This is a genomic window from Rhizocola hellebori, from assembly GCF_016862955.1.
GTDB classification, from domain to species: domain Bacteria; phylum Actinomycetota; class Actinomycetes; order Mycobacteriales; family Micromonosporaceae; genus Rhizocola; species Rhizocola hellebori.
Window position 1 is genome coordinate 1 of sequence record NZ_BONY01000003.1, and the last position, 224,375, is coordinate 224,375.

General features: G+C 66.1%; 177 protein-coding genes, 1 tRNA gene and 3 pseudogenes. 79 read left to right on the forward strand and 102 right to left on the reverse strand.

Going from position 1 to position 224,375, the window contains the following annotated elements:
• Nucleotides 1-42: 42 nt before the first annotated feature.
• The 8 genes from Rhe02_RS03100 to Rhe02_RS03135 all read left to right on the forward strand — a co-directional run bounded on the left by Rhe02_RS03100 (nt 43) and on the right by Rhe02_RS03135 (nt 7,945).
• Nucleotides 43-534 (forward strand): SRPBCC family protein, encoded by a 492-nt coding sequence (locus Rhe02_RS03100; protein ID WP_203906505.1) that lies wholly within the window; start codon nt 43-45, stop codon nt 532-534.
• Nucleotides 531-1,994 carry an alpha/beta fold hydrolase gene (locus Rhe02_RS03105; RefSeq protein ID WP_203906506.1) on the forward strand — a complete coding sequence of 488 codons (1,464 nt, stop codon included), beginning with the start codon at nt 531-533 and terminating at the stop codon, nt 1,992-1,994. Before Rhe02_RS03100 ends, Rhe02_RS03105 begins: the two co-directional genes overlap by 4 nt.
• Nucleotides 1,995-2,142: 148 nt before the next feature.
• On the forward strand, nt 2,143-3,087 hold the full coding sequence (locus tag Rhe02_RS03110; protein WP_203906507.1) for a ribose-phosphate diphosphokinase: 945 nt from the start codon (nt 2,143-2,145) through the stop codon (nt 3,085-3,087).
• 43 nt (nt 3,088-3,130) lie between these two features.
• The gene (locus Rhe02_RS03115; protein WP_203906508.1) at nt 3,131-3,967 is read left to right on the forward strand and encodes a S1C family serine protease; all 837 of its coding nucleotides are present in this window, start codon (nt 3,131-3,133) and stop codon (nt 3,965-3,967) included.
• A 27-nt stretch (nt 3,968-3,994) separates the two neighbouring features.
• Nucleotides 3,995-5,044: an AAA family ATPase gene (locus Rhe02_RS03120; protein WP_203906509.1), complete on the forward strand. Its 1,050-nt coding sequence runs from the start codon at nt 3,995-3,997 to the stop codon at nt 5,042-5,044.
• A complete protein-coding gene (locus Rhe02_RS03125) occupies nt 5,041-5,928 on the forward strand; it encodes a DUF58 domain-containing protein (RefSeq protein ID WP_203906510.1) in 888 nt (295 codons plus the stop codon). Before Rhe02_RS03120 ends, Rhe02_RS03125 begins: the two co-directional genes overlap by 4 nt.
• Nucleotides 5,925-6,890, forward strand: a complete 966-nt coding sequence (locus Rhe02_RS03130) for a VWA domain-containing protein (RefSeq protein ID WP_203906511.1) — start codon at nt 5,925-5,927, stop codon at nt 6,888-6,890. Before Rhe02_RS03125 ends, Rhe02_RS03130 begins: the two co-directional genes overlap by 4 nt.
• A complete protein-coding gene (locus tag Rhe02_RS03135; protein WP_203906512.1) occupies nt 6,890-7,945 on the forward strand; it encodes a VWA domain-containing protein in 1,056 nt (351 codons plus the stop codon). Before Rhe02_RS03130 ends, Rhe02_RS03135 begins: the two co-directional genes overlap by 1 nt.
• Here Rhe02_RS03135 and Rhe02_RS03140 read toward each other — a convergent pair.
• Nucleotides 7,938-8,948 carry an alpha/beta fold hydrolase gene (locus tag Rhe02_RS03140; protein ID WP_239123260.1) on the reverse strand — a complete coding sequence of 337 codons (1,011 nt, stop codon included), beginning with the start codon at nt 8,946-8,948 and terminating at the stop codon, nt 7,938-7,940. The genes Rhe02_RS03135 and Rhe02_RS03140 overlap by 8 nt on opposite strands.
• 95 nt (nt 8,949-9,043) lie before the next feature.
• Between Rhe02_RS03140 and Rhe02_RS03145 the strand changes: the two genes are divergently transcribed.
• On the forward strand, nt 9,044-9,604 hold the full coding sequence (locus Rhe02_RS03145; RefSeq protein WP_203906513.1) for a TetR/AcrR family transcriptional regulator: 561 nt from the start codon (nt 9,044-9,046) through the stop codon (nt 9,602-9,604).
• A gap of 62 nt (nt 9,605-9,666) precedes the next feature.
• On the opposite strand, the gene Rhe02_RS03150 is transcribed toward Rhe02_RS03145, so the two are convergent.
• Nucleotides 9,667-10,923 carry a chymotrypsin family serine protease gene (locus Rhe02_RS03150; protein WP_203906514.1) on the reverse strand — a complete coding sequence of 419 codons (1,257 nt, stop codon included), beginning with the start codon at nt 10,921-10,923 and terminating at the stop codon, nt 9,667-9,669.
• Nucleotides 10,924-11,513: 590 nt separating this feature from the next.
• Here Rhe02_RS03150 and Rhe02_RS03155 point away from each other — a divergent pair.
• Nucleotides 11,514-12,038, forward strand: a complete 525-nt coding sequence (locus tag Rhe02_RS03155; RefSeq protein ID WP_203906515.1) for a hypothetical protein — start codon at nt 11,514-11,516, stop codon at nt 12,036-12,038.
• On the opposite strand, the gene Rhe02_RS03160 is transcribed toward Rhe02_RS03155, so the two are convergent.
• Nucleotides 12,000-13,358: a hypothetical protein gene (locus Rhe02_RS03160; RefSeq protein ID WP_203906516.1), complete on the reverse strand. Its 1,359-nt coding sequence runs from the start codon at nt 13,356-13,358 to the stop codon at nt 12,000-12,002. The two genes, Rhe02_RS03155 and Rhe02_RS03160, sit on opposite strands and share 39 nt — an antisense overlap.
• A 243-nt stretch (nt 13,359-13,601) precedes the next feature.
• Here Rhe02_RS03160 and Rhe02_RS03165 point away from each other — a divergent pair, with 243 nt between their 5' ends.
• Together Rhe02_RS03165 and Rhe02_RS03170 are read left to right on the forward strand one after the other, a co-directional pair.
• Nucleotides 13,602-14,468: a helix-turn-helix domain-containing protein gene (locus Rhe02_RS03165; RefSeq protein WP_203906517.1), complete on the forward strand. Its 867-nt coding sequence runs from the start codon at nt 13,602-13,604 to the stop codon at nt 14,466-14,468.
• Nucleotides 14,469-14,500: 32 nt separating this feature from the next.
• Nucleotides 14,501-14,701 (forward strand): DUF397 domain-containing protein, encoded by a 201-nt coding sequence (locus tag Rhe02_RS03170; RefSeq protein WP_203906518.1) that lies wholly within the window; start codon nt 14,501-14,503, stop codon nt 14,699-14,701.
• Here Rhe02_RS03170 and Rhe02_RS03175 read toward each other — a convergent pair.
• The 6 genes from Rhe02_RS03175 to Rhe02_RS03200 form a co-directional block, all read right to left on the reverse strand.
• Nucleotides 14,693-15,976: a glycosyltransferase family A protein gene (locus Rhe02_RS03175; protein ID WP_203906519.1), complete on the reverse strand. Its 1,284-nt coding sequence runs from the start codon at nt 15,974-15,976 to the stop codon at nt 14,693-14,695. The two genes, Rhe02_RS03170 and Rhe02_RS03175, sit on opposite strands and share 9 nt — an antisense overlap.
• 1 nt (nt 15,977) lies before the next feature.
• Nucleotides 15,978-17,282, reverse strand: coding sequence for a hypothetical protein (locus tag Rhe02_RS03180; protein WP_203906520.1), 1,305 nt, complete (start codon nt 17,280-17,282; stop codon nt 15,978-15,980).
• 55 nt (nt 17,283-17,337) lie between these two features.
• Entirely contained in the window at nt 17,338-17,838 is a 501-nt protein-coding gene (locus Rhe02_RS03185; protein ID WP_203906521.1) for a peptidoglycan-binding domain-containing protein, read from the reverse strand.
• Between the two features lie 12 nt (nt 17,839-17,850).
• A complete protein-coding gene (locus Rhe02_RS03190) occupies nt 17,851-18,219 on the reverse strand; it encodes a hypothetical protein (protein ID WP_203906522.1) in 369 nt (122 codons plus the stop codon).
• Nucleotides 18,220-18,389: 170 nt separating this feature from the next.
• A complete protein-coding gene (locus Rhe02_RS03195; protein ID WP_203906523.1) occupies nt 18,390-18,821 on the reverse strand; it encodes a helix-turn-helix domain-containing protein in 432 nt (143 codons plus the stop codon).
• A 25-nt stretch (nt 18,822-18,846) separates the two neighbouring features.
• Complete coding sequence (locus Rhe02_RS03200; protein ID WP_203906524.1) at nt 18,847-19,200, reverse strand: DUF4180 domain-containing protein; 354 nt, start codon at nt 19,198-19,200, stop codon at nt 18,847-18,849.
• Between the two features lie 92 nt (nt 19,201-19,292).
• Between Rhe02_RS03200 and Rhe02_RS03205 the strand changes: the two genes are divergently transcribed.
• Together Rhe02_RS03205 and Rhe02_RS03210 are read left to right on the forward strand one after the other, a co-directional pair.
• Nucleotides 19,293-19,616, forward strand: coding sequence for a PadR family transcriptional regulator (locus Rhe02_RS03205; RefSeq protein WP_239123263.1), 324 nt, complete (start codon nt 19,293-19,295; stop codon nt 19,614-19,616).
• Entirely contained in the window at nt 19,610-20,461 is an 852-nt protein-coding gene (locus Rhe02_RS03210; RefSeq protein WP_203906525.1) for a hypothetical protein, read from the forward strand. Before Rhe02_RS03205 ends, Rhe02_RS03210 begins: the two co-directional genes overlap by 7 nt.
• A gap of 63 nt (nt 20,462-20,524) precedes the next feature.
• Here Rhe02_RS03210 and Rhe02_RS03215 read toward each other — a convergent pair whose 3' ends face one another.
• Nucleotides 20,525-21,040: a hypothetical protein gene (locus Rhe02_RS03215; protein ID WP_203906526.1), complete on the reverse strand. Its 516-nt coding sequence runs from the start codon at nt 21,038-21,040 to the stop codon at nt 20,525-20,527.
• Between the two features lie 117 nt (nt 21,041-21,157).
• On the opposite strand from Rhe02_RS03215, the gene Rhe02_RS03220 reads away from it, so the two are divergent.
• Nucleotides 21,158-23,884 (forward strand): AfsR/SARP family transcriptional regulator, encoded by a 2,727-nt coding sequence (locus Rhe02_RS03220; protein ID WP_203906527.1) that lies wholly within the window; start codon nt 21,158-21,160, stop codon nt 23,882-23,884.
• Here the strand turns inward: Rhe02_RS03220 and Rhe02_RS03225 are convergent.
• Entirely contained in the window at nt 23,881-31,311 is a 7,431-nt protein-coding gene (locus tag Rhe02_RS03225) for an FG-GAP-like repeat-containing protein (RefSeq protein WP_203906528.1), read from the reverse strand. The genes Rhe02_RS03220 and Rhe02_RS03225 overlap by 4 nt on opposite strands.
• Nucleotides 31,312-31,549: 238 nt before the next feature.
• Between Rhe02_RS03225 and Rhe02_RS03230 the strand changes: the two genes are divergently transcribed.
• From Rhe02_RS03230 to Rhe02_RS03240, 3 genes are read left to right on the forward strand one after another with little or no spacing between them, the layout of a single operon-like run.
• Nucleotides 31,550-32,431 (forward strand): ABC transporter ATP-binding protein, encoded by an 882-nt coding sequence (locus Rhe02_RS03230; RefSeq protein WP_239123323.1) that lies wholly within the window; start codon nt 31,550-31,552, stop codon nt 32,429-32,431.
• Complete coding sequence (locus Rhe02_RS03235; RefSeq protein ID WP_203906530.1) at nt 32,428-33,276, forward strand: ABC transporter permease; 849 nt, start codon at nt 32,428-32,430, stop codon at nt 33,274-33,276. The genes Rhe02_RS03230 and Rhe02_RS03235 overlap by 4 nt, the downstream gene beginning before the upstream one ends.
• 34 nt (nt 33,277-33,310) lie before the next feature.
• The gene (locus Rhe02_RS03240) at nt 33,311-33,511 is read left to right on the forward strand and encodes a helix-turn-helix transcriptional regulator (protein WP_239123324.1); all 201 of its coding nucleotides are present in this window, start codon (nt 33,311-33,313) and stop codon (nt 33,509-33,511) included.
• Here the strand turns inward: Rhe02_RS03240 and Rhe02_RS03245 are convergent.
• Entirely contained in the window at nt 33,489-34,574 is a 1,086-nt protein-coding gene (locus Rhe02_RS03245) for an LLM class flavin-dependent oxidoreductase (RefSeq protein ID WP_203906532.1), read from the reverse strand. The two genes, Rhe02_RS03240 and Rhe02_RS03245, sit on opposite strands and share 23 nt — an antisense overlap.
• Nucleotides 34,575-34,630: 56 nt before the next feature.
• Here Rhe02_RS03245 and Rhe02_RS03250 point away from each other — a divergent pair, with 56 nt between their 5' ends.
• The 4 genes from Rhe02_RS03250 (at nt 34,631) to Rhe02_RS03265 (ending at nt 40,302) form a co-directional block, all read left to right on the forward strand.
• Nucleotides 34,631-35,971: an MFS transporter gene (locus tag Rhe02_RS03250; protein WP_203906533.1), complete on the forward strand. Its 1,341-nt coding sequence runs from the start codon at nt 34,631-34,633 to the stop codon at nt 35,969-35,971.
• A gap of 5 nt (nt 35,972-35,976) precedes the next feature.
• Nucleotides 35,977-37,458 (forward strand): pyridoxal phosphate-dependent decarboxylase family protein, encoded by a 1,482-nt coding sequence (locus tag Rhe02_RS03255; RefSeq protein ID WP_203906534.1) that lies wholly within the window; start codon nt 35,977-35,979, stop codon nt 37,456-37,458.
• Between the two features lie 123 nt (nt 37,459-37,581).
• Nucleotides 37,582-38,793 carry an alpha/beta hydrolase family protein gene (locus tag Rhe02_RS03260; protein WP_203906535.1) on the forward strand — a complete coding sequence of 404 codons (1,212 nt, stop codon included), beginning with the start codon at nt 37,582-37,584 and terminating at the stop codon, nt 38,791-38,793.
• A 24-nt stretch (nt 38,794-38,817) separates the two neighbouring features.
• On the forward strand, nt 38,818-40,302 hold the full coding sequence (locus tag Rhe02_RS03265) for a S8 family peptidase (protein ID WP_203906536.1): 1,485 nt from the start codon (nt 38,818-38,820) through the stop codon (nt 40,300-40,302).
• 60 nt (nt 40,303-40,362) lie between these two features.
• Here Rhe02_RS03265 and Rhe02_RS03270 read toward each other — a convergent pair whose 3' ends face one another.
• The gene (locus Rhe02_RS03270) at nt 40,363-40,668 is read right to left on the reverse strand and encodes a phosphotransferase (RefSeq protein ID WP_203906537.1); all 306 of its coding nucleotides are present in this window, start codon (nt 40,666-40,668) and stop codon (nt 40,363-40,365) included.
• Nucleotides 40,669-40,868: 200 nt separating this feature from the next.
• Here Rhe02_RS03270 and Rhe02_RS03275 point away from each other — a divergent pair, with 200 nt between their 5' ends.
• Nucleotides 40,869-41,681, forward strand: coding sequence for a cyclase family protein (locus tag Rhe02_RS03275; protein ID WP_239123265.1), 813 nt, complete (start codon nt 40,869-40,871; stop codon nt 41,679-41,681).
• Here the strand turns inward: Rhe02_RS03275 and Rhe02_RS03280 are convergent.
• Nucleotides 41,644-43,944 carry a putative bifunctional diguanylate cyclase/phosphodiesterase gene (locus Rhe02_RS03280; RefSeq protein ID WP_203906538.1) on the reverse strand — a complete coding sequence of 767 codons (2,301 nt, stop codon included), beginning with the start codon at nt 43,942-43,944 and terminating at the stop codon, nt 41,644-41,646. The genes Rhe02_RS03275 and Rhe02_RS03280 overlap by 38 nt on opposite strands.
• Before the next feature lie 138 nt (nt 43,945-44,082).
• Complete coding sequence (locus Rhe02_RS03285; RefSeq protein ID WP_203906539.1) at nt 44,083-44,541, reverse strand: carboxymuconolactone decarboxylase family protein; 459 nt, start codon at nt 44,539-44,541, stop codon at nt 44,083-44,085.
• 165 nt (nt 44,542-44,706) lie between these two features.
• Here Rhe02_RS03285 and Rhe02_RS03290 point away from each other — a divergent pair, with 165 nt between their 5' ends.
• A complete protein-coding gene (locus Rhe02_RS03290; RefSeq protein WP_239123274.1) occupies nt 44,707-46,842 on the forward strand; it encodes an ATP-binding protein in 2,136 nt (711 codons plus the stop codon).
• Nucleotide 46,843: 1 nt separating this feature from the next.
• Here Rhe02_RS03290 and Rhe02_RS03295 read toward each other — a convergent pair whose 3' ends face one another.
• From Rhe02_RS03295 to Rhe02_RS03305, 3 genes and pseudogenes are all read right to left on the reverse strand, one after another.
• Nucleotides 46,844-47,281, reverse strand: coding sequence for an iron chaperone (locus Rhe02_RS03295; protein ID WP_203906541.1), 438 nt, complete (start codon nt 47,279-47,281; stop codon nt 46,844-46,846).
• A gap of 155 nt (nt 47,282-47,436) precedes the next feature.
• Nucleotides 47,437-48,198, reverse strand: coding sequence for an ABC transporter permease (locus Rhe02_RS03300; RefSeq protein ID WP_203906542.1), 762 nt, complete (start codon nt 48,196-48,198; stop codon nt 47,437-47,439).
• A gap of 77 nt (nt 48,199-48,275) precedes the next feature.
• Nucleotides 48,276-48,899: pseudogene (locus Rhe02_RS03305) on the reverse strand (ATP-binding cassette domain-containing protein); the annotation flags it as partial.
• 97 nt (nt 48,900-48,996) lie between these two features.
• On the opposite strand from Rhe02_RS03305, the gene Rhe02_RS03310 reads away from it, so the two are divergent.
• Nucleotides 48,997-50,190 carry a sensor histidine kinase gene (locus tag Rhe02_RS03310; RefSeq protein ID WP_203906544.1) on the forward strand — a complete coding sequence of 398 codons (1,194 nt, stop codon included), beginning with the start codon at nt 48,997-48,999 and terminating at the stop codon, nt 50,188-50,190.
• The gene (locus Rhe02_RS03315) at nt 50,187-50,837 is read left to right on the forward strand and encodes a response regulator (protein WP_203906545.1); all 651 of its coding nucleotides are present in this window, start codon (nt 50,187-50,189) and stop codon (nt 50,835-50,837) included. Before Rhe02_RS03310 ends, Rhe02_RS03315 begins: the two co-directional genes overlap by 4 nt.
• Nucleotides 50,838-50,846: 9 nt before the next feature.
• Here Rhe02_RS03315 and Rhe02_RS03320 read toward each other — a convergent pair whose 3' ends face one another.
• Together Rhe02_RS03320 and Rhe02_RS03325 are read right to left on the reverse strand one after the other, a co-directional pair.
• The gene (locus tag Rhe02_RS03320) at nt 50,847-52,400 is read right to left on the reverse strand and encodes an eCIS core domain-containing protein (RefSeq protein WP_203906546.1); all 1,554 of its coding nucleotides are present in this window, start codon (nt 52,398-52,400) and stop codon (nt 50,847-50,849) included.
• Between the two features lie 36 nt (nt 52,401-52,436).
• The gene (locus Rhe02_RS03325; protein ID WP_203906547.1) at nt 52,437-53,468 is read right to left on the reverse strand and encodes a saccharopine dehydrogenase family protein; all 1,032 of its coding nucleotides are present in this window, start codon (nt 53,466-53,468) and stop codon (nt 52,437-52,439) included.
• A 70-nt stretch (nt 53,469-53,538) separates the two neighbouring features.
• On the opposite strand from Rhe02_RS03325, the gene Rhe02_RS03330 reads away from it, so the two are divergent.
• Entirely contained in the window at nt 53,539-54,480 is a 942-nt protein-coding gene (locus tag Rhe02_RS03330; RefSeq protein WP_203906548.1) for a helix-turn-helix domain-containing protein, read from the forward strand.
• Here Rhe02_RS03330 and Rhe02_RS03335 read toward each other — a convergent pair.
• Entirely contained in the window at nt 54,477-54,896 is a 420-nt protein-coding gene (locus Rhe02_RS03335; RefSeq protein WP_203906549.1) for a DUF6220 domain-containing protein, read from the reverse strand. The genes Rhe02_RS03330 and Rhe02_RS03335 overlap by 4 nt on opposite strands.
• Before the next feature lie 9 nt (nt 54,897-54,905).
• Nucleotides 54,906-55,895 carry a carboxymuconolactone decarboxylase family protein gene (locus Rhe02_RS03340; RefSeq protein ID WP_203906550.1) on the reverse strand — a complete coding sequence of 330 codons (990 nt, stop codon included), beginning with the start codon at nt 55,893-55,895 and terminating at the stop codon, nt 54,906-54,908.
• A 144-nt stretch (nt 55,896-56,039) separates the two neighbouring features.
• Here Rhe02_RS03340 and Rhe02_RS03345 point away from each other — a divergent pair, with 144 nt between their 5' ends.
• Nucleotides 56,040-57,170, forward strand: coding sequence for a sensor histidine kinase (locus Rhe02_RS03345; RefSeq protein ID WP_239123275.1), 1,131 nt, complete (start codon nt 56,040-56,042; stop codon nt 57,168-57,170).
• Nucleotides 57,167-57,829 (forward strand): response regulator, encoded by a 663-nt coding sequence (locus Rhe02_RS03350; protein WP_203906552.1) that lies wholly within the window; start codon nt 57,167-57,169, stop codon nt 57,827-57,829. Before Rhe02_RS03345 ends, Rhe02_RS03350 begins: the two co-directional genes overlap by 4 nt.
• On the opposite strand, the gene Rhe02_RS03355 is transcribed toward Rhe02_RS03350, so the two are convergent.
• The 4 genes from Rhe02_RS03355 to Rhe02_RS03370 form a co-directional block, all read right to left on the reverse strand.
• Nucleotides 57,793-58,221: a ricin-type beta-trefoil lectin domain protein gene (locus Rhe02_RS03355; RefSeq protein ID WP_239123278.1), complete on the reverse strand. Its 429-nt coding sequence runs from the start codon at nt 58,219-58,221 to the stop codon at nt 57,793-57,795. The two genes, Rhe02_RS03350 and Rhe02_RS03355, sit on opposite strands and share 37 nt — an antisense overlap.
• A gap of 378 nt (nt 58,222-58,599) precedes the next feature.
• Nucleotides 58,600-58,845 carry a hypothetical protein gene (locus Rhe02_RS49580; protein WP_239123280.1) on the reverse strand — a complete coding sequence of 82 codons (246 nt, stop codon included), beginning with the start codon at nt 58,843-58,845 and terminating at the stop codon, nt 58,600-58,602.
• 233 nt (nt 58,846-59,078) lie between these two features.
• Nucleotides 59,079-59,693: a dihydrofolate reductase family protein gene (locus Rhe02_RS03365; RefSeq protein ID WP_203906553.1), complete on the reverse strand. Its 615-nt coding sequence runs from the start codon at nt 59,691-59,693 to the stop codon at nt 59,079-59,081.
• A gap of 134 nt (nt 59,694-59,827) precedes the next feature.
• Complete coding sequence (locus Rhe02_RS03370) at nt 59,828-60,268, reverse strand: VOC family protein (protein ID WP_203906554.1); 441 nt, start codon at nt 60,266-60,268, stop codon at nt 59,828-59,830.
• Between the two features lie 156 nt (nt 60,269-60,424).
• On the opposite strand from Rhe02_RS03370, the gene Rhe02_RS03375 reads away from it, so the two are divergent.
• A complete protein-coding gene (locus tag Rhe02_RS03375; RefSeq protein ID WP_203906555.1) occupies nt 60,425-60,889 on the forward strand; it encodes a PLAT/LH2 domain-containing protein in 465 nt (154 codons plus the stop codon).
• Between the two features lie 32 nt (nt 60,890-60,921).
• Here Rhe02_RS03375 and Rhe02_RS03380 read toward each other — a convergent pair whose 3' ends face one another.
• Nucleotides 60,922-62,238, reverse strand: coding sequence for a vWA domain-containing protein (locus tag Rhe02_RS03380; protein WP_203906556.1), 1,317 nt, complete (start codon nt 62,236-62,238; stop codon nt 60,922-60,924).
• A gap of 240 nt (nt 62,239-62,478) precedes the next feature.
• Between Rhe02_RS03380 and gatC the strand changes: the two genes are divergently transcribed.
• The 4 genes from gatC (at nt 62,479) to Rhe02_RS03400 (ending at nt 66,046) form a co-directional block, all read left to right on the forward strand.
• A complete protein-coding gene (gene gatC / locus Rhe02_RS03385) occupies nt 62,479-62,775 on the forward strand; it encodes an Asp-tRNA(Asn)/Glu-tRNA(Gln) amidotransferase subunit GatC (protein WP_203906557.1) in 297 nt (98 codons plus the stop codon).
• On the forward strand, nt 62,775-64,274 hold the full coding sequence (gatA, locus tag Rhe02_RS03390; RefSeq protein WP_203906558.1) for an Asp-tRNA(Asn)/Glu-tRNA(Gln) amidotransferase subunit GatA: 1,500 nt from the start codon (nt 62,775-62,777) through the stop codon (nt 64,272-64,274). The genes gatC and gatA overlap by 1 nt, the downstream gene beginning before the upstream one ends.
• 143 nt (nt 64,275-64,417) lie before the next feature.
• Nucleotides 64,418-64,714 (forward strand): hypothetical protein, encoded by a 297-nt coding sequence (locus Rhe02_RS03395; protein WP_203906559.1) that lies wholly within the window; start codon nt 64,418-64,420, stop codon nt 64,712-64,714.
• Nucleotides 64,715-64,810: 96 nt separating this feature from the next.
• Nucleotides 64,811-66,046 (forward strand): DUF11 domain-containing protein, encoded by a 1,236-nt coding sequence (locus Rhe02_RS03400; protein ID WP_203906560.1) that lies wholly within the window; start codon nt 64,811-64,813, stop codon nt 66,044-66,046.
• Nucleotides 66,047-66,057: 11 nt separating this feature from the next.
• Here the strand turns inward: Rhe02_RS03400 and Rhe02_RS03405 are convergent, their stop codons facing one another.
• Together Rhe02_RS03405 and Rhe02_RS03410 are read right to left on the reverse strand one after the other, a co-directional pair.
• Nucleotides 66,058-67,077, reverse strand: a complete 1,020-nt coding sequence (locus Rhe02_RS03405; protein ID WP_239123282.1) for a serine hydrolase domain-containing protein — start codon at nt 67,075-67,077, stop codon at nt 66,058-66,060.
• Nucleotides 67,078-67,136: 59 nt separating this feature from the next.
• Nucleotides 67,137-67,544 carry a DUF3224 domain-containing protein gene (locus tag Rhe02_RS03410; RefSeq protein WP_203906561.1) on the reverse strand — a complete coding sequence of 136 codons (408 nt, stop codon included), beginning with the start codon at nt 67,542-67,544 and terminating at the stop codon, nt 67,137-67,139.
• 148 nt (nt 67,545-67,692) lie between these two features.
• Here Rhe02_RS03410 and Rhe02_RS03415 point away from each other — a divergent pair, with 148 nt between their 5' ends.
• On the forward strand, nt 67,693-70,236 hold the full coding sequence (locus tag Rhe02_RS03415) for a glycoside hydrolase family 5 protein (RefSeq protein ID WP_203906562.1): 2,544 nt from the start codon (nt 67,693-67,695) through the stop codon (nt 70,234-70,236).
• A 10-nt stretch (nt 70,237-70,246) separates the two neighbouring features.
• Here the strand turns inward: Rhe02_RS03415 and Rhe02_RS03420 are convergent, their stop codons facing one another.
• Nucleotides 70,247-70,855, reverse strand: a complete 609-nt coding sequence (locus Rhe02_RS03420) for a DUF5317 family protein (protein ID WP_203906563.1) — start codon at nt 70,853-70,855, stop codon at nt 70,247-70,249.
• A complete protein-coding gene (locus Rhe02_RS50455) occupies nt 70,852-70,986 on the reverse strand; it encodes a hypothetical protein (RefSeq protein ID WP_275411044.1) in 135 nt (44 codons plus the stop codon). Before Rhe02_RS50455 ends, Rhe02_RS03420 begins: the two co-directional genes overlap by 4 nt.
• 110 nt (nt 70,987-71,096) lie before the next feature.
• Between Rhe02_RS50455 and Rhe02_RS03425 the strand changes: the two genes are divergently transcribed.
• Both Rhe02_RS03425 and Rhe02_RS03430 read left to right on the forward strand, forming a co-directional pair.
• Nucleotides 71,097-71,507 (forward strand): VOC family protein, encoded by a 411-nt coding sequence (locus tag Rhe02_RS03425; RefSeq protein ID WP_203906564.1) that lies wholly within the window; start codon nt 71,097-71,099, stop codon nt 71,505-71,507.
• A gap of 156 nt (nt 71,508-71,663) precedes the next feature.
• Nucleotides 71,664-73,457: a cellulase family glycosylhydrolase gene (locus Rhe02_RS03430; protein ID WP_203906565.1), complete on the forward strand. Its 1,794-nt coding sequence runs from the start codon at nt 71,664-71,666 to the stop codon at nt 73,455-73,457.
• Nucleotides 73,458-73,523: 66 nt separating this feature from the next.
• On the opposite strand, the gene Rhe02_RS03435 is transcribed toward Rhe02_RS03430, so the two are convergent.
• Nucleotides 73,524-74,354 (reverse strand): hypothetical protein, encoded by an 831-nt coding sequence (locus Rhe02_RS03435; protein ID WP_203906566.1) that lies wholly within the window; start codon nt 74,352-74,354, stop codon nt 73,524-73,526.
• A 352-nt stretch (nt 74,355-74,706) separates the two neighbouring features.
• Complete coding sequence (locus Rhe02_RS03440) at nt 74,707-75,285, reverse strand: dihydrofolate reductase family protein (RefSeq protein ID WP_203906567.1); 579 nt, start codon at nt 75,283-75,285, stop codon at nt 74,707-74,709.
• A 171-nt stretch (nt 75,286-75,456) separates the two neighbouring features.
• Here Rhe02_RS03440 and Rhe02_RS03445 point away from each other — a divergent pair, with 171 nt between their 5' ends.
• Together Rhe02_RS03445 and Rhe02_RS03450 are read left to right on the forward strand one after the other, a co-directional pair.
• Nucleotides 75,457-76,422 (forward strand): ATP-binding cassette domain-containing protein, encoded by a 966-nt coding sequence (locus Rhe02_RS03445; RefSeq protein WP_203906568.1) that lies wholly within the window; start codon nt 75,457-75,459, stop codon nt 76,420-76,422.
• The gene (locus Rhe02_RS03450) at nt 76,419-77,273 is read left to right on the forward strand and encodes an ABC transporter permease (RefSeq protein ID WP_203906569.1); all 855 of its coding nucleotides are present in this window, start codon (nt 76,419-76,421) and stop codon (nt 77,271-77,273) included. Before Rhe02_RS03445 ends, Rhe02_RS03450 begins: the two co-directional genes overlap by 4 nt.
• Nucleotide 77,274: 1 nt before the next feature.
• On the opposite strand, the gene Rhe02_RS03455 is transcribed toward Rhe02_RS03450, so the two are convergent.
• Nucleotides 77,275-80,427 carry an ATP-binding protein gene (locus tag Rhe02_RS03455; protein WP_203906570.1) on the reverse strand — a complete coding sequence of 1,051 codons (3,153 nt, stop codon included), beginning with the start codon at nt 80,425-80,427 and terminating at the stop codon, nt 77,275-77,277.
• A 74-nt stretch (nt 80,428-80,501) separates the two neighbouring features.
• Nucleotides 80,502-81,149, reverse strand: coding sequence for a TetR/AcrR family transcriptional regulator (locus Rhe02_RS03460; RefSeq protein ID WP_203906571.1), 648 nt, complete (start codon nt 81,147-81,149; stop codon nt 80,502-80,504).
• 65 nt (nt 81,150-81,214) lie between these two features.
• On the opposite strand from Rhe02_RS03460, the gene Rhe02_RS03465 reads away from it, so the two are divergent.
• On the forward strand, nt 81,215-81,658 hold the full coding sequence (locus Rhe02_RS03465; protein ID WP_203906572.1) for a VOC family protein: 444 nt from the start codon (nt 81,215-81,217) through the stop codon (nt 81,656-81,658).
• A 13-nt stretch (nt 81,659-81,671) separates the two neighbouring features.
• Here Rhe02_RS03465 and Rhe02_RS03470 read toward each other — a convergent pair whose 3' ends face one another.
• The 5 genes from Rhe02_RS03470 to Rhe02_RS03490 form a co-directional block, all read right to left on the reverse strand.
• Nucleotides 81,672-82,211 carry a permease-like cell division protein FtsX gene (locus Rhe02_RS03470; protein ID WP_203906573.1) on the reverse strand — a complete coding sequence of 180 codons (540 nt, stop codon included), beginning with the start codon at nt 82,209-82,211 and terminating at the stop codon, nt 81,672-81,674.
• Nucleotides 82,212-82,292: 81 nt separating this feature from the next.
• Nucleotides 82,293-82,481: a hypothetical protein gene (locus tag Rhe02_RS03475; RefSeq protein ID WP_203906574.1), complete on the reverse strand. Its 189-nt coding sequence runs from the start codon at nt 82,479-82,481 to the stop codon at nt 82,293-82,295.
• A gap of 123 nt (nt 82,482-82,604) precedes the next feature.
• Nucleotides 82,605-84,206 (reverse strand): peptide-N4-asparagine amidase, encoded by a 1,602-nt coding sequence (locus Rhe02_RS03480; RefSeq protein WP_203906575.1) that lies wholly within the window; start codon nt 84,204-84,206, stop codon nt 82,605-82,607.
• A gap of 28 nt (nt 84,207-84,234) precedes the next feature.
• Complete coding sequence (locus Rhe02_RS03485) at nt 84,235-84,753, reverse strand: hypothetical protein (RefSeq protein WP_203906576.1); 519 nt, start codon at nt 84,751-84,753, stop codon at nt 84,235-84,237.
• A gap of 87 nt (nt 84,754-84,840) precedes the next feature.
• Nucleotides 84,841-85,320, reverse strand: a complete 480-nt coding sequence (locus Rhe02_RS03490) for a MarR family winged helix-turn-helix transcriptional regulator (RefSeq protein WP_239123286.1) — start codon at nt 85,318-85,320, stop codon at nt 84,841-84,843.
• 44 nt (nt 85,321-85,364) lie between these two features.
• Between Rhe02_RS03490 and Rhe02_RS03495 the strand changes: the two genes are divergently transcribed.
• Nucleotides 85,365-86,234, forward strand: a complete 870-nt coding sequence (locus Rhe02_RS03495) for a haloalkane dehalogenase (protein ID WP_275411063.1) — start codon at nt 85,365-85,367, stop codon at nt 86,232-86,234.
• Nucleotides 86,235-86,284: 50 nt separating this feature from the next.
• On the opposite strand, the gene Rhe02_RS03500 is transcribed toward Rhe02_RS03495, so the two are convergent.
• A complete protein-coding gene (locus Rhe02_RS03500) occupies nt 86,285-91,879 on the reverse strand; it encodes a Tc toxin subunit A-related protein (RefSeq protein WP_203906578.1) in 5,595 nt (1,864 codons plus the stop codon).
• Nucleotides 91,880-91,905: 26 nt separating this feature from the next.
• Nucleotides 91,906-98,928, reverse strand: coding sequence for a SpvB/TcaC N-terminal domain-containing protein (locus tag Rhe02_RS03505; protein WP_203906579.1), 7,023 nt, complete (start codon nt 98,926-98,928; stop codon nt 91,906-91,908).
• Nucleotides 98,929-99,345: 417 nt separating this feature from the next.
• Between Rhe02_RS03505 and Rhe02_RS03510 the strand changes: the two genes are divergently transcribed.
• The 3 genes from Rhe02_RS03510 to Rhe02_RS03520 all read left to right on the forward strand — a co-directional run bounded on the left by Rhe02_RS03510 (nt 99,346) and on the right by Rhe02_RS03520 (nt 100,700).
• Nucleotides 99,346-99,600, forward strand: coding sequence for a hypothetical protein (locus Rhe02_RS03510; protein ID WP_203906580.1), 255 nt, complete (start codon nt 99,346-99,348; stop codon nt 99,598-99,600).
• Nucleotides 99,597-100,271, forward strand: a complete 675-nt coding sequence (locus Rhe02_RS03515; RefSeq protein ID WP_203906581.1) for a zinc metalloprotease — start codon at nt 99,597-99,599, stop codon at nt 100,269-100,271. Before Rhe02_RS03510 ends, Rhe02_RS03515 begins: the two co-directional genes overlap by 4 nt.
• 66 nt (nt 100,272-100,337) lie before the next feature.
• The gene (locus tag Rhe02_RS03520) at nt 100,338-100,700 is read left to right on the forward strand and encodes a hypothetical protein (RefSeq protein WP_203906582.1); all 363 of its coding nucleotides are present in this window, start codon (nt 100,338-100,340) and stop codon (nt 100,698-100,700) included.
• A gap of 48 nt (nt 100,701-100,748) precedes the next feature.
• Here the strand turns inward: Rhe02_RS03520 and Rhe02_RS03525 are convergent, their stop codons facing one another.
• From Rhe02_RS03525 to Rhe02_RS03540, 4 genes are all read right to left on the reverse strand, one after another.
• Nucleotides 100,749-101,249, reverse strand: a complete 501-nt coding sequence (locus Rhe02_RS03525) for a hypothetical protein (RefSeq protein ID WP_203906583.1) — start codon at nt 101,247-101,249, stop codon at nt 100,749-100,751.
• Nucleotides 101,250-101,269: 20 nt separating this feature from the next.
• A complete protein-coding gene (locus Rhe02_RS03530) occupies nt 101,270-101,908 on the reverse strand; it encodes an RNA polymerase sigma factor (protein WP_203906584.1) in 639 nt (212 codons plus the stop codon).
• Nucleotides 101,909-101,973: 65 nt separating this feature from the next.
• The gene (locus tag Rhe02_RS03535) at nt 101,974-103,635 is read right to left on the reverse strand and encodes a M48 family metallopeptidase (RefSeq protein WP_203906585.1); all 1,662 of its coding nucleotides are present in this window, start codon (nt 103,633-103,635) and stop codon (nt 101,974-101,976) included.
• 63 nt (nt 103,636-103,698) lie between these two features.
• A complete protein-coding gene (locus Rhe02_RS03540) occupies nt 103,699-104,367 on the reverse strand; it encodes a LysR family substrate-binding domain-containing protein (RefSeq protein ID WP_239123288.1) in 669 nt (222 codons plus the stop codon).
• A gap of 100 nt (nt 104,368-104,467) precedes the next feature.
• Here Rhe02_RS03540 and Rhe02_RS03545 point away from each other — a divergent pair, with 100 nt between their 5' ends.
• Together Rhe02_RS03545 and Rhe02_RS03550 are read left to right on the forward strand one after the other, a co-directional pair.
• Nucleotides 104,468-104,848, forward strand: coding sequence for a DUF5997 family protein (locus Rhe02_RS03545; protein WP_239123296.1), 381 nt, complete (start codon nt 104,468-104,470; stop codon nt 104,846-104,848).
• A gap of 125 nt (nt 104,849-104,973) precedes the next feature.
• On the forward strand, nt 104,974-107,085 hold the full coding sequence (locus Rhe02_RS03550) for an MMPL family transporter (RefSeq protein ID WP_239123298.1): 2,112 nt from the start codon (nt 104,974-104,976) through the stop codon (nt 107,083-107,085).
• Here Rhe02_RS03550 and Rhe02_RS03555 read toward each other — a convergent pair.
• The gene (locus Rhe02_RS03555) at nt 107,082-107,738 is read right to left on the reverse strand and encodes a TetR/AcrR family transcriptional regulator (RefSeq protein WP_239123300.1); all 657 of its coding nucleotides are present in this window, start codon (nt 107,736-107,738) and stop codon (nt 107,082-107,084) included. The two genes, Rhe02_RS03550 and Rhe02_RS03555, sit on opposite strands and share 4 nt — an antisense overlap.
• Before the next feature lie 59 nt (nt 107,739-107,797).
• On the opposite strand from Rhe02_RS03555, the gene Rhe02_RS03560 reads away from it, so the two are divergent.
• On the forward strand, nt 107,798-108,091 hold the full coding sequence (locus Rhe02_RS03560; protein ID WP_203906587.1) for a hypothetical protein: 294 nt from the start codon (nt 107,798-107,800) through the stop codon (nt 108,089-108,091).
• Complete coding sequence (locus Rhe02_RS03565; protein ID WP_203906588.1) at nt 108,091-108,993, forward strand: class I SAM-dependent methyltransferase; 903 nt, start codon at nt 108,091-108,093, stop codon at nt 108,991-108,993. The genes Rhe02_RS03560 and Rhe02_RS03565 overlap by 1 nt, the downstream gene beginning before the upstream one ends.
• 25 nt (nt 108,994-109,018) lie before the next feature.
• Here the strand turns inward: Rhe02_RS03565 and Rhe02_RS03570 are convergent, their stop codons facing one another.
• From Rhe02_RS03570 to Rhe02_RS03600, 7 genes are all read right to left on the reverse strand, one after another.
• Nucleotides 109,019-109,675: a fascin domain-containing protein gene (locus Rhe02_RS03570; protein ID WP_203906589.1), complete on the reverse strand. Its 657-nt coding sequence runs from the start codon at nt 109,673-109,675 to the stop codon at nt 109,019-109,021.
• A gap of 79 nt (nt 109,676-109,754) precedes the next feature.
• On the reverse strand, nt 109,755-112,553 hold the full coding sequence (locus tag Rhe02_RS03575) for an AfsR/SARP family transcriptional regulator (protein WP_203906590.1): 2,799 nt from the start codon (nt 112,551-112,553) through the stop codon (nt 109,755-109,757).
• A gap of 78 nt (nt 112,554-112,631) precedes the next feature.
• The gene (locus tag Rhe02_RS03580; protein WP_203906591.1) at nt 112,632-113,324 is read right to left on the reverse strand and encodes a class I SAM-dependent methyltransferase; all 693 of its coding nucleotides are present in this window, start codon (nt 113,322-113,324) and stop codon (nt 112,632-112,634) included.
• Nucleotides 113,318-114,364: a prenyltransferase/squalene oxidase repeat-containing protein gene (locus Rhe02_RS03585; protein ID WP_203906592.1), complete on the reverse strand. Its 1,047-nt coding sequence runs from the start codon at nt 114,362-114,364 to the stop codon at nt 113,318-113,320. Before Rhe02_RS03585 ends, Rhe02_RS03580 begins: the two co-directional genes overlap by 7 nt.
• Complete coding sequence (locus Rhe02_RS03590; RefSeq protein ID WP_203906593.1) at nt 114,354-115,082, reverse strand: class I SAM-dependent methyltransferase; 729 nt, start codon at nt 115,080-115,082, stop codon at nt 114,354-114,356. Before Rhe02_RS03590 ends, Rhe02_RS03585 begins: the two co-directional genes overlap by 11 nt.
• A complete protein-coding gene (locus tag Rhe02_RS03595; RefSeq protein WP_275411054.1) occupies nt 115,076-116,311 on the reverse strand; it encodes a glycosyltransferase family 4 protein in 1,236 nt (411 codons plus the stop codon). Before Rhe02_RS03595 ends, Rhe02_RS03590 begins: the two co-directional genes overlap by 7 nt.
• A 254-nt stretch (nt 116,312-116,565) precedes the next feature.
• Nucleotides 116,566-117,891, reverse strand: coding sequence for a VldE C-terminal domain-containing protein (locus Rhe02_RS03600; RefSeq protein ID WP_203906595.1), 1,326 nt, complete (start codon nt 117,889-117,891; stop codon nt 116,566-116,568).
• 47 nt (nt 117,892-117,938) lie between these two features.
• Here Rhe02_RS03600 and Rhe02_RS03605 point away from each other — a divergent pair, with 47 nt between their 5' ends.
• Nucleotides 117,939-120,272, forward strand: coding sequence for an ATP-binding protein (locus tag Rhe02_RS03605; protein WP_203906596.1), 2,334 nt, complete (start codon nt 117,939-117,941; stop codon nt 120,270-120,272).
• Here Rhe02_RS03605 and Rhe02_RS03610 read toward each other — a convergent pair.
• The 4 genes from Rhe02_RS03610 to Rhe02_RS03625 are packed head-to-tail and all read right to left on the reverse strand — an operon-like array spanning nt 120,269 to nt 125,090.
• On the reverse strand, nt 120,269-121,414 hold the full coding sequence (locus tag Rhe02_RS03610; RefSeq protein ID WP_203906597.1) for a polysaccharide pyruvyl transferase family protein: 1,146 nt from the start codon (nt 121,412-121,414) through the stop codon (nt 120,269-120,271). The genes Rhe02_RS03605 and Rhe02_RS03610 overlap by 4 nt on opposite strands.
• Nucleotides 121,404-122,735, reverse strand: coding sequence for an oligosaccharide flippase family protein (locus Rhe02_RS03615; RefSeq protein ID WP_203906598.1), 1,332 nt, complete (start codon nt 122,733-122,735; stop codon nt 121,404-121,406). Before Rhe02_RS03615 ends, Rhe02_RS03610 begins: the two co-directional genes overlap by 11 nt.
• A 55-nt stretch (nt 122,736-122,790) precedes the next feature.
• Complete coding sequence (locus tag Rhe02_RS03620; RefSeq protein ID WP_203906599.1) at nt 122,791-123,672, reverse strand: glycosyltransferase family 2 protein; 882 nt, start codon at nt 123,670-123,672, stop codon at nt 122,791-122,793.
• The gene (locus Rhe02_RS03625) at nt 123,669-125,090 is read right to left on the reverse strand and encodes a hypothetical protein (RefSeq protein ID WP_203906678.1); all 1,422 of its coding nucleotides are present in this window, start codon (nt 125,088-125,090) and stop codon (nt 123,669-123,671) included. The genes Rhe02_RS03620 and Rhe02_RS03625 overlap by 4 nt, the downstream gene beginning before the upstream one ends.
• A 346-nt stretch (nt 125,091-125,436) precedes the next feature.
• On the opposite strand from Rhe02_RS03625, the gene Rhe02_RS03630 reads away from it, so the two are divergent.
• The gene (locus tag Rhe02_RS03630; RefSeq protein WP_239123304.1) at nt 125,437-126,285 is read left to right on the forward strand and encodes a glycosyltransferase family 2 protein; all 849 of its coding nucleotides are present in this window, start codon (nt 125,437-125,439) and stop codon (nt 126,283-126,285) included.
• A gap of 57 nt (nt 126,286-126,342) precedes the next feature.
• Here the strand turns inward: Rhe02_RS03630 and Rhe02_RS03635 are convergent, their stop codons facing one another.
• The 6 genes from Rhe02_RS03635 to pdxR all read right to left on the reverse strand — a co-directional run bounded on the left by Rhe02_RS03635 (nt 126,343) and on the right by pdxR (nt 141,398).
• Complete coding sequence (locus Rhe02_RS03635; protein ID WP_203906600.1) at nt 126,343-131,700, reverse strand: RHS repeat domain-containing protein; 5,358 nt, start codon at nt 131,698-131,700, stop codon at nt 126,343-126,345.
• An 861-nt stretch (nt 131,701-132,561) separates the two neighbouring features.
• The gene (locus Rhe02_RS03640) at nt 132,562-134,046 is read right to left on the reverse strand and encodes a hypothetical protein (RefSeq protein ID WP_203906601.1); all 1,485 of its coding nucleotides are present in this window, start codon (nt 134,044-134,046) and stop codon (nt 132,562-132,564) included.
• A 408-nt stretch (nt 134,047-134,454) separates the two neighbouring features.
• A complete protein-coding gene (locus tag Rhe02_RS03645; RefSeq protein WP_203906602.1) occupies nt 134,455-137,874 on the reverse strand; it encodes a M4 family metallopeptidase in 3,420 nt (1,139 codons plus the stop codon).
• A 399-nt stretch (nt 137,875-138,273) separates the two neighbouring features.
• Nucleotides 138,274-139,437, reverse strand: a complete 1,164-nt coding sequence (locus Rhe02_RS03650) for an endo-1,4-beta-xylanase (protein WP_203906603.1) — start codon at nt 139,435-139,437, stop codon at nt 138,274-138,276.
• Between the two features lie 35 nt (nt 139,438-139,472).
• Entirely contained in the window at nt 139,473-139,877 is a 405-nt protein-coding gene (locus Rhe02_RS03655) for a hypothetical protein (RefSeq protein ID WP_203906604.1), read from the reverse strand.
• A 93-nt stretch (nt 139,878-139,970) separates the two neighbouring features.
• Nucleotides 139,971-141,398, reverse strand: a complete 1,428-nt coding sequence (gene pdxR, locus Rhe02_RS03660; RefSeq protein WP_203906605.1) for a MocR-like pyridoxine biosynthesis transcription factor PdxR — start codon at nt 141,396-141,398, stop codon at nt 139,971-139,973.
• A 108-nt stretch (nt 141,399-141,506) separates the two neighbouring features.
• On the opposite strand from pdxR, the gene Rhe02_RS03665 reads away from it, so the two are divergent.
• Nucleotides 141,507-142,343 carry an EamA family transporter gene (locus Rhe02_RS03665; protein ID WP_203906606.1) on the forward strand — a complete coding sequence of 279 codons (837 nt, stop codon included), beginning with the start codon at nt 141,507-141,509 and terminating at the stop codon, nt 142,341-142,343.
• 39 nt (nt 142,344-142,382) lie between these two features.
• Here the strand turns inward: Rhe02_RS03665 and Rhe02_RS03670 are convergent, their stop codons facing one another.
• Nucleotides 142,383-142,841 (reverse strand): hypothetical protein, encoded by a 459-nt coding sequence (locus tag Rhe02_RS03670; RefSeq protein WP_203906607.1) that lies wholly within the window; start codon nt 142,839-142,841, stop codon nt 142,383-142,385.
• 202 nt (nt 142,842-143,043) lie between these two features.
• On the opposite strand from Rhe02_RS03670, the gene Rhe02_RS50460 reads away from it, so the two are divergent.
• Nucleotides 143,044-146,010, forward strand: coding sequence for a helix-turn-helix transcriptional regulator (locus tag Rhe02_RS50460; protein WP_203906608.1), 2,967 nt, complete (start codon nt 143,044-143,046; stop codon nt 146,008-146,010).
• 5 nt (nt 146,011-146,015) lie between these two features.
• Here Rhe02_RS50460 and Rhe02_RS03680 read toward each other — a convergent pair whose 3' ends face one another.
• Nucleotides 146,016-146,762, reverse strand: coding sequence for a TetR/AcrR family transcriptional regulator (locus Rhe02_RS03680; RefSeq protein ID WP_203906609.1), 747 nt, complete (start codon nt 146,760-146,762; stop codon nt 146,016-146,018).
• A 105-nt stretch (nt 146,763-146,867) separates the two neighbouring features.
• On the opposite strand from Rhe02_RS03680, the gene Rhe02_RS03685 reads away from it, so the two are divergent.
• The gene (locus Rhe02_RS03685) at nt 146,868-148,400 is read left to right on the forward strand and encodes an MFS transporter (protein WP_203906610.1); all 1,533 of its coding nucleotides are present in this window, start codon (nt 146,868-146,870) and stop codon (nt 148,398-148,400) included.
• 131 nt (nt 148,401-148,531) lie between these two features.
• Nucleotides 148,532-150,265, forward strand: coding sequence for a hypothetical protein (locus Rhe02_RS03690; RefSeq protein ID WP_203906611.1), 1,734 nt, complete (start codon nt 148,532-148,534; stop codon nt 150,263-150,265).
• Nucleotides 150,266-150,271: 6 nt separating this feature from the next.
• On the opposite strand, the gene Rhe02_RS03695 is transcribed toward Rhe02_RS03690, so the two are convergent.
• Nucleotides 150,272-150,898: a hypothetical protein gene (locus tag Rhe02_RS03695; protein WP_203906612.1), complete on the reverse strand. Its 627-nt coding sequence runs from the start codon at nt 150,896-150,898 to the stop codon at nt 150,272-150,274.
• Between the two features lie 112 nt (nt 150,899-151,010).
• Between Rhe02_RS03695 and Rhe02_RS03700 the strand changes: the two genes are divergently transcribed.
• The 5 genes from Rhe02_RS03700 (at nt 151,011) to Rhe02_RS03720 (ending at nt 162,353) form a co-directional block, all read left to right on the forward strand.
• Entirely contained in the window at nt 151,011-151,733 is a 723-nt protein-coding gene (locus Rhe02_RS03700; protein ID WP_203906613.1) for a response regulator transcription factor, read from the forward strand.
• Nucleotides 151,730-152,998, forward strand: a complete 1,269-nt coding sequence (locus Rhe02_RS03705; RefSeq protein WP_203906614.1) for a sensor histidine kinase — start codon at nt 151,730-151,732, stop codon at nt 152,996-152,998. The genes Rhe02_RS03700 and Rhe02_RS03705 overlap by 4 nt, the downstream gene beginning before the upstream one ends.
• 158 nt (nt 152,999-153,156) lie before the next feature.
• The gene (locus Rhe02_RS03710; protein WP_239123308.1) at nt 153,157-158,916 is read left to right on the forward strand and encodes an ExeM/NucH family extracellular endonuclease; all 5,760 of its coding nucleotides are present in this window, start codon (nt 153,157-153,159) and stop codon (nt 158,914-158,916) included.
• Between the two features lie 484 nt (nt 158,917-159,400).
• On the forward strand, nt 159,401-160,075 hold the full coding sequence (locus tag Rhe02_RS03715) for a hypothetical protein (RefSeq protein ID WP_203906615.1): 675 nt from the start codon (nt 159,401-159,403) through the stop codon (nt 160,073-160,075).
• Between the two features lie 4 nt (nt 160,076-160,079).
• Nucleotides 160,080-162,353 (forward strand): type I restriction-modification system subunit M/S, encoded by a 2,274-nt coding sequence (locus tag Rhe02_RS03720; RefSeq protein WP_203906616.1) that lies wholly within the window; start codon nt 160,080-160,082, stop codon nt 162,351-162,353.
• Between the two features lie 158 nt (nt 162,354-162,511).
• On the opposite strand, the gene Rhe02_RS03725 is transcribed toward Rhe02_RS03720, so the two are convergent.
• From Rhe02_RS03725 to Rhe02_RS03735, 3 genes are read right to left on the reverse strand one after another with little or no spacing between them, the layout of a single operon-like run.
• Nucleotides 162,512-162,955: a hypothetical protein gene (locus Rhe02_RS03725; RefSeq protein WP_203906617.1), complete on the reverse strand. Its 444-nt coding sequence runs from the start codon at nt 162,953-162,955 to the stop codon at nt 162,512-162,514.
• A 28-nt stretch (nt 162,956-162,983) separates the two neighbouring features.
• Nucleotides 162,984-163,847, reverse strand: a complete 864-nt coding sequence (locus tag Rhe02_RS03730) for an amidohydrolase family protein (RefSeq protein WP_203906618.1) — start codon at nt 163,845-163,847, stop codon at nt 162,984-162,986.
• 36 nt (nt 163,848-163,883) lie between these two features.
• Nucleotides 163,884-164,660: a hypothetical protein gene (locus tag Rhe02_RS03735; RefSeq protein WP_203906619.1), complete on the reverse strand. Its 777-nt coding sequence runs from the start codon at nt 164,658-164,660 to the stop codon at nt 163,884-163,886.
• A gap of 204 nt (nt 164,661-164,864) precedes the next feature.
• Between Rhe02_RS03735 and Rhe02_RS03740 the strand changes: the two genes are divergently transcribed.
• A complete protein-coding gene (locus Rhe02_RS03740) occupies nt 164,865-166,061 on the forward strand; it encodes a Kelch repeat-containing protein (RefSeq protein WP_203906620.1) in 1,197 nt (398 codons plus the stop codon).
• Between the two features lie 81 nt (nt 166,062-166,142).
• Here the strand turns inward: Rhe02_RS03740 and Rhe02_RS03745 are convergent, their stop codons facing one another.
• From Rhe02_RS03745 to Rhe02_RS51115, 3 genes are all read right to left on the reverse strand, one after another.
• Nucleotides 166,143-168,530 (reverse strand): putative bifunctional diguanylate cyclase/phosphodiesterase, encoded by a 2,388-nt coding sequence (locus tag Rhe02_RS03745; protein ID WP_203906621.1) that lies wholly within the window; start codon nt 168,528-168,530, stop codon nt 166,143-166,145.
• Entirely contained in the window at nt 168,427-168,894 is a 468-nt protein-coding gene (locus tag Rhe02_RS03750; RefSeq protein WP_203906622.1) for a hypothetical protein, read from the reverse strand. Before Rhe02_RS03750 ends, Rhe02_RS03745 begins: the two co-directional genes overlap by 104 nt.
• 115 nt (nt 168,895-169,009) lie before the next feature.
• Nucleotides 169,010-169,486: a hypothetical protein gene (locus Rhe02_RS51115; RefSeq protein WP_239123310.1), complete on the reverse strand. Its 477-nt coding sequence runs from the start codon at nt 169,484-169,486 to the stop codon at nt 169,010-169,012.
• A 56-nt stretch (nt 169,487-169,542) separates the two neighbouring features.
• On the opposite strand from Rhe02_RS51115, the gene Rhe02_RS03760 reads away from it, so the two are divergent.
• On the forward strand, nt 169,543-171,891 hold the full coding sequence (locus tag Rhe02_RS03760) for an ATP-binding protein (RefSeq protein ID WP_275411062.1): 2,349 nt from the start codon (nt 169,543-169,545) through the stop codon (nt 171,889-171,891).
• Here Rhe02_RS03760 and Rhe02_RS03765 read toward each other — a convergent pair.
• Both Rhe02_RS03765 and Rhe02_RS03770 read right to left on the reverse strand, forming a co-directional pair.
• The gene (locus Rhe02_RS03765; protein ID WP_203906624.1) at nt 171,840-172,514 is read right to left on the reverse strand and encodes a class I SAM-dependent methyltransferase; all 675 of its coding nucleotides are present in this window, start codon (nt 172,512-172,514) and stop codon (nt 171,840-171,842) included. The genes Rhe02_RS03760 and Rhe02_RS03765 overlap by 52 nt on opposite strands.
• A 35-nt stretch (nt 172,515-172,549) precedes the next feature.
• Entirely contained in the window at nt 172,550-173,095 is a 546-nt protein-coding gene (locus Rhe02_RS03770) for an ArsR family transcriptional regulator (protein WP_239123312.1), read from the reverse strand.
• An 87-nt stretch (nt 173,096-173,182) separates the two neighbouring features.
• Between Rhe02_RS03770 and Rhe02_RS03775 the strand changes: the two genes are divergently transcribed.
• Nucleotides 173,183-174,130 carry a DUF2218 domain-containing protein gene (locus Rhe02_RS03775; RefSeq protein ID WP_203906625.1) on the forward strand — a complete coding sequence of 316 codons (948 nt, stop codon included), beginning with the start codon at nt 173,183-173,185 and terminating at the stop codon, nt 174,128-174,130.
• 17 nt (nt 174,131-174,147) lie between these two features.
• On the opposite strand, the gene Rhe02_RS03780 is transcribed toward Rhe02_RS03775, so the two are convergent.
• The gene (locus Rhe02_RS03780; protein ID WP_203906626.1) at nt 174,148-175,008 is read right to left on the reverse strand and encodes an oxidoreductase; all 861 of its coding nucleotides are present in this window, start codon (nt 175,006-175,008) and stop codon (nt 174,148-174,150) included.
• 36 nt (nt 175,009-175,044) lie between these two features.
• On the reverse strand, nt 175,045-176,856 hold the full coding sequence (locus tag Rhe02_RS03785) for an ABC transporter ATP-binding protein (protein WP_203906627.1): 1,812 nt from the start codon (nt 176,854-176,856) through the stop codon (nt 175,045-175,047).
• A gap of 418 nt (nt 176,857-177,274) precedes the next feature.
• On the opposite strand from Rhe02_RS03785, the gene Rhe02_RS03790 reads away from it, so the two are divergent.
• Nucleotides 177,275-178,612 (forward strand): hypothetical protein, encoded by a 1,338-nt coding sequence (locus Rhe02_RS03790; protein ID WP_203906628.1) that lies wholly within the window; start codon nt 177,275-177,277, stop codon nt 178,610-178,612.
• Nucleotides 178,613-178,631: 19 nt separating this feature from the next.
• Here the strand turns inward: Rhe02_RS03790 and Rhe02_RS03795 are convergent, their stop codons facing one another.
• From Rhe02_RS03795 to Rhe02_RS03805, 3 genes are all read right to left on the reverse strand, one after another.
• Nucleotides 178,632-180,023, reverse strand: a complete 1,392-nt coding sequence (locus Rhe02_RS03795; RefSeq protein WP_203906629.1) for a SigE family RNA polymerase sigma factor — start codon at nt 180,021-180,023, stop codon at nt 178,632-178,634.
• 37 nt (nt 180,024-180,060) lie between these two features.
• On the reverse strand, nt 180,061-180,645 hold the full coding sequence (locus tag Rhe02_RS03800) for a GNAT family N-acetyltransferase (RefSeq protein WP_203906630.1): 585 nt from the start codon (nt 180,643-180,645) through the stop codon (nt 180,061-180,063).
• 69 nt (nt 180,646-180,714) lie between these two features.
• On the reverse strand, nt 180,715-181,776 hold the full coding sequence (locus Rhe02_RS03805; protein WP_203906631.1) for a Kelch repeat-containing protein: 1,062 nt from the start codon (nt 181,774-181,776) through the stop codon (nt 180,715-180,717).
• A gap of 120 nt (nt 181,777-181,896) precedes the next feature.
• On the opposite strand from Rhe02_RS03805, the gene Rhe02_RS03810 reads away from it, so the two are divergent.
• The 3 genes and pseudogenes from Rhe02_RS03810 to Rhe02_RS49610 all read left to right on the forward strand — a co-directional run.
• Nucleotides 181,897-182,433 (forward strand): suppressor of fused domain protein, encoded by a 537-nt coding sequence (locus tag Rhe02_RS03810; RefSeq protein WP_203906632.1) that lies wholly within the window; start codon nt 181,897-181,899, stop codon nt 182,431-182,433.
• A 281-nt stretch (nt 182,434-182,714) separates the two neighbouring features.
• Nucleotides 182,715-182,990 (forward strand): annotated as a pseudogene (locus Rhe02_RS49605) (two-component sensor histidine kinase); the annotation flags it as partial.
• A 101-nt stretch (nt 182,991-183,091) separates the two neighbouring features.
• Nucleotides 183,092-183,238: pseudogene (locus Rhe02_RS49610) on the forward strand (ATP-binding protein); the annotation flags it as partial.
• Nucleotides 183,239-183,269: 31 nt separating this feature from the next.
• On the opposite strand, the gene Rhe02_RS03820 reads toward Rhe02_RS49610, so the two are convergent.
• The 6 genes from Rhe02_RS03820 to Rhe02_RS03845 form a co-directional block, all read right to left on the reverse strand.
• A complete protein-coding gene (locus Rhe02_RS03820; protein WP_203906633.1) occupies nt 183,270-183,941 on the reverse strand; it encodes a hypothetical protein in 672 nt (223 codons plus the stop codon).
• Between the two features lie 201 nt (nt 183,942-184,142).
• On the reverse strand, nt 184,143-185,432 hold the full coding sequence (locus Rhe02_RS03825) for a putative acyl-CoA thioester hydrolase (RefSeq protein ID WP_239123314.1): 1,290 nt from the start codon (nt 185,430-185,432) through the stop codon (nt 184,143-184,145).
• A 71-nt stretch (nt 185,433-185,503) separates the two neighbouring features.
• A complete protein-coding gene (locus Rhe02_RS03830) occupies nt 185,504-186,397 on the reverse strand; it encodes a S1 family peptidase (RefSeq protein WP_203906634.1) in 894 nt (297 codons plus the stop codon).
• 114 nt (nt 186,398-186,511) lie between these two features.
• Nucleotides 186,512-187,021, reverse strand: a complete 510-nt coding sequence (locus tag Rhe02_RS03835; RefSeq protein ID WP_239123316.1) for a GNAT family N-acetyltransferase — start codon at nt 187,019-187,021, stop codon at nt 186,512-186,514.
• A complete protein-coding gene (locus Rhe02_RS03840) occupies nt 187,018-189,753 on the reverse strand; it encodes an AfsR/SARP family transcriptional regulator (RefSeq protein WP_203906635.1) in 2,736 nt (911 codons plus the stop codon). Before Rhe02_RS03840 ends, Rhe02_RS03835 begins: the two co-directional genes overlap by 4 nt.
• Nucleotides 189,754-189,938: 185 nt before the next feature.
• A complete protein-coding gene (locus Rhe02_RS03845; protein ID WP_203906636.1) occupies nt 189,939-192,365 on the reverse strand; it encodes a S8 family serine peptidase in 2,427 nt (808 codons plus the stop codon).
• A 402-nt stretch (nt 192,366-192,767) separates the two neighbouring features.
• Here Rhe02_RS03845 and Rhe02_RS03850 point away from each other — a divergent pair, with 402 nt between their 5' ends.
• The 5 genes from Rhe02_RS03850 to Rhe02_RS03870 all read left to right on the forward strand — a co-directional run bounded on the left by Rhe02_RS03850 (nt 192,768) and on the right by Rhe02_RS03870 (nt 197,426).
• Entirely contained in the window at nt 192,768-193,607 is an 840-nt protein-coding gene (locus tag Rhe02_RS03850; protein ID WP_239123318.1) for a helix-turn-helix domain-containing protein, read from the forward strand.
• 66 nt (nt 193,608-193,673) lie between these two features.
• Nucleotides 193,674-194,255: a dihydrofolate reductase family protein gene (locus tag Rhe02_RS03855; RefSeq protein ID WP_203906637.1), complete on the forward strand. Its 582-nt coding sequence runs from the start codon at nt 193,674-193,676 to the stop codon at nt 194,253-194,255.
• Nucleotides 194,256-194,322: 67 nt separating this feature from the next.
• On the forward strand, nt 194,323-194,841 hold the full coding sequence (locus Rhe02_RS03860; RefSeq protein ID WP_239123319.1) for a PadR family transcriptional regulator: 519 nt from the start codon (nt 194,323-194,325) through the stop codon (nt 194,839-194,841).
• Nucleotides 194,838-195,578, forward strand: a complete 741-nt coding sequence (locus Rhe02_RS03865; RefSeq protein WP_239123320.1) for an ABC transporter ATP-binding protein — start codon at nt 194,838-194,840, stop codon at nt 195,576-195,578. Before Rhe02_RS03860 ends, Rhe02_RS03865 begins: the two co-directional genes overlap by 4 nt.
• Nucleotides 195,579-197,426, forward strand: coding sequence for an FtsX-like permease family protein (locus Rhe02_RS03870; RefSeq protein WP_203906639.1), 1,848 nt, complete (start codon nt 195,579-195,581; stop codon nt 197,424-197,426).
• Nucleotides 197,427-197,453: 27 nt separating this feature from the next.
• Here the strand turns inward: Rhe02_RS03870 and Rhe02_RS03875 are convergent, their stop codons facing one another.
• From Rhe02_RS03875 to Rhe02_RS03900, 6 genes are all read right to left on the reverse strand, one after another.
• The gene (locus Rhe02_RS03875; protein ID WP_203906640.1) at nt 197,454-198,161 is read right to left on the reverse strand and encodes a VOC family protein; all 708 of its coding nucleotides are present in this window, start codon (nt 198,159-198,161) and stop codon (nt 197,454-197,456) included.
• Nucleotides 198,162-198,265: 104 nt separating this feature from the next.
• Nucleotides 198,266-198,856: a hypothetical protein gene (locus Rhe02_RS03880; protein ID WP_203906641.1), complete on the reverse strand. Its 591-nt coding sequence runs from the start codon at nt 198,854-198,856 to the stop codon at nt 198,266-198,268.
• 160 nt (nt 198,857-199,016) lie between these two features.
• The gene (locus Rhe02_RS03885; RefSeq protein ID WP_203906642.1) at nt 199,017-199,373 is read right to left on the reverse strand and encodes a hypothetical protein; all 357 of its coding nucleotides are present in this window, start codon (nt 199,371-199,373) and stop codon (nt 199,017-199,019) included.
• A gap of 100 nt (nt 199,374-199,473) precedes the next feature.
• Nucleotides 199,474-200,382: a hypothetical protein gene (locus Rhe02_RS03890; protein ID WP_203906643.1), complete on the reverse strand. Its 909-nt coding sequence runs from the start codon at nt 200,380-200,382 to the stop codon at nt 199,474-199,476.
• 187 nt (nt 200,383-200,569) lie between these two features.
• Nucleotides 200,570-202,960 (reverse strand): endo-1,4-beta-xylanase, encoded by a 2,391-nt coding sequence (locus Rhe02_RS03895; protein WP_203906644.1) that lies wholly within the window; start codon nt 202,958-202,960, stop codon nt 200,570-200,572.
• 764 nt (nt 202,961-203,724) lie between these two features.
• Complete coding sequence (locus Rhe02_RS03900; protein WP_203906645.1) at nt 203,725-204,099, reverse strand: hypothetical protein; 375 nt, start codon at nt 204,097-204,099, stop codon at nt 203,725-203,727.
• A gap of 172 nt (nt 204,100-204,271) precedes the next feature.
• Here Rhe02_RS03900 and Rhe02_RS50840 point away from each other — a divergent pair, with 172 nt between their 5' ends.
• Nucleotides 204,272-204,745, forward strand: coding sequence for an asparagine synthase-related protein (locus Rhe02_RS50840; RefSeq protein WP_373320583.1), 474 nt, complete (start codon nt 204,272-204,274; stop codon nt 204,743-204,745).
• 125 nt (nt 204,746-204,870) lie between these two features.
• A complete protein-coding gene (locus Rhe02_RS03910) occupies nt 204,871-206,496 on the forward strand; it encodes a peroxidase family protein (RefSeq protein WP_203906647.1) in 1,626 nt (541 codons plus the stop codon).
• A gap of 536 nt (nt 206,497-207,032) precedes the next feature.
• Here Rhe02_RS03910 and Rhe02_RS03915 read toward each other — a convergent pair.
• From Rhe02_RS03915 to Rhe02_RS03935, 5 genes are all read right to left on the reverse strand, one after another.
• Nucleotides 207,033-207,323, reverse strand: a complete 291-nt coding sequence (locus Rhe02_RS03915) for a helix-turn-helix domain-containing protein (RefSeq protein ID WP_203906648.1) — start codon at nt 207,321-207,323, stop codon at nt 207,033-207,035.
• A gap of 25 nt (nt 207,324-207,348) precedes the next feature.
• A complete protein-coding gene (locus tag Rhe02_RS03920) occupies nt 207,349-207,723 on the reverse strand; it encodes a type II toxin-antitoxin system RelE/ParE family toxin (RefSeq protein ID WP_203906649.1) in 375 nt (124 codons plus the stop codon).
• A 478-nt stretch (nt 207,724-208,201) separates the two neighbouring features.
• Nucleotides 208,202-208,408, reverse strand: coding sequence for a hypothetical protein (locus tag Rhe02_RS03925; protein ID WP_203906650.1), 207 nt, complete (start codon nt 208,406-208,408; stop codon nt 208,202-208,204).
• 328 nt (nt 208,409-208,736) lie between these two features.
• Nucleotides 208,737-211,892 carry an ATP-binding protein gene (locus Rhe02_RS03930; RefSeq protein ID WP_203906651.1) on the reverse strand — a complete coding sequence of 1,052 codons (3,156 nt, stop codon included), beginning with the start codon at nt 211,890-211,892 and terminating at the stop codon, nt 208,737-208,739.
• Nucleotides 211,889-212,545, reverse strand: a complete 657-nt coding sequence (locus Rhe02_RS03935; protein WP_203906652.1) for a hypothetical protein — start codon at nt 212,543-212,545, stop codon at nt 211,889-211,891. Before Rhe02_RS03935 ends, Rhe02_RS03930 begins: the two co-directional genes overlap by 4 nt.
• Before the next feature lie 662 nt (nt 212,546-213,207).
• On the opposite strand from Rhe02_RS03935, the gene Rhe02_RS03940 reads away from it, so the two are divergent.
• The 4 genes from Rhe02_RS03940 to Rhe02_RS03955 are packed head-to-tail and all read left to right on the forward strand — an operon-like array spanning nt 213,208 to nt 217,709.
• The gene (locus tag Rhe02_RS03940; RefSeq protein ID WP_203906653.1) at nt 213,208-213,873 is read left to right on the forward strand and encodes an Abi family protein; all 666 of its coding nucleotides are present in this window, start codon (nt 213,208-213,210) and stop codon (nt 213,871-213,873) included.
• A gap of 12 nt (nt 213,874-213,885) precedes the next feature.
• Nucleotides 213,886-215,166: an AAA family ATPase gene (locus Rhe02_RS03945; RefSeq protein WP_203906654.1), complete on the forward strand. Its 1,281-nt coding sequence runs from the start codon at nt 213,886-213,888 to the stop codon at nt 215,164-215,166.
• The gene (locus Rhe02_RS03950; protein ID WP_203906655.1) at nt 215,156-216,067 is read left to right on the forward strand and encodes a hypothetical protein; all 912 of its coding nucleotides are present in this window, start codon (nt 215,156-215,158) and stop codon (nt 216,065-216,067) included. Before Rhe02_RS03945 ends, Rhe02_RS03950 begins: the two co-directional genes overlap by 11 nt.
• 7 nt (nt 216,068-216,074) lie before the next feature.
• A complete protein-coding gene (locus Rhe02_RS03955) occupies nt 216,075-217,709 on the forward strand; it encodes a DUF262 domain-containing protein (RefSeq protein ID WP_203906656.1) in 1,635 nt (544 codons plus the stop codon).
• 858 nt (nt 217,710-218,567) lie between these two features.
• On the opposite strand, the gene Rhe02_RS03960 is transcribed toward Rhe02_RS03955, so the two are convergent.
• The 5 genes from Rhe02_RS03960 to Rhe02_RS03980 form a co-directional block, all read right to left on the reverse strand.
• A tRNA-Ala gene (locus tag Rhe02_RS03960) sits at nt 218,568-218,640 on the reverse strand.
• A gap of 82 nt (nt 218,641-218,722) precedes the next feature.
• Nucleotides 218,723-219,307, reverse strand: coding sequence for a YqgE/AlgH family protein (locus tag Rhe02_RS03965; RefSeq protein WP_203906657.1), 585 nt, complete (start codon nt 219,305-219,307; stop codon nt 218,723-218,725).
• 53 nt (nt 219,308-219,360) lie between these two features.
• Complete coding sequence (locus tag Rhe02_RS03970; protein ID WP_239123321.1) at nt 219,361-219,903, reverse strand: nucleosidase; 543 nt, start codon at nt 219,901-219,903, stop codon at nt 219,361-219,363.
• Nucleotides 219,904-220,347: 444 nt separating this feature from the next.
• The gene (locus tag Rhe02_RS03975; RefSeq protein WP_203906658.1) at nt 220,348-221,187 is read right to left on the reverse strand and encodes a hypothetical protein; all 840 of its coding nucleotides are present in this window, start codon (nt 221,185-221,187) and stop codon (nt 220,348-220,350) included.
• 26 nt (nt 221,188-221,213) lie between these two features.
• Nucleotides 221,214-221,507 (reverse strand): hypothetical protein, encoded by a 294-nt coding sequence (locus tag Rhe02_RS03980; protein WP_203906659.1) that lies wholly within the window; start codon nt 221,505-221,507, stop codon nt 221,214-221,216.
• Nucleotides 221,508-221,711: 204 nt separating this feature from the next.
• On the opposite strand from Rhe02_RS03980, the gene Rhe02_RS03985 reads away from it, so the two are divergent.
• Both Rhe02_RS03985 and Rhe02_RS03990 read left to right on the forward strand, forming a co-directional pair.
• Nucleotides 221,712-223,676: a M28 family metallopeptidase gene (locus tag Rhe02_RS03985; protein WP_239123322.1), complete on the forward strand. Its 1,965-nt coding sequence runs from the start codon at nt 221,712-221,714 to the stop codon at nt 223,674-223,676.
• A 126-nt stretch (nt 223,677-223,802) separates the two neighbouring features.
• A partial coding sequence (locus tag Rhe02_RS03990; RefSeq protein ID WP_203906660.1) for an FAD-dependent oxidoreductase occupies nt 223,803-224,375 on the forward strand: 573 nt, incomplete at its 3' end.

The window sequence follows — 224,375 nt, forward strand, 5'->3', positions numbered from 1 at the left end:
CGCCATTAGCGGAGCTCGAGCAATGGGTGCCATGGTGACTTCATGACCAATGCCTACCCCGATGTCCGCAAGTCGGTCATCGTCCATGTCCCGATTGCCAAGGCGTGGGCCATCTTCACCGACCGCCCCATCGAGTGGTGGCCGGAGTCGCACGTCCTGGTGGCCTCGCCGCGCGAGGAAATCACGTTCGAGCCGAAGGTGGGCGGCCGCTACTTCGAACGCGCCCAGGATGGCACGGTGTGCCAATGGGGAACCATGCTGGAGTGGGATCCGCCCAACCGGCTGGCCATGACCTGGCGGATAGACGGCAACTGGCAGATGATCACCGATGATGACCGGGCCAGTGAGATCGAAGTGAGCTTCACCGCCCTATCGCCGGACACCACCTCGGTCGAACTCGCCCACGTCAAGCTTTTCAAGCACGGTGACGAGGCTGCCCGGCGCATCCACGCCGCGCTCAACGGACCCAGCCCCGGCGAGACGCTCGACAAGTACGCCAAGCTCGTCGCCAGATACCTGGAGGAGGGCCGATGAGGGAAATCACCTGGTCGGCAAGCGACTTCCACCCGCAGGTGGAGGTCGCCACCATCGAGGTTCCGCTCTCCTATGCCGACCCGCAGGGCGAACAGATCACGCTGGCCATCAGCCGGGTCCGCTGCGCGGATCCGGCCAAGCGACGCGGAATCCTGGTTACCCTCAACGGCGGGCCGGCCGGAAACTGGGGCGGCGGCACCAAACTCCCGCTCCGGTTCGCTTACACGCCGCTGGCGCAGCATTACGACATCATCGGCATGGATCCGCGCGGCACCGGCCAGTCGACCCCGCTGTGGCGTGAAGACCCGCGGCCCACCGCGCCCTTCAACACCAGGCCCGGCGACGAGGACTTCGCCGCCATCACCGCCGACGTCAAGGCGCTTTATGAGGCCTGTGCACGAATCGGCGGGCCGCTGCGAGAGCAGATCACCTCGGCCAACCTTGCTCGCGACATCGATGCTGTACGGGCCTTGCTCGGCGAGGAAAAGCTCACCTATGTGGGCTACGGCGATCCAACGTACAACGGTGCGGTCTACGCCACGATGTTCCCGGCGCGGGTCGACCGGATGGTGCTGGATTCGTCGCGCAACCCCGATGTCGGCTGGCGTGGCCAATTTCACTCGCAGGTGCCGGCGGTCTACGAAAACGTTGACGCGTGGGCGGAATGGGTGAGCGAGCGGGACATCCGCTTCGGGCTCGGCGCCACCAAGAAGGCCGTGCTCGCGGCCACCGAGGAAGCCGCGTTCCGCACCTACACACCGGCTTTCGACGTCGGCATCGGCACCGGCACCCGGCATCGTCCACTGTGGGCGGTCACCGCCGACCTGGTGGCTCAGCTGCGCAACCCCAGCGGCGAGGCGCAGGCCGGCGACGCCCAGGCCGCCGTGCAGAAGCTCGCCAGCCTCGATGCCTGGGCACCGGGCGAGCCGCAGGAGCGGGTGCAGTCGGTCACCGAGGCGGCCACGTGTGAGGACGAGTGGCCCACCGATCTGGACGGCTACTACGCCGACATGAGGGTTGCGCGCGAGAAATATCCATATGGCTACGGTGTCCTTCGTTTCCAGCCTCAGGTGGGTACCTTCTGGACCGACCGGAAAATGGAGAAGCCCCCGGAAATCAAGCGCGAGGGTTTCGAGCCCGGCATCGTCGTGCACGGAATAGGCAACACGATGCTCAGGCATGCCGGTGGCGAGGCCATGGCCAAGCGGCTCGGGTTCAGCCTGATCTCAGTGACCGATGAAGGACACAACGAGATATTCGCGGTACGCGGCAACAAAGAGGTCGACGATTACGTCTACCAGTACCTGATCGACGGCGTCCTGCCGCCCGAGCGAGTTATCTGTTCGGGTCCGTCCCGCCCCGACATCGCGCCCGATTCCGCAGGCGGCACAACGGGTTCCGGCGCAGGCACGCTCGTCTCCCAGATCGAGGAGTGGGATTCGGCCAACCGCCTCTGGTAGCACATAGCAGATCAAGTGCGAGACGCCCTGGCTTTCGGGAGTCAATCCCCTCCCAGGGCGTTTTGCTTGCCCCCGAGCGCGGGCAGCCGGTCGGCTACGCTTCGGGCATCGCACCGGATTACCAGAGCACATGGAAAGGCTGCGAGGCATGCAGGCACCAGACATCATCGTGTTCGCGGGCTCGGGAAGCCGCAATCTAGGTAGGGCCATTGCCAACAATCTGGGGCTGGAGCTGGGCGCTTCGGAATTGCTCCGGTTCTCGGAGGGCAATCTGTTCGTCCGGGTGCTGGAGAACGTCCGCGGGCGCGACGTCTTCATCATCCAGGGCACCGCCTTCCCGGCCAACGACAACTTCATGGAGCTGCTGTTCTGGATCGACGCGCTCAAGCGAGCCAGCGCCGCCTCGGTGACCGCGGTCATCCCCTACTTCAGCTATGCCAAGGGCGACAAGAAGGATGAGCCGCGGGTATCCATCCGGGGCCGGGTCTGTGCCGACGCCATCGCGGCGGCCGGCGCAGATCGGGTGGTCACCCTCGACCTGCACGCGCCTCAGGTGCAGGGCTTCTTCAGCATGCCGGTCGACGACCTGATTTCGCTGCCGGTGCTCTGCGAGACCATCGCGGCCAGGAATCTGCACGATCTCGTGGTGGTCGCCCCGGACGCGGGCTATGCCAAGAAGGCACGGCTGTGGGCCAACCGGCTTCAAACACCCACCGCGATCGCGGACAAGCGGCGCGTAGACCACAGCGAGTCCGCGGAGATTGTGGAGCTCATCGGCTCGGTGGAGGGCCGCACCGCGCTCATCGTGGACGACTTCACCATCAGCGCCGGCACGCTGACCGACGCCGCGCGCATCCTCATCGAACGCGGCGCCACGAAGGTCTATGCGGCGGTCACCCACGCCCTGCTCACCGGCTCGGCGATGGAGCGAATAGACAACAGCCCGATCGAGTGTCTGTTCACGACCGACAGCGTGGAGACGCAGCCCGCCAAGCTGTCCGAAAAGGTGGAGATCGTCTCGGTTGCTGGGCTATTTGCCGAGGCCATCCGGCGGATCGCCAATCGGGAAAGCATCTCGGTGCTTTTCCAGTAGAAACACTTACCCTATTCACAGGAAGCCCAGCTATCTTGGGCCCATGCCCCTACCCCCGGGGAGGCTCCAGCAGCCTGCGCCCATCGACGCCCCAGCGCAGGTCATTGCGCCGGCACCGGCACGCAACCGCCGCCCGTTGCTGATCGGCGCGGCCGCGGTGTTGGCGCTGTTGCTCACCGCGTTCCTGTCCTTCCGCATGGGTTCCGCCGACTCGGCGAAACCGCTGCCCACCGCGTCCCCCAAGCCGTCGCCCAGCCCCGCGCTGACCACGGCCCAGGTTTACGCGGCGCTCGCGCCCTCGGTGGTGGTGATCGAGACCCTGGACCCGGCCACCAACCGGGTGCAGGCCAGCGGGACGGGCATCGTCGCCAACACCGACGCCGTCATCCTGACCGCCTTTCACGTGGTCAGCGACGGCGGCGCGATCCGGGTGACCTTCGCCGACGGCACCAAGGCGACGGCGAAGGTGCTGGAAAGCGATCCCGCCATCGACATCGCCGCCCTCCAGGTCGACACGCTGCCCGCTGTGCTGGTTCCGGCGGTCATCGGTGGCAGCGGCAGGCTGGCGGTCGGTGACGATGTGGTCGCCATAGGAAACCAGCTCGGCCTGACCTTCAGCACGACCTCGGGTGTGGTCTCCGGCCTGGACAGAGCCGCCACCGGCAACAACGGCACCCGGCTGGATGGGCTGATCCAGTTCGACGCGGCGGTGAACCCCGGAAGTTCGGGCGGCCCGCTGGTCAACACCCGCGGCGAGACCATCGGCATCGTCGTGGCCCTGGCCAATCCGACAGACGCCGGCACCTTCGTCGGGATCGGCTTCGCCGTCCCCATCGGCGCGGCCCTCGGGGCCGGCGGTGGACCCGCACCCCAACAGTGAACACGACGACCCCGTAAGGACGGACCCATGCAGACACCGCCGGACAACGGTCAGAGCAGACTGTCAGCCGCGGTCGCGCGGCCCCGCGCGACCGCGGCGCCTGGCACGAGCCCGGTAGAGCAGATCCTTTACGAGGTCAAGAAGACCATCGTGGGACAGGACGCCCTGCTGGAAAGGCTTATGGTCGCTCTTCTCTCGCACGGGCACATCCTGGTCGAGGGTGTGCCGGGCCTGGCCAAAACCCTGGCGGTCAAGGCGCTGGCCGGCGCCATCGGCGGGCAGTTCCACCGGGTCCAGTTCACGCCCGACCTGGTGCCCGCCGACATCGTCGGAACCCGCATCTACCACCAGCTCAGCGGCGAGTTCCAGGTCTCGCTCGGGCCGGTTTTCACCAACCTGCTGCTCGCCGATGAGATCAACCGGGCGCCGGCGAAGGTGCAGAGCGCGCTGCTGGAGGTGATGCAGGAGCAACAGGTCACCATCGGCCGCGAGACACACCTCGTGCCACGGCCGTTCCTGGTGATGGCCACGCAGAACCCGATCGAGTCCGAGGGCACCTATCCGCTGCCGGAAGCGCAGGTCGACCGGTTCATGATGAAGGTGCTCGTGGGCTACCCCAGCACCACCGAGGAGTTCGTCATCGTGGAGCGGGCCATCGCCCCGGATCCGGTCAGCCAGGCGATCGTCGACCCGGAGAAGCTCATCGAGATGCAGGCCCAGGTGGAGCAGGTCTACGTGGACCCGTCGCTGATCGAATATTCGGTGCGCCTGGCAAGCGCCACCCGCTATCCGGCCGAGGTCGGTCAGCACGACTTGCAGCGCTACATCAGTTACGGCGCCAGCCCACGGGCTTCCATCAATCTGGTCCTGGCCGGGCGCGCGCTCGCCTTCATCCGGGGACGCGATTACGTTCTGCCGCAAGACATCGCCGACCTGGCTCTGGACGTGCTGCGCCATCGTCTGGTGCTCTCCTACGAGGCGCTCTCCGACGATGTCACCGCTGACGAGCTGCTCACCAGAATATTGATGAGTTTGCCGGTACCGGATAAGCCTCTGCAAAGGATCGCAGAGCGGTGACAGGCACGCCTGACCGGCTGCTGCGGCGCCTGGAGTGGAACGTCATCCGTCGGCTGCACGGACAGCTGCAGGGCGCCTACCGCACCGTGTTCCGAGGCACCGGAATCGACTTTGCCGATCTGCGCGTCTACTCCCCCGAGGACGACGTCAGGCACATCGACTGGAACGTCACTGCGCGGCTCGACGAGCCGCACGTGCGCCAGTACACCGAGGACCGTGAGCTCACCGCGTGGCTGGTGCTGGACCAATCGGCCTCGATGAGGTTCGGCGCCGCCCCGCATCGCAAGGATTCGGTGCTCGTCGAGCTCGCCGTCTGCCTGGCCCGCCTGTTCACCCAGGGCGGCAACCGGGTCGGGGCGATCCTTTACGACAACCGGTTCCAGCGGGTGATCCCGGCGCGCACCGGCCGCACCCACGTGCTTCACCTGACCCACGAGCTCACCAAGGCGACGGCCGCACCGGCGGATGGGAACACCACCAATCTCGAAGCGATGCTGCGGCTGGCGGCGGCCACCGCCCGGCGGCGCAGCCTGATCTTTGTCATCTCCGACTTCATCGGTGATCTCGACTGGGAGCCGGCGCTGACCCGGTTGACCCACCGGCATGAGGTGGTCGCGATCCGCGTGGTCGATCCGATGGAGCTGGAGCTGCCCGACCTTGGCCTGGTGCTCATCGAAGATGCCGAGACCGGCGAACAGCTCCTCGCCGACACGAGCGATCCCCTTTTCCGGCAACGGTTGCAGGCCGAGGTGACGGGCCGCGAGCACGCCCTGGCCGCGGCGATGCGGCGGGCGACGGTCACGGCACACCGCATGACCACCGACGAGGACCTGACCCGGGCTCTGGTCGGCATGGTGCAAAGCTCCAAGCGCAGGCGCGCATGAGCTTCCAGAATCCTTGGCTGCTGCTGGTCGCCGCGATAATCGTGGCGGGCCTCGGCTTCGCCTATCACCGGCTGCAGCGTAAGCGGACGAACGCCCTGGCCGCGGCTGGCCTGACCCCGGCCAACCCGCGTCGCGCGGGCCTGCGCCGCCATCTGCCACCGCTGCTTTTCCTTGCCGCGCTTGGCTTTCTGCTGGTCGGTCTGGCCCGTCCACAAGCGACGGTCCCGGTCCCCCGCGCGTCGGGCACCGTGGTCCTCGCCTTCGACGTGTCAAACAGCATGGCGGCCAAGGACATCGCCCCCGCCCGGCTCGCCGCCGCCCAGGCCGCGGCGATCGAATTCGTCAAGGCCCAGCCGGACACGGTGGACATCGGCGTGGTCGCTTTCGGTCAGGGTGCGCAAACCACCCAGCTGCCGTCAAACGATCACGTGTCCACGATCGCCGCGATCAACCGGCTGACCATCGCCGGCGGCACCTCACTGGGCCAGGCCATCCTGGGTTCGCTGACCGTCATCACCGGGCAACCGGCCAGTGTGGCCGAGGACGCCCCGCCCACCGACCTGGGCTACTGGCCCTCCGCGACCATCGTGCTGCTCTCCGACGGGGAGGACACCGGCGGTCCCGATCCGGTCGCCGCGGCCGAGCTGGCCGCGACCGCCGGAGTACATATTGAGACGATCGGCATCGGCACGGTCAACGGCTCTATCATTGAGGTCGATGGGTTCCAGGTAGCTACCTCGCTAAATGAAGAGCTTCTGGCCGAAATCGCGGAAACGACCACCGGCTCCTACCACCGGGCCGAGGACGCGCAATCCCTCGGCGCTATCTACAAATCGCTCGACCTGAGGATCACCCTCGAAGATGAGTTCATCGAACTCACCAGCGTGATCGTCGCGATCGCGGTGCTGCTCCTCACGGTCGGCGCACTATTGATGATCAACTGGTTCGGACGGATCCTCTGATGGCACTGAACTGGCCGTGGGCCCTGATCGCGCTGTTGGCCTTCCCGCTGCTGTTGGGCTTCCGGTGGTGGACCCGCCGCCGGCGCCGGCGGGAAGCCGTCACGATTTCGAGCGTCACCCTGATCCGGGCCGCTCTGCCCGGCCGGTCGCTGTGGCGTCGCCGCATTCCGATCTGGTTGTTCGCGGTCGGCCTGGTGGTGCTCGGCACCGGCGCCGCCCGGCCGCACGCCTCCATTCCCGTGCCGTCCAACGCCGCCACCATCCTGCTGGCGATCGACGTGTCCGGCTCGATGTGCTCGACCGATGTGCAACCCAACCGCCTCACCGTCGCCCAGAACGCCGCTCGGGACTTCATCAAGGCACAGAAGGGCACCCGCATCGGCCTGGTCACCTTCTCCGGCATCGCCGGCCTGCTGGTCGCGCCGACCATCGAACAGAAGCCGCTGCTCGACGCGATCGACACGCTGCGTACCTCCCGCGGCACCGCGATCGGCCTGGCCATCCTGGCCTCGATCGACGCCATCGCCGAGATCAACCCCAACGTGGCCCCCACCGGGATAGACATGGCGGGCGACAACCCCAGCTCCGGCAACGACTCCGGCGAATATCAGCCCGAAACCATCGTCGTGCTCACCGACGGTCGCAACACCCACGGCGTCACCCCGGAGACCGCGGCCGCCGAGGCCGCGGCCCGCCACATCCGCGTCTACACCATCGGTTTCGGCACCACCGAGCCCTCCGCCATGGTCTGCTCGCGCGACCAGATCAGCGGCGACCCGATGCGGCCCGAAGGCCGCGGCTTCGGCGGTGGCGGCTTCGGCCGCTTCCAGCAGATCGACGAGGGCACGCTCAAAGAGGTTGCCCAGACGACGGGCGGCGACTATTTCCACGCCGTCGACGCCAAGGAACTCAACGAGGTCATGCAGGATCTACCCAACACCATTGTGCTGCAACGTGAATTCGTCGAGATCACGGTCTGGTTCGCTCTCGTGGGCGCGTTGCTCATCGCGACCGCGGTGGCCCTGGCCCAATGGTGGAACCGCTCCTTCACCTGACCACCGGCAGCACCCGGCCGACCAGCTCCTGGCGAAAGAGTTCGGGTTGGGTGAAGGCGGCGAAGTGGCTCGCGTTTTCGATGAGCGCGATCTCTTTGTGCGGCGCGTCGATGGTGGCGAAGTAGTCCTGGGCCAGGCTGGTGATCGTCAGGATGTCGGCGGCGCCTTGGAACAGGAAGAACGGCACCTCGAACCGCGTCGGCAGCCGGTCGGTGGAGTAGGCCTGAATTTCGGCGTGCAGCTGCCTTCCCGTCTCCAGGAACCCGGCGAGCAGATGCCGGACGTCGCCCAGCGAGTAGATCGGGGAGGTCAGCGCGAGCGGGAAGAGCAGTTTGGTCACACCGTTGGGCGTCACCGGGTCGGTCTTCATGGTCCAGTCCATCTTGACCTGCCACGCCCGCAGGTCCCAGGCGGCCGGGTCGGCCCCGATTTTCTCAAGTGCGGCAACGGCTTTGGTGTTGCCGGCGGCTCTTACCCGGTCGAGGGTCAGCTGGTAGCCGAGGGCTTCGTTGCGCCGCATATCGGTGTACATGTCGGTGCAGACGATCGCGGAGAACAGCTCGGGATGTTTCTGGACCAGGGGCAGGCCGAGAAGGGTACCCATAGAACCGGCAAATAAAATGATCTTCTCTTGGCTCAGCTTGGCCTGAAGGAAGCGGATCACTTCGATCGCCTCCTCCGCCATCTGCGCATAGCTGTTGGTGGCGGCTTTGCCGCAGCGCGCACGGGTCTTGCCGACGCCCCGCCGGTCCCACTGCACGACAGTGAAGTGCTTCTCCCAGGAGCGGATGAGCGGCGTGAACACGGCATAGGGCGAGCCCGGGCCGCCATGCAGAACCAGCATCACCGGGTTGGCCCTGTCCTCGCCGCGGATCTGGACCCACTGCTCGACGCCGCCGACCGTGACGTAGTGCTCCTCGGCTATCCCGTGCGGATTGTTGATCTTCAGAGCCTCGGCGATTTCGCGGCGGCGTCTTCCTCGGGTGGCCATGATTGCCAGCATTTTTTCGTTCCTCCCATTTGGTGTTGACCCGACTGTACACATGTCTTAGACATCTGTGCAAGACGTTTGTCTCAAACCTGGGATATGCTCGCCGCATGGGAAATCGTGAGGCTCTGCTCGACGGGGCAAAGCGCTGCCTGTTCGAGAAGGGCTACACCCGCACCACGGCGCGCGACATCGCCACGGCCGCGGGGGTCAGCCTGGCCGCCATCGGCTATCACTTCGGGTCGACCGAGGCGCTGCTCAACGAGGCGCTCTTCGCCGCCGTCGTCGAGTGGGGCAATGAGCTGTCCGAGGCGCTGAAGTCCGCGCAGCAGGAAAAGGGCGACCGTTTCGAGGCGGTGTGGAGGTCCATCATCGCGTCGTTCCCGGCGCACCGTCCTTTGTGGGCGACCCAGTTCGAGCTCATCGGCCAGATCGACCGGCTGCCACAACTGCACGACTTCCTGGTGCAGTCCCAGCGAACCGGCCGCGACGAGCTGGCCCAGCTGTTCAGCGCCATCGATCCGGCATCGCCGTCGGCCCGCGCGGTCGGCGCCTTCCACCAAGCTCTGCTCGCCGGGGTCATGGTGCAATGGCTGGTAGACCCGTCAACCGCGCTGTCCGCCGCGGACCTCGCCGAGGCCCTCCGAACCGTTGCCGCCGCCGGGACGTAATCGCCACGCATGACGATGGCGGCCCGCTGGTTCAGCGGGCCGCCATGTCGTGATTGGACGGATCAGGTCAGGATGAATGCTTGCTGGGCTTGCAGGACCGAGCCGATGTTGATGAACCCCACCCGGTTACCGCAGAAAGGCAACCCGGCCACGTTGCAGGGCACTCCGAACTGCGCGATGCTCATCAGCCCGGCGGCCCGCACCTTGCTGAAGTCCGCGGTGAGCGTGAAGACGGGTCCCCCGCTGTCGCCGGAGCCGGCGGCGATCGCGGTGGAAGAGCCGAGCGCTGTTCCGAACACCAGGTTGTCCACCCGGACGAAGGAGGTGGGCCCGGTCTGGATGAGCGCCGTCGAGGAGATCAGGTCGGTGATGACATCGCAATGCACGCCAGTCGATGCGCCCGAGGTGCAGACGAACTGGCCAACGAAATTGTTCACCCACCCGACGACGGGCTTGCTGAACGCGCCCACCGGAGCGCCGTCGAACATCCGCGCGGCCGAATTCGTTGGCACGAAAAGGGAATCGCTGTTGAAGGCGGCCGTCTGCGGGGAGGGAACCTCGGCGGTCCCGATGAAACGCCCCGCTCCCGTGGTGACCGAAACCCCGCCGCCGCGCGCACAGTGCTCGGCGGTGAGAATGCCGGTGGTCAGGGTGAACCAGTTCTGGCGGCCCACAGCGAAACCGGTGCTGCAGACCTGGCCGCCCAGCCGGGCCACGCCGCCGGCCCAGAACGGCGGGGTGTCGGTGGCGCGGTCGATGAAGACCATCCGGTCTTCGTCGACGACCTCGACCTCGACCGGCCACTCTATGGGCTTCGGCTCGCCCTTGAGGAAACCGATCCGCAGGCCGCTGCCGTCCACGAGCGGGGCGATGGTGACTATGTCGGGGTAGGCGTCGCGGGCCCGCAGGATCTCCTCCTGCGCGCTGGCCAGCTCGGCGCCGCTGTAGCGGGCCTCGTACACCTCGGCTCGGTAGCCGATGCTCTCCAGGCGGGCGATCTGCTCCCTTACCTCCCCGGGCACCTCGCCCTTCCAGTAGATGTCCGCGGCACGATCCTTGACCCGCAGCCGGATCCCGCCCAAGCCGGTGCGTTCCTTGTCGGCGCGGCTGATCGCCTCGGCCGCGTCAACCAGTGGGGCCTGCAGCGCCATCAGCTCCGCCGCGGCGTTGGAGCCCGCCTTCGGATCGTCGTTGCCGATGATCGGCTTCTCCTCACGCGGTGCTGACCACGCCGGGGTCGACGTGGAAGCGGCGATGAACCCAAGGGCCACCACCGCGGCCAACGCGCTCAATCGGCGTCGGTGCGCTCGGACAGTCATGGCGTTCCTCCACTTTGCACAGTGACCGGAAGTGTCCGATCCCACCCGGCCCTCGTGCTGGGCAGGTGCTCTCATGGTGCGAGATCCACCGGCGGGCGGCGTCAGCCCCCGATCTGACCTCACGGGTCCACCGGCAGTCGTACCTGCGGCACGCGGATACGACTTCAGTCGTACTCAGGCGTGGCTGAGTAGCTGAGCGGATGCCCGGCGCTCTGGCGCATCGCGATAATCTTGGACATGCGTGACGTCGACGGGGGCAACGCGCGACCCGTTCCTCTCCTCCAGGTCGGAATCCATCTCATCACCATCTATGCAGTCGTGGCGGTGGCGATTCCAGTGGGGTACTTCCTGCTGGCGATCCTGCTGATCGGCGGCTCGGCAAGCCTTCCTGGCGTGGCAGTGTTCGCGGTCCTCGCCTTGGCCGCCGTGGTCGGCACCGCCGCCCAACTCAGATCCCGCCCAATCGCTACGTCACCGTCATCGCCTTTGGGCGCACCCTTCCGGGCTCGTGCGGCGAGGTCGCCCTCGACTCCCAGCTGGAGACAAGCGAATGCTCCCGCGAACCGGACGGCTTGATCTACCGCAAAGGCGTGCTGTATCACGGATATCAGATCCGGCTGGGCGAGGTCGTGGTCGAGGTGGCCGGAACGCTTGCCGTCCCGCGTGACGATCTGCGCAATGCCGTTGCCAAGGTTCGTCCCTCCGGAACGCTATTTACCACCGATATTCCTGGGTACCAGGCACGCGTTCAAGGCATCCCGCCAGGCACCATGCTCGAGGCGGGCGGACAGGGCAACGGCCACCTCGACGTCCTCATTTCGATGCAGGGGATGTCGATGTACGACGACTATCTGTGCGTTCCCATGCAGGAGTGCGAAAGGGAAGAGGCCGACCTGACCTACTGGCGGGAGGCCACGTCACACGGCTACGTCCACCGCCGAGGTAAAACCGGTGTCTACATCAGAGGCGGCCTCAGCGTCGACCGCGCTCTTCTGCGGGAAACTGTCCTATCTGCTCGGCAGATGACCGATAGCGAGGTGCTGCAGGCCTTTCCGAGCGCGCCACTCGCCCCGGGGCTAGCCAATTGGATCCGCTCCGTTCTCCCGGACAGGTGAACCCGAGCGTCCTCGTTGGTTACGCGGGCCGAAGAGCGCGTTGAGGTTGATGACACCGATCACGGCGCCGTCCACCATGACCGCGGCCGCGGGCTCTAGTCTGGACGAGTTCGGGTTCATCCACGGGGGCTCGGCAACACCTTGCGGCAGATACTGTTTGAAGATTTCAGCACTCCCCTTGGCCGGCTCGTCGCGCATCTGCTCGGCGATCAGCTGGGCGGCGTCGATCCCCGACGCGAGATGTGAAACTGTCGACGGCCGCACCACCAGGTCCCGCGTGGCGGCCGGTGCCCGATGACGCGCGTCGCCGCGCGGCCGCTGGTATTTCTGCGCCAGCACCTCCAGATTGCGCTGTGCCGCTTCGGAATACGCCGGACTCAAGGTGGCCCCGAGCAGATAGTGCCCGCGACGCAACCTGTACAGAACCAACTCGCCGTCCTCCACTTCGATCGTGGCCTTCGCAAGTTTTCCGCGCTCGATGCGCCGCAAGCCGGCAGCGATTCGGTGATCGAGCGCGATGAGCTGGCGGCCGGCTCGCTCGAGCCGAGCTCGCCGTTCGTCGGCGGTCAGGGGCGCCACCAAATTGGCCAATGCCGAGCTGTGCAGCACGTCGACGTAGAACTGGCAGTGGCCGTCGGCGAAAGCCGCCACGAAGTGAACGCCTCCGGTGTCCACCACCCGCATACAGTCGTCGAGCAGCTCTGGATGGCAGGAGGTGCCATCGAACATGCGGGCATAGGCCTGCTGCCCGCCGTTCAGCGGCCAGTGATGGTGATCTGACTTGCGCACGGCCATTCCAGGCACGGTCTTGATATCGACGTAGTGAAGATCTACAACGATCATGTATCCGGCGGTCACCGCGATCATAGGGCCGACGATCGCCAGGACCGTCCCGGCGGACGCCGCGAACGGCCAGCCGAAGATGCTGGAAGACACACCCGCCACGGTCATCGCGACGCCCAGGGTGGCCTGAACGCCGGCCACGACCGGCAGTTGCCGCTTGATCAGCGGCTGCCACAGGGTGATCGCCACCAGCACGCCGAGCCCGGCCACGGTGAGATAGCCCAGACGCGACAGTGAAGGAGCGGGACCGTTCGTCAAGGCCACCCCGATGAAGATTTCGATCAAGAGCGGGACGAGCAGTGCTGAAAGCAATGGCAGCAGTCTTCTTCTCATCACGGCTTTCCTCGAGTAATCAATGCCGACGATCAGTGGGCGGTGCGGGACCCAATCTAGAGCGCGGCCGAGGCGCCTGTAAAGCAGTTCACGAATATTGGTAAAGCACCGTCCACCTGCACAGATATCCTCGATCAAAGGCAATTACGGATCAGCGAAACCCCTTTTTAGAGCCAATTTGCAAAGGCGAATTGGCCGCCTCAGATTGACAATTGAATGTGGTTTGCGCCAAGCGGCAGCGCACCGGTGCGCGAGTAGCCGGGCCGTGCCATCTGGCAATTGTCATTCGTCGGGAACGCCGGGTCCTGGACACTGAACAGCGCCGATGTCATCCTTAAGCCCTCCCCCTGTTAACCACGACGATCAATCCAACCCCAGAAGGGCTCCATGGTGTCTCACCCAGTCAACCCGGTCATCCAGCGTCGCCAGCTGGCGACCGCACTGCGTGATGCCCGCGGCCGGGCGGAAAAGACCATCGTGGAGGTCGCTGAGCACCTGATGTGCTCCACCGCCAAAATCAGCCGGATGGAAACGGGTCAGCGCCCGGCCAGCCCGCGCGACGTGCGGGACCTCTGTGCCTTCTATGAGATTGACGATGAGGAGCGCGAACGCTTGATCGCCCTGGCCCGCGACGGGCGCCAGCGCGGCTGGTGGGAAGGCCACAACCTGGCACCGGTTTACTCCACCTACGTCGGATTCGAAGCGGTCGCAATCTCCATTCAGGACTACAAATCCAGCATCGTGCCGGGTTTCCTGCAGACCAACGACTATGCGCAGGCGATCATCCGCGGCTTCTTCGCCGAGCCGGATCCGTTGCTGACCGACCGGCTGGCCCGCACCCGCATGGAACGCCAATCGCTGTTGTTCGATCGCGAAAGTCCGCCCAGCATCCACTCCATCATGGATGAGGCGGCGATGCGGCGGGTCGTGGGCAGCAACGACATCATGGCCGAGCAGCTTCAGCGGCTGATCAGCGACACCGAGGCCTTCGACCTGCGGGTCCAGATAGTGCCGTTCAGCGCCGGCGCGCACGCCGGAGTGGAGACCACTTTCAGCATCCTGTCCTTCGGCGACGCCGCTGTCCCCACGGCGGTCTTCGCCGAGGACGTCTTCGGCATCATGCAACTCGATCACAGCGACCTGGTGCGCTGCGAGCAGATCTTCCAGCACTTGGCGAAGGCCGCCCTGCCACCGGACGAATCCCTCGCCTTCATCAAAAAGATCATCCGTGAGTACGTAAATCGCGATTCCTGATTGGACACCCGCTCACACCAAAGGAGACGATCTTGTACACGCCAACCGGAAACTGGAGAAAGGCAAGCTGGTCCGTTGCTGAGGGCGCCTGTGTCGAGGTCGCGCCAGCACAGGGTGGTGTTCTCGTCCGCAATTCGAAGGACCGCACCGGCCCGATCGTCCGCTTCACCGACGCGGAGTGGAAGGCGTTTCTCAACGGGGTCAAACACGGTGAGTTCGACAGCCTAGCGTGACGCGAGGCCGCTTTCCCAACGCGCGGCGCCTTCGACAAGCTGTGCAATCCGCTCGGCGGGCAGGTACTGGGAGAAGTGCGACAGCACCGGCTGCGGATCGAGCCCGAGCTCGATATGCCCGAGCAGATAATTGCGCAGCTTGTCCTCCACGGTCAGCGGGTAGGGGATCCCGCGGGGACGGCCAAAGCGATGCATCCAGCGCAGCCACGGCAGGCACAGGCACCGTCGCCCGGCCTGCCGGAACTTGGCGTGCAGATAGCCCTCCTCGCCACCGAACCCGCGAAAGCCGGGATGGAAACCGGGCCAGGCCTCTGCGCGGCAGCTGAAAACCCCGAGCCCCTGCATCGGGATCTCGAACGGCTCGGCTTCGCCATCCAGGCCACGCTCGTCGGTGGCCCAGACGCCCCACATCTGGTCACGCCAGACGGGGTCGAAGTGGGTGGAAATCAGCTCACCGTCGTCGTAGACCAGCGGTCCCTGCAGAAGGTCGTGGCAGCCGGGGTTGTCGCGATAGAAGCGCTTGAGCCGCGCGATGGTGCCGGGGGCGAAGAGCACATGTGAGTCGCAGCAGAGCACGGCGGCCCCGCTGGCGTTGCGGAAGACGAGTTCTTTCGCTGCCGCCGTACCCACCACATCATCGGCAAGGACATAGGTGCTGCGCGCCCAGTCGCGGACGAAATCGCGGGTGTGTGCGCAGCCGTAGTTGTCGACCACCAGCAGCTCGACGTTCTCCAAGTCGTGATATTGGCGCAGCGCCTGCAGCGTGAAGTAGGTGCCGTCGAAGTCGTCATAGGTGGCCATCCCGATGGTCAGCTCGGGCTTGCCGTGAATCAGCGGCACGGCCGCCGGTTTCGCTTGGGGCGCAGGAGGTTCGACCGGCTCCGGCCGTTGCGCGGACACGAGCCCCAGCGCCACCAGACCGACCGCGACGGCGGCCAGTTGCCCGACGGGAAGGCCGGAAAGCCAGGTGAGGATATCCGGCCCGCTGTCGGCCCGGCCCAGCCAAATCACCACACACGCGGGGATGGCGAGGGTGATGCCGCGGGTCAGCGAGGCTAGCGCGCCTCCGGCGAGGACCGATCCGAGCGCAAGGCAGCACAATGTCAGCACCGCTGACCACCACGCCGTGGCCTGTTGCAGCAAGCCAAATGCGACCACCACTTCGGCGATGGCCATCGCCCGGCGATAACCGGGCGATTCGGCAATGTCTTTGAATCCGGCGATCGCCAATGGAACGGCGATCAGCAGGCGGAACACCGCAAGAACATCATCCACCTCAGATCCTCAGGCGTCGTTTCAGCCGGCGGATGAAGCCACGGGTGGCCCTCACCACGGCCAGCAGAGCCCCGAACAAGCCGCTGGCGATGAGAATGCCTGCCGCACAGTTGAACTCACCAATGATCGCGAAGACCGCGGCGAGCAACGGCAATCCGGCCGAGAGCCTGGCGAACCAGTCGCAAAGCTTCTCGACAACCGCGCCGGTGCGGAAGAACAGCATCCACGAGGGCAGGAGGAAGAATGCAGTAACCGCAAGGCTTACCGCCCAGTCGAACAGCGCCAGGCCGACGTATCCGCGGCAGGCCCACACCACGAACGACACCGCGGCGGAGGCCGCGATCCCCAGCGCCAGCCACATAACGACCGTGCCGAAGAAGCCGAGGCTCTCCCGCAGGGGCGGCGCGGTGGTCGTGGTCGTGGTGGTGGTCGGCACCGGAGTGGTGGTAGTCGTAGTCGGCGCCGGGGTGGTCGTGGTAGTGGTCGGGGCCGGCGTGGTGGTGGTCGTCGTCGTAGGCGCAGGCGTGGTCGTGGTTGTCGTCGGCGGCGGTGTGGTCGTGGTGGTGGTGGTGGTTGTCGTCGTCGGTGGCGGTGTGGTGGTGGTGGTGGTTGTCGTCGTTGGCGGAGGTGTGGTGGTGGTTGTCGTCGTGGGCGGAGGTGTGGTGGTGGTTGTTGTCGTCGTGGTGGTGGTCGTCGTTGGTGAAACCTCGACCCCGGTGAACTCGACCGCGAGGAAACCCGCCTCCGGCGCGTCGGTCAGCTGCACGCTGCTGACACCGTTGGCCCAGGCGACTTCGCTCGGCACGCTCGACGAGCCCTCGCGCTGGAACAGCTGAACCCGCCACTGGCCCCTGGCCGAGAGCACCGCGTCGACAAGCGCGAAGCAGGCTTGCACCCCGCTATAGGGCTCGGCCGGATTGCCCCAGGAAGGCATGGGCGCCAACGGTTCCCATGGCGTGCCCGGCGGGAGTATGAGCCTGGTGCCGTCCGGGGCGATCAGAACGTAGTCGTAGTCGTTTTGGGTAGCTCCGACCAGCAGCACGCACAGCCCGGTGACCGACATGTCGGCGGCGGCCGGTGAGTAGCCGAGATCCCATCGCCACTCATCGGGTGCTATCGCTTGGCCCTGCCCGTATCCGGGCACCGGGTCGCCGGGAGGTGAGTCCAAAATGGTCTGTGTGTTGACCTCGCACCAGAACTCTACGAGTGGGTCCGGCTCGCCCGGCAACGGCAAGGTGGGCAGGGAGGGGGTGAGGAACGCGCTTGGGGCCGGCCCGTGGTGCGCGTAGACCCGCAATTTGATCATGGATGCTCCACAGGCTCAGGTGCGGGTGGCCCGAACCACCCGCATCCGGGTTAACTCAAGACGCTTCCATGTGCTGGACGCCGATGGTGTGCTGAAGGCCGACCATGAACTCGAGCGCGCTCGCGGCGTCCCAAGTCTTTTGGCCCACCACACCGTCCGGCGACAAGCGTGCCCACGATTGGAAAGCCCGCACGGACGCAGCCGTGTTGGGCCCGAACTCGCCATCGATGCCCTTGGGGGTCGTCTCCCACAGCCCCACGGCCCCCCGGGTAAGAACTTCCTGCAGGCTGGTGACCGCAGATCCTTTGGATCCCTCTGACAGCGTCGGCATTGGGAGCCCGTTCGGAAGAACGCGCCAGGTCGGCTCATCCACGACGCCGGTCGGCGTGAGACCGACCGACTGCTGGAACTCTTTGGTGGCGGCTTCGGTCAGTGGACCGAATTCACCGTCGACCGCAAGTGACAGATTGGGGGTTCGCCGCAGCCCCCGTTGCGCTTGGCGCACGGCGTCTCCGGTGTCACCGATCTTGACGACCGGCTGTCCGTAGTTGGTCATAGCCCGCTCCCCTCACGACTCGGTGGCTTCACCGGTGGACACGTCCTTGCGCTCGCTGCAGGTCGCGCCGATCACTTCCACCCCTTGGCTACCAAGAAGTTCGTCTATTCTCAGCTCGACGGAATATGGGACTGGCGCGATCGCCGGCGAAACGTGAGGCCCATCGGGCAGGGCGGGTTTGCCAACCACCTGAATGCCTTGGTACTGCGGCTGGCTGACATAGACCAGCGGTTCGAGGCTGATTTCCATTTCCGGATGGGGCTTCTCCCCGCTGACTACGAGCGTCGGCTGCGGTGGATAGATCATGGGAGAGATGACTTCCGCGCTTTCGAAATCGACCAGTTGCCCGTCTCGCTTGTCGCGGATTGCGTCGATGTCCATAACTTGCGTCCCCTCACGTGAAGATCCAGAGATCTAGCTCAATGGATTCAACGTGAATGACTGTAATCGATGGAATGGAAAAAAGGTCTTGTCGTCCCAGGATCTTTGATGCCAGCGCTTGCTTGCCGGTAGCCAGCAAGCAAGGGAAATTGGCCGATGGAACTAAAAAGTCATCGCGACTCTAGCAGAGCGCTGACCATCCGGATCAGCTCAGCGCTGGGCTGCGCGTCACCGAGCACCATGATGCGCAGCCGCGCGCGCTCCTCGTCGTAAGCCGTCTGCACCCGCATCGGACCATCACCCTCGCGGCGTCCGTTGACCGCGGCCATCACCAACGTCATCACCCGGTCTGCGTCGTGGCGGGAGATCGCATCGATGGCCACCACACTGGACACCTCGATCTGGCGAGCACGCCGAGCGTCCTCGCGTGCGATGGTGGGCACCGCGCCGCCCGTCAGCGCGGCGAGATCCTCGCCCGCGATGCGATATTGCTTGCCTATCCGCACAGCCTTGAGCTTGCCCTCCCGCACGTAGTTCCGGACCGTCTTCACATGCAGGCCCAGCCGCTCGGCGACCTGTTCCACCGAGTAGAGCTCCGACATCTTCTCCATCCTTACTTTCGGCCGCCTACGAAAGCCGGGCGTTGAGCTCGTCAAGGTCGGCGACGAACCAGATGTGCTGTCCCCTGTTTGACTCCTGAACGAGAGCGCGCAGAGCCGCGCTTTTTGCCAGGTGCTCGGACAGGTCTCCCATGACCACCAGCCGCACGTGATAGTTCACGAACTTCTGCATGATCTCGCCGGCCAAGCCCGTGCGGAGATTGAAGAACTCGTCGCTGAACCGGGTCGCCGGCACCGCGATCACCTCCGCCTGAGAGAACGCCTCACCGATCAGGTCGAGGGCGTCCTGGACCGTGGCGATGGCCGGCCCGTCGGCACCGCATAGCAGCAATTGCTTCCCTATCGTTCCGTATAACTCCATCTCGTTACCTTAACATGCCCCATCACGGCGCATAAGGCCCTGCCGCTCAAGCACCCTATGCAGAACACGGCATAGGGGGTAGGGTGCCCGCCATGGCTTCCTTGCGCATGACCACCCCGCGCCGCCTGGTGCTGCAAGCACTCCTGCGAGACCCGGAACAAGAGAGGTATGGGCTCGACCTCGCTATAGAAGCTGGGCTCGAGCCCGGCACGATCTACCCGATCCTGGTGGCGTTCGAGGGCGCGGGCTGGCTGTCGAGCCGCAACGAGGACGAAGGTGACGCTCGTGAGCAGGGCCGGCCGAGCCGTCGCTATTACCGGCTCACCGGCGCCGGTGTCACCGCCGGGCGTGAGGCTCTGGCGGCTTCCAGCAAGCGCCGTGCCGCGCGGCCAGCCAGTGGAGAGCTGGCATGGTGACCGGGCCAGACCGCCCGGGTGGCGGCAACCCGGCCCGAGCCGAGCGGGCGATGATCGCGGTGCTAAGCCGGCTGCTGCCCGCGGGATTCCGGGACCGACAGCGAGCAGAGTGGACCGGCGACCTGGTGGAGCTGTCCGCTGCCGGTGCCAGGGCTCGCTGGCGCTACCTTTTCGCGGCGGCCTGGACGTTGCCCGCCCTGCGCGCCCATGCCGGCAAGCCCGGTGTGGACCGTCCAACCACGATAGTCCCGCCATCGCTGACGGCCACCCTGCTGGTACAGAAGATCCTGGTCGGGCTGGGGCTGCCCGTCGTGTGCTGGCTTATCGCGGTGCCCTTCCGGTATTTCTTGCTAGATATTCCCGCGCGGTTGGCCCCCGATAGCGGAATGCCTTTCGACCCCAAGGACCTTTGGCCTATCGATGGCCCCTTCATCTTCCTCATGCCGCTGTGGGTGGTGCTCAGTTTCGGCGCATGGGCGCTCATCTTCGACTGGATGCTGGTCGGCTGGCTAGGCGTGACGGCACTGTTGCTCGGCCTGACTCAGCGCGGCGCCGGCTGGCGGTCCCGGGCGACGTCGGGCCTGATCGGTGCGGCGGTGGTGGCTATTGCCCTGCAGGGCCTGGGTGTCCGCATTGGACTTGGGTCGGGATCGTCGCCGTACCAAGGAATGGGGCTGGCCACTGCGGTCCTGGGCGGCGTAGCCATCATCGCCGGGGTAAGCATGCGTGGCATTTCCCGGCGCAGCCGCGTCTTGGTGCTGCTGACCGGCCTGGCCGCCGTCACCATCTACTTCTGGAACCAGACGCCGATGGGCATAGACATGATCACTTGGTACATGGACTAGCTTCAGACGAACCTGGGTGTGACCGGGCACGCGGCCCGGCCACACCGTTTACCATGGGGGGGATTAGAAGCCTTTTTCGAGCTGGAAGAGGCTCTCCCGATAGGACCGGCAAGGCACCGAGATCAGGATGCTGAAGTTGACGAACCTTCCGCCCTGCCAGGTGAAAAACTTGTTGACGGTGTAAGTGCGTGTCCACGACGCGCCGTTGACCGCCGTCACGGTCTCTCTGTCCCAAGGGTTATAGGTGAGATTGCCCCCATAGACAGACTTGCGGCCGAGGTAGAGCTCCTTTGAGCTGTCGTTCCAGATGGTCAGCTTGATGCTGTTGACCTGGATCCCCGTCGTCTGGACTTTCATGTTCCACTCGGCGCGCATGGTCTGGTGTGCCCAGTCGCCGTCGTAGCACGGGTTGCCCGCGTCCTCCGAAAGCCACTGGGCGGCCCAGGTCTGCCCGTTCGAGACGTAGCTGTGCACCCCACTGGCGTGTGCCGGGCTCACCAGCAACATCGACGCGATGGCCGCCACCAGCGTGGTGACCAGGCCCCGTTTCACGAGCCGGTTGGTGCGTATGAGCTTCAACGGATTTGCCTCCTGACAATTGCTTCGCCCAATGCATGGCACCGTGGCAGGTAGCTGTTTCCATGGAGTTGACATGGCGGACAGCGCACAGGTGCCTCAGGCATTAAGGTTTTGCGTGTGGTGCGTTTCCGGGTGTTGGGACCGCTGGAGGTGGACAGCCCGCAGGGGCAGATCGAGCTGGGTCCCCGTCGCCGGGAAAGGCTGCTGCTGGGCGTTCTGCTGCTCGAAGCAGGGCACCCGGTGCCCCAGGCGCGCCTGCTCGACCTGCTGTGGGACGAGGGCGAGCTGCCACGCCGTCCAATCCGGACACTTCAGTCCCATATTTCACGGTTGCGGGCCTGCCTTGACCCGGCTCGCGATGGCCGTTTCGGGATCCGCATCCTCACCGCGGGCAACGGTTTCACCGCACAGGTCGATCCGCGGTCGGTCGATGCCTTGGTTTTTCAGCGCCTGACCGGTGAGGCCGGCGAGCTGAGGGATCCGGTGCAGCGGGCAAGGTCTCTGCGCGAGGCGCTGGACCTTTGGCGCGGTCCGGTCTTGTCGGATGTGGCCAGCGACCGCATCCGGGACAGGATCGCCTCCGGGCTGGAGGAGCTGAGGTGGACGGCGACAGAGCTGCTTTACCAGGCCGAAATCGCGGCCGGCCACCATGAAGCCTGCCTACCCGGGCTCACCGACGCCGTCAAGCTTGCCCCGTTGCGGGAAAACCTGGTGGCGCTGCTGATGCAGGCCCTGTTTCTGTGCGGGCGACAGGCGGAGGCGCTCGAGCTCTACCGCTCGGTGCGCCATCAGCTGGTGGAGGAGCTCGGCATCGAGCCGGGCGACGGCCTGCAACGCATCCATCACCAGATCCTGTCGGGCCAGCTCGCGCGGCCGCCCACGCCGCTGCACAATCTGCCCAGCAGCACGCGGCACTTTTCGGGCCGCACCGAAACGCTGGCCATATTGGACGGATTGATTGCGCCCGCGGCCATCATCGGGGTGGCCGGTGGCGGCGGCACGGGCAAGACGACCCTGGTGCTGCATTGGGCGCAACAGCAATATGACCGGTTCCCTGACGGCCAAATCTATCTCGACCTGCACGGCTATGGGGTGTCCCGGCCGCTGCGTCCCTACCCGGCCCTGGTGGCACTGCTCAGCGCGCTCGGTGTCGCCCGGCGCGAGATCCCACCCGGCACCGACGCCGCGGCCACCATGTATCGCCAGCTGGTCGCCGACCGGGATGTGCTCGTCATCCTCGACAACGCCCGCGATGCTGCACAGGTGCGGCCGCTGCTGCCCGGCACCGGGCGCGCGGTCACGCTCATCACCAGCCGGGACAGCCTGCGCGGACTGTCCATTCGGGAGAGTGCTCAGCTCATCCGGCTCGATGCGTTTACCGAAGCTGAGGCCGCGCAGCTGCTTGGCGTGATGGCGGGCGAAGACCGGCTGGCCGGGCAGCAACGGCATGCGCGCGAGGTGGCCCGGCTCTGCGCCAACCTGCCGCTGGCGCTGAGCATCGCCGGTGCCCGGCTGCAGTCGGAACCCGGCTTGAGCCTGGAGGATTTCGCCGAGGAGCTGAAGTCGCTGACCGGTCTCACCGCGCTGGCCCAGCAGGACGCCGACACGGATCTGCGCCACGTCTTCGGGTGGTCCTACCGCGTGCTCAGCCCGCAGGCGGCCCAGGCATTTCGGCTCATAAGCATCTTGCCGGGCAACGACATCTCACTTTCCGCCGCCGCCAGCGTCCTCGGCGTGCAGCCCCCGCAGGCCCGCCTGATCCTGCACGAACTCGAGTCGGGCCATCTGGCCGCCCGCGACAGCGCCGGGCGCTACCTCATGCACGATCTGACCCGGGCCTACGCGGTGGAGAGGTGCGAAAGCATCGACAGCATCGCCGATCGCGGCGACGCCCTGACCCGGCTGATGCGCTACTACCTTTCCAGCGCGACCCAGGCGGCTCGCCTGCTCAACCCCCACCGCAACCGCCTGGCCCATCAGCTCACCCCCGAAGAAGCCACCGGCATCACGGATCACGAGTCCGCCATGGGGTGGGTAGCCGCCGAGCATGCCGCCATGATCGAGGCGATCGACCATCCGGAAAGCCCACCGGAGTATGTCTCCCATCTCGCCCTGGCCCTTGACGACTACTTCGAGCGCGGCGCGCATTGGCGCGACTGGATAGACACCTGCCGAGCCGGAGCCGTGGCCGCGCAACGGGCAGGCAACGGGCCGGCCGAAGCGGCGGCCCGGCGTTCCCTGGCCCGCGCGCTGGTCCACCACGGCGAGCCCACGGCCGCACGCGCCGAATACCAGGCCGCGTTGCGCCTTTTCGCCGAGCATGGCGACCTCCTCTCGCAGGGGCACACCTACCTCGGGCTGGCCCGGGTGTCTGAAGTGGACGGCGACTTGCCCGCGGCGATCGCGATGGCGGGCAAGGCGTTGCAGACCTATGACGGCTTGGGCCGCGAGACCGGCAAAGCCAGCGCTCTTAACACGATCGGCTGGTTCTACGCTCAGCTCGGCGAGCTCGATCGTGCCGTGGCGTACTGCGAGCAAGCGCTGGTGCTGCACACCCGCACCGGCGAGCAGCGCGCCGAGGCGTACACGTGGAACAGCCTTGGCTACATCCACACGCAGCGCGGCGACTACGCCCGCGCGGTGCTGGCCTACGGCTGCGCCCAGCAACTCTTCGCCGTGCTCGGGTATGCCCTCTTCGAAGCACAGAACCTGGTGCTGATCGGCGATGTGCAAACGCAGGCTGGCGCGCCCGATCAGGCGCGCCAGGCATACGAGGCAGCATTGTCGATCTTCCAGCGAGTCAGCCCGGCCGACGCCGAAGCGGTGCGGGCCAAGCTCGCCTAGCGCCTTGGCGCATAGACGAATCCGACGCCGGAGACGAACTGCTGCCCCATCCCCTGCGGCATATTTTGGAAGGAGTATCCAATGTAGAACATGTTGGGTCCGTCCATGATGGCCATATCGCTGAGGGTGACGCGGCATTGGCCGTGGCCGCACATGTTGAACTCGCCCTGCATGAACACGTCATGCTCGGGACCGAGCAAGCCCATGTACTTCTCGGCGAACTGGGTTTCGCAATGGCCCCAGTCGCCGCCCGCGCAGCTGTAGATGGTCCCGCCCTCGAGGTATTCGCCGTTCTCAAAGATGTGGTAATCGAGCCGCATTCGGCTGACCTCCTCAACGACCTGTTCGACTTCGTTGCCGATCCCTCCGCCGGAGGAGACCCCTTCACGAATCATCGCCATCACGAGGCCTATGAGGCTGGTGGCTTGCACGAAAATCCAGATGGAGGCGCGCAGGATGATGGCGTCGATGGCGGTCACTACGGCCCCGACCGCGGCACCCGCCGCGGCGATCTCCGGGGCCAGGGCCACCACGATCACGATCACGGCTATGGCTGCCACGATCCCCAGGGCGATCTTCTCGCCCGTGGTCAAGTCGCGCGGAATGTAGTAGTCGCCGTTGCCGTGGCACATGCTGCAGGCACCGCCGTTGCGGGAGACGCCGGCGTTGCCCCGCGGGGTGGGCAGCGCCATCGCGGGATCCGACCGGTTGATCCAAGTGTTGAGGGTGTCCAGGTCGGCCTGGCTGGGCTGAGCCCCCGGCAGGACCCCGCTGCCGTGCGCACCATAGGTCCAGTTGCGGGTCGCCTGATGTCCGTCGGGGTCGACGAGGTTGACCGGATCGTTGTCGGCGTAGGAGAACGGGTCGGCTGGGCGGGCCTGGCGTGGGTCCTGGCGCTTGGGATCCGGCGACAGGAAGCGGCCGAGTTGTGGGTCATAGAGGCGCGCGCCCATGTGGATCAAGCCGAGCTCCACCGGTTTGTGCCCGGCGTAGCGCTGGTCGCCGCCGAAGCCGGTAGAGGCGGCGAGCCTGCCGTAGCCGTCGTAGGTGTAACCGGCCACGACCGTGCCGCCGGCACTGGTGACCAAGGTGGTCGAGCCGAGGGTGTCGTGGTGGTTGTAGGTGACGTCGCCGCCTATTTCCTTTTGCGCCAGGGCGACCGCACCGGCGTAGTAGGACTTGGTCTCCTGCGGCGGCGCGCCCGGCGTCGGCCGGGTCACCTCCAGGTAGCCGCCGAAATAGCGGGTTTTCTGTTGCCCGCTGGCGACCGAGGTGCGTTCCCCATCCAATCCATATTGGACTGTTGATACGAGGCTTCCGTTGAGGCTGAACGTGGTGGGTTCGCCGTCGGGGTTCCAGCCGATGTCGCGGCGGGTGGTGACGCCACCCGCGGTCCGGCTGATCTGGGTGACCTCACCGCGCAGGTTGTAGGTCAACTCGGTGCTGGCGCCGACCTTCTTGACCGCGTGCGGGCACGTGTTGCCGCCCGTGCCGCCGCAACGGTTCTTGGCCGGATCGGGGTGGGTGTAGGAGTAGACGCCGTCGGGACCGGTGGTCATGTCTCCGGCCGCGTCGTACTCGTAATGGCCGGGCCCTACGCCGGTGACGTCCTTGAGCCGGCCGGCGGAGTCGTAGACGTAGGTGCTCGTCCCGGCGTTGGTTCCGGTGACGATCCTGCGGCGCAGCTGGCCGTTGCGGTGGTACTGGTACTCGGTCGAGGTCACCAGCGCGCCGCCCGCGACGACACGATGCAGTTCCAGCCACTCGCGCAGCGGATGGTAGGCGAACGTCTCGTAGGTGCCGCCCTGATATGTGATCTTGGTGATGCGACCCGCCGCGTCGTAGAGGATCTCGTCGACATAGCCGTCGACCTGGAGAAGCTGACCGGCATCGTTGTAGCGGTAGATGACGGTTTCCCCGTCGGGGTAGGTGATGCTGCGCTGCCGGCCCATGGCGTCATAGTCGAAGCCGAACGTCTTGGACTCGCCCTCCACGCACAGGGTACGGCTCGTAACCCGGCCCGCCAGGTTGTACGACCGCTCGTCGACGACCCAGCCACCCGCGACACCGTTGCGGAAGGGACAGCCCATCCCGTTGGTGTCGGTGATGGCGGTCAGGCGGCCGGCGCTGGCGCCATGGTTGGCTTCGTCGTATAGCCAGTTGATGGTGCGGTAGCTGGGGAGCTGGGCCATGGTCTTGCGCCCCACCGTGTCGTACCAGTTCTGAAGGTAGCCACCGCTTTGCGGGAAGCGCTGCTTGAGATGGCCGGTGCGGTCGAATATCGCCGTGAAGTCGCCACGGTCGGGGTCGGACCGCCCGACGATGTCGCCGCGCGGGTCGATCTGTTCCACCACCGTGTTGCCGAGCGGATCGGTGATGGTCCGCAATTCATCGACCGCGTTGGCGGAGAAGTGAATCGTCCCGGCGGCAGGCCCGCCCGGGTCGGCCTGTGCGGTCCTGACCCGGTCGTAGCCGTCGAAGGCACGCTGGGTCGACAAGTTCTCCTCATCGGTGAACTTGGTCGTGGTGTCGTTCAAGCTCGCCGAGTAGGACCAGCCCACCACCGCGCCGTCCGGATGGGTCTGGCTCGCCAGCCGCCCGGCCGCGTCGTAGGCCAGCCCTTCGAAAACCGCGCCCACACTGGCGAAGTGCCAATGGCCGCGCCGGGCAGGGTAGGGGCTCGCGTCGTCGTAGCCGATGCTCTGTACCCGCGGATCGGCCGCTGTCGGCCCTTCCGCCCTGCGCTCGTAGAGCCGACCGAGACCGTCGAAATAGGACTCGCTCCACAAGCCGTCCGTGGTGCCGTCGGCCTCCACCGTGCGCAGCCGCTGCTTCTCCGGATCGCCCTCGTTGAGCCGGGTCATGGTGCGCGTGCCAGCCGGTGACGAGACGCTTCTGAGCCGGCCGTAGACGTCGTAACCGTAATCGGTGCGGGCGGTGTTGGCGTCGATGGTGGCGGCGATCTGCTCTATGCCGTGGTACCACTCGAAGGTGGTGCAGTGGTTCAGCGCGTCGCAGACGCTGCGCGGGAACCGGTCGACCATCGGATCGTAGGAGATGGTGGTGGTCCGGTTGTCGGCGTCGGTGACAGCGCTGATGTTGCCTTGCCCGTTGTAGGCGTAGGTGGTGGTGTCGTACCAGCCATTGGCGTTGACCAGTTTGATGGCCGTCAGCCGCCCCAGGGTCATGGTGCTGGGACAGTTGGCCTGATCGGTGCCGTTGAAGCCGTCGTAGCAATGGAAGATCGAGCGCAGCATCGCGCCGCCCCCACCGGGCTGGCCTTCGCGTACCGTGACCTGCCATGGGCGATCGACGACCCACAGGCTGTGCAGCGGGGCGTAGCTGATGTTCGTGGTGCGCGCGGTGACACCGCCTCCGTTTTCCAGAACGCTGGTCACGTTTCCGTAGGCGTCGTAGATGAAACCGATGGTGGAGTTGAGGCTGGACGAGGTGCCCGCGGTCACCCGGTTGATGTTGTCCACGAGGCAGTTGTAGGGCGCGGAATTCCCGGTGTGTTTGTAAGCCGTGATCTCCTTGCGCAGGTAGTTGCCCTGCCCGTCCTGTGCCTGCTCAAGCGCCAGCCGGGCGGGGCACGCCTCGGTCAGGTCGTAGCGGCGCATCGTGCCGAACCCGGGATGGTGCTGGCTCGGGCCGTCGAAGCTGGTGACGTACTCCCAGCCGAGCAGTGCGCGCCGTCGGGGCGACCACCTCGGGCAGGTGTAGTAGAAGTTCGCCTGCCCGCTGCCAAGGTTCGGCCCGGCGCTCTGCCGCAACGTGGAGACCGCCAGCGGCGCGACCCCGGCGGGCAGGGCACAGGTCGCGCCACCGCCGGTGGAGTGGGGCACCGCATAGTCGATTTCCTCGCTACCGCCGGTGTTCAGCCCCGTCTTGGTGATGACGGCGCGGGCGACGCCCGCCTTGATTGTCAGCGCGCGCATGCCCGGCTGGGTCAGATCGAAGCGGACGAGGTCGGTTTCACCATCGCCGTCGGCATCGGCCGTGGCGAAGGCGCCGGCGATGGTGCCGATCGAGCCGGGCAACGTCAGCGGTGTGGTGAGGTTCCACCGGCCGTTGGCCGAGGGCCGCAGCGCGGTCACGGTGAGGCGGCCGTTGTCGTTGCGCACATGGACCATGTCGGTGCGCCCGTCCACCGAGGAGATGGCGCCGCGCCATTGGCCGAGGTCGCCGATGAACGTGCCGGTGGGTTCGTCGCGGCGCGAGGTGAAGCCGCCGTCGCCGTGGCCCAGCAGGTTCAGCACCCGCACCTGCGCCGGCTGCCCGACCGTGTTGGTGGTCTGGCTGAGGTGAACCAGGTCGGCCAGCCCGTCGCCGTTGGCCTCGGCGACACTCCAGCCACCCAGGTCGCCAACAGGCAGCCCGGCCAGATCCGGTCCGCTGATCGTGGCGGGCGTGCCCACGGCGAACTGTCCGTTGCCCGACGAGAGCAAGGATTGGGTCTGCACCGAACCGGACGCTATGCCGATGTGCACGAGATCGTGCCGGCCGTCGCCGTTGAGGTCGGCCACCCGCCACGAAGTTCCGTCCGGCCCGGGCCAGCTGCCCGTGGGCGAGGCGGTGCCCTCGGTCCACGTTCCGTCGCCATTGGACAGTGAGGTCCAGATCTTCAGACCTCCGGTGTTGCCGTCACGGTCGACGTAAACCAGATCGCTGCGGCGATCGCCGTTGAGGTCAGCGACCCGCCAGGCGTCAACGTTGCGGTGCAGGCCGGTCAGCGACTGGTGGGTGTACTCCTGCCGGAAGACCCACGTTCCGTTGCCCTGCGTGATCCAGCTGCTGACCTCAATGCCCTTATTCTGGTCGGCGAAGCGCAGATATAGCAGGTCGTCCAGGCCGTCGGCGTCGATGTCGGCGATGCGCCACCCGGCCTGCGCGGTCAACTGGGAGGTGCCCAGCGGCGGGCTGTGCCCGCGGCCGGTGAAGCCGCCGGCCGGGTTGGAGAGCATCGCGGCAACGAGCGGGCCGGTGGTGGTGCTGCGAACGAACACCCAGTCGGCGAGACCGTCGCCATTGAACTCTCCGGTCTGCCAGGCGTGCGTGTCGGCATCGGGATTGGCCGAAAGGTCCTCGTGCAGGGTGGTGACATCGGTGCCTCTAGGTGATTCGGCGATGAGGAAGTCGTCGGCGCCGTCGCCGTCGAGGTCGGCCGCCTCGGGTTCGATCGGCGTGTACCGCATGTCGGTCCACGGCACGTTGAGTTCCACCGATTTGCTGCACTCCAGCCAGGTCGAGGGAAGGTCGAAGGTGCCGTCGCCCAGGGAACGCACCCGGTGCAGATTGAGATGGGTGATGGGGATCCCCCCGCAACCGGCGATCCCGCCAGGCTGCTGCGACACCACCATCAGGTCGGCCCGCAGATCGCCGTCGAAGTCGCCGACCGAGACGCTGTGCTGAATGTTGCGCAGGGCAACGGGAACCTCTTGCGAGGCAAGCGTGTATTCGCCGGTCGCGTTGCTGAGCGCGGTCTGGATCGCGCCGGGGTCGGTGGACTGCTCGTCGACGCTGGCGAAAAGCACATAGTCGGCGCGCCGATCGCCGTTGATGTCGGCGGCGAAGAAGTTCGGGTTGCCCCAGCGCCAATCGGTGTTCTGCCGCACCATGTTGTACCCGCCGACGCCGTCGGAGAGTCCAGTGGTGAGGATGTAATCCACCTCGCACGGCCCGGTGGGCGGGCACGCCGGATAGTCGAGGAACATCGCGTCGGCGAAGCGGTCACCGTTGGTGTCACCCACGACCATGTCGCGGGTCCCGTCGCCGGCCGGGAAATCCATGGGCGTGTCGGTGAAGGTCCACGTGCCGTCGCCGTTGGCGCGCGCCGTACCCAGATGATGCTCATCGGAATCGTCGGTGTAGCTGCACAGCACATCACCGCGTCGATCACCGTCGATGTCACCGGGCGCGCACTGGGCCCTGCGGTAGGAGGACTTGTTGCGGCTCATGAATCCGGTCGTCCCGGCGGCCATCGACAGCCACGTGAACGAGCCGTCGCCCAGCGACCGCGCCGCCACCATGGACAGCGATCGAAAGTCCATATTGGGATCGGTGCCCGCGATGAGCCCACCCAGCAGCATGAAGACGAGGTCGGCCCGCCCATCGCCATCCACATCGGACAGATACGTGCGATTCATGATGCCGGCGAAAGGGAAAGCCAGGATGGTCTGGGTGTAGATGGGCGCGGTCTTGCCGGCCAGCACAGCGGTGATCAGAAGCGTGGTGTGCATCGGGTCGCCGCTGCTGTTGTAGGTCAGATCCGGCGTGGCCTGTACCCAGTCGGTGCGCCCGTTGCCGTCGACGTCGCCCAGGTTCGGCGGCGCGTTGAGCAGATAGGGCTTGGACACGGTGAACGCCATGCCATTGACCACCGGCGGCCTGGGCCCACCGGCCGTCGGCAGGCCGCCGAGTCCGGGCAGGTTGCTCGAGCTCCACTCCTCCTTGGGCGTTGTCTGGGCGGCGAACGTGGTGGCGGGCAAGGGCAAGGCGTCCCTCGGATTGGCCAGCTCGCCATCCTTGCCGAGGCGGACGTTGGAGCCGAACTCCTCGAAGCGGCTCAGGAACGATTCTCCGGTGGTGTCGTTGACGTCGTAGCTGAGCCGATACATGCGCACCGGTGCGCCGTGGGCCGCGACGCTGACCGTGCGCAGGCGGCGCTGCATCGACACCAGGGCGCGCCCGTCCCCGCGGGTGACCGGGTCCGGCCGAGCCTGGTGATAGAGGGTGACGGTGACCCCGCCGTAGGTGATGCTGAACGGGTAGGAGGCGGTGTCCGGGCCGGTCAGGTTTTGCTTGCGCGTGTAGGTGACCTGATGCCCCTCCGGGTCGGTGGTAGAGGTCAGCGCCCAGACACTTGGCGTCGCCGTCCCCGAATGGGCCTCCTCGGTGAAGACGTGCTGAGCGCCCCCGCGCTCCCATACCAGCCAGCGCACCTGAGTCGGCTCGAAGGCGATACGGCGATAGTCGGCCGAGCGCGCCGCATAGGCGACCTGGCCGGGCGCGGCGGGGAAGCGGCAACTCGGGTCGGTCATCGCCGGGGTGCACGCCACAAGTTCCGCGCCATCGAGATGGAAGACATCTGCGGAGGTGAAAGTGGGCGCGCCTAGATTCGGTGAGCTGCGCGTGATCTCAGCGAACCCGGACAGCGTCCAGCCGACCCCGGCCAGGCCATTGCCACTCTGGGTGGAGTAGGACAGGCGCAACGCAGGCTCGATCCCGAAGAACGACGGCACCCGCAGCGGGATCTCGCGCCGGTAGGCACCCATGGCATCGACGCTCTTCTCCCCTATCGCACCCGGCAGGCTGGCCGGGCGCAGCTGCCCGGGCGACACCGCCGGCCTGGCGACGACCACCAGCAAACCGGCGAGCAGCACCAGACTCAGCGCGGGATTTAGGACCCGGTAAGGCATTCGGGACATGGCCGCGGCCTCCTCGACGTCAGCGCGCGCGGCCCCCGGCCGCCCGCTATCCGCCCGACCTTAGGCACCGGGTTCGGCGCCCGCATGAGGCCGCTGTCCCGGCCCGTGTCCTGTATCGACCGAGACCCCGGTCCCACTCTCTTGAGCGTTATGTAGCACATGTGCTACGGTTCGCCGCAGATATTAGATGGAAGGGCGCATAGCTGTGACAGCTGTACTGGATGTGCGTGGGCTCCAGATGCATTACGGCCCGGCCCAGGTTCTGCGTGGCGTGAATTTCACCGCGCAGGCTGGCGAGGTGCTGGCGCTGCTTGGGCCGAACGGCGCGGGCAAGACGACGACAATTGAAATCCTTGAGGGGTTTCGCATGCGCTCGGCCGGCGAGGTGAGCGTGCTCGGCGTCGATCCGGCGCACGGCGACGAGGCGTGGCGGGCCCGGCTCGGCGTGGTGCTCCAATCCTGGCGCGACCACGCCAAGTGGCGGGTCGACGAGCTGCTTGAGCACGTGGGATCGTTCTACTCCGCCTATGCCACAAGCACTATCGCGCGGCCGTGGCCGACCGGCGAGCTGATCGCCGCGGTGGGGCTGACCGAGCATGCACACAAGCGGGTGCGGATGCTCTCCGGTGGGCAGCGCCGCCGCCTCGACGTGGCCATGGGCATTGTCGGCCGGCCGGAGCTGCTGTTTCTCGACGAGCCGACGGCGGGCTTCGACCCGCACGCGCGTCGCGAATTCCACGATCTGGTGCACCGGCTGACCGACCTCGGCGACACCACCATTCTGCTCACCACGCACGATCTGGATGAGGCGGAAAAACTTGCTGACAGGATTCTGGTTCTCGCTGGTGGCACGATTATCGCCGACGGCTCAGCTGATGAGCTGGCACAACGAATCACCACCGAGGCCGAGGTGCGATGGACCCTCGGCGACGAAAGGTTCGTGCACTCCACCTCGGACGCCACCAAGTTCGTGCGCGAGCTGCTGGCGCAGCACGATGAGGTGACCGGCCTCGAGGTGCGCCGGGCCAGCCTTGAAGACACCTATATGGCCCTGGTGCGGGCATTTGAGGCCGGGCGCGAAGTCGCGACCGAGCGCGTTTTCGAAAGGGCGGCAGCATGAATCCGGCGATGCAGGCGATCAGGTCGGGCTTTCGCCGCGGCCGGATGGAGCTGAGGCACACCTTCACCAATGGGCAAGACGTGATGGGCTATCTGGTGCCGCCGGTGATCCTGGCGGTCGTGATGCTCTTCATGCGCGGGGCCACCGTGCCCGGCACCGGGTTCTCCCTCAGCGCCCGCACCCTTCCCGGCGCGGTGGGCATGGGCATTGCCTTCGTCGGGATGGCAGCGCTGGCCGGCATGCTGGTCGTCGAGCGCGAAGACGGCACCCTGTTGCGGGCCAAGGCAATCCCGCACGGCATGACCGGCTATCTGATCGGCAAGATAGTCCTGGTGTCCGGAATGACACTGATCGGCATCTTTCTCCAGCTAGCACCTGCTCTGCTTGTCCTGGACGGGTTGACCCTGACCGGTCCCGGCGCGGCGACGATGGTTTGGGTCTTCGTGTTGGGCATGATGGCCACCATGCCGATCGGGGCGATGCTCGGCTCGCTGTTCTCCAACCCACAGAACATGGGCCTGATCATGCTGCCGCTGATGGGTCTGATCGGCATCTCCGGCATCTTCTACCCCATCACGAATTTCCCGATATGGCTGCAATGGATCGCTCAAACCTTCCCGGTCTACTGGCTGGGCCTGGGCACCCGCTCGGCACTGCTGCCCGGCGACATGGCCGCGGTCGAGATAGGACATTCCTGGCGGCACCTGGAAACCGCTGCCGTGCTTGGCATCTGGGCGGCCATCGGGCTGGTGCTGGCCCCGTTCGTGCTGCGGCGGATGGCCCGGCGCGAGTCGGGCTCGGCGGTCGATGCCCGCCGGCAGAAGGCGATGCAGCGTGTCCGGTGAACGCCCGTCAGAGGTTGTCTACAACCGCCTCGCGATGCTGCGCGCCGAGCGCGGCATCTCGCGGCGGGAGCTGTCCGAGGCATTGGGCATCCACTATCAGACGGTGGGCTATCTGGAGCGCGGCGAGTTCCGCCCGAGTCTCTATCTAGCCCTTCGCCTTTCTCAATATTTTGGGGTACCGGTAGAGGTGGTCTTCTCGACCGAGCCGTTCCCTAGGCTGGGCGAGAACCCGTGACGTTCACCAGCGGGAGGACGTGTTCGCCGACACGGTAGGCCTCCTCCAGGTGCGGCCAGCCGGAGAGGATGAACTCGTCGAGCCCGAGCGCGGCGTATTCGGCCAGCCGTTGCGCGACCTCGTCGTAGGAGCCGACCAACGCGGTGCCGGCGCCCTCACGGACAAGGCCAATGCCCGCCCACAGATTGGGCGAGATCTCCAAACCGTCGGAGCTGCCGCCGTGCAGCGCCGCCATTCTGGCCTGGCCCACCGAATCCATCCGTGCGAAGCGGGCCTGGGCGGCGGCTATCCGCTCCGGGCTCATCCCGGCCAGCAGCCGGTCTGCGCGCGCCCACGCCTCGGCGGAGGTCTCGCGGGCGATTATGTGCAGTCTGATGCCCACGTTGAGGGAACGGCCGTGGGCGGCGGCCATCGCCCGGATGCGCTCGACGCGCTGGGCGACCGCATCCGGTGGCTCGCCCCACAGCAGATAGGTGTCGGCCAGTTCGGCGGCGACCGCTTCGGCGGCCGGGGATGCTCCCCCGAAATAGATCGGCGGCGTGGGTTGCAGCGGCGCGCGCAAACCACCCTGCTCCACCTGATAATGCTTGCCGTGATAGTCGAAAGGCTTGCCCCGCCACGACTCGCGGAGCACTTCGAGGAACTCGCCGGTGCGCTCGTATCGCTCGTCGTGGGAGAGGAAGTCGCCGTAGGCGCGCTGTTCGACCGCGTCCCCTCCGGTGACCGCGTTGAGCGCCAGCCGCCCGCCCGAAATCGCCTGGAACGCTTCGGCTTGCTGGGCGAGCAGAGTGGGCAGGGCGAAGCCGGCCCGGAAGGCGACAAGGAATCGCAGCCGCTCGGTGGCGGTGGCGACCGCCGTGCAGACGATCCACGGGTCGGGGCAGCCCGCGCCCACCGGGGTGAGCACCGCGGTGAAACCGGCCGACTCCGCGGCGCGGGCCACCTGTGACAGGTACCCAAGAGAAGCAACACGGGTGTGTTTGGCTGCGCCGGCGGCCACGGTGGCGGAGCCGGCCTCGTGTCCGTCGCCTGAGGTGGGCAGGAACCAGTGGAACTGCGTCATAGTCTATAAAAGCTATCGGCTAGATAGGAGAATAGCAACCGCGTACCATGCCGCGCATGAACAACTCCGCGCAGCTATCCACCGGCACCAGGGCCGGTTACGCGTTGGGCTCGCTGGCCACCGGCGCCTTCGGCACCGTGCCGGGCCTGCTTCTGCTGCCCTACCTCACCGACTCGCTGGGCGTCGCCGCGGTCGTGGCCGGCCTGCTCGTGTTGCTGCCCAAGGCGTGGGACGTGCTGATCAATCCGGTGGTCGGGCGGATCTCGGACCGCACGGTCAGCCCGTGGGGCGCGCGGCGGCCCTATCTCCTCGGCGGCGGCATCGCGATGGCCGTGCTGTTCGCCGCCATCTTCGCCGCGCCGCTGGGCACCGGCTCCGACGCGGGTCTCTATGTCGCCGTGCTGTTCCTGGCCACCGCCACCGCCTTCGCCTTCTTCCAGGTGCCCTATGTGGCGATGCCGGCCGAGATGACCGACAGCACCGACGAGCGAACCCGGCTGATGACCTGGCGCATCGCCGTGCTGGCGATCGCCATCCTGGTCTCCGGTGCGGTGGCGCCGCTGGTGGTCAACGCGGCCGGCGGTGGTGTCCCCGGACACCGGGCCATGGGCGTTTTCGTTGGCGTGCTTATTCTTCTGGGTGCGTTTGGCTCCTTTCTGGGGACCAGACGGGCCCCGCTCGGGCACGCGGTGGAAAGCGAGCCGACGCTGCGCGCGCAGATCGCCGTGGCGCGCCGCAACAAGCCCTTCGTCACCCTGCTCATCGTCTTCGTCGTGCAATCGGTGGGCATCGCCACCATGCTCGCCGGAGTGAAGTACGTCGCCGATCACGTGCTGGGCCGCCCCGATGACGGGCCGACCCTGCTGTTCGTCGCGTTCGTCGCGCCGGCTCTGCTGGTGATGCCGCTGTGGATCCGCGTCGGGGCGCGCTGGGGCAAGAAGCGGGCCCTCACCATCGCCTCATTGATCTTCGGAGCCGGTGCGCTGGCACTGCTGAGCGCTCAAGTGGCGCCGCCCGTGCTCACCTATCTGATCACCGCGGTGATCGGCTGCGGCTACGCCGGTCAGCAGGTGTTCGCACTGTCCATGCTGCCGGACTGCATCGCCTTCGATGAGCAGCGCACCGGCAAACGCCAAGCCGGTGTCTTCACCGGCCTGTGGACCGCCGGGGAGACGCTCGGGCTCGCGCTCGGGCCTGGCATCTTCGGTCTGGTCATCGCCGTCGCCGGGTACAGGTCGTCGGACACCGGGGTGGCGGTGACCCAGCCCGCAAGCGCCCGGCTGGGCATCCTGCTCGCGTTCACCGTGCTGCCCGCCCTCCTGGTCGGCCTCGGCGCGCTGTTGCTGCGCCGCTACCACCTGACCGCCGACCAGCTGACCGTCGAACAGGTAGGTTGATTTCCATGATCGATGCGTTGCCGGCCCAAGGTGTCCCCGCGCAGCAGGTGCTCGCCGAGCTCGCCGCGATGCGGGAGGCGGACCTGCCCACGCACGGCGGCCGGCTCTTCGCCTACGTCTACGATCCCGCAGTGTCGGGTTTGGACGACCTGGCGAATTCGGCCTACGCCCTGTCGGCTCACGTCAACGGCCTCGATCCGACGGCGTTTCCGTCCCTGCTGATGACCGAGAACGCGCTAGTCGGCGCGGCCGCCCGGGTGCTCGGCGCGGGGCCGGGTACCACCGCGCCGGACGTGGTCGGCAGCGTCACCAGCGGGGGCACCGAGTCGCTGATCCTCGCCGTGAAGGCGGCCCGTGACGCGCGGCCCGAGGTCGAAAAGCCGCGCCTGGTCGCTCCGGTGACCGCCCACGCGGCATTCGCCAAGGCGGCTCACTATCTTGGTGTTCACTTGGATTTGGTACCGGTGAACGCCACCACCTTCCAAGCCGACCCGGTCGCGATGGCGGCCGCGATCACCCCCGACACGGTGCTGGTCGCCTGTTCCGCGCCGTCCTACGCGCATGGCGTGGTCGATCCGGTGACCGAGATCGCGGCCGCGGCCGCCGCCGTGGGCGTGCGCTGCCATGTCGACGCGTGCTTCGGCGGCTGGGCGCTGCCTTTCCTGCGCCGGCTGGGCGCTGAAAACGGGGAAGCGTTGCCCGACTTCGACTTTGGCGTACCCGGGGTCACCAGCATCTCGGTCGATTTGCACAAGTACGCCTACTGTCCCAAGGGCGTCTCGGTGCTGTTGCATCGCGATGCGCTGCTGCGCCGGCCGCAGTATTTCGCCTTCGCCGAGTGGCCCGGGTACACCATGATCAATCCGGTGATCTCGTCGACCCGGTCCGGCGGCCCCATCGCCGCCGCCTTCGCCACCCTGCGCCACATCGGCGACGAAGGCTATCTGCGGCTGGCTGCGCAGACCCGCGACGCGGTGCGCGGCCTGGCCCAAGCTGTGTCCGAAGTGGACGGTCTACGGCTGCTTGCCCCGGCCCACACCACCGTCGTCTGCTTCACCAGCGACGACCCTGCCCTCGACCCCTTCGTGCTAGCCGACGAGCTGGCCGCGCGCGGCTGGCACACCCAGCCGCAGCTGCCCTTCGCCGGCATGCCCGCCAGCATCCACCTGACCGTGACCGCCTCGGTCGCCCCGCAGATCGCCGCCTTCGCCCCCGCGCTGGCCGATGCCGCTGCCGCGGCCCGGACGCTCGGCCCGACCCTGCTCCCACCCGAGCTGCTGGACATGGCCGCATCGCTGACCCCAGACCAATTGACCCCCGAGTTCGTAGCGGGCCTGGCCGAAACCTTCGGCCTGGCCGGCGACGACGCCCGCCCGGGCGCGCGGATGGCCGTGGTGAACACCGTCCTGTCAGCCGCCCCACCGCGGCTGCGGGAGCGCCTGCTAATCGAATTCGTCAGCCTCCTCCAACACCCCACCTTCGCCTGACCACACGCTCGTGCCGCGCGCCCGGCTGCGGGGGAAGGGTTCTGGCGGTGGAGATGGCTGATCCGCCTGTGCCTCAGACTGGCTGCCGATAGGCTGAGGATGATCACCTAGCGGGGGGATGTCATGGCGCTGTTTGCAGACCCGGTCCACGACGAGTTCGCCGGCTGGGCGCTCGGTTTCGCTCCCTACGGCGGCGGCGACATCGGTGAGGTAAGGGCCATCGCGGGCGAGGTGAAACCGGGCGACGACGACTCGTTCGCCACCGCCTTTTCGACCATGGCCCAGCGCCGCATCGACGAGGGCGACTCCGCGCTAGCGTTGGGCCACCGCGAAACCGCCCACGACTGCTATCTGCGCGCTTCCTGCTTTCTCGGCGTCGCCTACCACGTGCTCTACGGCACCCCGGTCGACCCTCGCCTTGTCGAGCTGTTCCAGCTCCAGATGGCCACCTTCGAGAAAGCTCTTATGCTGCTTGACCCGCCGGCCGAGAAGGTCGACGTCCCCTACGAAGGCACCCGGATTCCCGCCTACTTCCTGCGGGCTGCCGGTGACCGAGGCTCACGCCGTCCGGTGGTCCTCGTCGGCGGCGGCTGGGATTCCGCTATGGCCGAGAACCACCTCGGCTTCGGCGCCGCCGCCCTGCGGCGCGGCTATCACGTGCTTCTTTTCGACGGGCCGGGGCAGGGCAAGCTGCTTATCGAGGAGGGGCTGCCGCTGCGCCACGACTGGGAGAAGGTCATCACTGCGGTCATCGACGCCGCGGTCGGAATCGAAGGCATCAACCCTGACCGCATCGCCTTCTACGACTGGAGCCTTGGCGGCTATCTGGCCCCGCGGGCGGCCGCGTTCGAGCACCGAATCGCCGCCATGGTCGCCGACCCGGGCCAGATCGACGTGGGCGGAAAGTTCACCGGCATGCTGCGCATGATGGGCTTGAACGACCAGGCGCTGGCCAAACTGCCCGAGCTGGATGCCGACGACGAGCAGCGGGTCATGACCATCATCAACAGCGATCGCTCGTTGCGATGGAAGATCGTCCAGCGCGGCTTCTGGACCAACAACGCCACCGACATGTCCTCCTACATGGCCGAGATGGCCAAATGGAAGCTGGACGCCGACCAGGTCGCCGCAATCCGTTGCCCCACACTGATCACCGCGGCCGAATCCGATTTGGCCTCCTCCAACGCGCAGGAGCTCTTCGACGCACTGAAATGTCCCAAGTACTTCATCCGCTTCACCGACGCCGACGGCGCGGGAGACCATTGCGAGTTCTTCAACCGGTCGATGGCCAACAGAAAGATCCTGGACTGGCTCGACGACACTCTCGCCGCCTAGGAGGTCAATCGCTAACATCTATGCATGAAAATATTACCATGCATAGTAAGCCTTGGCGTCATCGCCTCCCTCACCCTGCCCAGCCTTCCGGCCACCGCCGTTGGCGCGGTGCGCCCAACCGCCGGCCAGGCGGTTCCCGGCAGCTATCTGGTGGTGCTGAAGAAATCCGCCTCGGTGGACGGCACGGCCGCAGCCTTGACCACCCGCCACGGCGGCACGGTCGGCCACGTCTATCGCCACGCCCTCAACGGTTTCGCCGTCCAGGCATCGCCGGAGGAGGCCAAGCGGATGGCGGCCGATCCGGCCGTCGACTACATCCAGCAGGACGGCATCGTGTCGGCCACCGTGACCCAGCTGAACCCGCCGTCCTGGGGCCTGGACCGCATCGACCGCAACGCCCGGGGCTACAACTCCAGTTACGACTACCCGTCGGGCGGCGCAGGGGTGCACGTCTATGTCCTTGACACCGGGGTGCGCGCCAGCCACCAAGACTTCGGTGGCCGGGTGACCAGCGGCTGGGATTTCGTTGATGACGACAACAACGCCTCCGACTGCTACGGGCACGGAACTCACGTCGCCGGGACGATCGGCGGAACGAACTACGGGGTGGCCAAGAGCGTCGATCTCGTCAGTGTCCGTGTGCTCGACTGCGACGGCAACGGGTGGATCACCACCATCGTCGCGGGCATCGATTGGGTTACCGAACATGCCGTTCATCCGGCCGTCGCCAACATGAGTCTGGGCGGCTACGTAGCCGACACGGCGATGGACGACGCCGTCGCCGGCTCCATTGCCTCCGGTGTCACCTACGTCGTATCCGCCGGCAACGGTTACGGAGACGGCGTCACCCCGGCGGATGCCTGTCTGTCGACACCCGCCCGGACGCCCACCGCGATCACGGTCAGCGGGACGGACCGAAATGACCGCCGCTGGTCCCCGCTGAACTACGGCACCTGTGTGGACATCTTCGCGCCCGGCTTCGAGATCACGTCTGCTTCCAACGCCGGGGACCAGGCCAGCCAGCTGATGAGCGGCACCTCCATGGCCGCGCCGCACGTGGCCGGTGCGGCCGCGATCCTGCTCGGCAACCAGCCCACCCTAACCCCGGCCGAGGTGGCAGACCAGATCCTCAACCGCGATCCCACCGTCGGCGTCGTCGTCGACCCCAGGGCCGGCTCGCCGAACAAACTGCTCTTCGTCCGCTCCGGACCCTTGAGAGTCAACGTGTTCTGCCAGTCCCAAACCGGATCCTGGTCGTGTCAGGTCGAGGCCATCGGGGCGGTCGGCCCGAACACCACGCAATGGTCCCCGTCTTCGAGCGGTATCTGCCGGATTGACAAGACGATCACGGCCGTCGCCACGGTCACCGACTCTCTTGGCGCCTCCGCTTCCAGCAGCAGGACCTTCGCCTGCCGGCCCAGGTGCGGGCTGCAATCCGTTACGCCGCTGTGCATAAGCGACCCCACCCCGCCGGGGCAGGCAGTGCTGACCCGCCAACGGGAGCAGTGACCACGCTTGTCTGAGTGGCTCGGGTGCACGGTCTGAAAATCAGCGGCCGTGACACCCGGGCTACGCGGCCGCGACGATCTCTCCGATGACACGTTTCGCCTCGGCGGCATGGGGATGATCGCGATTCGGCGCCCGCGCGTAGGTGATCAGCGCCTTCCACAGCGCCCATCCCTGCCCCCTTGCCCACGTGCCATCGTCGACCTGGATCGCGGACTGGAACGCGTCGCGGCTCGCTCCCGACAGCAGCGTCCAGGCGATCGCCAGGTCGCACGCGGGGTCACCGACACCGCAGGTGCCGAAGTCGATGACCGCGGCCAGCCCGCCGTCACGGAGCAGAAGATTCCCCACGGCTATGTCGCGGCCCACTGCGGGAACTGGGTGGCGATCAGCCGTTGGACAAGACCTACGTCGACATGGCGGCGATGCGGCACCGGAACGGTGTCACCATCGAAGATCACGCCCATACCGTCACACGCCCATCGCCCATCGGCAAACCTAATTTCGGAGGGCATCGCCAGCGATCTGGGCGGTTGTGGCCGAGTGTTCAAATCGGACACGATGTACGCATGCATCGACGACAGGTAGTAATGGGTGCGGCGGCTGGGCTGACCGGGGCGATGGTGGCCGGTGCGGCCGAGCCGGCGTATGCCGCGGGCGATGGTATGCGGCTGGACAGGCTTCGCCTGGTTTTTCTTTCGCACGTCAACGACCCGGCGACCACCAGCGGCTTTCCGGGTGACCCCGAGTTCACCCTGGAGACCGTGGCCACGGTGCCCAACGATGGCTTCTACATGCAATTTGTGCGGGAGGGCGAACACACCGGAAGCCATTGGGGCTCCCCGAACCACTTCCAGGAAGGCGGCCTGTCCGCGGATCAGCTTGATCCGCACGACCTTTTCCTTCCCGCGGTGAGGATTGACATCAGGCGCAAGGCCGCGGCCAACGCGGACTACGCGGTCACCGTGGAGGATCTCAAGGCGTGGGAGCGTGAGCACGGCAAAATTCCGCGTTGCGCCGCCGTGATCCTGTGGACCGGATGGTCGCAGCGCTGGGGAACGCCGGCCTACGCGAACCTGGATGCGGAGGGTGTGATCCATCAGCCCGGGTTCAGCGTGCCGGCCGCAGAGTGGCTCATCGAGACCGGCAGGCTGGGCGTCAGAGGAGCGCTGGGCAGCGACACCTTCGGCCCCGATGTCGGCATCGACGAGACCTTCCCGGTCTCCACGTTGCTCTACGACCAGCATCGGATCAGCCTGGAAAACCTCGCGAATCTGGGGCAGCTACCGGCAACCGGGGCATGGGTCCTCGTCGGCGGGCCGCGTAACGGCAACGGATCCGGCTCTACCGCAACGATTTTTGGGGTGATTCCGCCAGGGTGAGCCGCAGTTCCGTCAGCGGAGCGGGCCGCCCGTAGAGGTACCCCTGGCCCAGGTGGCAGCCCCAGCGTTGCAGCTTTACCACCTGGGCCTGGGTCTGCACACCTTCGGCGATAACGGAAATGCCCAGCGCGCGGGAGATGGAGACCACCGAGCGGCCGATCGCTTCGGCGCGTTCCGAATTCGCGGTCGGGGTGATGAGCGAGTAGTCCAGTTTCACCGTGTCCACCGGCAGGGTGTGCAGGTGGGCCAGTGTGTTGTAGCCCGTGCCGAAGTCGTCGATGGCCAGCCCCACGCCCACGTCGCGCAGACGCCGGGTGGAGTCCGCCGCCGCCTCCAGGTCAGGTATCCGGCTGGTCTCGGTTATCTCCAGCACCAGCCTGCTTCCGTCAAGCCCGTGGCGGGTCAAGGTGTCGCGCACGGTCGCTTCCAGCAGTGGGCAGCCCAGGCGGCCGGCCGAAATGTTTACGTGGACCTGCAAGTCGGCCAGGGTGGCTGTTTCCCGGCAGGCGATGTCGAGCACGAGATCGTCCAATGCCGCCACCAGCCCGGCCCGCTCGGCGGCCGCGACGAACACGAGCGGTGGGACCCGGCCAAGCTGCGGGCTGGTCCAGCGGGCAAGCGATTCAATCGCCACGATGGCCCCGTCGGAGAGGCGGACGATCGGCTGGTAGTACACCTCGATGGCGCCGGCATGCGGCTCCCCGCGCACAGCGGCCGCGAGCAGCGTGGGCAGGTCTGGATGTGCCCATGCGGCGAGATCGCTGCGGTAGATCATCATGACGCCCTTGCCGTTCTGCTTGCCGTCGTACATGGCGGCGTCCACCCGGCGCAGCAACGCATCGGCCGTCAGATCCGGCTCCTGCTCGGCCGTGACCGCGGCGCCGATGCTGGCGCTGACGCTGACTTGGCGATCCCCGAACCGGAACGGCGGCAGCAACACCTCACGGATCAGCTCGCCGGCTGCCTCCGGCTCCGTGCCGCCACACAGCAGCACCGCGAACTCGTCTCCGCCCAGACGTGCCACCACGTCCACACCGGACATACACGTGCGCAGCCGGTCGGCCACGCCGCACAGGACCATGTCCCCGGTCTCGTGGCCATAGCTGTCGTTGACCAGCTTGAAGTCGTCAAGATCGATGAAGAGCAGGCCGATGGGCCGGTGCTCAAGGCGATAGGCCTCGACCGCTTCGGCCAGCCGATCGTGGAACAGCGCCCGGTTGGCCAGGCCGGTAAGCGGGTCGTGAAACGCTTGATGCTCCAAGCGAGCCTGCCCGTACCGCACCCGCTCCAGCAGCATCCTGTTCTCCAGCAACGTGATCAGCTGTCGGGCCACCACCATGCAGAGAACGAGCAGCCCCACGACCTTCTCGGTGGTGTCGATGGTTTCACCGGTGGCCAGCTGAATGGAGATCAGCACGCCCGTGGCCGCCAGCGGAACATAGGGCAGCAGCAGGTAGGCCAGCTCATAAGCCTTGTCACGACCGCGGTTGCCATCCTCGGGACGCCGTTTGCCGCGATCGGTTGCGGCAAGCGCGACCAGCGCCGGGCCGGCGATGAACCCGATGTCGAAAATGGGCGGCATCTCCTCCGCGCCAAGGCTGACCAGGTACGCGAAAAAACTGTCGGAAACCGAAAGTGCCACCAGGCCAAGCACCAGGGTCAGCAGAGCGGGCAACTGCCTTGGATTGCTACGGCCGAAGACCACCAGCAGCACCATGATGGTGACCAGGACCAGATCGGAAGCCGGATAGGCGATGGCCACCGCGAACGCGGCCGGTGTCGGTGCCCCGGCCTGCACGACGCCGCCGAGCGAGGTGGCCCAGGTCAGAATGAACAGCGAGCCCACGACCACCAGCGCGTCGAGGATGAGCACCGCGTGCGGCGGCCGCCACGGCCGGTTGGCGGCGAGCACGAGCAGGGCGGCCAGCGCGAAAACCGGCAAGGTGAGAAAGCCGGCGTCGGCCGCGGAAGGCGACGGCAGCCCGATGTTCTCGATGATCTGGTACCAGGCCCACATCGCCATGCCGATCGACCAGCCGGCGAAACCGATGCCTAGGACCAGACGCCAGGTGCGCTGCGGGCCGCGGGATCGCCAGCCGTTCCAAAAACAGCTCACCATCGCCGCCAGGCCCGCCACCAACTGGCCGGTGTCGTCCCAGACCGTTGCCGCGGTCGGATGCCCGGCATACAGCAGCTGCGCGACTACACCGACGGTGACAGCCGCCCCGATCACCGCAAGCACCCGTGCTGGTGTAACAGTCATAGGCCTTCGCTAGGGACATATCGGGCCCCCGCGGACGCGGGTGGCACATATCGGCCCCCGCGACCGTCGTACGTTATCGCAGTCAATCCCTCCCAGTCCACGCACGGCGGTAACACCACTCCTTTTTGGACCAGTGGCTTACCATTTCGCGCCTGCCTGCTGACGAGTGGGTGCGTTGAGGCGGTTGAAGGCGTTGGTGATGGCGATGTTGAGCAACAGCGCGGCCAGCTCCTTCTGGTCGAAGTGCTTGGCGGCAAAGTCCCACACCTCGTCGGGGACGGGGTCCGGGTTGTCGGCCAGCCGGGTGACGGCCTCGGTCAGGGCCAGCACGGCGCGCTGCTCATCACTGAACCAGGGCGTCTCGCGCCAGGCGGCGACGGTGTCGATCTGCTCGTCGGTGACGCCGTGGTGGCGGGCCTGCTGTGCGCCTCCGGCCACGCACGGGCTGCAGCCGTTGATCTGACTGGCCCGCAGGTGGCTTATAGCCAGCAGCTTCGCGTCGACTCCCGCGCCCATGATGGCCTTGTTTACCCCGAAAAGTGCTTGCATCGCTTCGGGGATCAGGGTTGCGGGGTTGGGCATCCGAACGGTTCGCATTGTTTTCTCCTTTTTTGTGAGCGTTTCTGACAGGAGTCATCCGACCATCGGCGGCCCGATCCTCGCGCCGTCCGTGGGACACCGCGGGACGGGTACGGCACCTCCTAGCCGCGCAAACGCCACTGCGTTCCGTGCCGTCGAGCTGGGACGGGTACCGTGTACCCGGTGTCCAGCGTCCAAGATCGCCTGGTCGCTCAGCTCGCCCGAGTCAAGGAGCTGAGCGGGCTGAGCCTGCGCGCCCTCGCCGGCAAAGCGGGCTTGAGCAGTTCGTCCCTGTCCCGATATCTGACCGGGCAGCAGGTGCCGCCGTGGGAAGCGGTCGTGGCGCTGTGCCGGGCGGTGGGGCGCGATCCTCGTCCGTTGCGCACGCTGTGGGCCGACGCGGCCAAGGCCGGCGCCGAACCCACCCCGCGCCGCAACGACGTTCCGGCCGATCTGGCCGACTTCACCGGACGCGAGACCGAGGCAGCTCTGGTCGTGCAGCTGCTGAGCACCGTGAACACGGTCGCCATCGACGGCATGGGCGGTGTCGGAAAGACCAGCCTCGCCGTGCATGTGGCGCACCGGCTCGCGCCGTCATATCCGGATGGCGGGCTCTACCTTGACCTCCTCGGCTTCACCCCCGGCCAGCAACCGCTTGAGCCAACAGCCGCTCTGGCAAGACTTCTAGGCGCCCTTGGGATTTCGCAGCCACCAGCCGACACCGCAGAACGCGCGGCGTTGTGGCGCTCCGAGCTGTCGCGGCGGCGGGCCCTGGTGGTGCTCGACAACGCGGTGGACGCCGAGCAGGTAAGCCAGCTCCTTCCCGGCGCGGGCAAGTCCGCGGTCCTGATCACCAGCCGCAATCGCTTGGTGGACCTGGCGGGGGTGCCGCCGGTTTCGCTGGAGCCACTGTCCAACGAGGAAGCCGCGTCGCTGTTCGGCCGTGCCTCCGGGGCCGACCTGGCCGATGGGGAGGCGGTGACCCAGGTGTTGCGGCAGTGCGGCGGGCTTCCGCTGGCGCTGCGGATGGCGGGGGCGCGGCTGCGGCACCGTCCGGGTTGGACGGTGGCGGTGCTCGCCGAGCGGCTGAGCGCGAACACCAGCCGGTTCGAGGCGGTGTTCGGCATGTCGCTGCACCAGCTCGATGCCAACCAGCGCCGCATGTTCCGGCTGCTGGGTGTGCTGCCCGGGGCCGACTTCGATGCGCCGGTCGCCTGCGCCGTCACCGGCATGACACCGGGCCACGTCAACGCGGCGCTGGAAGAGCTGGTGGACGCACACCTGCTGCAGGAGCCTTCGCCCGGAAGGTACAGGCTGCATGACCTGATCCGGCGGTACGCGGCCGACCTCGCCGCCGAGGAGGAGCCGGACCTCGACGCCGCGCTGCACCGGGTGCTGAATCACTATCTGGCACAGGCCGTCGCCCACGCCCAGTCGCTGCCCCTCCAGCCCACCAACGCCACGTCGCCGGGCGACCCGGCGACGGCCATGGCCTGGTTCGACCTCGAATACCCCAACCTGGTCGCCTGCTTCGATACCGCGGTGCGGCTGGGCGCCGACGAGGTCGTGGTTGAGCTGCCGCAGACCATGCGCTCCTGGTTCTTCCGGCACCGCGGCACCGGCGACCAGGTCCGCCTGCTCGAAGCGGCCGCCTCCGCCGCGCAACGGCTGGGCCGCCACCAGAAACGCGCTTCGCTTCTGGTGGACCTCGGCTTCGCCTGCGCCGCCGCGGGACGTCTTGACGAGGCGCTGGCCGCCTACCAACTAGCCGAACAGTCCGGTGTGGACGATGACGACCTCGCCGGGGTCCTCGCCCTGCGCACAGGTTTTGTGCGCAGGGATCGTGGCGAGCTGGACGCGGCACAGGCTCAATTCCGGCTGGCGCAAAGGCTTTTCGACAAGTCCGGCAATCGCGGCGGCAAGTCCCAGGCACTGGCCTTCGACGGATGGGTGACCCTCCATCTCGGCCAGCCCCACGAAGCGGCAGAACTCGCCCGCGCCTCGATCGAGCTGGCCAGTGGGCCGGCTCGGATGACCGGGCTGGTCACCCTCGGTGCCGCCTTGGCCTCGATAGACCCGGCCGAGTCGCTGCGAACGCTGCACGGGGCGCTGCAGCTGGCGGAGGTGCCCCACAACAAGGCGTGGTGCCACCACCATCTCGGCGTCGCATTGCGCATCATGGGTTCGCTCGATGAGGCGCTCGAACATCACCAGCTCGCTTTGGAGCTGCTGGAACCCCTTGCCGAGGCCCAGCTGGAGATCGAGGTCCGGCAGGCCTACGCCGAGACGCTCGCCTTGCGCGAGCGCCAGGGTTCGTGACTCAGCGCACCGCTTGCTTGACGAGGGTGGCGATCCTCTTCTCACCGGCGGCGGTCAGCTCCGGCAACGCGAACGAGGTCGGCCATAGGGCACCGTCATCGAGGTTCGCCACATCGCTGAAACAGAGCATCCCGTAGCGCGTCTTGAACTTGTCCGCGGGCTGGAAATGGCAGACGATCTTGCCGTCTTTCGCATACGCCGGCATCCCGTACCAGAGCTTCGCCGACAGCGATGGGGCATTGGCCTTGATGATGGCGTGCAGCCGCTCACCGATGGCCCGATCCGATTCCGGCATTTCGGCCAGCTTCGCCAGCACCTCGCCTTCCGTGTCCACCTTTGCCCCGCGCGGGCGGCGGGCGGCCGCCTTCAGCTCCTTGGCGCGCTCCTTCATCGCGTCCCGCTCCGCGTCGGTGAATCCGTCGTAGGTCTTGGTGGTCATGTCGTTTCTCCTTCAGTGTCGTGTTCTCCTGACAGGAGTTATCTGACCACCGGCCGGTCAAGGCCCGCACCGCTCGTGGGACACCCTGGGACAGGTGGCGCGCCGTCTAGCTGCGCAAACAAGCGCTCAGGAGGATGCCGCGGGCCGGGACAGGTCTAGGCGTCCCGGCGACGCAGCGTCCAAAGGCCGCCGAGCAATGCGACCAAGGTCCACAGCGCCATGATGCCCAGGCCAGTCCAGGGGCCGTAGTCGCGGCCGAACTGCTGCGGATCGTCCGGCACGGTGAGGTGCAGGACGACCATCCCGGCCTGGTCGGGCAGGTACTGGGCGAAGTCCTTGATTTGGGGAAGGTTGCCCAGGCCAGACCCACCGAGGAAGAACAGCGGCAGCAGGATGACCAGGGCCGCAATCGAACTGCGCAGCATCGTGGTGATCCCGGTGGCGAGCAGGCAGATCAGGGTCAGATAGCACACGGCGCCGATCATCGCCTCGGCCACACCTTTGTCGCCGAGCGTGACCCGATACGGGCCGAGCCCCGATTGCGCGGCGAAGAAGGTGGCGGGCACGATCAGGGCCGAAACGCCGAACATGGTCAGGGTGACGGCGCAAACCTTTGCCAGATAGAGCTTTCCACGTTGCGGCACGGTGATCAGAGCGGAGCGGATGGTGCCGGTCGAGTATTCCGCGCCGATCACCAGTACGCCGAACACCACGATCCCGAGCTGTGCCAGAGTGAGGCTGTAGAAAGTGGCGAACAGCGGATCGAAGTCGCCAGGCCGGTCGGCGAGCGAGGTTCTGAAGCTGCTCCCGGCCAGGTAGGCGATTGCCGCGCTGATTGCCAGGCTGGGCAGCAAGGTCCACAATGTGGACCGCACTGTGCGGATCTTCGTCCATTCCGCCAGCATCATCGCTGTCATCGCTGCCCTCCCGCGGTCAACCGGATGAATGCCTCTTCAAGCGAAGCCGATTCGCCGATCAGGCCTGGCACGGTGGTGTCGGCCAGCAGCCGGCCCCGCCCGATCACGATCAGGTGCTGTGCGGTCAGCGCGGTCTCCGCCATGAAGTGGCTGGAGACGAAGACTGTCCGGCCCTGCCCGGCCAGCTCCTTCAGCAGGTGGCGGATCCACACGATGCCTTCCGGGTCCAGACCGTTCACCGGCTCGTCGAGCAGGAGCACGGGCGGATCGCCCAGCAGCGCGGCCGCAATCCCAAGCCGTTGGGTCATGCCCAGCGAATACCCGCTCACCCGCCGCCTGGCCGCATCCGGCAGGCCGACCATCTCCAGGACCTGCTTCACTCGCGCTTTGGGGAGGCGATTGCTTTGTGCCAACCAAAGCAGATGGTGGTACCCGCTGCGCCCGCCATGCATCGACCGAGCCTCCAGCATCGCGCCCACCGTGTGCAGCGGCCGGTGAAGGTGCTCATATCGCTTCCCGTCGAAGCGAACATCGCCGTGGGCCGGCCGGTCCAGTCCGAGCATGAGCCGCATCGTCGTGGATTTGCCCGCGCCATTGGGCCCGAGGAAGGCGGTGACGTGGCCGGGTTTGACGGTGAAGCAAAGGTCGTCGACGGCAATCGTGCGGCCATAACGCTTCGTGAGGTGCTGGATGTCGATCACCGTTTCACGCTAGGAGACCGGGCAGCGCCATCGCTGCCGCCAAAAGTGGTCTCTGCTGGATACCAAAGTTGTCCGGCGCCCCAGTAGCCTGCTGAGAATGGCCCGGTATCTGCTCTCGGCCGGGGTGATCCTCGGTGAGCTCGCGCTTCGCTCCGCTGTGCGACCGGGGTGGGGCGAGGTGGCGCTCTATGGGCTCGCCGTCACGCTTGTCGTCCTGCTGCGCCACCGCTGGACCAGCGCCGCCTTCGTTGCCGCGCTGGTGTTGATGTCGGTGGCCGGACCCGGCTATGTGCTGCTGCTGTGGATCAGCTGGCAGGCCGGGCGGTCGATCGTGTCACGAATCCAGGTGGTGGCCGTGGTCGGCGCCATCGTCGGGGCTGCCGCGGGCCAGGTGGTGATGCTGACCGCGCGGCCTCAGTCCATCTCGTTGCTGCTGTTCGTGTTCCTCGTGTTCGTGGTGCTGCCCGTGATCGCGGGACGATATGTGGCACAGCATCAGCGCCTCCTGGAATCGCTGGCGGAGAACAATCGACAACTCAAGCAGAGCCAGCAGATCCTCGCCGAGCAGGAGCGGTTGCGGGAGCGGCTGCGCATAGCGCGCGACATGCACGACTCGCTGGGCCACCGGCTCAGCCTGGTTTCGGTGCAGGCGGCCGCATTGGAGGTGGCCGACCTCCCGCCGCAGCAGCGGGCGGCCATCGTGCAGCTGGCCGGTTCCGCCCGCAGCGCGATGGACGAGCTCTACGAGCTGATCGGCGCGCTGCGCACCGACGGCGTGGCAACAACTTCACCGTCGCGGGGGACGGCGGCGATCCCGTCCCTGGTGGCCCAGGTCCGAGCTTCCGGGCTGGCGGTCAGCCTGCACCAGCGCGGCGAGGCCAGGCCCATGTTGGCCGGCGGTGAGGAGTCGGCCTATCGGGTGGTCGAGGAGGGACTCACCAACGCCACCAAACACGCGCCCGGACAGCCGGTCAGCGTGGAGGTGGCCTGGGAGCCGGACGCTCTCCTGGTGACCGTGGCCAACCCGAGCCCGCCCGGCGGGCCCGGCGAAGCGACAGCCGGGCACGGTCTGCTCGGCCTCGGCGAACGGGTCGCGCTGGCCGGCGGTTTCCTCGACCATCGGTTGCAGGACAACAGGTTCCGCCTGGTCGCCATGCTTCCCGTGGCGTCGCGACCGGCTGGCGAGGAGCCGCGAGCCGGGCGCGGACGGCTGGTGACCGTCGGGGTGGTTGTCGCCCTGCTCATGTTCGGGCTGCTCCAAGTGGGCCTGGTGGTTGGCGTGTCATCATGATCAGAGTGCTCATCGCCGACGACGAACCGCTGATCCGCGCGGGCATCCGCACCGTGCTCTGCTCAGCCCCCGACATCGAGGTCGTCGCCGAGGCGGGCACCGGCACCGCCGCCGTCGAGCAGGCCCGCTCCCAGCGCGCAGACGTTGCCGTGATTGACATCAAGATGCCGGGGCTGGACGGGCTGGGCGCGCTCGAAGCCCTGCGGCGCACGGCAGCGGCAACCAAGGTCCTGATGCTCACCTCGTTCGGGGCCGAGCCCAATGTCTTGCGCGCGCTGGAAAACGGGGCCTGCGGGTTCCTGTTGAAGAACTGCACACCCGATGAGCTGATTCGCGCCGTGCGAGCCGCCCACGAAGGGGATGCCTACCTCTCCCCCGCGGTGACCCGGATGCTGCTGGGTCTGGTAAACCCGGCCGCAACGCATCGCCGGGCGGACGCCGCACACCTCCTGGAAACCTTGAGCGCTCGCGAATCCGACGTGCTGAAGCTGATCGCCCAGGGAATGTCCAATGCGGACATAGCCCGGAACCTGCACATGAGCGAGACCACCATCAAAACCTATGTCAGCCGCATCCTGGCCAAACTTGGCTGCACCAACCGAGTCCAGGTCGCCCTGCTCGCCCGTGATGCCGGTTTGACCACGTAGGCGCGGCCGTCAACGGGGAGCGGCCCGGCGGATCCTGTCCCAGACGGTGTCCTGCTCGGCCGCGCTCGGCTTCACCCCACCCGCGCCGTAGCGGGCCACGTCCCATTGCGTGGGCAGGTTCAGCTCCTTGCCGGGAGGCAGGGACGCATCGGCATCGAACGTGGCCAGAATTCCGGGATTGATTGAGAACAGCGCGAAAGCCCGGTTGCTGGTCTTGAAGTACATCAACGAGATCGCCCGCAGCGTCTCGCCTTCCTGCACCACATGCCGGTTGCCGACGTCCTTGTTGAAGGCGACGACCGCCGCGCCCATGGTGTCACTGACGTTCGGGGCGAACTCGGCGAACTCGTTGGTGATGTGCGGCGTCGGAGTGGCCGATCCGGTGTTGGACGGGTCGTAGTCGAACCCCCAATGCACGGCCCCGTAGTAGTGGCCGATGTCCTCGGCGTGGGCCGTGGTCTCGAAACGGAACGTGCTTTTGTAGGGACCACCACCGGGAAGGTCGTTCATGATCGCACTTTCGGGAGGGCCTGCGACCGGGTTGCGGCCGACCGCCCGGCCCGGGGTGGCGGAGGACAGAGTCAAGCCGCCGGAGTTCTGGATCGGGGTGGACTTGTTGCGGAACTCGAGATGCGGGTAGTTGCCGGATACGTTGGGGCCACCGGGCTGGCGCGGCTTGGTGTTGGCGGCGTCGATGTCGAGGCTGTAGTCACCCTGCACCGCGTCGGGCACCGTGAGCAACTGCCCAGCGGCCAAGGGCGCCTTGGGATCAGAGCTGATCCCCAGCCCCTGGTTGGCGTCGTAGATGGCGGCCGCTTTGCTGGGCAGCCCGTAATGTGCGGTAGAGACCGAGGCGAGCGTGTCGCCCTGCTTCGTCTCGTGTATCCGGTTGGCCTGCTTGGTTCTGATCCGGTCGACGATCGCCTGATCCTTATGCAGCTCCTTCCACGGCCTCGCCTTACCGCCGACCAAGGTCTGGGCAACCTGCAAGAAGGTGATCGTGTCGGTCACCGGCCCGGCCTTGTCCGGCATGAACTCGATGCGGACCCTCTCCTGCAGCCCGGCCGAGCCTGGATTCTCGTCCATTTCCACCGTGTACTCGCCGTCTTTTACCTTGCCGGGCTTGCGCAGCTTGAAATGTGGCGTCGCCGGTGTGCTTACCGATGGCCGCGCCTGCCGCCCGGACATCGCGTCCTGGGCTGCCTGATCCGCGTCCGCCTCGGCCGAGGCCACGTTTGAGCCGCGGTCCGTCGGCCCGCTCGCCTGGACGACATGGGCGAGTTCGTGAGCCAGCAACGACTTGCCGCTGTGGGTATGCGGGGCGTACTCGCCGCGTCCGAACAGGATCGACGACCCAATGGTGACCGCGCGGGCGTCCAGCGCATCGACCGCCTCACCGGCACGCTCGTCGGCGAAGATCCTTACCGTGCTGAAGTCGAACCGAAATCGCGACTCCATCGACCTACGGATCTCGTGATCGACAGGGTGACCGTGGGACACGTCGAGACGGCGTTCCGGCTCGGAGCTTTCCGGCCTGACATCGAAGCCACTCGCCACGCCCATGTCCGAGAGCATAGCCCGAGATCCATAGGCCAAGAGTCATGCCTTTGACAGCGAGAGGTGCGCGGACAGCGCGCGGAGGAAGTCGGGGGCGTCGAAGATCTTTCCGGCGGAGGCAACTCCACTGGTCTTCGTCTGACCGCTCAGGAGGCGTTGCACCGCTTCCACCGCCAGCGGCGCGCTGATCGCGTAGATGTCCTGACCGCTGGCGGTGATGCGGCGCTGGGTCTCGCCGGAGCGCACGATGACGTCGACGACGAAAGTCTGCGCGGAGCGGCCAGTTTCCTCCACTGCAACGGGTGTGGGGGTGTCCGGGGCGGCCACATCCTTGGCCGCGGCGGTGGCCATGTAGGTGCGCACCTCCGGAATGGACAGATGGCTGGGGACGGTGATGATGTCGGCCATCGTGAATTCGGCGAGGACCGGCTGGCGGCCCAACACGGGAAAGTCCCAGTCCACGGTCGGCAGGTCGCCCTCACCGAGGTAGTAATCCAGTTGGCCACCGGTGTAGCGGACCCGCTTGCCATCGCGGCGTTCCCGGGAGACCGTGCCGGAGGCGCGGGTCCCGGCGGTGGGATGCCAGCTGCTCAGTCCGTAGGCGATATGGGCTTCGTCGGCCGCGACCCAGTCGCCCATCGCCGTGGTGACGAGCAGATCGCCGAGCCCGCCGAAGAAGGCCATCGCCGGCACGACTGCCACGCCCGCGGCCTCAGCGCGTTCGGAGAAATGCGTGAACGTATCCAGGTTGGCCTCGATCTCGGCCGCCACGTCTACATAGGGAACCCCGGCGCGCAGCGCGGCCTCGATCACCGGGGCCGCCGTCGAGGCGAACGGGCCGGCGCAGTTGACGACCGCGGCCGCGTCCGTCAACGCCAGGTCTAGCGAGGCCGGATCGTCGGCCGACGCCACCCGGTAGTCGAGCCCGAGATGCGGTGCCGCCAGTGTCTGGAGTTTGCCCGCGTCGCGGCCGAGCAGCAGCGGGACGAATCCGCGATCGCGCAACTCCGCCACCACGAACCGGCCGGTGTGTCCGTAGGCGCCGAACACCGCCACGGTCTGATTTGTACTCATAGGGAGATCATCTCAAACGGCCGCCTGGCTGGAGAGTGTCTGGAACGCCATCCCCCATACAATTTCGGACATGGCCACTATCGCGATCGCCGCCACCGACGGCATGCTGCACTTCGAGCTCGCCATGGCCTGTGAGATCTTCGTCAAGGACCCGTCCGGCCTGGCAGACCCGTGGTACGACCTCGTGGTCTGCGGCCCAGGCCCGGTCAGGATCGGCAGATTTCAGATGGAACCCGACGCCGGGCTGGACCGGCTCGCCAGCGCCGACACGGTGATCATCCCCGCAGTGGAGGACGCAGACGCAGACGTGCCGCCCGGCCTGCTCGACGCTGTCCGCGCCGCCCACGCGGCGGGCGCCCGAATGGTTTCGCTGTGCACGGGCGCGTTTGTCCTTGCCGCCGCCGGGGTGCTGGACGGGCTGCGCGCGACCACCCACTGGGCCCACACCGAGGCGCTGGCCGCCCGCTTCCCCCGGGTGCAGGTGGACCAGGACGTGCTCTATGTGGACAACGGCAACGTGCTCGCCTCGGCCGGCAAAGCCGCCGCGATCGATCTGTGCCTGCACCTGATCCGCCGCGACCACGGCTCGACGGTCGCCAACTCCGTCGCCCGGCGCCTGGTCGTGCCGCCGCATCGGGCCGGCGGCCAGGCTCAGTTCGTCACCACCCCGGTGCCCGCGCGCGAAGACCATCCGCTCGCCAGCCTGTTTCCCTGGGCGATGGAGAGGCTCAATCGGCCGCTGACGGTGGAAGACCTTGCCCGCCAAGCGAATATGAGCTCGCGCAACCTGGCCCGCCAGTTCAGGGCGGCAACGGGCACCACCCCACTGCAATGGCTGTCAGCGCAGCGAATCCGCCGCGCCCAGGAACTACTGGAGAACACCGACAACAGCATCGATGCCATCGCCGAAGCGGCCGGGATGGGAACAGCCACCACGCTGCGCCGACAATTCAACCGCATCATCGGGGTACCTCCCGACGCCTACCGTCGCACCTTCCGCAGACCGCGCTAGGCGGCAGCACCAGGCTCGCTTGCCAGCTGCCGAGCCGCTTTCAGGACCCCGACGACGACGTGCACGGCGATGATCCCGTTGACCGCGTGCAGCGCGGCGATTGTCAGGCTGAGCGGGGTGCTTGCGCCCGCGGCATCGGTGAATGCCTTGGCCAGCAAGGCAATCAGCGCCTGCGCGATGACGAGGCCGAGCGGCAGGACGGTCAGCCCAATGATCCGGCCGGGTGCCCTGGCCAGCGCGGCGACCAGGATCGTAAGCAGCGAGAGCAGCGGGATGACCGCCATCCCATTAACGCTGTGCAGGGCATAGGAGCCGTCACCCGCGGGTTTCGTGAATGCGCCCACGGCGGCGAAGACGAACTGCAGGGTGAAGGCGACCAGCAACAGACCGCTGACCACGACAAAGGTCCGACGCACGATGACCTCCTAGCGGTGCGCCGGCGCAAGCGCTTGGGCGACATGGTCGGTGGCGGTGATCGCGCCGTAAGCCACGATTCGCACGAGATCGGCATCGTCTGGATAGGACAGTCGCCACACCGCGACGTCGGCCGGGCTGATCGCGCTGGGCGCGAACGCGGCCAGCAGCGCGATCCGCGTCCCGGCCCGGTCTTTGCCGGACAGGTCCCGGATCAGGTCGGCGGCCCACAGCCCCGGCTCGTTCGGGAACCGCCCGTTCTCCCAGCTCACGGTACCGGTCACGGTCTGCCGAGCCATCTCGCCGAGCAGCGCTCCCCCTTGCCCGGCAGCGTTTTTCAGGCTCGCGTAGGCAACGCCGACCGGGCTGTCGCCGGCCCAGGCCGGTGGCTCTGCCGTGCCTTCGGCGATCAGGGAAAGGCTGCGGCCGGGCGTCTTGGGCGCACGGGCGGCCTTGGCCGACAGCCGGCCCCCGGCGGATCGCACCACCGGGAACCGTTGCAGGCCACCGGGCAGCAGATCCGGGTCAAGCAACGCCGAGACGATCCGATTGATGAAATGAAAGGCGAGCAGGGTACCGGTGATCTCTGGACGGTATGGGCTGGTCCACGATCCGGCTTCGGGGCTGCGGCTCGCCTGCGCCCAGCCGACGAGCTCGGCGTGCCTGGGGTGCTGCGGCGTTTCGCCCTGCGCGATGACCTCGGCCAGCTCGCGCTCCCCCAGCGCGTGCAGCAAAATCACGTGGGCGTCGACGCAGAACCGGCAGCGGTTGGCCCGGGACACCGCCGATGCGACAACCTCGCGGTCGACCCGGGAAGCGTTTCCGGCAAGCAGCGACTCACGCATCAGTGACCAGGTCGCCGCAAGCACCTCCGGCGCGGCCGACAGCGCTTGGAAGGCCGGCACCGGCCCGAGAAAGTCTTCCCGCAGCTGCCGATAGACCTCCGCGGTCAGACCGATCGCCGCCTTCGCCGGAGCTGGAATGAAGAAGCGGTATGTCATGGGGTCGATGCTTGTGCCTGCACCCCTGGAAAGCATCGTGCCACCGCAGACACTTGCCTGGCCCGCACTACTGCGTCCGCGGTATGCCGCATCTACCACGGGCGCAGGATGCTTCCAGGTGACTGCCGGGTCTACTGTGCGATCATGCGCCCGGATCTGCCCTACGCCCTCGGCGGAGTCGCCCTGGGCGCCCTGCTTTTCGGCAACGCCGCGCTCGCGCCCGACGCCGCTCCCACGCGGGCGATCGACGTCGCCTTGGTCCTGGTCACGGCGGCAGCCGTGGCGATGTGCCGACGGCACCCGGTGGTCGCGTTGAGCGTCGCGACCGCGGCGATGCTGGCCTACCACGCTCGGGTGCACGCCGGGGTGGCCGCGTCGTTCGCCGTCCTCGGCACGGTCCTCATCGCCGCCTGGCGGGGGCACCGCTGGGCCGCTGCCCTGGCCAGCCTCGTCTTCCTCGGCGGCTTCCTGGCCCGCGACATCTCGGTCGCCCCGGCCGGGCTGACCGGTCAGCAGATCAGCGAACGCACCACCCTTCTCCTGGGCTGGTTTGTGGCCGCCAACATCGCCGGGCTGATCGCCCGGCAGCACCAGGCCTACCTGAAACAGGTGGAGCAGCGGGCCATCGACGCCGAACGCACCCGCGAGGAGATGGCGTTGCGCCGCGCCGGGGAGGAGCGCCTGCGCATCGCCCGCGATCTGCACGATTCGCTGACCCACAACATCTCCGTGATAAAGGTCCAAGCCGGGATCGCTGTGCACCTGGCCCGCAAACGAAACGAGGAGCCGTTGCCGGTGCTGCTGGCGATCCAGGAAGCCAGCAGTGCCGCGATGCGGGAACTGCGCGCGACGCTGAAGGTGCTGCGCTCATCGTCCGATGTGGACTGTGTCGGGCTGGCCTGGGTGGATGAGCTCGCTTCGCGCACGCGGGCGGCTGGGATTCCGGTACAGGTGACGCTCTCCGGTCATCCGCGCGACCTGCCCGTCGAGGTCGACCAGGCCGGGTACAGGGTCGTCCAGGAAGCCCTGACCAACGTTGCCCGCCACGCCGGCCCGGCCGCCGCGCAGGTCCACGTCGAGTACGCTCCCGCGCAGCTGACCGTCTCGGTGTCTGATGACGGCCAGGCGTCCTCGGCCCTAGAGGTGACCCCCGGGGTGGGCCTGCAAGGTATGCGGGAGCGCGTGACCGGGCTAGGCGGCACGCTGCAAGCCGCTCCCCGCGACAGCGGCGGCTTCGCCGTCCGGGCCACGTTCCCCTTGGACGGCCCAGCATGATCCGTGTCCTTCTCGTCGACGACCAAGCCTTGATGCGGGCAGGATTCCGGGCCCTGCTCGAAGCCGAGGACGATCTGGAGGTCGTCGGCGAGGCGGCCGACGGCACCTCGGCCGTCCACTTGGCGCGGCAGCTGAAGCCGGATGTCGTGCTGATGGACGTGCAGATGCCGGGACTCGACGGCATCGAAGCCACCCGCCGCATCGCCGCCGACGCCGACCTCGCTGCGGTCCGCGTCCTCATCCTCACCAACCACGGGCTCGACTCCTATGTCATAGCCGCCCTCCGCGCGGGCGCCAGCGGGTTCCTCCTCAAGGACGCCGATCCCGCCGAACTGTTACAGGCCATCGCGGTAGTGGCGCGCGGCGACGCGCTGCTCGCCCCGGCCGCCACGCGCACGCTCATCAGCGAATTCGTCGCCGGCCCTGTTCCAGCGGACCCAGCCGCCGGACGCGACGTGCTGACCGCACGCGAACAGGAGATCGTCGAGCTGGTCGCGCGAGGGCTGAGCAACGACGAGATCGGCGAGCGAATGGTGATCAGCCCGCTGACCGCCAAAACACATGTCAATCGGGCGATGATGAAACTGCACTGCCGTGATCGCGCTCAGCTGGTGGTTTGGGCTTACGAGTCAGGGTTGATCACGCCACGACGCCGGTGACACCAACCAACATCGGCCGGGCCGATGCTTGTTACCGCTAGCTCCGCGAATTTCTGTGCGCCTGTTCCGTTGCAGTCCCAGATTTGCAGCCGGGCACCGTTGGCGGTGGAGCCGCTGGGCGAGTCAAGACAGCGCCCGGATTGCGGGTTGCGCAGCGAGCCATCCGCTTGCTGGACCCAGGTTTGAGCCCCGGTGCCGTTGCAGTCCCACAGCTGGATTTGGGTGCCGTTGGCTGTCCCGGCGGAGGTGACATCGGGGCAGCGGCCGATGGTACGCAGCGAGCCATTGCTGTTGCGATACCAGTGCTGGTCGACGGCAAAGGACTGGCAGTCCCAAAGCTGGACGGCGGTGCCGTTGCCTCCGTTGTCGTCGCGGAGGCCTGGCAGTCCCACAGGTCGACCGCCGTGCCCGCGCCGCCGTTGTTGTCACCGATGACGTCCACGCGCTTGCCGCCGGGGCCGGTGATCGTACCGGCCGCCGATCCGGGCGGAGTGCTTGTGCCGCCTGAGGTGTAGACCGCTACGTAGTCGACAACCATTGGTACGCCGGAAACCGTCGCGGCCGTAGGACCGCCACCGAACGCGGCCGGGAACGAGCCGCCCATCGCCACGTTGAGGATGATGAAAAGCCGTGGTGTGTCGCGTTGTTCCAGGTGTTGGCGTCCATCTGGTTCGAGGTGACGGTGAAGAAGTTGTTTCCGCCGAGGTACCAGCGAATCTGTTCCGGCGAAGTGCTGCGGTCCAGTTCCATGGCGTAGGTGTGGAATCCGGTCAGGCAGCCACCGCAGGCCCGCTCGCCGCTGCCGAGGCCGGTGAACTCGTTGCACGGGCCGCCGGGCGCGACTCCACAGTGGAGGGTCGCGAAATGCGAGCCGCGACCGTTGATGGCTTCCAGGCGAAGTCGGTGCGCTGAGTCTCGATCCGGCCGCTGGTCCAGTTGCCGCCACCATCACGCAAGGGTTTGATGACCAGGTGCCCGGCGCCATCGCGGTAGACATTGCTGGTGCTGCTGGTCATGGTCTCGATCTCGCCGGTGCCCCAGTTGGCGGCACCGCCCCGGGTGACCGGTGCCGGTGGCGTAACGCCAGTTGCCCGCGTCGACGCCGGTGTTGGCCGAGCCGTCGAAATCGTCGCCCCACAGCAAGGTCCAGCCGGCAGGCGGAGCGGGCACCGCTGCGGCCGGTGAAGAGGAGACTGCGAAGACGGTACTGTAAATACTCCTGTCAATGACTCAGGTCGAACCGCGCGCTTCAGCGCGTGGCGGTGGCATACTTCGGGCGGCCGTTCGGCCGATACGACTGGAGCGTTACCCCCTTCGAGTCGGTCCGCGATTCGACCAGGTGCAGCGCCAAATCCGGGCCGTTGTCCGGGAAGAGCCGCATGCCCTGGCCGACGATCACCGGGACGACGAGCAGATTAATCTCGTCGACGAGGCCGTTCTCGAGCAGCCACCGGATCAGGGTGCCGCTGCCGTGCACCTGCAGCTCACCACCCGGCTTCGCTTTCAGCTCAGCGATGGCCGCCGCGAGGTCACCGGAGAGCAGGGTCGAGTTCGCCCAGCGCGCTTCGGCGAGCGTGTTCGAGGCAAGGTACTTGGGCCTCGTGTTCAAAGCATCCGCGATCGGGCCGCTGCCCGGGTCCATCGCCCCCCAGAAGCCGGCGAAGAGCTCGTAGGTTCGCCGGCCGAACAGGAACGCATCGGCGCGCTGGTAGGTCTGGTTGATGAACGCGATGGTCTCGTGGTCGCCCACCCCCATGGCCCATCCCCCGCGCTCGAATCCGTTCCTGCGATCCTCATCCGACGCGCCGCCGTTTCCCTGCATCACTCCATCGACCGAGACCTGCGTGATGGTGGTCAGCTTCATGATCGTAGTTCCCTTTCTCAGGGGTTGTCCGTTCAGGCGCCCCCGTGGCGCCCGCTCACCCCTGGTACGAACACGATGGCCCCGATCCGACACCGTCGCATCACGCATTCTGTCCGAAATGGAGAGAACCGCCTTCAGCTGAGCTGTTGAGCCAGTCCGACGACGATGCCCTCGGGGCCGCGGACATAGCAGAGCCGGTACATGTCCTCGTACTGCGCGAGCTCGCCGACCAGTTCGGCACCGTGGGCACGCAGGCGGGCAACGACGTCATCGATGTCATCGACGGCGAACATGACACGGCGAATGCCCAGCGTGTTTGCCGGCGCGATGCTGGGCTCGGGGGTGATCGCCTTCGGCGTGTGGAACTTCGCCAGCTCGATTTTGCCGGGGCCGTCCGGTATCCGCAGCATGGCGATGTCCTGTCGCACGTCTTCGATGCCGATGACACTCTCCACCCAAGGCCCCTCGATCGGTCCCTTGCCCTCCAGCTCCATCCCAAGCTCGACGAAGAACGAAATGACAGCGTCAAGATCGTCGACAACTATGAGGACATTGTCCATCCGCTGGATCGCCATGCTGAGTCTCCTTCACGTGGACGGCCACGGTGGCCGTATCCACTCCTGAGACGGAGCTGTCGGGCCATTCTCGACATCCTCTGCCACCGGCGCGCCTGTCCGCGAGACGACACTCAAAAGGTGTTGTCTTTGCACACTGGGCCACCTCATTACGGCATGACACAGCTAAATCGCGTGATGACGCGACGCCTGGGCAAACTGTTCGCCACGCTTGTCGGCACTGCCTTGATCGTGGTGATGGGGGCTCAGCCTGCCAGCGCCACAGTCTTCCCGTACCGGATCGATATGCAGACCTGCGACGTCAGCGGTGCCGGAACCGACGGCTATGTCGCGGCCAGGATCCACGGCACCGCCGGATCCAGCGGATGGATCGGGCTCAACAACGCCAACCACGACGACTTCGAACGCGGGAACGTCGACGCCTTCTACTTCAACCTGCCTTCGAACATCGGCACGATCACGAGCGTGTACGTCAACTTCGTACCCACCGGAGACAATTCCGCGTGGTGCCTGTCCTGGGCGAAAGTGCACGGCCCCATCGGCACCTCACCGAGGTTCTACTACAACAACAGCAGCCTGTGGTTCGTGTCCACGGGCACCTGGGGACCGTGGCTCCCCTAGGTCGGACCAGCCGATCGGCCCGCAGGGCCGGGCTAGGCCCCGGGTTCCGGCGGCTTGTGCTCGCCCTGCGGCGCCGATGGTTTCTCCCCGCTTTGGCGGCCGCGCTTGGACGACTTCGACTGTGCGTCCATCGACGAAAACTTGGCCGCTCGGGAAATAGAGCCCTGCTCGACCTGAGCCTTGAGATAGGTGAGGGCGGCCGCTTCGTCGGCCAGGTCCGCGCGCATCGACGCCGGCGCGTTGGCCAGCATCCGGTGGACGGTGCTGAGCGAGAGGCCGATCGCCTGGGCCGCGTCTTCGACCTTGCCGCCGCTGAGCAGATCTGAGGCGTGCCGCTTAGCCTGCTGCACCTGAAGGAAGACCAGCTCGGTTCGTACCACCGGATCGGGAATGCGCCCTGCGGCCTGGTCGCCGGGCACGACATTGACGTGAATCGGCACGGTTAGCGTGTGCTGGGCCAGCGTCGGCAACTCGACCCAGGTGAACGTGCAGGTGGCAACCTGAGCCAAACCCAGTGCGGCGATCGCCGGTATGTCAAAAGTCAGCACCAGCTTGCGGGTCTCGCCCGAGTAGAAGCTGCCCAGCTCGGCCATGAGCGCTTTACCCGTCGTAGTGACCGGCAGGTCGTTGACGATCTGCACCGCCCGCACGTGCGGCGACACCTCGATCGACACCGAGGCGGCCTGCGCCGAAAGGGAAAGCAGCCCTTCGACCTCACCGGCGATCAGCGCCCCCGCCGTGTCGGGCTCCTCGGCGAACAGCTCGTTGCCGGAGCCGCCGCGGGCGATGGCCGACATGAGCCGCTCGTCGTAGCCGAGGCCGTAGCCCAGCGTGGAAGTGGTGACTTTGTTGGCCTGTGCCCTGGCGGCGATGCCGCCGAGAGCTTCCAGGTCGGTGACGCCCGCGTTCGCGTGCCCGTCGGAGATGAGCAGGACGGTCGCGCCGGCGGGTCCCATGGCCCGCTGGGCCTCTTGCAGGCCGCGCAGGTACCCCGAGGACAGGTCGGTGTTGCCTCGCGTCTGCACTCCGGCGATGAGCTGCTTGACCTGATGCTTGTCGCTCAGCGGCCCGGCCGGGACGATAACCTCAACAAGGTTGTCGAAGACGACCAGGCCGAAGTTGTCCGTCGGCTCCAGCCGGCTGACGAGGTTGTCCAGCGCGATCTTCGCCCCATCGATTCGGCTGCCGCTCATGGAACCGCTGCGGTCGAGCACGACCTCCAAAGTGGATGCCGGTCGCGGCTCGTCCGAGCTGGGCAGAACGGGCGCCGCCAGCTCGATGAGAACCGACAGCTGATCGTCGGTCTCGACCGCGATCACATCGACGTCGAGCTGTGCTTCTATGCGCATGGCGCCTCCTTTGGACATGGCCCACGCCGATACAACCACACCCCGGCAACGGCGTGGATCTTCAATGCCCACAAATGGGGCTAACGGGGCTCCAGACACCCGGACCGGGACGGCGGGCCAGCTCCACGGTCAAGGTGTCCCGCCAGTCGATATGCTGTCGCGAGTGCGGACCGGAACAGGGTTGCCGGGACATATCGTCGCCGCGCCGCGCCGTGACGCCCGCTACGGAAGGAGAAGACCGTGTTAGTTACCCGAGCCGAGGTGGAACACGTCGCAGAGCTAGCCCGGTTGGCGCTGACCGAGACGGAAATACCCTATTTTCAGCAGCAGCTGAGTGCGATTCTCACGGAAGTGGAGAAGATGCAGGAGGTTCCGACCGACGACGTGCCCCCCACTTCCCAAGTCATTCCGCGAACCAACGTGTTGCGAGCCGATGTCATCGGCGAAACCCTTGAGCGAGATGACATTCTGGCGATCGCACCGGCTCATGATGGCGTGCGGTATTCGGTTCCGAGGATTCTGGGTGAAGACGAGTGATGGAATCACTAGCAGATCGCACCGCTCATGAGCTGTCCGGCATGCTGGCGGCCGGCGAGGTAAGCGCGGTTGAGTTGACCAAGGACGCGCTCGGCGTGATCGAGCGCACCAACAAGGCGCTGAACTCCTTCCTCACCGTGTCCGACGTGCAGGCGATGAGCGCCGCCAAGGCGGTGGACGAGGCGAGGGCGCGCGGGGAAAAGCTGGGACCGATGGCGGGCATTCCCGTGGCGGTCAAGGATGTGCTCGTCACCAAGGGCGTGACCACGACGGCAGGCTCGCGCATCCTCGAAGGGTTCGTGCCGCCCTACGACGCCACCGCCGTCCAGCGGCTGCGCCAGGCGGGCGCCATCATCGTTGGCAAAACCAACATGGATGAGTTCGCGATGGGATCATCCAACGAAAACTCCGGCTTCGGCGCGGTTCACCATCCCTGGGACCTGAGCCGGGTTCCGGGTGGCTCCAGCGGCGGGTCGGCCGCGGCGGTCGCCGCCGGCCAGGCCGTCGCGGCATTGGGGACAGATACCGGTGGGTCGATTCGCCTGCCGGCCGCGTTCTGCGGGCTGGTCGCCATCAAGCCCACCTACGGCCGGGTCAGCCGCTATGGCCTGATCGCCTTTGCCTCGTCGCTGGACCAGGTGGGCCCGATGACCCGCGACGTGACCGACGCGGCCACCCTGTTGGAGGCGATCTCAGGGCACGACCCGGCGGACGCCACGTCGCTGGAGGATCCGGCCGACTTCACCACCGGGCTGGACAGGGGCATCAAGGGTCTGCGGGTCGGAATCGTCAAGGAGCTATTTACCGAGGGTATGGAGCCCGAGGTGGCGGCTGCTGTGCGGCGGGGCATCGACCAGCTCGTGTCGCTCGGGGCGCAGGTCGAGGAATGTTCGCTGCCGTCGTTCAAATACGCGTTGGCCGCCTACCACGTCATCGCCCCCGCCGAAGCGTCGTCGAACCTGGCTCGCTTCGACGGCGTACGTTACGGCTTGCGCAGTCCTGACGCGCGCGATGTCACCGAGATGATGATGCGGTCTCGGGAGGAAGGCTTCGGAGACGAGGTCAAACGGCGCATCATGGTGGGGACTTACGCGCTGTCGGCCGGTTATTACGACGCCTACTACGACAAGGCTCAGCGGGTGCGGACAGTGGTCATCCGCGAGCTTGAGGCCGCGTACGAGAATTTTGATGTACTGGTAGGGCCGACCGCCCCATGCGTCGCGTTCAAGCTCGGCGACAGGGTGAACGACCCGGTCGCCATGTATCTGGCGGACATCGCCACCATCCCCATGAGTTTGGCGGGCATTCCCGCTATCACGGTCCCGATCGGGCTGGCCGATGGGCTTCCGGTGGGGCTGCAGATCTTCGGGCCCCATTTCAGCGAGGCACAGATTTTGCGTGCCGCTTTCGCCTTGGAACAGTCAGCAGGTTTCGACTCACGCCCGCGCCGCGACTTCGCGCACAGTGCTGCGCCGCAAGCGAAGCCGGGCCAGCCGTAGTAAACAAAGACGAATCTGGATCCGCCGTGACTTCCCGCGGCGGATCCAACACTTTCCATGGTTGGGAACCGCTTCCCATTTCGGCCCATGGCCTCGCCCAGCACACTCGGTGGGCAAGCAAGGCATCAGCCGAAAGGAAGAACATGAAGCACAAGCTTGTCCGTGCTGTGGCGGTGGTGGCAATCGCCTTCGCTGGCTCGGCGGTGGCGGCCGCGCCAGCTCACGCCAGTGAGCTTGGCGGCCCCCTGTGCATAACCAACCAGCCCACCTGGCTGCGCGATCAGCCGTGGGGCAGTGTCCTGCGCACGCTGAGCCCCGGCCGGGGATTCCGCGTCCACTGGGCATATGGCGGCAGCGACATCGGCGCCTGGTACTACGGCCACGGGGCCGAAGCGCCGGGGCAGGACGGCTGGATCCCGGCCGGCAACTGCAACTTCTAGACCTCAGTCGGGTGTGGCCGTGAGACCGCGGCCACACCCATGCTCGGGTCAAAAACGGGCGTGCGAGCCGTAACCGAGGGCCTTAAAATTCGCGGCGTGACCCCTTTACGCCGTCGCCTTGCCGCCGTGCTGGCTTTTGTCGCATTCATGATGGTCGGTGCCTCACCGGTGTGGGCCGACGTGGTGCCGCGAGCGTTCATCGGCAATTCGAACGGCAACCCGGGCGGGTTCAGCGGCAACTACTACATGTACCGAGGCGAGATTCTTAGCTCCTACTTCGGGATCACCGTGCCACTGGATGGGGGCACCTACACCGTCAACATTTCTACGTCGGCGATGCAGGGCCGCGTCTCGATCGATCGCGTCGAGGGCAACGGCTGTTCCGGCAGCGGCAACAGCGGAACATGCCAGCTGACCATGCCAACGTTTCCCGACCAACCTGACGGCGGGCTGCTCGACGGCTCGGCGACCCTGCGGGCCGCGGCCGATGCGCCGCTCGGCAAGGCCGGCGACCTGGTGGTCACCACACCGCATTCGGGTAGCACGGCACGGGTGCCGATCTGGATTGTCCAACGTGGTGTCTCACAGAACATCGGCGTCGAGGTGAGCGAAGTCTGGGGAAATGTCGGTGACACGGTCGCCGAGAAGATCACGGTGCGCAATCCCGGGCCGAATCCCCTGCTCGTCTGGGGACTGGCCGGAAACCTGCCCGAGGGCACCGAATACGTTGGCCAGGACGGATGCAGCGAAGGCAAGGTCGGTGGGACCGATACCTTCTGCACCATCACCCGCCCCATGAATCCAGGCGAGTCAAGGACTTTGACCGTGCGGTACAAGATCGTCACCGCGCAGTTCGCCAAGGACGGCTGTATCTGCACACAGATCGGCTCATATCTCTACTCGACCGGTCAGGGCGGGACGACCTGGGTCGGCAACTTCATCACGTACCAAATCAAGATCAATGGTTTGGTGCCGGTGAAGAAGCCGAATCCGGGGACGAGCAATCCAGGCGCGCAGGCACCGGCCGCCATCGCGCCGTCGCTGGCCCCCTCAGAGTCCGCGGTGCCAAGCGAGTCGGCTACGCCGTCGGCCAGCGCGTCGATCGAAACGATAGCGATCGAGCCGGCCGCTTTGCCGAAGACCGACAACCCGTCGCGCTGGCCGGTGCTGGTGGCGATCGCGCTGCTCATTGTTGGGCTGGCTGGCGGTTTCGGGGTATGGCACCGGCAGCGCGCTGCCTCCCGGCCGGCGGCGGGAGCCGAGGACGCCACGGAGGCAGGGCAAAGCGTGGATATTGCGCTCGCAGACGAAGTGCAGCCCGGTCAGGAGTGACCGCTGCGGCTCTAGGGCGCAAGCAGGGAGCGGATGGCGCGCGCCACGGGCCAGGTGCCGTTGTCGGTATTGCCCAGCACCGTCCAGGTCAGATCGGTGCTGGGGTCGTGCGTGCTGGTGAAGGAGACGCCGGCGTCAAAGCCGGCCAGACGCACCTGTGGGCCGGTTTCGCGGAGCCAGAACCCCAGCCCGTAACGGGCGTGTTCGGCGGGGACCAGGCTGTGCGGCCGGGTCATCTCGGCCACCCAGTCCTTGCCGACGATCCGGCCGTCGAAGAAGGCGCGCCAGAACGTGCTCATGTCGGCGGCGGTGGTGTAAATGCCGCCGTCGCCGTTGCCGCGGACCGGCAGGTGCAGCACATTGCTGCGCCATTGCCCGTCGCGGAGCAGGTAGCCGGTGGCGGTTCGGGCGGGCAGCTGGTCCGAGCGCAGGAACGCGGTGTCGGCCAGGCCGGCGCGCTGGCAGACCAGTTCGTCGACGAGCTGGTGGTAGCCGATTCCAGAGACCCGCTCGGCGATCAGCGCCAGCACGATGTAGCCGCCGTTGCAGTAGCTGAAGGCTGTCCCGGCCGGGAACTTGGTGGGGTACCCGTCCAGCTCGGCGAGGAACTCCTCGGTCTGCGCCAGCCGGTGCACCGGCACCTTCAGCACGTAGTCGGCGATGTCGCCCAGGGTCTCCTCGTCCAGGTAATCACCGATCCCGGAGCGGTGCCCGAGCAAATGCTCCACGGTGACATCGTCGGCGATGAGAGGCAGGTCTGTGCCGAGCACCGAGCGGGCGGTGGTGTCCAGCGCAAGCCGGCCCTGTTCGATCAGGCTCACCACGGCCAGCGCGGTGAAGCCTTTGCCGCCGCTGGCCACGGCGAAACGGGTGTCGATCGTGTTGGGCACCTCGTGCCCGCGCTGGGCCAGCCCGAAGGCGGCCTGATAGGCCGGCTCGCCTTCCCGGTCGACCCGGACCACCCCGGAGAACCCCGCATCACCCGCAGCGGCCTCGACCGCCTCGGCGAGCTGCTGCACCGTCCACGACATCGGGCGAGCATATTCGCCGACACCGTTCTGGCACCACGGATTTGCCAAGCCCGGACCGATCAGGGCAGCTCGTAGTCGAACCAGACCTGGTGGGTGCCGTCGGACTCGACCCGCATTCCGCCCGTGCCGGAAATACCGGCCAGCTCGCCGGTGCCGCTGGACGCGACGATGACGAAGAATTCGTTGGTGCGGTCCGTCCCCTGAGTCCCCGCGGAGTGCACGAAGTTGAAGGCGCCCGATCGGCCGTCGACCGATCCTTCGAACGACTCCATGGCCACATAGGCACCCACACCGGTCGCCGGGTCGTAAGCAGCGGTGAACAGCGTGGCGGAGCGGCCCACCACAGCGCCTTCGTAGTGCTTTTCCATGGTGGAGACCCCGACGGGAAGCGCTGTCGCGATCGCCGGGTCGGGCACCAGCGACGTCGGGACAAAAGCGATGACCTTAAACGTTCCGGATGCTTTCACCCAGGTATTCTACGACCGTCCACACACGACACCTCGCACAGCTTGGCCCTCGGCCGTTTGGCGGAAGGGATAGCCGCGAAAGTATGAGGTGATCGGCCGACCGGGGGCATGCCTGGGCGCTGAGCAGCGGCTACGCTTCGCGATCACTATGACCGAGCAGACCTCACCAGACCCGGCGACGCGGCGCCCCGCCATCCGCGCCACCGCAGCAGCGGCCGTTGCGCTCATTCTCATCGTCGCGGCCGGTGCCCTCTGGGACCCCTCGGGCCTGCTGGCGCCTGTGGGTGGCAGTGGCCTTCCGCTGATGGGCTTCGAGGGCGTCTACCGCTGGGCTCCGCTGCTGGTCGGTCTGCCGGTGCTGCTCGCTGCCACGGCCGTGCCGATCCTCGTGTTCGCGGGCAGGCGGGTCTTCCTGGTCACGTGGATCGCGGTGACCGGGGCGGCCGCGCTCGCCGCTGCCGTGACCGGATTCGTCAGCGCCATCCCCATGATCGGGCCGCACCTTTCCGCCGGATCGGTGCTGCGATTCGCTTTCGCCACGAGCGGATTCGCCGCGATGAAATTCTTGTTGGCCGGCCCGCTGGTAGCCGTCGTGGCCGCGCTTGCCTCCCGCATCGGCCGCCCAGCGCAAGGCCAGCCAGTTCGCCACGGGCCCGCGGCCATTTCCGTTGTGTACGTGGTGACGACGCTCGGCGCGGTCACCTTCGCCGCGCAGTGGTGGCGCGGCGGCCCGCTCGGTTACGCCTTCACCGGACTCCTGTTCGCCCCCACCTTCGCCGCCGGCCCGGTCGGTTACCTGGGCGGCATGGCCGTGTTCCTTGGCGCATTTGGCCTGACGGCCCGAGCCCTGCTGCGGCGGTTCGCCCTCTTGACGCCTTCAGCGGTCGCCGCGACGGTCTGGCTGGCCGCCCTCATCGGCGGCTTCACCGTTGGCGTATTTGGCGCTGCCATCGCAGCGCTGCCCTTCTCAAACGGCCTTGCCGACGCCGGCCCGGACAGCTGGTGGATCGGCACGACGCTGATCCATGTCGCGGCGGGCATCGGCTACGGCGCGGCGACGGGCCTGATCGGTGCGGTCTGCGCCGGTGCGGTGTGGCGCTGGCGGCCAGCGCTCTCCTTCCCGCGCAACGCCTCCCGCCGCTGGGTGATGGCGGGCGCGGTCGTGCTTCTGGCGGCCGTGCCGACGCTTGGCCCGGTGTTAGTCGACTTCACTACCACGCCTGGGCCGCAACAGGTTGCGGCGGTAACGGCCTCCGGGGGCTTGGAGCGCCTGCATCTTCTGCCCGCCGCGGACGGGAAAGACCTGCCTGTCATCGGCGACGTCACCGGCCGTCAGGTGATCCTGCGCGGCGTCAACGTGAACCAGCTCATCGACTACTATCAGCGCGATCCCAGCATCCCGGCCACCGAGCCCTTGACAGACAACGATTTCGCTCAGATGGCCGCGATGGGATTCAACGTCGCCCGGCTGGGGATGTCGTGGTCGCGGCTGGAGCCGCTGCGCGGCGAGTTCGACGACTCCTATCTTCGGCAGATCAGCGCGGCTGTGGCGTCGGCCAAAGCCCATGGCATATACGTCGTGCTGGACATGCACCAGGACGCCTGGGGCAATGCGCTGGCTCGGCCGGCACAGCAGTGCGGCGGCGGCACCGAGCCCACCAAGGGCTGGGACGGCGCGCCGGCCTGGGCGACCCTCACCGATGGGACACTGCACTGCCAGTTCTTGGCACGCGACCTCGCCCCGGCGGTGGCGACCGCCTTCAGCAACTTCTACACCGACCGCGACGGCATTCAGAGCGAGCTGATTCGCGCCTGGGCGTATGTGGCGCGAGAATTCGCCAATGAGCCGGCCGTCGCCGGGTACGACTTGCTTAATGAGCCCGGCATCGGGGCCAACCCGCCGGTCAGCTCCGCACTGCTGCTCGGCCGCTACTACGACGCGGCCATCACCGCGATCCGCGCCGCCGAACGCGCCGGGCAAGGCTTCCCGCACCTGGCTTTCTTCGAGCCGAGCGTGCTCTGGTCGGGGCTGGCCTTCGATGTGACACCGCCGCCGGGCTTCACCAGCGATCGGCAGATCGTCTTCGCGCCGCACCCGTACAGTGAATCGATTACGATGGATCAAAGCTTCGGGCTGACGATCGCGTCGATCGAGCGGAACCTGACGGTGTCGTCCCGAGCCGCCGCGTCCTATGGCGCCGCGCTCTGGATGGGCGAATGGGGCTGGTTCGGCGACCCGGCGACGGACGGCGCGAAGGTGACCCGCTTCGGGGCGGCCCAGGACAGGCTCGGCATCGGCGGCGCGTTCTGGGTGTGGAAGCAGGGCTGCGGCTCGCCGGAAACCGGCGCGGACGCCAAGACGTCCGGGAACCTGATCGGCCTCGACTGTGTCACCGGCGCTTCGATCGCGCCGCCCACCGGTTTCGCGAAGCCTTTGTCGCGTGCCTATCCGCGGGCATTCCCGGGCCGTCTCGACAACCTCGCCGCCACTCCGGCCGACGGTGGCCTGACCCTGAGCGCCACGGTCGGCCCGGAAGCGGTGAACTGTCAGCTCGACATCTGGGTCCCCGGCGACGCAACGCCCAAACTCACCACCGAGGGCGTTGCCGACATCAGGTCGGCGAAGGTGTTCGGCGGCTGGCGGATAACCGGCTGCGCCCACGGCACCTACACCGTGACGGTCAGGCGCTAGGCGAGGGCGGTCAGGAGGCCGTTGGCGAAAGCTGCTTGGACGGGCGGGGGCGCATGGCAGAGACGAGAAGCGCGGCGATGCCGCCGATCAGGAGCAGGTCACCGACGCTCACCAGGACAGCGGTGCCCGGTACCGGGATGACATCGCTGAGCCAGGCAAGGCGATGGCGTCCCGCCTCCCAAGCGGCGTGGCCGACCGCCTCGTCGGGGCGCGGCGAGGACCCCGTGCCCTGCGTCCCGGCTCGCGCGTAGGGCATTGCGCCGCGGTTCACCGCGATAGCCACCGCGTTCGCCGCGCCTCCGGCGAGGAGGACGAGCAGCCCCACCCGCTGGCCGGGCGGGCGTCCAGGCAGGTTGGTCCACACCCAGATCGCCCCGAGCACCCAGACGGCCACGGCGAGCAGAATGCCGCTGTCGCGCCGTAGCGTTTCCGGCAGCCAAGCGGGGTCGGCATACCGCAGCGCCGCGATCGCTGCTGCGGCCCAAATCAGGGCGGGGTATCGCAGCCGCAGCGCGGTTAGGCGCAGCGGGTCGCGGCCCAGGAACGTGCCCACGATCGCGGCGATGAGCAACGGCGACGCGATGAAGACGACGCCGGTAAAGCTGGGGACAGCGGTCACGGCAACCTAGGGTCGTTGCTGATCATGGGCGCGGCGACGGCGTAAAGCGCGGCGAGCAGCGTCGCGGCGGTCACCACCGCGCCACTGATCCGGACTGCGGTGCGATCTTTGAGCGGCTTCTTCTTCTCCATTGCTCCTCCGATCGATGCGGGCGAACACCAGCGTGGAGACCGCACGATCAGATGTCAATGTTGCCGTGTCCGGAAAGGACACCATGCCGGTGATTGGGTAACTTGCCCTGATGAGGACCTTGCATTTTGGCCTGAGAGTCACCGACCTCGACCGTTCGCTCGAGTTCTACACCGCGGTCGGATACCGCGTGCTGGGCACCGTGCCCGAGACCGCCTTCGGCAGCCTGACGATGATCCAGCTGCCCGGCGACGACTTTGTCACCATCGAGCTGGTGCACCACCCGGCGCAGCCACCGGCCGGCCAGAACCTCAACCACCTGGTGATCCAGGTCGAATCGATGGCCGACACCATCGCCACCCTCTCGGCCCGCGGCATCGACGTCGAGGAACCCACCTCGCCGGACCAAACCGCTGACTTCCTCACCGCATGGATGACCGACCCCGATGGCAACCGTATTGAGCTTGTCCAATGGCCGCCGGGCCACGCCGACGGCATCACCGAGGCCGACATGCAGGGATGACCATCCACATTAGATAGAGGGCCGGACGCCCGTCCCTGTCCCGCGATTTCGGCTGAAGATCCACCAGCTATGGTACCTGCGGCATTCATCTGATTTAATTTCGCCAGCTGTGCGGTGAGCTGGGCACGCCTTCCAACCATGCATTGAGGAGGCGTTATGAGACGTCGTTCTGCTCTCATCGCCAGTGCCGCAGCAGCGGTGACGGTGGTGGCCGTGGGCATCATCATGCCGACCGTGGCACAGGCGGCCGTCGGATGTTCGGTCACCTATCAGAATCTGAACACCTGGCAATCGACACCGACGTCCGGTGGGTTCAACACCACGTTGGCGATCACCAATCTCGGCGATCCGATAGCCCATTGGACCTTGACATTTACCATGCCCAGCGGGCATACCCGCACGGGTGGCTGGAATGCCACCTTCTCGGGAACCACGGCGGTCACCGCCACCGATATCGGCTGGAACGGCTCGATCGGCACCGGCCAGACCAACGCGACCGTTGGCCTGCAGGGCGACTGGACCCGTTCGGCCGCGGGCACCGCGCCGCCGAACCCGTTCCCCAGACCAGCCAACTTCGCCCTGAATGGGGTGGCCTGCACCGGCAGCACCACCTCCCCCAGCCCATCGCAGAGTTCGGGTAACCGGCCGCCGACAGTGACGCTGACCAGTCCGGGGGCCGGCCAGCTATTCACCGCACCGGCAACGGTCAATTTCGCGGCCACTGCCGGCGATCCAGACGGGACAGTGGCAAGGGTCGAATTTTTGAACGGCTCGACTGTGGTCGGTTCGGACACCTCGTCGCCCTACACCTTCGCATGGATGAACGTGGCAGCCGGAACCTATTCGGTGAGCGCGCGTGCGGTGGACAACCTCGGCGCAGCCACGACCACCACCCCGATCAGCATCACGGTGCGGCCGGCCAACACGGGCGGGCCCGCTCCGGTGCTGCGCGTGTCGGGTAACCGTCTGGTGACGGCGAGCGGGGTGACTTACCGGCTGCTGGGTGTCAACCGGGCAAGCGCCGAATTCGCCTGCGTGCAGGGCAAAGGCATGTGGGACAGCCCGACTCCGGACCAGGCCACCGTCGATGCGATGAAGGCCTGGAACATCCACGCGGTAAGGATTCCGCTCAACGAGGACTGCTGGCTGGGCACGTTCGGCACGCCCAGCGGCACCACCTATCAGCAAGAGGTCAAGGGCTACGTCGACCTGCTCGTCGCCAACGGCATCACGCCGATCGTCGAAATGCACTGGAACCACGGCGTGTACACCGGCAACGCGTCGGCCTGCGCGGACGTCAACGCGACCTGCCAGAAACCCATGCCCGACGCGCAGTTCGCGCCGATGTTCTGGACCCAGGTGGCCAACATGTTCAAGGCCAACAACGCGGTCATCTTCGACCTGTTCAACGAGCCCTACCCGGACGCGGCCAACAACTTCTCCAACCCCACCGCCGCGTGGACCTGTCTACGCGACGGCGGCACCTGTACCGGCATCGGCTATCAGGTGGCCGGTATGCAGAGTCTGGTCAACGCGGTGCGCGCCACCGGCGCCACCAACGTCATCATGGTCCCCGGCATCAGGTGGACCAACGATCTGACGCAGTGGCTGACCTTCCGGCCGACCGATTCCACGGGCAACCTGATGGCCTCATGGCACACCTACAATTTCAACGCCTGCATCACCGTCGCGTGCTGGAACAGCGAGATCGGCACCGTCGCGGCACAGGTGCCGCTGGTGGCCGGCGAGATCGGCCAGAACACGTGCGCCCACGATTACATCGACCAGGTCATGGCCTGGGCCGACTCGCGTGGAGTCGGATACCTTGCCTGGACTTGGAACCCGTGGGGTTGCGGTCAGGGCAACGTGCTCATCAACGACTACACCGGTACCCCCACCAGCAGCTACGGTGACGGATACAAGGCACACCTGCTCACCCAAAACCCTTAACAGCGTTGGGAAAGCGGCGGCCCAGCTCCGGCTGGGCCGCTTTTGCGTTCAAAGCTCAACAGCCGATCAGTTGGCGGGAGGTAGCGCGACGCCGTCGTCCCATTTGTTGTTGACCCATTTGTTGCCCGGCCGGCTGGAGTCGAAGTCCGTGATGGGGAAGTAAAAGCCGCACTTGCCGGTTCGGCCACGCTGGAAGATGTTGTCGACAAACACGATTCCCAAAGCTTGATTGCCGTACGGTTTGGTGCCGTCATCGCCGCTGGACCCGCCATAGGCGCAAGCACCGGCCGGGGTGGCAACAAACAGATTCTTCTCTATCCGATTGTCCCGGACCGGTTCGAAGTCACCGTATCCGGTCAGGTTGGCCGAGCAGCCGCCACCGGACGGCGTATCAGCCACCGAACAGTGAATGCGGTTGTGGAGGATAGTCGAGCCCTGGCTCTGGCGGATTCCACTGGCGTGGATGCGCGGCTCTTGAGCGATATCCTGACCGTGCACCCAGGAGTCCTCTACCCGGCAGTTCTTTCGGCAGTAGACACTGCGGTTTCCGCCGGTCACCTCGACCCGGATCATCGTGAAGTTGGCGTCTCCAACCCCTTGTGACTCAGTGCCTGTGGCACGTGGGGCATGGACCTCGGAATCCATGATGGTGAACGAATACTGCTCGGTTCCGTTCGGGGTCCCCACGGTGCCATCGATCCGGCTATTCTTGATCATCACCTGTTTGGCCTGAATGCTCAGCGCACACGTGACCAGCTTTGCCTCGATGACCGTCCCGTCGGTTTTGATGGTGCAGGGGCCCGTGTATTTCACGGGCGTGATGCCTGTGGGGACACCCGTGCAGTTGGCATCGGGGAAAGCTGGATAGGGCGCGCAGCGCTGCAGACCGGCGGGCACGGCACCGGCCGGGGACGCGCTTGCCGCTGCGGGGCTCGCCGATGCCGAAGGCGATACACCTTGGCCGGAGGGCTCGTCCGACGCGATGACCTGGCCCCCGGCCGGGGAATTCGGGTCGCTGCCGGAGCCGGCAACAATGATGGCGACGGTGGCCGTGCTGGCTATGGCGAGCATGCACAACGCCATCAACGCGACACGATAACGCGAGGCGGCGGCCCGCATCCGGGCGGAAATCCCTGGGCCAAGTGGGCTCATCGCGCGATCTCGTCTTTGGACATGCGGACCAACCTATATGTCCGCACATTTCCGCGCTTCATCGACCCAGATCAACGCGGCTAGCGCGTGGACTGACTCAGGTATGCAGAGTAGGGCGGTAGATGAGTTCTTGAATGTTGCCGTCGAGCGTGCGGCACTCGATCAGCTCGAGGTCGAAGTCGGCCGCGCCCTGGAAGATCGAGTCTGCTCCGGTCTGACCGGTGATCACGGGGAAGACCGTGATGTGGAGCTGGTCCACAAGACCGGCGGCCATCAGCGCCCGATTCATCGACAGGCTGCCGTGTGAGCGCAGAGGCACGTTGGACTCCGCTTTGAGGCGGGCCACGACGTCGACGGCGTCGCCGCTCACCACGGTGGCGTCCGGCCAGTCGAGGGGTTCGTGCAGTGTCGTCGAGATCACCGTTGCGGGCAGGTTCACCATTCGGGTGACCCAGGGGTCACGCACCTCGGACTCGTCGGTGCTCTCGGCCAGCATCCGCGCAAACGCCCGGTAGGTGTTGGCTCCGAAGACCATCCGTTGCTCCTCGCCGTACCGGGCGAGGCGTTGTTCGAGAAGCTCAGGGCCTTGCTTGCCCCAATAGCCGGTCCAGTTGCCGCCGGCGGCGCCAAAGCCGTCCAGGCTGGAAAAGACGTCGAAGGTGTAGGTGACGGTCATGATGCTCTCCTCCGGTGCGGTTTGCGAGTTTGTATGTAGAGACTCGGAGCTAAGGCGAAACTAATCGCCGATGGCCGCCGTAGGTCGTGAAACCGCCGTGTAGGCGCCGTGGAACCGAGAGGGCGGACGCTTTTCGCAGACCGGTTGATGCCGGTCGCGAAGGAGCGATTGATGACGCACATTCCTGCCGTCCACGCCGAGGGCCTGGTGAAGTCCTTCGGTGACTTCCGCGCTGTCGACGGCGTCGACCTGCACGTCGCCCAGGGGGAGATCTTCGGCGTGCTCGGCCCCAACGGCGCGGGTAAGACCACCATGCTCAAAATGCTCGCCACGCTGCTGTCCATCGATATGGGCCGGGCCGAAATCTTTGGCGTGGACGTGCGCCGGGACCCGCACCGCACGCGGCAGCTGCTCGGTGTCACCGGGCAATACGCCTCCGTGGACGAGAACCTGACCGCGAACGAGAATTTGTGGCTGTTCGGGCGGCTGCAAGGGGTACCGAGCAAAAAAGCACGCGATACAGCTGCCGACCTACTCGGGCGGTTCGGTCTCGAAGAGGCGGCGAACAAGCCGATCTCCCAGTTCAGCGGCGGAATGCGCCGACGCCTCGACCTGGCCGCCAGCTTGATCACCCGACCCCCGCTGATCTTCTTGGATGAGCCGACGACCGGGCTTGACCCCCGTACCCGCGGACAAATGTGGGACACGATCCGCGACCTGGTCGCGGATGGCTGCACCGTGCTGCTGACAACGCAATATCTTGACGAAGCCGACCAGCTCGCCGACAGGATCGCTGTCATCGACCGCGGGTACAAGGTGGCCGAGGGCACCCCCGACGAGCTGAAGGCCTCGGTGGGCAACTCGACCCTGCAGCTGCGCCTGGCCGATGCCGCCGACCTGATCATGGCTGCCGACGTGGTACGGCGTCTGCTCGGCGAAGAGCCGGTGATCAGCGGTTCGGGCCGGATGAACGTGGCCCTCGACGCCGCGGACCGGGCCGCGGAGGTGCTCATCGGCCTGCGTGAGGCGGGCATCGGCATCACCTCGGTGAGCGTCGACGCGCCGACCCTGGATGAGGTGTTCCTTGTGCTCACGGGCCATGACACCGCCGAACCCGAACTTGAGGTGGCCCGATGACCATGCAGCTGACTCCCCCTGCGATCGCTGTCGCACCGCCGCGCCGGCTTTCGGCCGGCGATATCGCGGCCCGCACCACACCGCGTAACAGCCTGGCCGAGACGCTGAGCCAGACGATGGCGATGGCTTGGCGGGCGACGAAGAAGATGCGCCGCAACCCGGAGCAGTTCTTCGACGTCACTATCCAGCCACTGCTGTTCACAGCGATGTTCGCCTATCTTCTCGGCGGCGGCATGTCCGGCAGCGTGGAGGCCTATTTGCCGCTGGTCATCCCGGGCATCCTGGCGCAGACTGCGCTGACCGCCTGCATGGCTACCGGCGTGCAGCTGCGCGAGGACATGGAGAAGGGCGTGTTCGACCGGTTCAAGTCGCTGCCGATGGCTCGGATAGCGCCGCTGGCCGGTCCGATGATCGCTGATTTGCTGCGGTACGCGATCGCCTCGGCGCTGACGTTCGCAGCCGGTTTCGCGATGGGCTATCGGCCCGAAGGCGGCGTGCTTGGGGTCCTCGCGGCGATCGTGCTCACGGTCATCGCCGGCTGGTCGCTGGCCTGGGCGTTCACCTGGGTCGGCACGCTGGCTCGCAGCGCGCAGAGCGTCCAGGGCATCTCAATGATGATCATGTTTCCGCTGACGTTCATGTCCAACGCGCTGGTGCCGGTCGACACCCTGCCCGGATGGCTCGCCGCGTTCGTCAAGGTCAATCCGGTCTCCTACATCGTCACGGCAACCCGTGACCTGGCCAACCTAGGCCAGATCACCGCACATGTCGGCTGGGCGCTGCTGGCCTGTGCCGCGGTCATCTTGATCTTCGCGCCGCTGTCGGTGCTCGGCTACCGCCGCCACCTGTGAGCTAGCTGCTGCCGGCTCCGATCCGCTCGACCAGGCTCCTAGCTTCGTCGAGCAGGTCGGGGCCGCGCCGGTCGCCGTACTCGGCTGCGCACACCTCCATCAGGCCCGGTGCCAGCTCGTCGATCCGGGCCGTGATCCGCTCCCAGGACATCGTCGGCATGACCCGGTTGTAGGCGAACCGGTCGGCCAGCACGATCAGCCGCACCGAATCCTTGCGCGACAAGGCATCGTGCAGCAATCCCCACGCGCCGAGCGAGAACAGCACCAGCCCGCAGACCGGATAGTCCAGGTAGGGATGGTCCGGATCGAGCACCCGCAGGGCGCGATCGCGGGCGTGCGCGAACAGCGCCGGGCCGGTCGGGTCGCCTTTCGGCGCGTAATAAGCGTGCGCGGCCAGGGCAGTGGCCTCGCCGAGCAACACCCACGGCTCGAGCCCGGTCGACGGGAGGCCCGGCAACCGCAGGGCGCGAACCCGCTCCAAAGCCGTGCGATAGGCGGCCAATCCGGACTCGGTGTCGCCCCGCGCGAGGGCCAGCTCCGCGACACCGACGTCGGAGACCAGCTGTCCACCCAGGATCGACTCGGACTTGTCCGGGCCGCCCAGACCGGCCAGCTGTTCGGCGGCCCCGTCCAGGTCACCCTCCGCGATCATCGCCACGGCGAGCAGCGCGCGCAGCTGGACCAGGTCGTCGCGGGCGCCGAGCCGTTCCAGCACAGGCAATGCGGCATAGGCGTGGGTCACCGCCTTCTCCACCCGCCCGAGGTGCATGGCGAGCTGCGCCGCCATCGTATGCATGATCGCCTGCCCCCACGGGCCGTCCGCATCGGTCGCGTAGCGCAAGCCACGTTCCGCGGCGGCCATGGCGCCGACCGGATCGCCCAGGTTCTCCAGGGCCTGACTCAGCCACGGCAAGGCGAGGATCGCGATGTCGCGGTTGGAAGAGTCAGCGTGTTCGCGCAACTGCCCGAGGAAACCGTCCGCCGAATTCGGATCGATATCGCTCAACATGGTGACCAGTGCCGAGACCCTGGGGTCGTGATGGCCCGGCCCGAGCCTGCGAAGCACACCACGCAACGTGTCTGTGTGCGAGGTGTTGGCGACCAGCGAGCCGTTTAGGGTCATCCCGACCGCCAGCCGGGTCGCGTCGGCGAGCTCCGGCGGCGGGGTCCAGTCGGCCACCGCGTTGGCCACCGCGTCGAGGAGCACCAGCAGGCGGGGGTGCTCGCCGAGGATGAGCCAGTACCCGGCGAGCGCGGCGAGGATCTGCACCGCGACAGCCGCGTCCGCCGCCGCGAGGGCACGGCGCAGGACGTCGGAAAGGTTGCTCTCGTCGGCCCTTACCCGGTCGACGGCATCGAACTGTCCCTGGCTGAAAAGCGCTCGCGCGTGCTGCCCTGCGAAAGCCACCGCCCAAGCGCGATAAGCCTTTTCAGCGTCGGCTTGCTCACCGGCGTCGAGCAGCCGCATCCGGCCGAACTCCCTTACCGTTTCAAGCATCCGGTACCGAACACCACCGAGATCGGCCTCGACGACCGAAAGCAGCGACTGGTCCGCCAGATCCTGAACGGCCGCAAGCGCATCGGGGCCCAGCATCGCCTCCGCACCGGCCAGGGTGAAGCCGTCGTGGAACACCGACAGCCATCGCAGCGCCCGCCGCTCTCGCTCGGCAAGCAGGTTCCAGGACCAGTCGATGACCGCGAGCAGCGTCTGATGCCGATCGGGCGCGCTGCGGTCCCCGCCGCGCAGCAACGCGAAGCGGTTCTCCAGCCGCTGGGCGATGTCCGCGACCGACATGACCCGGACCTTGGCGGCGGCCAGCTCGATGGCCAGCGGGAGCCCGTCCAGGCGTTCGACAATCTCAGCCACCACGTCCTCAGCGCCGGCCAGGCGTACCTCCGGCCGAGCCGCCACGGCCCGTTGCCGAAACAGCTCCGCCGCGTCCTTGAGGTCCAGCTCCCCCAGCAGGTAGACCTGCTCGGCGGCGATCGCCAGCGGCGCCCTGGAGGTGGCGAGCACGCGCGGCTCGCGAGTGGTTGCCACCACGTAAGCGACGAGGTCGGCGACGGCCGCGATGATGTGCTCGCAGTTGTCCAGGATCAGCAGGCTCGGCGACTGGTCGAGGTAGCGGGCGATCCGGGCGCGCACGTCGGCCCGCTGCTCCGGCGTGAGCGCACGCCGGCCGCTCACCGAGTCCCGCACCCCCAACACCGAGCCGACCTCGCCCACCAGGTCGTCGGGTGCCGTCACGCCCACCAGCTCGACGAAATGCACCACCGGGACGGCTGCCTCACGGCCGAGCACGTGGGCCAGCCGTGTCTTGCCCAGCCCGCCCGGCCCGACAATCGACACCACCCGGGACCCGGCCAGCAGCGCCTGCAGCCGGCGTATGTCCTCGCCCCGGCCCAGCAGGCTGGTTGCCTCATAGCGCACGCCAACGCGGACCGGGCTGTCCAGAGCGAGCAGCTCGCCGTGTACGCGGCGCAGCTCCGGCCCGGGATCGGTGCCGAGCCTGTCCCGCAGATCGGCGCGGTATTCCTCATAGCGGCGCAGTGCCGCACCGGCACCGCGGATGGCCGCCTCGCTGCGCAACAGCTCCGCCAGCAGCATTTCGTCGGCCGGGTTCGCCGCCCACGCCGTGCTCAGGGTGGGCAGCGCCTCGGCATGTTCGCCAAGCCTGGCCTTGGCCCGGGCCAGCAGCACGCGGGCCTCGTCGAGGTCGTGCTCGGAGGTGCGGCGCAGCGAGCCGAGCGGCCCACGGTCGTCACCGGCCGCGAACCCGCCGAGCGCCACCGCTTCGGCGGCCAGCGCGGCGGCGAGCGCCGGATCGGACTCGAACGCTGACCGAGCCGCCGCCAGCTGATCCGCGAGCACCTGCGCGTCCACCTGGGACCTGCCGACACCGAGGCGATAGCCGTCGCCGTCGCGTACGACCGAGTCCGGCCCGTGCGCGCTGCGTGTCCGCGAGACCAGCACCTGCAGGGCTTTGGCGGGGTTGGCCGGCACGTCCTCCTCCCAGATCAGGTCGGCCAGTCGCGTCGCGCTCACCGTCCGCCCGGCGGAGGCTAGCGCGGCGAGGAGTGCCTGCGGCCGCTCGCCAACCACCGGCTCGCCGTCCCAGCGCACCGTTCCCAGCAGCGACAGGATGATCGGCACCCGCTAAGTCTAGAGCCCTGCGCCGCTCGCAAGCGCGCAGCGCTCATTAGTCCAATGTGGATAGACCTCACGGTTCAGTCGGGCGGGAGTAATTCCGTGCAGACGGCCCGTTCCAGCCAGGCACGGTAGGCCGGGACCGGCCACCGCCGGTGGCGGCGCAGCAGCTGGTGCATGTGCGGCGACGCCAACGCATAGAGAATGTCGGCTGCCTCGATCGGGTCGAGCCCTGCGCGCAGAGCATTGCGCCGATGCAGGCTGGTCGTCAGGCTGAGGTACACCTCGTGGGTGGCGCGCGCTCCGGCATCGGCGGCGTTGCGCATGTCGGGGTCGGCTCCGGCCGCCTCGACACTCACCATGATCAGGTCTCCGGCGCGCTCGAACAGGTCCGCCGCATAGGCAAGGTATTGGCCGATGGCGGCCCGGGGGTCCGGCTCGTCCTGCGCCGCGCGGATCTCGGCGCGGTCGGCCACCCGGACGGGGGCCTCGTCCCCGGTGGTGGCGACGGACAGGGTGTGCCCGAAAAGCGCGGCCTTGGTGGGGAACGCGTCGTACAGGGTCCGCTCGCCCACCCCGGCCAGCGCGGCTATCTCCTTCATCTTGGTAGCGGTGTAGCCGCGCTCGACGAACAGCCGGGTCGCGGCCTCACGCAGCCGCGCGCGGGTGGCCGAGGCGGTGGCGGCGCGCTGGTCAGATCGGTACTGCCGCTTGACGGGTTGACCCATAGGGAGCATCATACAACTATTCACCGCAGCGCTACTGCGGCCAATATGAACCCGAGGAGTCGGCCATGTCCCGCCCAGAGCTATCCGGCATCCACCACATCAAGATCCCGGTCACCGACCTCACGGCCGCAATCGCTTGGTACGGGAAGGTCTTCGGCTTCACGGTGACGATGGAATTTCCCGATGACGACGGCGTGGTGAGAGGCGTCGCCGGGACTGTCCCCGGCCTCGGCCGCACCGAGCTCACGCTGCGGGTCAACGAGCAGGCGGCGCACGGCTGCAAGGGGTTCGACCCGGTCAGCTTCGGCGTCGACGATCGCGCCGACATTGAGCGCTGGGTCGCTCACCTCGACGCCCTTGGCCTCGAGCACTCGCCGATCATCGACGCCAGCGTCGGCTGGCTACTCGTCTTCCCCGACCCCGATGGGCTGCAGCTGCACCTTTACTCGTGGGCAGCACACGGCATCGATCAGTCCGGCCGGCCCGGATACGGCCACGCGGTGCCGTAAACCCCGTCAGCCCTTATGGTTTCGCGTACTCGGCGTCACAAATGATCTTTGCGCCGTAGTCGGTCACCCGTTGCTGCACGACCTGGATCTGGTCAACACCTGGCATGTGCCGCACCTTGGCGTAGCCGGTGCAGTCGAACAGCCGACCCTTGGTCTCCAAGGTAAATGACTCTGGCATGTCCTCCGCTTTGGTGCTCTGCCGCAAATCCGGATAGTCCTTCGTCATCTCTTGGAAGTGCCGGAAGGCTTCCTCCCGCGTCTCAAACCTGATGGCATTTGTAGGTTTGAAGGCCGGTAGCGCGGCTTCGATCGCCGCCTTCTGATCGGGGGTGACATCGTGCTCGAGATAGATGCTCACCGTGTAGTGGTGCACGGGTTGCCCGGGAAGGCCCGTCACGAGCAGCACCGCGGTCGCTCCGGCTGCGCCTATCAGCATCGACACGGCAGCGACCGCTACCAGGAGGATCCGGCTTCGAGATGCCGGCTTATCAGGCGCAGTCTCGATCGGCGCGGGAGTTTCGGAGGACTCGTCAGCGCTTCCAGGCGTAGTCACGCTGGCACGATAACAGCGAGCCTTTGTTCGCAAGTGCCGTGCGGCGCTGACCAGGCACGAACGTCCCATTTGGACACGGAGCTAGTCGAGCAAACGGGTGCGCTTGAGATCCATCCCGCCGAGACCGCTTGGGATGTCGGGATCCGAATGGGCATCCTGTCCGGCGCTCACCACTTCGCTCGTGGTCACCAGGGAATGCTCGCTGGCGAAGTCGGGCTCGTCCTCGGGATTCGCTGTCGCTTCCCGTTCGGGTCGATCGGTGCCGGCCATGGCTTCATTCTTCCGCCCGGCGCTGTGCTTCGTGGCAGTTCACCGAGACTTCTTCGAGGATCACCGGCGGATCCCAGCGCAGCGGTCAATGAGGCGACCGAGCGGGTACCCGCCGGTGACGCCTTAGCAGATGTTTCTGTTACTGGTGATGAAACCGTTGACTGTCGCGATCGTTCGGTCGTAACACTTTCCATGTCGGCTCGGGTGGTTGCCGCGCAGTTGGTAACGCTCACTTGAGGTTCCCACCGCGTGCCGGTCCGGCCTGGGCACGCCCAGCGTCCAGGTCGCCTCGCCGGTGTAGGTGTCCTCGAGCGTCCAGCGTTGCGGCCCGCCGTTGCCTGTCTCGGAATGGGTGGCGGCATCGGTCGCGGTGATTGTCGTGGTGAGCCGGTCGCCCAGGCTGGTCCCTTCATCCACGCTTATCACACCATCGATGGTGTAGCGGGCTGAGTGGTGGGTCAGCCTCGGCCGAAGCCCGGCGGTGAGCGCGGTAGAGGTGTCTGTCCAGGTGGCGGTGAGGCTGTCGGGGTCTTCGCCGTCACGCCAGCGGTGGGTCGAGGTGTTGGCCAGCTCCCGGTTGACGGCGTAGGTCACGCGCCCGTGCGACGTCTGCACGTAGCCGAGAGCGCTGAACCTGTGCCCACCGCGCACGGCGACCTGTGTCCAGCCCTCCGCCTGGGATGCGGCGACCTCGTTGACCAAGGGTGACAGGGCCGATGTCAGCAGCTGGCCGGTCACCCGGGTCGCGCCCGGGTCGCGCCACGCGAGCAGGTTGGTGGGCGTTTCCCAGCCGGACTGCCCGGCCGGAACCCCGAGCACGTTGACCGTGATCTGGTGCGGCTGACCGTCGGTCAGCCCACCCACGAAGGGGCTCAGGTCATAGCGGACCGGGGTGAGGTTGAACGCCCGTGGCGCCGGCACGGTGTACCACAGGAAAGGATTTGACCATCCACCCGTATAGATGTGTGGATATGGTGCGGCGATTCCCGCCACCCGGCCGTCGACGAGGATCTGAACTTCCCGGTACGGCCCGCTGTCGGCCGTGCAGGAGTAGCCGGTCGACGGCGGCGCGGTGATGTACCAGAATTCTTCGCAGCCGCCGCCCGAGCCGGTCACATAGATCTCGGCGATGAGCCGCTCGGTGTTGCGGGCGACGGTTACCGCACCGCCGCTGCCCACCGCGAAGACATCGTCGGCTAGGTCAAGCGTTGGCTTGCCCGGGTAGAACGTTAAATCGACCTGCACGTCGAGGATGCCGGTGAATACGTCGTCGACGACGTTGTTGAGCCACATGGTGACCGGCTGTGCATTGGCAAGCACCGCACCGTACTCAGTGATGTCCTTCTCGATCTTCCACCGAATGCCGTCGACGGACGGCTCCGGCGTAGATGTTTTGAACACGTTGACGCCACCGATCTCAAGCCTGCCGAGCCGGTCGAACTGGCGTCCGGCCACCGCCCCGGTCAGCGTGAGCACCACCTTGGCCCACGGCCCCGGGCAGGCCGCCGGCGGTGTGAACTCCGCCCGATAGGGATCGAAGCTTGCAAACCTGTTGTCGACGATGCGCACCGTGCACGACGGCCCGGATGGCTTTTCGACGGCGGGTGCGGCGATTTGGGGATCGTCCCAATCATTGCCGAATTCGGGCGGGGGTGCGGCGTGAACGGGCGAGGCGACACTCGCCACTCCCAGCAGCACGACGCCCACAAACACGAAACGTCTCATAGATACACATCTAAGCATCTAGATGCGCTCAGGGGCGGTGCCGACCGTAATGAAGGAAGACACTTTGCATTGATCCCATCCCATAGCGATCGACATCGCTGGACATCGCGGCCACCTCATCCAGGATGGAATCGACGTCGATCCCGTATTCCGCAGCCCGGTTACAAAGATCCTGCAGCGCCAGGATTTCATCACGGGTGTCGGCCCCTTGGTCGTGGGCGGACATCACGATGAGCCGGTCGCGGAATTCTTCGGCGGTATGCCATTGCCGGGGCAGATATGCCGCCCACCGAAACGAGGTGTACCGATCGAACAGCCGCCGGATTGCCTCGCGCACGGTCTGATCACCACCGGCATAGCTCTGCACTATCGCGTGCAGCACCGCTTCAGCGCGCTCGCTCACACCCAGCCGATCCAGTTTCACCTTGATAGCGGCACCAAGATTCTCAAATGCCCGAAGATCATCGAGGTCCACCGGGTTTTTCGCGATCGGCCGATACATCGCGTCCAGATCAGACATCTCCCGCTCAATTCCGGTGATATCCATGCGTTCTTTATACCAACCTTTTTATACGCCGCTTCGTCATGGTGACGCGCCGTATCCTCCCGGGCGGCAACGAATCTCCGTGCGTGGTCACTGTCCGCCAGCACCTGCGGCGCTGAATGAAGCCACGAGGCGGGCGAGCAGGTCGACAAGATGCTCGCGGTCCCTGGCGGACAGCCCGGCGAGGAGCTCGTCCTGCAGCGCGTTCACCAGCTTGTCGAGCTTGGACAATTGCTGCTCGCCGCGCTTGGTGATACTGATGATATTGCGGCGTTTGTCCTGTGGATCGGGACTGCGGCGCACATATGCCCGCTCTTCCAGTTCGTTGAGCAGCGCGACCATATCGCTGCGGTAAATGCCTGTGCGGCGGCTCAGGTCGGCCTGGCTGGCCGAACCGACGTCGTGCAGAGTGGCCAGCGCGGCGTAGTGCCACTTGTGCGCGTCCGCCTGAGCCAGGCCCGCACTGATCAGACGATCGGCCTGTCCAGCCGCCTGCGCCAGCAGCCGGCTGGGCACCCGGCGCAGGCGTGGCGCGGTCAATGATTCCGTGGCACTCATGACCTGGATCATACCTCTTGCGTTCGTCCCACTAACGAACTAGTTTCGTTAGTGACATAAACGTTTATGCGACAAACGAAACGGACGACGCCATGTTGAACTATGTGGAAGTCAATAGCGACGCCGACGGCACACCGATCGTGTTTCTGCACGGCAACCCCTCCTCGTCGCGATCCTGGCGCAACGTACTGCCCGCCGTTGGCGGTGACCGCCGCTTACTGGCACCCGACCTCATCGGTATGGGCCAGTCCGCCAAGCCCGACATCGGCTACACCTTCGCCGACCACGCCCGATATCTCGACGGGTGGATGGACTCGCTCGGGCTCGGGCAGGTGATCCTCGTCGGGCACGATTGGGGCGGCGCGCTTGCCTTCGACTGGGCGGCCCAGCACCCGGACCGCGTCGAGGGCTTAGCGTTCTTCGAAGCGATCGTGCGCCCCATGTCATGGAGCGAGCTTGCCGACAAGCCACGCGCCCGCGCGGAGACCATGCGGTCACCGGTGGGCGAGGGGCTGATCCTGGACAGCAACTTCTTCATCGAGACCGCCTATACCGGCGGCGTGCTCCACCCGCTGGACGCCGACGAGATCGCAGCCTACGTTTCGCCTTACCCCACGAGGGAGAGCCGCCGGCCGATCCTGCAATGGGCCCGGTCCCTGCCGCTCGACGGCGACCCGGCCGAGGTTCACCAACGCATGATGGCCTATGGCAAATGGCTGGCCGCCAGCACCGACGTGCCAAAGCTACTGCTGACCTTCGAGGGCTCGCCGGTGCTGTCCATCACCCCGGCGATGGCGCAGTGGTGCCGCGAGAACATAGCCGGCTTGACCACTGAGCACATTGGACCGGCCGGCCACCATGCCACCGAAGACCAGCCCGAGGCCATCGGAGCCGCGATCGGCCGCTGGGCCGGCGCGCTCCGCTGAATGGACGGCTGACCGGTGCCGGGCACCGGGCAGCCGTCCGAGAACGCGGGCTAGATTGGCCATTCGGGGGTTTGGCCGGTGTAGGTCACGACGAGCACCAGGTCGGCGATCCCTTCGCGGTCAAGCAGGTCCCGCACCGGGGCGGCGTCTGGGAAGGCGAGCCGCCATCGGCCGGTGGGCTGGTGGTTGAGCATGGGAATCCAGGCGGGCGCGTTGCCGATCCGGGTACTGGCGATGCCGTCGCCGGTCGTCGTGGCCTCGCCGCTGATGGGTGACGCGCCGGCGGTGTCGGGGGTGAAGGTCAGCGACACCCGCACCGGCGAGTTGCTATCGTCGGCGAACACCACGAAGAGAGCCAGTTGCTCGGTGACGAGATTGTCGACGTTGGCCGGGAAATCTCCAGGTGTGGTGCCGAATTCGATCTGTAGCGGCGCGTCCGGCCGGGCCGGGTTGTGCAGGTCGTACCACTGGTCGGGGAACTGGTCACGGATGCTGTAGGAGCGGCTGGCCTGCACGGTCCGGTCGAGTTGCTGGATGACCTTCTGCCGGTATTCGCCGCTAGCCAGCGCGGTGTAGTCGATGGTGACGAGCACATCGGCGATGGTCCGGTAGTCGAACGTGTTGGCGGCCTTAGGCATTTCCAGCAGCCAGGCGGTTTCCACCCCGCTCAGCTCGAACGGCTGCATCAGTTCCGGCTGGGCGTCGAGGTCGAACAGCCCGGTGGAGTTGGCCGGTGAGGTGAGCGCGACCGACTCCGGCGCGCGGGTCAGCCGCACGCTCTGGAAGCTGTCCCCGCCGATCACCGCCCGGGATATGCCGCCATTGGTCAGGGTGGCGCGGATCCCTTGGTGTGGTGGCACAAGCGCTATCACCGAGGTGCGCACCTGCCTGACCAGCCGCAGGTAGTGGCCGGGGAAGTCCTGGTCGAACAGGGCCATCGGGGTGATGAACGGCAGCACTCCGGTGCGCCGGAAGGCCTGGAACTCAGCGGGCGCCAACCGGGCCAGCGAGATCGTCTTCGTCAGCTGCAGCTTGCGCTGGTTGGTTTCGAAGGCGAACTGGTCGAGCTGGTAGATGTCCTGCTGCAGTCGCGCCGACCCGGTCAGCCCGCGGCGGTCCTTGGCCGAGTCGTCGGACGGGCCCGCGTCGTCCGGCTGCCAGTAGTCCTTGCGGATATAGACCGGTGCCGCCTGCTGGGTTTCGAAGGCGAGCTGGTTCTGGGCGAGTTGCGCCACCGCCGTGGCCTGACGCAGGAAGTAACTGTAAACGTCTTGAAGAACGTCGATCATCCATTGGTACAACTCAATATTTGTGAATTTGTTGCTGAGGAACGCCACCGTCGCCTCGGCGTGGGCCAGCTGCATCCGGCTGATGAACCCCTCCTGGTCCACGATGGCCTGATGGTCGAGCGCCACCTGGTACTGCGCGGCGCTGATCGCCTCGTCCTTGTGCGCGAGCCCCTGCTGCATCGTCCATTCCCGAACCCGGTTTTCGACGCTGGCGTGCAACGAGTGCCGCTGAATGTCGGTCTCGATGTCGTTGAGATTGACGGTGGCGCCGAACTTCGCACCGGCCAGCAACGTCACTGCGGCCAAAGAGGGAATGCCGGCACCGAAGAAGGTCGCCTTCTCCCAGGACGCCGCCGACTGCACCGCCTGCGCTGTGGTCAGCGCGGCGTCGAGCCCGGCCACCCAGTTGCGGGCCACGAGCGCGTCGTGGTAGTCGCCCAGCAGCTTGCGCTCCCAGCCGTTCATCGGTTCGTCGAGCAGGTGCTGGTATTCCTCGATCTGGTAAGTGGCCCGCTCCTGCTGGCGTTGCGCCAGGGTCACCCCATCGGCGGCCTCGACGGCCCGCAGCCCTTGCAGGGTCACGTTGGCGTTGGCGAGCGCGAGGTCCTGCCGAGCCTTGAGCATGTTGTACTTCTCGGCGTCGTGCTTCTCCAGCGCGGCCAAATAGGACTGCTCAACCTGTGCCGCGAGCCCGGCCAGTTGCTTGGCGCGTTCTATCAGCGTCGTGTACCGGTACGGCGTCGGCTGAAAGGCACGTAACGCCGCCGAACCGAACGGCCCGCTGTTGACGACCAGCGGCGAACCGCCGGTCAGCGTCATCGGCGTGACCGTGTCCAGCTGCCGGATCAGACCGGCCGCATTGCGCCCTGTACGGATCTTCGCCAGCGCGATCTGGGCCCGCCGGACCAATCCGGTGACAACTTCATTCGGGGTCAGGCCGTCGACCTTCTTCGGGTTCAGCTCTTCGATGGCCAGCAAATCCAGCGCCTGCAGATACAAAGCTCGCGCCCTGGGCACGGATTCGTTGGTGTCCTGGACGAATACCGCGTCGGCGAAGTCAAGCAGGCATCGAACAATCGACATGACGACGTATCGCGTGTGAACGTTGTAGCGGACGCTGGGCGCCTGCCCGTACGACTCCTCGACGATGTCGTGCGCGTTGAGGGTGTCCGTCAGCCAGAACACGTTGCGCTCGAAAATGAGCGCGTCGTTCGGATTCGGGTCGCGTTCCAGGTGCAGCGGATAGTAGATCTTCCGGGTGGCGACGGGCTGATCGAACGCGTAGATCATGCGATACCAGTCCAGCGCGGCGAGGTACTGGCCCGCCTTCTGCAGGTGCAGCGCGATGGCCAGCGGCGCGAAGTAGTACTTCTCCCGCCGATCGTTTGAGCCGACGAGCTTCTTGAGCTTGTCGACATAGCTACCGCTATAGGCTTCATTGATGTCATCGGTGATCCTCTTCCGGCGGTCCGCCAGATCGATCGCGGTGCGCGGCGGCTCGAAGTCGTCCGGAAACTCGTTGCCGTTGAACACGTTGGCGTGTTCCAAAGCCCGCTCCGGGGTGAGCAGCCGCGTGGTGCGCAGAGCCGACACCAGGTTGCGGAATTTCGTGCTGGGCGTGGCGGGGTCCGACGGCCCGTCGTCGGGGCGCAGCGTCGGGTCGAGGTGGTTCTCCGGAAACAAGAAGATCTGCATCGCGGCGTACCAGTTCGTGTAGGAGCCCATCCACTTCAGTTCCTCGTCAAAGTCTTCCTGGCTCTCGTTGGAGACGCGGCTCCAATCGGGTGCATCGCCGGTGCGGACCCGTACCAGGAGCGCCTGCAAGGTCTGGATGGCCTGCTCGACACGGCTGATCCGGACCGCACCACCGGCCATCACGTCGATCATCAGGAGCCGTCCGAGGGCGCTGGCACTGGCCGGTGCGAGCGGGTTGAGCGCCACCATCAGGCCGTCGCGCAGCGCCGGGTGGGTCTGCTCCTCGACGGCCGCCACCGCGGAGGCCAGCGCCTGCCGCAGCGCCAGCCGCCGCTCAATGCGGCCCTGCAGTGTGTTGCGCCAGCGGGGCCGGGCGCCGCGGGCCAGCCGCCAGGGCGAAGGCGCTGGGCCGTCGCGGTCGACCGGACCCAGCTGGAAGAACGTGGGGCCGAGCACCAGCCCGGCGCCGTACTCCGCCTCCCGCCACGCCGGTATCGACCGCAGTTTGTTGACGTGCACCAGGATCGCGTACACGTCCTCCCAGTCGGCGTTGACGACCTTGCCGGTCTCGGTCAACGCCCGGACGGCCATGAGCCGGCTGAAAGCGGCGAAAGTGAGCTGGCGCGGCTCGAGCTCGGCGGTGATGTCCTCGCCCTTGTCCATCCGCGACTTCGCGGTCAGCAGCACGTCGACCGGTCCGAAGAACGCCGACACCACATTGTCGAAGCGGGCGAGGAGCGGCTTCGGGGTCAGTTTAGGCGTGGGAAACTCCCGCATCGCCGTCAGCAGGCCGTCAAGCCAGGACCGACGGGCTAATAGCAGCGGGAGCGCGGGATTGGCACCGGGTTGCAGGTCCTGTTCGCTGATGACGTCCGGGTCGATGACCGCGCCGAACGCGGACAGGTCCCAACCGCGCCAGGCGGCGTCCAGTCGCCGGAACTGCAGCTGCAGCAGGACCGGGTCGGTGGCCGGGTCGGCGAACGGGTCGCGGTGGAAGTCCACCAGCCCGAATAGCGTCTCCAGCTTGGCCTGTTCGAACTGGCCGGGCGCGAGCAGGAACTGCTGGAGGTTGTTATCGCCACTGCCGCCGCGGATCGCACCCTCGTCCAGGTCTATCCCGAGCCGGTCGGCGAGCGCGCGGCGGATAGGCAGGTCTGCGCGCAGCGCCGCGGACAATTCCTCTATCGAGGTGCCGAGCTGGCGCAGCGTCGCGGCGTAGGCCTCCTGCCGGTACGCCGCTTCCACCGCGTCCGAGGCCGCCTTGGCCTGTAGGCCTTTCGCCGGGTCGCCGCCCTGCTCGGCGATCTTGTCGAAGAATTCGGTGAGCACGCTGTCGAAGTATCTGCGCAGCACCTCGACAGTGAGGCGCAGCTGTGACACCGAGTCCTGGCGCAGCTTGTCGTCAAGCACTTTGCCGAACGGCTGAAGCAGCACCGAGTTCAGCACGCCGGTGTTGATAGCGCTGCTGCCCTTGTAACCGAGCCGGCGCACGACGAAGTCCACCAGGCTTCGGAAGTATTCGTGGACGGTGGGGTCGACCGGTGCGTACTGCTCGGTCACCGCGATCTTTACTTCCACCTTGCCCGTCTCGTTGCCCGCCACGTCGAAGGCGCGGACGACGATCCGGTTCGGTCCCATCGGCAACCCGACGTTCTCGATCCGCCATTTCGCGTAGTACTTGCCGGACGAGGATGTCACTGGATTGGTGGGAGGCTGGCCGGGTGCCGGATTCAGCGCCCACTGCACCTTCGCGACGCCACTTTCGTAGTCGGTGGCGACACCGGACAGCGCCGGAAGCACCGCGCCGACACCAACTTTGCCCGGGATGCTGAACGTCAGGTCCCCTTTAACCTTCAGGGTCGGCTTGGTGGTGTCCTTGGTCCGCACCCAGACCAGGTCGGCGCCGATGTTGCCCTTGGTATCCTTGGCCCTCACCTTGATCGCCTGAATACCATCCTGATAGGACAGAGTCGCCGTCGCCTTCCAGTGGCCGGTCGCGTTGTTGGGATCCAGCGGCACCCAGGCCATCGCCACGTTGTCCCAATAGTCCCCGGAGAGCACTCCGGACGAATCTGACACCGTCACGTCGATCGGCACCGAGTATTCGCCGTCCACAAGGGACACAACCTTCGGGTTGGCCGAGGTGCCGGTCGGCGTGACAAAGGTGACGGCCGGCTTGATGTCGTCGTTGAGCACCACCATGACCGAGCGCCCCTGGCCCTCGCTCTTCGGGTTGTCGTTCGAGTCGGTGGCGTAGACCTTCGCCCCGATGTGCACGACACCGGCGGTCTTGACCGGTCCTACCACGGCCGACCAGCGCCAGTCGTTGGCCGGCTCCAGGTTGGCCAGCACGCTGGGCGCGTTGCCGAGCCGGACCCGAACCTCTTTGATGGTGTCACCGACGCCCGGCATGATGGAACCGGTCACCGGGATCATCACCCCGCTGGAGGAGTTGCCGTTGAACGTGTCCGTATGCGCAGGCGTGTCGATCGAGATGGACAGCACCTCTTCGAGGGTAGGCCCGGTGTGGCCACCGGCACCGGTCGGTCCCGGGTCGTCGTTGCCGGGCGGCGGATCGGAATCGTCGAGATTGGCGACCGGCCCCTGCGCCAGCACCTCCACCCGGGCGGCGGAGTCAGATAATCCACTTTGGACTAGCATCTCTTGCTCCTTGTCGGTCTGGTTCGTCAGAAGGTGATGGGGTAGGCGTTAAAGGTCAGCGGTGGATAGCGTTCGGGGTTCCGCTGACCATCTCTGATGGCGCGGCCGAGCTGTGGATCGAAGAACACCTGTCCCCGCCCGTGGTTCCAGCCGACCAGCACGTGCAGCGATGACGCACCGAACTGTCCATTGAAAGGCGAGGGGTGCACCACGTAGAACCGGCCCGGCGGCATCACGTCGACGCAAGCCTTCTCAGCCACGGTGATGCCGCTGACTTGCGTCATGAGGTACTCGTTGATTTTGCGGATCGTGCGCCTGTCCGGATAGGGCATTGGGTCGAAGTCCGAGGACTTCAGCTCGACCTTGCCCGGCTGGTTCCTGTCCCGCAGCCTGAGCAGGAATGAGGCCGTGCACCTGGTGCAGTTGTCGCTCCCGGCGGCGCCAAACTCATCGTTGAAGTTGCTGCGCGCCTTCGGGACCGCCCCCACCCGTCCCATTCCCATCACGTAGCCCTTCGGCGGTCCGGCACCGATCGGGGTGCGCGTAGCCGCGGGCGCCGGCGCGCTTGGCCGGCCCATGGCTTTGGCCGCGCCGCCGGCCGCCATGGCCGATCCCAGCCCCACTAAGCCCTCGAGGCCAACCGCACCCATCATCTCGCCGGTGCCTTCGATCGGCTCCACCATGCTGTCGAGCTGGCGGTTCTTCTCCTCCACCACATCGGCGATCTTCTTGCCCGAGGTACCGCCGAATATCAAGTCCCAGACATGGGCCACCATGATGAGGATCGTGTCCGATTGCCGCTCCTCCGGCCGGTGCAACAGGGAGTTGCGAAATTGTTTGCCCGCACCGGTCATCACCCGGTCGAGGGTTACCGGATCAGGATCGGTGGGCGCGGAGGCTGCCGGTGCAGGCGGCGCGTCCGAGGCCGTGGGTGCCGGAAGTGCTTGCTGCCCACCGGGATCGTGGTACCGCATCGGGTTGGCGCGGGCATAGGCGTAGAGGTTGGTGCCGTCGACCGGGCCGGCCGGATCGCACGTGGCCCACCTGGCGAGCCAGGGCGCGTAGTAGCGGGCACCGTGATAGTAGAGGCCACTCTCTTCATCGCGTTCCTTTCCGGTGTACCGATACCGCTTGCGCGCGAAGCCACCGAAACTGGTTTCGCCGTAAGGCGTGTACTCCTCGCGGTTGACTTCAGCGCCGGTCTCGTCGAGGGTGAGCGCCGCCGAGTCGAGATGGTCACCGAGCTGGAATTGGACGGCCGGGGTGTGGTCCTCGGGGTCGGCCGCGCCGACGCGCCGGGTGGCGACGCGGCGCTCGCCGTCCAGCACGTGCAAGACGTTGCTCTGCCGCGTGGTGCCGCTCGCCACCGCTCGATGGTGCTCGAATATTGGTCCTATGTAGACCGTAGAGCGGTACTGCCCGCCCTGGGTGCGGACGAGCTTGCGGACCCGCTGACCGGAGGCATCGTAGAGGTATTGCGCGTGCACCGACGGCTCGGCGGTTCCGGTCTGCGTGCGGAATGCCCGCAGGCGGTCGGCGTAGTCCCACTCGAGGCGTCGGGTGAGCCCCTCGGCGACGAGGTTGCCCTCGTCGTCGTGCTGATAGCCGAAAGCGCTCTGGCCGATGGTGAGTGTGGCAATCCGGTTGGTGCCGGCCGCCACATCGTAGGCCCGCGACGGCGTGCTGCCACCGGCGTTCTGGTGCCTCAGTTCGGTGAGGTTGCCGACCGCGTCGTAGCGATATCGCTGAACGTAGCCGCGCGTGCGGGTGACGTCGGTCCCGCCCGGCTGATCGGCCCATGGTGTGGACGGGCCGGGCAGATCGTGCTCGCGGCCGGTGGCCAAGGTCAGCCGGTAGCGCGGGTCGTACTCGAATCGGCGCAGCAGCGCGTCTCCGGCGGCGAGCTGCCGGGCAAGCGCCGGGCCCGTGGCGCTGGCGGCGTCCGGGTTGTTCGGGATGCCGCTGCCCGGTGCCCGGTCCAGCAGCGTGAGCAGGTTGCCGGCGAGGTCGTAGCCGTAGGTCAGGTCCTGCGCCAGCGCGCCCGCGGGACGGTAGGCCAGCGCGGCGGTGGGCCGGGTGAACCGGTCGGTGCGCAGCCCAGCCAGCCGGAACGTCCGTGGGTCGTAGCTGTAGCGGGTGAGCACCCCGTTGCCGTACCCGACCAGGGTGCGCTGACCCTTGGCGTTGTAGGCGATGTGTTCCACGTAAACCGTGCCGTCCAGCGTGACCGCTTCCAGCGCGCCCGCGCTGTTGAAGCGCGGTACCAGCTCCGGCCGGGTGCCCTCGACCGTTTCCGGATACCGCACGGATCGCGCCCGGTTCAGCGCGTCGTAGCCGGTTGAGATGCGGTACCGGGTCGGGTCCAGCAGGGTCGCGGCGTGCTCCGGCAGCGTGCCGCCCGGCGCTGGCTGCCAATCGGCGCGCCACGCGGGCACCTGCCAGCCGTCCTCGGCCGCGCGCTGATAGACCGACAGCAGCTGCTCGTCCGACACCACCTGCCGAACCGTTTCGACCACGTTGCCCTTGAAGTCGCAACGCTCCACAGTGGACCGGCCGGCGCTGTCATAGTGCTCGGTCAACCGCCCGAGCAGGTTGGCGGCCATCGCGTGTTCCGACTCGCCGTTCTCGTCGCCGTATCGCAGCACCTCGCGCAGGGTCGGGGCCTCGCCGGCCGCGTCCGCAGCCCACACCCGCGTCGGGCGGCGGGCGATGTCGTAGCTGCGCAGGATGAGCGCGCCCTTGCCGTCGCGCCCCTCAATCGGCTGCCCGGTCGCGTCGAAGACCGAGCGGGTCACCCCGGCGTCCAGCTTCTCGCCGCGCAACTGCTGTCCGGTCAGGTCGTATTCGTGCCGGAACGCGACCCGGCCGAGCTCATCGGTGACGCTGAGCAGGTTGCCCTGGATGTCGTAGCTGGATCTGGTGGTGTGCCACTCGGCCGGGTCGGACCCGTTGCGCACCACTGTCTCCACTGTGCGGCCGAGCGCGTCGAGCACCACGCTGAACGGCGTGTCCCAGTGGTCGCGATAGGTGGCTGCCGTGTCCGGATGGGTCCGCCCGGCGTTGTCGTTCTCGTCGTAGTGGAACACCTGCCACGGTGTGGGGTCGAACAGGTCCGGGTCGGTCAGGACCACCGGCACGCCGTGCACCACCCGTTGCTGCGAGCCGTCCGGTCGCACGGTGCGGATCAGCCTGCCACGCCCGTCATAGTCCATTGTGGACTTCTGGCCGAGGTCCACGTCGGTCGGCGGCGCGTAGTCGTATCCCGTAGCGAAGTAGGGTTCGTACCGCTCGACGACCCGGCCCTTGTTGTCGTATCGTTCCCAGCCGCTGACGACGACCCGGCCCGGCGCGGCCCGGCCGACGATGTCCGCATCGCCGACCTCGCTAAGAGCACCGAACGTCGGGTCCCCGAAGGCCACTTCCTCGGCCTGGACACGTGTCTGGAGCACCCGGCCGAAGCCGTCGGAGAACTCGACCGTCTCGATCGTGTCGTCGACGCCGCTATCGGTGTCGGTGTCGTTGATGTGGTGCACGCGCCGGATCGAGCGCACCGACACCGGGCGGCCTCGCTGCGCGTAGGCGAGAAGGTCGTAGACGTGCCGTGTGCCCGGTGTGGCCAGGGTGTCGCCGACGGATTCGCCCGCCTTGCCCATCACCGCGACCCGCTCCAGCAGCCCTAGCGGCGTGTAGCCGAACGCGGTCCGGTTGCCGTTGACGTCGGTGAACTCGCGGGGCTGGCCGGTGCGGTAGTCGTAGCTCGCGGAGACGGTCAGCCCGAGCGGGTCGACGACCTCGGTCGGCAGCAACCCGTACCGGTCGTAGCCGATGCTTGTCTCTGCGCCAAACGGATCCCTTTCGGCCAGCAGCAGGCCGTGTCCCGCAGACCCGTCGTGCACATCGAAGCGGCGTCCAACAGCGATGAAAAAGCCGCTGTGATAGGGCGATCCGACCGCCCCGTCGTGGTAGACGTACCCGGCCAGCGGTGCCATCCGGTCCCGGAATTCCTGCGGGTACTCCGGCGTCCACCTCGGCTCGGCTCCGATAAGATAGGGCGGTGGGGCTCCATTGTGGACGTTAGCGAGAATCTCCTCGGTGAGCGCGAGCCTCTCCACTCGGGATGGCACGCCGTGGTCGCCGAGAACGCCGACCGGCAGGCCCTCAAACGCACGGCCGTCGTAACAGGTGACGGTCTGTGCGATGACGCGGCGGCGCACCTCGCCGTCGAGGGTCTCGGCGTGCAGGCCGAGCACCCCGCCGCTCCCGGGATCGAGCAGTTCGTACTCGGTCGAGCTGGCGACCCGGCCCACCAGGTAACGCTGTCCGTCGTCGCGGTCGGCGTAGGTGGTGACCGTCTGGGTGGCAAGGCACGGCTCGCCTCCCAGCTCGGCGCGGAAGTCCCGCCCGCGCGGGACGGCGATGCTGACTTGCGAGCTGGCGTGCCCGTAGGCGTCGTAGCCGTCGGTGTAGGTGAGCCGCGTCATCGGGTCGTCGCCGCGATCCCAGTGCGTGGTGCGGGTCGCCAGCGGGTGCGGGAAGAAGATCCTGCGCCGCCCATCGGACCCGTCCGGCGGGCTCTCCTCGCGTAGGCCGGTGAGCGTCTCGGTGACGGTCACCGGACGCTTCTCGCGCGGCGTTCCGTCCAGCTCGTAGACCTCGGTGCGCAGCACGCGGCCGCGCAACGCACGGACCGCATCGCGACGCTCGCGGCGGGGCAGCGCGGCGAGCATGGCGGTGAGTTCGGCGGGCCGCGCCAACGCGGACGGGTCCTGCGACCAGAACTCGGCTGTCGGGTCGGACTCGGCCCACTCCCCGTGCTCGGCACCGATCGGACCCTGATGGAACCAGGTCGTGGTGCGCACCGGCACCGAGCGCCGCTGACCGTCCGGCGCCGTGAAGGTCTCGGTGTCGTCCTGATCGACGCGGCCGAAGCCGCGGAATTCGCGTTCCGCGCCGTCCCAGTAGCCATGGCCGTAGCGGTAAACCGTCGTGAGGGCGCCGCCGGACAACCGGTCAACGGCCCGCATCGCGGCGATCACCTGGACTGGGAAAGGCAGTGGCTGCTTGTACCGGGTGGACGCGGCGTAGCTGATTTCGGTGACCGCGCCCAGGTTATTGTCCACATCGGACAACAGACCCGGCTTCACCCCGCCCGTGAAGTCCAGGAAATGCAGGGCCGGCCGGGCCGTCTGCCCGGCCTCGTCGCTCCAGAGCAGACCGGGCACTCCGGTGCCGAGCAGATCGACCAGGCGCAAGGCGGACAGGTCGGTGACCCGCGGCGTGCCCTTGATCCGAATCGGTTCGCCGAAACCTTGGCCGCCCTGGTTGATCCACAAGGTGACGCTGTCGTCGTCGATGTAGAGGAGGTCGGCGGCGCCGTCGCCGTCGACGTCTCCGACGAGCACGCGCCGCGGGTCGTACCCTTCGGGGAAACGGGGACTGTCTCGCATCACGGTCCGGCCCGACCACTCGCCGCGTCCCAGCGACGGCCAGAACTCGGTCCGCCCGTTGTGCACGATGACGATGTCCTGTAGGCCGTCGCCGGACATGTCCGCCAAACGGACCCGGGGATCGGCGAAGCTGATATCGGGGAAGTCCGGATACCTGCCGCGTTCGACCAGCCGGGTGGTGTGCCATCCGGCGCGGCGGTCCTGGAAGAAGCACTCGAATCGGGTCCCGGACCGCAACGCGTCGATTGTCCCGTCCCCGTCGAGGTCGACGAGGCGAACCTCGGGATCGTCGAAGGCGAAACTCGGCGCGATCTGCTGTGCCTGGAAGCCGCGATGGTCCCACCGCCCGTCCGGGCCGAGCGGGTAGTAGCCGGCGAGCAAACCGTTGGCCACCACCAGTTCCAGCCGTCCATCGCCGTCCGCGTCGAGCAGCTGGACACCGGGATCGGCGAGATTGACCCCGGCCGGAGCGTCGGGCATCTGCCGCGGCCGGTCGAAGCGCCCATCGCCGAGATTGCGCCAGTAGCGCATGCCGTCGGCTGTTTCGAGAATGTCCGGCAGCCCGTCGCCGTCGAGGTCCACCAGCTCCAATTGTGGGCTCGCCAACGACAGGGCGGGCAGCTCGGCACCGGTCAGCGGGATCAGCCGCCGCCTGTCAGGCGCGAATCGCGTATATCCGAAATCTAGCGGTGGCAACGATTCCGAGCGCTCGCCGTCGGTCGCGTCGACGAGCATCGTGGTGAGCAGCGACGCCGCGTTGGCGGATTCGTTGTCGTAGCGCAGCCTGTGCACCCGGATCGGATCAGGTCCGGCCGCCGCGTGGTACACCGCGATCTGACGGCAACGCCACCTGGTGCGCACCTCGAACGTGGCCCGGCGGTTGCTCAGCACGTCCGGCCGGTCCTCGTGGTCCAAGTCGACGGTCACAAGAAAACTCGCGTCATCGTGCTCTGCGTATAGGATCCGGCTCAGATAACACTGCGTCCAGCCGGCGTCCCCATCGCGCAGATACTCGTACTGGACCCGATTGCCGAACGGGTCGGCGGTCTCGGTCAGGTGCCAGCCGAACACGCGGCTCCCGTCGGCCGGGTCGGCCAGCACCGCCGGGTCCGACCAGCCGATCCCGGCGTCTGTTGGCCGCGGCGTGCCGTACCGGCTCACCTGCCCGTCCTGGCTCCAAACCTCCCAGTAGTCGCCTTCCGCGCCCCGGTGGTGCTCTATGCGGGCGAACAGCCCTTCGGTGCGCGGGCGGTAGGTGGTCACCCCGGGCCGCTGTGCCACGGGTACCAGATCCTCGGCGCCGGAGAGCACAAACGTGTCGCTGTCGCCATAGGTCGGCAACCCGTGCGAAGTCTTGCGGGTCACCCCCGCAACGCTCAGCGCCCAGCCAAGACCGAACGCCCCGTTACCCGCACCCGTGCTGTAGCGCAACGCGAGTTCCGGTCGCATCCCGCCGCGACCGGCGGGCGTCGGGATCGGCACACTCAGATTCCCAGTTCCGGTATGCAGATCGGGCGAGAACGTCTCGCCAATGCCCCGGACGGCCCCGCCACCCTTAGGCAGACTGATGATCTGTTCAGTGGTGCTGTACTTGACGGTCACCCGTGCATTTCTACGGCGGCACCCCAGCACCCCGAATCGGTAACCACTGCCTATTTCTCGCAGCCCAACTGCCTACAAAATGCCCAGCGATCCACCGTCAATGGCGATCTTATGCACTGGCCCATTCTTGCTCGGGACTCCAGTCGCGAGCCTGGCTTCGAAGCCAGTCACAACGAGACATCGGCACTCTTGAGCTTCTCGACTACGACAGCTACGCTGCATGACACTGCTGACGTAGACAATGGGGGGATAACGTTGCGGGGAGCAGAACGAATCTACGCGAAGATCATCCTAGTCGCTGGCACAATGATCGCCATTGCAGCTGTTCTTACGATGCACGCGGGCACTGCGGCGACAGCGGACCAAGGGGATCCGCGCCGCCATCTCAAGTGCGACAGCGATCGAATGGTTTTGACCATGGGCACCAGAGTGGCTGGTACCCAGAATCTGGGCACCCCGTCCGAGCAGGCGCAACGCTGGGCGGCGGCGATGGTCCAGAATAGATCCACCTACAGCAGTGAGATCAGGACGGTCTACAACTCGCCGGCTCGACAAGAACTGGCCTTCTCGAACCTCGCAGGCGCCACGGTCGCAGTGCTTACGTATGAGAAGGATGGGGACCTCGGCTGGTCGCTGGCGAACATCGTCGAGTGCGCGTGGGGGGCCCGATGAAATCCACCAGCTTGGCTCGGATCTACCTCGTATTCTTGCTGGTCGTCGGTGGCATTTTCCTGCCACACCCGCCCGCCAGCGCGCACAGCCCGACCTCTTATTTCACCGCCGGAAAGTGGCCGACCTCTCAAGTCATTTCCTACGGCATCAACATTGGCTTTCCCACGGGCTCGTGGCGCTCTCGGCTGGTCGAGGCGAAGGATCAATGGAACAACTCGGCATCGACCGGAGAGCCGAAGATTTACTGGTATCTGGCGGATGACGTCAATCACGGTTCAGCTGGGGATCCCTGCGGTATCTCTGGGTTTAACACGGCGGCGATATTCTGGAATGACCTTGATTACCTGGGTTCGAATTGGGTTGCGGCCACTCGTTTGTGCCCGCAGACCTTAAATAGCACTATTTACAACTTCACCATTGAATTCGATAGCACCCGTTCGAACTGGTATAGCGGCAACGCCGACAATCCCGGTGGGAATGTCGACTTCTGGAGCGTTGCGACCCACGAATTCGGTCACGCGCTTGGATTCTGGGAGCACATCCCAGAGAGTGATGGCGCGTGTCCAGACGACAGCACGCGCGCGACAATGTGTCCGTCGACATATCTTGGAACAGAGCGGCAACGCACAGTCAGTCCGCATGATGTGCACACATTCGATGCTGCTTACTAGCCGTGCCCGAAAGCGAGATGATCAATGACGCGGTTGACGAACCTGAGGTGGCTGGGAGTCGCGTCCATGGTGGTGTCCATCTTCGTGGCCGGGTGCTCCGAGGCCGCGGATCCGCAGGTTACCGGGCCTGACGTGGGTAGTTACCTCGAATGCGGAGGAATGCCTGCCGTCAATATGGTCGCAGACCGCGTTGGCGACGCAAGGGAGACTCGAACTCCGGCCGAGATGGCGTCGGCGTTCGCGGCGGTGCAAAAAGGGGCCTTCTCCGGAAGCCAGAAGGTTGCCCTCGAGTCGGGAGCCCGCCAAGACATAATTTTCGTCAATAGTGCGGGTAAAACCACGGCAGTGATGTCCTATGAACACAGCGATTCCGGTTGGCAGCTCGCCAAAGCGATCTCCTGCTCGGCGTCGTCGAAGGGGCCGAAGTAGGCGGGGAAGCCGATGAGGGGCCGGCTGAGAAGCCGGCCCCTCCCCCCGTCAGGCGCAGAGCTCGAGCACTGTCTTTTCGGCGGAATCCAACGCGGCCACCTCGGTGGCATTGTCCAATTTGGAACGGTCGGATCCTGCTGCTTCGACGTTGGCTACGACGGTCTTCGCGCCTGCGGCATAGGCGCGGAAACTTTCCCGCAGCTTGTCGCTCTGCGCCTGCTCCGCCGCCGTGCTCATGGTCTCAGCCAGCTTGGTGAAGGTGGACTTGAGCGTTGCGGCTGCTTCTGTTATTTCGGTCGCCGTGGACTCCTTGTCGCCGATCGTCATCGACGCCAGGAGCAGGTCGTTGAATAGCGTCTGGCGCACGGTTTTGGCTGTGGCGCAAGCTTTCTTGTCGTCGCCGGGGGCGGGCTTTGGGCTCTCCGGGGCGGCGGCCGACGGCGGTTGTGACGGGGCAGCTGACGGTTGCTTTCCATCACACGCGGTCAATCCGGTCATGGCCATCGCGAGCCCGGTCATGGCGAAAATGGGCAGCATGAATCGTCGCATCGTTACAACTCCACAGATAGTCAGAGGGAAAGAGAGGCTGCCCATTCGTCGAACAGGTCAGCCAGCGGGTCGCCGAGGATGAGTCTCAGCTCCCCGGGTGATGCGGTGGACCGGTCACCTGTCCCGGCGAATGGCTCCACGTCGCCGCGGGTGCGCCCACTCACGCCCAGCTCAATGACGTCGCTGTCGTCCTTTGTGGACAACTGGGCGGAGAGCACGGTGCGAGCGCGGGACACCCATGACTTGACTGTGCCCGCCGGAACTCGTGACACCTCAGCGATTTCGGCCATCGACATGTCGCCGAGATAGTGCAGGACCACTGCTTGGCGTTGCGGCGCGGGCAGCTTTGCCAACGCCGACACCAGATCGACGCGATCCGGTGTGGGACCCGAGACGGTCTGGCCATCTTCCGGCGCCCACTCAGAGTGCTTCTTCGCTTGGCGCCATTGGCTGGTCGCGAGATTCCACGCCACCCGCCGCACCCAGCCGGCCGGATCGTCATAGTGCGAAAGCTTGGGCCACCGGGCCAGTGCCCGGTAGCACGCCTCCTGCACCACCTCCTGCGCATCGGTCATGTTGCCGCAGTAGGCATAGAGCTGGATGGTCAGGGCGCGAAAATTCTCGGCATAGAAGCCTTCGAAGTCTCGTGCCGCTTCCATTTCGCTCTCCTCCGGTCAAGATGCGCACAAGACACGCCAGCGCCTAGGTCGCGGTTGCGTCGTTTTCAAGATTTTTTCGCGTACCGGATGAGCAGCTCCCGTAGCTGCTCAGAGCTGTCCCGCGTGAGCGAGTCCCCGCCCCACGGCTCGCGCAGGGTGATTGTCGCGCCATCGTGCATGGTCAGCCGCGCCCGCAGCGGCATCGTCCGCTGGATCTCCGCATGGACTACCTCTTCAAAAGGCACGTATCGGTGTTTCTCGGTCAGCTCCGCCAGGCTCCACCGTTGCAGAGCCACCTTCATGCGCACGTTGCCCTCGTCGGCGTCGCGCGTGGTGGGCATGAGGATCAGACCGATGTTCAAAATGAGCAGGTCGGCCTCGGCGCTCAGCCATCGCGATTCGGTCTTCACGTTGCCCAGCCCGCCCAGCAGGCGTGCCCCGCGGGCGCTGCCTTCCGGCCGCAGCCCGGCGACCGTGGCGCCAAGGTCGAGCTTGGCGGCGAGTCGCTTGAGGCGCAACGGCTCCCCGTCGTCGTCGACCAGTGCGGCGGGGCCGGAGAACTCTGCCCGCCAACGCGCCAGGCCCGCTTGAAGGGCCGCGTAGGCGACGATTTCCGCGGCATCCATGCGCCCGGCCCCCGCTGCCCGCCTGGCCTCCTCGCGCAGCTTGGCCGTCGATGCGGCCGCGACGAAGTCGTCCCAGGGCAGTTGCTCGCAGTCGGAGTGGGTCAGCACGTGCGGCACCAGGACCGCGGCAATCACGTCCGGCTCGGCCAACAGCTCAGCCGCCGGGCGCGGGTCGGGCGGCAGGCCCGGATCCGGAACTCGTTGCAGCGCTTCGATCCGCTCGGCCAGCGGCGGGTGGGTGTCCCACGGGCTCCCCGGCTCGGCGAGCGCCGCCTCGCGAAGCCGATCCATCTCGTCGCGCCGTGTAGCGACAAATGCTACGAATGCCTTATACAAGTCCGAGGGTAGGTAGCCGTAGTCGGCGCGCGGCGTGACGTGCGCTTCGAGGAAATGCGTGAAGGCGGCGGCCAGCACGCGAACCTCGATCAGTGAACTTATCGCGACTTGCTGACCTGCTACGCGTACCGCATAGAGGTCTGCTTTAAATTCTTGACGGCGCGAAACGGAACCGTCGACCATCAGGTACAGCCGAAAGTAGAGGCGGAACGGCCAGCTGATCGGGTCGGTCCGGAGGAGCTGAGACACGGTGGCGGAAACAGCCCGGCGGCCCCGATAGGCGACCGGGCCCAGGCGGGTGTGGGCAGAGCTGTAGTGGCCCAACTCATGCCCGACGATGGCCCGGATCTGGGCGGTGGTCAGGCACATCAGCAGCGGGAAGCCTAAGTGCAGGAAGCGCCGCCGCTTCACCTCTGAGACAGACGCGGTCGGCGTGGTCACCAGGACGATTTCGTCGGGCGGGCGGGTGCCTGCCGACTCGGCCAGCTCGCGGACCAGCATCCAAAGTGGACCGGCATGCTCCTCGGAGACCACCACGCCGGGCAGGCGGTGCCGCCGCCAGCGCAACACCTGCCGGACCGAGGGTTTGACCGCGGCGACCGAGCCGATCAGAAAAGGCAGCATGAGCAGCTGGCCAAGTGGCCACGGCCAGGCCCTGGTCACCAACCAGGTGATCAGCACGATGACGGAGAACTCAAGCGCCGCAATGACATAGAACCCGGCAAGCATCACCAGGCTCAGAAAAGCGCGAAACCCCGCCACCACGGGCAGATCCTACCGCCCGGGCCGATCCAGGAAAGCTCGTCCATTTTGTGGACTCCGCCCGCCCTATCTGCCGCGGCGTGGCTTGCCTTTCGGCGCGGGCTTTTCGCGAGTGGGCTTCTCGCGGGCCGCGCCCCCACCAGCCTGTCCGCGGGTGCTGTTCGCGGTGCGGCCCCGGACGATCCCAATCATTTCTTCGACCAGTTCGGTGTGCCCGTCACGGGGCCACGCCAGCGCGACCGATGAGGTGGGGGCGCCGGTCAGCGGGCGGTAGGTGAGATCGCGGCGGTGGTACAGGCGGGCCAGGGATTGCGGCACCACGAGCACACCGACGCTCGCGGCCACCAGCTCCACCGCGGCGGCCGTCGTGGACGGGTGATGGTCAAGCACCGCGGCCGGCAGCTCGGTCCAGGCGAGCACATCATCCGCGGGGATCACCAGCGTCTGGTCGGCCAGGTCGGCGAGGGTGACCTCCTCTGCCGCGCTGATCAGGTGATCGCGCGGCACCACCACCACCGTCGTCTCCGTGTAGAGCGGAATGGCGTGAAAAGCCTCCTGGTCAACCGGCAGCCGAACCAGCCCGGCATCGACCTGTCCCGATAGCAGGAGCTCGGCGGCCTCAGCTGCTTCGGATGGCACCAACCGCAGCTGCGCCCGCTGGCGCTCGGCCCACAGGCGGCTCCACTTGTCGGTGGTGACGCCAGGCACGACCAGCAGGCCAAATGTCAGGGGCACCTTACCTCCGCAGCGTCGACGGCTGTGATCGCCGCAACCTGATCAGGGTACCTCGCAGAGCTTCCCGAGCGGGTGACGTCGGGTTCGCTACGCTGAGGCGGTGAGCAAGCCCAAGAAGTCCCAGGTGATGAAGCCCGCTACGGCCGCGCTGAAGCTAGAGGTGTACCTGCTGGCCACCCCACGGGAGTTCCAGGAGGGCATGGTGTCGCGGGAAGAGCTCGATGAACTGCAGCGCAACCCGCCGCAATGGCTCGTCGACCTGCGTCGCGACGGCCCCCATCCGCGCAGCGTCGTCGCCGCCCGGTTGCGGGTGTCCAACAGCGGGCTCGCCCGCGGTGGCATCACCGACCCGCTCACGACCGCCCAGATCGCGGCTCTCGTGGCCGACCCGCCGCCCTGGCTCATCCGGGAACGGGATATACACGCAGAAACGCAACGGGAGTCACGCAGACTTCAGGAGCGACGCGGAAACCAGTCGTGAGTGGACACACCGGGCTACCTACGACGACGGGCGTAGGGTAGCCCGAATCGGCTACGCGCAATGACGTAGGTGCTGCCATCGGCTGCCGGACGACGAGCCGTGTCGATGGCGCAATCATCAATTGCGTGAAGAATCCTGCACGAGCATTAGCGTCAGCGGTCAGTGGCCGGTGGACCAAATGGGTTGTCCTCGCGTTGTGGGTGATGGTCTTCGCGGTCGCCAGCCCGCTGGCCGGGAAGCTGACCGAGGTCCAGACGAACGACAACTCGGCCTGGCTGCCGGGCAGCGCCGAAGCGACCAAGGTGCTCGACCAGATGCGCCCGTTCCAGCCGCAGAACACCGCTGCGGCGATTGTCGTCTACGAAAGGAAGTCCGGGCTCACCGACGCCGACATGGCCAAGGCCGCGGCCGATGCGCGGGCCTTTGCCGGGTACTCCAACATCTCCGGCCCGGTGCAGGGCCCGATCAAGTCCACTCAGGACGGTGCGACCCTGCAGGCGATGCAGACTGTCGTGCCGATCACCGCCGGGAACGGCGGCTACGCGGCCATCGGGAAGACGGTCGACGAGCTACGGGCTGCCGCGCAGGCCGGGCTCCCGGACGGGCTTTCCGTGTACATCGCTGGACCGGGCGGGAACGCCGCGGACCAGGCCAAGGCGTTCAAGGGCCTCGACAGCACGCTGCTCTACACGACGCTGGTCGTGGTGATCGCGATCCTGCTGCTCACCTACCGCAGTCCCGTACTGTGGCTGCTGCCGGTGATCAGCGCCGCCGGCGCGCTCATCGCCTCGCAAGCGGTGATCTACCTGTTCGCCAAGCATGCGGGATTGACCGTCAACGCACAGAGTTCCGCCATGTTGACCGTGCTGGTGTTCGGCGCCGGCACCGACTACGCCCTGCTGCTCTCCGCCCGCTACCGGGAAGAGCTGTGTCGCCACCAGGATCGGCATGTGGCGATGGCCCACGCTCTGCGCCGGGCGGGACCCGCCATCATCGCCAGCGCCGCCACGGTCGCCGCCGCGATGCTGTGCATGATGGTGGCCGAGATGAACCCGACCAGTGGCCTTGGGCCGGTCAACGCCATCGGGATCGGCGTCGGCCTGGTTTCCATGCTCACGCTGCTGCCCGCGCTGCTGGTCGTCTTCGGGCGATGGATTTTCTGGCCGGTCCGGCCCGCGTTCGGCGCCACAGATCCAGCCAGCCAACGACTCTGGGCCCGAGTGGGCAAGGCCGTCGCCAAACGGCCCAGGCCGGTATGGATCGGCACCGCGATCGTCCTCGGCGGCCTAGCTTTCACCATCTTCGGGATGAAGGCCGACGGGTTGACCATGGCTGAGTCGTTTGTGGACAAACCTGACTCGGTGGTCGGGGCCGAGGTGCTGGCTGCACACTTCCCGGCGGGCGGCGGCTCGCCGGTCGTGGTGATTGGCAACGCCGGTGCCGTCGACCAGATCCGTTCCGCGGTCACAGCCACCGACGGCATCGCGGAAGTCAGCCAGCCTCAGGTCAAGGACGGTCTCGCCTTCATGACGGCCACCTTGCGCGACGCGCCCGACAGCGCCGCCGCGGAGGCCACCGTGCTGCGGGTGCGCTCGGCGGTGCATGCTATCTCCCAAGCCGATGCGCATGTCGGTGGCCAGACAGCGGTCACCCACGACATCCGTGAAGCGACCGCCCGGGACAACTGGCGCATCATCCCGCTGGTGCTGACGGTGGTGCTGATCATCTTGATCCTGCTGTTGCGGGCGATCGTTGCCCCGCTGTTGTTGGTGGCGACCGTGGTGCTTTCCTTCGGTACCGCGCTCGGGGTCAGCTCTTTCGCCTTCCAGCACCTTTTCGGGTGGGCCGGAGAGGACACGTCGCTACCGCTGTTCGTGTTTGTCTTCCTGGTCGCGCTCGGCATCGACTACAACATCTTCCTGATGACCCGGGTCCGCGAGGAGTCCATGGTGCTCGGCACCCGGCGGGGCGCGGTAGCCGGGCTGTCCGCCACCGGGGGTGTGATCACCTCGGCCGGGCTGGTCCTGGCCGGGACGTTCGCCGCCCTCGGCACGCTGCCCATGGTGGCCTTTGCCGAGATCGGCCTCGCGATCGCGTTCGGGGTCATCCTCGACACCTTCATCGTCCGATCGGTCCTGGTTACCGCGCTCAACCTGGACTTTGGCCGACACATCTGGTGGCCCAGCGCGCTGTCGAAGAAGCTTGACGTAAAGGAAGTCGAGCCGGATCGGCACTAACGATGCGCCGTGGGTGGCTCAGGACAAAGGGCGGCGATTACGGTGTCGACGTACCACCGTTCGAATTGTTCCGATGACCAGCCCCGGCGCCTCACGAGCCAATCGTAATTGCGGAAATCCATTGCCAGCCAAAGGATATCGGCAACGCTGTCGGCATCGTGCTCCGGGCGCAGCTGGCCGGTGGCGAGCAGTTCCCGCCCAAACATCGACATTCCTCTACGCCGGTCGTCGACATGCTTCTGCCATATTTCGGCGGCGTCGGGGTCGGCGGTGGCCGCGCCTGCGAGAGCGAGCATGACGTCGGCCTGCCGAGCGTGTACCTGCGTCAGGTGCTGAGCAAAGCGGGTGAGCTTGGCCCGAGGGTCGGCCAGTGCCCTGATCTCGACCGCGAAAGGGCGATCGGGTAGCGGCACTGGTTCGTCGTCTCCGGCGACCGTCACATCGACGAGTTCCGAGAGCAGCTGACGCTTGCTTCCGAAAGCCGCATAGACCGTTTGCACGGCCACCCCGGCTTCCGCAGCGACGGCCGTCAGCGCGGTAGCTGCGTAGCCGGGATCGACGAACAGCTTGGCAGCAGCGTCCAGCACGGCACGCCTGGTCTGGCGTGCCTGCTCGTGTCGCCGCGATGAGTCATATCGCCGCTTGACAACCACGGTCGTAGTGTAGTGCTCTATTGGATAGAGCGTAACTCTATCCAAAGGGAGTGGTGGTCATGCCGTTCGGTGTGGTGCAGGAGATGCCCGGTATCAGCGAATCCGAATATCGGATGGTGGAGCAGCATCTCGGCCCGGATCGGCCGCCCGGCCTGCTCGCCCACGTGGCCGGCCCGGTAGAGGGCGGCTGGCGCATCATCAACATCTGGCAGGACGAACAGGCATTCCGGCGCTTTCAGTCCGAGCGGCTCATGCGTGCCGCCGGATTGGCCGCGCAGGAGGAGAACTTCGACGCGAGCAAGGCCGCGGGTTTCCGATCCCTTACCGTGACCGGTTCGGAGATGCCCTTCTGATGGCTGCCATCTCCGAAATCCGAGCCCGCAACGCCGACTTCTGGACGCAGGCTGCCGAAGGCTGGATCCGCCAGGCCGATCGCCACGACCGGCTCGGGCGTCCGCTGGGGGCGGCTGCGGTGGACGCGCTGAACCTGGAGCCCGGCGAGCGTGTGCTCGATGTCGGTTGTGGTTGCGGCGGCACGACAGCCGAGCTGGCGGCGATGGTGACCCCAGGCGGACTGGCGACCGGCCTGGACCTTTCCGTGTCGATGGTGGCGGCGGCGGCGCAACGATTCCCACACCTCGTCTTCACCACCGCGGACATCGAAACAGCTCGCTCCATAGCCGGATCGCCGTTTGACGCGGTCTTCTCACGAATGACGTTGATGCTGCTGACCGATCCGGTTGCCGGATGCGACACCGTCCGGCGGCTGCTGCGTCCCGGTGGACGTCTGGCGGCCACGGTGTTCCGTGACGGCGCTACCAGCCCATGGCTGTCCGCCGCAGTACTTGGCGCCGCCCCACATGTAGGTGCGCTGCCGCCGCTACCGGTGGGCGGCGAGCCCGGGCCATTCGCCTTCGCCGATCGGGCTCACGTCATGCGGGTGTTAACCGATGCGGGCTTCATCGACATCAACGTCGAACCGCGCGACGTCGAGCTGTGCGCGCCAGATGAGCCAGACACCGTCGCCGGCTGGCTCATCGACATCGGCCCAGCGGGAGCCGCTTACCGTGCGGCCCCGGCGACCCAGCAAGACGCCGCACGCGCGGGAGTGGCCCGCCTACTGCGCCGCTATCACCAGCCCGACACCGGCTATCGCCTGCCAACCGGGCTGTGGCTCATCACCGCCAGCACATCGCGCGATCGCCAAGGCCAATCAGCCTTGGCGCCGCCAGCGGACGGGCCGGTCGTCATGTGACCACCGGCCCGCCCTTTGCAGCGAGCTAGAGCGCCGGTCGCGCCCACTTCATGCTCAGGCCCCCGGTGATGGGGTTGTCCGTGGACGCGGCTCGCAGCATCGCGTAGGACGACCCGCCGTACCCGACGGACGCCATCACGTACCGTCCGCTCGAGAGGCTGTACCACCAGAAGGGCAGCACGTCCTTGGCCTGATAACCGAACTTCTCCCACGGGCCGACCGAGCTCGACCGGGCGCGCAACATGCCGTAGTCAAGGCCGGTGTAGCCCAGCTCTGCCGAGACGTAGAGGTTATTGGCCAGCGACTGCAGCGTGAAATAGCCCGCGTCGTTGTAGCAGAAGGTGAACTTCTCCCACGGCCCGATGGTTGCGGAGCGAGCGCGCAGCATGGCGTAATCGCTGCCGCTGTAACCGAGCTCGACCGAAACGTATTTTGCGTTGGCGGCCGACACGAAAGCCACGTGGCCGCACGCCGCCGCGGCGACTACGCCCGCAGCGGACTTCGCCTCGGCTTGCGCCACCAGCGCGGCGGCGAGCTGCGGTGTCAGCAGCTCCACCGGTGTGCGAGAGGCCGCACTGAGCGCGGCTGCCTGCGCCGGCACCCCGCCCGCGACCACCGCTCCCACCGTCAAGATGGCGAACGTGAGCACGGATGCCGCGACCCTGCTTCTTGTCTTTATCACAAGACTTCCTCCTGTCCCCGTCAGTTGATGTAGCGAGGTCACCCTACGGACGCCGGTCTACCAACTGCTTACCAAGCGCCTACCAGCGCCGGTCGACCTCCACTGTGGACAGTGCCGCGATCCGCTGCCGCAGCTCGTCAGCCTTGGGGTGGCGCAGGTCGTCGAGGATGTGCAGCGCGTCCACCCACACCTCGCCGGCCGCGTTGACATCGCCTGCCGCGTGGAAGGTATCGCCCAGCTGGCTTAGCGCCTCGGCTTCGTAGAATCGGAAACCTAGGCCTCGATGCAGTTGCGAGGCATCGCGGTAACACTGCACCGCACGCGAAAACTCTCCGAGCCCACGGTAGGAGTAGCCGAGGCTGTCCAAGGTGTGCGCCTGTCCTAATTGGTCTCCGGCTTCGCGAAGCAGCGCCAGGGCTTGCTCGCACGATTGAAGACTTTCGGCGTACTCGTGCCGAATGGCGAAGCGCCAGCCGACGGCGTTGAGCGCCCGAGCCTGCCCGACCCGATGGCCGCTGCGCTCATAGAGCGCCAGCGCTTGGTATGCGTGCTTCAGCGCGATGTCGTGCCGGTCCTGACGCTCCATGATGGGCACGAGGCTCAAATGCGTGTGGGCTTGGCCGACGTCGTCGGTTGCCTCCACATAGCTTCGCATTGCCTGCCTGGCGTGCTCGTAGGCGTCACCATGGCGGCCCAGGCGCGACAGAGATAGCGCCAGACCGCGGTGGGCGTGACCACGGGCCTGAGCGTGGCCCAACCGGTCGGCTGCCCTTGCTCCGGCACTTTGCGCCTCGCTCCACTCCGGCCAATAGCCGCTCCACTGCAGGAAATCGGCGAGCGCCCACGCCAGCTGCCAGCAATGGATGTCGAATTCCATTTGGTACGCAGCACGCACCACGCTCAGCAGCACCACGCGCTCCGCGCGCAACCAGGCCATCGCCTCGTCCCGGTCGCTGATCGGCTCGGATTGCCCATGACTGCAAGGTTCGCTGAGCACTATCGGATCGCGATGCGGATTGATCAGTGTGGCCGCTCGCACCGCGGTGTGCAAGTAGTGGTCGAGTAACCGGTGCAATGCTTGCTGCCGCTCGTCTTTCGAGTCGATCGCCTGGCCGAGCTCCAGGGCATAGGCGCGCAACAGGTCGTGAACGCCGAATCTGCCCGGCACCCGTTCCGTGACTAGCTGCGCCCGCGACAACTCGGCAAGCACCGGCCGGACGGCCTGCCGCGACATACCGGCCAGGCTGGCCGCGGCCGGCTCGCTGATATCGGGGCCGCTGTGCAGGCAGAGGAGGCGGAACGTGGCCGCTGCCGACTCGCTCAGAGTCCGGTAGGACGTGGAGAACACGGCCCTGAGGTCGGTGGCCGGATCGCCCGTGACGAAGGCGTCCAGCCCGCGCTCCTCAGGCAGGCCGCGCAGGCTTTCGGCGATTATGGCCAGCTGGAACGCCTCATACCTGGACGCCTGCGCCGCGATCAGGCTCAACGCGAGCGGAAGCCCGTCGCACCGCCTGATGATTTCGTCGACGGCATCGGGCTCCGCGTCCACTCGCGCCTGGCCCAGCCTATTGATCATCAACAGTCGCGCGTCCACCTCGGTGAGCACGTCAAGGCTGATCAGCTGGGCGCCCTCACTGGCGGCAAGTCCGGAAAGACTGTCGCGGCTGGTCACCACGACCAGGCTGCCCGGCGAACCCGGTAGCAGCGGGCGCACCTGGTCGGCGTCGCGGGCATTGTCAAGCACGACAAGGACCCGCCTGCCCGACAACAGGCTGCGGTACCGGGCGGTCTGCGCGTCCAGCCCGAGCGGAACCTGTTGCTGCGCCCACCCGAGCGCGTCGAGGAAAGCCCGGATGGCCTCGCCGGCCGCGGTCGGCGAGGCTTGCGGATCGTATCCGCGAAGGTTGATGAACAGCTGACCGTCCGGAAAGGACTCACGAATCCGGTGCGCCCAATGGATCGCCAGCGTGCTCTTGCCCACCCCCGCGGTTCCCGACAACACCAGCACTGTCACCGCCGTCGGATGCTCCTGCGCCAGGGCCAAAGCCTTGTCCAGCCGGGCCAGCTCATCGTCTCGGCCGCCGAATCCCGGCACGGCCAGCGGCAGCTGCGCGATCGGGATCCGATGCGGTGACTCCGGCGGAGCCGCGGCAAACTCTGCACGCAGGATCGCCCGATGCAACTCCTCCAATGACGCACTGGGTTCAATTCCCATTTCTTGTACCAGTAACTGCCGCGTCGATCGATAAAGTTCGAGCGCTTCGGACTGCCTGCCCGCGCCGGCAAGTGCCCTCATCAGCAGCTCCACGAGCCCTTCCCTGGTGGGCAGCCGCTCAACGAGGTCGGTCAGATCGATGACCACCTTCGCCGCCCGGCCACAGTCCAGGTCCGCCTCGGCCCGCCTCTCGAAGGCGTGCAGCCGGATCTCCTCGATCCGTGGCACGAGCCTCTCCCGCAGCCGCTCATCGATCACATCGGCCAGGAGCGGGCCGCGCCATAGGTTCAGCGCGCTGTCGAGCTGGGCCGAGCGCGCCCGCGGATCGGTCAGCCCCTCTGCCTGCCGTACCAGGGTTTCGAAGCGATGCACGTCGGTGGTAGGCAACGGGATGTCGATGACGTAGCCGTCACCGCGGGTCTGGATCGCTATCCCATAGGCGGCCATGTCTGCTCGCAGGCGGGACATGTAGGTCTGCACCGCGCGGCGGGCGGCCCGTGGCGGCCCCTGTTCCCACAGCAGCGACACCAGCTGGCCCGTGGCCACCACCCGCCCCGCCTCCAGCAGAAGGATGCCCAGAATACGCCGCTCCTGCCGCCGCCGGATGTCGATGCGCATGCCGGCAGACTCCGCTTCCAACGGCCCGAGCAGACGGAAGTCCATAGTGGATTACTCTAGGCGGCGATCTGTTGACAACCGGCCGGAATGACATCCATGAGACGATTGTCGCTCTAAATAGGACTACTGACCGACCGTCTTTGGCGGATAAGGGTCGAATGTCTGCACCAGCACGCGCTGCAGGAGGCGAAGTGACCCCTGTCCACCCGCCTCGATGAACGTCCCGGAGGCGAGTGCTTCCTGATAGATGCGATAAGGGGCTTGGCCGCCATCGGCCGGGTCGGTGAAGACGTCGTGGATGGCCAGCACTCCGCCTGCCGCGACGTGCGGGGCCCACCCTCGCAGATCGGCGGCCGCGTGTGCTTCGGTATGACCTCCGTCTATGAACACCATGGCCAGGGGCGCCCGCCACAAGGTGGCGACCTGCGCCGAGCGGCCCACGATGGCGACGGCATGCTCCTCCAACCCAGCGAAATGCATGGTACGGCGAAAGAACGGCACGGTGTCGGTGAGCCCGGTCTGCGGATCGGTCAGCGCCGGATCGTGATAAGCCCATCCCGGCTGCTGTTCCTCGCTTCCCCGATGATGGTCGACCGTGACCGCCACTGTGCCCGCGGCCCTTGCCGCTTCGGCAAGCAGGACAGTGCTGCGCCCGCAGTAGGTTCCGACCTCCAAGACGGGCAGCGCCAACCGTTGGCAGGCATCGGCTGCCGCAGCGTAGAGCGCCAGGCCCTCGTCGGTGGGCATGAACCCTTTGGCCGCCTCGAAGGCCGCGAGAACCGACTCGCGCAGCGGCGGGTGTATCGGTGTCACCATGGCGTGTGCTTGAACAGATCGGCCGCGCCGGTGGTGCCCGACAGGCAATCAACGGCGAGCACGAGCGCTGCGGCGGTGTAGGTGGAACGGTCGAACGGCCAGAAGTTGTTGTCGACTATCTGGTAGCCGGTCCAATAGGAGCCATCCTCGTGCCGCAGGAACTGCATGGCACGCAACAGATTCATTGCCACCTCCCGGTCACCGGCGGCGACGAGGGTGATGATCAGTTCGCAGGTTTCGGCGCCGGTGATCCACGGCTCGTCGCTGACACATCGGCATCCCAGCCTATCCACCACAAAGGTGTCCCACCCCGCCTTAAGATGTTCGGTGGCGGCCCGGCCGGTGACAGCACCGCAAAGCACCGGATAATACCAATCCATGGCGAAGCGAGATTTGTCCGCGAACAGGTCCCGGCGATGGCAGATCGCCTGGCCGAGCTCGTAGGCCGCGAATTCCCAGTCCGGCTGTGGATCATCCATATAGGATGCTAACGCGGTGGCGCAACGAAGCGAGTGGTAAATCGAGGAGCATCCGGCCAGCAACGCCAGCTCTCCGGGATTGCCGTCCTGGTCGCGATTCCACCACACCTCGCCCGTTGGCTGCTGCAGGCTCAGCACATAGCCAACGGCCTTCACGACCCCGGGCCACATCTCGGCGGCGAATGCGCGGTCGCCTGAGCGCAGGGTCTCGTGCCACACCCCGGTCGCGAGATAGGCGGCGTGGTTGGACTCCCCCGCCGCCTCGGCCACCTCACCGAGAACCCATTTGGCCGGCCACGATCCGTCCGGCCGCTGCTGATCGCGCAGCCATCGGTAGGCAAGGCGGGACTGCGCCTGCATCCCCGCGACCGACAGCGCCATCGCCGCCTCGATATGGTCCCAGGCGTTGACATGACCGGGATTTCCGTCAGCATCCTCGGTGTACCAAGGAATTGCGCCACTCGGTTCCTGTTGCCGGGCGATGCTTTGCGCCGCCGCGCGAACCTGGGTGGCGCTGATGACCCCGGGCACGTGCGGCAGCTGGCTCAAGTCAGGCAGCATTGGGCACCTCGGCCAGCGGCTTGTCTGCGTACACGACAAGGCTTTTGCCAATGAGAGGATTGAGCAGCCGCTCAGCCAGCCGGGTCGGCAAGGGATGTTTCATCAAATCCCAAACAAGCATTTTGTGGTACGCCTTCGGCAGCGGATGGTTGTCATTGTTGACTCCCACCGCGCATTTGAGCCACCAGTAGGGCGAATGCAATCCGTGCGCGTGATGGCTGCCGCGCAACACGAATCCGGCCGCCTCGAGTCTGGTCTGCAGCTCGACGCTGGTGTAGATACGCACGTGCCCGCCGGGGTTGGTGTGATACTCCTTCGACAACGCCCAGCAGATCCGCTCTGGCAGCCACGCGGGCACCGTGACCGCCAAGCGCCCGCCCGGTTCGAGCACGCGATACAGCTCGGCAATCGCCCTCGTGTCGTCGGGGATGTGCTCAAGCACTTCAGCCGCAACGATTTTGCTGAACGTGGCATCGGCGAAGGGCAGCGCCAGCGCGTCGCCCATGACAGCCGCCGCGCTCGCCCCGGCGGGAACCTCACCCGCCAGCGCCGCAAACATCGAACACACCTCTGCCAGCTGCTCGCTGTCCTGATCGAGCGCAATCACCGCCGCGCCCGCTCGGTAAAGCGCAAATGCGTGCCGCCCCCCGCCGCACCCCAGGTCGAGCACCCGGTCGCCCGCCGCTATCCCCATCCGGCCCAGGTCCACGGTCAGCATCGCCCAGCCGCCTTGACCGCCAACTCGGCCCTGTACTGCTGCTCGGTCGCCCGCGCCACCGCCGCCCACGTGTAGCGCTGCGCGACCCGGGCCAGGCCTGCTGCGCGCAGCCGTTCCCGCTCGCCGGGAGAGTCGTGAAGCCGGCGCAGCGCCGCCGCCATCTGTTCGGCGTCACCGCGCTCGACGAGGGTGGCCGCCTCGCCGGTAACCTCGGGCAGCGCTCCCGCAGTGGTGGCTATCAGTGGGGTACCGCAAGCCATGAACTCCAAGGCGGGCAACGAAAATCCTTCGTAGCGCGAAGGCACCACCGCTATCTCAGCGCTGGCGAGCTGCCCCGCCAGCTCGGTGTCGGAAAGCCCGGAAAGCACAGTGACCCGATCGGCGATCCCCAGCTCTCCGATGAGCCTGAAGATCGGGCCGTCGGGGCGCACCTGCCCGACGAGGTGCAGGTGAATGTCTCGTTCGGTGGCCGCCTTGGCGATCGCTCGCAGCAGCACATCGACACCCTTGAGCGGTGTGTCTGCGCTGGCCACAGCGATCACCCTGCCCGCGACCCGATCGCCTTCGCCTGCCGGCGGCTTGAACACGCTGGTGTCGACGCCCAGGGCGACCACGGCGATGTGACGCGCGTCGACGTGGAAGTCGCTGGCGATACTCGCTTTCGATGTCTCCGAAACGGTCAGGATCCGGCCGCACCGCCGCGCCACCCGCCCCTGCATCCGCACGAACCCGTACCAGCGCCGGGCCCCGAACCTGGCGAGCCCGCCACTCGCGGCGTCGATCGCGATACGGCGATCCTGGCTGATGGGGTGGTGAATGCTCGTCACCATCGCCACGCCTGTCCGGCGCAGGCGCAGCATGCCGTAACCGAGTGTCTGGTTGTCGTGCACAACATCGATGCGCCCAATTCGCCCACGCAGCTCCCGCAGCGCGCGCCAGCTGAAAGTCAGCGGCTCGGGAAAGCCGCCGGTGCGCATGTAGGCCCACTCGGCCACATCGATCCAGTCCCGAAACTCGGCGAGCCGGGGATTTCGAAACGGGTCTTCATCGGCGTAAAGATCCAGGCTGGGCAGCCTGGTCAAGGTAATATCGTCGCGGTCGAGCTCCGGATAGGGCTGGCCCGACAGCACTTCGACACGATGGCCCAGCGCCGCCAGCTCACGGCTCAGATGCCGCACGTAGACACCCTGCCCACCGCAATGCGGTTTGCTGCGATAAGACGTAAGCACAATTCGCAGCGGCCTGCCCGCGTGCAACCTGGCCTCCCCCGCTCACCCGTGACCGCCGGCGAGCCAGCACTGGTCGGAAATCATCCTAACCGGATTCCCCGCATCAGCACGGCACAAACCAGCCCGCATGTCGCGGTCGAGTCGGGATCAGCTCCGCCGCCGGCAGCCCAGCAGGGTGGCCTGCCTGCCGGCGGCTGTCGGCTGGATCGCCGTTGCCGCCCGGGAGACAAGCCACCCTGTGTTGGCAGTTCGCCCTAAATGTTGTAGACGTACTTGGTGGTGTTGACGGACATCGCGGCGATGGCGGATACGCCGCTGATTCCGGTGGGGAGGTTCTGCCACCCGTTGGCGCTGCTGGCCTCATACACGCTGCCGTTGACCAAAGAGTAGATGTACTTGGTGGTCCCAACCGGCATCACGGCGACCGCAGACACACCACCTATACCCGTCGGGAAACTCTGCCACCCGTTGGCACTGCTCGCCTCATAGACGCCGCCATTGACCAACGAGTAAATGTACTTGGTGCTACCGAGGGACAATGCAGCGATCGCCGACGCACCACCGATGCCGGTGGGGAAGCTCTGCCACCCGTTGGCGCTGCTGGCTTCATAGACGCTGCCGTTGACCAACGAGTAGATGTACTTGGTAGTGCCGACCGACATCACGGCGATCGCCGATGCGCCACCTATACCAGTCGGAAGACTGTTCCACCCGTTGATACTGCTCGCTTCATAGACGCTGCCGTTGACCAAAGTGTAGATGTACTTGGTAGTCCCGACCGACATCACAGCAATCGCCGACACACCACCTATACCCGTCGGGAAACTCTGCCACCCATTGGCACTGCTCGCCTCATAGACGCCGCCGTTGACCAACGAGTAGATGTACTTGGTGCTTCCGACGGACAACGCGGCGACCGCCGACACACCACTGATTCCGGTCGGAAGATTCTGCCACCCGTTGGCGCTGTTGGCCTCGTAAGCCTGACGATTGGTCTGTCCCGTCCACCAGGTCGTCTGCTGCCGGGCGCCGCTCCAGCTGAAGCTGAAGTGGATGTGGTTGGTGTGGCAGCCGCTTGGCGTGCCGTCGCAGGAATAGACCTGCTCGCCGAACGGCCCGTTGTAGGAACCCCAAAGCTTGCGGTCCCAGATGATGTACATCAGACCGAGGTGGCGGGCCACGGCGTGCGTGTTGCCGTACTGGTCGGTGGCGAACAGCCAGTTGATGAGGTCGTAGGCTTGGGCACGCTGAGTCGGGTTGGTGGCGTCGAAACCGAAGTCCAGCGCCCGTCCTTCCTTGTGCTCACTGGTTCCTGCTTCGCTACTACACGAACGTGCGATGTTCCAGCCGCGTGATCCGTAGGTTTGGAGGAGGAGGTCTTTCAGACTGGTGGGTCCGGGCTTGTCGGTCGGGTCGCAGGTGCTCTGCGGGTCATAAGAGGCATAGCCGGAGACGTTCGGCCCCAATGCCGGCGTCGCCGGAGCAGCATGGGCGGGCGGGGCCAAGCTCGCCCCGACCGCGACGGCCGCGAAAACAGCCAGCGCGCCGCTGACCAGTCGATGGACGTTATTGATACTCACAGAGATCTATTCCCCTCAGTAGATCTGTCGGAATCGGACAACCACGAATGTGGCAGCCCCAGCGCGGCTGGACCACGGCACTGACCCGGCATTCGCCGGTACTTCAGCTGAACTTCGGCGTTGTACGATGGCCGGAAAGGGGGGTTCTCGCGGTGTTCGGGGAACTGGTGCGTGGGCATCGCCGGCGCCTGGGTTTCACCCAGGAGGACCTTGCCGCCAAAACCGGTGTCCACTCACGCACGATCGCCAAAATCGAGGTTGGCCAGATAGCCACGCCCCGGCAGACCACGGTGCGGCTGCTCGCCGACGCGTTCGCTCTGGCCGGCTCCGCCCGCGAGGCTTTCTTTGAAGCCGCCAGCGAAAGCAAATCCGCGCCGGTCACGCCACCACAGTCGTCGCCGAACATGCTGCCGGCCCACGCATCCGTGTTCGTCGGCAGGCAGGAACATCTGCGGAGCTTGGACGCCGGAGACAACCAGGCAGTTACGGTGATTGGCGGCACCGCTGGGGTGGGCAAAACCGCCCTGGCGCTGCATTGGGCCCACCGCGTCCGCGACCGGTACCCCGACGGTCTGATGTACATCAACCTGCGCGGCTTCGACCCGGCCGGCTCAGCGATGGGCTCTGCAGAGGCGATCCGCCGCTTCCTCGACGCCCTTGCCGTTCCGCCTCAGCGTATCCCGGCCGACCCGGACGCCCAGGCGGACCTGTACCGCACCAAGCTCGCCGCCAAGAAGATGCTCATTGTGCTCGACAATGCCCGCGACCCTGATCAGGTCCGGCCGCTATTGCCCGGCACGCCCAGCTGCCGCGTGCTGGTCACCAGCCGCAACAAGCTCACCGGCCTGGTAGCCGCCCAAGGCGCCCACCCGCTGCCGCTGGATCTGCTCACTTTCGGCGAGGCCCGCCAGCTGCTCACCCACCGCCTCGGCGCGGCGCGGGTCGCCTCGGATCCGGATGCGGTCGAGGAGCTCATTACCGGCTGCGCCCGGCTTCCCTTGGCGCTGAACATCGTCGCGGCTCACGCCGCCATCCAGCCGCAGCTGGCGTTGAGCGCCTTGGCCGGTCAGCTGCGCCTAAGCCGCGATCGACTGGACACACTGTCCACAAGCGACACTCCTACGACCGACGTGCGGTCTGTCTTCTCCTGGTCCTACCAGGCTTTGCGCGACGGCTCCGCGCGGCTGTTCAGGCTACTGGGCCTGCACCCCGGTCCAGACATCTCGGCCGCCGCCGCGGCCAGCCTCGCCGGCCTACCCGCGGAAAAGGTGCGACCGCTGCTCAGCGAACTCGCGAGCGCCCATCTGATCACCGAACACACCGTGGACCGGTACGACATGCACGACCTGCTGCGCGTGTATGCCGCCGAACAGACCCACCGGCACGACTCCGACGCGCAGCGCCACGCGGCCATCGGCCGCATCCTCGACCACTACCTGCACACCGCCTACCTCGCTGACCGGATGGTGTCCCCGGCCCGCGATCCGCTCGCCCTCACCCCACCCTTGCCCGGCGTCAGCCCGGAACACGTCGCCGGCTACGGGCAGGCCATGGACTGGTTCGCCGCCGAGCACGCCGTGCTGCTGGCCACCGTCGACCACGCTGCCGCCACCGGATCCGACACCCACACCTGGCAGCTTTCCTGCAGCCTGGCCAATTTCCTCAACAGGCGCGGGCACTGGCACGACTGGGCCCACATTCAGCAGGCCGCGGTCGTTGCCACGCAACGGCTTGCCGACCCGTCCGCACAGGCTCGCGCCCACCGTCTCCTCGCCCAGGCCTACACCTGGCTAGGACGTTTCGACGACGCATACGCCCAGTTGTGGCACGCCCTCGACTTGGCGAGGCAGTCGGGCGACCCGATCGGGCAGGCGCACGCCCACTACAGCCTCAGCCTTCTGTCGCACCGGCAAGACCTTCCCCACCAGGCCCTCGACCATGCTCAGCAGGCCCTCGATCTGCACGTGGCCGCCAACCACCGCCGCGGGCAAGCGCGTGCGCTCAATTCGGTCGGCTGGTTCCACGCCCAAGTCGGCCGCCACTCGGAAGCCCTCGCCTATTGCCTGGAGTCGCTTGTCCTGCATCAGGAACTCGGCGACCGCGCCGGCGAGGCCAATGCCTGGGACAGCGTCGGCTACGCCCATCATCTGCTCGGCCACCACGCCGATGCCGTCACCTGCTACCAGCGCGCCATCGACCGGTACAGCGACCTCGGCGACCGCTACCACGAAGCCGACACCCTCACCCACCTCGGCGACACCCACCACGCCACCAACAACGTCCACGCCACCCGCCTTGCGTGGCAACAGGCGCTGGAAATCCTCCGCCAGCTCGACCACCCCGACGCCGAACGGGTCCGCACCAAACTCCATGGTCTTTAGCGCGCGGGCGGCTGGTGCCAGGGCGCGGCGGTGAAGTTGAGCCGAGCCCTGTCGGCGAACTGCTGCCGGGTGACGCTCGGCAGCTCGGCCGCGTTAAGCAGGCCCGCCAGCACCTCGAACACGGCCCTCGGCTCGGGCTTGCCCAAGTCCAGCCGGAATGAGCCGGGCTGGCCGATGTCGTCGAGGAAGTCGTCGCACTTGCGCTGGTAAGGGAAGAGGGTGAACGGCACCCCGGCCATGTAGGCGAAGATCGCTCCGTGCAGGCGCATGTGGACGCCGAAATCGCACTCCTTCATCTCCTGCCATATGCGGGCGACCCCCTCCCGCTCGGTTACCTCTCGCACGCCGCAAAGGTCGGCCAGCGCAGACTGAAGCCGGCGACTCGCGTCGATGTCACCGTGTTGCGGGTGGGTGTTGAACACGAAGATGGTGACGTCGATCGGCTCCTTCTCGGCGAGCATTCGGATACCGCCTATCAGCGCTTGCTCGCGCCGCAGGAAGTCCTCGTCACTCGCCTCGTAGTCCACCCCGAGCAGGGTCACCCCCAGCCGCGGTCGCTGGTTGCGCGAAACCCTTGGCATGCGAGGGTCTTCGCCCAGCGCCTCGGGCAGCAGCCCGGCCAGGTCGGCGGCGACGGCGAGCGAGCCGGGATAGCCTATGGCGCGCAACGCTTCCGCCGAGGCTCGGTCGCGGACGGCCACATAGGGGATACGGCGCAGCACCTCGACGAGGCGACGTTGCGACGCCAAGGACACGAAAGGCCCGACCGAGACCCCGACCGCCGCGACCGGGTGACCCGTCATCCGCGCGTGCCATGAGAACAGGCGCTTCTCGCTCAGCGGGCCCATCTCCCGGAAGACCGACCCGCCACCGTAGACCACCATCGACGACCGGCGAAGCAGGGACGCCCTCTGTGCCAGGTTCCCGGCACGCTGGGCGGGGCCGTTGGACCTGTACCACCGCGGGTCGAGGGCTGTCCGGTCGGCCGGCAGGTCGACCAGCGGCGGAGCCGCGAAGACCGGTGCCGTGGCACCCCAGTACTGGCCCAGCGCCCAGTTCATCACCACGCAGAACGAGTTGTCGCCGGCGTTGTCCATGCCGTAGTAGCCGATTACGAGCGGCCGGCCGGCGTCATCGGGCATGGGACAGACCCTTCCTCAGGTGCTGCCGGATCATTCCCCACGATGGGAGCCTGGCGCCGGAAACAACGTATCTCTTGACCGCTATCCAGAAGAGGACCAGCAGAGCGAACTCGGCCACGACGGTGGCGGCCGCGGCTCCGAGCAGTCCGTAGCGCGGGGTCGCGATCGCCAGTGCCGCCAGATAGACCAAGGCCCCGCCGCCCTGATAGGCCACCTTGCGCCACAACTGGCGGCTGGTCGTCAGCAACGACGCCACGCTCGCCGCACCGAAGCGCATCGGGATCGCCACGCTCAGTATCAGCAGGATCGGGACGCTGTCCGCGTATTGCTCGCCGAACAGCCGCGGGATCCCCACGGCACCGCCCACGGCCACCAGCACGGCGATGACGCAGCCCGCGATCACCATTCCGGTGGTGCCCACCCGGTACGCCAAAAGGATCATGCCTCGGTCGTTGCGCGCCCAGCGTTGGAGTTTTGCAAGGAAGTACTGCTGATACACCACTCGCGGAATGAGATAGATCGCCATGAGGATCGACATCGGCACGGAGAACAGGGCCGCCTCCCTGGTCCCCAGGAACTCACCGGCCACCACCGTTCCAAAGTAGATCCCGACGAGATAGAAGAGGCTGCCGAGCATAAACGGGTTGGCGCCGCTGAACAGGCGGGCGTACCTGGGCGGCGGGCTCGGCGGCGGCGGCCCGGCCGAGTGACCCTCCAGCCGCACCCGTCCACGCCAGTACGGACCGAGCGCCAGCACCGAGATTGTCAAAGTAACCACGGCGATAAGGGCATAGCCCAGCGCGACGTGGAGCACGGTCAGCCCGACGGTGCCGGTCACCACCACCACGGCGATGCGGCCCAGGTGTGGGGCGAGCTGCAGGGCCGCCACCGCCTTGTACGCGCCACGCAGTTGCAGCGCCGAGATTGCCAACGCGATGAACGCCTGCGCCGCCACCACCGGAACCAACAGGATCTTCAGACCGGCGTCGACCGGGAAGGCGAGGTCGGCCATGCCCCAGAGCACCATGGCCAGCATGACGAGGGCGGTGGCGGCTGTCACCACACCGATCGAGCGCCGCACCCAGCGGAACGCCTTGGGACCCTCCCGCCCAAACCGCTGCAACCACAGCTCGTTGACCCCGTACACGGCGATCGGGGCGGTCAGTGAGACGAACGCCAGGACCGTCATGAAGGAGCCGAAGTCGTGCTGTGAAAGGGATCGAGCCAGCACCACCTGCGTGGCGAAGGCGGCGACCGTGACCGCGATCTGGCTCAGCCCAAGGAAGCTCAGGTTGACCGCGGCGAGCCGGACGCTCCGCACCAGCTGGCCTCTTCTGACCGTCGGCGCCGCTGGAGCCCGGGTGGCAGCCGCGCTATTAGCCGCCAAGACGCACCAGCCACTTGCCCAGCTCCCCAGCGGCCCGCACCATCTTCATCCGGGCGTTGCCGCCCGGGACCCGGGTGGGCCGGTGAAGATCGATCAGCTGGAACCAGATGCTGATGCCGTGCAAGCGGCGCTGGCGGGTGACGTTGCCGTCGTGCCAGTGATACCGGACGATCGGCTCGGCCAGGCGCCGGGGCTGGATGCCGCCGCGCAAGCCGCGCAGCACCAGGTCGATGTCCTCGAAAAGCCGCAGGCTCTCGTCGTAGCCACCCATACTCAGCAGCAGGTCTCGCTGTATCGTCATCCCCGAGTGCTTGAACGGCAGGCGCGGGCGGGTCAGGATGCCGCGCAGCATGCTCTGCGCCGACCTGTACTCCGGGAGCCGGATCAGCCGGCAGACCTCATCCCACATCTCCTGGTAGTCGGCGTACACCCACAACGAACTCGTGGCGATGAGGAAGTCGTGCAGGAGACGTAACGCGTTGGACGCAAGCTCGTCATCGGAGTCGAGAACGGTGATGAAGGCGCCCTTGGCCACCTTGAGCGCATGGTTGCGGGCCGTCGATATCCCGTGCTGGCCCTGCCGGAACACCCGAACCCGAGGGTCGGCCGAATAGGGGTGCGGCGCCAGCACTTCGGTGACCGGGATGGCCGATCCATCGTCGACGATGACCAGCTCGAAGTCACCGAACGAATTTTCCAGAACGCTGGCCACGGCCTTCTTCAACAGCTCGGGCCGGTCGCGTACCACGATGCACACCGAGAAGAACGGGAGCGCCAGATCCGGGTTCACCAGCGGCAGGGCGGAAGTCTCGGCCTCACTCCAGTCGGTCCTCTCGCGAGGTACCTCGAAGTCAGGGATTGAGGTGTTCATCGCTCGCGCCATGGTTCGCCATTTCCCACCTGCCGGAAAGCCGGGTAATAGCCGAGGATCAGCATGTGGCAGAAGAGGAACAGCCACATGAAGTACGGGTAGGAGGTGGGTTTCTGGGTGAGCCCGAAGCTAAGCAGCACAAGATAGAGGATAGCCAATGCCAGCCTGCCACGGACAGAGATCATGCTACGGGTAAACCTGTACAGGATGACAAGCATCGCCACGGTGAGGATGACACCGGCCGCCCCCCACACCACAGCGATCCGGGCGAGATCGTTGTGCATGTCCCAGGGCTCGTAGCCGAAGCCGAAAAGCCAGATGTCCCAGGTGGATTTGCCGAACGCGCGAGCGGTGTCCGTCCACACCGCACCGCGCCCGTTGAGGAACCTGTCCGACCCGACGTCCCAGGAGCCGACGGCCGCGAACATTACCTTGACCCGCGACGTAAGGTAATCGCCCATGATGCCGACGGTGACGAGCGCGAGGGCGGCCACCCCCACGACCGAGACGGTCACCGTTTTCCGGTTGAGGCGCTGCCGTCCGCGGAGGGCCCGCAGCCGGCGCCCTTCGAACAGCGCAATCACCATTGTCACGCAGATGATGGAGAGGCGGTGGGTGGAGATGAGCGTGGTGCCGAAGAGGACGGCTATCAGCGCATAGTGCTTGACGGGGCCGAGGCGTAGCCGCTCATAGCCCACGTACAGGATGAAGACACAGAAGATGAGCAGCCGGCCCAGCGACATCGGGTGGTTGTAGCCGCCGGACGGACGTCCCATGTAGACACCCGGCATGATGAAATAGAACGAGTATTCGACTACGCCCAGGACCTGGAGCCAGGCGATAAGACAGTGGACCAGGGCCCCACCGACAATCGCGAGCGCGGTGTAGCGCAGCAGGCGGCTGGCGATCGCCTTGCCATACCGCATCATCACGCCGATCAGCGCCAGCGGCGCGAAGCTCACGATCAGCCGCAACGCCTCACGCGGCACTCCGATGGAGGGTGGGACGAAGGGCCCGAATATCACGGTTCTGTGATGCTTGAACGGCTCCAGCAGCTCGCCACGGCTTGAGATGGCCAGGTAGCTCATCGCCGAGAGCAATAGCATGATCGCTACCGCGGCGAAGATGAGGAATAGCGACCACGGAAGCCGCGCCGCATTGAGCGAGCCGGTCAACAGGGCTATCACCATGAACGCCCCGCCGATCATCGTCAGGATGGTGCCGAAGTCGATGACGTTGGCACCCGGCTCCTCCCCGATGATGTCGAGCAGGGGCTTCGCCGAAAGGAAGGCCAGGCTAGCGATGACCGACCAGAAGGTGATGCCGCGGATCGACTCAGCCTGCTCGGGATCGTCCGATGCAGACGGGGGTGGTCTCAATTGCTTGAGCCGCTGGGTGAGGAGGGGGAGCTTCGTCATCTACGTGAGCCAACCAGTAGACCCAAAAAATCGGGCACACCACGAAAAGCAAGGTGAGGATGCCAATCAGCGGCGGTCGGCTTGGGCGCCGGGCCGTACGTCGCAGCCACCCATTGGCCTCCCCTGTCCAAGCATTGCTGGCACACAATACCAGCGCTGGACGCTTACATCGGACGATCTGCATCAGACGATCTTCGTTGATCGAAATCTCAGCGACTGTACAACAATCGAACCGAGCCGAAAGCGCCCGGGGCGGTTTGATGCGCAGTTGTTACCACGCAAGACTTGCACATGTCCCGACGCGACATCTTGCCAAACCGGTGGCCTGTCAGCAAGAGTGACCCCCGTGAGTTCGACCCCCATCAGTGTGATCATTACCGCATACAACGAGGCCGCCGTCATCGGTCGCTGCCTGGACTCACTGCTCGCCGGGGCGAGCCCGGACGATCTGGAGATCATCGTGGTCGCCAACGGATGCACCGACGAGACCGTCGCGATTGCCTCATCCCGGCCGCAGGTAAAGGTGATTGAGCTGCCGGAGGCCGGAAAAGCGGCCGCCCTCAACGCGGGCGACGCGGTCGCCTCCGGATTCCCGCGCATCTACCTGGATTCCGACGTCATCCTCAGCCCGAAAGCAGCCCTTGACCTCGCTCGCGCCTTGACACCGGTCGATGACGCATCGGCGCCGCTGGCCGTCACTCCCCGCCGCGAACTCAACACGAAGGGTAGATCTGTTGTCGTGCGCGGCTTCTACGCCATCAATTCCCGGCTACCGATCTTCAAGGACGCGCTTTTCGGCCGCGGAGTGATTGCCGTTTCCCGAGCGGGCCGCGAGCGGTTCGGCGTCTTCCCCGAGCAGATGGCGGACGACCTTTTCCTCGACTCAAGGTTCACCTCGGCGGAGAAGCGGGAGGTGAACACCGTGGTGTCGCATGTGGAGACACCCAAACGGACCCGAGATCTGCTGCGGGTTCAAACACGTGTACGGGCCGGGAACGCTCGCCTGCGCGCCATCGACGCCAGCACGCGCCCGCCCGCCCGGTCCTCATGGCTTACCGAAGTGCTGCTACCCAAGCCGTGGCTACTCCCCGCTGCCGTGGCTTACCTGACTGTGACTCTCATTGCCGCGCACAGAGCCAAGCGGGCCAAAGCCAATCACTGGGGGCGCGACGAGTCGACCCGCACCGGGGCCTAAATAGTGTTGCGGGGCGGTCCCGAAGGACCGCCCCGCAACTATTTCTTGAGCGAACGCTCAGATCCCCGCTCGCGACAGGATGTCGTCAGCATCGGAAGGGTTCAGTGTGTACCCGTTCCATTGCGCCGGGTCGGTCAGATCCCGCAACGGATCCACCGAGATGAACCGGCCGGTGGTGGGGTCGTACTCCCGTTCACCGAGGTGAACAAGTCCGCTGTCGTCAGTGGTCGCGCCGACATAACCCTGGGTTCCCTTCCACCCGGTGGCCGCCGGGCCACGGGGCTGACCGAAGGGCATCACTCGTTGCCGCATGATGTTCAGGTTGCTCGGATCGATCTGGGCGATGGCGGTGCCGTTGTGGTCGGTGAAGACCCACCGCAGCCCGGCGCTGTCCCGCACCGCGATGTCGGCGTAGTACCGGGTGCCCAACGGGTCGGCCGTGCCGGTCTTCGTCAGCTCGGTGCCATCGAACAGGTACAGGGTCTTCTTGTTGGGGCTACTGGCCACGAGCCGGTTGCCGTAGGTGTCGTAGATGTAGGTGGTGGTGACACCGGCTTCCAGCACCGTGCTGAGACGGCCTTCGGCATCCCAGGTGAGCGTCTGGGTGACGCCGCTCGGGGTGGTCCGGCTGGTGGTGTTCCCAGCCGCGTCGTAGCTGAAGGTACGGGTTGGACCGGCCGAGGGACCGCTCCCCGTGATTGTCTTGACCTGGTGCGGGGCAACAGCTCCGGCGGTGCCGACGGTGTCGGTCCAGGTGGTGTCTCCGGCGACCGGGTCCTTGTTGGTCTCGGTGAGCCGGTTACCCAGCGCATCGTGGGTCCATTGCCGCCAGTACGGGTCCGGCCCGCTGCGCTGAGGCGTGGTGCACGCATTGGGTAGCTGCGACCAGGCCTCGGTCAGCTTCTCCAGGTTGCCGTAGCTGAAGCACTCCTGCTGCTCGGCCACGGCGTTGGTGGTGCTGCGGATCGACGTGATCTTGCCAACCGAGTCGTAGAGGTACTGGTCGTTGGCCACCTTCGAGTTTCCGTAATCGCCCGGGACCCCAGGGGTCTCGGTGTTGAGGTAGATACTCGACAGGCGACGGCCCGGCGCACCGTAGTTGGCCTGGACACGGACGTGCATGTTCGCATTGCCCAGGAACTTGTTGTAGGCCAAACCGTCGAAGAAATAGATGGTGTTATCTAGGTAGATTCCTTGACTGGCGTTGGTGGTGAGGCCCTTCTGCAAGCCGGTGATCGCGTTGTACTGCTTCGTCACCGTCTCGCTCGGCAGGCCGCCGACACCCGGGAAGGTCTGGGTGTTGAGGTCACCGTTGATCAGATAGTTGTAGCTGGTCGAATAGGTCAGCGTCGTTCCACCGACCCCGAACCCGGGCACCGTGTACGTGGCCGACAGTGGCCTATACCCGTCGTCGTAGCCCGTGATGGTCTGGACGTAGGCCTGCCCACCCTCGTACCGGGTGGCCGAGATCAGCTTGCCACGCGCCGCGCCGTCATAGGTCCACGCCGCCCGCAGGTTGCCGGTGGCCGAGTCCTCCCGGAGGTGGGTGGTCCGGCCCAGACCGTCGTAGGTGTAGAACAGCGCCCTTCCCCGACCGTCGACTGTGGACAGAGCCTGCCCGGCCGCGTCGTAGGTGACGGTCGAGGTACCGGCATCCGGGTCCACGGTCTGAGTCTTACGGCCCGCCAGGTTGTAGGTGTAGGCCCACGTGTTGTTCGCGGTGTCCTTGACCTGGGTCAGCTGACCAAGCCGGTCGTAGCCGTAGGTCGTGGTCGCCACGACCGAACCCGCCGGAGTGCCACCGGAGTGCTGGCGCAGCTCGGTCACCAGACCACGCACATCCTTGATGGTGGTGGTGGCGGTACCGCCGGCCGGCGGGGTGACAGTGACAGTCTTCTCACCGTCGTAGCCGGTGACGGTCTGCCACAGCTGGGCGGCAGTGGTGCCGTCGCCGGCCCACTCCTGCTTGTTGACGACCCGGCCCATGTTGTCGTAGACGTAGCGGGTCTGCTGCTTGGCGTCAGGGTCGTCGACTCCGCGCAGTGTCGCCGACGGGTTCTCGGCCCCGTACATCATGGTGGTCTTGTCGACCCGGCCGATGCCGTTGTAGACGGTGTCCTCGATCTTGGAACCGCCGGTGGTCGCGGAAAGCGTCTGCTTCTGCCGCGGCCGCAACAGGCCGTCGAAGATCTGGAACGACTGCAACTGCCCGCCCGTGGGCATCAGGGTCTTGGTCGTCACCGTCGCCGGTGCCCCAAGGTTGTAGATGTACTCCAAGTCGGGCGTGACACCGGTGGTGCCGCCGTTGGCCCGGTTGTTCTGCCACATCTTCGTCAAACGGCCTTGACCGTTGTACGAGGCCAGAATCACCTTGCCGTTGACGTCAATCACCGCGGTCGGACGGCCGTTACGGGTATCGAGGTTGATCGCTGTGTCCCAGCGCTGGCCGTTGGTATTCGGACCGGTGACGGTCAGCTTGGTGACCGGACCACCGAGGGTCGGCGTGTAGACCGTGGTGACCTGCCGGTCCAGGGCGTCAAAGTAATCCTTGATCCGCCCGTGGGTGTCATAGACCGACCGTTCCGACTGGCGGAAGTCCGTGGCCACCAATGGGTAGGCCGTAACCGCGTCCGCGACCTGCTTGGTTGTCACCAGACCGCGCTGCGGCTCCGCGCCGTACACCAGACCGTCGTAAAGGGTCCGCGACGCCTTCAGCACAGATTGCGCGGTGGGCGTGGCGTTGCAGTCGGTGACAAACTCCTGCTTCTTCAGACCGATCAGCCACTTGGTCGTGTTGGCCGTGGCGTACTCGTAGTTGGTGCACCTGTCATCGGTGGTGATGGCGGTGTTGCCCTCGTCGGTCACCTTGACCGGCAGACCGTAGGTGCTGTCGAAGGTACTGGTAACCCTGGTTTGGGTCTGCAACCCGCCGGCCAAGTTGTTGATTCGCCGGGTTTCGATCTCCCGGGCGCGGACGGCGAAGATGGACGGGTTCGGTGCCGCCATGGTCAGCGTGCCGGTGAGTGTCACGCCATAGACTTGCCACTTCGACGTCACCCAGTTCGTCCGGTCCACGTTGATGGGCCCGTCGAAGACCCTGGTCCGGGCCGGACGGCCGGTCAGAGAATCCTTGTCCTGCCGCGTGCTGCCGACATCGTCAATGACGTTGACCTGCCGCGTTCCGGCGCCGCCGGCGGCGGTCCAGTCACCTTGCAGCCCACGGTAGAACAGGGTTTCGGTGACTTCCTTGGGTCCGGTGCCGTCGAAGTTGGAGTGGGTGGTGACGACTGTCGGGTACCCGGCCCAGCGTGACCACGTCCGCAACCAGGTCGGGGTGTGCCACGCCACGTCGTGCTTCCACAACGTGGTGGTCGACGACCCCAGCGCGCTGTAGTCGTAGTGCCAGCGTTCCGACTGGCCGCCCGCCACGTGGTCGATGACATCGACATCGGTGACTACATACTTGTGCCACCACGACAACCCGTTGTTGTTCTGCGCGTAGCAGCGCTTCGGGTTGAAGTCGACCTCGGTCGGCAGTGCGGCGGCGGTGCAGTCCGGGGTCGAGTAGCTCGCCTGGATCATCGCGCCGGTGCCGTTGTCGACCTGCGTGAGCCGGTAGTGCTTCATCTCCGGCTTGCCTGTGCCGAAGTCGACCCGGTTGGTCAGATCGGTGCCACCGGTGTACATCGGGTTGGCGAATCCGGGGCGGAGCACCGAATCCAGCCACAACGACGGCGACGTGCCGTCGGAGTGGGTCGGGAACGTGTACCCGAACTCCCACCGGTTCACCAGGCCCCAGTTGCTCGTTCCTGGCTGCCACAGCTGGGTTTCGATGGCGTTGAGCCGGTAGGGGGTGAAGAACACCGGCGTTACCTGCGCGCAGGCGGTCGCGGTCGGAGCACAGTACTGGTCCCACGGAGTGTCGGGCCAGTTCGGCCAGTTGGCGGGAACAGACGAGTTGCAAACCGTGTCGCTGCCGAAGCAGCGGGCCAGCGCCTCGAACATGACCCGGCCGGTGTGAACGCTGCCGCCGGTCGTGTTCGCGCCGTAGAGCGCCGCGTTCAGCCGGCTGCCAGTGTCGTACTGGTACACGGTGACGCCGTTGTTTCCGCCGTAGCTAGCGCGATCGCGGTACCACTCGTACTCGATGACGTTGTCGTGCGGATCCACGACCTTGTCCAGGTTCCACCGGTAGGGCATCGCGCAGCTCGAGAGCGCGAACCCACCGGCGTTGTAGCAAGGCTCGCCGACGTTGTTGCCGTATACCTGGACGACTAGCGGGCCGCCGTACTTGCCGCTCGAGTCGCCGCCGTTGTTCGGACCACCGGCACGCCGGGACCCGAAGAAGTACTGAATACCGTCGCGGGTGGTCACCTTGAACGCCTCACCCGAAGCGACACCGTTGTCGACTCCGGTCAGCCGCTCGACCTTCCAGCCCGCGGAGTCGTCCTCGGCCTTCCAGCCGGTATCCGCGGCGACAATGCGAGTCGTCTTCCCGTTGAGGGTCAGCGTCAGCGGCGAAACAGCCACGTAGCAAAGGTCGCCGCCGGTGTAAGCGACACCGTCGTTGCGGCACAGCCGATAGGCCCGCTCCACGTAACCGGGGTGGTAGTCCCAGCCCTCTCCCACCCAGGATGCCTGGGTGTTCTTCGAGCTGGTCAACCCATCCACTCGGGCCGATGAGTAGGTCAGGGCGACCTCCGGCTTCAGCCCACCCGGCGCGGGCGGCGTCTCGACCGGCACCTTGTAGGTGAAGTCACCAGCCACCGATCCGGCCGACCAGCCGTTCTCGTCCGCGAACGGGGTGGCAGCCCAGTCACTGTTCTGCGCCAGCGGCGTGGCCGACCAGTCACCTGTCCCCGACCCCGTGCCGGCCACCACGGCCAGCACGATCTTCGCGCCCGCCTGAACGCCCGCGTCAACCCCGGTGGAATTCCCTGCGGAGTTGGGGAAGACGGGCGCGCCGAGGTCGATGCTCCTGGTCACCTGGTCGGTAGCGGTGCTGTTGCCGAGGGACGCCGGCGGCGCCTGCTTGCGGCAGTTGACGTCGGTCGGGGTCGTCACCGAGCACGCCGGCATCGCGACCAGCCGCAGCCGGTCGCCGAAGTCAGAGCCAGTGGCACGGGCAAACGCGCTGTAGCCCACGGTTATCTGCAGCCAGGACGACGCCGGGAGCGTGGTGCTGGACTGCACCGACAGCATTACGCCGCGCATACCAAGCGCCTGCGATGCCGTCTGGGCGTAGGTGGAAACGGTCAGCGTGGCCGCGAAAGCCGGCTCGACCTCGTAGGGCTCGCCCTTCATGGCCCGCTTCTCTATGTCCTCCACGGTGAGGGAAGAGGAGCTGGGCACGGTCACCGTAATGGGCAGGCCACCGGGCGAAACCGTGCTGGAGATGCCTATGCCACCGTCCATAAGCGACGATGGAGCGCCGCTCGTCACGTTGATTACGGCCGATCCGGCAACCGGCCACGTCGGCGCTGCGGGCGCCGTCCACTGCGGCAGGTTGACGGTATCCGGGGCCTGATAAGGCAATGGTGAGGTAGAGACAGGTTGTTCCGCGGGTTGGCCGTCGACAGCCATGGCCGCGGATGGGGGAAGCCCCACCGTAAGCCCCGCTACCAACACGGAAACCACACCGGCACTTAACCAGGAACGCCTTCGCGTTAAGGCGCCAACACGTGCTCCCACAGATCCTCCCAGGATCGATGAATGGGAATCCCCAAGACGGTGATGAGGGTAAGGCATAACCCACCGCGCCGCTCAGTTGAAGCATCGAATCGGAAACGCCGGACGTTGACCGACCAATCCCGACAGTGACGACGGCCGTCGATATTGGACCTTGCAGCGGCGCAAACGTGCGCTCGACGCGGCCGCAAACCCGTTCGGCGATCACAGACGGTGATGGATCACAATTTGATAACAGTGACTTTTTATGGGAAATGCTTGCGCCCCAACGCTGATCGGCGACAGCATGCGACAAACAGGTGACTGAGAGTAGGCTATGTGCGCGCGAAGCGCTGACGCCGCTATGGAGGAAACCGAAGCGGCCCTTGTCATTTCGTGGCCTGGAATGCTGCGCCGCGGGCAGGGCCTTGCGCCAGAACGTCCCGACGCTGCGGTTGCTGCGCGCAGGCTAACGCCCGGGCGGTGCCCCGACGCCAGAGTAGCGGCGGGACAATACCCCGGCCTGCCTTCGTTGCAGCGCTGCAACAGTTGCCGGCCAAGCAGCGCCAGGCGCCGACGTGGCCCAGCCAAGCGAAGCCGCCGCGCGGATCAGACGCAGCTATAGCCTTCCATGCTCTCGTCGCGGGCGATCCGGCCACCCGGCACGCTCATGGTTACCAGCCATTGCACGGTGCCCACGTTCGGCGAGGAAGAGGGACCGACCGAGATAGTGGTCGACCCGCTGTACGAGGCGCCGCCGCCCGACAGTGAGAAGCCTTGCATCGAGCCGGAAAGGCCGCCCTGTCCCTGCGGGACGAGGCCCGGCGGGGGGTCGGTCACCGAGACATTGACCATTATCCGGACGCGCCACTGGCCACTCTCGTTGGAGCAGGTGGTGCTGCCCGTGCCGGCCAGCTGGGTGTTGTAGGTGCGCGGCTGGGTCGGTGAGGTCTGCGGCCCTTGCGTGGTCGGCTGCGGATTGGGGTTGTTCGGGTTGTTGGGATTGTTGGGGTTGTTGGGATTGCCCGGCGGATTGACCCCGGCCCCCGGGATCACCTCCACCGCCGTGGTCGGCACGCCGCCTTCGCTGGTCGGGCTGACGGTCGCTCCCGAGGTCTGGCTCCCCGTGGTCGTCTGGTTCTGGGTGGTGCCTGGCGGCCCACCGGCGACAGCCGGCACCTGCCCGCCACCGTTGCTGCCGAACGCCAGCCAGGCGACAACCGAGAAAACAAGCATGACGGACAGTCCTACCGCGACCGGCAACCGCCATTTGCCTTTCCGCTTGACCCGGCTGAGCGACCGGGTCGCGAGATAACGCATGCGCGGGCGCTCCGGCCGCACCACCAAGGTGTCCTGGGCGTCGTAGCGCTGCACGAGTTGCGCGTCATGCGGATGGCCGTCGTACGGGTGGGCGGCTTGCGGATGGCCGTTATACGGGTGGCCGGCGTGCGGTTGGCCGTCGTACTGGTGGGCGACTTCGTCGTCCTCGTTGTCGTCATCGAGGGCGTGGCGGCCCGCGCCCGTCCACGAACTCCGGGTCGCTCGCTCCTGGATCGCGTGCGTCAGCGGCCCTTCTGGGTAGCCCCGGGAAGCGGCCGGGCTGACCGGTTCCGCCTGCGCTTGGGATTCCTCGAAGGCAAAGGGAAGCCCAACCGGATGCGAATCGGCTTCGTAAACCTTGCCGACCGCTGGACCCTCGTAATCGTCCTCGTAAGGTTCTTCATATACTTCGTCGACGTCAGCGACTTGAACGATGTCATAGGGCGCCGGGACCACATATGGCTCCGCAGGCCGGGGCTCATCCTTCGTCCCGTAAATCTGTTCGATATCGCGCGGCGCCTTGCGCTCATGCTCCTGATCGGCCGGATCAGGCAGGGGGGCGGTCCTGGACTCCAAGCGCCACAGGACTTCCACCCAGTACTTCACCTCGCGGTCGTTGATGCCGATGGCGCGCACCAGCGCCACGACCAGCTCCTCGGGCGGCAGGGCATCATGGCTCAGCGCGGTAGCGATGATTTGCTCGGGCAGCACATAGCCCTTGATCCCGGCCAGCTCCTCGATCTCGAGCAGCGACAGCCCTGAATGCTCGACCAAAGCCCCAAGTAGAGCAACGAATTCGGCAGCTGTTCGCGCGTTGGTCGGGTCTGGTCGGTCGTCGTCGTCCGCTAACCCGTAGAGTGCACGCTCGTCATTTCGGCGCAAGGCTTCCTCCCTACGAGCATCGGTCCGCGAGGAGAATACAGCTCATCTGACTCAGTACCAACTCTTGCTGGCCAAAATGCTCCTGCCAGCAAGGGCTTCCGATGCAACAAGTGTCCTAACTGGAACTTTCGGCGACAAAGAATTTCCCTGCGTGAATATCATGATTACCGCGGGTGACCATTGTCGCGCCAGCCCAACGATTGCGGCTTGGTCGAACCATGCGTCTATTCCTATATGTTTTGCATAGCGTGGTGGGTGTCGCTCGGTCCGCCGAGCGACACCCACTCTCGTGCCACGCGGCTAGCCCAGTGCCGCCCCGAAGTCCGCGATGGCCATGCCGCCGCCGATGAGATTGCTGGAGCTGACCGTCTGGTTGCCGGTGCTGGTATTGGTAAGGAAGTGCACCAGGCCCTGCTCGGCGAAGGTGGCGGTCTCGTCAGGAGCTCCGGCCACGAGGTCGGACCTGGACTGGAAGCGAATCCTCGCCATCAGGACTGCCGCGCCGAAGTGGTCGTTGGCCTCGGCTGTGTCCGGTACCCCGTTGGTGCCCTGGCTCCAGGTCGTGCCAACGCCGACCAGGCCGGAGACAGAGCCGGGAAGGATGGTGACCGCGCCGGCCTGGTCCTGGCCACCGACATTCTTGTTTGGAGCACCGGCCACCACTTCGGCCCGGCCGTCTCCGTCCTGGTCGCCGACCGCGACGGAGTACCCGAACCTGGAGGTGCTTGCTTCACCGGGAACTATGGTGCTGGACTCGTCGATGGCCTGGCTGTTGACGGTGGTCGGACCGGAGGCGCTGCCTCGCAGCAGGAAGATCGCCCCGGAGTTGGCGTTGCCGCCAACCGTTTCCCCGGGAGCACCGACGACCAGGTCTGCCTTAAGGTCGCCGGTGACGTCACCGGCGGCCAGCGAGAATCCGAATTGGTCACCGGACTCGGCCGTGCCCGGCATGCCCGCCGCGCCCTCGGTGAACTCCTGAGCACCGGTACCGCTCAGGCCGCTCGCCGTGCCCAGCAGCACCGTCACCGAACCCGCGTCGACCGCGGTGCCCACATCCTCGCCGGCCGCACCGATCGCCAGGTCGGTCCGGCCATCGCCGTTGAAGTCACCGGACGCGAGGGAGGAACCAAAGCCGTCTAAGTCCTCGGCCGTGCCGGGTACGGAATTGGCGCCCTGGACGAACCAGTTGGTGGCGCCGGTCGTCCTGACCAAGCCGCTGGCCGATCCGTAAAGAACCTTTACCCCACCCCGCCCGGCGTTGTGGCCGGGGGCGCCGATAGCCAAGTCGCCGAACCCGTCGTCGTTGAAGTCGCCGACGGCCAAGGACGCGCCAAAGTTGCTGTTGGCGAACGGCTCCGGGACCGAGGTGCTGGCGGGTGCGGCGAAGAAGGAGTTCTGCGTCGTCACGCCCCACACGTACCCCCGCAGCAGGGTGACCGAGCCCTCGCCCTCGGGACTGTTGGGTGCGCCAACGGCGATGTCGGCGAAGCCGTCACCGTGGAAGTCGGCGGTCGCCACCGCGGTGCCGAACCGCCCATTCGTGTTGGCGGCACCGGCCACCAAGGCGTTGTCCTGGCTGAAGACCTCGTTGCCGGTGATGTCCAGACCCTGCGAGTTGCCCCACACCATCCGCACGTCCCCGCCATTGGCCAGATCGGACACCCTCCGTCCGGGTTCACCGATGACTACGTCGCCGTAGCCATCACCGTTGATGTCGGTGGTGAGCGGCTTCTTGCCAGCGCAACTGTAGATCTTAAAATTATCGATCCACCAGCCGTAAGCCGCGGTGAAGGAGGCAAACCCATCGGTTGCCAGGACGAAGCGGAGCTTGACCCGCTTTCCGGAGTAGGCCGCCAGCGACACCCGGCTTGATGTCCAGCCACGGCTGTCGCCGCTGAACCAGACACCAGACTTGCCGGACAACGCCTTGTCCGGGCCCACGTTCCAGCCCGTGTTCAGCGGGATCCAGCTGAAGGCGTCGCCTTCGACATCGACCTCCACCCGGCCACCGTCAAAGTAGCCCTGCCCCTGCAGGCCCGCCGGAACGAAATCGAAGGAGTAGTGGTGGTTGAAGTAGGCGAACAACGATGACGAGACCGGCAGCTGAACGAAGGACGTACGTTCGACTGTCTCGATCGCGAGGGGATCGATGAACGGATCCGGTATGAACAGCGCGTTGCCCGCCGAGTTGCTCGGGCGTGCCTGGCCGTCGATCGACGCCTCACCAGTCTCCGACCAGCCCGGGGGCAGCGTCGCGCTGACGGGCCAGTTGAAGTTCTCGAACAGCACGTTGGTGCTCGCCGTCCCGGGGGTGCATTGGGACGCCTGAGGAATCGTCCCTTCGGCCGTGGGGACGTTGGACATGCCGACCGCGCCGGTCGAGTAGAGAACCGAAAGGCAGTTGTTGTCGGTGATCCCGAACGACGGAGTCTTCGTCAAGTTGATGCACGCCTGGTGCAGAGCGAAGGCCAGGTCGGTGTAGTCCGAACCGGCCGTCAGCAGACCCTCGGCCGCCAGCCAGATGCGGGCTACCTTGAGGATGTCGCCGATCGGCACGATGACGAACCCGCCGAACGAGCCGCCCTCGGTCATCAGATAAGCCGCCTTGTTGCCCACACCGCTGTTGATGTGGACACCACCCATGTCAAACGGGTCGGCCTTCCACAGCGGGCTCGACGTGGCGTCGGGCTGGTTGAACGCCGGTGGGTTGGCCATATTCCGGGCCGCTCCGCCCGCGACGTCTTCGCCCATCAGCCATTTGACCGACGGATCGTCGTTGCCCGCGAACGGACCGGTGTAGAGCTGGTCGAACGCCTCACCGATCACGTCCGAGATCGACTCGTTGATCGCGCCGGACTGGTAGTAGTACAGCAGCTTCGAGGTGAATTCGGTGACGCCGTGGGTGAATTCGTGCGCCAGCACGTCCTCGGTCAGGAAGCCCTGGCCGTAGGTGGTCTGCGCGCCGTCCCAGAACGCGTTCGCATAGGGACAGGGCGCCTGCGGGCAGAAGTCCACTGCGGAAGCCAGTGCCATGCCGTTGTTGTCGATGCTGTTGCGGCCCAGTGTCGCCAGCATTATGTTGTACGCGCCGGAGAACTCGTAGGCCGCATCGACGGTCGTGTTTCCGGTCGGTTCCTGTCCTTCCGACCGGGTGACAGGGACCCCACCCGGGCACCTGTTGTCGGGGTTGGCAACGTTGTCGAAGCCGCAGATTCTCCGGTCGGCGTGGGCCACCTGCGAGAAACTGAGCACGACCCGCCCATCCTCGGCGTTGACCAGGACGAGCTGGCGCACGTCCATTCCCTTACCGGCGGTCACTTCGACTTTCCACACCGTGGCCGCGGATCCGGGACCGCCGATCAGTTCGGGGTCGTATCCCGACAGCACCGGGTTGCCGGCCTTGAGGGCCTGCTCCGGTAAGCGGGTGGCCTTGGCCGTAGCCTTGATGGCCGTGTCGGCCGCGGCACGGGCCGTAACGGTCGCCTTACCCGACAGGGCTGCCGCGCTTGTCTCGCCATTGATGCTGCGGAGATTTCCAGCCCCGTCCACCAGCACGTTGAGCTCGCCGCCGATGACCGGGACACCGTTGATGCTCTGGGCGAAGTGAACGACCTTGGCGTCGCTCAGCTGCGTTTCGCCGGAGACTCCCAGCTCTTTGGCCGCGTCGCGAACGCCGAACATGTTCGCGAGCTGGTTGGCGTGTGAGCGTGCTGCCTCCACGGGTGTCGACGGTGTCTTGCCACTGATCAACTTGGGCTTGATGACCTTTTGTGCGGCGGGATGCACCGCACGCACGCGACCTTTGTCGTCACGCACCATCGCGATTTCGGAAGTTGGCTGCGCTGCGGTGGCCGGAGCGGCGAAAACGAGGCTACCCGCACCGACGATGGACGCGACAACAAAGGCCAGTCTTTTCCCGACTGGCCACTGACGTTGGTTCAACGAAACTCCACGATTTGATGAAGACCAATTGGTGGAGCCTACGCGGTCGGACAGATAGACGGCTATACCTTGCCAACGCCTTATTCAGCCGATCACGCATCGCAGCTGCATGCTGTCCACAAGCGACGGTCAGCGCACAGCATTAACTTTGTCGATTGTGGACCGTGGAAGGACGGGCTATGGTGTGGGCGTCGCGGACGGCCGGGCTGCGGCCCTCGACAGCAGGGCCGCCATCAGCGCCTGGTAGGCGGGCTTGGGCTGGTATGCCTCGTCGAACAGGCATGCGGCACCGAATCCCTTGTGGTAACTGGGAATCCAGCTCTTGGCATCGGTGAATCCCCACGTCGTCAAGGACACGCACCCCGATACCGACAGGCAGGCGTTGACCACATCGAGGTAGAGCGCGGCCTGTCGCTGGAGCTTCTCGGGCGTGGCGGGAAGGTCGATGCGCACGTCCAGCTCGGTGATGGCTACCGCGAAACCGCTGCTGGTGAAGCGCGCCAGGTTCTCTGCCATACCGGCGGCGCTGCGGTCATATGGCAGGTGCGACTGAAACCCCACACCCTGGATCGGGACCCCTTCCGAGCGCAGCTTCCGCACCAGCTCAAGCAGGGCCGCGGACTTGCGATTCCCCCACTCGGCCCCGTATTCGTTGATGAACAGGATGGCGTTGGGGTCGGCTGCGCGTACCCAGGAAAAGGCATCGGCAATATAATTCGGCCCGAGCTTGCGCAGCCAGATGGTGTCGCGCAGCGACCCGTCCTCGGCAAGCGCCTCGTTGACCACGTCCCACGCCCAGATCTTGCCCCGATACCGGGAAACCACCTTCGTGACATGGTCTTTTAGCAGATCCCTTACCTCCTGCGGCGACAGGTCCTCGGTGACCCAAGCCGGAACCTCGGTGTGCCAAACCAGGGTGTGCCCATATACCGCCTGTTTCCTGCTGGCGGCGAACGCCATCAGACGATCGCTGCTGGCCCAGTCGTAAAATCCCCGGACCGGTTCAATATTGGCCCATTTCAATGAATTTTCCGGGGTCAGGGCACTGAACTCTTGGGACAGGAGCCTCCCATAACGGCTGTCAGCGGCGAGAGCCTCCGCTCTGACGGCCGAGCCGATGCGCACGTCCTTGGGGAAGAGCGACCGGAGTGTGGGCTGGGGCGGCCCCTGCGACGCGTGCTGCTGTTTGCGCCGGACCGCATCGTTCGCGGGGCCGGCCCGGAAAGCCATGACCACGAGGCAAATAAGCGCGGTTACGAATGCGGCCCAGATAATGAATATCGTCCGCTTGCGCGGGCCGCGGGCGATCGTCCTCGAGATCGGTTCGACATCCGGCGGCATGCTGGAGCAATCTACCCGAGGCAATGGCCCAAGGCTCAGCGATGCCCGCCCCAGATACCCATCCTGCGGCGCAGGTAGGGCGGTTTGACGAAAGCGGCCATCCGCTCGCCATCATGCAGATCGTCTCGCCAATAGCGGTAAACGATCCCCTCGACCACCCGCACCTTCCGTGCGGCGATGAGCCCGGCGCCCGTCGTGTGGTCGAACGCCGTCAACAGCGGCGACCCCGGGGCAAGGGCCCGCTCCGACTCGCTTGGCTCCCGGAAAACGGGCTCGGCGAACCGCGCCGGGCAGCTGACAAAAGTCACCTCGGTGAAATGCAACTCGAGGGAATGGTGCAGGTCGAGGTCGAAGCCGGCGGCAAGCTTGAGCGTGCTGCCGGCCCATTCCAGGACGCTCCACTCGCACCAGCAGCCATCGGGCAGTTGCTCAGAGATCATCAGTTAAGTATCGAGGCTCACGCCACTAAAGAGACGCAGCACGCCAAGCTGAGTTTGGGTTTGCTTGCCGCCAGTCCACATAGGACATTGGCTTCAGCGCACGGCTTCGGCGAGGATCCGGATCCCGCGGCGGATCTGGTTCTCGGTGACGTTGCCGAATCCGAGTACGAGGGCCGGTGACCAGGGGTGTGGTTGGACGTGTGTGCTCCCGGGCGCGAAGCGGTAGTCGCCCAGACCGCGGACGCCGACCAACCTCGACCGCGCCGCCTCCACGACACCCTGCTCGGACACGCTTTCAGGCAGCCGAAGCAGCGCGTGACAGCCGGCCGAGAGGCCTTGGAGCCGTGCCTGAGCACCGAACTCGGCCTGGACCGCAGCCACCAGGACGCCGCGGCGGGCGCGGTAGATTTCCCGCACGCGCCGCAGGTGCCGGTCGTACCGGCCCGATTCCATGAGAAGCGCCAGCGCCTCCTGGTCCAAGCCAGGTGCGCCCCGGCTGCTGAGCCGTTTCTCCTCGATGATCCCGTCCAGGAAACGCCGGGGCGCGAAGACCCAGCCGAGCCGGATCGTCGGTGCCAGCGTCTTGCTGACCGAGCCAAGAGCGATCACACGATCGGGGTCGAGGCCCTGCAAGGACCCCACGGGCTGGCGGTCGTACCGGAACTCGGCATCGTAGTCGTCCTCGAGCATCACGCCGTCGACGTCGGAAGCCCAGGCCACCAGCTCGCGCCGGCGCAGGGGACCCAGCACGACACCCGTGGGGCACTGGTGGGCCGGGGTCAGCAGCACTGCCCGCGCCCCGCTTTCGCGCAGTCGCCGGACGTCCAGGCCATCGCCGTCGACCGGGACGGGTACCGGCTCCAGGCCCGCGCGGCGGGCGATGACGTCGTGGTCACGCGGCCCGGGATCCTCCAGTGCCAGCCGTCGGATTCCGTGTTTCGCCAGTGTGGACAAGGCGAAGGCGAGCCCCTGCCGGAAGCCACCGACGACGATGGCGTCTTGCGCCACCGCGCAGCCGGCCCGCACGCGGCGGTGGTAGGCGCTGACGACCTCTCGCAGGTGCTTCGACCCGGCAGGCGCTTCGTCGCCCAGCTCGGCGGTGGGCAGCTTGCGCGTCGCCTCCGAAACCGCCCGTGCCCAATCCGCTAGCGGCACCGAGGACAGGTCGGGTATTCCGTACTCGAAGTCGATGTCCGGCTTGACTTGGGTCGTATTCGGTCCACTTTGGACTTTCGTGTCGCCGGAGGACAACAGGGCGACCGCGGCCACGCGCGTGCCGGAGCCGATCGCGGACTCGACGTATCCCTCGGCCAGCAACTGCTCATAGACCTCGACCACGGTCCCGCGGGAGACACGCAGCCGCTCGGCCAGCCGTCGTGTCGAGGGCAGCCGCTCGCCCGCGGCCAGCCTTCCCTCACGGATCGCGGCGCGCATCTGGTCCTGCAGCTGCGCGCCCAATGGCGCGTCGTGGTCGAGCGTTAGCAGCAGGTCCGGACCGTCACGTCCCCAGTCGACCGTCATGCCTACCGAGCCTACAAGTGGTCCACTGCACTGGTCCATGAGTGGCCCTGCCCAGTGGACCGAAAGCGGCGCAGGATCAAGACATCGGCAGCACGCCTGGAGGTCATCGTGAGCATCGGATTGGTCCTGGCCCTCACCTCGGCCGTCGCCTACGGCGCCGCAGACTTCGTCGGCGGTGTCGGGTCGCGCCGCCATTCGTCCTGGCAGGTTGTTCTGGTGGGCCAGACCGCCGGAGCACTCGTCATGCTGGTAGCCGGCACGGTGGCGCCGGGCAGCCCAGGGATCGCCGACTTCGCGTGGGCGCTCCTGGCCGGCACCGGCTCCGCGACGGGCAGCATCTTTCTCTTCCGCGGCCTGTCCCGCGGGCGGATGGGCCTTGTCGCTCCCGTCTCGGCCGTCGCCGCGGCGATCCTGCCGGTGGTGGTGGGCATCGCCCTCGGCGAGCGGCCCACCTGGCACATCTGGATCGGCGTCCTCATCGCCCTGCCCGGCATCTGGCTCGTGTCGCGGGAAACCACGGCGCGGCCGGGCGGCAGCCGCGCTGCTCTGCTCGACGGCGCGATCGCCGGCGCGGGCTTCGGAATCCTCTTCATCGCGCTCGCCCAGGTACCCGCGGAAGCGGGCCTCCTGCCGCTGGCCGCGAACCAGTTGTTCGGCGGGCTGGTGACCATCGCTGCGGCGTCGGCGCTGCGGCAGCCGTGGCGTCCGGGTCGTGGCGTCCTGACTTGGGGAAGCGCCTCCGGGTTGCTCGGTGCGCTGGGCACGCTGACCTTCATGCTCGCCACGGGAGCGATCCAGCTGGGTGTCGCTGCCGTGCTCGCCTCGCTTTACCCGGCCGTCACGGTGCTGCTCGCCGCCGCAATCCTCAAGGAGCGGATCGACAAGTGGCAGAGGCTCGGCCTTGCCGTGTGCACCGTGGCTGTCGCCACCCTGGCCCTGAGCTAGGGACCGGCCTGGCCCAGGGTGGACCAGGCCGGTTCGGGCTCAGCCGCCGACGACCGTGTAGCGGACGATGAACTGGCCGTCCCAGAACGCGTAGCCCTCGTGTTCACCGGTGTTCACGAGGTCGCGCCGAACCTCGATCACGCCTTGGAGGTCCCAGGAGCCCCGGTTGTTCGGGTCGTCGCGTTCCCAGACCCAGATCCACGTCGCGTCCCCTACGATCTCCTGGCTCGGCTGGTACCCGGGAGGGGCCGGGTAGACGTACTTCGTGTCGCCGACGTGCATGCTGTTGAGGATGCCCGCCGGGGTTCCCGGGTTGCCGCCAATTTCGAGCAGGATCTCGTCGGCGCCCCACTCTCCCGTGTCGTCCTGGCACCGTACCCAGAGCAGTGCGACGTACACCGGCCCATCGGCGGCGGCCGGCTGGGGCACGGCGATGACGGCCAGGGCCCCTGCCACCATAGTGGCGAGAGCGGTGGCGAAGAATCGGCGAAATCTCATACGGTGACTCCCTTGTCCCGTTCGCGCACAAGCGAACAACATTGGTCGATATTTAAATGACTCTATTCATGGGCCTTCCTCGGGACATCGGGCATCCTCCCTACGGCGCCGCGTCGGAAATCCCTACTTTCAGGTTCGCTGCTTGGTGGATGCGCCCGCCGCAACGCGTGACGCCGACAACCGGCCTTGGCACAATGTCGAAGTGCATCGACGGATTTCCAGCTCGCGATTGATTGGCCGGGAAGGCCACCTGGCCCAGCTCACGTCGGCGTTGGACCGAGCCGCCGCCGGCTCGCCGACGGTCGTCTTCGTCACCGGCGAGGCCGGGGTGGGCAAGAGTCGCCTGGTACACGACTTCAGCGAGCGCTCGAACACGCGCGTATTTACCGGCTGCTGCCCACCGCTCGCCGAGGCTCTGCTGCCCTACGCCCCGATCACCCAGATTTTGCGGGCGATCATCGCGGAAGTCGGTGCCGACGAGCTGCGCAGGGTGGCGGGACCCCACGCTGACCGCCTGGCCGTCATCGCGCCCGATCTGGAGCGGGCCGCGCCGATCCCCGGGACCGGGCTGTGGCAAGCCGATCAGCTCCGCCTTCAGCACTCTCTGCTGAACGTCCTGGAGCGACTCGCGACCGACCCGACCGTGTTGGTGGTGGAAGACCTGCACTGGGCGGATGCCTCGACCCGCGCCATCGTGGACATGCTTGTCAGAGGTCTCCGCAATTGCCGGCTACTGCTCGTGTGCACGTATCGCGACGACGAACTCCCGCCGGAACATCCGTTGCATTCGCTGCTGGTTGAGCTCGTCCGTGTCGGCGCAGACACGGTGGCATTGACCGGACTCGACGCTGCCGGCACGGCCACGCTGATGGCCAGCATCCTCGGCACGGATCCTGATCCCGCGATGGCGCGGCACGTCTTCGCCCGCACCGGCGGAAACCCATTCTTGGTCGAGGAGCTGGTAGCGGCCGGCGGTGCCCTGCCGGAACGCTTACGTGACATTCTTTTGCTGCGGGTACGGAGACTTCCGCCCACGGCCCAGCGGGTGATGCGAGCGGTGGCCATTGCCGGGCCTAGCGCCGAGCATGCGGTGCTGGAACCCGTTGTCGGGCCATCAGACGATCTCGAGGGTGGGGTAAAAACAGCGGTCGATCAGCACCTGTTGAGAACCGACGGCGACCGCTACACGTTCCGGCATGCCCTGACGGCCGAAGCCGTGATCGCGGATACCCTGCCCGCTGAACGGATCCGGCTGCACCGCGCATTAGCCGCGTCGCTGGAGTCCCGCCTCCCCGCCGGGCGGGCATCGATCCCCAACAATTCGATACTGGCGTGGGCCTACGCCGAGGTGGCCTACCACTGGCTGGGCGCCCGCGACCATGTCCGCGCGCTGAGTGCCACCATCGAGGCCGGGCTCGCCGCGCAGCGCAGTTCCGCCCTGCCTGAGGCGCGCCAGCACTTCACGCGCGCGCTGACGCTCTGGGGAAAGGCTCCGCAGGCACCCGCGGACGCCGCGCTGGATCTGGTTGACCTCTACCGCCACGCGGCCGAGACGAGTTACCTCAGCGGCGACGTCGACGAGGCCCTGGCTCTGGTACGAGACGGCATCTGCGCCGCCGAGGAACAAGGCGACCGGCGCCGGGGCGGCCTGCTGCATCTGTTGCTGGGACGGTACCTGAGCACGGGAGCAAGCGCGGAACAGGCGGCCATCGCCGCGGTCGAAACGGCGGTGGAGATGGTGCCGGACGTGCCGTCGCTCGAGCGGGCGCAAGTGCTGGCAGGCCTTGCCCGGCACCTGCAGATGAACACCCGCGACCGCGAGGCGATGCCCTGGGCACAGCGAGCCCTGGTGATCGCCAGGTCGGTCGGAGCCCGTCACGAGGAGTGCCACGCGCTGGCGACGTACGGGGTCAGCCTCGCCAGGCTGGGTGAGCTCGATGCCGGGATAGCTCATCTGAGGCAGGCTCTGGCCATCGCCGAGCAGTTGGACTCGGCTTTCCATATCGGCGGATGCCACGCCGCGCTCTCCGATGGGCTTCTCAGCGCCGGCCGCTTCACCGAGGCGGCCGAGGTGGCGATGCGCGGGGTGCACAGCTCCGCACAGCACGGCACGGAACGGCTCTTCGCAGGACCGCTGCTCGGCAACGCGGTGGAGGCGCTGTTCTGGTCGGGCCGGTGGGAGACGGCGATCGAAAAACTGCCCGCCGGTCCGCACACCGATGGCCATCAGGTTTCCGGCGCCCTCATGTGGCACGTTGCCGCTGCCGTGCACACGGCCATGGGCAAGTACGCCGAAGCCGAGCTCTTCCTCGCCGCCTGCTTGCGGGTCACAGCCTCTGGCGGCCATACCGAGCTGCGCGGCGCCATCGACTGCGCCATGGCCGAGCTGTGTGCCTGGCGCGATGAACCGGCGGCCGCCTACGACTGGGCGATCCGGGGACTGGACTCGCTCGGCGTGGCGGGGCACGGCCTGCTTCTGGCGCGGCTGCTGGCCGTAGGCGCCCGGGCGTTCGCGGACCTGACGACGCGTCCCGGCGGAACAGAGCGACCCTCGGCCGTGAACCTGACGAAGACCATCGATCGCCTGCGCGATGCGGCCGCTCTCGCGCCGGGCGGTGTCGCCTCGCTTGCGGTCGCCGATGCCGAACTTGCCCGAGCGCGGGGCGCCGGCGCGGCACCTGTCTGGATTCGGGCAGCCTCCCTCTGGGCCCGCCTCGACGCCCCTTACCAGCTCGCTTATGCACGTTGGCGGCAGGCCGAGGCGCTACTGGCGGCTCGCGGCAGCCGCCGGTCTGCGGCACGGGCGTTGCAGGAGGCGGACGCCATCGCGAAGCGGCTGGGCGCCGCACCGCTGCGCCACGAGATCGGGCGGTTGGCCAGCCGGGCGCGGCTTGCCCTGGCCGAGGGCAACGGCACCGCCCCCTCGACCGTTGCCGCGGAACAGTCCGAGTTCGGTCTTACCCGACGGGAGGAGGAGGTGCTCCGCCAGCTCGGCGGCGGTCACACCAACCGCCAGATCGCCGAGCACCTGTTCATCAGCGAGAAGACGGTGAGCATTCACGTCTCCCGGGTCCTGGCCAAGTTGGGAGTCCCCAACCGCGCCGCAGCGGCTGCTGCGGCCCATCGGCTTGGTCTCGACAGCGCCAGCGGCGATCGCGCGGCGACCTGAGGCGATCAGGCCGCGCGACTGCGAATGAACGCGTCGACTCCGTCGAGGATCCGGGCCAATCCGAAAGCGAAGTCGCCGTCCGGGTCGTGGGGGGTGTCCATCGCCCCGGCGTCGATGGCGCGTCGCAGCAAGGGAAACCGGTCGGCCTGCACCAGGTGCCGCATCAGGCCGCTGAATTCGGTGATCACCACGTCGACGGTGCGCCCGTAGGCGCGGGCCGCCTCGGTCATCTGGCCACGCAGCAACGCCTCGTACCGGATGTAGCCGTTGACCAGCAGCAGCAGTGACAGCTTCTCCGCCTCGGACAGTTCCGTGCCGTCCAGCGCGGCGAGGCCGGTCTCCATCCAGGCCAGCTGGCGCGGGGTGGCCGGGGGCGCGGCGACCGGCACCTGCAGGAACCACGGCTCCGCGCCGAACATGGCGAACATGGCGGACGCCCAGCGCTCGGCCGCGGCCCGCCAGGTTTCGCCGTCAGCGCGGGGCGCCGGTGGCTCGGCGGCTGCGGCCTCCATCATCAGCACCGCGAGCTCGTCCTTGCTGGCGACATAGCGGTAGAGCGACATCGCCGAGGTGTTCAGCTCACCGGCCACTCGGGACATCGAGACGGCCGAGTAGCCCTCTTCGCGAGCCACCGCGAGGGCTGCCGCCACAATCCGGTCGACGCTCAGCGTCGGCTTGGGGCCCTTGGTGGGCTTCTCGCGCATCCCCCAGGCCGCTTGCAGGGCGGGGGGCACGGGGTGGGTCTCGGTCATCGACGCGGCTTCTCCCCTCGGCATTGACCTTCATCCTATTACCGCGTATACCTTAAACAGTAACGCGTACGTGATACGCAGTAGAGCGATCGTGGGGAGAATGTCATGCAAGAAGCGCAACGAGCCGGCCGTCGCGAGTGGACCGGGCTGGTCGTGTTGATCCTGCCGTTGCTCCTGGTGTCGATGGACGTCTCGGTTCTGTACTTCACCGTCCCGTTCATCAGCCGGGACCTGGAGCCGAGCAGCACCCAGCAACTCTGGATCTTCGACATCTACGGGTTCGTGCTGGCCGGGTTCCTCATCACGATGGGCGCGCTCGGTGATCGGATTGGCCGGCGTCGGCTGCTGATGATCGGCGCGGTCGGGTTCAGCGCAGCCTCGGCGCTGGCCGCCTACTCCAGCAGCGCCGAAATGCTGATCGCTGCCCGGGCGATCCTCGGCGTCGCCGGCGCCACCCTGATGCCCTCGACGCTCGCGTTGGTACGCAACATGTTCCACGACGAGAAGCAGCGCGGCACCGCCATCGCGGTCTGGACCGCGGCGATGACCTCCGGCATCGTGCTCGGGCCGATCATCAGCGGGCTGCTCGTGGAGCACTTCTGGTGGGGCTCGGTGTTCCTCATCAACATCCCGGCGATGGTGCTGCTGCTGGCACTGGCACCGGTCCTTCTTCCGGAGCACCGCAACCCGGTCCGCGGCCGCTTCGACTTCGCCAGCGCGGTGCTGTCGATCGCCGCCGTCCTGCCGATCATCTGGGGCATCAAGGAGATCGCCGCACACGGCGCGGGCCCCATCCGGGTCGCCGCGATCGCGGTCGGCCTCGGCATCGTGGCGGCATTCGTCCGGCGTCAGCAGCGCCGCGCGGACCCGATGCTCGACCTGGCGATCCTGCGCCGCGCCGCGTTCGCCGGCTCGGTCGCGGTCAGCCTGCTCGGCACTTTCGCCATGGCCGGCTTCGCGGTCTTCTCCACCCAGTACCTGCAGTTGGTGCTCGGGATGAGCCCGATCGAGGGCGCGTTGTGGAGTCTGGCCCCCTCCATCGGGGTCGGAGCGGCCGCGCCGCTCGCCTCCGTACTGGCCCAGCGCGTGGACCGGGCAAAGATCATCGCTGCCGGGTTCCTCGTCTCGGTCGTCGGGTTCGTGATGCTCAGCGGGGTACCGGTCGAGTCAGGGCTGTGGATTCTGCTGGCCGGCGCGGGGATCTACGCGGCAGGCCTGGTCGTCGTGATGTCCATCGCCACCGAATTGGCGATCGGCACCGTGCCGCCGGAGCGGGCGGGCGCGTCGTCGGCGCTGATGGAGACCGCCTCGGAGTTCGGCGGGGCGCTCGGCATCGCCATCCTCGGCAGCATCGGCACGGCCGTGTACCGGGCCCGACTCGACGACCACCTGCCCAGCGCGGCCCGCGAGACCCTCAGCGGCGCCGTCACCACCGCCGAGCAGATGCCGCAACCGCTGGCCGGACAGGTGCTCGGTTCCGCGCGGGAGGCGTTCGTCGTCGGCATGCACACCGTCGCCTGGACCACCGCCGCCGTCATGCTTTTCGCGGCGGTGATCGCGCTGGCCTTCCTGCGCGGGCTGCCGGCCGGTGCGCAAGAGACCGGGTCGACGCGACATGCCGACAAGGTCCCCGCGTGAGCCGAGAACCGCTTCCCCCGCCCGCGGCGAAACCTGTCAGCCGACGGTAATACGCGACCGAAGGGCTGAAGGGAGTGTTGGCGGTGTCCTACGTGGGTATCGATACGCGAGGGGCCCGGAGGCTCGGGCAGGTGTGGCACGACAACGTGAGCCGGGTCGAGCAAACGCGGCGCAAAGTCTCTGCCGCGCTTGACCTTGCCGATCTCGCCAGCCAGGTACCGATCCAGCTCGCGCTGGTCCAAGACGGTTTCGCGCGGCTTGCCGCGGGCGTCACCGGCAAGGCCACGCTGGCCGAGCGGTACGAGATAGCTCCGCAGGCCATCGCGGTGAGCCTAAGCGCCGGGAACATCGTGCCGGAGGTCAGCGACGGAGGTCTATTTTCGAGCAGCCTTTTGTCAGGCGATTCGCCGTTTGAGGGACGCATGAGCCTGGGCGGCCCACGCCGGGAGGAGGCCGCGGCAGTCCAGGAAGTCACCGTGGCCGACGCCGGGGCGTTAACGCCGACCGCCGGCCCGGTGCTGTCCACTTCGGACTCGCGGCCGACCTCGGCTGTGTCGAGCATTTTCGACTCCATTCTCGCCGGAGTGATGAGTCTGCCAAGCCTTGTCGTGTCGCGCGCCGAGGCAGCCACACCGCCGAACGATTTGGCGCTGCCCCCCATCGACCGTGGCACGCCGGTGATTCGCATACCTGTACGCATCGCGGTGGGCGGTGACTCGCTTACCGCGTTCACCGGCATCCGGGACGGCCGAAGTTCTTACACCGTAACGTTGCCTGGCGGATTCACCATCGAGGTGCCGGACACGGCGATCCGGTCGAACCGGTCCCCGATCGAGGTGGCCATAGAGATGCTCAGGGAGAAGTACCCCAACTACGACATCCAGCTCGTGAACGTCAGCGAATCCGGGGCCACCCCTGCCTCGATGCTGAGCCCTGGCAACTATTGGTGGGAGCCCTTCCGGCCCGCGCAGGCCGACGCGTTCGTCGGGGCGGACATCGCCATGTTCGGCGTCGGCGCCAACCCGTTCGCCGCGGGCATAGCCGGGGCGATGTTCTACCCCTACCCGTTGGGGTACCTCAACAACCCGTGGTCGACGGGCTACACCCCGCAGGAGGTTTTCCAGATATACCACGACCGGTTGATGGCCAGCAGCAACCGTGCGGATCTGGCTCGCTTGTATGACGTCGCCGTCCCGGGTGTGGTTCTCGGCGGAGCGGTGGTGGCTTTCGACTATCCGCTGATGTTCACCCCCGGCAACGATGCGGTCCCTGTCCCGCACGGGGGATCGGAATGGCTCAACGCCTTCACCTTGAGCGCCAACGCCTTGATACGCGACGCCAACGACGCCGCACGCGTTCGGTGGGAGGCGCTCCCAACCTCGGTCCACTACTTCGGGCTAGGCCCCACCCTGCAGGGCCTCACCTATGGCATGGATCCCAGCGCCGTGAACTTCGGCACTCGCGACCTCGTAGGATTCTTCCATCCCAACGAACTTGCTGTCCCGCCACTCGCGCGTGAGCTGTTCCGGCAGTTGGAACCGGTGTTCCTGGACCAGGCCAACCGGAAGGTCGACGAGTTCCTGGGCAATCCCCCGCGCCCGAACCAGCGCCCATTTCCCGATCCGGGCACACGGACGGAAGCCGAACCGTTAGGTGGGCAGACCTGGAGCCTGGCCACCGACGCCAACGGGGACATCCGTTACGAGCTCAGCGACACCAGGCAGCCAGGCCCCACTCAGCTGACCAGCGTGCCCGAGCCTTCCGGCAGCACTACCGCCAGCTGGCTAGACCAGCCAGCCTTCGACACAGCCAGTCTGTTCGGAGACACTGAATGGTCCGATGTGGACTACTACTCGTACACCTAGAAGGCTTCATTTCTTATCAACGATTTCCAAGGTGTACCGGAAACCTACCGGCCCGCCGGCGAACACGCCCTCGCGGCAGATGAACGACTCCCAGACGAATTCGTTTTGGCTCTTCTCCACAAGCAGACCGGTGCTGAACCAGCCACCCGGCGCCATCCAGCCCCAACGATACGGGGCCTTGACCCGACCCGCGGGCGACGGCTCCGGTGTTCTGCTGGGATCCAGCGCCCGGATCACCACCGTCCGCCTAGCGTCGTCGAATACCGATGGCTCGGGCAATTTGTATCCGGCGTTGAGTGTCCATCGGTCCAGGAGCGGTTGCCCGTTCACACAGCGACCGACGAAGGTACCCTCATCGGTCACCACAATCTGCTCGGCGCCAGGAGCGTGCGGCGAGGGCGACGGCGAAGGTGACGGCTGAGCCGAGCGCACGGCCGCGAGCTGTGCGTCGACCTCAGCCTGCGTGTAGGTACGCGGCCCGTCAGTGTCACTGACCAGCAGGGTGAGGACGACGGAGATCGCGGCAACCGCGACCACGGCGATGGCACTCAGCGCGATGCGCGCGGGTGTGCCCGACATCCGGGCACCCTCGCTAGGCTCGGGCGGCCGGGAATCCTCGATGGGCTCTGTCATTCCGGCATCCTTTCTGGGCCTGTGATAACGCGGCGCTAACGGAGGCTCAAAGTTTGCGGCTGCGGTGAGGCACGGTCTGTCCGCGACGCCACAACGCCGGTACGGTCGGCGCATGCCGCACATCCTGGTCGTGGAGGACGACACCGCGCTGCGATCCGCGCTCATGCGCCGGCTCGCGGAAAGGGGATACGCGGGCAACAGCGTGGGCACCGGCCTGGCCGGGCTGCATGCCGCCGTCAACGAGCGGCCGGACCTGGTCGTGCTCGATCTGGGGTTGCCCGACCTCGACGGCCACGCGGTGCTCCGGATGATCCGCGCGGTGAGCCAGGTTCCGGTGATCGTCGCAACGGCTCGCGACGACGAGCAGGCCATCATCGGCGTGCTCGACGACGGCGCAGACGACTACCTGGTCAAGCCCTTCTCCACCGGCCAGCTCGAGGCTCGGATCAGAGCCGTGCTACGCCGGGTCGCCGCGGGTGGCAGCAGGCAGGCACCCACCATTGTGGACACACTCGTGGTCGACGCGGCCGCCCGCAGGGCCACCCTCGCCGGGGTGCCGCTGGACCTCAACCCCCGCGAGTTCGACCTGTTGCGCTACCTCGCCGAACGAGCCGGGCAGGTGGTGACCAAACGCGAGTTGCTGGCCGAGGTGTGGCACCAGCCTTACGGCGGCGCGGAGAAGACGGTTGATGTGCACCTGTCCTGGCTGCGCCGCAAGCTGGGCGAGACCGCACAACAGCCGCGGCTGCTGCACACCGTCCGCGGGGTCGGCGTCCGCCTGGGCGAACCGCCCACCACCGGGCCTGCCGCGGCGGCACCGGACCTGCGGCCGTGACCGGGGTAAGGGCGCAGCTTGCCACGCTCGCCGGCGCCACCACGGTCGCGGTGCTGCTCGCCTTTCTCGGCCCGCTCGGCCTCCTGCTGCGCAACGCCGCGCAGGACCGCGCCATCGCCGAGGCGACCCAGCAGGCGCAGTCCGTGGCCAGTCTGGTCGCCGTCAATCCCGCGGTCACGCCCGACCTCGCGGCCACGAACCCCAACTCCCACACCAAAATCTCGATCTTCCTTCCGGACGGCCAGGTGTGGGGTGCTCCCGCCGCCCGCAACGCCGCCGTGGACCTGGCGGCCATGGGCGGCGCGTTCACCGCCCGCACCCAAGGCGGGGTGGAGGTCCTGGTACCGGTGCTCGGCCACGCCGAGGGCACCGTGGTCATTCGCGCCTTCGTTCCCGACTCGGCGTTACGCGAGGGCGTCGCCCGCACCTGGATCCTGCTTGCCCTGCTCGGGCTGGCCCTGTGCGGCCTGGGCGTCGCGTTGGCCGACCGGCTAGGCCGTCGGCTGACCGGCTCGGTGACCGCGCTCGCGGCCACCGCCGAGCGGCTCGCCAGCGGCGACCTCTCCGCCCGCGTCCCCCCATCCGGCGCAGCCGAGCTGCGGCTGGTCGGCGACGAGCTCAACCGGCTGGCGGCACGGATCGCGCAGCTGCTCGAAGAAGCACGCGCCGACGCCGCGGACCTGGCCCACGGGCTTCGCACTCCGGTCACGGTGTTACGCCTCAACGTGGAGTCGCTGCCCGACGGCGAAGAACGCGCCCGGCTCGCCGCCGATGTCGACGCGCTCAGCCGCGCCGTTGACGAAGTCATCCGTGGCGCGCGACGGCCCATCCGCGACGGCGTCCGCACCCACGCGGACCTCAAAGCGGTGGCGCAGGAGCGGATCGACTTCTGGTCCGCCCTCGCCGAGGAGACCGGCCGGCCGGTGACCCAGCACCTGCCCACTCAACCCGTTCCCGTGCGAGCCTCCCCTGAAGACCTCAGCGCCACGCTGGACGCGCTGCTGGAAAACGTCTTCACGCATACGCCCGACCAGGCGCAGGTACGCATCAGCGTGGCCCCGCTCGCGACCGGAGGCGGACGCCTGACCATCGAGGACGCCGGACCAGGACTGGCCACCCAGCCCAGCGAGCCGGCCATGGGATCCACCGGGCTGGGCCTGCGCATCGCCCGGCGAACAGCCGAAGCCGCCGGCGGCACCATCACGATCGACACCAGTCCCCTACTCGGCGCCCGCGTCACCATCGACCTCGGCCCACCCACCTAAGCCCACCAGCGAGACGGCATCGTCGATGTCTAAACAGGAGATGGCACGTCGCTGAACGGACAGCCGCCGGGCTTCTCATGTAGGCATGCGTTCACTTAACGTTACCTAGCTGTCTGTCCCATCCCGACGGAGGTAATCCGGTGCTCAAGCAACACGCCTTGCGGATCTTATTTGCGTTACTGCTCATCCCGGCCGCGGTTGGCCTTGAACCATTGCCCGCGAGGGCTGCCGGATTCACGGCCGGTAATCTTGTGGTCCTCCGGGTCGGCTCCGGCGCGTCCGCGCTGAGCAGCGCTGCCGCACCGGTGTTCCTCGATGAGTACACGCCCGCGGGTGGCTTGGTGCAATCCGTGCCGCTGCCCGCCGCCACCGCGGGGAGTCAGCGACGCCTGACGATGAGCGGCTCGGCCACCACCGAAGGAGCACTGTCTCTGTCAGCCGATGAGCACTATGTAACGCTTGCCGGATATGACGCTGATCCGGGGACGGCAAGCGTGGCGGGCACCTCGTCGGCCACGGTCGCCCGCGTGGTCGCGCGGGTCGGCGGGGACGGCGGGGCCGACACCACGACCGCCATCACGGACACGTTCAGCGGCAACAATATTCGCGGTGCGGTGAGCGACGACGGCAGCCGCTTCTGGGCCATCGGCGCCAACGGCGGCGTCCGCCTCGCGGCGTTGGGCAGCGCCGGCACCTCAACGCAGATCAACAGCGCGGCGCCCACCAACATCAGGACGGTGGGGATCGCGGGCGGGCAGCTGTACATTTCCACCGGTAGCGGCACAACGGGCGTCTATTCGGTCGGGGCCGGGTTGCCGTCCACCGGTGGGCAGACACCCGCCTTGACGACAGCGGTTCCCAGCCCTTACGCATTCGCGGTGCTGGATCGCAGCCCGGCCGTGCCCGGCGTGGACACGCTCTACGTCGCCGACGACTCGGGCACACCCAACGGCGGGATCCTCAAGTTCTCCTTCGACGGATCCACCTGGACGGCGCGGGGATCCTTGCGCCCCAATGGAAGCGGGGCGCGCGGCCTTACCGCGGCGGTCACCGGCTCCAGCGCGACCCTGTTCGCCACCACCAGCGCTACCGCCGCTCAGCTCGTGCGGATTGAGGACACGGCCGCCTTCGACGCGACCATCTCGGCGACCGCCACCACGCTGGCCACCGCTTCGGCCAACACGGCGCTGCGCGGTGTCGCCTTCGCGCCCACCTCCACCACCACCGCCCCCATCATCACGGGCCAGCCGCAGGACACGACTGTCCCGCTGGGCGGCACCGCGACCCTGAGCGTGAACGCGAGCGGCACCGGGCCGCTGACCTACCAGTGGTATGCGGGTACCGCCGGTGATATCGGCAACCCGATCCCGGGCGCGACCTCGGCCAGCTACACCACCCCGCCACTGGCGGCCACGATCTCCTTCTGGGTAAGGGTTTCCGGGCCGGGCGGGACAGCCGACAGCAGGACCGCCACCGTGACGGTCACCTCGACACCCAACACCGCGCCCACGATCACCCCGTCGCCGGTTCAGCCGCTCGCCTTGACCGTCGGCGACCCCGACAACCCGCCCGCGCTGCGGACCGTCGAGGTCGACGATGCGCAGACCCCGGTCTCGGGCCTGACCGTGACCGTGACGACAAGCAACGCTGCGGTCGCCACCGGCGGGGCCACCGGCACGGGCGGGACGCGCACGCTGACAGTGAACCCGGTAGGCGTGGGCCAGGCCACCCTGACCGTCACCGTTTCCGACGGCGATCTGCAGGCGAGCTCGACCTTCCCGGTCGCCGTCTCTGGCGCGCTCCCGGCGGGAACCCACAACCATTACGGCGCAAGCGATGCCAGCACCGCGATCGATCTCGGTGACGGCACCATGCTTGTCGCCGACGACGAGACCAATGTTTTGCGGGTCTACGACCGGGCCCACTCGCGCTACCCGTCGCAGGAAATCGATCTGCGGGCGGGCGGACTGGCGCTGCGCGACACCGACCCCACTCGGGAAATCGACATCGAGGCTTCGGCTCGTACCGGATCGGTCATCTTCTGGGTCGGTTCCCACGGCCAGAACTCCTCGGGCAACACCCGGCTCAACCGCCAGGAACTGTTCACCACCAACACCTCCGGTGCCATCGGCGGTAGCTACCAGCACCTGCGCGACGACCTCATCGCCTGGGATCAGGCCAACGGGGACGCACTGGGTCTGGCCGCCGCAGCGACCCGAGCGCCAGAAGAAACCCCAAGCGGGTTCAACATCGAGGGCGCCGAGTTCCTCGCCGACGGCACCACGCTGCTGCTCGGCTTCCGCGGCCCACTCACCGGCGACGGCAAGGCGATCGCGATCCCGGTGACCAACGCCGCCGCGCTCGTCACCGCCAACCCGACCACCGGTGTGGCGGCCGCCTTCGGCACCGCCTTGCTCTGGGACCTGGGCGGGCGCGGCATCCGTGAGATCCGCCAGATCGGCGGGGAGTACGTCATCATCGCCGGGCCGACCTCGGCCAGTGGCGACTTCAAGTTCTACACCTGGGACGGCAACCCGGCCAGCCAGCCATTGCCACGCGCGGGATCGCTGGATTCCGTTGCGGCCGTGGGTAAACCAGAGGTCATCCTGCCCAACGCCACAGCGGGCACGGTCCAGGTGCTCACCGACTCCGGCGACACCGTGTTCTACGGCGACGGCACAATCGCCAAGGACCTGCCGACGGTGCTGCGCAAGTCGACCAGCGCAACCGTCACCATCGGCGCGCCACCGGCCTGCACGGGCACTGTGGTGAGTATCGGCTCAGTGCAAGGTGTCACCGATGTGAGCCCGCGTGTTGGGCAAACGGTGTCGATCCGCGGCACCGTCGTGGGTGACTACGAAGGGGCAACCCCAGCGCTGCGCGGCTTCTTCGTGCAGGACAGCGGCGACGGCAATCCGTCCACATCAGATGGTGTATTTGTCTTCGACGCCAGCGCCAACCTCGTCTCGCTCGGCGACGTGGTGCAGGTGACCGGCCCGGTTTCCGAGTTCCAGGGCCAGACGCAGCTGACCGCCTCGGCCGGCGGCGTCGACTCGTGCGGGTCGCAGGCGGCCGTGACTCCGACGGATGTGACACTTCCGGTGGCAGCGGCTGACACCCTTGAACGCTATGAGGGCATGCTGGTGCGATTCCACCAGAACCTCACCGTCACCGAACACTTCCAGCTCGGCCGGTTCGGTCAGGTCGTCGTCTCCTCCGGCGGGCGGCTGCGCCAGCCCACGGCCGACATCCGCGCCACCGACACGGCCGCGGTCGCGGCGGCCCAGCAGGCCAACAACCTCAACCGCCTCATCATCGACGACGCGCTGCAGAACCAGAACCCGGACCCGATCATCTTCGGCCGAGCCGGGCAGCCCCTGTCGGCCAGCAACACGCTGCGCGGCGGCGACACCGTCACCGATCCGATCGGGGTGCTGACATACACCTTCGGTGGCAATGCGGCCAGCCCCAACGCCTACCGGTTGCGACCGATCGGCGCGCTCGGCGGCGCTGCCGTCTTCGACGAGGCCAACCCGCGGCCGGACACTCCACCGGCGGTCGGCTCCGGCGCGATCAAGGTGGCCAGCGCCAACCTGCTCAACTTCTTCAACACCTTTACCAATTGCCATCTGGGTACGCTGGGCGGCGTCACCGACTGCCGGGGCGCCAACGACACCACCGAATATCAGCGGCAGCTGGCCAAAGAGGTTGCCTCGCTGAGGTTCCTGGGCGCCGACGTCATCGGCTACATGGAGATGGAAAACGATGGATACGGCCCGAGCAGCGCGGTACAGGCGCTAGCCAACGCGCTCAACGCGGCGGACGGCCCGGGCGCGTGGGCCTTCATTGACGCCGATGCGGGCACCGGTGTGGTCGATGTGGCGGGGACAGACGCCATCAAAGCGGGATTGCTTTACCGGCCGGCTTCGGTCCATCCGGTACCCGGCAAAACCTTCGTCGATCAGAATCCGCTCTTCGAGCGGCGGCCGGTGGCGCAGACCTTTGAGAACAACGCGGGGGCGCGGTTTACTGTCATCGCCAACCACTTCAAGTCGAAGGGCTCCTGCCCGGCTTCGGGCCCTGACACCGACCAGGGTGATGGGCAGAGCTGCTGGAACCCACATCGCACCGAGCAGGCAAACGAGCTGGCGCAATGGGTTCAGGCCACGGTCGTGCCGGCCGCAGGCGACCCGGACGTGTTCATCGTCGGCGACCTGAACTCCTACGCCGGTGAGGATCCGATCGCGGCTTTGGAAGGACACGGGTACACCAACCTGGTAAAGGCCTTCCATGGCAACGATGCCTACTCCTACGTCTTCGACGGCCAGTGGGGCTACCTCGACTACGTGCTCGTCTCCGCTTCGCTCACCCCGCAGGTGACCGGGGCCGCGGACGCTCACCACAACGCCGACGAGCCGTCCGTGCTCGACTACAACACCGATTTCAAGAGCGCGGGCCAAATCGCTTCGCTCTACGCTCCGGATCGGTTCCGCACCAGCGACCACGATCCCGTGCTGGCGGCGCTCGATCTCGGCCTGCCCGCCACGATCAGCGGCACGCCACCGGGCGGTGTGGTCGGCGAGCCGTATTCGTTCGCCTTCACCCTCGGTGGCACGGGTTCGGCCACGGTCACCTTCGACAGCGGTTCGCTGCCACCGGGTCTCACCCTCGGGGTGGATGGCTCGCTGAGCGGATCCCCCACGGCGGCTGGTGATTTCGCCTTCACCGTGCGGGCAGGCAACCCCTACGGTTCGGCGACGCACTCCGTTTCAGTGCACGTGGGCAAGGGCGGCACCGCCACGACGTTGACAGTCACCCCCAACCCGGTGGTGACGGGCAACCCGGTCACCTTGACCGCTGCCGTCTCGGCACCCGTAGCTACGACCGGACCGGTCACCTTCCTCGACGGGACAACCATTCTGGGGACAGGCCCGGCGACGCTGACCGTGACTCTGCCCTCAGGTCCACACTCCATCACCGCCCGGTTCGAGGGCGACGCCAACCTGCAACCCTCCACATCGGAGGCGACCGTGCTGGCGGTAATCGATCCGGTGGTGCTCGACGGCTCCCTGCCCGACGGCACGGTCGGAACACCTTACAGCGCGACGGTTCCGTTCACCGGCGGGCGTCCGGTAACCTTCACCCTCACCGGCGGCTCATTGCCACCCGGGCTCGCGATGTCCAGCGACGGCGCGATCACCGGGACACCCACCACCGGCGGTGGATTCGCCTTCACCATCACCGCGGCGAACGCGGCCAGCACCGCCTCACAGGCCTACGCGGTGACCATCGCCCGGGCAGCGACCACCACCACGGTCGTCTCCTCGGCCAATCCCTCCACTGTGGAGGGTGAGGTCCGGTTCACCGCCACGGTCACGGGTCCGTTCACCCCGACCGGGCAGGTACAGTTCACCGTCGACGGGCAACCACTCGGCGGCCCGGTGGCCCTCTCCGGCGGGGTCGCGGTCAGCAGTCCCCACTCGACCCTGAAGCCCGGGGCACACCAGGTGACGGCCAGCTACCTCGGCGGCACCTCCTACCTGCCCAGCCAAGGATCGATGACCCAGGCCGTGCGGTACGGCATCAGGGCGGTCTCCCCCACCTCCGGCGCCCAAATCCGAGCCGGATCGCTTGTCCCGATTGCCTTCCAGCTGGTAGACATCGACGGCAACCCGATCCCACTTGGCGAGTCGCTGCTACTAACCCTGTCCGGGCGGTTGTCCGTCGCAGCGAGCGGGGCGCAGTCGCTACCGCCCACCCGAGTGCTGTTCGACCCGTTCAGCCGAACGTTTGTGCTGCCGTGGTTCACGGTGCCACGCCTGCTCGGCGGGCACACCGGTCAAGTCACCATCACCATCTCGGTGGCCTATCGCGACCTGCCAACCCAACAACTCACTATCCCAATCACCCTGACCTAGCACCCAACATTCGAAGGCGGGCCGTCCGAACCTCGTACCCTGGGACGGCTCGCCATCGGCACGAGTTGAACAACGCAACGCAGCGTTTTTCTACACCTGGCTTCAAAGTCGGGCGAGGTAGTGAGCAATTGGCGGCCAGGCGGCAGTGATGACCGCCTGGCCTTCATGGATGAACGATCTTCCGATCCTGTCTTGATAGACTAGGTCACTCGTTGCGCCTTGTAAAGATTCTCGCCGACGCAGCCGTCAGCCCTACACGCGGTAGTGCCGTGTACACAGAAAGCGCGTAGCAATCTACGGCTTGCGAACCGGACACAGAGCGCTTAGTCATGGAGGAGATGTGCCGCCGGAACCTATCCTCAGATCGGTTCGGCAGAGCAAAGCCGTGCCCCGGGAGGCGTGCAAGCAGAGGCGGACCCGGGGCATACGAGAGACAGTTTAGCACCTAGCTTGTCCCGTTGCTATGCCGCTGAAAGAGGTCTCCATGAGCGCCCCGTTGTCCGGCTGGATGCGTCGGGCGTTCTCAGATCCACGCCTCAACGTCTATGTTGCTGCGGCAAACGGCGATGTCGCTGTCGCTGAGCGGCTCTACTGGTGGAATATCGAGGTCTCCGGGGCTTTCTACGGCCCGCTCCACTGCCTCGAGCTCGGGCCACGCAACGCGCTGGATGTACAACTTCGATCAGCCTATGCACGTGACATGTGGTGGGATGCGGCTCCGCTCACGGCCAGCGGTCAACGAATGGTCGCTGAGGCGCGGGCCAAATGCCGAAGACGAGGAAACGCATCGGTAGCAGCTGACGATGTCGTCGCTCAACTGTCGTTCGGTTTCTGGACCTCCCTGCTGAGCAACAGTAGGGGCTCTCAATATGACCGTCGTTTGTGGGTACCGATTCTCCATAGAGCGTTCCCGCACTACCGCGGTCGACGCAAGGACTTGCACGACAACCTGGAGGCCATGCGGCTCCTTCGGAACCGAATCATGCACCATGAACCAATCCACCATCGCGACCTGACGGCAGACCATCGGAAGATCTACCGCTTGATCCAATACATCGACCGTGCCTCCGCGAAGGAAGCAAACGCGTTGGACCGTGTGCAATTCGTGCTCGCCGATCGCCAAGCGGTATGTGACGGCTCGCGGTTGCCGAGATTCTAAGCCGATGGCCGAGCAAGAGTCGATTTTGATCAGCCGGACAGACATTGCTCGGCACGCAGGCGTGCAGCGCGCCGCCGTCACCAACTGGATTAGCCGGCACGCTGACTTTCCCGCACCGACACGAGCCGGAGACTCAGAGCTGTTCGACGCGCTTGCTGTAGCGACTTGGCTTGACGGACGGAAGATCCCGGCGAGCAGTCTGATGGACAGTGAGGCTGACGGGCAGGACTACGGTGTGAGGTTCCGCCGCAGTCTCGGTCTTGTACCGGTAGCCAAGTCAATGCCCGTGGCGCCACAGAGACCTTCCGTTGACGCTGGGTTTTGGCGGCTAGCTGAACTCTTGAGGGGAGAATTCACGCCGGACCAGTACCTCGCTGTTGTGGCTCGGCTAATTTATCTTCAGGCCCGGCATCCCTCGATGTGGAGGGAGCTCGCCCTGCAATCCTGGGCTGCGCCAAATCAGCACCTGCTTGATGAAGCCTGGCAACAGGTGGTCAGAGAAGAGCCGGGCACCACGCCCTTCACCAGCGGGTCGGTACGACCAGACACACTGCGTTCAGCGATCGACGTCATGGATGAGATACGTCATTCTACGAGAGGCCGTCCCGAGGTTGCTTCGCAGCGACCGCCATCGGCGGAGCTGTTCGTCCAACTCATTGAGCAGCACGCGAAAGCCCAAGGACACAAGTCATCGGAATTCTTTACGCCGCGGGCGATCGTCACACTGGCGATTGACCTGCTATCTCCGTCTTCGTCAACGTCTCGTATTTACGATCCATTCTGCCGAGCGGGTGAGTTTCTAGACGAGGCCGTGGCCCATATGGGGGCAAGAGGTTTCGACTACCAACAGGTTACGGTTCATGGTCAACATGCAAATTATGGTCTCTGCTCGCTCGCACAAATCAATTTACGGCTACACGGCTCCGATCCAACGATCCTCACAGGATACTGGTGGGAGCGGGAAAACGTTCCTCAGCAATACGATATGGTGTTCGCCAATCCGCCGTTCAATATGAGCCTCCCTATGGGGGCGCTACTTGGCCGTGTGTGGCGCTATGGGGAACCTCCAGCCCACAACGGCAATTTTGCCTGGATGCAGCATGTCCTTGCTTCACTTCGGCCTGGTGGTCAAGCGGCGGTGGTGATGCCCAACAATGCGAGTATTGCGACCAATCCCAGGGAGCGTGCGATCCGGGCAGCAATGGTGGACGACGGTGTAGTTGAATGCGTCATTGCTTTGCCTCCGCGAATGTTCCCGGGAACAGGTATTCCGGCATGCCTGTGGCTCCTAGGAGCGCCTTCGGTGCGTCCACATGAGGTGCTGTTCATTGATGCGTCTGACCTCGGTGTGAGTAGCGCGCGCGGCAGCCGTACCTTCACGGAGAAGGAAGCCCGCAAGATCGTCGCCGTACGTAAGCAATGGTTGCAAGGTGAATTTGTCAACATTCCGTCTTTCGCCCGCTCGGTATCGCACTCCGAGATACAGCGACACGAGTATGTGTTGAATCCCTCAAGCTATGTCGAGCCGGAGGAGGTCGGGCGGAATCCTTCGACAGCGCATACGAGGGTTCATGAACTTATGCGAGAGTCGTTAAACCTCAAGCGACAGATCCGGGATATAGCTGCGCAAGTCGCAGATTTGACCACCTTCCCTAGTAATGAATTGCCGGAAACCTGGCCCACTATCGACCTGGGTCTGCTCTGCGAGATGAAGGCGGGTCCGTCTGGGAGCCAAGTGCGCGCCGAGAATCGCCTCAGCAACGGTGTGCCTGTGCTCCTTCCCAAGTACCTCCGGGGCGGCCATATCGTTGGCGACGCTCCTGTGACCGTATCGATCGAGATTGCCGAGAAGTTCGCTGACTACCGGCTGGAAGCAGGCGACGTGGTCTGCACTCGGGTCGGTGATTTGGGCCGGGTTGCTCGCGTCGACCATGAGCAAGAAGGATGGTTGCTCTCAACAGGGCTTGTCCGACTGCGCTGCGGGGATGATGTCCTGCCGTCATACCTAGCCCACGCGTTGGCGTCATCGGCGGCTCGCCGATGGATCGAACGCAACGCTAGCGGAACCGTGGTCCCCACTATCGCGCTTCGAGCCCTGGCACGACTTCCAGTAGCCATACCGCCTATAGAGCGGCAGGCATCGATAGGCAACGCGTTGGACGCCATCGCCGAGCAGGCGCGTTCCCACGCCAAGCTGGCCGCCGTTACGGGCTTGCTGGTCAGCATTCTGGGGGACTCACTTGTCCCTGGTCCCGAGAGGTCCACGAGAACCTTCTGAGCCCCATCCCCAGGTACCTGTGCTCACATGAAGCCCCAAGATCAGGCCCGAACTCCACGCCCGATCCGCACTAACCCTCGACGTCCTCAGGGCGATAGCCGGCCATTTCTTTCCCGCTTTCTGGCACCAGGGTCAGCGCCACACAAATGAAGGGGGCCTTAGGTCCTCGGGTATCGCCGCCGGTCGGCGTGGACCTCGCGGCGAATCATCCGGGTCACGCATAGATTCTCGGCCATGGTGAGTGACACGTAGGGCCCGTAATGCTCGATGCCGGTCTCGCCGGCTAACACCTCTTGCTGCGCCGAGCGGAGCAGGGCTCGAAGCTCGGCGAGGTATATCTCGTCGAGGAAGCATGGGGCGTCCTGCGCTGCGATCAGTGCCGCCTCGATTTCCCACGCACACCTGTCCACCGCGCCCGCCAGAAACAGGCTGCTTGCGGTCAGGCACCGCGAGTACAGCCGAATCCAGGTCAGCAGATGATGTCTGTCGTCGAGGACCAGAGGCAAAACCTGTTGACCGGTATCGACATCGACCCCTTCCGGGTGCAGCCCGCGCGCCACGACCTCCTGGCAGATCTGCAGCGGATCAGTACCTTGCAGCAACACCCTTCCGTCGCGTGGCAACGCCTGATCACCCCCGCCCAAGCAGCCGCAGCAGATTGCCACCGAACAGGTCCGCGAAGTGGGCGGCCTCAACACCGACGATGTCGGCCATAACCGCCAACTCGTGCAGCGAGTTCGCGCTGCTCGCATACGGCAGGTCGGAACCGTAGAGAACCCGCAAAGGGCTGATGGTGTCCAACACCTCGAACAGGTCGTAAGCCCGCACCACCGAAGTCTCAAAATAGATATTTGGGTACGCGGCAAGCACCGCGACCGCCCGCGGCATGTCGATGAAGGTCGAGTGGCCCAGGATCAGGCGCAGGTCGGGGAGCTCTTGGGCGATCGCGGCCAGCTCTGTGGAGACCGCCCCCGTGCCGTAGCCGGTGTGCACGAGCACCGGTAGGCCGTCGGCCGCCGCTCGGCCGAACACCTCCCGGGCCGCCGGCGAGCCCAGCGAAAAGTCTTGTGCCCGCGGATGCAGCTTGATCCCGCGGTGACCTCGATCAAGACAGCGCCTGTACTCCGGCTCCCATCGCCCATTGGGGTTCAGCCGCATAAACGGGATGAGGCGGTCGGGGGCCTTCTCGTATGCCGCCCAGATCCGCTCATTGGGCACCTGAAAATCGGCGCCTTGGTCGGGATCGTCGAACGCGAACACCACCGTGCCGTCAACGTGGTACTCATCGAGGTCGCGAAGCAGATCGTCCAGCTCCAGCGAACGCCCATCCCGGTCTCGGCCCAGATGCGCATGCGCATCCCACACCGGCGAGGTTTCCACCATCTCGAAAGTGAGCCGCCGCAAATACGCGTATGAGTGCAAGGGCACGCCAGGCTCGGGCACCACCGAGGTTTCGAAGTAGCGCTCGTAAGGGATCCGGCCCCGCTGCCCCATCCACCCAGTATCGATCACCCCGTCGGCTCGGTGTCGCTAATCTCGAAGGCCGCCTCGCCGGTGGAGATCGTTGAGGCGATCGGTCAGCTCTACGACTGTGTACGGCCCTTCCGGGTACATCGAATCGAAGACGTCCTGTGCCAGCCGCCTGCGTTCGCCGTACAAAGGCAAAACAAACTCGGAAAAAACACTTTCGGTGCTCCAGCGCTTCTCCCCCCACCACGCGTCGTCGAACGCGTCGAAGACTCGGCTGAATGGAGGTTCCCGAATGTTCAGTAGCGGCTCAACGAGATTGGCGTCGTCGTGCGGCAGCCCCAGGGCGTCGATCAGGTAAGGAACCGAATCCCAGGCCGCGTCGCGACCTGACTCGCCACTCAACCACCGTTTGACCTCCGCCAGATCGGCTGTCAGCCCGGCGGCCTCGACCCACTCCACCACGTTGGCCATGAGGTGCTCGATGTTGCCTTTGGACGGAGGCAGAACGTGCTCCCAGCCGCATGGGCTGCTTTGCCGCGGCAGGTGGGCGCGCCACATGCCCCACGACGGCGTCGCCGCCCACACGTCCGCGCAGCCGCCCGCCGACGATATCTGCGCCGTGAGCACAGGCGCGCCGGTGGACTCGGCGAGGAACTGAACCGCTTGCGGGCCTGGGAACTCCGGCATGGACCCCTTTGGCTGCCAGATGTCGAGCCGCTGCCACCCACCACCGAGAGCGAACAGGTTCCGGGGCACCCGGCCGAATGCCTCAACACCGCGCTGGCGTACCAGCAGATTGTCCGCGCGCCCGAGCACCAGATTGAAGATCTCCGCCACGACCGCGACGATAGTCGATCCCCGTCAATGCCGCAGCCGCTGCGCGAGCCAGCCAATAGGAAGGCCGAATCGGTCAATTAACAACAAAACAGAATGCAGGTTCGGAACACCCCGTATGCTCCGAAAATAGCGGTGTCTGACTGTAACGGGCACCATCACCCGAGCGACCGCCGTGTGATCGCGGATGAGACAGGAGAAGTACGGATGCATCGGAATAGCCTTGGGCGCTGGCTTGAACGCGTGGGGTTGGTGGCGTTGCTGGGTGCGATGGGATCGATGTCGGGAGTTGTCCCGGCGTCGGCGGCCAATCCGTGGACGGACCCCCCACCGGCCGCGCTGTCCCCGGCCCGAGGAGCGCTGGCGACAGCCACCGCGCCATGCCCCGCAACGCACCGTGTCCTTGACTGTGTTTACGCCGTCGCCGGGCAGATCGGTGACTCCCCCAATATCTCCGTCGTCGGAACTCTCCAGGCATACAACTGGGTGAGCAACACGTGGACGGATCTGAGCCCGATCTCCCCTCGACGCGAACTGGCCGCGGCGGCCGCGCCATGCCCGCTCCAGCAAGGCAATGGTGGTAACAAAACCTGCGTCTACGCGATCGGCGGCCGGGATGCCGGCGGCGTGGTGTTGAACACGCTGCAGTCCTACGACCCGGCCAACGACAGCTGGACCCTCCGGACTGTCATGCCCACAGCGCGATACTTCCTGGCGGCGGCTGCCGCGCCCTGCCCGAGCGTTGCGGCCCGGTCGGGCGATTGGTCGGGTCACACCGCTGAAACCTGCATCTACGCCATCGGCGGCAAGGATGCCAATGGTAGTCAGCTGACCGCGGTGGAGGTCTACCACCCGAGGACCGACACCTGGAGCACCGCGGCCGGTTTGCCTGCGGCCCGGGACACGCTGGCGGCAGCCACCGCTGAATGCCCATCCGTGCAGAGCCGCGGAGACGGCCAAGCGCACGCCCGGAAGACCTGCGTCTACGCCATCGGCGGCTACAACAATGGCTTCAAGGACACCGTGGAGTCCTACGACCCAACCACCGACAGCTGGACGACCCGGCCGGTCATGCCCACAGCCCGCAACGTGCTGGCGGCGGCCGCCGCTCCATGCGCACCGGGGCCACGCGCGGGTGGCTCCACCGGAACCTGCATCTACGCCGTGGGTGGCGCCAACGGCGGTGCCGGGCTGCAGACGGCAGAGTCCTACAACCCCGCCACCGACAGCTGGACGTCCCTGCCCAACATGCCCACGGGCCGGGGTTTCCTGGGTGCGTCGTCTGCGCCGTGCTCGTTCCAGCACTGGGGAACCTGCGTGTACGCGGTGGGCGGCCTGGAAACCGGCTTCGACACCAGTTCCGCCGTAGCCGCGGTGGAGAGCCTGGAGACCCGGCTTCTGTAGTGACAAATGGCAAGAGCCGGGCTCGCTCCGCATGGAGCAGCCCGGCTCCGGTCTTTTCCACCCTTGACGTCTCTCCGTTGTTTAAACGGGGGCGTATGCCGGCTGCTCCTGTAAGAGACGGTCCAATTCGCCGGGCGACAGCGGCCCGGCGAAATAAAACCCTTGGCAAAGCTGGCATCCGTCCGACTCGACGACCTCACGCTGGCCGGCGGTTTCCACTCCTTCCGCGATCACCTGCAAGCCAAGACGATGGCCGAGGGTGACAATCACGTCTACGAGCGGAGCGTCCTGCAGCGCCGGGGCTCGCGGTGGCTCGGCCACGAGTTCCCGGTCGATCTTCAGGATGTCGACGGGCAGGCGGCGCAACTGGCCAAGGGATGAGTAGCCGGCGCCGAAATCATCGAGGGCTATCCGCACCCCCAACGCCCGCAATGTTTGGAGGACACCGGACAGCTGGGCGATGTCTTGGGCGGCAGCGCTTTCGGTCATTTCCAGGACCAGCAGGCTGGGCGGCACACCGTGACGTCGCAGAGTCGCGGCGATCCGGTCTGCGTACCGGGGCGCACGCAGTTCCCGCAGGGAAACGTTCGCTGACATCCAAAGCGTGCGGCCGCGCCGGTAGGACGCCGCGAGCTCTCGGCAGGTGTGCTCGATCACCCACGCGCCTAGTTCACCGATAAGGCCGGCTTCCTCGGCGATCTGCACAAACTCATCTGGGCTGATCGCTCCCAGGAGGGGATGCTGCCAGCGCAGCAGGGCCTCGGCACCCACGATGCGGCCCGACGCGAGGTCAACGATCGGCTGATAGGCGAGCGATAGTTCCTTGCGTTTCCCCGAGCCACGCAAATCGTGCTCGATGACAAGCCGGCGTTGCAGCGTTTTGTCATAGGCCACATCGAATGCCTCGATCCGGCTTTTGCCCCGCTGTTTAGCCAGGCGCAACGCCAGATCCGCGTTGCGCATCAACTCCTTGGGGCTCTTGGCGGTCACGCTGTCGGCGTAGCCGATACTCGCTCCTAAGTGGACCGTTACCCCATCCACCTGGTACGGACGGCAGAGTGCGGAAAGCAAGCGCACAGCGGCACGTCCCGCCCTGTCCTGGCTCGCGGAAATCAATGCCGCGAACTCGTCGCCACCAAGCCGGATCGCCAAGTCGTCCGGTCCCAATGCAGCCTGCAACCGTTTACCGACCTCGACCAGCACCTCGTCGCCGACGTCATGCCCATTGAGATCGTTGATATCCTTAAATCCGTCAAGATCAATAACGAGGAGGGTACAGGATGGGCCACCCGCTTGCCGCCGTGCCCTTTCGTCCAGCGCCTGCCACAGGCGACGCCGGTTTGACAAGGCCGTCAACGGATCGAGATTTGCCATCCGCCAGTACTCGGCTTCGCGCTCGGTGAGCTGAAGCGCAGATCTTCGCGCTTCGCTAAGCGCCAGCGCGATCCGCAGACCCAACAGGATCGCTAGCGGGATCCCTGTCGTCGCGATGCCTAAATCTAGGCTGTGCATGCGAACGGCCTGAATGGTAGCGGCCGAGCAGATCGATGCGACCGCGAGGAAGGCTGGGAAGACGCCGAAGGGTGCCAGCGGCCAGGTGCCCGGGCTGGCGTTTGCGGGGCGCGGAAACCTCGTACCCCAGCCAAGAATGATGCATCCGAGCGCGATGAAGGCAGCCGGCCCGGCAACCCACATGCCCGTCTTTTCCTTGACCACAGCGAGGGTGAGAATCGCATCGGCGATGACGATAAGCAGCAATCCCATCGCGACAGTGACATTGCGCGGCCATGGACGGCCCGCCCGCAGCACAGTCACCAGACACAGCGCGGTAATCAGGCACACCCCGGCCAACGCCGCGCCGATCAGGCTGCGCTGTTCACCGAGCCGGAAAGGCCCGAATCCATTCATCAGACCCAGCGTCCAGCACAAGCTGAACACGCCGTCTCCGGCAAGCAGCCCGTCAAGCAGATCCCGGCGCCACCCGCCGCCGGCCGCCGAAGGCTGGGCACGCGAAAGCAGCGTGGCGACGAGACCAGCACCCGCCGCGAGGCAGGCCGCCAAAACGATCGCAATCGCCATCGGGTGCGGTATCGCCAGAGCTGAGGCGAACGCCGCGGCAATGACCGGGACGGGAGTCAACGCCAGGCTGGCGGAGACCAGCAGTTCATGGCGTGCCTGCTTGCCAGCCGCGGCGAAGGTGATCCCGGCGGCTGCGCCGGTCAGGCATATGAGCACACCCCAGCTGGATGCACCATCGAGCAGCATGGCCTCGACTGTGCCGGATGCGGCACCGGGGAATCGCACACTGTGTACGTCATCGGGTCGCCAGCGGTGAAACTCTAGCCCATTGGTGTAATAAACCTTGCTAAACCGGTTTCTCGCCCACCCTGGTAAAAGCCATGATCCAGTTGGTTTCCCAGGTTTCGCCGCCGTCGTTGGAAAAGTCTTGGTGCCAGCGGGCGGCGACATCGGTAATCTCCGACCACAGGAACCTCACCTTGATCGGCCGGCCATCCACCTCGTCATCGCCTTCGAACAGGCCAACCCCATCGACGAACCGGCCGGTGACCGGTGGCTGCAGCTTTCCGTCTCTGCTACTCACCCAGTAGATCGCCCAGTGCCCGGCGGCCGGGTCGAACAACCGGAAGGCCACCCCACGCGTGCCGGTCGAGTGGAAGATGTGCTCCTCGAAGCTTCCCGCGCCAGCGAAGAACCCATGCGCCTCACAGGTACTGGAAAACTCAGTCCATTCGGTGCAACCGGTGAAAACCTCCTTGAGCTGCCGGTGCGCGACAGTCCAGGAGCCGTTCTCAAAGTCGAAGTCTGTGTTCATGACCGGCAGCCTAAGCCGCCCCCACTGACAGTTCCCGTCAGCGGAGTCATCGCCCCTTGAAGTCGCGGAACAGGAGCGGTGTCGGATGGCTTCCGGCACCGCTCCCTTTCGCGGGCTACGGGGTGTTCCAGTCCTCACAGCTCTTGCCCTGGAAGCTGCCGGAAGCGCCGTTCTTGAGCCAGGCCCAGGTGGAAACGTAGTTGCAGTAACGCTGGTTGCCACCTGGGTCAGAGAGCCACAGATTGCCGAAGCAGTAACCCACCGTGGGGTAGTAACACGTGATCTTGGTCCTGGTGGCGATGCCACCGTCGCGGTAAGCGATGACTGTCATCTCGACCCGGTTGAACATGTAATCCCCGCAGTTGAGGTGGCCGCGGAACTCGATCCAGCCACCGCTTTCGTGCGGGGTCTCGGTTACCTGGCTGCAGTACCAGCTGATCGGGCCTGGGGCGGCGACCGCCGGTTGAGCCAATATGACAGTCGGACCGGCGATGAGCACGCCCAGGGCGGCGAGCAGAGTCACCCAACGACGGTGGATCGGCTTGGCGACGGCGCGATGCGAGCGGGCATCGGAGACTTCGTGCATTCTCATTCCTTTGATAGTCAGGTGGCAACAGAGCCCATCGGGCTCCTTGCGGGAGCCTTCTCGTGGCGTCGGGCGCTTTCCAGGAGATTCACCGGAGATTTGGCGGCGACTATGGCCGTAGCATTCGTCATCGGAGACCCGAGCCATGGCGAAAGGAGGGCTGCTTGTTAGCCAACGTCATACGCATGCATCGCCTTCGGCTCGGCCTCACCCAGGACGAGTTGGCTACCGGCACCGGCCTGAGCGCTCGCCATCTGCGCGACCTGGAGGCGGGCAGGATCACGGCACCACGCCAGGCCACCCTGCGCCTGCTCGCAGACGCGTTCGCCCTGCAGGGCGACGAACGAGAGCGGTTCTATGCCGCAGCGCGTTCTGAGGGGAAGGCGGTTGTCGGCCCCGGCCCGGCGCAGCTGCCGCGCGACGTTGACGGCTTCGCCGGCCGGTGCCAGGAGATCGATCAGCTCGACGCCCTGCTGACACGCAGCCGTGACCGGGGGGCCACTGTGGTCATCTCTGCCGTTTGCGGCGCCGCGGGTGTCGGCAAGACCGCGTTGGCTCTCCATTGGTCGCACCGGGTCCGCCGAGACTTCCCGGACGGACAGCTCTACGTCAACCTGCGAGGGTTCGACCCGGACGGTGCACCGATGACGCCCGGCGAAGCCGTTAGGGGTTTCCTCGACGTGCTGGACGTGCCGGCCAAAAGCGTCCCGGCCGATCTACCACAGCAGTCCGCTTTGTACCGTAGCGTGCTGGCCGGCCGCCGGATGCTGATCCTGTTGGACAACGCCAGCGACGCAGCCCAGGTGCGGCCGCTGCTTCCCGCATCGGCGGGCTGTCTGGTCGTCGTCACCAGCCGCAACCAGCTGACTGGCCTGATCGCCAGTGAGGGCGCACATCCGTTGAACCTGGACCTGCTGACCCCCGCAGAGGCGGAGGAGCTGCTCGTCCATCGCCTGGGAAAGCAGCGGGTGGCCGCCGAGCCGGAAGCGACCGACGAGATCATCATCCGGTGTGCTCGGCTGCCTCTGGCCTTGACCATTGTCGCGGCCCGTGCCGCCATGCACCCCGGCTTCACGTTGGCGGCACTGGCGGCCCAGCTGCGCCAAACCACTGGCACTCTGGACGCCTTCGCGGTCGAGGATGCGGTGACCGATGTGCGCACGGTGTTCTCGTGGTCGTACCAACGGCTAAGCGACCCGGCCGCAAAGCTGTTCCGGCTGCTGGGCTCCCATCGTGGACCGGACCTGTCCGCTCCGGCCGCGGCCAGCCTGACCGGCGTCGGTGTCGAACAGGTGAGCTTGCTGCTGGCCGAGCTGGCCCATGCCTGCCTGGTCACCGAACACACACCGAGCCGCTATACCCTCCATGATCTGCTGCGCTCCTATGCCTCCGAGCTGGGTCACGCAGGTGACAACCCGGAGACGCGCAGTGCCGCCATAGGCCGGCTGTTCGACCATTACCTGCACAGCGGAGTCCACGCCGCACTCCTGGTGGATCCGCAACGCGATCCGATCACCCCAACGCCGCACGGGTCCGGAGTCACCCCGGAGACAATGACCGGGCGCGATGAGGCGATGGAATGGTTCGCCGCCGAACGACCGACCCTGCTCGCGGCCGTCTGTCACGCCGCCGACGCCGGGGAAGACACCCATACCTGGCAACTGGCCTGGACTCTGGTGACGTTCCTCGACCGAAGCGGGCATTGGCACGACTGGGTCGCCGTCCAGCAGGCCGCCCTGGCCGCGGCCTCCCGCCTCGGCGAGCTCGGCAGACAAGCCGACGCGCACCGCAGCCTCGCGGTCGCGTTCGCCCGGCTTGGACGCGACGACGAGGCTCACGACCATCATCGGTGCGCGCTGGCCGGCTACGAGGCACTTGGCGATCACCTTGGCCAGGCACACACCCATCACGTCGTCGCCCAGCTCCATGTCCGGGTAGGACAGTGGCAGGAAGCCCTCAGCCACACCGAACGGGCTCTCCACCTACACCGGCAGATCGACCACCTGTCGGGACAAGCCAGGGCGTTGAACAACATCGGCTGGTTGCAGGCTCAGCTCGGCGACCACCGGATGGCGCTCACCTACTGCGAACAAGCACTCGCCCTGCATTGCCAGATCGGCGACAGGTCTGGCGAGGCGGCCACCCGGGACAGCCTCGGTCAGGCACATGCAAAGCTCGGCAATCACGAACAAGCTGCGGTGTGCTATCACCACGCCCTGACCCTGATGCGGGACCTCGGTTTGCGCTACCAGCAAGCCGACACACTCCACCATCTCGGCGACTCCCGGGCCGAGGTAGGTGATTCTGAAGCCGCGCATGACATCTGGCGCCAGGCGCTCGCCATCTTCGAACAGCTGGGTCACGAGGACGCTGAAGCGGTGCGGGCAAAGGTCTTGCGCGCGAGCATCTGAACCGACTGGAACTGCCGCCGGTCCGTGGGCTCGGGCTCGCGAACCATCCGAGCCACCTCGGTCAACCCGATCTCGCGCAGCATCGCGGCGAGGTGATCGGGCCACCATCGGTAGGCCGGCGTTACCGTGTGGTCGAAGACCTGCGTCAGGTGGGACGAATCATCGCTTGCCGAAAAACCAATCAGAAGATGGCCACCAGGCTTCAGTACCCGATAAAACTCTGCCAGAACGTCCGGAACGTCTTGCGGCGGAGTGTGAATGATGGACCACCGTGACAGCACGCCGCCCAGCATGCCATCGTCGATGTCCAATGTGGCCATTGCGCCAATGTCGAACAGCAGGCCCGGATGGGCTTCCCGAGCCAGCTCAATCATTGCCGGCGAGACATCAACGCCACACACCTCCAGCCCTAAACCGCCCAGATAAGCGGTGATATGGCCAGGCCCACACCCCAAGTCCGCTACCTGGCCACCGCCGCTGGCGATGACGACCTCGGCGAAGGCGCCCAAAATCGCGCGGTCCAAAGGACTGTCATGCAACGTGTGGCGAAACAGCTGCGCATATTCAACGGCAGCACCGTCATACGCCTCGCGAGTGGCACTGAGGACATCATCTTCGATCATGCCCGCCACAGTAGTTCCTGGCCCCTCTCTGGCCGCTAGCCCGTCTCGTCGGGCGGCAGTTTCGGGATGTCGGCGCGGTACAAGCTGATCAGCAGTCCGTATGCCTCGCGGCCCGGATCGGTGCTGCGCGGTTTCGCGGCTTGTTTACGTAGCCGTGCGGCCAGCGCGTGGGCCTCGTCTGGGGTAAGCCAGAGATGGCGCAATATCGTGTCGTCGGCCTGGCCGGGGCGAGCAGGCAGCATCTCGGCCATGGCGGCGTTGAGGAGGAACTTGGGACCAATCTCGTCATCCAGCTTGAAGCCGCGGCTGACCAAGGCGAAGTGCTGCTCGGTGCCGCCGCGCACCTGCCTGGTGTCGGCCAGGCGCACAAATCCGGCCTCCCGAAGCACGCGAAGGTGATAGCTGACCGTGCCCTTGGTCATGCCAAGCGCGGTCGCTAGTTGACTCAAGGTCGCAGGGCGCTGCCGCAGAACATTGACCATGCGATGGCGCATCGGATGTCCGAGCGCCTTGAACTGGGCAGGTGAGTTCAAGGCGAGCTTTTCCGGGACAGCGCCGTCTTCCATCCGCCAAGTGTCCATGAACCTCGACGCTTTGACAATCGCCGTCCTATGCGTACAGAATCCGAAGCGTTGAAGATTTTAGACGCCTGAGCTGAAGGAAACTCAATGCCAGTCTCGACGGCCACCGTCGCCACGCCCCGTCCCGGCCGCTACATCAAGCAGCTCGTCTCGCACCTCGGCCACAAGGCCAGTGCCGAAGTCACCGGCGACGGCCGGGGATCCATCACCATCGGCGGTGGGACCTGCGTCCTTTCGCCGCGCGGCGACCACCTTGACCTGATCGTCGCGGCACAGGATCTCGACACCGTTGCCCGTGTTCAGGATGTCGTCGCCCGGCACCTGGTGCGGTTCGCCACCCAGGAGGAGCTCAGCGTTGACTGGTCGGCTCCGGTTGCGGGGCAAGACATCCAGATATTGGATCCGGTTCTCGGCGAATACCTGCTCGCGCATTGCACACCAGCCGATGAAGTCCTTCAGGAGCTGGTCGTAAAGACCATCGAAGCCACCGGCGGCGCAGCCGGGATGCAGATCAGCCACGACGAGGGCACCTTCCTGACGATGCTCGTCAAGATGGTCGGCGCCCGTAACGCCGTCGAGGTCGGCGTGTTCACCGGCTACTCCTCCATCTGTATCGCACGGGGGCTGCCCGCCGACGGCCACCTTCTCGCCCTCGACGTCAGCGACGAGTGGACCACCATCGCCCAGCACTACTGGGAACGGGCGGGCGTCGCTGACCGGATCCAGCTGAAGCTAGGCCCGGCTATCGAAGCGCTGCGTGCGCTTCCTGCCGATCCGGCAATCGATATCGCCTTCATCGACGCCGACAAGGTGAGCTATCCCGCTTACTACGAGGAAATTGTGCAGCGGCTGCGCCCTGGCGGAGTCGTCGTGCTGGACAACGTGTTTCTCGGCGGCCGCGTTCTCGATCCGGCCTATCAGGAAGACCATCACGTCGCGATGCGCGGGCTCAACGATCTCATCGCCGGCGACGACCGCGTCGATTCGGTGATGCTGCCGATTCGCGACGGCGTCACGGTCGCCCGTAAACGTTGACGGGTCAGCGATTGGGCTCAGGCATTTAGCTGGACAAGGTCGTCGTCGGTCAGCCGCAGCTGGCCGGCGGCGATGTTCTCCTCCAGATGCGCCAGGGAACTCGTCCCGGGGATGAGCACGATGTTGGATGATCGGGCCAGCAGCCAGGCCAGCGCCACCTGGGGCACCGTGGCGCCAAGCCGGCCCGCCACCGTGGTCAGGTGCTCTGCGGTGAGCGGCTGGAACCCGCCGACAGGGAAGAACGGCACGTAGGCGATGCCGGCTTGAGCGCAGATGTCGACGAGCGGATCGTCGTCGCGTGCCGAGATGTTGTAAAGGTTCTGCACACACACGATGTCGGCAACGGCTCTCGCCCGGGCGACCTGGGACTGGCTGACATTGGAGATGCCCAGGTGCCGGACGAGGCCTTCCGCACGCAGGGACATCAGGGTTTCCAACGCGGCTTCCAGCGGCGCGTCGGTATGCCCACGGTCGCCCAGGCGCAGGTTCACCACGTCGAGCCGGTCCACGCCAAGGGAACGCAGGTTCGCCTCGACGCCGCGGCGCAGACCATCGGGGGTCAGACCACGATGCTCCGCGGCGGGCAGGCCGATGTCGTGACCTTCGACCAGCGCCCCGACCTTGGTCACAATCACCAGATTATCTGGGTACGGATGCAGAGCGGTGCGGATCAGCTCGTTCGCAGCCACGCCGTCCCGCGCGTAGTAGTTCGACGTATCGAGATGGTTGACACCAAGCTCCACGGCTCGGCGCAGGATCGCCAGGGCGGTGTCCCGGTCGGGCCGCTCGCCCCTCGGCCAGCCGGTGAGCTTCATCGTTCCGTAGCCGACCCGGTTGACGTTGAGGTCTCCGCCGAGGGACCACTGCACATTCGCCATGATCGTTGAGCGTACACACCGTCGTCGGGGCGAACACTACTGGCCGAGGAAACCGCCGGACTGCCTTGCCCACAGGGCGGCGTAAAGACCGTTGCGGGCGAGCAGCTCGGCGTGTGTGCCGTCCTCGACTACCCGTCCCCGATCGAGCACGACTATCCGGTCCATCCGCGCGATCGTGGACAGCCTGTGCGCGATGGCAATCACCGTGCGGCCGGCCATGACTTTGTCCATGGTTTCCTGAATAACCGCTTCAACCTCGGAGTCCAGCGCCGAGGTCGCCTCGTCGAGGATGAGGATCGGCGCATCCTTGTGGATGGCACGAGCGAGGGCGATGCGCTGACGCTGACCGCCGGAGAGCTTGATGCCTCGTTCGCCGACGTGGGCGTGGTAGCCGGTACGACCGTCCTGATCGGCCAGTGCGGTGATGAAATCGTGCGCCGCGGCCTGTTGCGCCGCCACGGTTATGGCACCCTCGTCGGCTGTTGCCGGGCCGATGTTGTCGCGGACGGATCGGTGTAACAGCGCCGCCTCCTGGGTCACCATGGCGATCTGCCGTCGCAGGCTGTGCTGGGTCACTGTCGCGATGTTCTGGTCATCGACCTCGACGGTGCCGGTTTCCGGGTCGAAGAACCTCAGAATCAGATTGACCAATGTTGACTTGCCTGCACCCGAGCGCCCGACCAGCCCGACTTTCTCGCCCGCCGCGATCTCGAGACTAAGGCGATCTAGGCCGCCGCGGTCCTTGCCGTAATGGTGGCTGACATCCGTGATACGGATGGCGCCGCCCCGCATGGCGAGGGTCGTCGCGTCAGACCGGTCGGCGACGGCCGGTGGCTGAGCGATCGTGTGCAGCGCGCGCCGTAAGGTGCCCACCGACCCGAAGAGGGACGAAACACCGTCGAGCAGCCACTCGGCCATCGACGTGATACGAAAGGCGAGCGCCAGCGCGGCTGCGACCAGCCCGATGGGTGCGGCCGAAGCTTGCCAGAGCACGATGCCGTATCCGATGAGCCCGACCATCAGTACCCCACTGAGGCTCATCATTCCGACGTTCATCGTGACTTCGAGCCGCTCCACCCGCAGCCGTGCTTGGCGTGCAGCGGCAAATACGGCCCGGTCCGCGTCTTCCGAGACGCCGAGCAGCGCAAGGGTATCGACGTTGGCGTACGAGTCGACAAGCAGTCCGGTGACCGCAGAGTCTGCGTCCTGGTGGCGCTCAGACGCGAGGCGATAGCGCGGTATCACATAGGTCATCAGCCCGGCATAGAGCAGGATCCAGACTCCCAATGGCAGCACCAGTCGCGGGTCGATGGAGCCCATCAGCCAGACCGACCCGACGATGTAGGTCAGGACAAAGGCAAGGGTGTGTATGACGACGTAGGTCGACGTGACCGCGGCAGCAGAGCCCTCCCGGACCCAGGTGGCTATGCGGCCGGCAAGGTCATTGCGGAACCAGCCGACCGGCTGGCGTGACACCCGCCGGTGCGCCCGCCAATGCGCGAGCGTGCGCGCGTTGGGCCGGAAAGCGAGGTCGTCCAAACCTTCGTTGAGCAGATGCAAGAACGGTCTGACGAGAAGAATCAGCGTCCCGACGGCGATGAACTCAACGCCGTGGGTCTGCCACAACGTCGCCGGGTCGGCCTCGGCGAGGGCATCGACCAGGCGACCGGCGTAGCCGATGAGCCAGACCTCGAGGCAGGCAGCGATGACGGTGGTGAGCAGGCTGATGGCGATGACTTTGCGTAGCGGCCGGAACTCCGCGATCAGATACGGCAGGACTCGCCGTGGCGGCGTGGTCGGATCATCGCTGGCGAAGGGGTTGACGGCATTCTCGAACAGGCGAAACACGAACGGACTCCAGGCAGAGAAGAGAGGTCGGAAGAGGAAGCGGAAGGCTGCCGAATGTCCTCATCGGTCTCTCCTAGCGTTGGCGTTCACAAAATCAAGATGCGAGCCTAGCCACACCCAAGAACACTTCGCATCCGAGTTTTGCCGCCGCGGCGATCAACTCTGCCCCCGCAGCTTGAGCCGCTCCCACTGACAGGTCCTGTCAACGGAGATGAAACAAGCGCGCCAAGATGCAACCATCGAGCGCTGCGCTGCGTATTACCGAGGTTAGCCATTTTTACGCTTCGGGGGAGGCACGGTGCGCTCTGGACGCGATGAGTCTCGAGATGGCCCAAGGCGAGCCGGTCACGGCGATAGGCCTGGTGGGCTCGGGCGAGTCACCGCTCAGCGCGCTGGGCCTGGATCTGAGGGCCCACGCGTGATCACTGTCGAGCCCGTGCGGGCGAAGGCCCCCACCGGGCTGCTGCGTATCCGCCCGCAGGTTGAGTGGACACTGATCGTTTTGGGGCTGCTCAACCTCATTCTCGTACAGCCAAAGGGATTGAACGCCGACGGATACTACCGCTACCTACAGCTAACTCAACTGCTGCTCACCGGCACCCTGCCCGACGGTGACTACTCCCTGGTGGGGCCGAGCTTCTCCACACCGATGTGGCTCATCGGCCACGCCTTCGGCCATGCCGCGATGTGGCTGCGCTACTACAACATCGCCCTGTTCTGCCTCGGTCTCGCCGCCATCGCCTTCCTGCTGCGGCGGCACGTGGAAGCGGCTCTGCTGCGTCGGTTCCTGTTGCTGCTCGTCGCGGCAAGCATCGTGGCCCCCAGCCTCAACGACTTCTACGGGGAAGCCTTCACCCTGGTCGGTGTCGGTGTGGGATTGCTGGCCGCCCTCACCGGCCCGCGCCGTGTGGCCATCGCGGGCTGGGTGGCGGTGGTGCTCGGCGCCGTCAACACCCCCGCCAGCCTGATCGGTGTCGCACTGATCGCCTTCGTCGAGGTGGTCCGGCGACGCCGGTTGCGGATACTGGCCGTGCCGTTGGCCGCGGCCGCGTTGGTGGCATTGGAGATCGGGCTGCGGCACGGCGGATATGTGGGCGCCCACGGCGCGCAGACCATCATGCCCTACTCCGGCAAGCCCGGTTTCTCTTATCCCATCATCCTTGGTATAGCGGCGATCCTGTTCTCCTTCGGACGCGGGCTGCTCTACTTCTTTCCCGGCCTGGCCCTACCGGCCAGCCATCGGATACGTGCTGCCGCTGGCCCCGAGATCGCCCGCGTCTACCATTTGTGGCTACTGTTTCTCGCCGGCTTGATTATCGTGTACGCGGGCTGGTGGGCCTGGCACGGAGGCTGGTCGTGGGGTCCGCGTTTCTTCGTCATCGCGATCCTGCCCGCCTCGCTCGCCCTCGCCGTGCGGCTCAACGACACCGACAGCCGCCCGCTCGCCGATGTGCTGACGCTCGGCGCGCTCCTGCTTTCGGTGTGGGGCGCCATCGCAAGCACCGTCTATTTTGGATATTGGCCACCGCAATGCTATGCGCCAGGCGGGATCGAAGAGCTGTGCCACTTCGCCCCGGAGTTCAGCCAGTTGTGGTGGCCGATGCTGGCCAAGCCTCATCTCGACGCCACACAAATCGTCTTGCTGTGCTACTACACCACCGTCGCCCTCTGGCTGGCCGCCCCTGTGGGAAGGCGAATCTTCCTGGCAATCCGCAAGGCCGCCGCCCGCTGGCCCCGCACGGGCTGGCAGCTCTAGTCCTCTGGCCCCTATCCGACTATCTGCTGATCGGCCAGTCGATAGTCGCGCCGCCCGAGATGGCGACCTGGATCCTTACACCGTCCGAGCTGATGCTTGTGACCTGTTCGCCAGCCGCCATATCACGCAACACCTGAACCGCAGCCCACTCGTCGCCGTGCCGAACCGTATACAGCAATAGCCGACGGCCTCGACACCGCAACATCATGAGCAGGTCCGGTTCGGCCGGCGACTTGCCCGGCACCCAGCTCTCCGGCAACGACTGCAGCGTAAGGTCCTCGTCGTCCGATCCAAACTCGACCTCCAGCGGGCTCGGCGCTGAACACGTTGGGCCGACGTCCAATGCGGTCCGATCGAGCGGAAGCCTGGCCGGATACTCGTCGACCGCGTTGCGCGAGTCACCGTCCCGCCAGGAGATGACGTTGATACTGCCCGGACTTGCGTGGTAGAGCGTGTGGTCGCGAATCCACTGCACGGTGATGCCACCGCCCGGATCGGTGACCCACTGCTCCACCTTGAGCGAGCCGTCGGGCTGCGGGCTGAGAATGGCCAGCCGTGCCCAGTCCGTCCCGGTCCCCGGTTTTAGCCGGCAGTTGATGGCCACCGCCCACTCCGGGCCGGTGTCGCCGATGAGATCACCCTGAACCCGCCGCCCATCCACGAACAAGCTCGACTCACCAGAGCGAACCGGCCGCTGCGGGCAATCACGCCAGCTGCTCGCGTCAATCAGCGGGTTGTTCCACGACAGTGGGGTCACCGATGGCGACGGGCTTGCCGGGGTCGGGCTTGGTTGCACAGGCGGCGAGGGCTGCTGGCGACGGTTTATCACCCACCAACCTGCCACCAGCAACAGCATCATGCAAATGGCAGTCGAGGCAATCGCCTGCGCCCGTCGAAGCTTTTTGGAACGTTCGACCACATCGGACACCGGCGGCGTAACCATCGAAACCTGAAGCTCGAGTGCCAGGGCACCCCGACCCCGATGCAGCCACGACTTCACCGTGCCGACCGGCACTTCCAGCTGCTCGGCCACCTCGTCGACCGGCATATCCACCAGATAATGCAACACAATCGCCTCGCGCTGCGCCTTCGGCAGCTTGCGCAAAGCGGCCACTACCGCCACGTGGTCGGGCTCCGGCGGAGCTACCCAATCCTCCCTGAACGACGACCGCGAAACCGCATACTTCATCCGCCGCCACCGGGAATGCGCCAGATTCGTCGCCACCCGGCGGACCCAAGCGACCGGATTGTCATAGTCTGCAACCTGCTTCCACCGTTGCCAAGCCCGGCAAAACGCCTCCTGGGCAATGTCCTGGGCGGCACCCAGGTCAGCGGTGAAGCCATAGACCATCGCAACCGTGCCGCCGTAGTGCGCGGTGTAGAAACCGTCGAAGTCGTCAGTTTTGCTCATGCCACCTCACACCCGCGACCCAACACCCAGGTTGCAGTCACCCCTGTTGCGCGTTGACCCGCGCGATCCGCTCCGGATCACGCAACCCAACGCAGTCCTGCGCCCAGAACGCCTCGGAATAGACGAAAGTCCCCGTCATCCAGGGCTCATACGACGACAGCATCGCGACCTGAAACCCGGGGTCCGGGATGCGCAGCGACGGCGCGCGGAACCCATGCGCCGATGCCCGCGCGAACCCGCGCTTGCCATAGAACACGGGCGAGCCCTCCAAAAACACCAAAGGCACCCCCTGTTCGTCGGCTGCGGCCAGCGCGGTGGCGATCAGGCGTGTGGCAATGCCACGTTTTTCATATTCAGGGTGTACGCCCATCGGCGACAAACTGAACACGTCGACCAGTCGCAGATCGGCGTCCAGTCGGCAAGCGCTGAGCATGACATGCCCAACGACCTTGTCATCTACGGTCGCGACCAGCGAGATCGGTGCCAGCGCCGCCGGCGCGGCACGCAGTGCGTCCACCAAACCCGGCACCCGGTCAGGGTCACCGAAGGCAAGGGCATGAGTGGCGCGTACCCCGGCATGATCCTGGGCGGTTTCGGCCCGGACCTCATAGTCGAAAATCATGGCCGGAGCGTAGAGAGCGGCCCTGTGGTCCGCGACTCATTTTCGGCGGCCACCAGAACCGCTTCTTACTCAGCGGAGAACCGGGGTGATCACTGCGTCGACGTGCACACGGATGCGCTCGTCGTAGCCACCCACCACCAGGACCGTGCCGTCGGGCAGCGCGGTGGCCGTTGGCACCCACCGCCGCGCAGCGACTTCCGTGATCGCCTCGAAGCTCCTGCCGTCGGCTGCCAGCATGTCAACCCGGGTCCCGCCGGCCACCACCAGCCGTCCGGCGGTCGTGCGCACAATGACATCCCGGAACTTGTAACGCGGCACACTCATCGCCGGGCCGGGGGTGAAAACGTTGGCAGCCAAGTCAAGGATCTCGGTACTGGCCAGCAGCTCGGAGTCGTCGGTGGTGCCGCCCAGCACGATGACCCTCCCTGCATCGAGCAGGGCGATGGCGTGTTTGAACCTTGGCGTCGCCATCTGCGGGCCGGCCCGCCGCTGACCGTTGCGCGGGTCATAGATGACCGTGGAGGTCAACCCGCGCTGGCGTCCGTCCTGCCCGCCGGTGATCAGGATGGTGCCGTCCGGCAACAGGATCGACGCCGCATGGCGCGGCCGCGGCATGGCCGGACCCGCCGTGAGCGCACCGCTGGCCGGATCGAAGATCTTCACCTCGGCTTCCCCGGCGAGCAGCACTCGCCCGTCGGGCAGCAGGATAGTGTCGCCCTGCATGGTTCCGGCCGGCTGAAACGTGCCGGTGACCGGGTCGAACATCTCCGCCTCGGCCAGCGCTTCGGTGCCTTCCCTGGCCCACCCGCCCACGATGAGCACCCGCCCGTCGGCCAGCAGCGTGGCGCTGTGGCTGCTGCGCGGGTGGCGCATCCGTGGCCCCGGCACGAATCCGCGGCCGGGCACAAAGAACTCGCTGCTGGGCTCCACTTCGGACGTGGTGCAGCCATCCACCGCACATCCGCCCGCGATCAGGACCCTCCCGTCGGCCAGCAGCGTCGCGGTATGCCCGGCCCGCGGCCGCAACGGCTGCGCCGACACCGTGCTCGGCGAGGGCGGAGCCGGACGCGTGGGGCCGGTGCACCCGCCGCTGATAACAAGCAGGCACACAGCTACCAACAGACGCCTCATACCCGCATAGATCCCCGTCTCCGCCCCCAGGTTCCGGCCAGATCTTCATGCGGTGCCAGCAGTCTCGCCCGATAGGATAAGCAGCCGCGTACGGCCCTGACCTCCAATGAAGGCGTAATAGTGATAGATGTTTATGAGTATTACGAACGGGTGTGGGGTCCGCCGTCTCGCGAAGCCGAGTTCACCATTTCCGGCATCCCGATCGAGATCTACAAGTGGGACGAAAAGGCAACCGACATGGGCGCAACGCTCTACGCCACAAACGGGGCGAGCGCCCGCCCGGCCTCATACACGCACAGAACTGAGTTCTTCACCGGCTTCACCAGCGAGATCGATTCCATCGCGGATTCACTCGCCCTCCTGGCCCACTACGCGGTCGCTGTTGGGCCGATCGAAAGGGGCGAGACCGTCACCTTCCCCGATCCGCTCTGGGAAGGGAGCAGGATGAACACCTATTTTGCGATTCCGCCGCTGGAGACGATCCTGGCGCCGTTGCGGATAGACGAGGGTCTCCATATCGAGTTCCTTCATGTGGTGCCGATTTACCCCTGCGAGCTAGACCTAAAGAAAGCGCATGGAGCCGAGTGGCTGTTGGGCGAGATCAATGATGCCGGGCTAAGCGCTTCTGATCCGTTTCGGGTGTCATGTTGTGCCTAGCCTGTCTTGGCTAGACGCGGCGGTGGGCCTTGGCCAAGAGCCTCGACTGGTGGATACCGCCGTTGCCCACATCGCCTTGGCTACCGCCACCGAATCCGGCGATCCCGCCCATGGTGGGCGGCTCAGGGCCGCAGGAGGCGCCCCTGGAACCACTGATCGATGCCGGCGGCTTTTCCAGCGACCGGCTGGCGCAGCCTCTGATCGCGCTAGCCATCATGGCGGTAATCTCGCTGTTTCTCGGTTGGCTGATCGCCGGCCGCGTGCTGCGTCCGGTGCTGACGATGACCGGACGCCTGCGCCAGATCTCCGATCGCAACGTGCACGAGCGGCTGGCCCTGCCCGGCCGCCGCAACGAGCTGAAGGACCTGGCCGACACCGTCGACGACCTGCTCGGACGGCTGGAGACCGCGCTGGACGCGCAAAAGTGGTTCGTCGCCAATGCCGCCCACGAGATGCGCACGCCGCTGACGGTGGAACGGGCGCTGCTCGAGGAGCCACTGATCGACCCGGCCGCCAGCCTCGAGTCGTTCCGGTCGAACTTCGAGCGGCTCCTGGTGATCAGCGACCAGCGTGGGCACCTGTTGGAGTCACTGCTCACCCTGTCCAGCAGGTCGACCGGCTCTTCGAGCCGTTCCAGCGGCCACACCGCACGGCCGACGGCGGGCACCACGGCCTCGGGCTGTCGATCGTGCGCGCCATCGCCCGCGCCCACGACGCGACCCTCACCGCGCGCCCGCATCCTCGGGGCGGGCTCGTCGTCGAGGTGGCGTTACCCGCGCTCGCCAGGAAGCCCCGGCTCGTTTGAGCCGGGGCTTGACGCTTCGGGTGTCAGGGGATCAGGCGCCCCACCGCCAGCCCCAGCTGCCGGTGCCCCAGACCCAAACCTCGGACCACGGGTAGTGGTTGGCCCAGCAACCGTAGGTCAGAACGCATTGCTGCAAGTGGCGTTGCGAGCCACGGACGGCCGGGGAATTCGGCATCGGGCTTGACCACGTGGTGGCCGGTGCGGTGGCGACGATGGTCGGGTCCACCTCGGACAGCCGGTCATAGTAGGCGTCCCAGCGCGAGACGACGCCAACCTGGAAGTCGATGCAGAAACCGTAGTGCGCCATCCACTTGTAGAGGACGAAGCCGAGCAGCGTCCTGACGGTAATCGTGACTTCGATCCAGTTGCCGCAGATCTCCTCGCCATTGATCACGACACCCTGTGGCGTGACTCCGGCTTTGCGGTCGGCCAGGAGGCTGTCCAGTCCGGGGCTGGTAGTGCGGTCGATGGTGGTCTTGCTGGGGTCAGCGACCAGTTTCGCGATCTCTGGCTTGCTGGCGATAAGAGCGATGTCGGTCGGGGAGCTCTTTCCTTCGGCGATCCGCAGCAACGCTGCTGCGATCGCGGGATCGCCCTGGCCGCTGGGTGCGGCGGAGGCGGTGCCGGGTAGGGCGACCGCGGTCGTGAGGGCCATCGAGACAGCCGCGACGACCGTCAGTATCGATCTGAATGGCTTGGACATGCTTTTCTCCCGACGTCATGAGAAGAAAGTGGGATGCCCATATATTGATGGCCGCGACTGGACAGGGATTGGATTTCAATGGACTGTGTACTGGACGGGCCGGCTGAGCCCAGAGCCCGACCGCAGTCGGCCGGGAGCTTTCCGCGAGTGACCGTCTATTCTGGACAGCCGCCCCGGAACCACCGGGGCGGCGCACCGGCCTCAGGCGGGGACCGGCGGTGCGGCGCTCTGGCCGACGTTGCGGTACTCCCAGAGCCGGTTGGCATTGGGGTTGTTGAGGTCGCGCCCTTCCGCGACGGGCGCGGTGAACGGTCGTGCCGTGGTCGCCGCGGGCGCCCATGGTGTCGCCTGGTTGAATCCTGGGCCTTCGTAGCTGTCTCGGATCACCAGCTGGCCGTTGGGGGTGATGCCGGGCAGATATCCGGTCGCGCCGGCACCCTGGTCCCAGGCGCGGCCCAGGAAGCCTGTGGGTGCGGCCTGGTAGCCGGCGTCAGCCGTGATCGCGCAGTGCAGAACCAGGAATCCGTAAGGGTAGGCGGGTGCCGTATTCGGCGCGAAGATGACTCCGCCGGACGCCTTGCGCGTGGACACCAGATGGAACCGCGTGTGCTCGAACACCGCGCTGGCCCGGCCGAACACGAAGTCGGTGTCGCCTTCGATGAAGCTGCCGCGTACCAGGACCCGCGCAATGCTCGCCGTGTCGTTGGCGTTGGCCATGAACGTGTCCTGACGGCTGATCAGGCGCATGGAGTCGAGCTGGGTCCGGTCGGCGTCGGTACGCAGGGCAAGCGCCTGGTGCGTCCCCCGGTCCACCGTGTCCAGCAGCGTGTTGGTGATGGTCAGCCCACGTAGTTGCAGGTCGGTGCTCTGCGCCCACACCACGGTCGCGCACAGTCCGATCGTGGCACTGGTCCTGGTGGCACACGACTGGAACATGTCCCAGGCCGGGTCGCCCGCCACGTATTGACCCGACGGGTTCACTTGCGCCGCCCACGCGGCCGGCGTGACCGTCGCGTCCAGGCTGTACTCAAGCCGCACGTCGGCCGCAGGCCCGGCGCCGTAAAGCGTCAACGGCGGGGTGCCCGCGGGAATGAAGACCGTCGCGGTGTACGTCCCAGGCAGCACCGCGATCGACAAGCGGCGGGTGCCGCCCGCCCTGAACGCCGCGTTGACCGCGGCCTGCACGCTGGTGAAACGCGCGCCATGGGCGCCGATCGAGGGACCCACCACGAAGTCGGGCCGCCCGCGGTGGGCAACTGCCGGGGCCGGCCGCCAACGGTCCCTGACCGGTGCGGCATAGGTTCCGGACCATCCGAGGTAGTTGTCCACCGTGAACGGTCTCGCTTCGGCCTGCGAAAGAACCGGCCGGGTCGATGTGCCCGGCGGGACCTGCGGCGATGGTGGCTGATGCGCCTGGGCGGGTGCTGCCCCGAGCGCAACGACGGCGAGCACGGCGATGACGACCGTGCGCATGGTGCGGAAAACGTTCATCGAGGTGACCCTCCCCCAGGAATGCGCTTACCTCAAGGTTATACACGCATATCGATGGGTTCGCATCCCGGTCAGATGGGCAGCACCAGGCTGTGGAAGCTCATCACCTCGGGAAGTGGCTGGAACGCCGATCTGTACCCGGGCGCGCCACAGGTGTTGTTGTTCGATCCCGACAGGATCCCAAACGCGCCGTGGCGTGACCGTGAGGTGTAACCGCCGCCGAGGCTGACCAGCGGGGCGCCCGAGTCGCCCGGCCCGGCGCACACGTCGGTCTCGATGAGCCCGTAGACCACACCGTCTGGGTAATGCCACGTGGCGTCCTTGGCCAGCACCGTGCCGCACGTGGTGCCGGTGGTGCGTCCGGTCTTGCACACCGGGGCTCCCACGGCGACGTCGGCCACCGCGCCGATGAGCACCGACCCCGTCTCCCACGCCACCTGGCTACGGAGCTGGTAAGGGGTCACGTCGCTGACACGCAGCAGCCCGAAGTCGTTGTCGGGGAAGTGAGCCGACTTCTCCGGCCCGATCATCCCGCCGCCCGGGCCAAACCACGGGCTCAAGGCACCGGCCACACAATGTCCTGCGGTCACCACGTAAAAGATGCTGCCGTGCTTGGTGATCAGACCGGTGCTGCAGATGCGGCCGTCCAGGCTGTTCATGGCCTGCCCGCCGATGAGGATGGCGTTGGTGCGCACCGGCTGCTCGGCGTTGACCGTCCGCACCGGACGGTGGCGTGCGGCGGTGGCCCGGAATTGCAGCGAGGCGGCGCCGGCGACCCTCACCACGACCTCGCCCGTCGCCGGGTCGATGACGGCCGAACTGCCCACCGGAGCAAGCGCGGCGAGGCTGTCGCGAAGCGCACCGCGTTCCTGCGGCGTCGCTGCCATCACCGGCACCGCCGGCGCGGCGACGATTCCGCCCAGCACCGCCAGCACCACTAGAACACGCGACCACATGCGACGCATAGATCCTCCCCCACCACGGTCGATCATTGTGCATGCATCTATATCAGCAGCGCCGCCGGTGCACAATGGCGATCAAGCCGCCGCCGGCCGATCCACCTCGGCCGGCGTCCTGGATTACCGGCTGTGCCGCATGCCGCGGAGCATGCGGATCTCCCGGACCCCGTCCTCGACCCGGGCCATCCCGTCGGCAACGAAGCCGTGCTTGCGGTAGAACGCCTGCGCGCGAGGATTCGGGTCGGCCACCCATAGCGCCACCGGCTCCTGCGCATCGACAACCGCCTCCAGCAGCGCAGGCCCGGCACCCGTGCCGTGATCGGCCGCGTACACATAGAGCACATAAAGCTGCCTGGCCCAGGTCGCCCCGGCGTCCAAAGGCGGGCCTGACATGGCGACCCCGACCAGCTCCCCGTCCCGCTCGGCGACGGCCGCGCGGTTCTCACGGTAGCGTTCGTCGGTCAACGCGGCTGTCCAAAACCGTTCCCGAGCAGCGGGCAAGCCAGGGTCGTCGAGCACCGCGTCCGACATGAGCCCCCTGTACGTCTCCTGCCAGCACCGCACAATCACCCGCGCCATCTGCGTGACGTCCTCGACCCGAGCCGGGCGGACAGTCAGCGAGGAACTCACCGCCAAATCGTAGACAGCTTCTCGGCTACCTGCGAGGCCTGTGGGTGATCGAGACCGGTGAGGATGGCCAACGCCTGTTCCCAAGCGGCACGGGCCTTTTCGTGGTCGCCCATCGCCGCCCGCGCGTCGCCTAGCCGTTCGAGGGTATCGCCCTGGTAATACAGATCGCCCAGCTCGCGGTAGAGGCGCAACGCGGCCTCGTTGCTGTCGGCCGCCTGCTCGTACTGTTGCATCTGTTGGTGGATGTGGCCGATGCTGTGCCAGGTGGCGGCCTGCCCATGGATGTGGTCGAGCTCGACGAGCAGCTTGAGCGCCTGGTGGCAGTGGGCGAGCGCCTCATCGTATTGACCGAGCATCGCTTCGTACCAGCCGACTGTGTTGAGTGACGACGCCAGCCCCATCCGATGGCCGGCGGCCTGATAGGCGACGAGCGCAAGCTTGGCCTGCTCGAGCGCCTCCGCGGGGCGGTCCTGCCGCACGTAGACCATCGCGATGCTGTGGTGCACATGGGCTTGACCGGACTGGTGCTCGATTTCCCGGTACAACATCAAAGCTTTTGCCAATTTCTCCAACGCGGTCTCGTAATCGCCCATGGTGCTGTTGGCATAGCCCAGGCTGCGCCACGCGTAGGCCTGCCAGGCGGCGTTGCCCAGCCGCCGAGCGCCCTCGATAGCGGGCATTTGTATCGCTGCCCAGTCGCGCCAATGCCCTTGCCGCATAACGAATGTGGTGATGGCCCACACCAGCAACCACACCTGGGTATCGGCCTGAGTCTCATCGGCGATGCGGATCGTGCTGAGCAGAACCTGGTGCTGGGCCTTGAACCAGGTCATCGCCTCGTCCTTGTCGGCGAACTCGTCAAGGATGACCCCGGCCTGTGCCGCCGGAAGCTCTACCGGATCGCGCTGGGCGTCGAGGAACCGGTCAGCGGCAACGGCGCTGTGCGAATAGTGGTCGAGCAGGCGTCGTACGGCGGCGCGGCGATCGTCGTCGGAATCGATTGCTCGCGTCTGCTCGGCCGCGTAAGCACGCAAGAGGTCGTGGAAGGCATAGCGGCCGGGCGCGTGTTCGGTGATCAGATGCGCCTGGACCAATTCCGAGAGCAGCTGTCGCGCGTGCGGCAGCGGCATCGCGATGAGGCTGGCGGCAGCCGAAATGGTGGTGTCCGGGCCGGGGTGCAGCCCGAGCATCCGGAAGAGCCGAGCTGCGCCGGAGGTGAGCCGCTGATAGGAACAAGAGAAGACCCGGCTCAGATGAGTGAGCGGATCGTCGCTGTCGAAGGCCCGTTCCTCCCGCAGCTGGGCGGCCAGCGCCTCGAGGGGAAGGTTCGGCTGCGTGGCGGCCCGGGCGGCGGCGATCGCCAGCGCGAGCGGCAGCCGCACGCAGCGGGCGATGATCTCGTCGACGGCTGCGGATTCCGCCGCGATCTGTTCCTGTCCGAGCCGGGCCGCGAGCAGTTGCCGGGCTTCGGGTTCGGTGAGCACGTCGAGCATGAGCGGGCGTGCCGAGTTGGTCGCGACGAGACTGGCAAGCCGGTTGCGGCTGGTCACAATCACCAGGCTGTCGGCGCTGCCCGGCAGCAGAGGCCGCACCTGCTCGGCATCGTAAGCGTTGTCCAGCAATACCAACATTTTCTTGCCGGACAGCTGGCTGCGGTACAGCGTGGCCTGCGCTTCGAGATCGGATGGAATTCTTTGCGACGGTACGCCCAAGGCGTCAAGGAACCGGCGGACCACACTGGCCGGGTCCACCGGCGGGGCGGCCGGGTCGAAGCCGCGCAGATTGGCGAACAGTTGCCCATCGGGGAACCGATCGGCCACCGCATGGGCCCAATGCACCGCGAGCGCCGTCTTTCCCACTCCGGCCGACCCCGCGATCGCCGAGATGACCACCGGCGCGGTCGGCTCGGGCAGCATCTCGTCGAGCGCCTTGAGATGTTCGGCGCGGCCGACGAAGCTTCCGATGTCGGCGGGCAGCTCGCGCGGGACTGTCGCGTTTGGAGGGATTGACTGTTCGAGTGCGGAATCCGCGCGCAGGATGGATTCGTGCAGGCGCTGAAGCTCAGGCCCAGGTTCGATACCTAGTTCGTGGTCAAGCAGGCGCCTGGTGTTGCGGTACACCTCCAGCGCCTCGCTCTGCCGGCCGGATCGATACAGAGCCAGCATCAGATATCCCCGCAACTCTTCTCGGTACGGGTGAACGTCAACGAGTTTGGTCAGATGCGGCACCAGCTCGGCGTGCCGGCCGAGCTCCAGCTGAAGCCTGGCGTGCCCCGTCTCGGCCAGTACAAGCTGCTCATCGAGTTGCCGGGCCTCATCGGCGACCGGCGGATACTCCCGCACATCTTCAAAAGCGTTGCCACGCCACAGTTTGATGGCCTCCGACAGCAACGCCAGCGCCTGCTCGGGCTCGGCAGTCCGCGCTGCCGACACCAGCCGGACGAACTCGTCCGAGTCAAGCTCGCCCGCCCGCACGATGAGGCGATAGCCGGCGGGCTCATGCACGATCCGCGCCTCGCTGAGGGCGCTACGCAGCCTGCGCACATACACCCGCAGCGTCTTACGCGAGCCGGGTGGTGGATTTTCACCCCACAACGCGAGGAGTAGGCCTTCGACGGCAACACACTCATTGGGCCGGCACAGCAACGCCGCCAGTAGCCGCCGCACCATCAACGCCGACAGCGCCAAACCTGCGCGCTCCACGGACAGCGGTCCAAGCACCCGAAACAGCATCGCTCCCCCATCGATGGACTCCGAGCAAGCGTGAGCGAGTCCGAGATTACCGGAACAGGAGAGCGGGTCTTGTCCCCATCATGCGTGGAAGCGAGAGAGCCAGGTGGTACTGACCTGGCTCTCTCTATGGATGTCGATCCTGCGTTACATATACTAAGTTGTATAAACTCACTCGTAAAGAGCGGTTAGCCGCCGCTGACGAACCCCACGTTGAGGCTGAAGTTCGCGACCGAGCCCTGGAAGCCGTCGACGACCACGTAGTAGGTGCCGGCCGGTTGCGCACTCGCGCTGAGGGTGACGTCGCCGCAGGCGACTACTTGGCCGTTCTGGTTGTTGGCCGCGCCGAACCTGCGGAGCAGAACCACGTCTACGTCTTGGGCGACCCCGGGGAAGCCGACGATGCTCGACAGCGTCGCGGTGATCCGTCCACTGGACGGTGTGGTGATCTGATACACCTTCTCGAGCCCGGTTTCGGGATTCAGGAACGACGGGCAGTTTGCCTGCCCTCCCGGCGCCAGCGAGTAAGTGTCCCAGTAGGAATGGCCCTTGTCGGTGGTCTGGCCGGTCCTGGTGGTGTTGAGCGTGAAGCCGGTCACCCCGGTGATCGGGGTGATCGCGTCGGAGGTGTTCTTGTTCCACGCCGAGGCGAAGTAGGTGGAGGTCCCGGCATCGAAGCGGAACACGTGCGTCCGGATGGTGTAGGTGCCGCTGACCGCGGGGGTGAAGTCCACTACCTCGGTGGCGTTCTGGAAACTGGCCGAGCTGGCCACGACGTTGCCGCTCGGGTCGATGACGCTCAGGTCGAAGTCGGCGCCGAGCCTGTCGGTCGCGCAGTCCCCACCGGCCGCGTTGGCGCAGCTCGCAAAGGAATCCCACACGATGACCGCGCGCGCCGGCCTGCCGGCCGTGAGCGTGGTGGTGCGGTCGATGTTGCTGCCGGTCGGTGCCGTCACGTCGGTCAGGAACGTTGCAGGCGACCAGTTGCCCGGGACCGCCACGTTGTTGATTGACTGATTGGCGTCGATGGCACCGGCGCCGTCACGGCAGTCGCCGGGAATCGGGGAGCTCGCACAGTCGACGTTGTTGAACCCGTCCACGATGTTGTGCGTGGCACCGGCCATGACGATGGCCCTGACCGTCTCAGGCTTGTCTCCGCCGATCCGCTGGGCGATGTCGGCCGCCAGCGCCGCGGTGTCGGGCGCGGCGAAGCTGGTCCCGCAGGTCGACGCGGCGACTCCGCCGCCCACTTCGGTGGTCTCGACGCCGAAGCAATCACCGGTGCTGGAGTTGAACTCGCCGCCCATGGCGGTGACGTCGGGCCGCTCAATGGTCCGTCCGGAGATCGGGTCGGTCGGGTTTTGGAACTCAGTGAAACTGGAGAAGGTGTCGTCGCTGCGCAGCCCGGTGTCATGGTCGTAGTAGGAGCCGACCGAGAGGGTGTTCCAGCCAAGGCTTGGCGACGCCACAAACAGCGACCCGAAGCAGTTGGGCTGGTTGCCGGAGGAGACCACGAAGTTGGTGTTCCACAGCAGTTGCTCGAAGTCCACCCAATGGCTGTTGAAGTCGGGCACGCCAAAGGTGCAGGCGCCCCAGCTCATGTTGATCGCGTTGGCGCCCTGTGCCGCGGCCCACTCCAACGAGTTCACCATGGCGGCGGTGTCGCCGAAGCTGTGGAAGTTGGCCGACAGCACCTGGCTGGTGTTGAAGGCGCCGCCGCGCCGCCAGTTGTCGGTCGAGGCGATCACGCCGGCCACGTGGGTGGCGTGGCCGCCCTCGCTGGTGATATCGGGGTTGGCCGGGTCCCAGTACACCACCGGGTGAGTGGCGTTGTTAAGAGCGGCGTTGACGTTGTCGACCCCGTCGTCTTCGTGCACGGCCACCCTGGTGCCCGTGCCGTCGGCCGCCGACCAGGCGTACGGGTAGCGGTTGGAGGTGGCCGAGTCGTCGGTCATCAGCTTGGCGTCGCCTCTCACCAGATCGACGGCGATGACGTCGTCGCGCAGTTGCAGCTGCCGGATCTGGGTCGCAGGAAGCTTGGCGAACACGATCGGCGCAGCCGTCGCGGTCGTCGGCGCGACGCCGAGCGCTTGGATCGCCGCAATCAGCGGCGCTTGCGCCACCGCGGCGCGGGCGGACATCTGCTGCATGGTCGCCAAGCCGCTGCCGGCCCGCTGGGGGATGGCCATCTTGACCCAGAAGGCGACCTGCACGGTGTCTGCGCCTGCGTCGGCCTGGGCTAGACGCGCGGCCAGGGCCGCATCGAACTTGCCGAAGTTCTTGCGGCGCGCGCCCGCCTCGGCGCGTTGTGCCGCCTCCGAATCCGCCAGGGCACCGGTCGCCTTGTCGAAGCTCACCGCGACCAAGCGACCGTCGGGAGCCTGCACCTTGTACTCGGACAGGTCGACCTTGGTCAACGCCAGGTGCGCGTTCGAACGTTGCACGATCGAAAGCTTTTCCGCCGGTACGCCGAGGTCGTCTGCGGCCTTCGCCAGCGCCCGCGCGTCTGGTCCGCTCGGCGCTGCCGTCGCCGAAGTGACTGCGCCGAACAGCGTGGCGCTGCTGACGAGGGCGAGCAAAGCCGTCCCCGTACGCCATCTATGCGCTCGTTGCATCGAGACCCTCCTTGATCGATGGGCAACCGTTCGCGTGATGCGACGGTCGCGATGCGACATGCAGGCCGAAACTCCTGGAACGGGAGAGCTTTCTCCCTCCCCCAGCGCCGGACTGTCTCGTGGGCCGGCGTCCTGACGACCTGACTGGTCCGGCCTCATCGTGGGGTAAACCGTCACCGGCTGCGCGCAATCCTGGACATCGATAGACACGACTGGACACGGTGAGAAAACGGCGCGATACCAGAGCATTCATCCTGCCGTCTGGTGCCTCAGCCGGTCTATAATCAAGAATCTTGGAGCCAGCCATCCACTGTCCACATCGGACATACGGTCGAGAGGCCGGTTCCGCGGCTGGACCATCCCGGCGTGCGATGCCGGCGGGGTATCGGCGATGCTGTGGGCGTGGAATACGTGTCCAGAGTGCCGCGACCGCCGCTGGACGGGCTGATCGACGACCTTTACTACCTGGCGGGTGCGCCGCCGTACCCCCGGCTGACGCTGCCGCCGATGCCGGGAGCATTGCTGATCGTCAACCTCGGGGCACCGTTCCGCATCCGCGCCGGTGCCGACATCGAGACAGCTGAGTATGCCGACGGCTGCGTGGTCACCACGCCCACCCGCGCGTTCGAGTTCGGCTACCCACCCCGGACCCGGTCCGTCGGCGTGCACGTGAAGGCGTGGGGGCTGGCGCCGTTCCTGCCGATGCCCGCGGCCGAGCTTTGTGACCGGCCAGTGACCATAGAGCAGGTTTGGGGCCGGCGCGCCGTTGCTGAGCTGCGAGACCGGCTCGCCACGGCGGACGAACCGCACGAGATGCTGACGCTGCTCGAGGAGGAGCTGATGCGACGGCTGTGCGAGACCGCCGGCCTAGGGCTGGTCCGCTATACGAGCAGTGTCATCGCGGCGGCCAGCGGGGCGGTGGCGATCGGCGACCTCAGGGTGGCAGCCGGTGTCAGCAGCACTCATCTGGAACAGCGATTCAAGGAGCTCATCGGCGTCACGCCCAAGCGGCTGGCCCGCACCCACCGCTTCGCCGCCACCGTGTTGGCGATCAACCCCGCCGAGCCGATCGACTGGGGCGACGTCGCCGGTAGGGCAGGCTACTTCGACCAAGCCCACTTCGGTCACGAGTTCCGGGCGTTCACCGGGCTCACGCCGACCCGGTACATCGAAGTCCGGCGCCAGTTCATGCGCGAACATCCCGGCCACGTGCTGGACAACTGGCCGCTGCCGGCCGATTGATTTCTTACAAGAACAACAGCTCACGGCACGCTAATTTGGGGGAAACCCAAAGCAAAGGAGAGCCCCGTGGGCAAGGTGGTCATGTACAGCTCGGTGTCGGTGGACGGCTTCATCGCGGACTCCAAGGACCAGCCCGGACCGCTGTTCGACTGGTTGTCCAGCGGTGACGTCCCGCTGGACGAGAGCGGCTTCGTGAAGGTGTCGCAGACGTCCTACGACTACACCCGGCCGTACTGGGACCAGATCGGGGTGACAATCGCCGGCCGCCACGTCTTCGACATGACAGACGGCTGGGACGGCAAGCCTCCGGGCGGGATCGACCACGTGGTCGTCGTGACGCACCGGCCGGCGCCCGAGGGCTGGGACCCCGACGCGCCGTTTCACTTCGTCGACGGCATCGAGGCAGCCATGGCCAAGGCCCAGGAGCTCGCGGGTGACCGCATCGTCGAGGTCGCCGCTGGCGACGTCGGTGGCCAGATGCTTGCCGCGGGTCTGATCGACGAGGTGCGCATGGACGTCGTACCCGTCGTATTCGGCTCCGGCAAGCGTTACTTCGGGTCGGTCCAGGCGCAGCACCTGTTGGAGGATCCTGACGAGGTGATTCAGAGCAACCGTGTGCTTCACCTGCGCTATCGTGTGCGCCGCTGACCGATAGACCCTTGACCCCCTCTAGCTAACGGTTGTAGGTTACCGTTACCTAGAGGAAGGACGAGCTGTGCGTGAAGCGATGCTGGCCTTGCTGGCCAAGGAGCCTGCCCACGGCTACGAGCTTCGCCAGCGCCTGACCCAGGCCCTAGGCCCGATCGGTGAGGTGCTCAGTCCGGGGCAGGTGTATATCACCCTGTCCCGCATGGAACGGGCGGGCCTGGTCCGCGGCGATCACGTGCCGCAGTCGGCGGCGCCAGACAAGAAGGTTTACGAGGTGACCGCCGAGGGCCGCGAGCACGTGGCTTCCTGGTTGCTGGACCTCTCCTGGCCGAAGGTGGCTCCGGTCGACTTTCACCTCAAGCTGGTCGCGGCCGCGGCGACAGGCCTAGCCGATCCGGTCTCGCTGATCGATGCCCAGCGGCGGGATCTGTTGCGCCGCTTACGAGATGTGCAGCACCTGGCCCGAGATGCATCGGCTGACGAAGATGCGATATTGATTTTGGAGGGTACGGCGCTACGCCTGCAAGCCGACATCAAATGGCTGGAGGCGTGCGAGCGCCGCTGGACCACGGGGAGGTCATCGTGACCTCATTTGTGTTGCAGGCCAAGGGATTGTCCCGCCACTACGACGGCGACGGCGTGCGGGTGCGTGCGGTCGACTCGATCGACCTGACCGTCGAGCACGGCGAGGCAGTCTCAGTCATGGGACCAAGTGGCTGCGGTAAATCGACGCTGCTGCACCTGCTCGGCGGGCTGGAAAGACCGACCGCTGGCGAGCTTTGGCTTGGCGGGCAACGGGTCGACCAGCTGTCCCAGACTGGCTGGGCACGCCTGCGGAGGCGCAGTGTGGGTTTCGTGTTTCAGGCGTTTCATCTGGTAGATGAACTTTCAGCGGTGGAAAACGTTGAGCTGCCGGCACTTTTGGTCGGCGTGGGCCGCAGGCAGGCGCGCGCCAAGGCATTGGGTCTGCTTGAACGCCTTGGGGTAGCCAACCGGGCCGGGTACCTGCCCGATCGGCTTTCAGGTGGCGAGCGTCAGCGAGTCGCGTTGGCCCGGGCGCTGGTGAATCAGCCGCTGCTGGTACTGGCCGATGAGCCCACCGGCAACCTCGATTCGGCGGCCACCGCAGAGATTTTGCGATTGTTTGCTGAGGTACACGAAGCAGGGCAAACCCTGCTCGTGGTGACGCACGACCCGCGGGTGGCGGCGAGCGCCGACCGGCTGCTCACCATGCGCGATGGGTCCATTGTGGAGGATGTACGGCTAGAAAGTGGCCTGTCCCGCCTGGCGCTCCTGGCCCAAGTAGCAGGATGGGAGCCGTAAGTGGGGCTGATCATCAGGCTCGCCTGGCGCAACCTGCGCAAACGTCCAGCCCAGGCCGTCTTCCTGCTGCTGGTGATGTGCCTTTCCACAACGACTCTCAGCCTCGGGTTGGCGATCAACGACACCGGCCACGAGCCATGGCAGCGGCTTCATAACAGCATCAACGGCTACCACGTCCAGGCTTTCGCGGCATATCACACGCCCGAGGAGCTCAACCTCCCGCGGTTGCCTTTGCCAGGACCGGAAACCGTGTCGCGCGCCGACCACCAGCTGTCCGGGCTCGCCGGCGAGCCTGACGTGACGGCGGTAAGCGGGCCGTGGCCGTTGATGCTGGTCACCGATGCCCGGGTCGGCGGTCTTGACATGGTGATCAACGTCGAGGTGCGGGATCCCCAGCCGGCCACAGTGAGCCAGCCGTTAGTCGTTGCGGGCCAATGGCTTGATAACAGCGATGACGGCGTCGTGCTGGAGGACGGGCTCGCGTCGCTGCTCAAAGTCAACCCGGGAGACGAGGTCACCCTCTTCGGACAGCGCTTGCGGGTGCGGGGGTCGGCGATGACGACAAGCATCCCCCGGTACCCGATGCAATTCCCGGCGACGGTCTGGGTCAACCAGCCCACCGCCGCCAAACTCCGTGCGGTGGGCGCAATCCCGCTCGGGGCAACACTCGAGCTTCGGCTGGCGCGGGCGCAGGATGCCGCGGCGTTCGCCGCCGCGAATGCACCGGCATACGCCAAGCCAAACCTGATGCAGACGTGGGAGCGAGCACGGAACAGGGCGAGTGCCGTCGATATTTTCGCTGTCGCGTTCACCCTTCACGCGATCCTGCTTGCCGGGCTTACTGTTGCGACCGCGGCCGTCATGGTCACAGGCCGCGTGGCCGCGCAGGGCCGCCAAATCGGCGCGCTCAAGGCAGTCGGCGTCACCCCGCGCCAGGCGCTGGCCGTGGTGCTGGCCGAGCATGTCGCACTAGCGCTGACCGCAGCCGCGATCGGCATCACGGCCGGCACCCTGCTCTCGCCACTGATCGGCCGCGATCTTCCCGTCCTCTACGGCGCTCCGGCCGTCCCGCCGATCACCTGGCCACGCGCCCTGACCACACTCGGCCTCGCGATGGCGGTCGTCGTGGCGGGGTCCATACCCGCGGCCCTGCGCGGGATAAGGCACAGCACCATACGAGCCTTGACGTCGGGAGCGCGCCCGCCCCGGCGCTCCAGCCGGATCGCCCGGCTAGCGGCGACAGCCGGACTGCCGCTTCCGATCGTGCTCGGTCTGCGCGCAGCGCTGCGACGCCCAGTCCGCACCATCGCCAACGCCACCGGGCTAGCGCTAGGTGTGGCGATGGTGATCGTCGGGCTCGGCGCCACGAAACTGGCCCACGACTTCCTAGCCAGCCCAGCGCAAGACGCAGAAGAGGCTCTGGCCAGGAAGGTCAGGGCGATCCAAACCGGCCAGGTACTGACCGTCGTCCTTGTCGGCGCTGGGATCCTCATCGGCCTGGCCGCGATCAACGCCATGATCGCAGCGATCTTCGCGGCACGGGACAACGCCCGCAGTCACGCGATCCTGCGCTCGGTGGGCGCCACGCCATGGCAGACCGTGACTTCCTTTGTCGTTGCCCAGTTCGGCGCGAGCCTGCTCGGGTGCGCGGCCGGGATTCCGCTCGGTGTACTGCTTTTCAACACCGTCGTCGGCAGCAACGTCAAAGACACGGCCACTATCACGCTGCCCGCGTCCGTGTATGTCGCCGTCGCCGTCGCCGCCCCACTCCTATATCTGCTGACCGCCATCGTCCCCGCAGCCCGGCTCGCCCGACGGCGAGTGGCGCCGGCGCTGGCACCCGAATAAGGGGCCCGGGTCACCCGAGTCGGCGATTCATTCCTTCTTCGCAGCTGACACGTCGACGCATACGATTCCCGTGTTGCCGTCCTGGTCGGCGATGACGGTGAGACCCGGTGCGTTGCTGGCATCGGCGATGGTCCCACCCGCGGCGATCGCGGCGGCGATCCGTTGCTCGGCCACCTCGGCCGCCAGATAGACCTCGACATGGAATCGCTGACGCGGGGTCTCGTGCTCGTCGGCCTCCCCGAACCACATGTTCGGCACCCGTCCCGTGGCGTCGCGGATCTCGTCGCTTAGCGACCCGCGGCCCTGGGCCTCCGGGTTCCCGGTCAGCAGGGCAGCCCACACCGGGGCGATGGTCGCGGAGCGCGCTGTGTCGAGGCCGAGCTCGATCATGCTGACCGAGGCCGGGTCAGCGTCGACCTTATGGTCGGCGGCGATCTCGGTGATCCGTCGCGCGAGGTCGACGTCCTGCTGAGTCACCCATTCGACGACATGTTCGGTGCCCTCGCTGTCGCGGTAGATGGCCTCGTTGGTGATCAGCTTGAGGTCAACGTATCCAGGGCCGATCGACACCCGCGGGTAGTGGCCAAGCGCATCGCCCGCCTCGCCCACCGCGGCGACAAACCGTGCGCTGGTGCCGAAGTCGTCGACCAGGTAGCGGGCATGCAGCCCCTGGGCCAGTTTGCGCCAGTCGGTCAGATTGGCCTCGGCGATCTTCTCGCCCCGCAGCATATCCATAGCCGGGCACCCTATCTCGAATTCAGCCGCCGCGCTCGCGCGCGTCCTGCCCTCGCTGAGGACATTCGTGTGGCGTTGTCGAGATAGGACGCCCTACACAGGGTTCAGATGCACTCGATGTACTCATAGGGAGCAACGAAGCTTTGCGTGAGCGAGAAGCTCGGGGTGAAGTCCACCGAGATGGTGAAGCTACCCTCCCACCAGTCGGAGATACATGGACCGACAACCGGGTTGAACGGCGTCCAGACCGTGAGCGGCCCGGCCAGGGTCCCCGTCGTCAAGTACTTCTCCGGGCCGAAAAGCCTTCTGAGTATTTCCCCGTACCAGGCGCCGACCACCGGTGCGTCACACCCGATAACCGACCGATACGCCACGTTGCCGAAGATCCGGAACGGCGGCGTTACATCATCCACATAGCAGGTAATCGTCAGTGGCGCGCCACTGGCCGTCGTCGCCGCCTTCGGCTGGACCGACTTCGCGAGCAGCTTGCCGGAGGCCAGCTTGATCTGCGCCACCAGATCTGCGTTGTTCACACTCGGCGCCGCCTCAGCCGCCCGCGCCGAGACCGCCACGCACAACAAGGCGACCGCGCCAACGGCAACCAGCCGCCGCGCCACTCTGCGGATCAGAGATCTAGCCTTCACGATGGGTACCTCCCCTTCGTTTGCACGGTCCCCTACAACTTTTGCTTGCATTGCCTCCTCCTCACCCAATCCCCGCAAGGCTCGACCATCGAAAACACCAAAATTGTCGATGCTTGCCGACAACGCCAATAGAGCAGGAGGCCCAACCTAATCGTCTATGCAGAACAGAAGATCTAACCTAATCGACTAAATACGGTCTTCCGATAGGCCCTCAGTCGTCACGGTCGGAGGAAGCTTGGAGGTATCTGCCCCAGATCTGGGCCTTCCGGTAGGGCCCATCGCCGGCGCAGTCGAACTCCGGTTCGTCAAACTTGACCCAGTACATCAACTCACCCGGCCAAGCCAGGTCATGACTGACGGGCTCGGGCGCTCCGAGGTTGTCAATGACGCCAACGAACTCGCGTCTCCATGGCCCGTCCCAGCCGGCGTCCTTTACGACTCGCACCCGAGTGCCCGGAAGCAGACTTCCAGCCGGCCACGCTTCAGGCAGCGGACGCCCCAGAACATGCTCGACCGCCGCCCGGTCGGCCGTGTTGTCGTTTCCATCCATAGACTGTTGAGTCGACACGTGACCATGCTCGTCGAGCGAGACCAGCACGGCAAGCGGGACAAGGAAAAAGTGATCACAACCAGTCAGGTTTGAACGCTCTCTGTGTGTCGTCTGGCGATCAACCGCGGCGCATGTCATATCCGGCGGAGCCAAGCGGGATAGAGCGCAAATCATGTTTCGACCACCGGTGGACGCTAGCTGCGTTTCCGACAGCGCGCAAAGAGTCTGCGCTGTTTCCTGGGCCTCTCCAGAAAATATGAAAACCGGTGCCATCGAGCAACAGTACGAGGCCCCCATCGGCGATGCACATCTGCTTGTCACTAGGTGGTTTCACGAGCCTGGAGCTACGGCATTCCGTTAGGTCAAGGCCAACTTCACGATCAACCAATTCCTTACCTGATTTGAGATCGAAGCCCGGGCCAAGGTCACTTTCGACGTAGAGCGAGACGCCGTGGAATTCGCCCTGACCTTCGAGGACATAGCCGGCCGTCGCATAGATGGGTGACGTCGAGGTGTTGTCGATGAAGTTAATGCCTTTCATGCGAAAGCCTGGAACTTCAAGCAGTCGAACGGTGGAGTAGCTTGTGTGTTCAGCGTAATACGCGTCGCGCCAGCGTTCGCGTGCCGTCCAACTGTAAAAGACCATGCAGATCGCCATCAGTACAACCGTACCGAAAACCGATAGTCTGACGGTCCACGACCTCGACAAGTACCACACTGTCACCGCTGGGTAGAAGGCAATCGCCACGATTCCCCAGCCGGCCCAGCCGTCGAAGCCCTTCACCGGATTAATCCCCAACGCCTGTAACAGCGCCCCAATGCAAAGCGTTGCACAGGCAAGCGCGATGGGGACGACAGCACCTGTTAGGAATGCAAATCGCAAGCCCAGTCGGACAGAGGCGTACCAGGCCAACCCACAGACGAGCAGCAGCACCAAGGGGGAACCCAAGTAGACGAGGAAGCGTTGCTCGTCCGGCCAAGAACTAGGTATCGCGAAGCCACACTGCAGCAGCCCGACGAAGACCACTACGGCTCCTGCGCCCAGCAACGTCACTCGAACCAGCGGCTTGGACGCAGACCGTCCAATGTTCAAAGTGTCCCACGTCGTATGTGACCTCATGTGTCCTCCTCCATGCAGCCTCATATCGTTGTCAGGGCGATCAGAGCCGCTCCGGAATCATGTTTCAACCGTGATCCGGTCGGGCAACGCAATGTCAGCTTCGGGCTGGGATCAAGCTGATTTCATTCAGGGTCAGAGGAGTCTGGTAGATGCGGACGTCGTCGATGCCGCCTACCCACCGGGGTGCGTCGAGCGCCTGGCCGAGGTGAAGGGTGTTGGCCGACGCCCAGGACGTCACGTTCGCCGCCGGGGTCTGCGCCACGTTGTTGACGTAGAGCCGGATCTGTCTGGCTTCGGCGTCGTAGACGCCCACGAGGTGGGTCCAGCCGGCAACGGCCGTTGGCCCGTTTACCACCTGCATCGTGACGACATCCGCGTCAGCGGAAGGGATCGCGAAGGACCACTTGCCCGCTCGTACGCCGAGGCGGAATGCGCTCCTGTGGATGCCGTCCTGCGCAACTGCCACCATGTCGCCAGTCGCCTCAAGGTTCACCCAGGCGGAAACGGAGTAAGACCGGTCCGTGCGCAGAACCTGCGGGCGGATGTCGACCGCGACTGCTTCGATCCGCGTCGAATCGTTCGGTCCGGCGGTCAGCCGCAGCGCGTTCGGCATCTGATCAGGCGTGCCGAGCCAGCGGATCACCTCCGGCCGCGAGCTACCGTCGCGCAGGAAGAACGACGTGTCGCCGGTCTGCCCGTTGAGCCCGAAGTAGCCGAGCGAAGTGGCATCGAGTATTTCCGCGTCGGACAGCACGCGCTGGTAGGCGCGGACATCGCTGATGCTCCCCGCCAGGTGGCGGCCGTTCAACGCAGCCCCGATGCGTAGGGAGCCGGTCGATGCCTTGGGAAGGAAACTCGCCGGCGGCGCGACCGCGGCGTTCAACTTGCCGTTGACGTAGAGCACCAACCGGCCCCACGCCCGGTTCCACACGCCGGTCACGTGCGTCCAGGCGCCTGGCTGGGGGGTAACAGTCGAAAACACCTGATAGAAGCCCGGCCCCTGGGCATAGGTGTCGGCCATCGAGAAGTACCACTTTTGCGACGCGACGTTGAAGCCGATTGAGAACGCCGCGCTCGTGGCAGCGTCCTGGCTGACCACGACCTGATCGCGCGTGGTGTCGGTGAGGGAGACCCACGCCGACACGGTGAAGGACTGAGGGGTCTGCAGGACAGGGCCTGTAGTGGTGGCCTGCGTCGAAACGCCGTTGCCGCGGAACGCGGTGTATCCCGGCATCCGACCCTCGTTACCTAAGGCGAATCCGGCCACGGCCGCCGGTCTGCCATGACCGGAGACATCTGACGCGACCATTGCGGCATCGTCTGGCGCCACCCAGTCGTCGAGCCGCCACCATCCTGCCATGTTCTGAACCGGGGCGGTCCAACCGGCTAGCTCCGCGGCGATCCGGTTGTATGCAGGCTTGGCCGCAAGGGTATTGGTCAGCACCGTGGCCCGACCCCATCCTATGTGGAAGACGGTGCCGATCCACGAGTGCGCATCAGTGAAGCCCCATAGGTTGATGAATTTGCATGCTGCGACGTCCAGGCAGGCCCTCACCGCGCGTCCATAGACTTCCGCCTGCTGCAGCAACTCAACGCCGGAGGTGGCGGTGTCGTGGATGCGTACGTCCATTTCGGTGATGTAGACCTCGACCCCGAGGTCAGCGAACCGCCGCAGCATGTCGGCGAAACCGGTGAGTCCGTCGGTCAGTTTGCGGTGTGTCTGAAAACCAACCCCATGAATTGGTACGTTGTCATTGCGTAGCCGCTTCACGAGGTCATAGAGCGCACGGGCCTTGGCGGTGTTGCCTTCCACCCCGTACTCATTGATGTATAGCTTGGCATTGGCATCTGCGGCGTGTGCCCAGCGAAACGAGTCGGCAATGTATCCATAGGAGTCCGGGACCGGGTTCGGGTAAGCCCGTTGCCATATGCTCGGCCGCCAGGAGCCGTTCTCGGCAAATACTTCGTTCACGACCGACCAGTAGCCGATTCTGCCCTCGAATCTGTTCACCGTGTCCTCGACGCGATCCTGTAAGAACTCACGGACCACCTGCGGGGTGTAAGCCTCCGGATTTGGGATCGGTTTGCCATCCGGGCCGGGCATCCTGGGCCACCAGCTTGGGACCGACGAGTGCCACACCAGATGGTGGCCGATAATCGTTTGGCCGTTGCGGTCTGCGAAGTCGACAACCTCCTCCGCGCGGTTCCAGGCGTAGTTGTGCACCCATTCACCGCCTTCACGCGTCGGCTCCGTCGGTTCGGTGACCTCCCATATGAGGTCGTTCTCCGGCGCGATCAGACTGAACTCGGCCGCGGCCCGCTGCTCGTAGGTTTCGTCTCCGTCGGAGTCGGGGTCGATCAGCGCCGATTGGATCGCGGAGCCGAACATGATGCCATCGCCAGCGCGCGCCGCCGCCGCGAGCGTCTTGAGCGGTATGGGATCCGCTGCGGCTGGGCTGGGTTCGACCATGAACATGGCTGCCATGACAGCCGCAGCGATGAACCCCGTTCGTTTCACGCTTTCCTCCCGTATTTATGGTCACTGATGAGGGAGGATAGTACGGCGACAGCAGATGCGGGTGCCCCCGCCGCATCGCCTTCCGCCAGTCCATTGTCGCCGCGACGTGCGTGTAATTGTCAGACAGACCCGTCGGCAGAGTCGGCTCTAACACCTCGAATGCGCGTCGCGCGGCAGCCTTGTCGAACAACTGCGGACGTGGTGTGGCCAGCAGCCACAGTGCCCCCGACCGAAGTTCGTCGACCTCGGCGAATGCCCCGGTGCCGCGGACCGCCGATGCGCCACCGAGCCGCACAGCCAACTCCGACGGCACCACCGTCAGCCACGAGAAACCACGCAATGTGCGCCGACCCGCTTCAGGATTGATTCGAAACCCTGTCCCCATCAAGGGTTCAGTCGCCGATGAACCCGGTATGCCGCATTCGCCGTAGACCGGGTTGGCGGCGTCGGCGTACCGGCGCAGAAAGCCCAGCAGCGCGGCTTGCTGCTCACCGTCGTCGAAAAGGAATGGCTCGTCTCGGCACGCAAGTCGAAGAACCTAGGGAACTCCCGTGAGTCCCTGAAAGTCTTTCGCCTATTTTCCGACCGCATTGGAGCGGTGGATTGAACGACAGTCAGCAAGGATGCCATCCCGGTACCACGAAACGGGCACACCATTACGTTTACCTACCTGCTTGCGCCGAATACGCTGTGCCGCACCGATTTTCGGTGCGGCACGACTTCGAAGGACGTCAGCGAAGCTGGTACAGGCGCCTCGCCCGCGCGAAGGCGAGCACACCGACAATGGCGGTGGCCACCAACAGGACGATCCCCCAGGTAACCCCGCCTGGGTAGCCAGACGGCACGACCTCGTGGGTGAGGTCACCGTCGAACAATCCAGACAGCAGGCTGATCAGGCAGAACACGCCGAGGAGGATTGCCGCGATCAGAGCGGCCCGAGGCCGCGTGTTGCGTGAGGCCAACCAGGCCAGGCCAAGTTGCACAGCCGCCACCGGCAGCGGCACGGTGAACTTGGTGTCGAAGCCCCACGCCTCACCCCACGTGGCAACGCCCGAGACGACGGCAAGGAAACCGCCGATCACGTCGAGGGCGAACAGCACTAGCATTGCAACGAGGAGACGCCGACCAGAAGCCATAGCTGACATGGTAGTCATGCTTAACCTAAGCGGGTTTGCGCACCGATCCACAGCAGGACAATCGCCGCAGCGCTGAGCTTCCGGAGCCAGCAACTGCGGTTCAGATTCTGCCACCTTTGGTCTCGGACCCACGGTGGTGGCGGTGCCCGAACCGCATCACACCAGCTCAGACACTGAGAGCCGAACGACGCGGCCCCGCCCAAGGCACGATCCTGCGGCGCTGGCTGGAGACACAGGTCCTGCCCGCATTCACCGACCGATCCTGCCTGTCGACACGTCCGTCGCCCAACGCGGCGCCGCAATCCACGTCCCCGACCCACGACCTATACGAGACTCGCTCACCGCCGCGACCGCGACAGTCCATATTCGATCCGGACCGTTTACAGGCCTCGTCGGCGATCGCGATCTGGCGCCGCTGTGCATCGTGGACCGCCCGACGCTCGGTTTGCCAACGCCCACAGCGCAATGGCTGCGCGGCAAGCTGGCCGACTGGGCGCACGAGATCCGGAGTTCGTCGGCGGCTGGAGACCTCATCAACCCGGACTTCGCCCGTCAGATGCTCGCCCAACATCAGAGCGGGGAGGCCGATTTGCCGGCAAGTTGTGGACCTTCCTGAGCATCTGCATGAGGCACGCGGTCTTAGGGGTTTTTGTTCGTGGTGCAAGCCAACGAAACATGGAAAGATGCCAATTTATAGATCATGGAAACGCTCCCAAAGTTATCCGATTGGAGGCAGCACACATGACCACAGGTAAACATCGCGGCGGAGGCGAAGGCCATGGCCTGAGCCGCCGCGGCGTGCTTCGGATGGGGGTAGGCGCGGGCCTAATGGGCGCATCCGTGCTGACCAGCACCGAAGCTATCGCCGGAATGCTGCGCGAGGAGGCGGCGGTCGCGGCCACCTCACCGCAGTTCTTCGGCCGAATGTTCCCCAGTGTCGCACCGTTCACCAGCTTTCAGGAGCCCAACCTGCAACGCTGCATCGACGCGATCCGCGACATCGGCGAGTTCACGCACTTCATGGACGCCAAAGACATCATTGAGGCAGGCCCGGTACGCCTCATCACCGATGCCTCGCTCAACACCGTCAACCAGAACAATCCCAACCACACGGCTGGTACGACATTCTTCGGCCAGTTCCTCGACCACGACATGACGTTCGACAGGCAGTCCCGCCTGGCTGTCCCAACGGCACCCGAGTCGTCGCCGAACACCCGCACCCCCGCCCTTGACCTCGACTCGGTCTACGGCACCGGTCCCAACGGAAGCCCGGAACTCTACAACCCGTCCGACCGCGCCAAGCTTCGCATCGAAAGCGGTGGCAGGTTCGAAGACGTCCCCCGCCAGTCCAACGGCACCGCCATCATCGCCGATCCCCGCAACGACGAGAACGTCGTCATCTCAGGCTTGCAGTGCGCATTCATCCTCGCGCACAACCGGCTCGTCGACCAGGTCCGCGCAGGCAATCCCGGCGCCGACGCGACCACCGTCTTCAACCAGGCGCGCCAGATCCTCACCTGGCACTACCAGTGGATCATCATCAACGAGTTCCTCCCGCAGATCATCGGTCAGGACCGGGTTAACAACATCCTCAGCCAGGGACGGCGGTTCTACCGCCCGGCCGCCAACGAATACTTCATCCCTGTCGAGTTCCAGGGTGCCGCGTACCGGTTCGGCCACAGCATGGTGCGGCCGTCGTATCGCGTGAACCTCGCCGGCGACGTCAACAACACAGCGTTCTTCGCACTGATTTTCGATCCTCGCGGCGAGGGCCAGGCCGATCCGATGGACATGCGCGGTGGCAGGCGTGCCCCCCGGCGCTTCATCGGCTGGCAGACGTTCTTCGACTTCGGCCCGCAGTTCACCGATCCGGGTGCCACCACACCCGCGGTCAAGCCGAACAAGCGCATCGACACCAAGATCTCGTCGGCCCTGTTCCGGCTACCACTGGCCGCCATCGCGAGTGGCGACCCGCCGATCGCGCTTCCCGTACGCAACATGTTGCGCCACATCACCTGGAGCATCCCGTCCGGCCAAGCCCTCGCCGCGGCCGTCGGTGCGCCGGTACTTGGCGCGAGCAACTTCCCCGAGTGGCGGCACTACAACATCGGGCTCGATTCCAGCACCCCGCTGTGGTACTACGTCCTCAAGGAAGCCGAACTGCTCGAGCAGGGGCTTCGCCTCGGCCCGCTGGGCTCGCTCATCGTCGGTGAGGTCTTCATCGGACTGCTGCAGCTGGCCCCGGGGTCGTACCTTCGCGACAATCCCGGGTTCCGTCCCACGCTGCCGGCCCGCACGGCGGGTACGTTCAAGATGATTGATCTGCTGACATTCGCTCGGGTCGATCCGACAAGCCGCGGCCAATAGCCTCCAGCCGCGGCCTTCGTGGTCACCCGGATTGGCGCTCACGCGCTAGATTCGGGTGGCCATGATTGCTGCCTTGGACTTGTTAGCTGCGACCCGGCGCCAGACCGCGACCGGGCAGCAGCGGAAGGCGGGACAAGCACCGTCGCCAGCTAGCACATGCTCGACCCGCTGCGCCCTGCACCGAACGGCAAGCCAACGCTGCGAAACAACAAGCCACACTGCGCCGCTCATCCGCCACGAATTTGACTAAATGCGTGCCGCCACAACGGGAATGCCTCGACTCTCATCAATAGAATCGAGGCGTTTGTGCTGCACAAGTTGGTGGAGATGTGGGGACTCGAACCCTGACCCCCACACCGCCAGTGTCCCTTTCGGTGCTTTGCTCCCATTGGATGCCGCCGGACCTGCGCCTTCGATCGGGCAGCTCGGCCCCCCTTCGCCTTTTGATCAACTAAGGCTGCGTTGGCCCGCACGTCTAGGAATCTTGACGCACCAGCCGCACCGCGCCGATGAGGGGTGCCTGCTGCAATCACCGCTCACGCCGCGAACGAAGCATGCGGCCGAAACGCGATGTCAAGGTCCGCGTTTAGCGCTGTAGCCAGCCTCGCCAGCAACGGCACGGTCGGAGTGGCCCCACCAGACTCCAGACGGGAAAGCTGCGGCTGAGTCATCCCCGCCCGCTCAGCGAGCTCAGCCTGCGTCAAACCGAGCTCGACACGCCGATCATGCACCATCTGACCAAGCAGCAACGCCGCACGCGCCTCCTCGTAGGCTGCAGCATGCTCCTGCGCCCCGGTCCGCTCCCAGACAACGTGTCTTCTCGTCATCGCTCGCACCTCTCCCTAGTGCTCCTCACAGCCACTTACGCTCATACACCTCACGCGCCGGTGCATGCTCTTCGTGGCCCGCAGCGCACGTCTGCTGCGCAGCCACCGCCCGCGCCACCTCGGCCCGCTCCACCTGCCTGGTCTTGCGAAACACCGTCAGCAACACCACCCGAGCACCCGGCGCCAGCCAATAACTGATCCGCACCGCGCTGCGCTCAAGATAGAACCGCAACTCCCGAGTCTTACCCGACAGATGACGCGAATACGGCTCCCCCAACGTCTCCGCACTATCGGCAAGGATGTCCGCCATCGCCTCGACCTTCGCGTAATCCTTCAGCGTCAGTGTCTCCAGCCAATCCCTGACCTCGGGCTCCAGCTCGATCACATAGCGATCCGGCACCCACCAACGATATACCTTCCTCGGTATATCGTCCAGCCCGATACCTAAGCTGCCTCAAGCAGCGGCATGAACGGGTCAGTTCCAGCCAGCAGCCACCACAGATGATCAATTTTGTGTACCGCTGCCATTTCCGAGCAATGACTGGCCGCCGAGGACGCCGGGCCGTTGGCGGACGCCGACCAGATGATCCTCATGGACCTGGCGATCGGCCTGGCCGAGGTAGGGTCACTTCGCGCAGGCTGCGGCCGTGCAGCTGGAAATCGTGGCCGGCTGCCGGGCGACCAGTGCGCGGGGCAGCTGGCCTGAGTCGTCCTTTGCCATGTGGTCCTTGTTAGGTTCGACGATCTATCTTGATCTGGCCGGACAATGCGATGCGAGCATCCACGTGGAACACCTGGCTCTCACGCTGCTGCGCCGCATGTCCAAAGCCAGCCCGGGGTGGCTGACCACACACGCCATCCGGGCTGCGGGATCCTCGCTACGGTTTGCCGACTGCGGTCCCCGGCAGGAAGCGCGGGTACTGCTGGAGGAAGCCGTGGCCGTCTGCGGTCAGCGACCAGCCGAAGGTCCGCAAAGCAACCTCGGATTTGGACAAGGGGTCCGAGCATCGCTGTTTGCCCGGTCCGGTGCCCGCGGCGAGCGACTCGAAGCCGGTCGAACGGCTCCGATCGGCGTTGGCGCCCACCAGGTCCTCCAGCCGGTCCTAGGCCTCAACCATTGGTCCTTCGGCGTCAGGCAAGCCTTTGAGCGCCAGGCTCCACGCCATCGCTGACGCAATCGCAGCCGCCGCAGGCCCTCAACCCGCGCAACGGTTGGCCAACCTCGCAACCCTGATGCGCCGTCGCCCCGTCCGCGCATCAATTCTCTTCGCTGGACCCGTCGAGTTCCAGGCCGCCAACCAACACCGCGCCAATCAAGCATCATTCGCAGGTCTGACAAGAAACCCGCACCGCGCTCAAGGCGCGGCTGCTCAAACCCCCGGTTCGATTGGACAGCCGCGCTGCTGGGCCATATCAGGCCCCAGCCCTCGCTCGGTCGAGGATCTCCTCCGGGGTCAGCGCGCCGCTCGGATGGTGGCTCAAGCACATGGAGATCGCGAGCTTGCGGAAGGGCAAACCTTCGCCCATCGCGTAAAACTCCCCGGCCGTGAGCCGGGCGATGTCCATCACAGCGCTTCCTTTCGCTTGCGCCATCTCCTTGGCGGCGGTGATCTGCACCGGGCTGTTGAGGAAGCCGTAGAACTGTGTTGCCGCGTTGCCCACTATCCTGTTGTGGATGCCACGCGGTGCCTGGGTTGCGAACACTAATCCCAGACCGTACTTGCGCGCCTGGCTCGCCAGCGCGAGCGTGCTTTCAGTGCACGCGGTCATCGCGCCCGATGGTGCCAGCGTCTGCGCTTCGTCCATGACGAACAGCCCACCCAGCGGGCGGTCGTTCGCTGGGTTGACCTTTATCCAGGCGAACAGCGCCATCTGAAGCTGGTTGACAAAACTTTGCCGCTGTTCGGTCGTCGGCAGCCCGATCAGGCTGATCACCGAGATCCGCGCTCGCTTGCCTGGCCCCGGGGTCAGTAGCACGCCCGGGTCTAACGGCACCCCCGATCCACCGAAAAGCGGATCATTAATCATTGCCGCCGTCAGCGTCTGGGCCATGTCGTAAGCGAGCTCGCTTGCCTTGTCCAGTGAGGTGACCCCTTCCGGCAGCTCCGCCAGCATGTCCACGAGCCCGGCCAGATGTGAGCCACCTTTGCGGGCGTAATAGCCCAACGCCTCTCGCAGTACGGCCCTGCCCCTATCCATTTTTGACGTGTTGCCACCCACCCGTGCTCTGGGTGCCAGTGCTGCCACGGCGCTGTCCAGAGCTAGCTCTAGTTCGTCCGGGTCTCCGAGGACGGCCTTGAAATCCGGAAGCGGCTGCAAACTGAGTGGACGCCCTGATTCGCGCCGCGGCGTCCACACCATCACTTCCGTTTGATCAAAGTACGCGGTCGCCGCCTGCTCATCACCACGCCGCCAACTCGTCGGAGCCTTCGGCCAGGGATCCCCGAGTCGCGCCAAATCGTTGTTCGGATCGAGCGCGATCGTCGACACTCCCTGCAGCGCGCACTCTTCGATCAGACGCCTGATGAGCACCGTCTTCCCAGAACCCGACCCGGCGAAGATCGCCACGTGCTTGCGTAGTGCCGCCAGCTCAATATGAGCAGGCTCCCCACTCTCGGTCGTGAACCCGATCGGAACAGCGTCGGTCGCCACCTCGCTGGCGCCAGCCGGCTGGCCATCAGGATCATCCGGGGTAACGTCGGGCTCAATCGTAAATGCCTGCTCCTCGGGCGGCGGCCCGAAGATTTCCGCGAACAGAGTTGTGCCACTTGCTGGCTTCCTGTCGGCTAGCCAGACGTCAAGGAACGGCTCGTCTTCATCGAGCATCCGGCCGAGCGCATGAAACGTGCGGAGGTCGTCTTGCGACACCTTACTGATCACGCCACCCAGCGCCTCGAACTTCTCACGCTTGGACTTGCTAGCAGGCCCGTTCGGCCACGGCACGTTCCGAAGCAGAACCGCGCGCCGGTGAGGAACCTTTGGGTCGAGTGCAGCAAGCCGCATCACCCGTTCAACCCTTGGCAGCACGGCCGAGTGGTGAAGCTTGGCCAACCCCCGGAAATACCAGAGCCCGTAGTCATCCATTTCGGCGTCGAATGTCTCTTTCAGCGTCGCATGCGCCGTTGGGCTGCCGCCCGCCCCCGCGAACACAGAGAAACGCTTGCGCTCTTGGCTATCCTTTTCCCGAACCCACGCCTGCAGTCCCGCCACGAGAAGGTCCGGCATCATCTTGTCCTCGAGGTCCTGGTCCAGCGCGCCAGAAACCGAGGCATGATTACGGTAGGTCTCAAGTTGGCGGTCGAAGGTATCAAGAACCCCAGCGCTGACGGTGCTGTCTATGCTAGGCGCCTCCGGAAGCTCGACTATTGGCTGCTCGAAGTCGGTCAGAATGCTCGCGGTGCCAGCCTTCAAGCACTGCCGAATGTGTGCGTCGACCCTTTGCAACAGCGCGCGTGGCGTGTAGTCAGGCGCGTCGTCGAAGGCAGTTGGAGCGATAGGCCAGGTGGGGAATGGAGGGCTAAAGCCGGCTGCCGCAAACCGTGGGGCGAATCTAGTCGCCACAAGTTCCATCCCCACTGAACGTGATGGGATCCTATGCAGCCGTGCTTCATGTCTAAAACGAGCCCGGAGGGACATGAGGGTGTTGTTGCAGATTAAGTCCCACGCTGAGGTCAAGCACGAGGCCACGATCACCGTGCGGCTGAGCTGCTCTCGCGTGGCCATCAGTCCCTGGCCGATTGCGCCCGCAAGTTGATCCATTTCTGGTGCCGACGCTAGGTTGTCCTCCAGCCGGTGCGACTTTACCGATCGCATGATCTGCGAGAATGCGGGGTCAATCTGATCGATGCCCAAGAGGCTTGGACCGGTCAGCGAGAGCAGGTAGGAGACCTCTCTTACAAGGTCCTCCGGCGTCCGGGGCTTGGGCGGCAGGCGCCACTTAGCGCAATCTTCCGCGCTCTCCTCACCGAGACTGGAGGTCAAGTAGCCTTCCCCGAGATCTCGCAGGTGATCATCCCATGCGGCCATCATGACCAGGGCACGCAATGTGTATTTGTGGCTTAGATTTATCCGTCGGTCTGAAAAGGAGACCCGTGCAACGAAGTCCTCGAGAGCATCGCTGGTGAGTGAAGACAGGCCGGTCACTCGATCACGAAGATCACTCGAAACCATGGCACGGCGGGCCAAGCCATCCAGTAGCATAGTGAGCTGGTCACGATGTTTGGCAGCAGGCCGAACAAGGCCTTCAACGAAGGCCTGAATGACGATTGGGGCGAACGTGCCGCCGTGTGGCATCCCCAGTAGGAAGAAGTAGCCGCCCCGGCGTTGCACCTGTTCGCGGATCCAGCTGAGCATATGAGTTTTGCCAGAGCCATGCTGGCCCTCAATGACCACGCCGAGCGGGTTGGCTACGACTTTCTCATCGGCTTGGTCGAGCGCCTGCAGAACAGTTCGTGCAGCTGAGCCGTGAAGTCCTTCAACATGGTTTACCGGAGAGAGCCACACGTCCTCCTGGGCCGGCGCCCACTCGAATCGGACGTTGCTCAGCGCGCGCAGCTCCTGGTCGCTCATTGCGCGCCCATCGAGATGAAGTGCTTGTCTTCACCACCAACACGGATGGCGGCGTCGTGCGCTTCCTGCGGAAGCGCCTTGGTGTTGGGATCGGGATCGAGCTGAATCGTGCGCTGGCGGTCCATCGCCTTCAGGGTCTTGTTCAAGACGTCACGCGGAACCATAGGTAGATTCCCACGAAGCTTCACCAGGCTGACAAGTTCTCCGCGACGCTTGGCCAGTCGAGCGTAAGTGGACTGGATCTGGTGTTCAACCGACTGTGGGTACTCGGTTTTCGCTGGCCCAGGCTCAGGAGCAGGTTCATCGCCGAACACCTGATCCGTCTTGATTCCGTGTTGAGCCATCACGTTGCTCAGCACGTTAGCCATCGCATAGAGAAGCCTCACGCCGACGGAAGTCCCGGCGGGTGCCTGCGTAGCTAGCTCCTCGGTTGCGCGATCCCGGCCTTTGTCGGTCAATGTATGAAAGAAGGCGCCGCCTTTGCCCTGGTGCGCTGTGATCAATTTGGTGCTCACGAGCTGCTCACGAGCATCTTTCGCAATTTTGAGCGCGAAGCGCTCGTGAAGTGCGGTGTTTGTGGCGGCCTCAGCTCCGAAGAGGAGAAGGGCGAGGAGCGCCTGACGTGCGGGGGCGCCGAGGGAAGCTTCAGGCATAGTTGTGTTCTCCGGGTGTCTGAGGTGATACGCCGAAAGAATTTACGAATCACCATACGTAGTTTCGGAACGAGCGGAACCAGCCTTGCGGGCCCGACGTGCGCGCCGACCATCCCCCGAGTGTGTGGGTCATCTGAAGAATGATCTGACGACATGGTCGACGGTCAATTGTTGTTGGAGAGCCGGGTGTGCCTACTTGGTGAGTCGAGCTGGGACGTTCGGCGGATTGGTTGCTGTAAGACGCACATGAACGTCTATCCTTATCGGACTGTTGTACCAATGCATGGCTTTGCATGTGCGCCAGCGCTTTCGGATGGAGTCGTGACTGATGGCGGCATGACTGATCCCTCATCGCTGCTCCAAGGCTGGGCGGTGTAAAGCCCTCGACCATATCAGCTCCCTTGGATGGCCCTGGTGTCAGATCTTGTACAGTCCGAAGATGATCGAGGTTAGGAAATGTTTGTATCCGCGGTTGACGGCGCGCGTGGAAGCAGTGCAGATTGATTACCCAGCAACGCCAAGCGGCCGCGGCCAAGCCGCTGCAGTGAATGAGCGGACTACATGACGGCAGACGTAGTGAGGCCCCGGGGACCTAACCTCTAGGGCCAGCGGTCACTCCGGGGCTTTGGCTCAAACCTAACACCCGAACCGGGAAGGGCGCAATGACTAGCGGCGACTTTTGGTATGAGGATTACCTGGGACACGAGCGCTTTGAGAAGTTCTTCGTGGCAGCGGAGAAGAATCGCACGACGGCCATCGCGCTCGTTGAGTGGGACCGGGAGATGCGCGGCGAGTTGCAGAAGGTGTTGGGGGAATGGGAGATCGCCATGCGAAACGCCTACGACCTGACCATGCGGTCGTGGTGGGAAGGCGAGAAGCATTGGCTGCTCGACCCGAAGAGTCCAGTGCAACAACCAATATGGCACCGCTACGAGGACATAAATGAAGGCAGCAGACTGACAATCAGTAAAGCGGTAAAGCGCGCGGGACCGAAAGCCCCGATAGGCAAGGTGATCGCAAACCTCTCGTTGGACTTCTGGCGGTATCTCACGTCGAAGCGTCGCGAGAAGTCCTTGTGGGTGCCGGCGTTGCATCGCGCGTACCCGAAAGGAATGAACCGCGGGTACATAGACCACCGCATCGATCTACTTTATCGGCTCCGCAATCAGGTCGCTCACAACGAGCCCGTTTTCCACCGGCCGATCCGGCAGCACACAGCGACCCTTATACACACCTGCGAGCTCATCGTGCCCCCGCTTGCCGACGCCATATTCGAGAGGGCCAGCATCTCAACGCTGTGGGCCAAGTGTCCGATCAATCTTCCGTAGACGGAGCCGTTTATGTTGACGAGATTGGCCTTCAATAACTTTAGATGCTTCAAGGATCGGCAGGAGTTGGATCTGCGTCCGGTGACGGTGGTGCTGGGGAAGAACAACTCTGGCAAGAGTGCTTTTACCCGCGCTGCAATGGTGTTCCAGACCGGGTTCGCCACGGATACGACCGAAGCCAGGCGGGCGCCGATGGACCTGGACCGCCTTGGCCACGAGAGCGTTGCCTCATTCACCGACCTTGTGTATCGCCACAGCCCTCACGGTCACATTAACGTGCAAATTCTGCTAAACGACAACAGGGTGCGGTCGATCGAGGCGCAGATCCAGAACATTGATGGCGAGAGGCGTCAGGTCGTGTCGAAGCTGTTGCTAGAGCTGAGCTTCGGCATCTGGGAACTCGTCTGGAGTCACAAAGGCAGCGAGTACCAGCAGAAGTGGACCGCGCACGACGGTGGATCTAGGATCGACCATGGGATAGTGGAGTTCCAAGGGTTGGTGCCGAAGTACCTGCCGCCGGTGCTGCAGCCCGGACGCGAAAGCAGTTTCGAGCTTGCCCGGCATTGCACATCGGCTTATGGCCGCATCAGATACCTCTCGCCGTTCCGTGAGCCGGTGCGCCGTGAGCATTACCTGCCGGTCGGCACACCGGAGACGGTAGGAGATCACGGCCAGCATTTCGCTGCCGTACTTGCCCACGACCAGGTGCGCGGTGGCGGCCGGGTTCGGCAACGGGTCAACGAGCTGATGTACGAGGTGTTGCCAGACTGGTCGCTGGAGGAGATGCCGGACGGCCGGCTCTTCACGACCGTGTTGCAGTCGCGGGTAGACCCGCACCTAGTGGTGAACATCGCTGACACTGGCTCAGGGGTGGTCCAGCTGCTGCCGATGCTTGTGCAACAAGCGCTTGATGATGTGTCAGGGCAGAAGGAGCCAACGCTCTACATCGTGGAAGAGCCCGAGTTGCACCTGCATCCAGCCGCGCACGCCCAGCTTGCCGACCTGTACTTGCGGGCAGCGAAGACTACCGGCAACCGGTTCCTTATCGAAACGCACAGCGAGTCGCTGCTATTGCGGTTGCGGCGGCGTATCGCCGAGGAACTCGCGTCGCCTGACGACGTAGGCGTGTATTTCGTGGAGCATGATGGGCGGACTGCCAGCGCTCGGCGCATTTTCATCGACGAATCGGGAATGCTCAGCTTCTGGCCAGACGGCGTCTTCACGGAGGATTTCGAGGAGGTAAGAGCGCTTACCCAGGCGCAGATGCGGAGGTCGGCCAGCCGTGTGGGTTGATATAGAGGGCGAGCTCTTCCTGGTTGAGGACGGCGATAACTTGGATCACCTGCTGGAGATAATCAGGTTCACGATCCAAGGCAGACATGCGTGGACTCCCTCGCCAGACCTAGCGATGGTCGCGATAGGTTTCCTGGAGACAACCTTGCCTAAACACGCAAGCTGGCGTGAGTACCTACTCAACGCGAGTAAGGCGTCGGCATGGCATTCGAAATCTGACCAGGCACAGCTGACCATAACCGCGAACAACTTGAATGACGTCGCACACGACCTCGCCTTGCCGGCGGTTGTGGTTGTGGAGAATAGCCGTAACGATGGCAGCTTTCTGAAAGCAGTTTTTGCGGCCTACGCACCGGAGTTGTGCAAAGCGAGAGAAAGCAATTGGCTTGAATTTGGTCACTGCGGCGGCAAAGGTGAGCAGGATTTCGTAGCAGGTCAGGCTGCGGCGAAGTTTAAGCACGTGGTGCGGGTGCTGGTAGTGAGAGACAACGACGATCGTCTGGAAGAACTTGACGACGACCCCGGGAATTGGCCGCCGGTTGAACCTGTGCTGCATATCTGGCGTCGTCACGAGGTGGAGAACTACCTCCCCGATGCTGTCCTATATCTCTCGGATCATCCGGAGGCGGCTGACCTCATCCGGTTGCTAAGGCAGATGACTGCCAAGCAGCAGGGCTTCATCGACATGAAGGAAGGCCTGCCGAAGAGCAGCCCGAAGCCGCTGTTTCAGGACTTGGACAGCAAGTCCCAGAAGGTTTGGAGGAAAGGGTTCGGTAAGCACTTTCCCAAACCGCTTGTGCCGGAGCAGGTTTCGCTTACCGTTGACGACTTTCGCAGACTGGGCGAAGACGTGCATCAAGAGCTGAGCCATCTGATGAGCAAGATTCGACGACTTGTGTGAGGAACCGATGACCGCCTTGAACAGCACGATGTCTGAGATCGTCATGATGGACGAGCTGCTGGATCGCGTATCCACCGGCAAGCTGCGGGTGCCGGTCTTCAACCGGCCGTTTGTGTGGCGGCCCGAACAGATGCTGGAGCTGTTCGACAGCATTGAGCGTGGATATCCGATTGGGAGCCTGCTGGTATGGCAGACGGACGAGCCGGTGCAGAGCTTGAGCCAGATCGGCGATATTGACATCCCGGATCCCGAGCCCGGCTCCAGTGTGGCCTATATCCTCGATGGCCATCAGCGGGTCTCGACCCTGTTTGGGTGCCTGATCCGTCGTGAGGGCGCGGTCAAGACGGAAGACCATAGGGACTGGCGGTGGTGGGTTTACCGGGATCTGCGGGCGAAGGAGAAGAACGCCCGCTACCGCCACTACCCGAAGAGCGACACGGTTCCCGCGCACTACCTTCCGTTGCGCTCGGTGTTAAGAACGCTCGACTTCTTGAGGTTCTCCCGTGAACTTGTCGAGCAGGAGGGTGAGCAGGCCGTTGATGACTTGATCCAGGAGGCCGAACAGATCAGCCAGCGGGTCAAGTCTTACAAGATTGCCCTGAGCCGGCTTGTGGGCGGGGATCTCAACCAAGCTGTCGAGGTGTTCTCGCGCATCAACCAGAGCGGCCAGAAGATCACGTCGGACCAGATGGTGTCGGCATTGACGTTCCGCCACGGCGAGGAGGTGACTCTCGCGGAAAGGATCGACCGCATCGTCACGCAGATCGCCGAGCTCGGCTTCGGTGAGCCGCGGCGAGAGACTGTCTTCCGGACGGTGCTGGCCATAGCCGGTGAGTCTGATGTGATGGCGCCTGACTGGAACGCGGTGGTGAGGCGAGTGGATGGCAGGGTCGCGACGGCCGCACAGGACACAGCCGAGGCAATGAGCGCTGCCGCTACGTTCCTGCAGACTGAAATCAAGGTGCCGCTCTTCCGATTCCTTCCCTACGCTCATCAGCTCATGCTGTTGACGGTGTTCTTCCATCACCGCGCCAACCCGTCATCGGCACAGCTGGCCGCGCTGCGCCACTGGTTCTGGACAACTTCATGGACGGAAGCGTTCGCGAGCGCGAACTCGACGGCCGTTCGTAAAGCGCTCGACGACATGATCGGCTTCGCGAACGGTCACGGGAAGCTGGTTTACAAGGAGTTGCCAGTTGAGCCTATCCCCGAGAAGTTCAACCTCAACAGCGCCCGCACGCGCGCCTATCTCATCTGGGAGCTGGCAGCATTCCCCGAGCGCAAGACGCCTTCCGGGGAGCCGATCGATCTGGGGAGGTTGCTGGCGACGAGCGACTCATCGCTTTTCCGGCAGATTATCGACCGCGACTACCGTCCGGCGAACAGAGTCATCCTGCCAACTCCGGCCGGGCTATCGGTAAGGCAAGCGGTGCTCGCGATGGGGGTGTCTAAGGATCCCGGGTTGCTGGAGAGCCATGGGATCCCGATGGCGGCGTGGAAACGCCTGAGCAAAGGAGACGGATCAGGTTTCGTAAACAAGAGAAGTGACTACCTAGCCGAAATGATCGTGCCGTTTGTGCGGGCGCTAGATTTGAACGCGACGGCGGAATTGGTCGGCTCCGCGGAGGAGGACACGGAATAGCTCGCGGGTCGTAATCGATCGGGCGGCGAGCGAACACAAATCCGCGCAGCGCCTTTTGAGCAGATGTGGGCCTAGCGGACTGTGTGCCGGGGCGAGACTGCTCGCCGGGAGGCCCCGGAGCCTGGACCATGCGATGATCTCCGGACGGACCGCGAGCGAGATCGAACCCATCGATTCGAAGACGGCAGCCGTCGTTGACTCGATCTGGACGACTTGGACCGCGACCCGATGCAGTAAAACGCCACCGGGCCATCACGCTGGTTGCGAGCGCGCAGCAGCATGTTCTCGATCGCCGCCCCCGTACGTTCCGGCATGCAGGGCCTTACCGTGCATTGTCCATCGCAGGATCATGCTCATCACGGAGCGCCGCGGACCGCTCGACCGAAATGGATCGACCTGGCACAGTGCTCGCATGGCATATGCGTGTCGTTAAATTCCGGCGTAGTAGTCCTCCACCTAAAGCGCCAAAACGCCGCCGCACGCGCACATCATCTCGTAGCCGTAGTTGAAGTCGATGGCCCTGTCTTCCAGGACAGGCATGGCGAGGGCGCTCTTGCCCATGCCGCGAGGCTATTCGCGATGCCCGACAGATCGAGACAGGTGCAATCGGCGCAGACGGGGCGTGTCGCCGCGCAGACCAGCGGAGCCCTCGCCGGACCCGTTGGGAGAAAGACCAAGTGGCTGTCACGACATTGCGAGGTCCGCTACCCACTGCCCTCACGACCCCGCCACCCGTGCGACACGCCCGAACCGACGCCGATTTCATGGTTGGCACGCCGCCATGACCCCAGAATGACCCCAAAATCAAACATCTCGACCCCCATCAATGGAGCCGAGATGTTTTGCCTGCTAGATGGGTGGAGCTGAGGGGACTCGAACCCCTGACCCCCACACTGCCAGTGTGGTGCGCTACCAGCTGCGCCACAGCCCCTAACCTGGTGAAGCTGCCCCGCTGTGCGAGGCAACCTGCGAAATAGTACACGTGCCCCGGATGATCGCGAAATTAGGGGCCATCAGTTGAGGTGGACGTCGGGTGGGTAGTTGGCGACCGCGGCCGTCATGCCGCCCTGACGGCGCAGGACTAGCTGCCAGAGGTCTTCGGGTTGGCTGAGGAAGGGGTCGCTGGGGAGGGCGCTGAAGACGAACCACGATCCTTCCTCGATCTCTGCTTCCAGCTGGCCTGCGGACCAACCGGCATATCCGTGATAGACCCGGACATATTCCAGGCGCTCGGCGACCTTGCCGGGCTCACGGGAGAGGTCGATGGTGCCGATCTGGCCCACGACCCTGCTGAAGCCCACGAAGCCGGCTACGCCGGCGCGGGCACGGGCGACACAGATGGCCGAGTCGGCGCCGACTGGACCTCCTTCGAACAGCACCGGCGGCCCACTTACGAGCGGCTCCCACCCGGGCAGAACTTCGCTGACCGACACGCCGGTGGGCCGGTTGAGCACGACGCCAAGTGCGCCGTCGGCCTCGTGGGCGAGCAGGAAAACGACGGTTCGCTCGAAGTGCGGGTCGCGCAAAGTGGGCATGGCCACCAGCAGGTTGCCGGTATAAGACTTCACCACATCTCGCCCCAGGTCTTTCGATGTCATCCACGGATCACGTGACGGCATGTTTCGCACCCTAGCGGGTCTGGCGAGAATTTCTAGGACGTAGCCAACCACGCGGCTAGAGCGCGGGAAGATTCGGCGATGGTCGATGTCCAACTCTTGATGGCGGAGTGGTCGGCGTCATCGCTGACATGTTTGACCATGCGCACTGGTATGTCGAAAGCCGCGGCGGCCGCAGCGACCGCGTAGCCCTCCATGTCGACCAGGTGGGCGTCTTCGGCGAGACGGTCGCGCACCGCCGGGTCGGAGACGAAGACGTCGCCGGTGGCCAGCACCAGGCCCTGCGCAGCCAACTCGATGGCCGCGCCGTAGCGCCGCCCCGTCAACGCTTCGATCGAAACGCTGTCGAAGTCGTGCTGAATGACAGAACCTATTTCGTGGGTACCGGACAAGCCCGGCCGAAGCCCGCCAGCCGTCCCCAAGTTGATGATCATGCTGGGCCGGGGCGCGGAGGCGAGCCGGCGGGTCACGGCGAGGGCGGCGTTGACCTTCCCCACCCCGGTGATCAGGATCGGCAGGTCGATGTCAAGGTGAGCCGCCTCTTCTTCGAGAGCGACCACGACAAGAGGCTCGGGCACCCCCGGAAGTTTAGGCCAAGCCCTTCACGGACGGCCCGCCATATCGCGCGAGCCCACCAACAGAGAGCCCCCAACACCCGGGCCACCGAATCCAAACTCCGACGCCGCGCGAGAGCCCCAGGACCCTGAGCCGAGGAGCCCGACCCTGACACCGCGAGACCACCGAGCAAAGGTCCCAGAACGCCGGGCCGAGGAGCCCGACCCTGACACCGCGAGACCACCGGGCAAAGGTCCCAGAACGCCGGGCCGAGGAGCCGGATCCGGGGGTCGTGAGGCCGGCGGGCAGGGGCCCCCTAGGCCGGGGGCCGAGGAGGTTGACTCTGAGGCTGCCGGGGATGGCCGGGGGCTCCGGGCTGTGCGCTGACGCTGCGGGGTCGGCGAGGAGGGATTTGAGGGGGGAGTAATGGCGGGCGGAGAGGGGAGGCTATCCGCCCGCCATCACGTTCATTGGGGGGTGCGCGGTAGCGGGCTGCCGGAGATGTCGAGGATGACGCGGTCGCCGACGGGCTTGGACAGGGTGACCGACACCGGGTGGAGGATCAGCTGGGCTGTGCACGCGCCTTCGGGCGGCATGCCGATGCGTCCTCCAATCACGACGATGTCGGCCGACTCCCACGCCAGGGGGGTGATGTCTTTGTCGCAGGCGCCGACGCCGAGCCGATAATCGATCTTGTTCGCGGAGACGGCTGTCAGGTCTTGAGCGCTCACCAGGTGGGTGCCGGGATCGAGCGGCTCTTCTGGCGGCACGGGAAGGGGCTTTATCGCCTCCGGCGAAACTGCCACCCGTACCACAGGATGGTCAATGCCTTTGATCGTGAACCGCCAGGCGGGCACTTCCGCCATGCCCCGGCTGGTCTGGATGGGTGTGATTCCGGCCTGGGCCGAGGTCACCTCGAGAGCTGCCCGCCCATCGCCCGCGTCTGCCTTGTCGATGGCGCGATAGGCGGCATCCGCACTGAGCACGGGCACCTCCAGGCGTTTGCCGTCGGCGAACCTGATGGTGCCCTTGCTCGCTTCGGAGGCAAGCGTGGTCGACAGGGTGTATCGGCCCTCCGCGAAGGCGATCTTCAGCTCGTCGGAGGGGAAGCCCTCCTGGGGCGCCTGGGTGAGGTCGCCCATGGGCGCGAAGGCGTCGTTGACTCCGGCGGCTCGCCAAGACTGAGCGACCTTTTCCGCCCGTTTGTCGAAGGCGGACGAGGTCGATGGCGAGCCCGACTCGGTTTCCTGGGCGCATCCCGCCACCAGCGCCGCCGCCATGGCGACGCCGAGGAGTGCACGTTTCATGAACCCTTGGACGCAGCGGGAGGCTTCTAGGTTTCCCCGCCGAGGTCGACACCGTATGCCTGATACAGAAGGTCGGCCGCGCGCTGACGGTAGGCGGTGAGCCGCTCCATCAACACATCGGTCTGGGTGTGGTCGAAGTGCTTGGCGGAGTCGAGATTCTCCAGCAGCACATCGAACGCGGCAAGAATGTTGTGCCGGTCGGATTCAAGGCTGGCCACTACATTGGCCAGGCGCGGAGCGTCGGCAACGACCTCCCGCATCCTTGGGGACGGGTCCAGCACAGCTGACTTAAGTTCGGTCAAAGAGGCCTCACGGCTCATGAATCACCTCCGCGACTGATGTCCTCCTTTCGATGGTCGTCGCAGGCGGGGCCACTGTCCACCTCTCGGGCGTATTTAAACGAACGTTTGGCCGGACATCGCATGCCAGGCCGTTACATTGACCCCATATCCCCAGGCCACATGTATTCACACTCTTCGACATCTTGACTATCCTCGGCCCACCAACCCTGTGAGGAGATCCTTTTGCGTATTCACTCGCTGACGCGTTGCGTCGTGGCCGCCACCCTCATCGCAGCGACTGTCCTAACTGCATCGTCTCCCTCCGCCGGGCAGTCCGTTGCCGCGGTTCCCCCGGACATCTCGCTTACCAACGTCAAAGCGCACCTGGCTCAGTTTCAGACCATCGCCACCAACAACGGCGGCACCCGGCGATCGACCACGGCCGGCTACACGGCCTCGGTGAACTACGTCTTCGATCGGCTGACCGCGGCCGGGTTCTCGGTGACCAAGCAGCCCTGCACCTCAGGCTGCACGTCAGGGGCCGGACCCAATGTGATCGCCGACTGGCCGGGCGGAAACGCCGAGAACGTTTACATGTTCGGCGCCCATTTGGACAGTGTCACGGCGGGGCCGGGGATCAACGACAACGCCTCGGGATCGGCGACCCTGCTCGAGATCGCGCTGACGCTGGCTGCGCAAAACCCGACGATGCTCAATCATGTGAGATTCGGTTGGTGGACCGATGAAGAGCAGGGGCTCAACGGCTCCGAGTTCTACGCCAACGGGCTTCCCGCGGCCGAGCGCACGAGGATCAAGGGGTACTACAACTTCGACATGGTCGCCTCGACCAATGGCGGGTATTTCATCAACCGCATCAGCAGCGCCACCGGGCTGGTACTGAAGACCTACTACGACTCGATCGGCGTGCAGACCGAGGAGAACACCGAGGGCGCGGGGCGCTCCGACGACGCCTCGTTCAACGCGATCGGCGTGCAGACCAGTGGGGTGGCCGCGGGGGCCAGCCAGGTCAAGACCGCGGCACAGGTCGCCAAGTGGGGCGGCACCCAAGCGGCTTTCGACCCCTGCTATCACCGCGCGTGCGACACCAATCCGAGCAACATCAGTGACACCGTGCTGGACCGCAGCGGGGACGCGGCGGCCTACGCGCTGTGGACGCTGGCGGTGGGCGCACCTATCACCGACGACTTCTCGATGGCGGCCGCACCCGCGTCGGGCGCGCTGAACCCGGGCGGCTCGGTCTCCACCACCGTGAACACGACGATCACGCTGGGCAGCGGGCAGCCGGTCGCGCTGTCGGCCAGTGGCCTGCCGGCCGGGGCGACGGCCACCTTCAGCCCGTCGTCGATCACCTCCGGCGGATCGTCCACATTGTCCATTGCCACCACTGCGGCTACCGCTTCGGGAACCTATAACGTGACGATTACCGGGACGGGTACGGCGGTCACCCACACGACCACCTTCGGGCTCACGGTGAACGCCCTGCCGGGCTGTGTGCAGTCGAACGGCAACGACGTCACGATCCCGGACAACACCACGGTTTTCAGCGACATCACGATCACGGGCTGTGCAGGCAACGCGGGCACGGCGGCGACGGTAGAGGTGCACATCGTGCACACCTATATCGGTGACCTTGTGGTGTCCCTGCTGGCGCCCGACGGCAGCGCCTACGCGCTGCACAACCGGACGGGTGGCAGCGCGGACAACATCAACCAGACCTACACCGTGAACCTCAGCGCCGAAGTCGCCAACGGCACGTGGCGGCTGCGGGTGCAGGACGCCGCAAGCAACGACGTCGGGCGCATCGACTCGTGGACGCTCACGCTGACCGGGACGGCCCCGCCCGCGTGTGCAGCCGTGACGAATGGCACCGATGTCACGATCTCCGACAACACCACCGTTTTTAGCGACATCACGATTGCGGGCTGCTCGGGCAACGCGTCGAGCACGTCCACAGCTGAGGTGCACATCGTGCACACCTATCGCGGGGATCTGGTGGTGTCGCTGATCGCTCCCGACGGCACCGCCTACGTCATGCTCAACCGCAACGGCGGCAGCGCCGACAACGTCGACCAGACGTTCACCGTCAACCTGTCCAGCGAGACCCGCAACGGCACGTGGCGGCTGCGGGTGCAGGACGCGGCGGGCGGCGACGTCGGCTTCATCAACAGCTGGACGCTGAGCGTCTAGCGGCCTATTGAGCCCGGCGCATGACCACGGTCTGCGCCGGGCCTTCAAAAAAAATGAACTCTGTTGTAACGGCCATTTATGGCTCCCCTCTAGCATATAGAAAGATCCAAATGTAACGTGTTCTAAATGACGGCTGTGATGGAGTTCGATGTCGTGGTGGTCGGGAGCGGGGCTGCCGGAATGACCGGCGCCCTGGCCGCGGCGAAGCGCGGCTTGGCCACCGTGGTGATCGAGAAAGCGCCCGTCTTCGGCGGTTCCACCGCCAGATCCGGTGCCGGCATCTGGATTCCGAACAACGAGGTGATCCTCTCTGCGGGTGTGCCCGACACCCCGGCCAAGGCGGCGACCTATCTCACCCGCGTGGTCAACGGAACCTCCCCGGCCGACAAACAGGCCGCCTTCCTCGCCGCCGGGCCTGCCATGATCTCCTTTGTGCTGCAGCACAGCCCGCTGCGTTTCCGTTGGATGGAAGGGTATTCCGACTACTTCCCGGAGTTCTCCGGCGGAATGCCCAACGGCCGCTCTATCGAGCCCGCGCCGCTGGACGGCAACATCCTCGGCCCGGAGCTGGCCAACCTGAACCCGAGCTACATCCCAAGCCCGGCCGGAACGGTCGTGCTCACCACCGACTACAAGTGGCTCAATCTCATTGCGCGCCATCCGAAAGGGCTCGCCACCGCCGCCGAAATCGTCAGCCGG

Coding starts and splice junctions, on each gene's coding strand:
- Rhe02_RS03100 (WP_203906505.1), top strand. CDS start 43: ATGACCAATGCCTACCCCGATGTCCGCAAGTCGGTCATCGTCCATGTC.
- Rhe02_RS03105 (WP_203906506.1), top strand. CDS start 531: ATGAGGGAAATCACCTGGTCGGCAAGCGACTTCCACCCGCAGGTGGAG.
- Rhe02_RS03110 (WP_203906507.1), top strand. CDS start 2,143: ATGCAGGCACCAGACATCATCGTGTTCGCGGGCTCGGGAAGCCGCAAT.
- Rhe02_RS03115 (WP_203906508.1), top strand. CDS start 3,131: ATGCCCCTACCCCCGGGGAGGCTCCAGCAGCCTGCGCCCATCGACGCC.
- Rhe02_RS03120 (WP_203906509.1), top strand. CDS start 3,995: ATGCAGACACCGCCGGACAACGGTCAGAGCAGACTGTCAGCCGCGGTC.
- Rhe02_RS03130 (WP_203906511.1), top strand. CDS start 5,925: ATGAGCTTCCAGAATCCTTGGCTGCTGCTGGTCGCCGCGATAATCGTG.
- Rhe02_RS03135 (WP_203906512.1), top strand. CDS start 6,890: ATGGCACTGAACTGGCCGTGGGCCCTGATCGCGCTGTTGGCCTTCCCG.
- Rhe02_RS03140 (WP_239123260.1), bottom strand. CDS start 8,948: ATGCTGGCAATCATGGCCACCCGAGGAAGACGCCGCCGCGAAATCGCC.
- Rhe02_RS03145 (WP_203906513.1), top strand. CDS start 9,044: ATGGGAAATCGTGAGGCTCTGCTCGACGGGGCAAAGCGCTGCCTGTTC.
- Rhe02_RS03150 (WP_203906514.1), bottom strand. CDS start 10,923: ATGACTGTCCGAGCGCACCGACGCCGATTGAGCGCGTTGGCCGCGGTG.
- Rhe02_RS03165 (WP_203906517.1), top strand. CDS start 13,602: ATGGTGTCTCACCCAGTCAACCCGGTCATCCAGCGTCGCCAGCTGGCG.
- Rhe02_RS03180 (WP_203906520.1), bottom strand. CDS start 17,282: ATGATCAAATTGCGGGTCTACGCGCACCACGGGCCGGCCCCAAGCGCG.
- Rhe02_RS03185 (WP_203906521.1), bottom strand. CDS start 17,838: ATGACCAACTACGGACAGCCGGTCGTCAAGATCGGTGACACCGGAGAC.
- Rhe02_RS03190 (WP_203906522.1), bottom strand. CDS start 18,219: ATGGACATCGACGCAATCCGCGACAAGCGAGACGGGCAACTGGTCGAT.
- Rhe02_RS03195 (WP_203906523.1), bottom strand. CDS start 18,821: ATGTCGGAGCTCTACTCGGTGGAACAGGTCGCCGAGCGGCTGGGCCTG.
- Rhe02_RS03200 (WP_203906524.1), bottom strand. CDS start 19,200: ATGGAGTTATACGGAACGATAGGGAAGCAATTGCTGCTATGCGGTGCC.
- Rhe02_RS03205 (WP_239123263.1), top strand. CDS start 19,293: ATGGCTTCCTTGCGCATGACCACCCCGCGCCGCCTGGTGCTGCAAGCA.
- Rhe02_RS03210 (WP_203906525.1), top strand. CDS start 19,610: ATGGTGACCGGGCCAGACCGCCCGGGTGGCGGCAACCCGGCCCGAGCC.
- Rhe02_RS03225 (WP_203906528.1), bottom strand. CDS start 31,311: ATGTCCCGAATGCCTTACCGGGTCCTAAATCCCGCGCTGAGTCTGGTG.
- Rhe02_RS03230 (WP_239123323.1), top strand. CDS start 31,550: ATGCATTACGGCCCGGCCCAGGTTCTGCGTGGCGTGAATTTCACCGCG.
- Rhe02_RS03235 (WP_203906530.1), top strand. CDS start 32,428: ATGAATCCGGCGATGCAGGCGATCAGGTCGGGCTTTCGCCGCGGCCGG.
- Rhe02_RS03240 (WP_239123324.1), top strand. CDS start 33,311: ATGCTGCGCGCCGAGCGCGGCATCTCGCGGCGGGAGCTGTCCGAGGCA.
- Rhe02_RS03245 (WP_203906532.1), bottom strand. CDS start 34,574: ATGACGCAGTTCCACTGGTTCCTGCCCACCTCAGGCGACGGACACGAG.
- Rhe02_RS03250 (WP_203906533.1), top strand. CDS start 34,631: ATGAACAACTCCGCGCAGCTATCCACCGGCACCAGGGCCGGTTACGCG.
- Rhe02_RS03255 (WP_203906534.1), top strand. CDS start 35,977: ATGATCGATGCGTTGCCGGCCCAAGGTGTCCCCGCGCAGCAGGTGCTC.
- Rhe02_RS03260 (WP_203906535.1), top strand. CDS start 37,582: ATGGCGCTGTTTGCAGACCCGGTCCACGACGAGTTCGCCGGCTGGGCG.
- Rhe02_RS03265 (WP_203906536.1), top strand. CDS start 38,818: ATGAAAATATTACCATGCATAGTAAGCCTTGGCGTCATCGCCTCCCTC.
- Rhe02_RS03275 (WP_239123265.1), top strand. CDS start 40,869: ATGCATCGACGACAGGTAGTAATGGGTGCGGCGGCTGGGCTGACCGGG.
- Rhe02_RS03280 (WP_203906538.1), bottom strand. CDS start 43,944: ATGACTGTTACACCAGCACGGGTGCTTGCGGTGATCGGGGCGGCTGTC.
- Rhe02_RS03285 (WP_203906539.1), bottom strand. CDS start 44,541: ATGCGAACCGTTCGGATGCCCAACCCCGCAACCCTGATCCCCGAAGCG.
- Rhe02_RS03295 (WP_203906541.1), bottom strand. CDS start 47,281: ATGACCACCAAGACCTACGACGGATTCACCGACGCGGAGCGGGACGCG.
- Rhe02_RS03300 (WP_203906542.1), bottom strand. CDS start 48,198: ATGACAGCGATGATGCTGGCGGAATGGACGAAGATCCGCACAGTGCGG.
- Rhe02_RS03310 (WP_203906544.1), top strand. CDS start 48,997: ATGGCCCGGTATCTGCTCTCGGCCGGGGTGATCCTCGGTGAGCTCGCG.
- Rhe02_RS03315 (WP_203906545.1), top strand. CDS start 50,187: ATGATCAGAGTGCTCATCGCCGACGACGAACCGCTGATCCGCGCGGGC.
- Rhe02_RS03320 (WP_203906546.1), bottom strand. CDS start 52,400: ATGGGCGTGGCGAGTGGCTTCGATGTCAGGCCGGAAAGCTCCGAGCCG.
- Rhe02_RS03325 (WP_203906547.1), bottom strand. CDS start 53,468: ATGAGTACAAATCAGACCGTGGCGGTGTTCGGCGCCTACGGACACACC.
- Rhe02_RS03330 (WP_203906548.1), top strand. CDS start 53,539: ATGGCCACTATCGCGATCGCCGCCACCGACGGCATGCTGCACTTCGAG.
- Rhe02_RS03340 (WP_203906550.1), bottom strand. CDS start 55,895: ATGACATACCGCTTCTTCATTCCAGCTCCGGCGAAGGCGGCGATCGGT.
- Rhe02_RS03345 (WP_239123275.1), top strand. CDS start 56,040: ATGCGCCCGGATCTGCCCTACGCCCTCGGCGGAGTCGCCCTGGGCGCC.
- Rhe02_RS03350 (WP_203906552.1), top strand. CDS start 57,167: ATGATCCGTGTCCTTCTCGTCGACGACCAAGCCTTGATGCGGGCAGGA.
- Rhe02_RS49580 (WP_239123280.1), bottom strand. CDS start 58,845: ATGACCAGCAGCACCAGCAATGTCTACCGCGATGGCGCCGGGCACCTG.
- Rhe02_RS03365 (WP_203906553.1), bottom strand. CDS start 59,693: ATGAAGCTGACCACCATCACGCAGGTCTCGGTCGATGGAGTGATGCAG.
- Rhe02_RS03370 (WP_203906554.1), bottom strand. CDS start 60,268: ATGGCGATCCAGCGGATGGACAATGTCCTCATAGTTGTCGACGATCTT.
- Rhe02_RS03375 (WP_203906555.1), top strand. CDS start 60,425: ATGACACAGCTAAATCGCGTGATGACGCGACGCCTGGGCAAACTGTTC.
- Rhe02_RS03380 (WP_203906556.1), bottom strand. CDS start 62,238: ATGCGCATAGAAGCACAGCTCGACGTCGATGTGATCGCGGTCGAGACC.
- gatA (WP_203906558.1), top strand. CDS start 62,775: ATGGAATCACTAGCAGATCGCACCGCTCATGAGCTGTCCGGCATGCTG.
- Rhe02_RS03395 (WP_203906559.1), top strand. CDS start 64,418: ATGAAGCACAAGCTTGTCCGTGCTGTGGCGGTGGTGGCAATCGCCTTC.
- Rhe02_RS03405 (WP_239123282.1), bottom strand. CDS start 67,077: ATGTCGTGGACGGTGCAGCAGCTCGCCGAGGCGGTCGAGGCCGCTGCG.
- Rhe02_RS03415 (WP_203906562.1), top strand. CDS start 67,693: ATGACCGAGCAGACCTCACCAGACCCGGCGACGCGGCGCCCCGCCATC.
- Rhe02_RS50455 (WP_275411044.1), bottom strand. CDS start 70,986: ATGGAGAAGAAGAAGCCGCTCAAAGATCGCACCGCAGTCCGGATCAGT.
- Rhe02_RS03425 (WP_203906564.1), top strand. CDS start 71,097: ATGAGGACCTTGCATTTTGGCCTGAGAGTCACCGACCTCGACCGTTCG.
- Rhe02_RS03430 (WP_203906565.1), top strand. CDS start 71,664: ATGAGACGTCGTTCTGCTCTCATCGCCAGTGCCGCAGCAGCGGTGACG.
- Rhe02_RS03440 (WP_203906567.1), bottom strand. CDS start 75,285: ATGACCGTCACCTACACCTTCGACGTCTTTTCCAGCCTGGACGGCTTT.
- Rhe02_RS03445 (WP_203906568.1), top strand. CDS start 75,457: ATGACGCACATTCCTGCCGTCCACGCCGAGGGCCTGGTGAAGTCCTTC.
- Rhe02_RS03450 (WP_203906569.1), top strand. CDS start 76,419: ATGACCATGCAGCTGACTCCCCCTGCGATCGCTGTCGCACCGCCGCGC.
- Rhe02_RS03460 (WP_203906571.1), bottom strand. CDS start 81,149: ATGGGTCAACCCGTCAAGCGGCAGTACCGATCTGACCAGCGCGCCGCC.
- Rhe02_RS03465 (WP_203906572.1), top strand. CDS start 81,215: ATGTCCCGCCCAGAGCTATCCGGCATCCACCACATCAAGATCCCGGTC.
- Rhe02_RS03475 (WP_203906574.1), bottom strand. CDS start 82,481: ATGGCCGGCACCGATCGACCCGAACGGGAAGCGACAGCGAATCCCGAG.
- Rhe02_RS03480 (WP_203906575.1), bottom strand. CDS start 84,206: ATGAGACGTTTCGTGTTTGTGGGCGTCGTGCTGCTGGGAGTGGCGAGT.
- Rhe02_RS03485 (WP_203906576.1), bottom strand. CDS start 84,753: ATGGATATCACCGGAATTGAGCGGGAGATGTCTGATCTGGACGCGATG.
- Rhe02_RS03490 (WP_239123286.1), bottom strand. CDS start 85,320: ATGATCCAGGTCATGAGTGCCACGGAATCATTGACCGCGCCACGCCTG.
- Rhe02_RS03500 (WP_203906578.1), bottom strand. CDS start 91,879: ATGCTAGTCCAAAGTGGATTATCTGACTCCGCCGCCCGGGTGGAGGTG.
- Rhe02_RS03510 (WP_203906580.1), top strand. CDS start 99,346: ATGGGCACCAGAGTGGCTGGTACCCAGAATCTGGGCACCCCGTCCGAG.
- Rhe02_RS03515 (WP_203906581.1), top strand. CDS start 99,597: ATGAAATCCACCAGCTTGGCTCGGATCTACCTCGTATTCTTGCTGGTC.
- Rhe02_RS03520 (WP_203906582.1), top strand. CDS start 100,338: ATGGTGGTGTCCATCTTCGTGGCCGGGTGCTCCGAGGCCGCGGATCCG.
- Rhe02_RS03525 (WP_203906583.1), bottom strand. CDS start 101,249: ATGCGACGATTCATGCTGCCCATTTTCGCCATGACCGGGCTCGCGATG.
- Rhe02_RS03530 (WP_203906584.1), bottom strand. CDS start 101,908: ATGGAAGCGGCACGAGACTTCGAAGGCTTCTATGCCGAGAATTTTCGC.
- Rhe02_RS03560 (WP_203906587.1), top strand. CDS start 107,798: ATGCCGTTCGGTGTGGTGCAGGAGATGCCCGGTATCAGCGAATCCGAA.
- Rhe02_RS03565 (WP_203906588.1), top strand. CDS start 108,091: ATGGCTGCCATCTCCGAAATCCGAGCCCGCAACGCCGACTTCTGGACG.
- Rhe02_RS03575 (WP_203906590.1), bottom strand. CDS start 112,553: ATGGACTTCCGTCTGCTCGGGCCGTTGGAAGCGGAGTCTGCCGGCATG.
- Rhe02_RS03580 (WP_203906591.1), bottom strand. CDS start 113,324: ATGGTGACACCGATACACCCGCCGCTGCGCGAGTCGGTTCTCGCGGCC.
- Rhe02_RS03585 (WP_203906592.1), bottom strand. CDS start 114,364: ATGCTGCCTGACTTGAGCCAGCTGCCGCACGTGCCCGGGGTCATCAGC.
- Rhe02_RS03590 (WP_203906593.1), bottom strand. CDS start 115,082: ATGCTGACCGTGGACCTGGGCCGGATGGGGATAGCGGCGGGCGACCGG.
- Rhe02_RS03605 (WP_203906596.1), top strand. CDS start 117,939: ATGTGGCAGCCCCAGCGCGGCTGGACCACGGCACTGACCCGGCATTCG.
- Rhe02_RS03610 (WP_203906597.1), bottom strand. CDS start 121,414: ATGCCCGATGACGCCGGCCGGCCGCTCGTAATCGGCTACTACGGCATG.
- Rhe02_RS03620 (WP_203906599.1), bottom strand. CDS start 123,672: ATGAACACCTCAATCCCTGACTTCGAGGTACCTCGCGAGAGGACCGAC.
- Rhe02_RS03625 (WP_203906678.1), bottom strand. CDS start 125,090: ATGACGAAGCTCCCCCTCCTCACCCAGCGGCTCAAGCAATTGAGACCA.
- Rhe02_RS03635 (WP_203906600.1), bottom strand. CDS start 131,700: ATGGACGGTGGCATAGGCATCTCCAGCACGGTTTCGCCCGGTGGCCTG.
- Rhe02_RS03650 (WP_203906603.1), bottom strand. CDS start 139,437: ATGCCGCCGGATGTCGAACCGATCTCGAGGACGATCGCCCGCGGCCCG.
- Rhe02_RS03655 (WP_203906604.1), bottom strand. CDS start 139,877: ATGATCTCTGAGCAACTGCCCGATGGCTGCTGGTGCGAGTGGAGCGTC.
- pdxR (WP_203906605.1), bottom strand. CDS start 141,398: ATGACGGTCGACTGGGGACGTGACGGTCCGGACCTGCTGCTAACGCTC.
- Rhe02_RS03670 (WP_203906607.1), bottom strand. CDS start 142,841: ATGAGATTTCGCCGATTCTTCGCCACCGCTCTCGCCACTATGGTGGCA.
- Rhe02_RS03680 (WP_203906609.1), bottom strand. CDS start 146,762: ATGACCGAGACCCACCCCGTGCCCCCCGCCCTGCAAGCGGCCTGGGGG.
- Rhe02_RS03685 (WP_203906610.1), top strand. CDS start 146,868: ATGCAAGAAGCGCAACGAGCCGGCCGTCGCGAGTGGACCGGGCTGGTC.
- Rhe02_RS03695 (WP_203906612.1), bottom strand. CDS start 150,898: ATGACAGAGCCCATCGAGGATTCCCGGCCGCCCGAGCCTAGCGAGGGT.
- Rhe02_RS03700 (WP_203906613.1), top strand. CDS start 151,011: ATGCCGCACATCCTGGTCGTGGAGGACGACACCGCGCTGCGATCCGCG.
- Rhe02_RS03715 (WP_203906615.1), top strand. CDS start 159,401: ATGAGCGCCCCGTTGTCCGGCTGGATGCGTCGGGCGTTCTCAGATCCA.
- Rhe02_RS03720 (WP_203906616.1), top strand. CDS start 160,080: ATGGCCGAGCAAGAGTCGATTTTGATCAGCCGGACAGACATTGCTCGG.
- Rhe02_RS03730 (WP_203906618.1), bottom strand. CDS start 163,847: ATGGGGCAGCGGGGCCGGATCCCTTACGAGCGCTACTTCGAAACCTCG.
- Rhe02_RS03740 (WP_203906620.1), top strand. CDS start 164,865: ATGCATCGGAATAGCCTTGGGCGCTGGCTTGAACGCGTGGGGTTGGTG.
- Rhe02_RS03745 (WP_203906621.1), bottom strand. CDS start 168,530: ATGTCGCCGCCCGCTGGCACCAAGACTTTTCCAACGACGGCGGCGAAA.
- Rhe02_RS03750 (WP_203906622.1), bottom strand. CDS start 168,894: ATGAACACAGACTTCGACTTTGAGAACGGCTCCTGGACTGTCGCGCAC.
- Rhe02_RS51115 (WP_239123310.1), bottom strand. CDS start 169,486: ATGAGAATGCACGAAGTCTCCGATGCCCGCTCGCATCGCGCCGTCGCC.
- Rhe02_RS03765 (WP_203906624.1), bottom strand. CDS start 172,514: ATGATCGAAGATGATGTCCTCAGTGCCACTCGCGAGGCGTATGACGGT.
- Rhe02_RS03770 (WP_239123312.1), bottom strand. CDS start 173,095: ATGGACACTTGGCGGATGGAAGACGGCGCTGTCCCGGAAAAGCTCGCC.
- Rhe02_RS03775 (WP_203906625.1), top strand. CDS start 173,183: ATGCCAGTCTCGACGGCCACCGTCGCCACGCCCCGTCCCGGCCGCTAC.
- Rhe02_RS03780 (WP_203906626.1), bottom strand. CDS start 175,008: ATGGCGAATGTGCAGTGGTCCCTCGGCGGAGACCTCAACGTCAACCGG.
- Rhe02_RS03795 (WP_203906629.1), bottom strand. CDS start 180,023: ATGAGCAAAACTGACGACTTCGACGGTTTCTACACCGCGCACTACGGC.
- Rhe02_RS03800 (WP_203906630.1), bottom strand. CDS start 180,645: ATGATTTTCGACTATGAGGTCCGGGCCGAAACCGCCCAGGATCATGCC.
- Rhe02_RS03805 (WP_203906631.1), bottom strand. CDS start 181,776: ATGAGGCGTCTGTTGGTAGCTGTGTGCCTGCTTGTTATCAGCGGCGGG.
- Rhe02_RS03820 (WP_203906633.1), bottom strand. CDS start 183,941: ATGTCCAAGCCATTCAGATCGATACTGACGGTCGTCGCGGCTGTCTCG.
- Rhe02_RS03825 (WP_239123314.1), bottom strand. CDS start 185,432: ATGAACGTTTTCCGCACCATGCGCACGGTCGTCATCGCCGTGCTCGCC.
- Rhe02_RS03830 (WP_203906634.1), bottom strand. CDS start 186,397: ATGCGTCGCATGTGGTCGCGTGTTCTAGTGGTGCTGGCGGTGCTGGGC.
- Rhe02_RS03840 (WP_203906635.1), bottom strand. CDS start 189,753: ATGCTGTTTCGGGTGCTTGGACCGCTGTCCGTGGAGCGCGCAGGTTTG.
- Rhe02_RS03845 (WP_203906636.1), bottom strand. CDS start 192,365: ATGCAACGAGCGCATAGATGGCGTACGGGGACGGCTTTGCTCGCCCTC.
- Rhe02_RS03875 (WP_203906640.1), bottom strand. CDS start 198,161: ATGGATATGCTGCGGGGCGAGAAGATCGCCGAGGCCAATCTGACCGAC.
- Rhe02_RS03880 (WP_203906641.1), bottom strand. CDS start 198,856: ATGCAAGCAAAAGTTGTAGGGGACCGTGCAAACGAAGGGGAGGTACCC.
- Rhe02_RS03895 (WP_203906644.1), bottom strand. CDS start 202,960: ATGGCAGCCATGTTCATGGTCGAACCCAGCCCAGCCGCAGCGGATCCC.
- Rhe02_RS03900 (WP_203906645.1), bottom strand. CDS start 204,099: ATGCTAGTGCTGTTCGCCCTCGACGTGATCGGCGGTTTCCTTGCCGTC.
- Rhe02_RS03910 (WP_203906647.1), top strand. CDS start 204,871: ATGACCACAGGTAAACATCGCGGCGGAGGCGAAGGCCATGGCCTGAGC.
- Rhe02_RS03915 (WP_203906648.1), bottom strand. CDS start 207,323: ATGACGAGAAGACACGTTGTCTGGGAGCGGACCGGGGCGCAGGAGCAT.
- Rhe02_RS03930 (WP_203906651.1), bottom strand. CDS start 211,892: ATGAGCGACCAGGAGCTGCGCGCGCTGAGCAACGTCCGATTCGAGTGG.
- Rhe02_RS03935 (WP_203906652.1), bottom strand. CDS start 212,545: ATGCCTGAAGCTTCCCTCGGCGCCCCCGCACGTCAGGCGCTCCTCGCC.
- Rhe02_RS03940 (WP_203906653.1), top strand. CDS start 213,208: ATGACTAGCGGCGACTTTTGGTATGAGGATTACCTGGGACACGAGCGC.
- Rhe02_RS03945 (WP_203906654.1), top strand. CDS start 213,886: ATGTTGACGAGATTGGCCTTCAATAACTTTAGATGCTTCAAGGATCGG.
- Rhe02_RS03955 (WP_203906656.1), top strand. CDS start 216,075: ATGACCGCCTTGAACAGCACGATGTCTGAGATCGTCATGATGGACGAG.
- Rhe02_RS03965 (WP_203906657.1), bottom strand. CDS start 219,307: ATGACATCGAAAGACCTGGGGCGAGATGTGGTGAAGTCTTATACCGGC.
- Rhe02_RS03975 (WP_203906658.1), bottom strand. CDS start 221,187: ATGAAACGTGCACTCCTCGGCGTCGCCATGGCGGCGGCGCTGGTGGCG.
- Rhe02_RS03980 (WP_203906659.1), bottom strand. CDS start 221,507: ATGAGCCGTGAGGCCTCTTTGACCGAACTTAAGTCAGCTGTGCTGGAC.